Source organism: Paraburkholderia sp. GAS348 (assembly GCF_050434205.1).
Lineage (GTDB): Bacteria > Pseudomonadota > Gammaproteobacteria > Burkholderiales > Burkholderiaceae > Paraburkholderia.
In genome coordinates, this window is record NZ_JBNPVT010000004.1 from 173,015 (window position 1) to 400,617 (window position 227,603).

General features: G+C 62.9%; 211 protein-coding genes, 9 tRNA genes, 1 other RNA gene and 5 pseudogenes (2 of these 226 running past the window's edge). 105 read left to right on the forward strand and 121 right to left on the reverse strand.

All coding sequences use genetic code 11. The features are described 5' to 3' along the window. A protein-coding gene (locus P3T22_RS08750) for a copper chaperone PCu(A)C (RefSeq protein ID WP_429324769.1) crosses the window boundary here: on the forward strand, positions 1–220 show its end. Its footprint begins 242 nt before the window's first position; only the last 220 of its 462 coding nucleotides appear in the window; its start codon lies off the left edge, out of view; the stop codon is at positions 218–220. A gap of 9 nt (positions 221–229) precedes the next feature. Continuing rightward, positions 230–1,114 (forward strand): cytochrome c oxidase assembly protein, encoded by an 885-nt coding sequence (locus tag P3T22_RS08755; RefSeq protein ID WP_429324770.1) that lies wholly within the window; start codon positions 230–232, stop codon positions 1,112–1,114. A gap of 77 nt (positions 1,115–1,191) precedes the next feature. On the opposite strand, the gene P3T22_RS08760 is transcribed toward P3T22_RS08755, so the two are convergent. From P3T22_RS08760 to uvrC, 8 genes are all read right to left on the reverse strand, one after another. Then, complete coding sequence (locus P3T22_RS08760; RefSeq protein ID WP_063496829.1) at positions 1,192–1,698, reverse strand: GNAT family N-acetyltransferase; 507 nt, start codon at positions 1,696–1,698, stop codon at positions 1,192–1,194. A gap of 97 nt (positions 1,699–1,795) precedes the next feature. Further along, positions 1,796–2,554, reverse strand: coding sequence for a TraB/GumN family protein (locus P3T22_RS08765; RefSeq protein WP_063496830.1), 759 nt, complete (start codon positions 2,552–2,554; stop codon positions 1,796–1,798). Between the two features lie 31 nt (positions 2,555–2,585). Beyond that, positions 2,586–2,990 (reverse strand): hypothetical protein, encoded by a 405-nt coding sequence (locus P3T22_RS08770; protein ID WP_429324771.1) that lies wholly within the window; start codon positions 2,988–2,990, stop codon positions 2,586–2,588. 132 nt (positions 2,991–3,122) lie between these two features. After that, positions 3,123–3,196, reverse strand: a tRNA-Cys gene (locus P3T22_RS08775). A 104-nt stretch (positions 3,197–3,300) separates the two neighbouring features. Further along, positions 3,301–3,376, reverse strand: a tRNA-Gly gene (locus tag P3T22_RS08780). Between the two features lie 62 nt (positions 3,377–3,438). Beyond that, a tRNA-Gly gene (locus tag P3T22_RS08785) sits at positions 3,439–3,514 on the reverse strand. Between the two features lie 238 nt (positions 3,515–3,752). Beyond that, positions 3,753–4,346 (reverse strand): CDP-diacylglycerol--glycerol-3-phosphate 3-phosphatidyltransferase, encoded by a 594-nt coding sequence (gene pgsA / locus P3T22_RS08790; RefSeq protein WP_063496832.1) that lies wholly within the window; start codon positions 4,344–4,346, stop codon positions 3,753–3,755. A gap of 198 nt (positions 4,347–4,544) precedes the next feature. Next, positions 4,545–6,809 carry an excinuclease ABC subunit UvrC gene (gene uvrC / locus P3T22_RS08795; RefSeq protein ID WP_429324772.1) on the reverse strand — a complete coding sequence of 755 codons (2,265 nt, stop codon included), beginning with the start codon at positions 6,807–6,809 and terminating at the stop codon, positions 4,545–4,547. A gap of 257 nt (positions 6,810–7,066) precedes the next feature. Between uvrC and earP the strand changes: the two genes are divergently transcribed. From earP to P3T22_RS08815, 4 genes are all read left to right on the forward strand, one after another. Continuing rightward, entirely contained in the window at positions 7,067–8,260 is a 1,194-nt protein-coding gene (gene earP / locus P3T22_RS08800; RefSeq protein WP_063496834.1) for an elongation factor P maturation arginine rhamnosyltransferase EarP, read from the forward strand. Positions 8,261–8,530: 270 nt separating this feature from the next. Continuing rightward, positions 8,531–9,088: an elongation factor P gene (gene efp / locus P3T22_RS08805; protein ID WP_054036233.1), complete on the forward strand. Its 558-nt coding sequence runs from the start codon at positions 8,531–8,533 to the stop codon at positions 9,086–9,088. Between the two features lie 285 nt (positions 9,089–9,373). Then, the gene (locus P3T22_RS08810; protein ID WP_063496835.1) at positions 9,374–9,580 is read left to right on the forward strand and encodes a CsbD family protein; all 207 of its coding nucleotides are present in this window, start codon (positions 9,374–9,376) and stop codon (positions 9,578–9,580) included. A gap of 307 nt (positions 9,581–9,887) precedes the next feature. Then, a complete protein-coding gene (locus P3T22_RS08815; RefSeq protein WP_429324773.1) occupies positions 9,888–11,270 on the forward strand; it encodes a sigma-54-dependent transcriptional regulator in 1,383 nt (460 codons plus the stop codon). Between the two features lie 3 nt (positions 11,271–11,273). On the opposite strand, the gene nagZ is transcribed toward P3T22_RS08815, so the two are convergent. The 22 genes from nagZ to P3T22_RS08925 all read right to left on the reverse strand — a co-directional run bounded on the left by nagZ (position 11,274) and on the right by P3T22_RS08925 (position 31,795). Next, complete coding sequence (gene nagZ / locus P3T22_RS08820; RefSeq protein WP_429324774.1) at positions 11,274–12,302, reverse strand: beta-N-acetylhexosaminidase; 1,029 nt, start codon at positions 12,300–12,302, stop codon at positions 11,274–11,276. A 70-nt stretch (positions 12,303–12,372) separates the two neighbouring features. Then, positions 12,373–12,816, reverse strand: a complete 444-nt coding sequence (gene acpS / locus P3T22_RS08825; RefSeq protein WP_063496838.1) for a holo-ACP synthase — start codon at positions 12,814–12,816, stop codon at positions 12,373–12,375. A 16-nt stretch (positions 12,817–12,832) separates the two neighbouring features. Further along, positions 12,833–13,597: a pyridoxine 5'-phosphate synthase gene (pdxJ, locus tag P3T22_RS08830; RefSeq protein WP_429324775.1), complete on the reverse strand. Its 765-nt coding sequence runs from the start codon at positions 13,595–13,597 to the stop codon at positions 12,833–12,835. Further along, complete coding sequence (gene recO, locus P3T22_RS08835; RefSeq protein ID WP_429324776.1) at positions 13,594–14,526, reverse strand: DNA repair protein RecO; 933 nt, start codon at positions 14,524–14,526, stop codon at positions 13,594–13,596. Before recO ends, pdxJ begins: the two co-directional genes overlap by 4 nt. Further along, positions 14,513–15,412, reverse strand: a complete 900-nt coding sequence (era, locus tag P3T22_RS08840) for a GTPase Era (protein ID WP_063496841.1) — start codon at positions 15,410–15,412, stop codon at positions 14,513–14,515. Before era ends, recO begins: the two co-directional genes overlap by 14 nt. A 55-nt stretch (positions 15,413–15,467) precedes the next feature. Then, a complete protein-coding gene (gene rnc / locus P3T22_RS08845) occupies positions 15,468–16,853 on the reverse strand; it encodes a ribonuclease III (RefSeq protein ID WP_063496842.1) in 1,386 nt (461 codons plus the stop codon). Between the two features lie 175 nt (positions 16,854–17,028). Next, entirely contained in the window at positions 17,029–17,922 is an 894-nt protein-coding gene (gene lepB, locus P3T22_RS08850) for a signal peptidase I (RefSeq protein ID WP_063496843.1), read from the reverse strand. 18 nt (positions 17,923–17,940) lie between these two features. Beyond that, positions 17,941–19,734, reverse strand: coding sequence for a translation elongation factor 4 (lepA, locus tag P3T22_RS08855; RefSeq protein ID WP_063496844.1), 1,794 nt, complete (start codon positions 19,732–19,734; stop codon positions 17,941–17,943). 248 nt (positions 19,735–19,982) lie between these two features. Then, the gene (locus tag P3T22_RS08860; protein ID WP_063496845.1) at positions 19,983–20,273 is read right to left on the reverse strand and encodes a glutaredoxin family protein; all 291 of its coding nucleotides are present in this window, start codon (positions 20,271–20,273) and stop codon (positions 19,983–19,985) included. After that, entirely contained in the window at positions 20,270–21,793 is a 1,524-nt protein-coding gene (locus P3T22_RS08865) for a DegQ family serine endoprotease (RefSeq protein ID WP_429324777.1), read from the reverse strand. The genes P3T22_RS08860 and P3T22_RS08865 overlap by 4 nt, the downstream gene beginning before the upstream one ends. A gap of 38 nt (positions 21,794–21,831) precedes the next feature. Continuing rightward, the gene (locus P3T22_RS08870) at positions 21,832–22,875 is read right to left on the reverse strand and encodes a MucB/RseB C-terminal domain-containing protein (protein WP_063498029.1); all 1,044 of its coding nucleotides are present in this window, start codon (positions 22,873–22,875) and stop codon (positions 21,832–21,834) included. Positions 22,876–22,879: 4 nt separating this feature from the next. Next, a complete protein-coding gene (locus tag P3T22_RS08875) occupies positions 22,880–23,506 on the reverse strand; it encodes a sigma-E factor negative regulatory protein (protein WP_063498030.1) in 627 nt (208 codons plus the stop codon). Positions 23,507–23,588: 82 nt separating this feature from the next. Then, positions 23,589–24,188: an RNA polymerase sigma factor RpoE gene (gene rpoE, locus P3T22_RS08880; RefSeq protein WP_063496847.1), complete on the reverse strand. Its 600-nt coding sequence runs from the start codon at positions 24,186–24,188 to the stop codon at positions 23,589–23,591. Positions 24,189–24,289: 101 nt separating this feature from the next. Next, the gene (locus tag P3T22_RS08885; RefSeq protein WP_429324778.1) at positions 24,290–24,655 is read right to left on the reverse strand and encodes a protein YgfX; all 366 of its coding nucleotides are present in this window, start codon (positions 24,653–24,655) and stop codon (positions 24,290–24,292) included. A 135-nt stretch (positions 24,656–24,790) separates the two neighbouring features. Beyond that, on the reverse strand, positions 24,791–26,029 hold the full coding sequence (gene fabF / locus P3T22_RS08890) for a beta-ketoacyl-ACP synthase II (protein ID WP_063496849.1): 1,239 nt from the start codon (positions 26,027–26,029) through the stop codon (positions 24,791–24,793). A 302-nt stretch (positions 26,030–26,331) separates the two neighbouring features. After that, entirely contained in the window at positions 26,332–26,571 is a 240-nt protein-coding gene (gene acpP / locus P3T22_RS08895) for an acyl carrier protein (protein ID WP_004197638.1), read from the reverse strand. Between the two features lie 151 nt (positions 26,572–26,722). Next, positions 26,723–27,472 (reverse strand): 3-oxoacyl-ACP reductase FabG, encoded by a 750-nt coding sequence (fabG, locus tag P3T22_RS08900; protein WP_063496850.1) that lies wholly within the window; start codon positions 27,470–27,472, stop codon positions 26,723–26,725. Between the two features lie 82 nt (positions 27,473–27,554). Beyond that, positions 27,555–28,490 carry an ACP S-malonyltransferase gene (gene fabD, locus P3T22_RS08905; protein WP_063496851.1) on the reverse strand — a complete coding sequence of 312 codons (936 nt, stop codon included), beginning with the start codon at positions 28,488–28,490 and terminating at the stop codon, positions 27,555–27,557. 111 nt (positions 28,491–28,601) lie between these two features. Next, entirely contained in the window at positions 28,602–29,591 is a 990-nt protein-coding gene (locus tag P3T22_RS08910; RefSeq protein ID WP_063496852.1) for a beta-ketoacyl-ACP synthase III, read from the reverse strand. After that, positions 29,591–30,697, reverse strand: a complete 1,107-nt coding sequence (gene plsX / locus P3T22_RS08915) for a phosphate acyltransferase PlsX (protein ID WP_063496853.1) — start codon at positions 30,695–30,697, stop codon at positions 29,591–29,593. The genes P3T22_RS08910 and plsX overlap by 1 nt, the downstream gene beginning before the upstream one ends. 172 nt (positions 30,698–30,869) lie before the next feature. Next, a complete protein-coding gene (rpmF, locus tag P3T22_RS08920; protein WP_006051932.1) occupies positions 30,870–31,049 on the reverse strand; it encodes a 50S ribosomal protein L32 in 180 nt (59 codons plus the stop codon). Positions 31,050–31,150: 101 nt separating this feature from the next. Next, entirely contained in the window at positions 31,151–31,795 is a 645-nt protein-coding gene (locus P3T22_RS08925) for a DUF177 domain-containing protein (RefSeq protein WP_429324779.1), read from the reverse strand. A gap of 245 nt (positions 31,796–32,040) precedes the next feature. On the opposite strand from P3T22_RS08925, the gene P3T22_RS08930 reads away from it, so the two are divergent. Together P3T22_RS08930 and P3T22_RS08935 are read left to right on the forward strand one after the other, a co-directional pair. Beyond that, a complete protein-coding gene (locus tag P3T22_RS08930) occupies positions 32,041–32,658 on the forward strand; it encodes a Maf-like protein (RefSeq protein ID WP_063496854.1) in 618 nt (205 codons plus the stop codon). Continuing rightward, entirely contained in the window at positions 32,655–33,374 is a 720-nt protein-coding gene (locus tag P3T22_RS08935; RefSeq protein WP_429324780.1) for an SAM-dependent methyltransferase, read from the forward strand. Before P3T22_RS08930 ends, P3T22_RS08935 begins: the two co-directional genes overlap by 4 nt. A gap of 114 nt (positions 33,375–33,488) precedes the next feature. Here the strand turns inward: P3T22_RS08935 and P3T22_RS08940 are convergent, their stop codons facing one another. Genes P3T22_RS08940 through P3T22_RS08955 form a run of 4 tightly spaced genes read right to left on the reverse strand, consistent with a single transcriptional unit; the run spans position 33,489 to position 36,605 of the window. Then, a complete protein-coding gene (locus P3T22_RS08940; RefSeq protein WP_063496856.1) occupies positions 33,489–34,493 on the reverse strand; it encodes a S49 family peptidase in 1,005 nt (334 codons plus the stop codon). 33 nt (positions 34,494–34,526) lie between these two features. Then, on the reverse strand, positions 34,527–34,931 hold the full coding sequence (locus P3T22_RS08945) for a Rieske (2Fe-2S) protein (protein WP_063496857.1): 405 nt from the start codon (positions 34,929–34,931) through the stop codon (positions 34,527–34,529). After that, positions 34,928–35,587, reverse strand: coding sequence for an HAD-IIIA family hydrolase (locus P3T22_RS08950; protein WP_063496858.1), 660 nt, complete (start codon positions 35,585–35,587; stop codon positions 34,928–34,930). The genes P3T22_RS08945 and P3T22_RS08950 overlap by 4 nt, the downstream gene beginning before the upstream one ends. Continuing rightward, on the reverse strand, positions 35,580–36,605 hold the full coding sequence (locus tag P3T22_RS08955) for an RluA family pseudouridine synthase (protein WP_169485700.1): 1,026 nt from the start codon (positions 36,603–36,605) through the stop codon (positions 35,580–35,582). Before P3T22_RS08955 ends, P3T22_RS08950 begins: the two co-directional genes overlap by 8 nt. A gap of 731 nt (positions 36,606–37,336) precedes the next feature. Between P3T22_RS08955 and P3T22_RS08960 the strand changes: the two genes are divergently transcribed. The 6 genes and pseudogenes from P3T22_RS08960 to P3T22_RS08985 form a co-directional block, all read left to right on the forward strand. Then, entirely contained in the window at positions 37,337–40,672 is a 3,336-nt protein-coding gene (locus P3T22_RS08960; protein WP_429324781.1) for an Rne/Rng family ribonuclease, read from the forward strand. A gap of 255 nt (positions 40,673–40,927) precedes the next feature. Further along, positions 40,928–42,037, forward strand: a complete 1,110-nt coding sequence (moaA, locus tag P3T22_RS08965; protein ID WP_063496861.1) for a GTP 3',8-cyclase MoaA — start codon at positions 40,928–40,930, stop codon at positions 42,035–42,037. A gap of 13 nt (positions 42,038–42,050) precedes the next feature. Beyond that, the gene (gene mobA, locus P3T22_RS08970; protein ID WP_429324782.1) at positions 42,051–42,665 is read left to right on the forward strand and encodes a molybdenum cofactor guanylyltransferase MobA; all 615 of its coding nucleotides are present in this window, start codon (positions 42,051–42,053) and stop codon (positions 42,663–42,665) included. A 76-nt stretch (positions 42,666–42,741) separates the two neighbouring features. After that, entirely contained in the window at positions 42,742–44,043 is a 1,302-nt protein-coding gene (moeA, locus tag P3T22_RS08975) for a molybdopterin molybdotransferase MoeA (protein ID WP_429324783.1), read from the forward strand. A 112-nt stretch (positions 44,044–44,155) separates the two neighbouring features. Continuing rightward, positions 44,156–44,431: a hypothetical protein gene (locus P3T22_RS08980; protein WP_028199219.1), complete on the forward strand. Its 276-nt coding sequence runs from the start codon at positions 44,156–44,158 to the stop codon at positions 44,429–44,431. Continuing rightward, a pseudogene (locus P3T22_RS08985) lies at positions 44,431–44,556 on the forward strand (GNAT family N-acetyltransferase); the annotation flags it as partial. The gene P3T22_RS08980 and the pseudogene P3T22_RS08985, both read left to right, overlap by 1 nt. A gap of 160 nt (positions 44,557–44,716) precedes the next feature. On the opposite strand, the gene P3T22_RS08990 reads toward P3T22_RS08985, so the two are convergent. From P3T22_RS08990 to pncB, 5 genes are all read right to left on the reverse strand, one after another. Further along, the gene (locus tag P3T22_RS08990; protein ID WP_429324784.1) at positions 44,717–46,162 is read right to left on the reverse strand and encodes a DNA recombination protein RmuC; all 1,446 of its coding nucleotides are present in this window, start codon (positions 46,160–46,162) and stop codon (positions 44,717–44,719) included. Beyond that, positions 46,159–47,148: a 2-hydroxyacid dehydrogenase gene (locus P3T22_RS08995; RefSeq protein ID WP_063496865.1), complete on the reverse strand. Its 990-nt coding sequence runs from the start codon at positions 47,146–47,148 to the stop codon at positions 46,159–46,161. Before P3T22_RS08995 ends, P3T22_RS08990 begins: the two co-directional genes overlap by 4 nt. A gap of 66 nt (positions 47,149–47,214) precedes the next feature. Next, positions 47,215–48,642 carry a sodium:proton antiporter gene (locus P3T22_RS09000; protein WP_063498032.1) on the reverse strand — a complete coding sequence of 476 codons (1,428 nt, stop codon included), beginning with the start codon at positions 48,640–48,642 and terminating at the stop codon, positions 47,215–47,217. 67 nt (positions 48,643–48,709) lie between these two features. Further along, positions 48,710–49,372, reverse strand: a complete 663-nt coding sequence (locus P3T22_RS09005) for a LutC/YkgG family protein (protein WP_429324785.1) — start codon at positions 49,370–49,372, stop codon at positions 48,710–48,712. Positions 49,373–49,553: 181 nt separating this feature from the next. Then, positions 49,554–50,750, reverse strand: coding sequence for a nicotinate phosphoribosyltransferase (gene pncB / locus P3T22_RS09010; RefSeq protein ID WP_063496867.1), 1,197 nt, complete (start codon positions 50,748–50,750; stop codon positions 49,554–49,556). A 280-nt stretch (positions 50,751–51,030) separates the two neighbouring features. Between pncB and fdxA the strand changes: the two genes are divergently transcribed. From fdxA to P3T22_RS09050, 8 genes and pseudogenes are all read left to right on the forward strand, one after another. Beyond that, a complete protein-coding gene (gene fdxA, locus P3T22_RS09015) occupies positions 51,031–51,354 on the forward strand; it encodes a ferredoxin FdxA (RefSeq protein ID WP_020069367.1) in 324 nt (107 codons plus the stop codon). 117 nt (positions 51,355–51,471) lie between these two features. Next, positions 51,472–51,547 (forward strand) — tRNA-Asn (locus P3T22_RS09020). A gap of 62 nt (positions 51,548–51,609) precedes the next feature. After that, positions 51,610–51,685 (forward strand) — tRNA-Asn (locus P3T22_RS09025). 258 nt (positions 51,686–51,943) lie between these two features. Then, the gene (locus tag P3T22_RS09030; protein WP_063498033.1) at positions 51,944–52,420 is read left to right on the forward strand and encodes a CreA family protein; all 477 of its coding nucleotides are present in this window, start codon (positions 51,944–51,946) and stop codon (positions 52,418–52,420) included. A 299-nt stretch (positions 52,421–52,719) separates the two neighbouring features. After that, entirely contained in the window at positions 52,720–53,547 is an 828-nt protein-coding gene (locus P3T22_RS09035; protein WP_063496868.1) for an AraC family transcriptional regulator, read from the forward strand. A 319-nt stretch (positions 53,548–53,866) separates the two neighbouring features. Continuing rightward, positions 53,867–54,622 (forward strand): annotated as a pseudogene (locus P3T22_RS09040) (AzlC family ABC transporter permease); the annotation flags it as partial. A 92-nt stretch (positions 54,623–54,714) separates the two neighbouring features. Next, the gene (locus tag P3T22_RS09045; RefSeq protein WP_429324786.1) at positions 54,715–55,038 is read left to right on the forward strand and encodes an AzlD domain-containing protein; all 324 of its coding nucleotides are present in this window, start codon (positions 54,715–54,717) and stop codon (positions 55,036–55,038) included. Between the two features lie 330 nt (positions 55,039–55,368). Continuing rightward, complete coding sequence (locus P3T22_RS09050) at positions 55,369–56,130, forward strand: DUF4088 family protein (RefSeq protein WP_063496870.1); 762 nt, start codon at positions 55,369–55,371, stop codon at positions 56,128–56,130. 205 nt (positions 56,131–56,335) lie between these two features. Here P3T22_RS09050 and P3T22_RS09055 read toward each other — a convergent pair whose 3' ends face one another. Beyond that, the gene (locus P3T22_RS09055; protein WP_429324787.1) at positions 56,336–56,791 is read right to left on the reverse strand and encodes a hypothetical protein; all 456 of its coding nucleotides are present in this window, start codon (positions 56,789–56,791) and stop codon (positions 56,336–56,338) included. Between the two features lie 291 nt (positions 56,792–57,082). On the opposite strand from P3T22_RS09055, the gene P3T22_RS09060 reads away from it, so the two are divergent. From P3T22_RS09060 to fumC, 4 genes are all read left to right on the forward strand, one after another. After that, complete coding sequence (locus P3T22_RS09060; protein WP_063498034.1) at positions 57,083–57,301, forward strand: RNA-binding S4 domain-containing protein; 219 nt, start codon at positions 57,083–57,085, stop codon at positions 57,299–57,301. Between the two features lie 348 nt (positions 57,302–57,649). Then, positions 57,650–59,059: an MATE family efflux transporter gene (locus P3T22_RS09065; RefSeq protein ID WP_063496872.1), complete on the forward strand. Its 1,410-nt coding sequence runs from the start codon at positions 57,650–57,652 to the stop codon at positions 59,057–59,059. Between the two features lie 163 nt (positions 59,060–59,222). Next, entirely contained in the window at positions 59,223–60,842 is a 1,620-nt protein-coding gene (locus P3T22_RS09070; RefSeq protein ID WP_063498035.1) for a phospholipase D family protein, read from the forward strand. A 16-nt stretch (positions 60,843–60,858) separates the two neighbouring features. Then, positions 60,859–62,259 (forward strand): class II fumarate hydratase, encoded by a 1,401-nt coding sequence (gene fumC / locus P3T22_RS09075; RefSeq protein ID WP_429324788.1) that lies wholly within the window; start codon positions 60,859–60,861, stop codon positions 62,257–62,259. A 104-nt stretch (positions 62,260–62,363) separates the two neighbouring features. On the opposite strand, the gene P3T22_RS09080 is transcribed toward fumC, so the two are convergent. The 4 genes from P3T22_RS09080 to P3T22_RS09095 all read right to left on the reverse strand — a co-directional run bounded on the left by P3T22_RS09080 (position 62,364) and on the right by P3T22_RS09095 (position 65,673). After that, positions 62,364–62,870 (reverse strand): acyl-CoA thioesterase, encoded by a 507-nt coding sequence (locus P3T22_RS09080; RefSeq protein WP_063496874.1) that lies wholly within the window; start codon positions 62,868–62,870, stop codon positions 62,364–62,366. A 158-nt stretch (positions 62,871–63,028) separates the two neighbouring features. Beyond that, the gene (locus P3T22_RS09085; RefSeq protein WP_429324789.1) at positions 63,029–64,090 is read right to left on the reverse strand and encodes a GlxA family transcriptional regulator; all 1,062 of its coding nucleotides are present in this window, start codon (positions 64,088–64,090) and stop codon (positions 63,029–63,031) included. Next, a complete protein-coding gene (locus tag P3T22_RS09090) occupies positions 64,090–65,394 on the reverse strand; it encodes an MFS transporter (RefSeq protein WP_429324790.1) in 1,305 nt (434 codons plus the stop codon). Before P3T22_RS09090 ends, P3T22_RS09085 begins: the two co-directional genes overlap by 1 nt. A 135-nt stretch (positions 65,395–65,529) precedes the next feature. Continuing rightward, positions 65,530–65,673 (reverse strand): hypothetical protein, encoded by a 144-nt coding sequence (locus P3T22_RS09095; RefSeq protein ID WP_429324791.1) that lies wholly within the window; start codon positions 65,671–65,673, stop codon positions 65,530–65,532. 276 nt (positions 65,674–65,949) lie between these two features. Here P3T22_RS09095 and P3T22_RS09100 point away from each other — a divergent pair, with 276 nt between their 5' ends. Both P3T22_RS09100 and P3T22_RS09105 read left to right on the forward strand, forming a co-directional pair. Further along, positions 65,950–66,663, forward strand: coding sequence for an ArsR/SmtB family transcription factor (locus tag P3T22_RS09100; RefSeq protein WP_063496877.1), 714 nt, complete (start codon positions 65,950–65,952; stop codon positions 66,661–66,663). 190 nt (positions 66,664–66,853) lie between these two features. Beyond that, a complete protein-coding gene (locus P3T22_RS09105) occupies positions 66,854–69,373 on the forward strand; it encodes a DUF6600 domain-containing protein (RefSeq protein WP_429324792.1) in 2,520 nt (839 codons plus the stop codon). A 206-nt stretch (positions 69,374–69,579) separates the two neighbouring features. On the opposite strand, the gene P3T22_RS09110 is transcribed toward P3T22_RS09105, so the two are convergent. Together P3T22_RS09110 and P3T22_RS09115 are read right to left on the reverse strand one after the other, a co-directional pair. Beyond that, complete coding sequence (locus P3T22_RS09110) at positions 69,580–70,551, reverse strand: thymidylate synthase (protein WP_063496879.1); 972 nt, start codon at positions 70,549–70,551, stop codon at positions 69,580–69,582. A gap of 142 nt (positions 70,552–70,693) precedes the next feature. Next, positions 70,694–72,088 carry a sigma 54-interacting transcriptional regulator gene (locus P3T22_RS09115; protein WP_429324793.1) on the reverse strand — a complete coding sequence of 465 codons (1,395 nt, stop codon included), beginning with the start codon at positions 72,086–72,088 and terminating at the stop codon, positions 70,694–70,696. A 535-nt stretch (positions 72,089–72,623) separates the two neighbouring features. On the opposite strand from P3T22_RS09115, the gene P3T22_RS09120 reads away from it, so the two are divergent. The 9 genes from P3T22_RS09120 (at position 72,624) to P3T22_RS09160 (ending at position 81,227) form a co-directional block, all read left to right on the forward strand. Further along, entirely contained in the window at positions 72,624–73,184 is a 561-nt protein-coding gene (locus P3T22_RS09120) for a hypothetical protein (protein ID WP_429324794.1), read from the forward strand. Between the two features lie 64 nt (positions 73,185–73,248). Beyond that, positions 73,249–73,740, forward strand: coding sequence for a hypothetical protein (locus tag P3T22_RS09125; RefSeq protein WP_429324795.1), 492 nt, complete (start codon positions 73,249–73,251; stop codon positions 73,738–73,740). Next, positions 73,737–74,384, forward strand: coding sequence for a hypothetical protein (locus P3T22_RS09130; protein ID WP_063496883.1), 648 nt, complete (start codon positions 73,737–73,739; stop codon positions 74,382–74,384). The genes P3T22_RS09125 and P3T22_RS09130 overlap by 4 nt, the downstream gene beginning before the upstream one ends. Before the next feature lie 29 nt (positions 74,385–74,413). Beyond that, entirely contained in the window at positions 74,414–75,823 is a 1,410-nt protein-coding gene (locus P3T22_RS09135; protein WP_429324796.1) for a hypothetical protein, read from the forward strand. A gap of 168 nt (positions 75,824–75,991) precedes the next feature. After that, on the forward strand, positions 75,992–76,606 hold the full coding sequence (locus P3T22_RS09140; RefSeq protein ID WP_236720847.1) for a C39 family peptidase: 615 nt from the start codon (positions 75,992–75,994) through the stop codon (positions 76,604–76,606). 6 nt (positions 76,607–76,612) lie between these two features. Then, a complete protein-coding gene (locus tag P3T22_RS09145; RefSeq protein ID WP_429324797.1) occupies positions 76,613–77,413 on the forward strand; it encodes a peptidase C39 in 801 nt (266 codons plus the stop codon). Between the two features lie 133 nt (positions 77,414–77,546). Next, complete coding sequence (locus P3T22_RS09150) at positions 77,547–78,953, forward strand: hypothetical protein (protein ID WP_148662243.1); 1,407 nt, start codon at positions 77,547–77,549, stop codon at positions 78,951–78,953. A 24-nt stretch (positions 78,954–78,977) separates the two neighbouring features. After that, the gene (locus P3T22_RS09155) at positions 78,978–80,579 is read left to right on the forward strand and encodes a sigma-54 dependent transcriptional regulator (RefSeq protein ID WP_063498036.1); all 1,602 of its coding nucleotides are present in this window, start codon (positions 78,978–78,980) and stop codon (positions 80,577–80,579) included. Positions 80,580–80,726: 147 nt separating this feature from the next. After that, positions 80,727–81,227 (forward strand): dihydrofolate reductase, encoded by a 501-nt coding sequence (locus P3T22_RS09160; protein WP_063496888.1) that lies wholly within the window; start codon positions 80,727–80,729, stop codon positions 81,225–81,227. A 201-nt stretch (positions 81,228–81,428) separates the two neighbouring features. Here P3T22_RS09160 and pmbA read toward each other — a convergent pair whose 3' ends face one another. Continuing rightward, a complete protein-coding gene (gene pmbA / locus P3T22_RS09165; protein ID WP_063498037.1) occupies positions 81,429–82,799 on the reverse strand; it encodes a metalloprotease PmbA in 1,371 nt (456 codons plus the stop codon). 440 nt (positions 82,800–83,239) lie between these two features. Here pmbA and yjgA point away from each other — a divergent pair, with 440 nt between their 5' ends. Together yjgA and mog are read left to right on the forward strand one after the other, a co-directional pair. Beyond that, positions 83,240–83,851: a ribosome biogenesis factor YjgA gene (yjgA, locus tag P3T22_RS09170; protein ID WP_063498038.1), complete on the forward strand. Its 612-nt coding sequence runs from the start codon at positions 83,240–83,242 to the stop codon at positions 83,849–83,851. Further along, positions 83,832–84,476, forward strand: a complete 645-nt coding sequence (gene mog, locus P3T22_RS09175) for a molybdopterin adenylyltransferase (protein ID WP_063496889.1) — start codon at positions 83,832–83,834, stop codon at positions 84,474–84,476. The genes yjgA and mog overlap by 20 nt, the downstream gene beginning before the upstream one ends. A 22-nt stretch (positions 84,477–84,498) precedes the next feature. Here the strand turns inward: mog and orn are convergent, their stop codons facing one another. After that, positions 84,499–85,116 (reverse strand): oligoribonuclease, encoded by a 618-nt coding sequence (orn, locus tag P3T22_RS09180; protein ID WP_063496890.1) that lies wholly within the window; start codon positions 85,114–85,116, stop codon positions 84,499–84,501. Between the two features lie 244 nt (positions 85,117–85,360). Here orn and P3T22_RS09185 point away from each other — a divergent pair, with 244 nt between their 5' ends. The 3 genes from P3T22_RS09185 to P3T22_RS09195 are packed head-to-tail and all read left to right on the forward strand — an operon-like array spanning position 85,361 to position 87,909. Beyond that, the gene (locus P3T22_RS09185; RefSeq protein WP_063496891.1) at positions 85,361–86,620 is read left to right on the forward strand and encodes a M48 family metallopeptidase; all 1,260 of its coding nucleotides are present in this window, start codon (positions 85,361–85,363) and stop codon (positions 86,618–86,620) included. Then, positions 86,617–87,558 (forward strand): ribosome small subunit-dependent GTPase A, encoded by a 942-nt coding sequence (gene rsgA / locus P3T22_RS09190; RefSeq protein WP_429324798.1) that lies wholly within the window; start codon positions 86,617–86,619, stop codon positions 87,556–87,558. The genes P3T22_RS09185 and rsgA overlap by 4 nt, the downstream gene beginning before the upstream one ends. Positions 87,559–87,588: 30 nt before the next feature. Beyond that, the gene (locus P3T22_RS09195) at positions 87,589–87,909 is read left to right on the forward strand and encodes a putative signal transducing protein (protein WP_063496893.1); all 321 of its coding nucleotides are present in this window, start codon (positions 87,589–87,591) and stop codon (positions 87,907–87,909) included. A gap of 204 nt (positions 87,910–88,113) precedes the next feature. Here P3T22_RS09195 and P3T22_RS09200 read toward each other — a convergent pair whose 3' ends face one another. The 6 genes from P3T22_RS09200 to rpsP all read right to left on the reverse strand — a co-directional run bounded on the left by P3T22_RS09200 (position 88,114) and on the right by rpsP (position 92,430). Further along, entirely contained in the window at positions 88,114–89,052 is a 939-nt protein-coding gene (locus tag P3T22_RS09200; RefSeq protein WP_063496894.1) for a CobD/CbiB family protein, read from the reverse strand. 115 nt (positions 89,053–89,167) lie between these two features. Further along, positions 89,168–89,881, reverse strand: a complete 714-nt coding sequence (locus tag P3T22_RS09205) for a CoA pyrophosphatase (RefSeq protein ID WP_063496895.1) — start codon at positions 89,879–89,881, stop codon at positions 89,168–89,170. Positions 89,882–89,974: 93 nt separating this feature from the next. Further along, positions 89,975–90,364: a 50S ribosomal protein L19 gene (rplS, locus tag P3T22_RS09210; RefSeq protein WP_007180916.1), complete on the reverse strand. Its 390-nt coding sequence runs from the start codon at positions 90,362–90,364 to the stop codon at positions 89,975–89,977. 155 nt (positions 90,365–90,519) lie between these two features. Continuing rightward, the gene (trmD, locus tag P3T22_RS09215; RefSeq protein WP_429324799.1) at positions 90,520–91,287 is read right to left on the reverse strand and encodes a tRNA (guanosine(37)-N1)-methyltransferase TrmD; all 768 of its coding nucleotides are present in this window, start codon (positions 91,285–91,287) and stop codon (positions 90,520–90,522) included. 24 nt (positions 91,288–91,311) lie between these two features. Further along, complete coding sequence (gene rimM / locus P3T22_RS09220; protein ID WP_429324800.1) at positions 91,312–92,046, reverse strand: ribosome maturation factor RimM; 735 nt, start codon at positions 92,044–92,046, stop codon at positions 91,312–91,314. A gap of 129 nt (positions 92,047–92,175) precedes the next feature. After that, positions 92,176–92,430, reverse strand: coding sequence for a 30S ribosomal protein S16 (gene rpsP, locus P3T22_RS09225; RefSeq protein WP_006050280.1), 255 nt, complete (start codon positions 92,428–92,430; stop codon positions 92,176–92,178). A gap of 172 nt (positions 92,431–92,602) precedes the next feature. On the opposite strand from rpsP, the gene P3T22_RS09230 reads away from it, so the two are divergent. Continuing rightward, complete coding sequence (locus P3T22_RS09230; protein ID WP_429324801.1) at positions 92,603–93,805, forward strand: PQQ-dependent sugar dehydrogenase; 1,203 nt, start codon at positions 92,603–92,605, stop codon at positions 93,803–93,805. A 202-nt stretch (positions 93,806–94,007) separates the two neighbouring features. Further along, positions 94,008–94,475 (forward strand): NINE protein, encoded by a 468-nt coding sequence (locus P3T22_RS09235; RefSeq protein WP_429324802.1) that lies wholly within the window; start codon positions 94,008–94,010, stop codon positions 94,473–94,475. Positions 94,476–94,491: 16 nt separating this feature from the next. Here the strand turns inward: P3T22_RS09235 and P3T22_RS09240 are convergent, their stop codons facing one another. Both P3T22_RS09240 and P3T22_RS09245 read right to left on the reverse strand, forming a co-directional pair. Beyond that, positions 94,492–95,637, reverse strand: coding sequence for a PA0069 family radical SAM protein (locus tag P3T22_RS09240; protein WP_429324803.1), 1,146 nt, complete (start codon positions 95,635–95,637; stop codon positions 94,492–94,494). A gap of 98 nt (positions 95,638–95,735) precedes the next feature. Then, positions 95,736–96,224: an Lrp/AsnC ligand binding domain-containing protein gene (locus P3T22_RS09245; RefSeq protein WP_007180908.1), complete on the reverse strand. Its 489-nt coding sequence runs from the start codon at positions 96,222–96,224 to the stop codon at positions 95,736–95,738. Positions 96,225–96,384: 160 nt separating this feature from the next. Here P3T22_RS09245 and P3T22_RS09250 point away from each other — a divergent pair, with 160 nt between their 5' ends. After that, on the forward strand, positions 96,385–97,671 hold the full coding sequence (locus tag P3T22_RS09250; RefSeq protein WP_429324804.1) for a D-amino acid dehydrogenase: 1,287 nt from the start codon (positions 96,385–96,387) through the stop codon (positions 97,669–97,671). Positions 97,672–97,825: 154 nt separating this feature from the next. On the opposite strand, the gene P3T22_RS09255 is transcribed toward P3T22_RS09250, so the two are convergent. The 6 genes from P3T22_RS09255 to P3T22_RS09280 all read right to left on the reverse strand — a co-directional run bounded on the left by P3T22_RS09255 (position 97,826) and on the right by P3T22_RS09280 (position 104,351). Then, positions 97,826–99,616: an acyl-CoA dehydrogenase gene (locus P3T22_RS09255; protein ID WP_429324805.1), complete on the reverse strand. Its 1,791-nt coding sequence runs from the start codon at positions 99,614–99,616 to the stop codon at positions 97,826–97,828. Positions 99,617–99,719: 103 nt separating this feature from the next. Continuing rightward, positions 99,720–100,655 carry an electron transfer flavoprotein subunit alpha/FixB family protein gene (locus tag P3T22_RS09260; protein ID WP_063496901.1) on the reverse strand — a complete coding sequence of 312 codons (936 nt, stop codon included), beginning with the start codon at positions 100,653–100,655 and terminating at the stop codon, positions 99,720–99,722. A gap of 13 nt (positions 100,656–100,668) precedes the next feature. Continuing rightward, positions 100,669–101,418 (reverse strand): electron transfer flavoprotein subunit beta/FixA family protein, encoded by a 750-nt coding sequence (locus P3T22_RS09265; RefSeq protein ID WP_429324806.1) that lies wholly within the window; start codon positions 101,416–101,418, stop codon positions 100,669–100,671. Between the two features lie 261 nt (positions 101,419–101,679). Then, on the reverse strand, positions 101,680–102,480 hold the full coding sequence (locus P3T22_RS09270) for a MetQ/NlpA family ABC transporter substrate-binding protein (RefSeq protein WP_429324807.1): 801 nt from the start codon (positions 102,478–102,480) through the stop codon (positions 101,680–101,682). 193 nt (positions 102,481–102,673) lie between these two features. Further along, positions 102,674–103,327 carry a methionine ABC transporter permease gene (locus P3T22_RS09275; RefSeq protein WP_063496904.1) on the reverse strand — a complete coding sequence of 218 codons (654 nt, stop codon included), beginning with the start codon at positions 103,325–103,327 and terminating at the stop codon, positions 102,674–102,676. After that, positions 103,317–104,351 (reverse strand): methionine ABC transporter ATP-binding protein, encoded by a 1,035-nt coding sequence (locus tag P3T22_RS09280; protein WP_063496905.1) that lies wholly within the window; start codon positions 104,349–104,351, stop codon positions 103,317–103,319. Before P3T22_RS09280 ends, P3T22_RS09275 begins: the two co-directional genes overlap by 11 nt. A 329-nt stretch (positions 104,352–104,680) precedes the next feature. Between P3T22_RS09280 and P3T22_RS09285 the strand changes: the two genes are divergently transcribed. Beyond that, positions 104,681–105,505, forward strand: a complete 825-nt coding sequence (locus P3T22_RS09285; protein WP_236720958.1) for an alpha/beta hydrolase — start codon at positions 104,681–104,683, stop codon at positions 105,503–105,505. A gap of 81 nt (positions 105,506–105,586) precedes the next feature. On the opposite strand, the gene P3T22_RS09290 is transcribed toward P3T22_RS09285, so the two are convergent. Together P3T22_RS09290 and P3T22_RS09295 are read right to left on the reverse strand one after the other, a co-directional pair. After that, positions 105,587–106,387 carry an enoyl-CoA hydratase gene (locus tag P3T22_RS09290; RefSeq protein WP_063496907.1) on the reverse strand — a complete coding sequence of 267 codons (801 nt, stop codon included), beginning with the start codon at positions 106,385–106,387 and terminating at the stop codon, positions 105,587–105,589. A gap of 63 nt (positions 106,388–106,450) precedes the next feature. Next, the gene (locus P3T22_RS09295) at positions 106,451–107,374 is read right to left on the reverse strand and encodes a histone deacetylase family protein (RefSeq protein WP_063496908.1); all 924 of its coding nucleotides are present in this window, start codon (positions 107,372–107,374) and stop codon (positions 106,451–106,453) included. A 243-nt stretch (positions 107,375–107,617) separates the two neighbouring features. On the opposite strand from P3T22_RS09295, the gene mltB reads away from it, so the two are divergent. Continuing rightward, a complete protein-coding gene (mltB, locus tag P3T22_RS09300; RefSeq protein ID WP_236720849.1) occupies positions 107,618–108,802 on the forward strand; it encodes a lytic murein transglycosylase B in 1,185 nt (394 codons plus the stop codon). Positions 108,803–108,948: 146 nt separating this feature from the next. Here mltB and cysM read toward each other — a convergent pair whose 3' ends face one another. The 15 genes from cysM to serC form a co-directional block, all read right to left on the reverse strand. Further along, the gene (gene cysM, locus P3T22_RS09305) at positions 108,949–109,851 is read right to left on the reverse strand and encodes a cysteine synthase CysM (protein ID WP_007180896.1); all 903 of its coding nucleotides are present in this window, start codon (positions 109,849–109,851) and stop codon (positions 108,949–108,951) included. 313 nt (positions 109,852–110,164) lie between these two features. Beyond that, positions 110,165–110,566: a ComEA family DNA-binding protein gene (locus P3T22_RS09310; protein WP_063496910.1), complete on the reverse strand. Its 402-nt coding sequence runs from the start codon at positions 110,564–110,566 to the stop codon at positions 110,165–110,167. A gap of 77 nt (positions 110,567–110,643) precedes the next feature. After that, positions 110,644–111,636 (reverse strand): ADP-glyceromanno-heptose 6-epimerase, encoded by a 993-nt coding sequence (rfaD, locus tag P3T22_RS09315; RefSeq protein ID WP_429324808.1) that lies wholly within the window; start codon positions 111,634–111,636, stop codon positions 110,644–110,646. 197 nt (positions 111,637–111,833) lie between these two features. Further along, positions 111,834–112,841 (reverse strand): D-glycero-beta-D-manno-heptose-7-phosphate kinase, encoded by a 1,008-nt coding sequence (rfaE1, locus tag P3T22_RS09320; protein ID WP_082855089.1) that lies wholly within the window; start codon positions 112,839–112,841, stop codon positions 111,834–111,836. Beyond that, positions 112,795–114,210, reverse strand: coding sequence for a UDP-glucose dehydrogenase family protein (locus P3T22_RS09325; protein ID WP_063496913.1), 1,416 nt, complete (start codon positions 114,208–114,210; stop codon positions 112,795–112,797). Before P3T22_RS09325 ends, rfaE1 begins: the two co-directional genes overlap by 47 nt. A gap of 126 nt (positions 114,211–114,336) precedes the next feature. Then, positions 114,337–115,512 carry a lipopolysaccharide assembly protein LapB gene (gene lapB / locus P3T22_RS09330; protein WP_063496914.1) on the reverse strand — a complete coding sequence of 392 codons (1,176 nt, stop codon included), beginning with the start codon at positions 115,510–115,512 and terminating at the stop codon, positions 114,337–114,339. Between the two features lie 69 nt (positions 115,513–115,581). Continuing rightward, positions 115,582–115,875: a LapA family protein gene (locus P3T22_RS09335; RefSeq protein WP_063496915.1), complete on the reverse strand. Its 294-nt coding sequence runs from the start codon at positions 115,873–115,875 to the stop codon at positions 115,582–115,584. A gap of 276 nt (positions 115,876–116,151) precedes the next feature. After that, on the reverse strand, positions 116,152–116,478 hold the full coding sequence (locus P3T22_RS09340) for an integration host factor subunit beta (protein ID WP_063496916.1): 327 nt from the start codon (positions 116,476–116,478) through the stop codon (positions 116,152–116,154). A gap of 32 nt (positions 116,479–116,510) precedes the next feature. After that, positions 116,511–118,244: a 30S ribosomal protein S1 gene (gene rpsA / locus P3T22_RS09345; protein ID WP_063496917.1), complete on the reverse strand. Its 1,734-nt coding sequence runs from the start codon at positions 118,242–118,244 to the stop codon at positions 116,511–116,513. Positions 118,245–118,393: 149 nt separating this feature from the next. Next, positions 118,394–119,080, reverse strand: coding sequence for a (d)CMP kinase (cmk, locus tag P3T22_RS09350; protein WP_063496918.1), 687 nt, complete (start codon positions 119,078–119,080; stop codon positions 118,394–118,396). Positions 119,081–119,115: 35 nt separating this feature from the next. Next, positions 119,116–120,420 (reverse strand): 3-phosphoshikimate 1-carboxyvinyltransferase, encoded by a 1,305-nt coding sequence (aroA, locus tag P3T22_RS09355; protein WP_429324809.1) that lies wholly within the window; start codon positions 120,418–120,420, stop codon positions 119,116–119,118. 18 nt (positions 120,421–120,438) lie between these two features. Then, positions 120,439–121,380 (reverse strand): prephenate dehydrogenase, encoded by a 942-nt coding sequence (locus P3T22_RS09360; RefSeq protein ID WP_063496920.1) that lies wholly within the window; start codon positions 121,378–121,380, stop codon positions 120,439–120,441. Between the two features lie 51 nt (positions 121,381–121,431). Further along, entirely contained in the window at positions 121,432–122,544 is a 1,113-nt protein-coding gene (gene hisC, locus P3T22_RS09365) for a histidinol-phosphate transaminase (RefSeq protein WP_063496921.1), read from the reverse strand. 81 nt (positions 122,545–122,625) lie between these two features. Next, positions 122,626–123,708, reverse strand: coding sequence for a prephenate dehydratase (gene pheA, locus P3T22_RS09370; protein WP_063496922.1), 1,083 nt, complete (start codon positions 123,706–123,708; stop codon positions 122,626–122,628). 78 nt (positions 123,709–123,786) lie between these two features. Then, positions 123,787–124,833 (reverse strand): 3-phosphoserine/phosphohydroxythreonine transaminase, encoded by a 1,047-nt coding sequence (gene serC, locus P3T22_RS09375; protein ID WP_236720959.1) that lies wholly within the window; start codon positions 124,831–124,833, stop codon positions 123,787–123,789. Here serC and P3T22_RS09380 point away from each other — a divergent pair. After that, complete coding sequence (locus tag P3T22_RS09380) at positions 124,723–125,061, forward strand: hypothetical protein (RefSeq protein ID WP_429324902.1); 339 nt, start codon at positions 124,723–124,725, stop codon at positions 125,059–125,061. The genes serC and P3T22_RS09380 overlap by 111 nt on opposite strands. Before the next feature lie 178 nt (positions 125,062–125,239). Here the strand turns inward: P3T22_RS09380 and P3T22_RS09385 are convergent, their stop codons facing one another. Beyond that, complete coding sequence (locus tag P3T22_RS09385; protein WP_063496923.1) at positions 125,240–125,842, reverse strand: DUF2059 domain-containing protein; 603 nt, start codon at positions 125,840–125,842, stop codon at positions 125,240–125,242. 123 nt (positions 125,843–125,965) lie between these two features. Continuing rightward, positions 125,966–128,614, reverse strand: coding sequence for a DNA gyrase subunit A (gene gyrA / locus P3T22_RS09390; protein WP_429324810.1), 2,649 nt, complete (start codon positions 128,612–128,614; stop codon positions 125,966–125,968). Between the two features lie 483 nt (positions 128,615–129,097). On the opposite strand from gyrA, the gene ompA reads away from it, so the two are divergent. The 7 genes and pseudogenes from ompA to P3T22_RS09425 all read left to right on the forward strand — a co-directional run bounded on the left by ompA (position 129,098) and on the right by P3T22_RS09425 (position 134,952). Further along, the gene (gene ompA / locus P3T22_RS09395) at positions 129,098–129,745 is read left to right on the forward strand and encodes an outer membrane protein OmpA (protein ID WP_063496925.1); all 648 of its coding nucleotides are present in this window, start codon (positions 129,098–129,100) and stop codon (positions 129,743–129,745) included. A gap of 219 nt (positions 129,746–129,964) precedes the next feature. After that, complete coding sequence (ubiG, locus tag P3T22_RS09400) at positions 129,965–130,663, forward strand: bifunctional 2-polyprenyl-6-hydroxyphenol methylase/3-demethylubiquinol 3-O-methyltransferase UbiG (RefSeq protein ID WP_429324811.1); 699 nt, start codon at positions 129,965–129,967, stop codon at positions 130,661–130,663. A gap of 32 nt (positions 130,664–130,695) precedes the next feature. Further along, positions 130,696–131,409, forward strand: coding sequence for a phosphoglycolate phosphatase (gene gph / locus P3T22_RS09405; protein ID WP_063496927.1), 714 nt, complete (start codon positions 130,696–130,698; stop codon positions 131,407–131,409). A gap of 223 nt (positions 131,410–131,632) precedes the next feature. Next, positions 131,633–132,002: a transfer-messenger RNA gene (gene ssrA / locus P3T22_RS09410) on the forward strand. 947 nt (positions 132,003–132,949) lie between these two features. After that, a pseudogene (locus P3T22_RS09415) lies at positions 132,950–133,183 on the forward strand (pyocin activator PrtN family protein); the annotation flags it as partial. Between the two features lie 532 nt (positions 133,184–133,715). Further along, positions 133,716–134,027 carry a hypothetical protein gene (locus P3T22_RS09420; RefSeq protein ID WP_429324812.1) on the forward strand — a complete coding sequence of 104 codons (312 nt, stop codon included), beginning with the start codon at positions 133,716–133,718 and terminating at the stop codon, positions 134,025–134,027. Between the two features lie 556 nt (positions 134,028–134,583). Further along, positions 134,584–134,952, forward strand: a complete 369-nt coding sequence (locus P3T22_RS09425) for a COG4315 family predicted lipoprotein (RefSeq protein WP_063496928.1) — start codon at positions 134,584–134,586, stop codon at positions 134,950–134,952. A 134-nt stretch (positions 134,953–135,086) separates the two neighbouring features. Here P3T22_RS09425 and P3T22_RS09430 read toward each other — a convergent pair whose 3' ends face one another. Then, positions 135,087–135,353: a hypothetical protein gene (locus tag P3T22_RS09430; RefSeq protein ID WP_429324813.1), complete on the reverse strand. Its 267-nt coding sequence runs from the start codon at positions 135,351–135,353 to the stop codon at positions 135,087–135,089. A gap of 109 nt (positions 135,354–135,462) precedes the next feature. After that, positions 135,463–136,542, reverse strand: coding sequence for a substrate-binding domain-containing protein (locus tag P3T22_RS09435; protein WP_429324814.1), 1,080 nt, complete (start codon positions 136,540–136,542; stop codon positions 135,463–135,465). Positions 136,543–136,676: 134 nt separating this feature from the next. On the opposite strand from P3T22_RS09435, the gene P3T22_RS09440 reads away from it, so the two are divergent. The 4 genes and pseudogenes from P3T22_RS09440 to P3T22_RS09455 all read left to right on the forward strand — a co-directional run. Beyond that, the gene (locus P3T22_RS09440; protein ID WP_429324815.1) at positions 136,677–137,162 is read left to right on the forward strand and encodes an NAD(P)H-dependent oxidoreductase subunit E; all 486 of its coding nucleotides are present in this window, start codon (positions 136,677–136,679) and stop codon (positions 137,160–137,162) included. After that, a complete protein-coding gene (locus P3T22_RS09445; RefSeq protein WP_429324816.1) occupies positions 137,159–138,730 on the forward strand; it encodes a formate dehydrogenase beta subunit in 1,572 nt (523 codons plus the stop codon). Before P3T22_RS09440 ends, P3T22_RS09445 begins: the two co-directional genes overlap by 4 nt. Before the next feature lie 14 nt (positions 138,731–138,744). Continuing rightward, positions 138,745–141,744, forward strand: a complete 3,000-nt coding sequence (gene fdhF / locus P3T22_RS09450) for a formate dehydrogenase subunit alpha (protein WP_429324817.1) — start codon at positions 138,745–138,747, stop codon at positions 141,742–141,744. Between the two features lie 8 nt (positions 141,745–141,752). Next, positions 141,753–141,992: pseudogene (locus P3T22_RS09455) on the forward strand (formate dehydrogenase subunit delta); the annotation flags it as partial. Here P3T22_RS09455 and P3T22_RS09460 read toward each other — a convergent pair. From P3T22_RS09460 to P3T22_RS09470, 3 genes are all read right to left on the reverse strand, one after another. Further along, a complete protein-coding gene (locus tag P3T22_RS09460) occupies positions 141,958–143,697 on the reverse strand; it encodes an FAD-dependent monooxygenase (RefSeq protein WP_429324818.1) in 1,740 nt (579 codons plus the stop codon). The pseudogene P3T22_RS09455 and the gene P3T22_RS09460 overlap by 35 nt on opposite strands. A gap of 68 nt (positions 143,698–143,765) precedes the next feature. Further along, positions 143,766–144,830 carry a cation diffusion facilitator family transporter gene (locus P3T22_RS09465; RefSeq protein WP_429324819.1) on the reverse strand — a complete coding sequence of 355 codons (1,065 nt, stop codon included), beginning with the start codon at positions 144,828–144,830 and terminating at the stop codon, positions 143,766–143,768. Then, on the reverse strand, positions 144,827–145,174 hold the full coding sequence (locus P3T22_RS09470; protein ID WP_148662173.1) for an ArsR/SmtB family transcription factor: 348 nt from the start codon (positions 145,172–145,174) through the stop codon (positions 144,827–144,829). Before P3T22_RS09470 ends, P3T22_RS09465 begins: the two co-directional genes overlap by 4 nt. Positions 145,175–145,312: 138 nt before the next feature. Here P3T22_RS09470 and P3T22_RS09475 point away from each other — a divergent pair, with 138 nt between their 5' ends. Next, complete coding sequence (locus tag P3T22_RS09475; RefSeq protein ID WP_429324820.1) at positions 145,313–147,160, forward strand: tetratricopeptide repeat protein; 1,848 nt, start codon at positions 145,313–145,315, stop codon at positions 147,158–147,160. 139 nt (positions 147,161–147,299) lie between these two features. On the opposite strand, the gene P3T22_RS09480 is transcribed toward P3T22_RS09475, so the two are convergent. Next, positions 147,300–148,601, reverse strand: coding sequence for an MFS transporter (locus tag P3T22_RS09480; protein ID WP_429324821.1), 1,302 nt, complete (start codon positions 148,599–148,601; stop codon positions 147,300–147,302). A gap of 306 nt (positions 148,602–148,907) precedes the next feature. Between P3T22_RS09480 and P3T22_RS09485 the strand changes: the two genes are divergently transcribed. Next, positions 148,908–149,432, forward strand: a complete 525-nt coding sequence (locus P3T22_RS09485; RefSeq protein WP_429324899.1) for an N-acetyltransferase family protein — start codon at positions 148,908–148,910, stop codon at positions 149,430–149,432. 281 nt (positions 149,433–149,713) lie between these two features. Next, entirely contained in the window at positions 149,714–150,961 is a 1,248-nt protein-coding gene (locus P3T22_RS09490) for a hypothetical protein (protein ID WP_429324822.1), read from the forward strand. Positions 150,962–151,089: 128 nt separating this feature from the next. Here the strand turns inward: P3T22_RS09490 and P3T22_RS09495 are convergent, their stop codons facing one another. Both P3T22_RS09495 and P3T22_RS09500 read right to left on the reverse strand, forming a co-directional pair. After that, positions 151,090–151,806, reverse strand: coding sequence for a DUF2968 domain-containing protein (locus P3T22_RS09495; protein WP_429324823.1), 717 nt, complete (start codon positions 151,804–151,806; stop codon positions 151,090–151,092). A 433-nt stretch (positions 151,807–152,239) separates the two neighbouring features. After that, entirely contained in the window at positions 152,240–153,511 is a 1,272-nt protein-coding gene (locus tag P3T22_RS09500; RefSeq protein WP_429324824.1) for a gamma-glutamyl-gamma-aminobutyrate hydrolase family protein, read from the reverse strand. 49 nt (positions 153,512–153,560) lie between these two features. On the opposite strand from P3T22_RS09500, the gene P3T22_RS09505 reads away from it, so the two are divergent. Beyond that, the gene (locus tag P3T22_RS09505; protein WP_429324825.1) at positions 153,561–153,851 is read left to right on the forward strand and encodes a hypothetical protein; all 291 of its coding nucleotides are present in this window, start codon (positions 153,561–153,563) and stop codon (positions 153,849–153,851) included. 70 nt (positions 153,852–153,921) lie between these two features. Here the strand turns inward: P3T22_RS09505 and P3T22_RS09510 are convergent, their stop codons facing one another. Then, entirely contained in the window at positions 153,922–155,679 is a 1,758-nt protein-coding gene (locus tag P3T22_RS09510; protein WP_429324826.1) for a cation:proton antiporter, read from the reverse strand. Between the two features lie 209 nt (positions 155,680–155,888). Between P3T22_RS09510 and P3T22_RS09515 the strand changes: the two genes are divergently transcribed. From P3T22_RS09515 to guaD, 11 genes are all read left to right on the forward strand, one after another. Then, positions 155,889–156,578, forward strand: coding sequence for a DUF2848 domain-containing protein (locus P3T22_RS09515; protein ID WP_063496942.1), 690 nt, complete (start codon positions 155,889–155,891; stop codon positions 156,576–156,578). 7 nt (positions 156,579–156,585) lie between these two features. After that, a complete protein-coding gene (locus P3T22_RS09520; RefSeq protein ID WP_063496943.1) occupies positions 156,586–157,938 on the forward strand; it encodes an MFS transporter in 1,353 nt (450 codons plus the stop codon). A 14-nt stretch (positions 157,939–157,952) separates the two neighbouring features. Beyond that, a complete protein-coding gene (locus P3T22_RS09525) occupies positions 157,953–158,123 on the forward strand; it encodes a hypothetical protein (RefSeq protein WP_429324827.1) in 171 nt (56 codons plus the stop codon). Between the two features lie 71 nt (positions 158,124–158,194). After that, positions 158,195–158,875, forward strand: coding sequence for a GntR family transcriptional regulator (locus P3T22_RS09530; protein ID WP_063496944.1), 681 nt, complete (start codon positions 158,195–158,197; stop codon positions 158,873–158,875). 96 nt (positions 158,876–158,971) lie between these two features. Further along, positions 158,972–160,351, forward strand: a complete 1,380-nt coding sequence (locus tag P3T22_RS09535) for an amidase (RefSeq protein WP_429324828.1) — start codon at positions 158,972–158,974, stop codon at positions 160,349–160,351. 132 nt (positions 160,352–160,483) lie between these two features. Further along, complete coding sequence (locus tag P3T22_RS09540) at positions 160,484–160,993, forward strand: disulfide bond formation protein B (RefSeq protein WP_429324829.1); 510 nt, start codon at positions 160,484–160,486, stop codon at positions 160,991–160,993. 399 nt (positions 160,994–161,392) lie between these two features. After that, on the forward strand, positions 161,393–162,940 hold the full coding sequence (xdhA, locus tag P3T22_RS09545; protein WP_082855177.1) for a xanthine dehydrogenase small subunit: 1,548 nt from the start codon (positions 161,393–161,395) through the stop codon (positions 162,938–162,940). After that, positions 162,940–165,387: a xanthine dehydrogenase molybdopterin binding subunit gene (xdhB, locus tag P3T22_RS09550; protein ID WP_063496948.1), complete on the forward strand. Its 2,448-nt coding sequence runs from the start codon at positions 162,940–162,942 to the stop codon at positions 165,385–165,387. The genes xdhA and xdhB overlap by 1 nt, the downstream gene beginning before the upstream one ends. Positions 165,388–165,514: 127 nt before the next feature. Continuing rightward, positions 165,515–166,528: a xanthine dehydrogenase accessory protein XdhC gene (gene xdhC / locus P3T22_RS09555; protein WP_063496949.1), complete on the forward strand. Its 1,014-nt coding sequence runs from the start codon at positions 165,515–165,517 to the stop codon at positions 166,526–166,528. A 96-nt stretch (positions 166,529–166,624) separates the two neighbouring features. Continuing rightward, complete coding sequence (locus P3T22_RS09560) at positions 166,625–167,677, forward strand: adenosine deaminase (protein ID WP_063496950.1); 1,053 nt, start codon at positions 166,625–166,627, stop codon at positions 167,675–167,677. Positions 167,678–167,782: 105 nt separating this feature from the next. Then, entirely contained in the window at positions 167,783–169,147 is a 1,365-nt protein-coding gene (guaD, locus tag P3T22_RS09565; RefSeq protein WP_429324830.1) for a guanine deaminase, read from the forward strand. Positions 169,148–169,250: 103 nt separating this feature from the next. Here guaD and P3T22_RS09570 read toward each other — a convergent pair whose 3' ends face one another. The 18 genes from P3T22_RS09570 to P3T22_RS09655 form a co-directional block, all read right to left on the reverse strand. Next, positions 169,251–170,498, reverse strand: coding sequence for an NAD(P)/FAD-dependent oxidoreductase (locus P3T22_RS09570; RefSeq protein WP_429324831.1), 1,248 nt, complete (start codon positions 170,496–170,498; stop codon positions 169,251–169,253). Between the two features lie 47 nt (positions 170,499–170,545). After that, a complete protein-coding gene (locus P3T22_RS09575; RefSeq protein WP_429324832.1) occupies positions 170,546–171,811 on the reverse strand; it encodes a beta-ketoacyl-[acyl-carrier-protein] synthase family protein in 1,266 nt (421 codons plus the stop codon). Continuing rightward, a complete protein-coding gene (locus tag P3T22_RS09580) occupies positions 171,808–173,034 on the reverse strand; it encodes a beta-ketoacyl-ACP synthase (RefSeq protein WP_429324833.1) in 1,227 nt (408 codons plus the stop codon). The genes P3T22_RS09575 and P3T22_RS09580 overlap by 4 nt, the downstream gene beginning before the upstream one ends. Continuing rightward, entirely contained in the window at positions 173,034–173,759 is a 726-nt protein-coding gene (locus tag P3T22_RS09585) for a 3-ketoacyl-ACP reductase FabG2 (protein ID WP_429324834.1), read from the reverse strand. The genes P3T22_RS09580 and P3T22_RS09585 overlap by 1 nt, the downstream gene beginning before the upstream one ends. Continuing rightward, entirely contained in the window at positions 173,756–174,241 is a 486-nt protein-coding gene (locus P3T22_RS09590; protein ID WP_429324835.1) for a hotdog family protein, read from the reverse strand. Before P3T22_RS09590 ends, P3T22_RS09585 begins: the two co-directional genes overlap by 4 nt. An 8-nt stretch (positions 174,242–174,249) precedes the next feature. Then, the gene (locus P3T22_RS09595; RefSeq protein WP_429324836.1) at positions 174,250–175,434 is read right to left on the reverse strand and encodes a beta-ketoacyl-[acyl-carrier-protein] synthase family protein; all 1,185 of its coding nucleotides are present in this window, start codon (positions 175,432–175,434) and stop codon (positions 174,250–174,252) included. Continuing rightward, a complete protein-coding gene (locus P3T22_RS09600; protein ID WP_429324837.1) occupies positions 175,431–178,067 on the reverse strand; it encodes an MMPL family transporter in 2,637 nt (878 codons plus the stop codon). Before P3T22_RS09600 ends, P3T22_RS09595 begins: the two co-directional genes overlap by 4 nt. Continuing rightward, complete coding sequence (locus P3T22_RS09605) at positions 178,067–178,750, reverse strand: LolA family protein (RefSeq protein WP_063496959.1); 684 nt, start codon at positions 178,748–178,750, stop codon at positions 178,067–178,069. Before P3T22_RS09605 ends, P3T22_RS09600 begins: the two co-directional genes overlap by 1 nt. Continuing rightward, positions 178,738–179,169 (reverse strand): acyl-CoA thioesterase, encoded by a 432-nt coding sequence (locus P3T22_RS09610; RefSeq protein ID WP_063496960.1) that lies wholly within the window; start codon positions 179,167–179,169, stop codon positions 178,738–178,740. Before P3T22_RS09610 ends, P3T22_RS09605 begins: the two co-directional genes overlap by 13 nt. After that, complete coding sequence (locus P3T22_RS09615) at positions 179,166–180,773, reverse strand: HAL/PAL/TAL family ammonia-lyase (RefSeq protein WP_063496961.1); 1,608 nt, start codon at positions 180,771–180,773, stop codon at positions 179,166–179,168. The genes P3T22_RS09610 and P3T22_RS09615 overlap by 4 nt, the downstream gene beginning before the upstream one ends. Beyond that, positions 180,760–182,556, reverse strand: coding sequence for a glycosyltransferase family 2 protein (locus P3T22_RS09620; protein WP_429324838.1), 1,797 nt, complete (start codon positions 182,554–182,556; stop codon positions 180,760–180,762). The genes P3T22_RS09615 and P3T22_RS09620 overlap by 14 nt, the downstream gene beginning before the upstream one ends. Further along, positions 182,553–184,262: an AMP-binding protein gene (locus P3T22_RS09625; RefSeq protein WP_429324839.1), complete on the reverse strand. Its 1,710-nt coding sequence runs from the start codon at positions 184,260–184,262 to the stop codon at positions 182,553–182,555. The genes P3T22_RS09620 and P3T22_RS09625 overlap by 4 nt, the downstream gene beginning before the upstream one ends. Then, on the reverse strand, positions 184,259–184,921 hold the full coding sequence (locus P3T22_RS09630; protein WP_063496964.1) for a hypothetical protein: 663 nt from the start codon (positions 184,919–184,921) through the stop codon (positions 184,259–184,261). The genes P3T22_RS09625 and P3T22_RS09630 overlap by 4 nt, the downstream gene beginning before the upstream one ends. Beyond that, a complete protein-coding gene (locus P3T22_RS09635) occupies positions 184,921–185,172 on the reverse strand; it encodes an acyl carrier protein (protein ID WP_063496965.1) in 252 nt (83 codons plus the stop codon). Before P3T22_RS09635 ends, P3T22_RS09630 begins: the two co-directional genes overlap by 1 nt. A gap of 2 nt (positions 185,173–185,174) precedes the next feature. Further along, positions 185,175–185,474, reverse strand: coding sequence for a phosphopantetheine-binding protein (locus P3T22_RS09640; protein ID WP_429324840.1), 300 nt, complete (start codon positions 185,472–185,474; stop codon positions 185,175–185,177). Next, positions 185,449–186,243 (reverse strand): lysophospholipid acyltransferase family protein, encoded by a 795-nt coding sequence (locus tag P3T22_RS09645; protein ID WP_063496967.1) that lies wholly within the window; start codon positions 186,241–186,243, stop codon positions 185,449–185,451. Before P3T22_RS09645 ends, P3T22_RS09640 begins: the two co-directional genes overlap by 26 nt. Continuing rightward, a complete protein-coding gene (locus P3T22_RS09650; RefSeq protein ID WP_063496968.1) occupies positions 186,227–187,006 on the reverse strand; it encodes a beta-ketoacyl synthase chain length factor in 780 nt (259 codons plus the stop codon). Before P3T22_RS09650 ends, P3T22_RS09645 begins: the two co-directional genes overlap by 17 nt. A gap of 570 nt (positions 187,007–187,576) precedes the next feature. Next, the gene (locus P3T22_RS09655; RefSeq protein ID WP_063496969.1) at positions 187,577–188,275 is read right to left on the reverse strand and encodes a DUF4136 domain-containing protein; all 699 of its coding nucleotides are present in this window, start codon (positions 188,273–188,275) and stop codon (positions 187,577–187,579) included. A 216-nt stretch (positions 188,276–188,491) separates the two neighbouring features. Here P3T22_RS09655 and pepN point away from each other — a divergent pair, with 216 nt between their 5' ends. The 5 genes from pepN (at position 188,492) to P3T22_RS09680 (ending at position 193,410) form a co-directional block, all read left to right on the forward strand. Continuing rightward, a complete protein-coding gene (gene pepN, locus P3T22_RS09660; protein WP_429324841.1) occupies positions 188,492–191,188 on the forward strand; it encodes an aminopeptidase N in 2,697 nt (898 codons plus the stop codon). 198 nt (positions 191,189–191,386) lie between these two features. Continuing rightward, positions 191,387–191,668 (forward strand): type II toxin-antitoxin system RelE/ParE family toxin, encoded by a 282-nt coding sequence (locus tag P3T22_RS09665; protein ID WP_120303252.1) that lies wholly within the window; start codon positions 191,387–191,389, stop codon positions 191,666–191,668. Between the two features lie 16 nt (positions 191,669–191,684). Then, positions 191,685–192,140, forward strand: coding sequence for a HigA family addiction module antitoxin (locus tag P3T22_RS09670; protein WP_063496972.1), 456 nt, complete (start codon positions 191,685–191,687; stop codon positions 192,138–192,140). Positions 192,141–192,262: 122 nt separating this feature from the next. Further along, on the forward strand, positions 192,263–193,279 hold the full coding sequence (locus P3T22_RS09675) for a class 1 fructose-bisphosphatase (protein ID WP_063496973.1): 1,017 nt from the start codon (positions 192,263–192,265) through the stop codon (positions 193,277–193,279). Between the two features lie 55 nt (positions 193,280–193,334). Continuing rightward, positions 193,335–193,410 (forward strand) — tRNA-Thr (locus tag P3T22_RS09680). 206 nt (positions 193,411–193,616) lie between these two features. Here the strand turns inward: P3T22_RS09680 and P3T22_RS09685 are convergent. Next, positions 193,617–193,817 (reverse strand): hypothetical protein, encoded by a 201-nt coding sequence (locus P3T22_RS09685; protein WP_063496974.1) that lies wholly within the window; start codon positions 193,815–193,817, stop codon positions 193,617–193,619. Between the two features lie 990 nt (positions 193,818–194,807). Between P3T22_RS09685 and P3T22_RS09690 the strand changes: the two genes are divergently transcribed. Together P3T22_RS09690 and P3T22_RS09695 are read left to right on the forward strand one after the other, a co-directional pair. Then, positions 194,808–194,957 (forward strand): hypothetical protein, encoded by a 150-nt coding sequence (locus P3T22_RS09690; RefSeq protein WP_028200145.1) that lies wholly within the window; start codon positions 194,808–194,810, stop codon positions 194,955–194,957. A gap of 290 nt (positions 194,958–195,247) precedes the next feature. Next, positions 195,248–195,844, forward strand: coding sequence for a chorismate mutase (locus P3T22_RS09695; RefSeq protein WP_063496975.1), 597 nt, complete (start codon positions 195,248–195,250; stop codon positions 195,842–195,844). Positions 195,845–195,957: 113 nt separating this feature from the next. Here P3T22_RS09695 and P3T22_RS09700 read toward each other — a convergent pair whose 3' ends face one another. Then, entirely contained in the window at positions 195,958–197,112 is a 1,155-nt protein-coding gene (locus P3T22_RS09700) for an exonuclease domain-containing protein (protein WP_063496976.1), read from the reverse strand. Between the two features lie 354 nt (positions 197,113–197,466). After that, positions 197,467–197,670 (reverse strand): cold-shock protein, encoded by a 204-nt coding sequence (locus P3T22_RS09705; RefSeq protein WP_063496977.1) that lies wholly within the window; start codon positions 197,668–197,670, stop codon positions 197,467–197,469. Between the two features lie 438 nt (positions 197,671–198,108). Here P3T22_RS09705 and P3T22_RS09710 point away from each other — a divergent pair, with 438 nt between their 5' ends. After that, positions 198,109–198,357, forward strand: coding sequence for a hypothetical protein (locus P3T22_RS09710; protein WP_429324842.1), 249 nt, complete (start codon positions 198,109–198,111; stop codon positions 198,355–198,357). A gap of 530 nt (positions 198,358–198,887) precedes the next feature. Then, positions 198,888–200,018: a porin gene (locus tag P3T22_RS09715; protein WP_063496979.1), complete on the forward strand. Its 1,131-nt coding sequence runs from the start codon at positions 198,888–198,890 to the stop codon at positions 200,016–200,018. A 288-nt stretch (positions 200,019–200,306) separates the two neighbouring features. Here P3T22_RS09715 and greB read toward each other — a convergent pair whose 3' ends face one another. Continuing rightward, positions 200,307–200,876, reverse strand: coding sequence for a transcription elongation factor GreB (gene greB / locus P3T22_RS09720; protein WP_063496980.1), 570 nt, complete (start codon positions 200,874–200,876; stop codon positions 200,307–200,309). A gap of 120 nt (positions 200,877–200,996) precedes the next feature. On the opposite strand from greB, the gene P3T22_RS09725 reads away from it, so the two are divergent. Together P3T22_RS09725 and P3T22_RS09730 are read left to right on the forward strand one after the other, a co-directional pair. Continuing rightward, positions 200,997–201,073, forward strand: a tRNA-Arg gene (locus P3T22_RS09725). A gap of 86 nt (positions 201,074–201,159) precedes the next feature. Further along, positions 201,160–201,236: transfer RNA gene (locus P3T22_RS09730), tRNA-Arg, on the forward strand. A gap of 111 nt (positions 201,237–201,347) precedes the next feature. Here P3T22_RS09730 and P3T22_RS09735 read toward each other — a convergent pair. The 5 genes from P3T22_RS09735 to P3T22_RS09755 all read right to left on the reverse strand — a co-directional run bounded on the left by P3T22_RS09735 (position 201,348) and on the right by P3T22_RS09755 (position 206,428). Then, positions 201,348–201,836 (reverse strand): phage protein NinX family protein, encoded by a 489-nt coding sequence (locus P3T22_RS09735; RefSeq protein ID WP_429324843.1) that lies wholly within the window; start codon positions 201,834–201,836, stop codon positions 201,348–201,350. A gap of 134 nt (positions 201,837–201,970) precedes the next feature. After that, entirely contained in the window at positions 201,971–204,328 is a 2,358-nt protein-coding gene (locus P3T22_RS09740; RefSeq protein WP_063496982.1) for a RelA/SpoT family protein, read from the reverse strand. A gap of 132 nt (positions 204,329–204,460) precedes the next feature. Next, positions 204,461–204,664, reverse strand: coding sequence for a DNA-directed RNA polymerase subunit omega (gene rpoZ, locus P3T22_RS09745; protein WP_006025620.1), 204 nt, complete (start codon positions 204,662–204,664; stop codon positions 204,461–204,463). A 141-nt stretch (positions 204,665–204,805) separates the two neighbouring features. After that, positions 204,806–205,486: a guanylate kinase gene (gene gmk / locus P3T22_RS09750; RefSeq protein ID WP_063496983.1), complete on the reverse strand. Its 681-nt coding sequence runs from the start codon at positions 205,484–205,486 to the stop codon at positions 204,806–204,808. Positions 205,487–205,504: 18 nt separating this feature from the next. Next, entirely contained in the window at positions 205,505–206,428 is a 924-nt protein-coding gene (locus P3T22_RS09755) for a YicC/YloC family endoribonuclease (protein ID WP_429324844.1), read from the reverse strand. A gap of 268 nt (positions 206,429–206,696) precedes the next feature. Between P3T22_RS09755 and rph the strand changes: the two genes are divergently transcribed. From rph to P3T22_RS09775, 4 genes are all read left to right on the forward strand, one after another. Beyond that, positions 206,697–207,437, forward strand: a complete 741-nt coding sequence (gene rph / locus P3T22_RS09760; protein WP_063496985.1) for a ribonuclease PH — start codon at positions 206,697–206,699, stop codon at positions 207,435–207,437. After that, complete coding sequence (rdgB, locus tag P3T22_RS09765; protein ID WP_063496986.1) at positions 207,430–208,077, forward strand: RdgB/HAM1 family non-canonical purine NTP pyrophosphatase; 648 nt, start codon at positions 207,430–207,432, stop codon at positions 208,075–208,077. The genes rph and rdgB overlap by 8 nt, the downstream gene beginning before the upstream one ends. Further along, a complete protein-coding gene (hemW, locus tag P3T22_RS09770) occupies positions 208,074–209,303 on the forward strand; it encodes a radical SAM family heme chaperone HemW (protein ID WP_429324845.1) in 1,230 nt (409 codons plus the stop codon). Before rdgB ends, hemW begins: the two co-directional genes overlap by 4 nt. A gap of 55 nt (positions 209,304–209,358) precedes the next feature. Next, a tRNA-Ser gene (locus tag P3T22_RS09775) sits at positions 209,359–209,448 on the forward strand. 94 nt (positions 209,449–209,542) lie between these two features. Here P3T22_RS09775 and P3T22_RS09780 read toward each other — a convergent pair. After that, positions 209,543–209,773 carry a hypothetical protein gene (locus P3T22_RS09780; RefSeq protein ID WP_063498054.1) on the reverse strand — a complete coding sequence of 77 codons (231 nt, stop codon included), beginning with the start codon at positions 209,771–209,773 and terminating at the stop codon, positions 209,543–209,545. 189 nt (positions 209,774–209,962) lie between these two features. Continuing rightward, a complete protein-coding gene (locus tag P3T22_RS09785; protein WP_429324846.1) occupies positions 209,963–211,183 on the reverse strand; it encodes a Bcr/CflA family multidrug efflux MFS transporter in 1,221 nt (406 codons plus the stop codon). A 271-nt stretch (positions 211,184–211,454) separates the two neighbouring features. Here P3T22_RS09785 and hemL point away from each other — a divergent pair, with 271 nt between their 5' ends. The 3 genes from hemL to P3T22_RS09800 all read left to right on the forward strand — a co-directional run bounded on the left by hemL (position 211,455) and on the right by P3T22_RS09800 (position 214,630). Further along, the gene (gene hemL, locus P3T22_RS09790; protein ID WP_063497050.1) at positions 211,455–212,738 is read left to right on the forward strand and encodes a glutamate-1-semialdehyde 2,1-aminomutase; all 1,284 of its coding nucleotides are present in this window, start codon (positions 211,455–211,457) and stop codon (positions 212,736–212,738) included. A 71-nt stretch (positions 212,739–212,809) separates the two neighbouring features. Next, positions 212,810–213,979: a bifunctional diaminohydroxyphosphoribosylaminopyrimidine deaminase/5-amino-6-(5-phosphoribosylamino)uracil reductase RibD gene (ribD, locus tag P3T22_RS09795; RefSeq protein WP_063497051.1), complete on the forward strand. Its 1,170-nt coding sequence runs from the start codon at positions 212,810–212,812 to the stop codon at positions 213,977–213,979. A 15-nt stretch (positions 213,980–213,994) separates the two neighbouring features. Next, positions 213,995–214,630, forward strand: coding sequence for a riboflavin synthase (locus P3T22_RS09800; RefSeq protein WP_063497052.1), 636 nt, complete (start codon positions 213,995–213,997; stop codon positions 214,628–214,630). Positions 214,631–214,749: 119 nt separating this feature from the next. Here P3T22_RS09800 and P3T22_RS09805 read toward each other — a convergent pair whose 3' ends face one another. Continuing rightward, complete coding sequence (locus P3T22_RS09805; protein ID WP_063497053.1) at positions 214,750–215,574, reverse strand: MetQ/NlpA family ABC transporter substrate-binding protein; 825 nt, start codon at positions 215,572–215,574, stop codon at positions 214,750–214,752. A gap of 336 nt (positions 215,575–215,910) precedes the next feature. Between P3T22_RS09805 and P3T22_RS09810 the strand changes: the two genes are divergently transcribed. The 3 genes from P3T22_RS09810 to P3T22_RS09820 are packed head-to-tail and all read left to right on the forward strand — an operon-like array spanning position 215,911 to position 219,800. Then, the gene (locus P3T22_RS09810) at positions 215,911–217,164 is read left to right on the forward strand and encodes an SfnB family sulfur acquisition oxidoreductase (RefSeq protein WP_063497054.1); all 1,254 of its coding nucleotides are present in this window, start codon (positions 215,911–215,913) and stop codon (positions 217,162–217,164) included. Between the two features lie 3 nt (positions 217,165–217,167). Next, on the forward strand, positions 217,168–218,430 hold the full coding sequence (locus P3T22_RS09815; RefSeq protein ID WP_063497055.1) for an SfnB family sulfur acquisition oxidoreductase: 1,263 nt from the start codon (positions 217,168–217,170) through the stop codon (positions 218,428–218,430). Beyond that, complete coding sequence (locus P3T22_RS09820; RefSeq protein ID WP_063497056.1) at positions 218,430–219,800, forward strand: LLM class flavin-dependent oxidoreductase; 1,371 nt, start codon at positions 218,430–218,432, stop codon at positions 219,798–219,800. Before P3T22_RS09815 ends, P3T22_RS09820 begins: the two co-directional genes overlap by 1 nt. A 287-nt stretch (positions 219,801–220,087) precedes the next feature. Here P3T22_RS09820 and P3T22_RS09825 read toward each other — a convergent pair whose 3' ends face one another. Then, positions 220,088–220,306: a hypothetical protein gene (locus P3T22_RS09825; protein WP_063497057.1), complete on the reverse strand. Its 219-nt coding sequence runs from the start codon at positions 220,304–220,306 to the stop codon at positions 220,088–220,090. A 210-nt stretch (positions 220,307–220,516) separates the two neighbouring features. Between P3T22_RS09825 and tauD the strand changes: the two genes are divergently transcribed. From tauD to P3T22_RS09875, 10 genes and pseudogenes are all read left to right on the forward strand, one after another. Next, positions 220,517–221,350, forward strand: coding sequence for a taurine dioxygenase (gene tauD, locus P3T22_RS09830; RefSeq protein WP_429324847.1), 834 nt, complete (start codon positions 220,517–220,519; stop codon positions 221,348–221,350). A gap of 16 nt (positions 221,351–221,366) precedes the next feature. Next, positions 221,367–221,549: pseudogene (locus tag P3T22_RS09835) on the forward strand (porin); the annotation flags it as partial. A 154-nt stretch (positions 221,550–221,703) separates the two neighbouring features. Continuing rightward, positions 221,704–222,711: a taurine ABC transporter substrate-binding protein gene (tauA, locus tag P3T22_RS09840; protein ID WP_063497059.1), complete on the forward strand. Its 1,008-nt coding sequence runs from the start codon at positions 221,704–221,706 to the stop codon at positions 222,709–222,711. Positions 222,712–222,738: 27 nt separating this feature from the next. Continuing rightward, a complete protein-coding gene (locus P3T22_RS09845) occupies positions 222,739–223,521 on the forward strand; it encodes a taurine ABC transporter ATP-binding protein (protein WP_063497060.1) in 783 nt (260 codons plus the stop codon). A gap of 1 nt (position 223,522) precedes the next feature. Next, a complete protein-coding gene (locus P3T22_RS09850) occupies positions 223,523–224,383 on the forward strand; it encodes an ABC transporter permease subunit (RefSeq protein ID WP_063497061.1) in 861 nt (286 codons plus the stop codon). A gap of 231 nt (positions 224,384–224,614) precedes the next feature. Continuing rightward, positions 224,615–224,821, forward strand: a complete 207-nt coding sequence (locus P3T22_RS09855) for a hypothetical protein (protein WP_429324848.1) — start codon at positions 224,615–224,617, stop codon at positions 224,819–224,821. Next, positions 224,818–225,954, forward strand: coding sequence for a bifunctional 3,4-dihydroxy-2-butanone-4-phosphate synthase/GTP cyclohydrolase II (gene ribBA / locus P3T22_RS09860; RefSeq protein ID WP_063497062.1), 1,137 nt, complete (start codon positions 224,818–224,820; stop codon positions 225,952–225,954). The genes P3T22_RS09855 and ribBA overlap by 4 nt, the downstream gene beginning before the upstream one ends. 50 nt (positions 225,955–226,004) lie before the next feature. Continuing rightward, positions 226,005–226,511, forward strand: a complete 507-nt coding sequence (ribH, locus tag P3T22_RS09865) for a 6,7-dimethyl-8-ribityllumazine synthase (protein ID WP_006050161.1) — start codon at positions 226,005–226,007, stop codon at positions 226,509–226,511. Next, entirely contained in the window at positions 226,508–226,942 is a 435-nt protein-coding gene (nusB, locus tag P3T22_RS09870; protein WP_054037337.1) for a transcription antitermination factor NusB, read from the forward strand. The genes ribH and nusB overlap by 4 nt, the downstream gene beginning before the upstream one ends. Before the next feature lie 263 nt (positions 226,943–227,205). Beyond that, positions 227,206–227,603, forward strand: the beginning of a protein-coding gene (locus tag P3T22_RS09875; protein ID WP_429324849.1) for a pyridoxal phosphate-dependent aminotransferase. It continues 799 nt past the right edge of the window; only the first 398 of its 1,197 coding nucleotides appear in the window; the start codon lies at positions 227,206–227,208; its stop codon lies beyond the right edge, outside the window.

Here is a 227,603-nt window from a genome sequence, read left to right on the forward strand (position 1 = left end):
CGTGTCGAACGGTTCGACGCAGAAGATGGTGATGGTCGACAAGCTGACCGTGCCCGCCCACGGCCAGGTAGCGATCGCGCCGGGCGGCTATCACGTGATGCTTGAAGACGCGAAGCACAAGGTCGCACCGGGCGACACCGTGCATCTGACGCTGAAGTTCTCCGACGGAGAAACACTCGATACGCCGTTCGCCGTCAAGTCCCCCGCCCAGACCAAGTAACGCCTTGCGATGAACCTGCTCTACTGGCTCGACCCTTGGGAGTTTTCGCCGACCGTCGTTATCGCCTTGCTGGTGCCGGCGATTCTGTTCGTGCGCGGTGCGCACAAGGCGAAGGTGTCGATTCTCCGGCGCATTTCTTTCTGGTTCGGGCTGGTCGCGTTGTATGTCGCACTGCACACGCGGCTCGACTATTTCTTCGAGCATGAGTTCTTCATGCATCGCGCACAGCATCTGGTGCTGCATCACCTCGGGCCGTTCTTTATTGCGTTCTCTTATCCGGGTGCCGCGTTGCGCGCGGGCATTCCATTCAGCTGGCGGCAGCACTTCGTGCGGCCCGCGCTGGAGACCCCGGTAGTCCGCAAGCTGCTCGACGTCGTGATGCATCCGGTGGTTGCGGTCACGTTGTTCGTCGGGCTGATCTACTTCTGGCTGATGTCGCCGATTCATTTCGTGGCGATGCTCGACTGGCGGCTCTATCGCGTCATGAACTGGAGCATGGTGATCGACGGCCTGTTGTTCTGGTGGCTCGTGCTCGATCCGCGGCCCGCGCCGCCGGCACGTTTGTCGCCCGGCAAGCGCGTACTGGTCGTGATCGCCGCGATTCCGCCGCAGATCATCCTCGGCGCGTTTATCTTCTTTACGCCGCACGAACTGTATCCGATCTACTCGATCTGCGGCCGCGCCTTCACGTGGCTGAGCCCCATGCGCGATCAGCAGATCGGCGGGCTGTTACTGTGGATTCCGGGCTCGATGATGAGCGTGATCGGCGCGCTGGTAGCGTTGCGTCACTGGATGCGCTTGTCGGCACGCGGACGTCTGCGCAGCGAGCGGCGTGCAAAGGCGAAACAAGGCTTGGCGCAGCCCACGTCAGCGCCTGCGAGCAGCCACCGCTGAAATTTCGAAACTATTGAAGTCGCGGCGATTGAAGCCGGCCGGCGCACGCGCGCCGAGTCCGGTTGCAACCTGGCTTATTAGGCCGAACGCATCCACACGTGCGGGATGCCATCCTCTACGTGAATCTCCGACACCGGCGTAAAGCCGAACGCGCCGTAGAAGCCTTGCAGATGCGCTTGCGCATGCAAACGGATCGGCGTGGCGGGCCACTGCGCACGGATATGCGTGAGCGAGCGCTCGAGCATCGCGTTGCCGAGGCCGATGCCGCGGAATTCCGCGGTTGTCAGGACGCGGCCGATGCGGATATCGGTGTCGTCGGCGTCCGGCAGCAGCACGCGCAGATAGCCCGCGAGCGGCGGACCTTTGATGTTGGACGCGTTGCCGGGACCAAACGCGAACAGATGCCAGGCATCTGCATCGAGCCCGTCGATATCGCCATACACGCAGTTCTGCTCGACCACGAACACCGCGCTGCGCGCGGCCAGCATCGCATAGACTTCGGCGGGGGTGAGGTCTTCGAACGCTTTCCAGCGCCATTCGAGTTGCGCCAGTCGCGTGGCGGCGGTTTGCTGCGGTTCAGTCATGGAAAGTCTTCAAAGGAAGCGCGCCTTAACGGGCGGAGGCAATGCGGAATTATGCCGCGCGTGGCGGCCTAGGCTAATCCGCCCGACCGCAAACCCGCTAGCTGCTAACAAAAACCGGCTCGACGGACTGCGCGAGACATTCGATCAGATTACCGGGCCCGCACAAATGCAGCGCGCCCACCACCACCAAGGTCCGCTCCGGCCGTCCGAGCAACGCTTTCACACGCGCCGCCCACGCGCGATTGCGCGTATCGAGAATGGCGTGGCGGATGCCGGGCAGGTTGAACATAGGCGATTCGACGGCAATCTGATGCACGGCCGGCAAATCGCCATGCAGCCAGGCAACGTGCATCCGTTCGAGCGTGCGCTGCGGTTCGTCGAGATCGGACATGAGCATGCCGAGCGCGGTGCCAACTGCTTCGAGCGGAATCGATTCGAGCGACGCCGCCACTTCCTCTGCGGTCTCGAGATACTGGTACGGTTTGGCTTGCGTCAGCGCCGAGCGCAGCATGCGCGGCTCGACGCCTTCGACGACCTGCTGGAACAGCGTTGGAGCGACGATCAGCGCGGCCCAAGGACGCAAATCGATGAGCGGCGCCAACGGACCTTCCGCGGGCCACACTGCGTGTAGCTGATTCCAGGCATCGGCGGACAGCAAGGGCTGCAGTTGATCGGCACCGCCCCGCGGGGGCGCCTTCAGAAACGGCAGGATCGTCGGTGGATCGGATTCGAAGACCAGCGATTCGGCCCAGTCATACGCTTCGGTGATCCATGGCGGCGTTCTGCGGCTCGTCGCCGGAAACAGATGCATCGAGCCGAGCAGACGGACGTTGGTGCCGGTGAGTTGTAGGTACATGCGGCCTCGTGAGGACAGGCAATCGGGCCATTCAATCGACGGCGCGCAGCGCGGCAGACCGTCTTGCGGTCCCTAGCCAGGCGGTCCGCACCGTGAACGCGACGAACAGCAGGAAGATGATCTGCGAAACGTACAGGTCCATGCGGATCGGATGGTGCAACGCGAACCATGAATTGTGCACCACGTCGGTCACGATGACGGTGACGCAGAGGATCAGCCCTGCGAGCGGACTCGACAGCAGCAGTAGAGCGGTTAGCGGATCGATGAAGAGCAATGACGTCCAGTAGATTCGCGTCAGCGGCGCCGCACCGCCGTAGTCCCACCAGAGTCCGTGGACCAGGGCCACTTGCAGATGTGTCCAGGTGGCGCCGCAGAGGCATAGCGCGTAGACCAGGCGCAGGTAGAAGGAGCGGCGTTCGCGGTCTGGGATACGCATGGCTGGCCTGTTTTGCAGCAAACGAGGATGAGAAAAAAAACCCTTGGACTTGCACCCACTGGAGTGCGCCCATGCTGGGCGCACAAAAAAGAAAAGCCCCGACGAGTCGGGGCTTTTCTTTACATCAACTACTGGAGGCGCGAGCCGGAGTCGAACCGGCCTAAACGGCTTTGCAGGCCGCTGCATAACCGCTTTGCTATCGCGCCGCAAGCGGACTGGAACCTAGCTGCAGATTCTCAGATTTGCCTGGTGGGTAACCGTAAGGACCGGCCCACCAAACAAAAAGGGAAGCGTTGCTTCCCCTTATGTATGGAGCGGGAGACGAGGCTCGAACTCGCGACCTCAACCTTGGCAAGGTTGCGCTCTACCAACTGAGCTACTCCCGCATTGCCCTACTTCACAACGCCTTGCATTTTCACTTCGCCAAACAACGCGCTGCTTCAAAAATTGGAGCGGGAGACGAGGCTCGAACTCGCGACCTCAACCTTGGCAAGGTTGCGCTCTACCAACTGAGCTACTCCCGCATTGTGCTGCTTTTGCACTGCTTTTATTACGCTAACTGCTGCCTTGTTACTGCAACTGCACTCTTACTGCCACCGACGTTTCGAACTGCGTGCATCGGAGAAACGAGATTATGGAGAAACGACTGAAACGTGTCAACCCCTTTTGCGAATGTCTTTAACTGAAAAGATTTCGCTCACGCTTGCGCGACGTTCGGACACCCTTCAGCCACCCCGGCGTTGCGCCTCGATCGTTCTGCAATCAGGCAACGCCACCCCGCTCGCGGATCTGCGGCCATGCGAGTTTCATGTAATAGAGCATCGACCAGATCGTCAGGAACGCGGCCAGATAGATCAGCCACAGGCCCCACACACGCGTATCGACAGAGACTCCGCTGCCAAACGGCAACGGCCCGTAGAACAGCAACATCGGAATCGCGACCATCTGGCAAACGGTCTTGAACTTGCCGAGAGAATTCACCGCAACGCTCTTCGATGCGCCGATCTGCGCCATCCACTCACGCAGCGCCGAGATCGCGATCTCGCGTCCGACGATCACCAGCGCTATCGCCGAATCGATCCGCGCGAGTTGCACGAGCACCAGCAACGCTGCCGTCACCATCAGCTTGTCAGCGACCGGGTCGAGAAACGCGCCGAACGCCGAGGTCTGATTCCATTTGCGGGCCAGAAAGCCGTCGAACCAGTCGGTGAGCGCCGCCAGAATGAAGATCGTCGCGGCCGCCAGATTGCGGTGTGCCGGGCTCATCATCATGTCGGGCAAATAAAACACGCCGACGACGAGCGGAATCAGGACGATCCGCAGCCAAGTCAGGAAAATCGGAAAATTAAACGGCATGGGCAGGCGCAGCGTCTGACAAGGGAGATGCAATTGTGCCGTGTCACAAGGCCTGCCACAAGCAAAGCGGCGCGCGGGGCCAGGCACGCACGCCGCCGGAGCACCGCTTATCAGCCGCTTGCCGACCGCTTCTGCGCCGCTTCAGCGTCGCTTAGCGACCGCTCGTTGCCGCGCCGTGGGCAGCGCGGCGTACCGTGATCAGTGCAACTGCCGGTAGATCTGCTCGGCAAGCGCCTGCGAAATCCCTTCGACGCTCGCCAGATCCTCGACGCTTGCCGCGACCACCCCACGCAGGCCGCCGAAGCGCGCCAGCAAACGCTGACGCCGCTTCGCGCCCACCCCTTCGAGCTCTTCGAGCCGCGAGGTCTGGCGTGTCTTGCCGCGCTTAGCGCGCATGCCGGTAATCGCAAAGCGGTGTGCCTCGTCACGAATCTGCGCGACCAGCATCAGCGCCGCGCTCTCCTTGCCGAGTTCGAGCGGCGCACGGCCGTCGGCGAAAATCAAGGTTTCGAGACCGACCTTGCGTCCTTCGCCCTTCGCGACACCGACGAGCATGCCGGTATCGAGACCCAGCTCGGTGAACACCTGGCGGGCGATTTCGACCTGCCCCTTGCCGCCGTCGATCAACACGATGGTCGGCAGGATGCCGCCAGCCGCCGCTGGCTCCGCGGCATCCGCTACGAGCAGCGGGTCCGCGGCCGCGTCTGTTTGCAATTCGGCGGCTTCGTCTGCGGCGTTCGCAGCCGCTTGCGCGACCATCTTCTCGTAGCGGCGCGTGAGCACCTGGCGCATCGCTGCGTAGTCGTCGCCCGGGGTGATGCCGGTGATGTTGTAGCGGCGGTATTCGGACGACTGCATCTTGTGATGGTGATACACCACGCAGGACGCCTGCGTCGCCTCGCCCATCGTGTGGCTGATGTCGAAGCACTCGATACGCAGATGCGCGAGGTCCTCGCATTCCATGCCGAGCGTGTCGGTGAGCGCGCGCGTGCGGGCCTGCTGCGAGCCTTGTTCCGAGAGCAGGCGCGCGAGCGCGAGCCGCGCGTTCTGCTCGGCCATTGCAAGCCATGCGCGCCGTTGACCTTGCGGCTGGCGCAACACCGTTACTTTGTGGCCGGCCTGTTCGATCAGCACATCGACCAGCTCGCGCGTGGCCGGCGCGTGGCTGACCACCAGCACCGGCGGGACGCGATTGCCGATGTAGTGCTGTGCGATGAACGCCTCCAGCACTTCTGATTCGATGCCGCCGACGGTTGCACGGCCTTTGCGTGGCGCCGAAGTCTCGACTTCGGGTTCGGACTCGGACTCGGACTCGGACTCGGACTCGGACTCGGACTCGGACTCGGACTCGGACTCGGCCGCATCATCCTCTTCATCTTCGGCCTCGACAGCAGCATCTGCGTCGTCATCATCCTCTTCGGACCGCATCTCCCCGGCGATTGCGAGGGCGTCAGCTGCATCGGACGATGCGTTCGCGCCGGTTGCGGCCTCGTCAGACACCAAGCCCGCGCCGGTCGCGACGTCGGCCAACGGCTCATCGTCGCCGCCCTCTTCAAGACCGCCCTCGCCGACCGTCAAGGCGCTTTCCACATGCGCCGGGAAATAGGCCTTGTCGCCCAGATGCCGCCCGCCGCGCACCATCGCGAGATTCACGCACACACGGCCGCCGAGCGCGACGACCGCAAGAATATCCACGTCGCTATCGCCGCCGACTTCGATCGCCTGCTGATGCAGCACTGTCGACAGCGAACTCATCTGATTGCGCACCGCCGCGGCCTGCTCGAACTTCAGCTCGCTCGCGAACGCGTGCATTTTCTGTTCGAGCTCCTTCATCACCTCGCCCTGCCGGCCGAGCAGAAAGCGCGACGCGTTGGCGACATCGCGGGCGTAATCTTCTTCGCTGATTGCCCCGACGCACGGCGCCGTGCAGCGGCCGATCTGATGCAGCAGACACGGTCGGGTGCGGTTGTTGAACACGGAATCTTCGCACGTGCGCAACTGGAAGACGCGCTGCAGGATCTGGATGCTCTCACGCACCGCCCACGCACTCGGGAACGGGCCGAAGTACTGATTCTTGCGATCCACCGAGCCGCGGTAATACGCCATGCGCGGAAACTTGTGGCCGGTCAGCTTGAGATAGGGATACGACTTGTCGTCGCGAAACAGAATGTTGTAACGCGGCGCCAGCGCCTTGATCAGATTGTTTTCGAGCAGCAGCGCTTCGGCCTCGGAACGCGTGACAGTCGTCTCGATGCGCGCAATGCGCGTCACCATCATCGCGATACGCGGCGACAGTTGCGTCTTCGTGAAGTAGCTCGAAACGCGCTTCTTGAGATCGCGCGCCTTGCCCACGTAAAGCACCGCGCCCTGCGTATCGTAATAGCGATAGACGCCGGGCAGATGCGGCAATTGGGCGAGCACTTTTTTCGGCTCGAAAACGTCGGTTGCTTCGGGTTCGGTCATGCAGAATCGGTTGGCTGGGGCAGTGTCGCGAAGCCTCTGACGGCGTGCTGCGCGCTGAGTAGTCACTTAGACGCGGAACCGCGGATGAGTGCTTTAGAATCGCCAGTTTAGAGCATTCCGCGTACGTTCGAACCCTGCTGTATCGAATGGCGCGATAGAGCGGCGCAAGCCAGCGGCTGAGCCTGATTGCGTCACCCGCCAGCAAGGCCCTGCAGAACCCAGGCACGCCCCCGTTCCACTCCGTGATCCACGCCACCATGTCCACCGCTACGCCGCCGTCCGAACAACCCGTCGCCGCGCCCACGGCAATCGCCTGCGATATCTTTTGCGCGGTGATCGACAATTTCGGCGACATCGGCGTGTGCTGGCGTCTCGCCCGCCAACTGGCGAGCGAGCACGGCTGGCAGATGCGCGTGTTCGTCGATGATCTGCACGCGTTCCAGAAGCTGTGCCCGTCGCTGGCACTGGATCGGGCGCGCCAGGCGATTGACGGCATCGTCGTCGAACACTGGCACGAGCCGGCCCACGCGGGCGATACGCTCGAAGTGGCTGACGTCGTGATCGAGGCATTTGCCTGCGAATTGCCGCCGATCTACGTCGCCGCGATGGCGCGGCGCGAGCGCGCGCCGGTCTGGTTCAACCTCGAATATCTGAGCGCCGAAGACTGGGTCGCGGATTTCCATCTGCGACCGTCGCCGCATCCGAGCTACCCGCTGATCAAGACCTTCTTTTTCCCCGGACTCGGCCCCGGCACCGGCGGCGTGCTGAAGGAAGGGTATCTCGACGCCGCGCGCACGGCGTTCGAAGCATCGCAACCGGCGCGCGAAGCGTGGTGGCTGAAAACCGCCGGCCGCGCGCCGCCGCCGTCCTCGGCCACGATCGTCTCGCTGTTCGCCTACGAAAACCCCGCCGTCGACAGCCTGCTCGAACAATGGCGCGACAGCGCAGAGCCGGTCGTTCTACTGGTACCGGAAGGCCGCATTTCGGGCGCGGTCGCGCGCTTTTTCGGGCTGAGCGCGTTCGCTGCCGGTTCGTATGCCGAGCGCGGCAGCCTCAGCGTTCACGCGCTCGCTTTCACCGGGCAACCGGGTTACGACACGCTACTGTGGGCCAGCGACGTCAATTTCGTGCGCGGTGAAGATTCGTTCGTGCGCGCCCAATGGGCCGCCAAACCCTTCGTCTGGCACATCTACCCGCAAGCCGACGACGCCCATCTGCCGAAGCTCGATGCCGCGCTCGCCCACTACGCCCGCACCCTGCCCGCCGACGCGCGGGACGCCCTCGCGCGCTTCTGGCACGCATGGAACGGCGCGGGCCGGCCGGACTGGGCGGAATTCCAGCGTCACCGCGCGGTGCTGAAGCAGCGCGCGGCCGAATGGGCCGGCGAGCTAGTCCAGGTGGGCGACCTCGCCGGAAATCTGGCCTTGTTCGCAAAAACTCAGTTAAAATAAGCGGTTATCCAACGGCCGACGACGCAAGCGCGGCCCGATCGTGGCGAGTGGTTTGGCATATTCGTTTGGCAAATTCATTTGGCAGACTCGTCTTGCAAATTCGTCTGGCAAATTCGCCCAGGATAACGGACCAGACTCACAGGGCCAGACTCACGGGGCCAGACCCACGGGGTCAGAGCGATTCGCAAGGCAAACCCAGCAGGCCAATCCGCTTGCGCCGTATGCCGTTGAGCAAAAGTTGAAGCTACTTATTTCGTACAGGACAGTTTTATGAAGACCGCACAGGAACTCCGCACCGGCAACGTCGTGATGATCGGCAGCGACGCGATGGTCGTGCAAAAGGCCGAATACAACAAGTCGGGCCGTAACTCCGCCGTCGTGAAGATGAAGTTCAAGAACCTGCTGACCGGCGCAGGCATGGAAAGCGTGTACAAGGCAGATGACAAGTTCGACGTCGTCGTGCTGGAGCGCAAGGAAGTCACGTACTCGTACTTCGCTGACCCGATGTACGTGTTCATGGACGCCGACTACAACCAGTTCGAAGTCGAAGGCGAAATGATGGGCGACGCCCTCCATTACCTCGAAGACGGCATGGCTTGCGAAGTCGTGTTCTACAACGAGAAAGCCATCTCGGTCGAACTGCCGACCACGCTGGTCCGTGAAATCATCTACACGGAGCCGGCAGTCAAGGGCGATACGTCGTCGGGCAAGGTGTTGAAGAACGCCAAGCTGACCACGGGTTTCGAACTGCAAGTGCCGCTCTTCTGCAACATCGGCGACAAGATCGAAATCGACACGCGTACGCACGAGTACCGCAGCCGCGCCTAAGCGCCTGCCGCCTGAATCCTGCGCTGGAGCCAAGTCCGGCGCGGCGAAAAAAATGGCAAAAAAAAAAGCGCCCACGTTGGGCGCTTTTTCTTTTTTGTGCCGCCGTGTATGGTTAAGGAAAACTTTACCGGCAGCCTTCTCAAAAATGCCTGTGCACTGCTTTTGTCTTCCTGTTTTGTATCAAACAAACCATTGATAAGCTTAAGTAATTGGCTTTGGCACAGTCCATGCTTTTCTCCGATACAGGCCAGTAAGGCTTTTTTTCCTCAACTCCGGAGAGGCGGCATGAATCACGACATCGCTGAAGGCAAGTGGAAGCAACTGGTCGGCGAGGCCAGGACAGCATGGGGTGAATTGACGGACGACGAACTGGCCAAGGCAGAAGGCCGCGCCGACAAACTGGCCGGGCTGATCCAGGAGCGTTACGGTAAGACCCGTAAGCAAGCCGAACTTGAAGTAAGGCGCTTCTTCGACAGCAACCGGGATTTCTGACCGGTCGAGTGAAGGAAATACAGATGCCCGCCCGTGCGTCACCTCGCGTCGGCGCGGATATCCACTGAAAGCAAAGGACCTGGAACTACATGAGTCGAACCACCCCAACTCCGCCTGCACGCCGTGTTCCGCGACTTGCGCCGCTGCCATGCCAATTGGCCCGCGGCAGTTCCGCCGCCTTGGCAGGCGCTGCCCGCGCGGTACGGCGTTCGACCGACAGTACCGGCCAGCCATCGCGCCCGTGCCACGCGCCAGAGTACCGGCGCGGCGTACCGGGTATTCCGTCCATCTAAAAAAAGCGCTCGCCATGCCACATGCTCTGATTGTTGAAGACGATCCCAATAGCCTGTCGGGTCTGTCCGCCATCCTCGCCGCCGACGGCTTCTCCGTCGACACCGCGACCACCATCGCCGAGGCCCGGGCGGCGCTGACCCGCTTCATTCCTGATGTCGTGCTGGTCGACCTGAATCTGCCGGATGGCAGCGGGCTCGATGTGTTGCAGCACCTCCCCGCGCACCCGCCCGGCGGCGCCTTGCCCGTGATCGTGATGACCGGCAATGCGACGGTCGAGAGCGCGATCGAAGGTCTGCGGCACGGCATCTGGGACTACCTGCTCAAACCGGTCAATATCCCGCGCCTGCGTAGTCTGCTCGCCCGGATTCCGCGTCCGTACGAGCTAACCGAGGAGGTCCAGACACTGCGCGCCTCGCTGCGTCAACTCGGTCGTTTCGGCTCGTTACTGGGCCGCAGCAGCGCGGTCCAGCATGTGTACGACGCGATCGAACATATCGCGCCTACCGAAGCCGCCGTGCTGATTTCCGGCGAAGCGGGCACGGGCAAGCGGATCGCCGCGCGCACGCTGCACGACATGAGCCGGCGCCGCAAAGGACCGTTTGTCACGTTCGACTGCCGGAGCGCGGGCAGCGTCGCGCCGCATCGCCCGCTCGACAGCCTGTTGTTCGGCCACGAGCGCGGCGCGTTCAGTGGTGCCGAGCAGCGCGAACCGGGCCTGTTCGAGCAGGCCAGCGGCGGCACGCTGTTCATCGACGAAATCGCCGAACTACCGCGCGCCCAGCAGGAAGCGCTGTTGCGCGCACTCGATTCGCAGACCTTCATGCGGGTCGGCGGCACGAATCAGGTCGGGACCGACTTCCGGCTGATCGCCTCGACGCGCAAAAACCCGCGCGCGGCGGTCGCCGACGGCAGCTTGCACGAAGATCTCGCGCTGCGTCTCGAAGCGGCCGCGATATCACTGCCGCCGTTGCGCGAGCGCGGCGACGATCCGGCGCTGATCGCGCAAGCCGTCGTCGACGAGTTGAATCACGAAGCGGCCGCGCGCGGTACGTCGGAAGTGGTCAAGCAGGTCGCGCCGAACTTCCTGCGCGAGTGTCTTTCGTATGAGTGGCCAGGCAATGTGCGCGAGTTACAGGATCGCGTGCGCCGGGCGTATCACGCGTCGGGCGACGTGGTTGAATCGCTGCGTGCCGACGAGGCGGGCTCGGTGAACGGGCGCGATCTGAACGGCAGCCGCGTGCAGGTCACCGTCGGCACGCCACTCGCGGACGTGGAGGAAATGCTGATCCGCGCAACGCTCGATGCAGTCGGCGGCACGCGCCATCGCGCGGCATCGCTGCTGGGGATCAGTCCGAAGACGCTGTACAACAAGCTGCAACGGATGCGGTTGAACTGACGCTCATGCAAACGCGCTGCGCAGCAAGGTCTGCGCTTGCAGATACTGCGGCTCGGCGACCAGCTTGCTCCACTTCAGCGCCTTGCCGCGTGGCCGCATGCGTTTGAGCCGCTGCTGCGATTCCTTCGACGGCGTGAAGCGCAGCGCGTCCAGCACCTTTTCCGCTTCGTCCGGCTGATTGCAGATCAGCACCATGTCGCAACCGGCTTCCAGCGCGGCGCTCGCGCCTTCGGTCAGCGTGCCGCCCTGGCGCGCGGCTTCCATCGAAAGATCGTCGCTGAAGACCGCCCCCTCGAAGCGCAATTTTTTGCGCAGGATGTCCTGCAGCCAGACACGCGAAAAGCCCGCCGGCTTCGAGTCGACCTGGGGATAAACCACATGGGCGGGCAGCACGGCGCCGAGCGACACGCCGAGCCAGTCGTACGGCGCCACGTCCTCGCGCAGGATTTCGTCGAGCGAACGGTCGTCGACCGGCATCGCAACGTGCGAGTCCGCGTGCGCAAAACCGTGCCCGGGAAAATGCTTGCCGCAATTGCTCATGCCGGCCAAGGCGAGGCCGTGATTGAGGCTCTTCGCCAGCAGGGCCACGACGCGCGGATCGCGATGGAACGAGCGGTCGCCGATCACCTGCGACTGGCCGTAATTCAGATCGAGCACCGGCGTAAAGCTCATATCGATGCCGCACGCGCGCAATTCGGCCGCGAGGATATAGCCGACCGCGGTCGTCACCTTGGTGGCGTGCAACACGTCGCTGTCCCACAGCGTGCCGAGCTTGCCCATCGCCGGCAGCACCGTGAAACCGTCGGTGCGAAAACGCTGCACGCGGCCGCCTTCGTGGTCGACGGCAATCAGCAGATCGTCCCGAATCGCGCGAATCGAATTGGTCAGCGCGATCAGTTGCGCGCGGCTCTCGTAATGGCGCGCGAACAGGATCACGCCGCCCGTCATCGGATGGGCAAGGCGGCGTTTATCGTCGTCGTTCAGCGTTGCGCCGACCACGTCGAGCATGACCGGTCCGGGAGTGAGTTTCATCGAATTCCGCTAGAAAAAAGCTTGGGGCAAAGAGAGACACGGCCGACGTGCGCCGCGTTCAAGATATTGTTTATTCGTCGCTGGCGGGCGCATGAGGGGCATCCGCCCCTCGCGCCACCTCCCCAGTTTCGGCAATCACGAACGACACGGCGTAGTCGTGTTCGTCGCTGATCGTCACGCGCGCCGTGATGCCGCGCGCACCGAGCCACTCGGCCAGCTCGCCCGATGCAACCACCATCGGCTCGCCGCTCGGCTTGTTGAGCGTTTGCAGCGCGCGCCAGGTCATCGGCCAGCGCATGCCAAGGCCGATCGCTTTCGAAAAGGCTTCTTTGGCCGAGAACCGCGTGGCGAGAAATGCGAGACCGCGGGCCGCCGAACGCGCGTGGCGCGCGTGATAAACGCGCAACTCGTCCGGGCCGAGCACCTTCTCAGCGAAGCGGCCGTTGGTGCGCGTCATCACCGCGGCCACGCGGCTGACCTGAACGATGTCCGTGCCAATGCCGTAGATCGTCATGTTCGCCGCCGCGGCGTTACGCGCTTGCGCCGAGACGGGCGGCGACCATGATCGCCTTCATCTCGCGCACGGCGTTGTCCCAGCCGGCGAAGATCGCATGCGCGACAATCGCGTGGCCAATATTCAACTCGACGATGCCTTCGATCGCGGCGATCTGCTGGACGTTGGTGTAGTGCAGGCCGTGGCCTGCATTGACCTTGATGCCAAGCGTTGCGCCGAACTCGACGGCACGCACCACGCGCTCATATTCGCGCTGCTGCTCGGCGGGATCGTGCGCTTCGGCATAGCGGCCTGTGTGCAGTTCGATCACCGGTGCGCCCGCTTCGTGCGCGGCGCGAATTTGCGTTTCGTCCGGATCGATGAAGAGCGACACGCGCGAGTTCGCTTCGGCGAGTTGCTTGCATGCGGCGCGCACGGCTTCGAACTGGCCGGCGACGTCGAGGCCGCCTTCAGTCGTCAATTCCTGGCGCTTTTCCGGCACGAGGCAAACGTCGTGCGGCTGCACTTCGCACGCAATGTCGAGCATCTCCTGCGTGACCGCGCATTCCAGATTCATGCGCGTTTTCAACAGCGGCCGCAGCTTGCGCACGTCGGCGTCGACAATATGGCGGCGGTCTTCACGCAGATGCAGCGTGATCACGTCCGCGCCGGCCTCTTCGGCCATCAACGCGGCGCGGATCGGATCGGGGTAAGCGGTGCCGCGCGCGTTGCGCAGCGTGGCGACGTGATCGATGTTCACGCCCAGGTCAATCACATTCGGCGACGTAAGAAAGAAGCTCATAAGTTCTGCAAGTCGATCAGTATCTGGCGCGTCGCGAGTGGCGTGCCGCCAAGGTAAGTGTTGAGCAGAAAGCGCATTAGCGTTTTGCTTTGTGCCACCGTCTGCGCTCGATGGTAATCGTCCTTTTCCATATCGAGCAAGGTCTGTCCGGCGATCACCGGCCATTGTGCGGGCAGATCGTCGGAGGCTTCGCGCACGCCGCGCTCCGGGTCGAACACGTAGCGGCCATCGGCCTGCACCGCTTTGCGTGCGACCGTGCGATCGAGCGCCATCGCATAACCGGTTTCCCGCAGCAGCACACGTTCGAACGAACGTAGCACCTGCACGGGTGGTTCGTCATGCGCGAGGCGCGTCATCGTGACGACGTAGTGATGGAACAGTTGCGGATGCGGGTCTTCGCGCGCGCAGAATTTGACCAGCAATTCGTTGACGTAGAAACCGCAGAGCAGCGCGTCGCCCGCTAGAGGCAACATGCCGCCGACCCATTCGGCACCGGTCAGCGTGCGCACCTCGGATTTGCCCGACCATGACAACGCGAGCGGCTGGAAGGTTTGCAGTACGCCGCGCAAGGCGGAGTGCGGACGTTTCGCTCCCTTCGCGACGAGCGCAAGCCGGCCGTGATCGCGCGACAGCACGTCGATGATCAGACTAGTCTCACGGTACGGATAGCTATGCAGGACGAAAGCGGGTTGCTCCGCGATCCGGTAATCGGACGCAGAGGTGCGCGGCGCGCGGCGTGTGGGTGCTTTGCGCGGCTCGCCGTCGGCGCTTTGCATACCGCTTTGAGCACCATCAGCGCTTCTGGCACTCGACGGAGATTTTTTGGTCGTGCGAGCGGGTTTGGACGGCTCGCGCGCCGGCGCTGCCGGTGCCGAATCGTCCGGGTCAGCGTCGGAATTCAGCGTCATCCACGCGTCATTCGTACCCATACGCACGGAGTCCGGCTTCGTTGTCAGCCCAGCCGCTCTTCACCTTGACGAAGGTTTCCAGATACACCGGGCCGTCGAACAACTTTTCCATGTCAAGGCGCGCTTCGGTGCTGATCTGCTTCAGCTTGGCGCCCTTCTGACCGATGACCATCGCTTTTTGCGTATCGCGCTCCACCAGGATGGTCGCGAAAATACGGCGCAGACGCCCTTCTGTCTCGAATTTGTCGATCAGTACGGTACTCGTGTACGGCAGTTCGTCGCCAGTCCAACGGAATACCTTTTCGCGCAGGATTTCAGCGGCGAGAAAACGCTCGCTGCGATCGGTCAGGTCGTCTTCGCCGTAGATCGGCGCGCCTTCCGGCAGGAACGGTTTGATGGTCTCCATCAACCGCTTGATGTCTTCCGGATTCTTCGCCGACAGCGGCACGATCTCGTTGAACTGGCGCAGCGCGCTCACCTGCAGCATGAACGGATACAGCGAGTCCTTATCCGACACGCGGTCGAGCTTGTTGGCGATCAGCAGTGTGGGCACCGACGGCGGGATCAGATCGAGCACCTTCTGGTCGTCCGGGCCGAAGCGGCCGGCTTCGATCACGAACAGGATCGCGTCAACCGAACTCAGCGTGGACGTGACCGCCCGGTTGAGCGAACGGTTCAGCGCGCCGCTGTGTTTGGTCTGAAAACCCGGCGTGTCGACGAAGATGTACTGCGCGTCTTCAAGCGTATGAATACCGGTGATGCGGTGGCGCGTAGTCTGCGCCTTGCGCGACGTGATACTGACTTTCTGGCCGACCAGAGCGTTCATCAGCGTGGACTTGCCGACGTTCGGGCGGCCGACGATCGCGACCATGCCGCAGCGAAAACCAGTGGGAGTGGGAGCGTTCATATTCGGGCTACGGCAAGTTCAGATCGACACGCGGGGAATGGCGCGCCGACGGCAATCAATGGCCCGCATCGGCGATGCGGGTTTGCACCGCATCGGCTACGCCGGGTTCGTGTTCGATCGGTGCCGGCACGCCAGGCGTGGGCACGGCTGCGCCAGGAGTGGTGTCCCGGCTGCGGTGTTTGTCGGCGATGCGGACGGCGGCGGCTTCCGGTTTGGCGTCGACGGGCTTTGTTTCTTCGGGCTTGGCGTCTGCGGGCTTGGCGTCCGTGGGCTTCACGTCTACGGGTTTGGCTTCTGCGGGCCTCGCTTCTAAGGGCTTTGCGTCCGTGGGCTTCACGTCGACGGGCTTTGGGTCCGAGGGCTTGGCGCCTTCGGATCTGACTTCAGTGGATTTGACGTCCAGCTTTTCGGCTGGCTTGTCCGCCGCTGCTTTGTCAGCAGACCTGTCGTTCGCGTGGGCGGCTGCCCTATCGGCTCGTTCCGCCCTATCCGCGCGCTCCGGCTTGTCCTGCCCGCTGTATTCCACGTGCGCGGCACGAATCACAGCCAGCGGCGCGGGCGCCGCAGTCAGAGTCGGGCGTTCGGCTGCGAACTCCGCCGTCGGCGCGGGGCGGGCCTCACCGCGCCCGGCACCGCGCTCGCTCTTGCGATCCGGGCTGCGCAAATCGAGCGCGGCCTGTACGCCGGTCACGCCGGGCACGATCTCCTGCTCGGTATTCTTCGCCGCACGGGCGCCTTTCGAACGCTTGGGCTTGGCGACCACGGCGGGCGCGGCGGCCATCACCTCATCAAGCGCCTTCTTGGCCGCAGCCTGCTCGGCCGCCCGACGGCTCGCGCCGGAACCGGACACTTTGACATCCAGCTTCGGCACCGTGCATTCGACTTCGAATTGTTGATTGTGCGCCGCACCATGAGTCGCGACGACCGTGTACGTAGGCAACGCGATCTTGTGACCCTGCAGATATTCCTGCAACAGCGTCTTGGCGTCTTTGCCGAGCGTGCGCGGGTCGATGTGATCGAGAATCGGCACGTAGAGGCGCTTGATGACCGTTTGGGCGGCATCGAACCCGCCGTCGAGGAACACCGCGCCCAGCACGGCTTCCAGCGTGTCAGCAAGGATCGACGGGCGGCGGAAGCCACCGCTGCGCAGTTCACCCTCACCGAGACGCAGGCCCTCGGAGATATTGAGGGCCTGAGCGATTTCGTAAAGCGACTGCTGTTTGACCAGATTGGCACGGACGCGCGACAGGTCGCCTTCGTCCAGTTTGCCGAAACGTTGGAACAAAAGCGCAGCCACCGCGCAATTTAGAACGGAGTCGCCGAGGAACTCGAGCCGTTCGTTGTGCGTGGAACTATGACTGCGGTGCGTTAAAGCCTGGCGCAACAATTCCGCATTGCGAAATTCGTAGCGCAGACGGCTTTCCAACGGAGATAGGGGCATGGGCAGAGTATAACGCGGGCGCTTGCCCCGGCGAAAACGCGGGACGGCCAGCGGAAAAAGCGTGGTGAAGCGACGTTACCGCGGATTCTTAAAGTAGCGTGAGAACACGCCGCGACTGAGGTGAGCTAAGTGTGAGCCACCGGCGCGGCGTGTCATGCGATCAAGGCATGCGTGCTCAATGGAATGAGCCGATGCGTTTCAGATCGCTGAAGTTCATCCAGATAAAAAACGCGCGGCCGACGATATTCTTATCCGGCGCAAAACCCCAGTAGCGGCTATCCGCGCTGTTATCGCGGTTGTCGCCCATCATGAAGTAATTACCCGGCGGCACTTTGCAGATCACGCCGCGCGCGTTGTACGTGCAGTTATCGCGATATGGATAATCTTCCGCGCCGACGATGAACGGCGGCACGGCCGGGTTGTTCAGAATCGCGTTCTTGCGGCCGCCGAGATCTTCTTCGAATTGCTTTGCGTAGCCGAGGCGCTCTTCGTCGAGATAGTCGGGCAACGACGTTTCCGGCACCGGCTTGCCGTTGATCGTCAGTTGCTTGTCCTGATAAGCAACGGTGTCGCCCGGCAGGCCGATCACGCGCTTGATGTAGTCGACGGATTCGTCTTTCGGGTAGCGGAACACCACGACGTCGCCACGCTCGAGCGGACGGCCTTCGGTGATCTTCGTGTTGGTGATCGGCAGACGGATGCCGTAGTCGAATTTATTGACGAGGATGAAGTCGCCCACCAGCAGCGTCGGCACCATCGAGCCCGAAGGAATCTTGAACGGCTCGACCACAAACGAGCGCACCACGAACACCACCAGAATCACCGGAAAAAAGCTCGCCGAATACTCGAGCCACCACGGCTGACGCAGCTTGTCATCACGCAGACGGGCACGTGTTTGCGCCGCATTTTCGTCGGCGAAACGCTCGCCGACACGTGCCTGCTGGCGGTCGAACTCAGCGACCACGGCTTCTGCCGCGCGCCGCCGTTGCGGCATGAAAACCAGTTTGTCTGCGACCCATGCGACGCCCGTCAAAATGACGAGCACAAAAAGAATCAGCGCAAAATTCATAGGGTTCCGTTGTTCGTCTTATTTGTCTTCGACACGCAGAATCGCGAGGAAAGCCTCTTGCGGAATCTCGACGGACCCGACCTGCTTCATTCGCTTCTTGCCTGCCTTTTGCTTTTCCAGCAGCTTCTTCTTACGGCTAATATCGCCGCCGTAGCATTTTGCCAGCACGTTCTTACGCAACGCTTTAATGTTCTCGCGCGCAATAATGTTCGAGCCGATGGTGGCCTGAATCGCGACGTCGTACATTTGACGCGGAATCAGCTCGCGCATTTTCGCCGCCACTTCACGGCCGCGATACTGGCTCTGCGAACGGTGCACGATCACGGACAAGGCATCCACCTTGTCGCCGTTGATCAGCATGTCGACCTTCACGACGTCCGCTGCGCGGTATTCCTTGAACTCGTAGTCCATCGACGCGTAGCCGCGCGAGATCGACTTCAGACGATCGAAGAAATCGAGCACGACTTCGCCCATCGGAATTTCGTAGGTCAACTGCACCTGACGGCCGTGATATTGCATGTTGATCTGCGTGCCGCGTTTTTGCGTGCACAGCGTGATCACCGAGCCGACGTAGTCTTGCGGCATGTACAGATTCACGGTGACGATCGGCTCGCGCACTTCTTCGATCTTCGAGGGCTCCGGCATCTTGGCCGGATTCTCGACCATGATGGTCGTGCCGTCGCGCTGCAGGACTTCGTACACCACAGTCGGCGCCGTGGTGATCAGGTCCATGTCGAACTCACGCTCGAGACGTTCCTGCACGATCTCCATATGCAGCAAACCGAGGAAGCCGCAACGGAAACCGAAGCCGAGCGCCTGCGACACTTCCGGCTCGTATTGCAGCGAGGCGTCGTTCAGCTTCAGCTTTTCAAGCGAGTCGCGCAGCGCGTCGTACTGGTTCGCTTCGACCGGATAGAGACCGGCGAACACTTGCGGCTTCACTTCCTTGAAGCCGGGCAGCGGCTCGGCTGCGGGACGGTTCACCAGCGTGACGGTGTCGCCCACCTTCGCGGCGGCCAATTCCTTGATGCCGGCGATGATGAAGCCCACCTGCCCAGCGGACAGCGATTCGAGGTTCTTCGACTTCGGCGTGAACACGCCGATATGCTCGACCGGATACTGCGCGCCCGTCGCCATCATGCGGATCTTGTCTTTCGGACGCAGCGTGCCGTTGACGATACGCACCAGCATCACGACGCCCACGTAGTTGTCGAACCACGAGTCGATGATCAGTGCCTGCAGCGGTGCTTCCGGATCGCCCTTGGGCGGCGGCACTTTAGCGACCAGCGCTTCGAGCACATCTTCCACGCCGAGGCCGGTCTTCGCGCTGCAACGTGTCGCGTCGGTCGCGTCGATACCGATCACGTCTTCGATTTCTTCGATTGCGTTCTCGGGGTTCGCGGCGGGCAAGTCGATCTTGTTGAGCACCGGAATCACGTCGACGCCCAGCTCGATCGCCGTGTAGCAGTTGGCCACGGTTTGCGCTTCCACGCCCTGGCTTGCGTCGACGACCAGCAACGCGCCTTCACACGCGGACAGCGAGCGGCTGACTTCGTACGAGAAGTCGACGTGGCCCGGCGTGTCGATCATGTTCAGGTTGTAGATCTGCCCGTCACGGGCCTTATACGTTAGTGCGGCGGTTTGTGCCTTGATGGTAATGCCGCGCTCGCGTTCGAGATCCATCGAGTCGAGCACTTGAGATTCCATCTCGCGGTCGGACAAGCCACCGCAAATCTGGATGATGCGATCGGCGAGCGTCGACTTGCCATGGTCGATGTGCGCAATGATCGAGAAGTTACGAATATGATCCATTCAGTACCGATCAAGCGAAAAAGGCGCGCTCGGACAATAGCGGAGCACGCCTTGTAAGTAGGTGAAAAACCTATCTATTTTAGCCGAAAAGGCTATCGCCCGGCGCATCTTGCGAGGCTCGGGCGGAAAAGACGGCTCAGCAACTATCGTGCATGGGATCAGAGTAAGCGCTGAAGCGCCAACTCTGATCGACAGGAGAAGCGTGAAACGGGGTGTGAGCGGCGCACGTTCGCGCCTGGGTTGGACCCTTATTCGGATCCCAAATGCGACGATCCCAAATGCGCCGCCACAAGGCGTGCGGCGAGTGCGGCACGAACCCGCACCACATCAAGGTGATAGTGACACAGTTCGACGCCGTCGCAGACCAGAACCGGCACCAGTTCGTTATAACGCGCTTCCAGCAAGGGATCGGTGTCGACGTCGATCACGACGACTTGCGCACCGAACTCAGCCAGCAAAGGCGCTAGCGCGGCGCGCATGTCGTCGCATAAGTGGCACCACGCGCGCCCGTAGAGCGTGAGCGGCGCCACCCTCTTCATTTCTGCGCGCTGCGCGGACGAATCGGCACAAACTGCGTGTTCTCGCCACGGCGGACCAGCAGCGCGACCATCTTCTGCGGGTCAAGATGTGCGGTCAGGTCGTCGAACTGCTTTGCGCTCGTGATGTCCGTATCGCCCACACGCAGGACAATGTCGCCCTTTTGCAGCCCGACGCGCACGGCCGGACCGTCTACCGCGTCGATCTGCACACCGTTGTGCAGCTTCAGCGCCTTCATCTGGTCAGCAGGGATATCGCTAACGGCAAGACCCAACACGTTCGTGGCGCGCTGCTTCGGCGCCGGCGGTTTTTTATCGTCCGCCTTGGCGGTCTTGTCCGGCTGCATCTCGGCAATCGTGACCGGCAGATCGCGCGTCTGACCCTTGCGCCAGATCGTGATGGTCGACTTGGTGCCCGGCTTCGTATCGCCGACCATGCGCGGCAAATCCGTTGCCGTGTCGACCGAATGGCCGTTGAACTTCAGGATGATGTCGCCAGGCTGCACGCCAGCCTTGTCCGCCGGACCGCCCGGTTCGACGCTGCTGACCAGCGCGCCCTGCGCCTTCGGCAGACCCAGCGAATCGGCCACGTCTTTCGTCACTTCACCGATTGCCACCGCGATCCGGCCGCGCACGACCTTACCCGAGGTCTTAAGCTGGTCGGCCACGCGCATAGCCTCGTCGATCGGAATCGCGAACGAGATGCCCATGAAGCCGCCAGTGCGGCTGTAAATCTGCGAATTGATGCCGATCACTTCGCCCTGCATATTGATCAGCGGACCGCCTGAATTCCCCGGATTGACGGCCACATCGGTCTGAATGAACGGCAGATAATCGCCCGTGTCGCGCCCCTTGGCGCTGACGATACCGGCCGTCACCGTGTTCTCGAGACCGAACGGCGAACCGATCGCGACCACCCACTCGCCCACCCGAACCTTGTTCGAGTCGCCAATCGTGATGGTCGGCAAATTGGCCGCGCTGATCTTCACGACGGCAACATCGGTCCGATCGTCCACGCCGATCAGCTTCGCTTTGAACTCGCGCTTGTCGGTGAGGGTGACGTAAATGGTGTCCGCGTCGTCTATGACGTGCGCGTTGGTCATCACGTAGCCGTCCGCCGACAGAATGAAGCCCGAGCCGACGCCGCTGTTCTGTTCGGAATCGCTGTTATCCGGCGAGTCCTGGCTACCGCCACTACCGCTCCCACCGTTATCGCCACCGCGCGGCGAACCAGGCGAACCAGGTGACTGCGGCGACTGCGGCAACGGAATGCCGAAGAAACGGCGGAAAAACTCCGACATGTCGCCGTCGTCCATGCCCGGCGGCAATCCGCCACGGGCACTGCTATTCGACACGCGTGTGGTCGTGCGAATGTTGACGACTGCTGGGCCAACCTTGTCGACGAGGTCAGTGAAGTCAGGCAGATTGGCTGCTGGAGCCGCCGACGCCGTGTGCGGCACGAGCGGCAAACACGCCACTACCACCGCGGCCGCGAGGAGTTTGCGCACCGAGAAAGTCGTCATATACGTAGCAAGCCGAGGGATTCGAGTGATTCGGAGGATTACTTCGGAGCTTTATATTCTATGGCAGACGCAAATTGCTGCAACGTGGTCTGGGGCACTTCACCAAGCAGAGTAATCCAGAAGTCGCCGCGCCGCTTGACCAACACGTGTGTGGCGCCGCTGCTGCCTGCCCCTTCCTTGCGGGTGTTGTTCTCGACCGGTTCGACAAACACCGAAATGGCCGCGAGGCCGTCGGAGAATACGGCCTGATCGACCGGAATGGTCGGCTGGCCCGCGTCACGCGCAGCCATTGGGCGACGCAGTTCGCGAATCTTGCGGAAGCCCGGCACCGTCGGCGTGATCTGCCAGCCTTGCGCAGCCATATCGACCGGCTCGACCGGCGGACGCACTACTGTCCAACCTGTCGTATTACGAATGCCGTTGACGATGGCGGTCTTGTCGACCGGCACACCGATACGAATCTGCGAAAACGACAACTGCTCGAGCACCTGTCCGTTCGGGTCAAGCGTCTGCGCACGCAGTAGCAGGCCAGTCTTCTTGTCGGCCCACAGCTTGTAAGCGAAGCGGTACGCGTCTTTCGGATCGAGCTCGATCACCTGGCTGTCGATACCCGCTACGCGGTCGTCGCCGAGCAGCTTCGGCTCATACACAGACAGCACCTGCTCGCCGCTTACAGCCAGCAGCGCAGGAAACGAATCTTTGTTCTGGCGCTTCTCGACCACGCACAGATGCCGCTCAGGCACGAACGTATAGAGATCTTCGTTGTGGCGAAGCATTTTGCGCGGCTTGCCGTCGAGGCTTTCGAGTTGCTCGAATTCGCCGTCCGTGCGGGTCGCGTAGTGCGTGATCCGCGACGTCTGAACGAAATTGCCGCGCTGGTAGACGAACGCGCCTTCGTAGTTCTGCTGCTGGGCGGCCAGATGGATTCGATCGAGCAGCTCTGCGGCCGTGCGACGGGCGACGAGCGGATCGTCGGTTTGTGCAAAGACCCGCGGTGTAGCGGACAACAATACGGCCGCGCAGAACAGAAATGCCGGCAGCCGCCCCCAGATAGTCGTTTTATTCAACCGCGGAGTCTGCATCAAACTATTGGCCTTGCGTAGAAACGGCGGCAGCGCGAATCAGCGGCATCGAGCCCGGCATGACCGGTTGTTGCGCGAATTGCTGGTGAGCTTCCAGATACTGATCGAGACTGGCGTCACGAATGATGTTGGCGTCTTGCGCAACCGGCTGGAGCGTAGCCGCCGGCACCGATGCCATGGCCACACGTTGCAGCGAGTCGCCATGCGATTGGATCGACGCGACTTGTGCCACGCCCGGGCCGCCCGGCACGCCTTGCAGTTGCGGCACGACGATCCAGGTCAGCGTGGCAGCGGCAGCGGCGACAGCAAAGGCTGGCACAACGCGGCGACGCAGCGCCAGCAAACGGCGTGCAACCGGCATTGCGGCAGGCGCGAGCACATGCGGCTCGTTGTCGAAACGTGCGGCAAAACCGCTCAGGAACGCGCTGCTCGCCGCCGGGCTGACCGCCAGATCGTCAGAACGCAGGGCGTCGCCGATCAGGTGATAGCACGACCAGGCGATACGATCTTCGCCGTCCAGTTCGGAAACAAACGTGTTCAGATGCTCTTCGCCGAACAACTCGCCGTCGACAAAAGCGGACAGACGCTCGCCGCGCGAACTGGCTTGCGATTGCATCGAGACCGACCCCATGATGCTCCCCATCTTACAAATACCCCGTAGTGACACCACTAATCCAGATATTGCACCCGCGCCCCGCCCGGCGGGCCGGTGTTTACCAGCGCTTGCCTTCGGGTGTGTCAAGCAACGGACGCAATTTTGCCGCAATGGCTTCGCGAGCGCGGAAAATTCGTGATCTGACTGTGCCAATTGGGCAACCCATCATCTCAGCGATTTCCTCGTAACTCAAACCTTCAATTTCACGAAGAGTAATGGCGGTGCGTAACTCTTCCGGTAAAGCCGCCATCGCAGCATTGACCGTCTCAGCGATCTGCTTGCTCATCAACATCGACTCAGGCGTGTTGATATCCCTTAGTTGGTCGGCGTCCGAGAAAGTTTCAGCTTCTTCAGCATCTGCTTCGGTCGAAGTCGGTGCCCGCCGCCCTTGGGTCGCAAGGTAGTTCTTGGCCGTATTGACCGCAATCCGGTACAACCACGTATAAAAGGCCGACTCCCCGCGAAACTGCGGCAACGCCCGGTACGCCTTGATGAAGGCGTCCTGGGCGACGTCCTCCACTTCGGCCGGGTCGCGCACGAGGCGGGAGATCAGCCGCAGAATCTTACGGTGGTATTTGGAGACCAGAAGCTCGAACGCGGCCTTGTCGCCCTTTTGGACGCGCTCGACCAGCACCTGATCAATTTCTTTTTCGCTCACCTGATAAATCCGTTAACTATTGGGCGCATGGCGGGGGACCATTGTAGCGTCCCCATCAGCGCGGCACGTTACGCCGGTAACAGCGGTTACAGTCGTTACAGTCACGCACCGGCGCCACGCCGGCCCAGCACGGCGAGCTCCCGGAAGACGGACGCTGGAAGCGCGTCAGCGGCAAGAAGTAGCGTGCGGGAACGTCCGTGGTCCGGCACCAGCGCCAGAACGAGCAAACGACCGCTCCATTGCGAACAGCCGGTAATGCGACCCTGCGTCAGCAAACCGCCCGCCCGGCTCCAGGCAGACAGTCCGTCCGGGCCGATTTTCAGCGCGACGGGCTGCGCATGCTCATGTTTTACCGCACAGAGCGTCAGCAGCGCCCACACGGCAAGCGTCAACGGAGCCGCCTGCCAGGCGCCCAGATGCGACGCGAAACAGGTATAGGCGGCCAGCGTCGCAATCAGGATGAACATCCCCAAAGCGGCGCGCATGGCAACAGAGCGTCGCAACGTAATTCGTTGCGACGCTCTGCCGGGCGTTGCCGATTCGAGGGAATCCGCCGGACAAGCCGGCGTTTTCGACGGGCGTATCACCAAACGATCAGGCGATCAGGCGCGCTTGAAGACCAGCGTGCCATTCGTGCCGCCGAACCCGAACGAGTTCTTCAGCGCGACGTCGATCTTCATTTCCCGCGCGGTGTTGGCGCAGTAATCGAGATCGCAGGCCGGATCCTGATTGAAGATGTTGATCGTCGGCGGCGACACCTGATGATGCACGGCGAGCACGGTGAACACGGATTCGAGACCGCCAGCGCCGCCCAACAGGTGACCTGTCATCGACTTGGTCGAATTCACGACCATGTCTTTGGCGTGGTCACCGAAAGCGCGCTTGATGCCGGTGGTTTCAGCCAGGTCGCCGAGCGGCGTGGACGTGCCGTGCGCGTTCAGGTAATTCACCTGATCGGCGTTGACGCCCGCGTTCTTCATCGCGGCCAGCATGCAGCGGCGTGCGCCGTCGCCGTCTTCCAGCGGTGCGGTCATGTGATAGGCGTCGCCGCTCATCCCATAGCCGCCGACTTCGGCGTAAATCTTCGCGCCGCGCGCCTTCGCGTGTTCGTACTCTTCGAGCACCATCACACCGGCGCCCTCGCCCAGCACGAAACCGTCGCGGTCTTTGTCCCACGGACGGCTCGCCGTTGCCGGATCGTCGTTGCGTTGCGATAGCGCGCGCGCCGCCGCAAAGCCGCCGACACCGAGCGGCGACACGGTGGATTCCGCGCCGCCGGCGATCATCACGTCGGCGTCGCCGTATTCGATCAGGCGCGAAGCCTCACCGATACAGTGCAGACCCGTGGTACATGCAGTCACGATCGCCAGATTCGGACCCTTGATGCCGAACTTGATCGACAGATGGCCCGAGATCATGTTGATGATCGACGCCGGCACGAAGAACGGCGAAATGCGGCGCGGGCCGCGGTTCAGCAGTTCGGTTTGCGTCACTTCGATCATCGGCAGGCCGCCGATGCCCGAACCGACCACCACGCCGATGCGCTCCGAATTCTCGTCGGTGACTTCGAGGCCGCTGTCCTGCATCGCCTGGATGCCGGCCGCGACGCCGTAATGGATGAACGTATCCATGTGGCGCGCTTCCTTACCGGGGATGTAGTCCTCGATATTGAAGCCCTTCACCTCGCCGGCGAAACGAGTCGAGAAGTTCGACGCATCGAACTTCGTGATATTGGCAATACCCGACTTGCCGGCGACCAGATTGGCCCAGCCGTCGGCAACATTATTGCCAACAGGCGAAATCAGCCCCAGGCCTGTAACAACAACACGACGGCGGCTCACGGTAACCCCTTTTTCATAGATGACAAAAGCACAAAAGCCACAGCGGCCACAGGAACGTGCCCTGTGTGCCCTGTGGCTGTTAGCCGCCCCCACCCCTGGCGCTTCGCGCCAGCCTCCCCCGAGGGGGGCAAGAAAACTTGGGGCGGCCCGGCGTTTTCTTGAAAGTCGGCAATCGCGCGGAAACTTGCGCTGTCAACATCGCTGGCTCCTGCACGGCAAAAAGCGCCAGCCCTGCTGGCGTCGGAAACCGACACGGCAGGGCGTCATACGCCACCAACGCAGAAACGCAGGCGCGAATGACTTTAGGCCTTGACGTTCGCGCGAGCGTAGTCGATCGCTTGCTGAACGGTAGTGATCTTCTCGGCTTCTTCATCCGGAATTTCCATGCCGAATTCGTCTTCGAGGGCCATCACGAGTTCAACGGTGTCGAGCGAGTCGGCGCCGAGGTCGTTCACGAACGAAGCTTCGTTCTTGATCTCAGCTTCTGCAACGCCCAGTTGTTCTGCGACGATCTTCTTGACGCGCTGTTCGATATTGTCCATTACCCCTCCAAGGGAAAAGAAGTTCAAAAATACAGGTGCGCGCATTTTATCAGGTTTGACCCGGCAAAAAAGCGGCACATCGGGTTCCTGTCAAGGCATGCGCCTTACGCTTTTGCAAACGCATCAAGGCGCGGATAGTAACCGAATTTGGTTACGACATGTACATTCCGCCGTTCACATGCAGTGTCGTGCCAGTGATATAACCCGCTTGCGGCGACGCGAGGAACGCCACGGCGTGCGCGATATCGTCCGGGCTGCCAAGGCGGCCGAGCGGAATCTGCGTCTTAAGTGCGGTTTGCTGCTCTTCCGGCAGGGTCTTGGTCATGTCGGTATCGATGAAGCCCGGTGCGACGCAATTGACGGTGATGCCGCGGCTGCCGATCTCGCGCGCCAGTGCGCGCGTCATGCCAGCAACGCCCGCTTTCGCGGCTGCGTAATTGACCTGCCCCGGGTTGCCGGCCGAGCCGACCACCGACGTGATGTTGATGATACGGCCGCCCTTCGCCTTCATCATCGGACGCAGCACCGCGCGCGACAGACGGAAGACCGACTTGAGGTTGGTGTCGATCACCGCGTCCCAGTCGTCGTCCTTCATGCGCATCGCAAGCTGGTCTTGCGTGATGCCGGCGTTGTTCACCAGCACGTGCAGCGCCCCGAACTCCTTCACGGTGCCGTCGATCAGCGCTTCGGCTGCGGCGGCGTCGTTGACGTTGAGCACGGCGCCGCGGCCGTTCACACCTGCCGCGCTAAAAGCTTCGCTGATCGCTGCCGCGCCGCTTTCGCTGGTTGCCGTGCCGATCACCGTCGCGCCCTGGCGCGCCAGTTCCATCGCGATTGCACGGCCGATGCCGCGCGACGCGCCCGTCACGATGGCGATTTGCTTGTCGAGAGTCTTTTCCATCTGTCAGTCCGGATGCCCTTTCGGAGGGCTGATTGATTCTTGATGCCGAGCTTGGCGCCCAGCGCGCCCTATGAAGCGGTGCTCAGCCCGCCGTCACCAGCTTGAGTGTTTCTTCGAGCGAAGCCGGGTCGAACACCGAGGTGCCGACGAGATTGCCGTCGATACGCTTCGTCAAGCCCGCGAGGACCTTGCCAGGACCGCATTCGATCACATGCGTAACGCCTTGCGCCGCCATTGCCTGCACGCTTTCGACCCAGCGCACCGGACCGGCTGCCTGACGCACCAGCGCGTCCTTGATCTTTGCCGGCTCGTTGACCACGGCGACGTCGACGTTGTTGATCACCGGAATCGACGGCACCTGCACGTCAACGCTGGCGAGATACTCGCGCAATTGATCCGACGCGGGCTTCAACAGCGACGAGTGGAACGGTGCCGATACCGGCAGCGGCAACGCACGCTTGGCGCCCTTCGCCTTCGCGACTTCGCAGGCCTTTTCGACCGCGGCCTTGTGACCGGCGATCACGACTTGCGCCGGCGCGTTGAAATTCACCGCTTCGACGACACCCGCGACCGACGCTTCGGCGCAAACCGCGCGCACCGTGTCGTCATCGAGGCCGAGAATTGCGGCCATGCCACCAACGCCGACCGGCACGGCCGTTTGCATGGCTTGCGCGCGAAAACGCACGAGCGGCACAGCATCGCGAAACGCGATCGCGCCCGCCGCGACCAGCGCGGTGTATTCGCCGAGGCTATGGCCGGCGACGATGGCCGGCTTCGGGCCGCCCGCCTGCTGCCACGCGCGATAAATCGCATACGCGGCGGTCAGCATGACCGGCTGGGTATTGGTGGTGAGGTTCAGGTCTTCGGCAGGGCCTTCGGCGATCAGCTTGCCGAGGTCCTGATTGAGCGCATCGGACGCTTCCTGAACCGTCTCACGCACGACCGCGTGATCGGCGAATGCGTTGAGCATGCCGACCGACTGCGAACCTTGCCCAGGAAAAACGAACGCAAATTTCATATCGTCCCCAAAATCGATGTTGTCAGATGTGGGTGGCGCGCCCGGTGGATGGCGAGCGCGCTCAAGCGTAGCCGAGCGCCGCGAAGAGCGCTCGCCATAACGTCGCCGCTATCAGTAGCGGATAACCGACGCGCCCCACGTGAAGCCGCCGCCGACGCCTTCGATCAGCACGTTCTGGCCGCGCTTGATGCGGCCGTCGCGCACCGCGGCGTCGAATGCGAGCGGAATGGACGCAGCCGACGTATTGCCATGCTCGCCCACCGTGACGACCATGCGTTCCTGCGGCAAGCCGAGCTTACGGCAGGTGCTTTGCATGATGCGGATATTGGCCTGATGCGGAATCAGCCAGTCGATCTGCTCGGCCGACAGATTCGCTTTTGCGAGTGCTTCGACCGCAACCTTTTCGAGCACATTGACGGCGAGCTTGAACACGGCCTGCCCGTCCATATGCAGGAACGCGCTGCCCTCGATCACACCGCCGTTCACATTGCCCGGCGTGCAGAGAATGTTCGAATGGCTGCCGTCGGCGTGCAAAGCGCTCGCCAGCACGCCCGGCTCTTCGGACGCCTGCAGGATCACCGCGCCCGCGCCGTCGCCGAATAGCACGCAGGTGGTGCGGTCCTTGAAATCAAGGATACGCGAGAAAGTTTCCGCGCCGATCACGAGCGCCGTACGATGCTGACCGCCGCGAATCAGGCTATCCGCCATCGCCACCGCGTAAGCAAAGCCCGAACAGACGGCCTGCACGTCGAACGCCGCGCCGTGGTTCTTGATGCCGAGCTTGTTCTGCAACAGGCACGCCGTACTCGGAAACACAAAGTCGGGTGTGGAGGTCGCAACGATGATCAGATCGATGGATTGCGGATCGATATCCGCCGCTTCGATCGCACGCTGCGAGGCGAAAAGCGCCAGATCGCTGGTAGTGACATCGGGTTCGGCGAAGTGGCGCGCATGGATGCCCGTGCGGGCAACGATCCATTCGTCGCTCGTCTCGACACCTTGCTTGGCGAGACGTTCGGCCAGATCCTGATTGGTGACGCGTCCGGGCGGCAGGTAGCTGCCGGTGCCCAGCACGCGGGAATAAATTGTCGATTGAGCCATTATGCCTTCGAGGATTGCGCAGCGTAGGGCTCGGCCGGCTGGCCTGCGATCGGGCTTGCGTGACCCGCACCGCTTGCGTCGCGCGCCGCCTGTTCGAGAGAACCTGCATTCTCTTCCATTGCTCGCGCAAGGCGCTCCAGCACGCCGTTTTTGACGGCATCATACCCGCGTTTGATAGCCCACTCAAACGCATAGGCATCCGCCGAGCCGTGGCTTTTGATCACCAGGCCGCGCAGGCCGAGCAGCGCAGCGCCGTTGTACTGCCGATGATCGACCCGTTTCTTGAAACGCATCAATACCGGCAATGCGAGCACCGCCATCACCTTGGTGAGCCACGAGCGGCCGAACTCTTCCTTGATGATGTTGGACAGCATCTGCGCGAGGCCTTCCGACGTTTTCAGCGCGACATTGCCGACAAAACCGTCGCAGACGATTACGTCGACCGTGCCCTTGAAGATGTCGTTGCCTTCAACGTTGCCGTGAAAGTTAAGTGTACTCGCGCGCAGCAGTTCGCCGGCGCGTTTGATGGTGTCGTTACCCTTGATGACTTCTTCGCCGATGTTGAGCAGGCCGATGGTGGGCCGCTCGCGACCCTCGAGCGCGGACACGAGCGCGTGCCCCATCTCCGCGAACTGCAGCAGATGCTGCGGCTCGCAATCGACGTTGGCGCCCAGGTCGAGCATCGTCGTGTAGCCAGTGGGATTGGGCATTGCGAACGCAATGGCCGGGCGTTCGATGCCCGACAGCGTTTTCAGCACATAGCGCGAGACCGCCATCAGCGCGCCGGTATTGCCGGCGGAAATGCAGGCTTGCGCCTCGCATTCCTTGACGCGATTCAGCGCCACGCGCATGGATGAGTCTTTTTTCTTGCGCAGCGCGACTTCGACCGGATCGTCCATGGCGACGATCTCGGAAGCAGGTACGACGGTCAGCGCCGGCAGGTCCTGAGCCTTCAACTTCTTCAGCTGCGCACGAATCGCACTTTCAATGCCGACGAGCAGCAACTCAGCATCAGGATGCGAACGAACGAAGTTGACGGCAGCGGGAACGGTCACGGACGGGCCGTGGTCGCCTCCCATGCAATCTATCGTGAGCTTTACTGTCATGGAGTGCGACGAGTTTCAGACGCCCCGCATGGGATCGCAGCAAGCGCTAAAGCGCCAACTGCGATCGACACAAAAAAGCGGCAGTTGAATGCCGCGTTTTTGCCGAGCCGGGAAAATGTCAAGCGAGCCGATCGCCACGCGAAACGCCAAGGGGCGCAACGCAGTGAAACGATTAGTCGTTCTTCGTCTTGACGACTTTCTTGCCGCGATAGTAGCCGTTCGGGCTAACGTGGTGACGCAGATGCACTTCACCCGTGCTCGGCTCCACGGCCAGCGGCGCTGCCGTCAGGAAATCGTGCGAACGGTGCATGCCGCGCTTCGACGGCGACTTCTTATTTTGCTGAACTGCCATGACTAACTCCTAAAAATTTTCCGAATTCTAACACAGCCCGAGCCGGTGTCCGCCATTGACCGAATGGCCAATGCGCCCGCTTCGCGCTCCCATGCAACTGTTCAGTGCTTCTTGTCGCCCGGCTCACCGCGCTTGAGACTTTCGAGCGCCGCAAACGGATTGGGCCGCTCGGGCTCACCGCCCTCACCTGCTTCATCCGGTGCGCCCTCGTCGCCCTCGCCTTCTGTACCGGCCACACCAGAGACGAGACTCTCGTGCACTTCGGGACACACCTCGTGCTTCGGCACGAGCGGCAAGGAAAGCAGCAACTCTTCTTCGATCAAGTCGATGAGATCGAACTGGCGCGAGCCCACGATCACTTCGACTTCATCCTCGTCGAGCGGAAACTCTTCGGCTTCCGCCTCAGTGTTGACGATCCGGTAAGTTGCATCGACATTGAACGCCTGCAGATACGGCGTCATGCACCGCTGACATTCGAGCCATGCAGCACCGTGAATCGCCAACCTCAAATAAGGCTGCGGACCCTCGGTGCCGTCGTCCTGCAATTCCGGCTGCGTCGCCCCTTCGGCTTGCCAGGTGAACGCGGTATCGCGGTCTGGCGCTTCTGCCGGCACTTCGTTTAACATGCGCGGCAGTTGCGAGACGCGCACGACACCCGCGGCCTGGCGCCCACTCCGCGCAAATTCGAACAGATCGATATCGTGCGGGTCGGACAGACCAGCAGGGTTGCCAGGATGTTGAGTCATGTGCGCTCCTGCATCGGCAAGGATTTCGCCGGGGATAAATCGGTTTGCAATGCAGCCCGCGGAACTCGCGCACTGCCCGGTGTTGCCCACACGGGCCTGCCACACGACACCGCCTGTGCAATAGCATACCGATGAAAAGCCCGAAATCATATCCGTTTTGTCTTTTCGAGTCAAACACTTAAGCCCGTACACGTGCGCCACCCGCGCAACCCCGTACGACCTGCCTCTCTAGCCGTCGGTAGCACATGCCAGATTCCCTCAATCGCCCGCCACGCCTGATTCTGGCGTCGAGTTCACCTTATCGTCGCGAGCTGCTCGAGCGCCTGCGCGTTCCGTTCGATGTCGTCGTGCCGGCGATCGACGAAACGCCGCTCGCCGGCGAAACGCCCGAAGTGACGGCCCTGCGCCTCGCTGAGGCAAAAGCCCGCGCGGCGGCAGCCAAGCTCGGCGCCGATGAAGCCGCGCTCGTGATCGGCTCGGATCAGGTTGCCACCTACGACGGCCTGCAGATCGGCAAGCCCGGCACGCATGACAAGGCATTTGCCCAACTGCGGGCAATGCGCGGTCGTGAAGTGCTATTTCATAGCGCACTCTGCCTGTTCGACAGCCGATCGGGGGCGGCGCAAGCCGTCGACGTCATCACCCGCGTGCAATTCCGCGACCTGCCGGACGCCGCGCTGGACGCTTATCTCCGCGCCGAAACGCCATACGACGTGGCGGGCAGCGCCAAATCCGAAGGCCTCGGCATCGCGTTGCTCGAAGCCATTCACTCGGACGACCCGACCGCGTTGGTCGGGCTGCCATTGATCGCACTGTCGCGCATGCTGCTCGCAGTGGGTTATCCACTTCTGGGGGCACCATGAGCGGCACCTTATATCTGATCCCGAACACCCTTGGCGAAGGCGATGCCGACGCCCTCGACGCCGTCCTGCCCGCACCGGTGCGCGCCCGTGCGGCCGCGCTGCAGTATTACATCGGCGAAAACGCGAAAACCACGCGCGCGTTCCTGAAGAAGGTCGGCACCGAGCGGCCTATCCAGGAAATTGAGATTCGCGAACTGAACGTGAACACGCCGGCCGGTGAGATCGACAAACTGCTGGCGCCTTTGCTGGCAGGCACGGATGCCGGCCTGGTTTCCGAAGCCGGCTGTCCGGCGGTCGCCGATCCGGGCGCCCTGCTGGTGCGCCGGGCGCATGAGCGCGGCGTGAAAGTCGTGCCGTTTGTCGGACCGAGTTCGATTCTGCTCGCGTTGATGGCGTCCGGCCTGAATGGCCAGAGTTTTGCGTTCCACGGCTATCTGCCGGTCGACGCCACTGAACGGGCCAAGCGCCTGCGCGACCTGGAGCAGCAGTCGCGCAAAGCCAAACAAACGCAGATTTTTATCGAAACGCCGTATCGGAATAAACCGCTGCTCGATACTTTGCTGGCAACGTGCGCGCCCTCCACCCTCGTTTGCGTTGCGGTCGACCTGACGCTGGAGACTGAGGCCATCGCGAGCCGCACTGTGGCCGACTGGAAAAAGAAACCGGCGATCGATCTGCACAAACGGCCGGCAATTTTCCTGATGCTGGCCGTCTGACCGCAGCCTCAGCGAGAGAGGAAACGAAAAAGCCTCGCGCGATCAACTGGTGATCGCGCGGGGCTTTTTTTGACAACCGACGGCTAACGCACGGCCATCAGTCAACATAATCGATCAACGCAGGCTCAACTTCCCGCCAAGCGCCATCGCATGCACCGCGCCGCTGCCGACCGCAGCACCGAACTTGCGCGCCACACGATCCGTAATGCTCTCCTTGACCGTGTAGTCGACGATATCCGGTGCCTTGAAGAGGTCGCGCGCGACGTAATCCGCGTCGCCGAAACCGTCGGCCAGCCCCAGCTCGACACTCTTCTGACCCGTCCAGAACAGGCCCGAGAACATATCCGGCGTTTCGTGCAGGCGCTTGCCGCGCCCCTCACGCACGGCGTCGATGAACTGCGCATGGATCTGATCGAGCATGTCCTGCGCATGTTCGTCCATCTTCGGCGTTTCCGGCGAGAACGGGTCGAAAAATCCCTTGTTCTCACCCGAAGTATGCAGCCGACGCTGAATCCCCAGCTTATCCATCAGCCCCGTGAAGCCGAAGCTGTCCATCAGCACACCAATCGAACCGACGATACTCGCCTTGTCCACATAGATCTTGTCCGCCGCCGCCGCCGCGTAATAGCCACCCGACGCGCACATATCGCCGACCACGACATACAACGGGATCGACGGATACTTGGCGCGCAGCCGGCGAATCTCGTTGTAGATAATGCCTGCCTGCACCGGGCTGCCGCCCGGGCTGTTACAGCGCAGGATCACGCCTGCCGTACCCGCATCGTCGAACGCACTTTCCAGTGCAGTGTTGACATCTTCCGCGTTTGCGTTCGTATCAGCAGAGATTTCGCCGTCAAGCGTCACCATTGCGGTATGCCGGCCAGTGGTCGCAACCTTGTCGCCGGAGAGATCTAACGCACCCCATACCGCCAGCAGCAAGACGATCAGGAATACAAACCGGAAGAAAATCTTCCAGCGGCGTGCCGCGCGCTGCTCGGTGATTGCCGCAAGCGCGATGCGCTCGAGCGCGGCACGCTCCCAGCCCGGCTCATCGGCAGGCGTGCGGGGGCGGCCTGTCAGGGACGGTTCCTTCGGTTCGGGAGTCAAATTGTCAGACATGCGATGCAGTGGAAAGGTCGAGGAGGAGAAAAATCAGGGCGTGGCCGGGCGAAGTTCGCCGTCCGGCAGCCAGAACACGGCGCGGCCTTCGGGTGTGTCCCGCTCGTCTACGTGGACAGGGCGCAACCGGCCGCCACGGCACGGGCCGCCGACGCATTTGCCTGTATCAGGCGCGTAAATCGCACCATGTGTAGCGCACATCAAGTATAAACCGGACGATTCAAAGAACTGCCCTTCAGCCCAGTCGAGCTCCATCGGCACGTGGGCGCAGCGGTTCAGATAGCCGTACGCATGGCCATCATAGCGAACAAAAAATACCACGACGTCGCCGCCGCCAAACCTCGCCGCGCGCCGCACGCCGGCGCCGCCGTCGACCAGTTCTTCGGACGCGCAAATGCGAACGGCCTGCGCCACCGCTTCCGTCGTGCCCGTATTCATGCGTTCTCTCGCAGCCAGCCGGACAGCGCGCTCACGCTGGAGGCGACGAATTTCGGCGACAAAGCCATCAGCGAACCGGCGGGATGCGCGCCGTATGTGACTGCAATGCCCGCAACGCCCGCATTGATCGCCATCTGCAGATCGTGCGTGGTGTCACCCACCATCACCGTGCGCACCGGATCCTGCCCCAGTTCACGCGTAAGCTCGTGCAGCATGGCCGGATGCGGTTTCGAGAAAGTTTCGTCCGCACAGCGGGTGCCGTCGAACAGGCTCGTCAGACGCGATTGGTCGAGCGCGCGGTTCAGCCCAACGCGGCTCTTGCCGGTCGCCACCGCGAGCAGATAACCCTGATCGCGCAATTCCTGCAGCATCTCGCGCACGCCGACGAACAGCTCGGTAGTCTGGTCCTTCACCAGATAGTGAAAGCGATAGCGCTCCGCCAGACGCGGGTAATCGGCCGGATCGAGCGTGGGCGCGGCGATTTGCAGCGCGTCGCGCAGGCCAAGGCCGATCACGTAGCTGGCGGCCTCATCGGCGGGAACAGGCAGGCCGAGATCGCGGCATGCTAACTGGATGCTGCGCGTGATGTGCGCGGTCGAATCCATCAGCGTCCCGTCCCAGTCAAAGACGATCAGATCAAATTGCTCTCTAGCCATGCGGTGTCGTCTCCGGGTTTGACCCATTTCGTAATTCATTGAGCTGCGCTACAAAACTGCGGCATTCGGCCGGCAGCGGCGCCTCGAACTGCACGGGCGCGCCGGTTGCCGGGTGCGTCAGCTTAAGACGGTACGCGTGCAGGAACATGCGCTTCAGGCCAGGCTTGGCGTTGGCGCGCGCCAGCGCTTTGTTCAGCGCGAAGTCGCCGTACTTGGCATCGCCGACGATCGGCAACTCCAGATGCTGCAAATGGACGCGAATCTGATGCGTGCGACCCGTCTTCAGTTCCGCCTCGAGCAGCGCGTACTCCGGCCAGCGGTCGATCAGATTGAAGACCGTGTGCGACGCGAGGCCGTCGGCCTGAACGCGCACGCGCCGTTCGCCGTCCGCGGTCAAATACTTATGCAGCGGCTCCTTGACCGCGCGGCGACGGCCCCAGTCGCTCGCCCATTCGCCGTGGACGCACGCATAGTAGCGCTTATCCATCTTGTTCTCGCGAATCTGCTCGTGCAGGTTGACCAGCGCGGAGCGTTTCTTGGCGAGCATCAGAATGCCGGACGTCTCGCGATCCAGCCGATGCACCAATTCGAGGAATTTCGCCTGCGGCCGCGCTTCGCGCATCTGTTCGATCACGCCGAACGCGACACCGCTGCCCCCGTGGACCGCCACGCCGGCCGGTTTGTCGATCACGAGCATGTGCTCGTCTTCAAAAATAATTTTGAAATCGGCGCTCGGCACCGGCGCCTGGGCGATGGCTTCGTTCGGTTGAGCGACGCGAATGGGCGGCACGCGCACCAGATCGCCCAGTTCGAGGCGGTACTGCGCGTCGATCCGGCCCTTATTCACCCGCACTTCCCCGCTACGCAGGATGCGGTAAATATGGCTTTTCGGCACGCCTTTACAGACGCGCAACAGGAAGTTGTCAATGCGCTGTCCGGCCGCACTGTCGTCGATCTCGATCATCGAGACCTGGTCGCTTGCGACCGATTTCTGGGATATTTTGCCTAACTCTTTCATTATGAATATAATTTGCCCAGCAGTCTGCGGCGGCCGGCGCAGTGTCCGGAAATCGGGCGGATTGCGCGGGCGCAAGCGATAAACCGTTATTTTACTTGCGCCGGGGCCTGGTTGCTCACCCTGAAAATGAGATGCAACATGTTGCACGCACGAGGTCAGTGCCCGGCAGGGACGGCGCCCACAGGCGCGTTCGGTCAAGGTCAGCTTCGACGGTAACGGAATTTTGGTAAAAAAGAATTTAACTTTCAGCTTCGGTATCGGGCGGTCTGACGCCCTGCTGTAAGGAGCTGCGAGTTGCGAAAATACGGCGTGCGCCCGAGGCGTCTTGTAGAAAGTACAAGACATGGCGACGTCAAAATGAGGCGAGACACCCCCAGCGAGAAAAGACGCGCCGACTGCGCGAACTTCCCGCTGCGGCATGACCGCAGCCTTCGACCCTCCGGTCACGCGCCCAGTTGGCGCACCGGCGCGAGTGGACGCAAGGCTTATGAAGGTCGGCTGGCAGAACCCGCGGCGTGTCGGGTCGTTATTTGAAGCCGTGTTCGCATGTGCCCTGCGGCACCGTGTCCATTTTTCAATGGGTCGGGCCCTCTCAGGCAATTCTCCCGCCATTTTTCCCGCTCCAGCGTGCTTGTGAAAACACAACAAGGCGCGGCATGCCGCTGCCCTCATGGCTCTCGCGACTGACAACCGCGCAGCCGAGGGCTAGCTAAGCCGCCTGGAGCCGTTCAATGAAACGAATGTTGTTCAACGCGACGCAGCAGGAAGAACTGCGCGTCGCCATCGTCGATGGGCAAAAACTCATCGATATCGACATCGAAACCGCCGGGCGCGAACAGCGCAAAGGCAACATTTACAAGGGCATCATTACCCGCATCGAGCCTTCGCTCGAAGCCTGCTTCGTCAACTACGGCGAAGACCGCCACGGCTTTTTGCCGTTCAAGGAAGTCGCTCGCCAGTATTTCCGTGACGGCGTCGACATGCGCGCCGCGCGCATCCAGGACGCCCTGAAAGAAGGTCAGGAACTGATCGTTCAGGTCGAAAAGGAAGAGCGCGGCAACAAGGGCGCAGCCCTCACCACCTTCATCTCGCTCGCCGGCCGGTATCTGGTATTGATGCCGAACAACCCGCGCGGCGGCGGTGTATCGCGCCGGATCGAAGGCGACGACCGTCAGGAATTGCGCGAAACCATGGCGCAGCTGCAATTGCCGGAAGGCATGAGCATCATCGCGCGCACGGCCGGCATTGGCCGCAGCGCCGAGGAGCTGCAGTGGGACCTGAACTACCTGATGCAACTGTGGCGCGCCATCGAGGCCGCATCGCAAAGCGGTTCGAGCGGCCAGCCGATGCTGATTTATCTCGAATCGAGCCTGGTGATCCGCGCGATTCGCGACTATTTCCAGCCGGATATCGGCGAAATCCTGATCGACACCACCGAAATCCATGACCAGGCCCGCGCCTTCATGGATATTGTGATGCCGGACAATGTCAGCAAGGTGAAGCGGTATCACGACGACGTGCCGCTGTTCTCGCGTTTCCAGATCGAACACCAGATCGAAACCGCGTACTCGCGCACGGTACCGCTGCCCTCCGGCGGCGCCATCGTGATCGACCACACGGAAGCACTGGTCGCGATCGACGTGAACTCGGCGCGCGCCACCAAGGGCGCGGACATCGAGGAAACGGCTGCACGCACCAACCTCGAAGCTGCCGACGAAGTGGCCCGCCAGTTGCGCCTGCGCGATCTGGGCGGCCTGATCGTGATCGACTTCATCGACATGGAATCGGCCAAGAGCCAGCGCGAAGTCGAGCAACGCCTGAAAGACGCGCTGAAACACGACCGTGCGCGCGTCCAGATGGGCAAGATCTCGCGCTTCGGGCTGATGGAACTGTCACGTCAACGCCTGCGCCCGGCTTTGTCGGAAGGCAGCCATGTGACGTGCCCGCGCTGTAACGGCACGGGCCACATCCGCGATACCGAATCGTCCGCGCTGCAAGTGCTGCGGATCATTCAGGAAGAAGCGATGAAGGAAAACACCGCGGCGATCCATTGCCAGGTGCCGGTCGAAGTGACCGCCTTCCTGTTGAACGAAAAGCGCGCGGAAATCAACAAGATCGAATCGCGCTTCAAGGTCAACGTCGTTCTGATCCCGAACAAGCACCTCGATACGCCGCATTACAAGCTCGAGCGCCTGCGTCACGACGATGCGCGCCTCGACGAGCCGCGCGCCTCGTGGAAGATGGCCGAAGAAGCAGCCCGCGAACTGGAATCGGAAACCGGTTACAGCAAGCGCGCCGAGGAAGTGAAGCCGAAGCAGGAAGCCGCGGTCAAGGGCATCACGCCTGAAAAGCCGGCACCGAGCGCGCCGGTCCGTCCGGCAACCCCGGCTCCGGTGGCCGTCACGCCGGCCAGCGGCGGCTTTATCGGCTGGCTGAAGAATCTGTTCGGCATGCAGCCGGCCGCGCCGGCGCCTGTCGCACCGGCTACGACCGAAAAACAGGCGCGTCCGCAACGCGGCGAACGCACGGAGCGCGGTGAGCGCACCGGCGAACGCGGCGGTGATCGCAGCCGCAATCGCCGTGGCGGCGCAGGCGGCCGCGATGCAGCGGGCCGTGGCGAAGGCACGACCGGCGGCCGCCAGGCTCAAGGTCAACAGCCGTCGGCGCGTCGCGAGGAACGCGAACCGCGTGAAGGACGTGAGGCACGCGAAGGTCGCGAACCGCGCGAAGCACGTGAATCGCGCGAGCCGCGTGGCAACCGTGAGCCGCGTGAGGCCCGTGAAGGCCGTGAACCCCGCGAGGCTCGTGAGCCGCGCGAAGGTCGCGAGGGCCGCGAGGGCCGCGAAAACCGTGACCGCGATAATCGCGGCAACGAGCGCGCGGAAACCGTCGACGGCGCACCGCGCGCCGAACGTGCCGAGCGCCAGGAACGCGGCGAACGCCGTGAGCGTGGCGAGCGCGTTGAACGCGGCGAACGCCGCAAGCAGCAGCCGGAAGCGGCAGATGCGCTGACGCAAAACGACGCGCAAGCGGCGGAAGATCTGGCGCAAAACCAGACCGCCTTGGGCGAAAATGGCGCGCCGGTCGATCAGGAAGCGGTGGCGCGTGAAGGTGAAGAGCGTCGTCGCCGTCGTCGCGGCCGTCGCGGTGGCCGTCGTGAGCGTGAAGAAGACGTGAACGGCAACCTGGCTGCGGACGTCGCGGAAGCTGAAGGCGACACCGCCAATGTGACCGACGAAGCACCGGTGCGCACCGCGCATCAACCGGTTGAGCACAAGGCTGAAGTGAACGAAGCGACTGCTGTTAAGCCGGTGGAAGTGGTTGTCGCGGCCGTCGCGACAGAAACCGCTGTCGTCAGCGAACTGCATGCAGCAACCGAAACGCCGGCTCCGGCCGTCGAACAGGCCGCGAAGACGGAAACGGCTGTACTGGTCGCAGAAGCGCCGGTGGCACCGGCTGCAGTGGAGCAAGCCGTGGCAGCGCCGGTGGCGCAAGCTCCTGCCGCGCCGGTCGAAGCTGCGCCGGCCGCCAGCGAGACGGTTTCGCTCGTCGAACCGGCCGCTCATGTTGAAGCTGCGGTTGAAGCCCCGGTTGAAGCTCGGGTTGAAGCCCCTGCCGAAGCGCGGATCGAAACGCCGGCAGTTGCTCCGGTCGTTGAAGCGCAAGCTGCACCGGCTCCGGTAGCGACCGCGGCCCCAGCGGCAGCGGTCGAAGCACCTGCCGCCCAGCCGGCGCCGCAAGCCGGGATCGTTGAAGCGCAACCGGTCGTTGCAGCGACTGCTCCGGCAGCGCAACCGGTCGTTGAACCGGCCGCGGCCGAGCCAGCGCCCGTCGCAGTTGCGCCGCAAGCACCGCGTAGCGCCACTGTGTCGGCGGAAGCGCTGAAGCCGGTGCTGGAACAAGCCGGTCTCGTCTGGGTGAACACCGACGCCGACAAGCTGCGAGCCGCGCAGGAAGCGGCTGCGCAAGCAGCCAAGCCGGCTCGTGTGGGTCGCGAGCGCAAGGCGTTGCCGCCGGTCGAAACCGCGCCGATGCAAATGGTGGAAACCGGTAAGCACCCGCAGTAAGCGAACCGCTCCCACGCAAAAAGCCCGCCCTCACCGGCGGGTTTTTTGTTTTATGGGCATCGCGCACCCGCCCGATCGCGCGCTGTACGCCACTCCCCGTATACCCGGACAGCGTCCGGGGGTCGGCGGCCGCCAGATGCATTTCCGCTAGAATGAAGATCTAGGCGGTTCCAATCGCAGCGCCAATCACGGCACCTAAGCACCCCCTAAGCAGCACCTAACCAGCCCAAAACGAAGCATCGAGCGAAGCAATTCATGTCCCAACGCATCATCCCTGTTGCCGATCTCAGCGCGGTGCCGGTCATTTCCGGCCCTGTGCAGGCGCCCAGCGGCACGCTGCACGACACGCTGGCGCGCCCGCTACGCGATCTGCGCATCTCGGTGACGGATCGCTGCAATTTCCGCTGCGTCTACTGCATGCCGCGCGCGGTGTTCGATAAGGATTACGCGTTCCTGCCGCATAGCGCTCTACTCAGCTTCGAAGAAATCGAACGGCTGGCGCAGCTCTTCGTCGCACACGGCGTCGAGAAAATCCGTCTTACGGGTGGCGAGCCGCTGCTGCGCAAAAATCTGGAATTCCTGATCGAACGGCTCGCGCAACTCACCACGCCGGAAGGCCGCCCGCTCGATCTGACGCTGACCACCAACGGCTCGCTGCTGGAGCGCAAGGCGCGCAGCCTGAAAGACGCCGGCCTATCCCGCGTGACCGTAAGTCTCGACGCGCTCGACGACACCCTGTTTCGCCGCATGAACGACGCCGACTTCGCGGTCGCCGACGTGCTGGACGGAATTGCCGCAGCCGAGGCGGCGGGGCTCGCGCCGGTGAAGGTCAACATGGTCGTCAAGCGTGGCACCAACGACAGCGAAATCGTGCCGATGGCGCGTCACTTCAAAGGCTCGGGCACGGTGTTGCGCTTTATCGAGTACATGGATGTGGGCACGTCGAACGGCTGGAACATGACCGAAGTGCTGCCTTCCGCTGATGTCGTGACACGCATCGCCGAGCATTTCCCGCTCGTGCCACTCGAAGCGCACAGCGCTGCCGAGACCGCCCAGCGCTGGGGTTACGTGGACGGCAGCGGCGAGATCGGCGTGATTTCGAGCGTGACACGCGCGTTTTGCGGCACATGTACGCGCGCGCGTCTGTCGACGGAAGGCAAGCTGTACCTGTGCCTGTTCGCGTCGTCCGGTCACGATCTGCGCGCGTTGCTGCGCAGCGGCGCGAGCGACGCCGATATCGCCACCGCTGTCGCCGAAATCTGGCAAGGCCGCAGCGACCGTTATTCGCAATTACGTGGCAGCAGCGCAGCCGTGCCGCGCGAGCAGGACGGCCGCCGCGTGGAAATGTCGTACATCGGCGGCTAGAACGGCCGAGTCCATGACCCCAACACGCGAACACATCACCGGTCTGGTCCTCGCGGGCGGACGCGGCATGCGTATGGGCGGCCTCGATAAGGGACTGCAAACGCTGCACGGCGAGCCGCTTGTCTCCCAGGTGCTGAAACGGCTCGCGCCGCAAACCGGCGCCCTGCTGATCAGCGCCAATCGTCACCCTGATGTCTACAGCGCACTCGGCGCACCGTTCGGCGCCAAGGTGCTAGCCGATATCGTGCCCGGCTTTCCCGGACCGCTGGCTGGCCTGCTCGCCGGGCTGCGCGCGGCCGGCACCGCGTACCTGCTGAGCGCGCCCTGCGACACGCCCGGACTGCCCGCCGAACTCGCCGAGCGCCTCACGCAGGCACTCGACTCGAATCAGGCCGATATCGCCACCGTCACGACCACCAACGCCGATGGCCACGTCTCGCTCCATCCCGTGTTCGCGTTGCTGCGCACGAGTCTCGCGGACGACCTGGCAGCCTTTCTGGAAGCCGGCGAGCGTAAGGTTCGCGCGTGGTACGCGCGCCACAAGACGGTCGAAGTCGCTTTTACCGACGAGCGCGCGTTTTACAATATCAATTCGTTACAAGAACTCGCCGACCTCGAGCGTTGCTGAGGCCCCGGTTGAAATCCTGCTCCGGCCGCACGGCAACAGCCGCGCCCGCCTCCGGTCGCGACGTCCAGCCCTCTTCATGACCACGCTTAACGAATTTTCCCGCTGCGTCGCGCAGTACGATCCTCACTCGCTCCCTGTTTCGGCCGCCCAGGCGATCGTCCGTCGATGGGCAACGCCCGTCACGGCCGTCGAACGCGTGGCCTTGCGCGATACACTCGGCCGCGTGCTGGCGGCCGACATCGTCTCGCCGATCGACGTCCCTGCGCACGACAACTCGGCGATGGACGGCTACGCGTTCAAGCGCGCGGCATTGGCAACCAATGAGGCTGCAGTCGATTTGACGATCGTCGGCAAAGCGCTGGCTGGCCATCCGTTCGCGGGCCACGTCGACGCGACGCAATGCGTGCGTGTCATGACGGGCGCCTGCATGCCAGCCGACTGCGACACGGTCGTGCCACAGGAGCTTGTCGAGCGCAGCGCCGATTCCACCTCGATCCGTTTTGCGGCCAACGCCGTGCGGGCCGGCGCCAACCGGCGCCTCGCCGGCGAAGACCTCGCCCGCGGCCATGCCGCGCTACGCGCCGGCCGCATCATGCGCGCGTCGGACCTCGGTTTGCTGGCTTCGCTCGGCATTGGCGAAGTCAACGTGCGGCGGCGCTTGCGCGTCGCATTTTTCTCCACCGGTGACGAATTGCGCTCGCTCGGCGAGCCGCTCGACCCGGGTTCGGTGTATGACAGCAATCGCTACACGCTGTTTGCGATGCTCCGGCGCCTGAACCTGGATACGCTCGATCTCGGCGTGGTGCGCGACGAACCCGCCGCGCTCGAAGCCGCATTGCGCAGCGCCGCAGCCAGTGCGGACGTAGTTTTGACCTCGGGCGGCGTCTCGGTCGGCGAGGCGGATTTCACCAAACAATTGCTGCAGGCGTTCGGCGACGTCGCGTTCTGGAGCCTCGCAATGCGTCCGGGCCGGCCGCTCGCTTTTGGCCGCGTCTGGTCCGGCGACCACCCTGGGCTCGGGCTGCCGGCGCTATTCTTCGGTTTGCCGGGCAATCCCGTGGCCGTCATGGTGACGTTCTACCAGATCGTGCGCGAAGCGCTGCTGCTGATGTCCGGCGCAACGCCGCAGGCACAGCCGCTGTTGCGCGCCGCCAGCCGCCAGATCATCCGCAAGCGCGCCGGGCGCACCGAGTACCAGCGCGGCGTCGCCGAGCAGGATGCGCACGGTCAATGGCATGTCATCCCAACCGGCTCGCAAAGCTCCGGCGTGCTGAGTTCGATGAGCGAAGCAAATTGTTTCATCGTTCTCGGGCACGATGAAGCCGATATTGCAGAGGGCGAGCACGTCGATATCATGCTGTTCGACGGGCTCATCTGACGCCTGAGGGAACCCTGCCGTTGCGGCTTTTTTACAGCCTTACCTGCAACCTCTTTCGCGGCCTCATTTGCAGCTTTACCCATTACCACTACGACACACGGGTTTGACTTACATGAAAAAACAGATCTCGTTCATTGCACCGGGACAGACAGCCAAAGCGCTTATCCTCGTGTACCTGACATTCTCGGTGCCGATCGTGCTGCTCGGCGTGCTGGTGGCATTCATCCGCTACGGCTCGGTCGAACTGAGCACGGTGTTCAGCGCGCTGCTGCTGAACGCGATTCTCGGCTTCGTTCTGCTGTGGATTGCCTGCCACGCGTACAACTGGGTGGCGTCGCGCTTTGGCGGCATCGAAATCCAGCTGACCGACGCGCCGGAAGAGGCGTAATGACCGCGACGATCCGCGCCGCGACGCCTCCGGATACTGGCGCCATCTTCGCGCTGACGTACGAGCTGGCCGAATTCGAAAGCCTCACGCACGTATTTGTCGCGACCGAAGACGGTTTGCGCAACGGCGATGCCGGATAGGCGTGTCGTGCGCCTGACGGGCGACGCGCTGGAACGACTGGCCGCAGGCACCGCTTCCCGAGTACTGCGTCCACCAAGCCGGGCGCCGCTGAAACCGATCAGCAGCGTCGCGAGAAATCAGTCCGGAGAACCTCGCCCGGCTCTACTACTCGTCGGAATCCACGCCCGATAGCGCATCTCCGAGCAACCCGCTCGCCGCTTCACCCGGCAACGCCTCGACGTCACGCAGCTTGCGATTCATGACGCGAGTGCGTGTCTCCGCGGCTTCGATCGAACGCGTCACGGTTTCAAGCTGCGCCTTGGTCTTTGCCAGCACGTCGCCGAATTTACCGAACTCCGTTTTCACCGCGCCGAGCACTTGCCACACCTCGCTCGACCGTTTCTCGATCGCCAGCGTGCGGAAACCCATCTGCAAACTATTGAGCAACGCGGTGAGCGTAGTCGGGCCGGCGATCGTCACGCGGTAGTCGCGTTGCAGCAGATCGGTCAGGCCGGGCCGACGCAGGACTTCCGCGTACAGGCCTTCGGTCGGCAGGAACAGCAGCGCGAAATCGGTGGTATGCGGCGGCGACACATACTTTTCCGCGATCGTGCGCGCCTCGGCGCGTATCCGCGCATCGAGCGCACGCGACGCCTCCTCCACCGCAACGGGATCGGCGCGTTCCTGCGCCTCGATCAGCCGCTCATAGTCTTCGCGCGGGAACTTGGCATCGATCGGCAGCCAGACCGGTGTGGCAGCCCCCCCCGTCTCCGCGCGGCCCGGCAGTTTGATCGCGAATTCCACGCGATCGGCGCTTTTCGGCACCGTCGCGACGTTCTTCGCGTATTGATCCGCCGTCAGCAGTTGTTCGAGCAATGCCTCGAGCTGCACTTCACCCCACGTGCCGCGCGTCTTGACGTTGGTGAGCACCTTCTTCAGGTCGCCGACGCCCGCAGCCAGCGTCTGCATTTCACCGAGACCGCGATGCACCTGCTCCAGCCGGTCCGACACCAGCTTGAACGATTCGCCCAAACGCTGTTCTAGCGTGGCGTGCAGTTTTTCGTCGACAGTGCGGCGCATCTCTTCGAGCTTGGTCGAGTTGTTCGCCTCGATGCCTTTCAGCCGCTGCTCGATGGTCGCGCGCACCTCGGCGAAGCGGCGATCGTTCGCCTCGGTAAGTTGGCCCAGCTGCAAGGTCAGCGTCTCGCCAAACTGCTTGAGTGTGCGCCCTTGCTCATCGCGTGCCTGCTGCGCCTGTTGCTGCAGGCTGTGGCGCACCGCATCGAGTTGCTGCGCGAAGCCGTCGATCTTGCCGCCCTGCACCGTCGTCATACTGCTGAATTGCGATGCCAGCGTTTGCTGAAAGTGCGCGAACCCACTGCTCTGCTCGGTACGCGAGACGCGCGCCGTTTCGGCGATGTCATTGCGCAGCTGCCGCTCGAGCCGCTCATAGGCATGCGCTTGCGCATCTGCCGCTGCGTCGATACGTTCGCTGAGAATCTCGAATTGCTCGCTCCCGTCGGCGCGACTATTGCCGCGCATCAACAATGCCAACGCGATGACCAATGCGACCGCCAGCCCTGCAACGGCCGCCACCAGAATCATTGTCATGAACGCGCCTTGCCGATGACCTCGGGGTTAATCGGATTCGGCGGCCGGCCGGCGCGCGGACCTTCACCCAGCGCCGCAATCAGATTGTCCGCCGCGAGACTCGCCATAGCGCGGCGCGTTGCTTCGGTCGCGCTGGCGATGTGCGGCGTCAGTACGACATTCGGCACGCTCAGCAGATCCGGATTCAGATTCGGCTCGCCTTCGTAAACATCCAGACCGGCTGCGGCAATCTGCTTCGCGCGCAGCGCTTCGACTAGCGCCGCATCGTCGACAATGCCCCCGCGTGCGATGTTGGTGAGCGTTGCGGTCGGCTTCATCTGCGCAAGCTCGGCCCTGCCGATCGTGTGATGGTTCTCCTTCGTGTACGGCAAGACGAGCACCACGTGATCGGCGCGCAGCAGCAGATCCTGCTTGGACGCGTATTCCGCGTTCAGCTCCGCCTCGATCTCCCGCGCGACGCGCGAACGGTTGTGATAGATCACGCGCATGTTAAAGCCCTTCGCGCGACGCGCCAGCGCCTGCCCGATCCGGCCCATGCCGATCACGCCGAGCGTCGAGCCGTACAGGTCGGTGCCGAGAAAGCCATCATAGGTCCACTTCTGCCATTTGCCCGCGCGCAACCAGTGCTCCGATTCGGCAATGCGGCGCGCCGCTGCCATCATCAGTGCCCAGCCGAAATCGGCGGTCGATTCGTTCAGCACGTCCGGCGTATTGGTACCGAGTACGTTCGCCGCGTTGAACGCGGCCATGTCGAAGTTGTTGTAGCCCACCGCCATGTTCGACACCACGCGCAGACGCGGCGCCGCGGCGAGCACGGCCGCGCCGACCGGATCGCCCGCGGTCAGCGCGCCATCTTTTTCCGCGAGACGGTGCGTCAGCTCCTCGGCGGACAACACGTCGCCCTGGTGCCAGTCGACGTCGAAATACTGTTTGAGCCGTTCGATCACATCGGGAAAGATCGGACGGGTGACGAGGATCTTCTGCATTGCAATTCTCCGAATAGCGCGTCGAGTTCAATTGCCTCGGCATCAGAATAAGGGTGAAACCAGCCGTCAGAAAAACAGCCAGCCTGTGACGAGAAACAGCGGCATCAGCACCGCAACCGACCAGCCGAGATACGCGAAAAAGCTCGGCATGCGAATGCCGCGCGCCTCCGCGATCGCTTTCACCATGAAGTTCGGCGCATTGCCGATATACGTGTTGGCACCCATGAACACCGCGCCGGCCGAGATCGCCGCGAGCGTGGTGGCGCCGGTGGTCATCAGCATCTGCGCGTCGCCGCCGGCCAGGTTGAAAAACACCAGGTAGGTCGGGGCATTGTCGAGAAACGACGATAGCAGGCCGGTCGCCCAGAAGTACATCAGGTCGTGCGGCTGGCCGGACGGATTGACCAGATGGACAATGCCGGCGAACGCACCCGCCTCGCCGGCACGCAGGATCGTGATCACCGGCGCGATCGTCACGAAGATGCCGGCAAACAGTTTGGCGACCTCTTCAATCGGCGCCCAGTTGAAGTCATTGCCCGCGCGTGCAGCGCGCGGCGTCAGCGCCAGCGAGAGCAAGGTGACACCGATCAGCGCGATATCGCGCACGGCATTTTGCAACGCGACGTGCGTCCCGAAGACGTCGAACGCGACGTCCGACTTCCAGAGTCCGCTCATCAAAACCAGCGCAATCACGGCAGCGAGCAGCACGAAGTTGATCATGCCCTCGACGCCTGGCGGCGGCGAATCCGGTGTGGGATCGAGAAAGCGCGAGCGCTCTTCTTCCCGCCGATGAAAATAGTACGAGTCCAATGCATAGAACGCGGCCAGCAGCACGACACAGACGAACAGCATCGGCAACGCCAGATGCGTGGTGGTCCAGAAAAAACCCACACCCTGCAGGAAGCCGAGAAAGAGCGGCGGGTCGCCGAGCGGCGACAACGAACCGCCCGCGTTTGCTACCAGAAAGATGAAGAACACCACGACATGAACGACGTGCTTGCGGTTGCCGTTGGCGCGCAGCAATGGGCGGATCAGCAGCATCGCCGCGCCGGTCGTACCCATGATGCTGGCCAACAAAGTGCCCAAAGCGAGAATTGCGGTATTCAGCCGCGGTGTGCCATGCAGATTGCCGCGCACGCAGATGCCGCCCGCGACCGTATAAAGCGCCGTCAGCAGCACGATGAACGGAATGTATTCTTCGAGCACCGCATGGACCAGCGTACCGAACGCAATGCCCATGCCGAAGGTAAGCGCAAACGGCACCAGGAACACTAGCGCCCACGCTGCCGCGATCTTGCCGAAATGGTGATGCCAGAATGCCGGCGCGATCAACGGAAACACCGCGATCGACAACAACACGCCCGCAAACGGCAAGCCCCATAGCGCCGACAAAGTCGCGCCGTCGAGCGTAGCCGCCGAGGCCAGCTGAGGCCACGCCGCCAGCGTCAGTGCAGCGGCGAGCACCATGCTCGACGCTACGGCATGTCGTTTCATATTCTTGAAGTCCTTGTTACTGCGGCCGCCCGTGCGCGCCGCGCGGAGACACCGACGCTCGTCGCGCTCAGGCGCCACGTACGACGATCACATGCACCCGATAAGGTCCATGTGCGCCAAGCACGATAGTCTGTTCGATATCGCCGGTGCGCGATGGCCCCGAGACGAAATTGACCGCGCGCGGAAGCTCGCCGCGTTCGCTGCGGATCAGCCCGAACGCCTCTTCATGTCCTGAGACGATGCGCGAAGCCGGCACGATTGCTATGTGCGTTTCCGGCAGCAGGCTTGCCGATGCATAGGTTTCCGGTCCGGACAACAGAACGACGGTGCCCGTCTCCGCAGTCGCACAGAAGCAGCCGGTGAGCCCGACCACGTCGCCATCTTCAGGCTTGCGGAATTCGACGTTGAGGCCGGCCTCGGCCCATTGCAGATCTTGCAGGGTTTGCCAGGCGATCGCCTGCAGCGGCAAGGCGTGTTCAGTAAGGTACCGATGCGCGGCGGAAGGCACCTCGCCCAGCGTTTCGACCGTATCGACCGTGGTCGCCATTTTCTGCGCTTCTTCAATGAAGCGCGTGGTCAGATCGGACGGCATCTCCGGACGCGGGCCTTGGGGATGGCGTGCCAGATAATCCGCAGCCGCCTCGCGCTCGGAAACAGACGGCTCAGGCTCGCGCCCCTGTGCTGCGCGGATGCGCGCCAGGATGTTGCGGCGGGCAATCGATGTGTCCATATGCGAAATCCTCGTGTCGACAGCCGTGCGATATGGCGAGGATTATACCGGCCACCCTGCGCGCAAACACCCTGGCCGAACGGCCTATGGCCGCATATCGACCCCGCATCGGCCACGCGGCGAGCGCGGCCTCCGCGACGTATCGGCACGCGAGCCGCACATGGGCCGCGCCGGCGCCGCATTACTTCACAACGTCTTCCTCGGGCTGCGCAATGCCGAACACCTGACGCAGATACGCGAGATAGGCCTTGTCTTCGCACATGTTCTTGCCCGGCGAATCCGACAGCTTCGCCACCGGCTGACCATTGCAACGAACCATTTTGATGACGATCTGCAACGGGTTGTAGCCCAGGTCGTTGGTCAGATTGGTGCCCACGCCGAATGCCAGCTTGCAGCGGCCGCGGAAACGCTCGTACAGTTGCAGCACCTTCGGAATGTCGAGTGCATCGGAGAACACGAGGATCTTGGTGCGCGGGTCGCAGCGGTTCGCCTCGTAGTGCTTGAGCAGGCGCTCGCCCCAGTCGAACGGATCGCCGGAATCGTGGCGCGCGCCGTCGAACAGCTTGCAGAAGTACATGTCGAAGTCGCGCAGAAAAGCCTGCATGCCGTACACGTCGGACAGCGCGATACCGAGGTCGCCGCGATACTCCTTTGCCCACATCTCGAACCCGAAGATCTGCGAATCGCGCAGCCGCGGACCCAGCGCCTGGCACGCCTGCAAGTATTCATGCGCCATCGTGCCGAGCGGCGTGAGGTTGTGCTTCATCGCGTAGAAGACGTTGCTGGTGCCGGCGAATTGCTCGCCGAGACCGTCTTTCAGCGTGAGCGTCACTTCTTCGTGCCATTGCTTCGAGAAGCGGCGGCGCGTGCCGTAGTCGGCGATCTTGCAGTCGGCGAATTCCGGGCGCGCGCCCAGCAGCTTGATCTTTTCGACGAGACGGCCGCGCCCTTCGCTGTAATCAGGCTTTTGCTGGGTGTTGCGGAAGTAGACCTCGTTGACGATCGCGAGCATCGGTATCTCGAACAGGATCGTGTGCAGCCACGGCCCCTTGATCTCGATGTCGATTTCGCCATTGCCCTTCGGCGACGGTTCGATCGAAATGTACTTCTCGTTCAGATGGAACAGCGCGAGAAACTCGATGAAGTCGCCCTTGATGAAGCGCATGCGCCGCAGGTAATCGAGCTCGTCGTCGGTAAAGCGCAGATCGCACAGCTTGCGCACTTCACCGCGAATCTCGTCGATATACGGCACGAGGTCGACATTCGGCGTGCGGCAGCGAAACCGGTACTCGACATTCGCCGCGGGAAAGTGATGCAAAACCACCTGCATCATCGTGAACTTGTACAGATCGGTGTCGAGCAGCGAAGTAATAATCATGATGGTGCGAACGGGACTGCTGGAAAAACGGAAGGCTTGACTCGACCAAAGGCGTCAACCCATGCGCGGGCGGCGCGCCCCTTGCGCGTCGGCTTGACGCATGTTACCCGAATGCGCCCGGATTGATCGCGCGGGCGGGCGGCTCTCGCCGGACGCCATAAACTAATCACGAAAACGTATAAAAGGCATTCCCCGATGCCGTATGCGGCTCTTGACGTTACGTTACAATAGCGCTTTTGGCGTTTCGCCTCCCCTGATTCCGCATGCAGGAGCTGCCTGAATGACTCACGTTGTGACCGAAAGCTGCATCAAGTGCCGCTATACCGACTGCGTCGATGTGTGCCCGGTGGACTGCTTTCGCGAAGGTCCCAACTTCCTCGCGATCGACCCCGATGAATGCATCGACTGCGCCGTGTGCGTCGCCGAATGCCCGGTAAACGCTATTTATGCCGAAGAAGACGTGCCGGGCGACCAGCAGAACTTCATCGAGCTGAATGCCGATCTGGCGAAGAACTGGCCGAGCATTACCAAAACCAAAGCGCCGTTGCCGGAAGCCGACGAATTCAAGGACGTGAAGGAAAAGCTGGCCCTGCTCGCACGTTGAGCGGCGCGGCCTGTCTGCCGCCCTGCCGAATCCGACCCAAATCGAGATGAACGCAAGGTATTGACAGGTGCTTAAGCTGCCCCTACAATTTCGCTTCTCTGCTGTTTGTTGTTCTGTTCCTCGATAGCTCAGTCGGTAGAGCGCCGGACTGTTAATCCGTAGGTCCCTGGTTCGAGCCCAGGTCGAGGAGCCAAGAATTGCAAAAGCCCGTTAACCAATACGGGCTTTTTTATGTAGATCAAGTGGTACTGCTGTTCCTCGATAGCTCAGTCGGTAGAGCGCCGGACTGTTAATCCGTAGGTCCCTGGTTCGAGCCCAGGTCGAGGAGCCAAAATTTGGAAGGCCCGCATTCGTGCGGGCCTTTTTATTTTGGCCCGGCGTTTTGGTCTGCCGTTTTGGTCCAGCCTGTTTCAATGCCAGATCAGGCGGCCCAGTCCGGGGAGGGCTGGTTTGTTCCGGCCGGAAGATAACGCATGGCCTGCTGCGGGCATTTGCACCGACCCTCTGACGGGCACACCGTTATACGATGGTGTTTTATCGGCGTAACACCTTCTCGCGCCCAACCCAAAAGCTCATTCCCGGCCATCTCATGAAACCGACCTTGTTGCGCATCGCGCTTGCAGTCACTGCCGCCCTGCTGCTTTCCCCGGCACACAGCGAAGAAGTCGGCAGCGTCAATACCAACTTCCACATCACAGGTTCGGACCGCGTGGTCGTCGAAGCCTATGACGATCCGCTGGTCCAGGGTGTGACCTGCTACGTTTCGCGGGCGCGCACTGGCGGCATCAAGGGCACGCTCGGCATCGCCGAAGATCCGACCGAAGCGTCAATCGCCTGCCGTCAGGTCGGCGCGATTCACTTCACGGGGCCAGTGAAACAGCAGGCAGACGTGTTCTCCGTAAGCATGTCGCTGATCTTCAAATCGCTGCATGTGGTGCGGGTGGTCGACGCGAAGCGCAACACGCTGGTGTACATGACCTACAGCGACCGCATCGTCAGCGGCAGCGCGAAAAACAGCGTAAGCGCCGTGCCGATGCCGGCTGGTACGACGATCCCAGTCAAGTAATCACCGTCCAACGGCAAAACTCACTACGCAAAGGCATGCACTCGTGAGTGACGGCACCGGTAGCGGCCACGGCGCGCTACACTGACTGGTCCAGGCGGGTTGCCGGACCGCCGGATTGCCGGATTGCCGGATTGCCGGGTTGCCGGGTTGCCGGGTTGCCGGGTTGCCGGGTTGCCGGGTTGCCGGGTTGCCGGGTTGCCGGGTTGCCGGGTTGCCGGGTTGCCGGATTGCCGGACCGCCGGACCGCCGGGTTGCCGGACCACCGGACCACCGGACCACCGGACCACCGGACTTTCATCATGACCGCCCATCGCTTTCAGGATTCCGCCCGCTACTGGCGCACGCCGCTTCTGCCCGGCGCGGATCTGCTCACGGCCGAATATCACAATCACGAGTTCACGCCGCATTGGCACGATGCGTACACGATTCCGGTGATCGTCGCGGGAGCCGAGGGGTATCGATATCGCGGCTCGGACTATGTCGCCGAAGCGGGCAGTGTGCCGATCATCAATCCTGGCGAATTGCACACGGGTTCCAAGGCTGTCGAGGCAGGCTGGCGATATCGCGTGATATATGCACCCGTGGATTTCATTCACGAGCTCGCCAACGAGGTCGCCGGCAAGCCAAAGGCGTTGCCGTGGTTCGCGCCGGGGGTGATCCGCGATCACGATCTGGCGCAGCGGCTGGCGCACGCGCATTGTCTGCTGGAGGCCGGCGACGATCCGCTTGCCGCCGAGGCCGCCATGCTCGACGCGCTGTCCACCTTGCTGGTCCGCTACTCGCAAACGCAGCCGGAACCGTCGCGCCTCGCCGCCGACGACGCCCGCGTCGCCACAATGCAGGAGCGCCTGACCGGCGACCTCGCCGAACCAGTCACGCTGGCGGAAGTGGCGCGGGCAGCGGGACTATCGCCGTTTCACGCCGCACGCCTGTTCAATCAGGCTACCGGCCTGCCACCGCACGCGTGGCGCAACCAGGTGCGCCTGCAACGCTCACTCGCACCGTTGCGCGCGGGTGTCTCAGTGACGGATGTCGCCGCAGCGAGTGGTTTCACGGACCAAAGTCATTTCACACGCCATTTCCGGCGCATGTTCGGGGTGCCCCCGGGACGCTGGCAAGGCGCCTGAGACAACACCGTCCAGCACGGCGAGGCACCGGGCACAGCGGGCTTGCGACTGATTCGACTCGCACGGACGGCTGCACGGCCGCCACCTATTCGCCGCGCGCCCTGGACCTGGCTAGCCATACGCCGCACGACTCAACCTGCGAGCGGGTCCTTCCAGCCACTCTATATAAGCATCCGTCCCCGCCTCTCGCAGAGCCGTCGTCCATACGCTCCAGCCGGCCGCCCCGCAACCTGACAAGACATCCTGGACTCGCCACCGCAAGAACGTACAAGCCCCGTCCACCGCCAATCGCTATGCTTCCCAAATCAAGGAGGCAAGATTGACCCATTCCAACCCCGGCCAGCCTTCAGGCTCTAGCCACTTAAAAGAATTCACCGCCGGCGCGCGCGACATCATCCCGATGATGGTCGGTGCGGCGCCCTTCGGCGTGATCTTCGGCACCCTGGTCGCATCCGGCCCGCTGCATCTATGGCACGGGCAGCTGATGTCGCTCGTCGTATTCGCCGGCTCCGCGCAATTCATCGCGCTGGGCCTGATCGCTGGTCACGCGAGTTTTGCGGTGATCTGGGCGACCACGCTCGTCGTCAACCTGCGTCACGTGCTGTACAGCGCAACGCTCGCGCCGCATGTCGCGCATCTGTCCGCGCGCTGGCGCTGGGCGCTCGGCGCACTGCTCACCGACGAAGTTTTCGCGGTCGCGTGGGAACATTACCGGCATCGGGAGCCCGGCACGATCGGCCCGCACTACTTCTTTGGCGCGGGGCTCGCCATGTACCTGAACTGGCAGCTCTGGACCGTTGCCGGCCTGCTGTTCGGTGCCGCCTTTCCGGGCCTGCAGTCGCTCGGGCTCGATTTCGCAATGGTTGCCACCTTCATCGCGATCGTCGTGCCGCAACTCGTCGCGCTGCGCTATATCGCGGCGGCCGTGACCGCCGGCACGCTGGCCTTCTTCTGGCAAGCATGGCCGTACAAGCTCGGCCTGCTCGGCGCGGTGTTCGCGGGCGTGGTAATCGGAGTCTTGCTGTCAGTGCCGTGGCTTGGGCGAGGCGCGCGGGAGAATCGCGAATCCTCGCGAGAAGCTTCGCGCGACACCTCGCAGGATGCCCTGCGGGAAGCCCCGCGGAAAACCTCGCGGGAAACTTCGCAGGAAACCATGGAGGCATCGCGATGAACTACGTCGTTCTGATCCTCGGCATGGCCGTCATTACGTGGGTGATCCGCGCCGCCGTCTTCGTGCTCGGCGACCGGCTGGTGTTCCCGCCGCTCGTGCGCACCGCGCTTGGTTTCGTACCCGTTACAGTGCTAACCGCGATCATCGTCCCGATGGCGGTCTCGCCGCACGGCACCGGTGCCGAATTGACCTGGCGCAATCCGCAACTGGTCGGGGCGCTGGCGGCCGTCGCGGTCAGCGCGCTGACGCGGCGGCCACTCCTGACCATTGCGGTCGGCCTGACGGTCTTTTTTGTCTGGCAAGGCCTCGTGCTCAAATAGGCGCTGTTCGAGGCCCACATCATGCCTCTCGCGCCCACGTTGTCATGGGCGCGAGGCACGGCTGTCCCCGCATGGTGCAGGCGCCCACCGCCCACGGCCCCTCACAGGCGACGCATCCCTCCAAGGCCGCCGCCAAAACCTCGCCCACCCTTAAGTTTCCCTTAATTCCGCCGATATGATGTCGAGGTCCGCTCATCGGGAACCATCCCGCTGGTTACGCGGCAACAGGCAGGAATCAACCGCGACGGCATTTGGCGTCGCGTCTCACAGGGCCCGGCTACGGTCGGGCGACTTGACGAGGCCGCGCGGCAGGACCAAACGGGATAACACATGGGTCAAATCACCCTCAAGCTCAAAGACGAGACCATTGCGACGCTGCGCAAGGACTTCGACGCTTTTTTGCGGGTTTCGCTGAAGCTCGATCCGCAGTTCGCGACGCCGTCGTTTGAGGACTTTTTGCGCGCCAAGCTGCTCGACAATATCGTGCCGCTGACAGAACATGCGGTTCAGCGAATGTTGCAAGGTGGTCAGTACGCGTGGGCGAAACGCACGCTAGACAAGGAATTCCCGGACGTCGTGGCGATTCTGATGCGGCAGGCGGAAGAATTCGGTTTCGGCTTTGCGGCCCGCTCGGAATGGACGCCGGAAGAGCTCGCCAAGCAGTGCCGCGACTGGGCGGCGGCCATCGTCAAGGAAGCGGAAGGCGACGCTGCGCTGATCGATCCGCTTGCGGCGCAGATCAAGGGCGCGGCGCAGGACATCCAGGCGCTCGAGGAAGTCATGCAGACGCCAGCCTGGCGTCTGGTGGAATCACTGCGTCAACGCGTCTACGAAGCCAAAGTGGCATGTGAAACCGGTGTGGGCAGCTCCGCGCGCGAAAAGCTCGGCGAACTGCGCGGCCTGTTGCGCCTGGGGATTTCGCACGGCTCGTTCCAGAAGCAGGAAGCGCAGCAGATCATGGAGTACCTGCGCTTGCTGAAGCCGGAGATTTTCGTCGAAGAACCGTATGACGTGTTCTCACGTCTCGCCGCATGGCTGCGCAATTTCTTCGTGCCGCCGCGTCCGGCTCCACAACAGCAGCAACGGCAGTAGCGGCAGTAGCGGCAGTAGCGGCAGTAGCGGCAGTAGCGGCAAAAGCAGGTTCAATCCCACATCGTCCTGAGCCTGGCCCCAATCTCGATCTTCGCCTGCGCGGCCGCGGCCAGCCCGGCCGCTATCGGCGCACCTGACGCTGGCGCCCGCGACTTGCGACGCGGCGGCCAGGATTGCCGCCACGCCATGTGCTTCAGACTCAGGCTTAGTGCTTCACGTCAGCGCCGTTATCCTGATCGGCAGCCCCGCCTTGCATGTTCATCTTCATTTCATTGTCGGCAGTCTGCTTGTCGGCCTTCTGATTGATCCTGGCATCACGCACCTGCTCCTTGTACTGCGACTTGGCAGCCTTTTGCTGTTGCTTCAACTCCGCCTTGGACGCCTTCTTCGACGCCTTGTAGTCGGCGTTCGCCTGTGCGTTGGCGTCGCGCTTCTGGACCAGCGGATCGGGCGAACCCGATGCCGTCAGACGCGTCGGCGCCGGCGCCGCCGGCTGCACACCCTGCGCGGCCGGCGCTGCGGGCGCGACATCGGCGCCTTGGGTCTGAATCTGTGCCTGGCCGTTGATACCGGCGGCCGGTCGCGCGGTCTGCGCGAGCGCGGCGGTAGCGGCAAAAGCAGTCAGGGCGGTACCGATCAGGAGCGTACGAATCTGGGTCATGGCTAAATCCTCTCTAAAGTTGTTGTGACGCGGGCGCCGTATCCGGCGCGGCACGCCCGGTCTAGTCATTGCTGGAAGAATGCAGCAGGCTTTGCTGCAAGGACGAACTTTACGAGTGAATTTCCAAACATACGACCCGTGTTACGGAACGTTTCACTTTCCGACAACTTCATAACATACGCATAACATCTGCTTTCAATTGCCGGAGTACGGTCCCGTCCCACGGGGACTGTCATTCAGGGCAAGCTTCTGGCTTATCATGCGAACCCTTTGCTTCAAGGTGCAAACGCCATGCCCAACCTCGATTTCACACTGACCGGCGACTACGTCGAACTGCACAATCTCCTGAAGATAACGGGGCTCGCGGACAGCGGCGGGTCGGCAAAAATGATGGTCGCGGACGGCGCGGTGACCGTCGACGGCCGGGTCGAGACGCGTAAGACCTGCAAAATTCGCGCGGGTCAGGTCGTGCTGTTCGGCGATACGCGAATCGCAGTGCACGAGGCTTGACGCGCTGCCTCGCCGGTCCCGGGGCACACCCGCAGCCAAAAACGCTGAACCGGCGACTGGCGGCCGCGAACTCGAAATCGAAGACTGGTGACCAACGGCCCGTCATCCGGGGCGTTGAGTCCGAAAACCCGGAAGGCCGCGCGCACCAAAATCGTGCTTCCTCCATCGACATCCCCGCGCCCAAGCAATAAGCTGTCGGTTTCGACAGACAAACAATCGGCTGACAGCCGCCCTACGCTTCGGGTGAACCTGCGCATGTCGCCGCCTCACCGGCCGCGCGCAAGCCCCGCGAGCCACCCGGCTTGCGCCCGCCGCCACGCTGTTGCCCCTTCTGCTTCCAAGCGCTCCATGACTCAATCCGGCTTCACCCGGGTGGCCGCCCGACCGCCGACCCTGTCCCGCCACGCGGCCGACACCGCTCGGCTCGCGGCCCCGCTCGCCATTGCGCAACTTTCGCAAATGGCGATGGGCGTCACCGACACGATCCTGCTCGGCTCGCTCGGCCCCGACGCGCTCGCCGCCGGCGGCCTCGGCGCCAACCTGTTCTTCGTCGTGGTCACGCTATTGCAGGGCGTGCTCACCTCCGTCAGCGTGAGCGTCTCGCATGCGCGCGGCGCGCAGGACGAGGGCCGTGTGCCGCATATCTATTGGACCGGCCTGGTGCTGTCGGTACTGCTGTCGGTGCCCGCGTTCTTCCTGCTGTCGTTCGCTACACCGATCCTGCTGGCGTTCGGCGAACCCACGCTGCTTGCGCACAATGTCGGCGAATACGCGGCGGTGCTGCGCTGGGGCTCGCTCGGCAGCCTGATCGGCGTCGGCCTGATGCGCTCGTTCCTGCCGGCCATCGGCGCCGCCAAGCGGCTCCTGTGGGTGTCGCTCGTCAGCGTGTTCGTCAACGGTTTTCTCAACTACGGGCTGATTCACGGCGTCTACGGACTGCCCCGCCTCGGCTTTCTCGGTTCGGCGGCGGCCACCTCGATCACTGTGTGGCTGAGCGCGCTCGTGCTGATGGCCTTGTTGCATCTGCGGCCACGCTATAAACACTTCGTTGTCGCGACACGGCCGAACGTGCCGTTGATGGGCGAGTTGTTCGGCATCGGCTGGCCGGTCGCGATCACCTACGGCGTCGAGTCGACCCTGTTCCTCGCCACCGGCCTGATGGTCGGCCTGCTCGGCGAATCGCAACTGGCCGCGCATCAGATCGCATTGAATGTCGCTTCGGTAGCCTTCATGGTGCCGCTCGCGATCGGCCAGGCGGCCAATGTGCGGGTCGGTTACTGGTCCGGCGCCGGCCAGCCGCTCGCCGCGCGCCACGCAGGTTTCGTCGCGCTCGCGCTCGGCATCGGCTTCATGACGCTGTCGGGCATTGTGCTGATCGCCGCGCCGCACTGGATCGTAGGCCTCTATCTGCACCTCGACGACCCCGCTAACGCAGCCACGGTCGCCCTGGCGAGCTCGCTGCTCGGCGTGGCCGCGATCTTCCAGATCGTCGACGGCATGCAGACGGTCGGCTCAGGCTGCCTGCGCGGGCTGAAGGACACGCGCGTGCCGATGATCGCCGCGACCTTCGGGTACTGGGTCATCGGCTTTCCGACCGGTTACGTGCTGGCATTCCACTTCGGGCTGGGCGCACGCGGTTTGTGGTGGGGACTCGCGGCCGGTCTCGCGAGCGTTGCGCTGCTGATGACGCTGCGCTTTCACAAACTGAGCTTGCGACGCGTGCCAGTCACACCCGGCGCGGCACCTGATTCCGCTTAGAATGGATTTCTCGGCGGCGTAAGCAAGCCACACCCGCTGCCGCCATGAGAGGCCTGCAAACGGGAGAAACAGCGTGTCGTGGCGTCAAAATCAAAATCAAAATCAGGCTGCACCGCATAGCAAGCACGCGTTCAGCACGCACCGGACGCAGTCCCTCGCCCCGATGGAAGTCCCCTTGCGGGACTGGGGGACGGCGAGACATTTCTTCCTGCTGTGCTGCGCAACGGCATTTTTAACCGCTTGCGCCACCAAACCTCCCGCCACCGCATTCGACCGTCCGGTCACCCACGCACTGCCCGTCACTGAAACAACGCCGCTTCACACGGCCCTCGCGCCGCTCGAAGCCGCGCATCCGGACGAGTCCGGTTTCCGGCTCCTATCGAGCGGCACCGACGCCTTGCAGATGCGCATCGCGCTCGCGCGCGCGGCAACAAAAACCCTCGACATGCAGTACTACATTGCCAATGAGGACACCACCGGCAAATTGCTGCTCGGCGCCGCGCTCTATGCGGCCGACCATGGTGTGAAAGTGCGCATGCTGGTCGACGATCTGAACTTCAAGGACATCGACCGTACGATGGCAGGTCTGAACTCGCACGACAATATCGATATCCGCGTCTTCAATCCGTTCGGCAGCGCGCAGGAAGGCATGTTCGAACGCACCACCAACGTGTTCACGCAGATCGGCCATTTCACCCGCCGCATGCACAACAAGTCGATGATCGCCGACAACCAGTTGGCCATCGTCGGCGGCCGCAACCTCGGCGACGAATATTTCAGCGCCAGCGAAACGCTGCAGTTCCGCGACCTTGACGTGCTAGCCGCCGGCCCAATTGCCGCCGACGTCTCCGCCAGTTTCGACGACTACTGGAACAGCAGCATCGCCTATCCGCTGCGGGTGCTGAACAAACAGAAATTCGATGCGAAGGAGCTCGACCAGACGCGCGACGATTTACGCCAGCACTGGCGCACCAACGCCGATCCGTACAACGCGAAGCCGCTGAACGCTACCCCGCTCGCCTCGCAGATTGCCCAGGATCAACTCGGCTTGACATGGGCGCCGGCCGAATTCAAGGCGGACCTGCCGGAGAAAATCGAACATCCGTCGCCGGACTACGTCAGCCCGCCGATGCAGCGACTCGCCGAACTGATGCGCGACGCGCAGAAAGATTTTCTGGTCATTTCGCCCTACTTCGTGCTGCACGAGGCCGGTGTCAAAGCGGCCGGCGAACTGACGCATCGTGGCGTACGGATCGCCGTGCTGACCAACTCGCTCGCGGCAACCGACGCGGTGGCCGTGCAAGCCGGCTATAGCCCCTTCCGCGTGCCGCTGTTACAGCAAGGCGTGGAGTTGTACGAATTCAAACCGCAGCAGAGCGTGCCGAGCACCGGTTTCGCCGGATCTGGCTCGCGAACCAGCCTGCACGCAAAAACCTATGTCATCGACCGCAAGATTCTGGTGATCGGCTCGATGAATCTCGATCCGCGCTCGGCCAATCTGAATACCGAGCAGACGCTGGTCATCCATAGCCCGGTGCTCGCCGAACAGGTCGCGCGGATCTTCGAACGCGCCATCGCGCCCGAAGCGAGCTACCACGTCACACTCGCGGATCCGGCGCAACTCGCCTATCTGCGCTCGATCGGCGCGCCCCTGTCGCCGCTCGTCTGGACCGACGTCGAGGACGGCGCGCGCCGCACCTATATCTTCGATCCCCAAGCGGGCTTTTACCGGAATGCGCTAACGGGTCTATTCTCCCTATTGCCCGTCAACGCAGAACTTTGAAAAGCGGAGTTGAACCATGACTGAAGACGTACGAATGGAGCGCGATACGTTCGGTGAAATCGCCGTGCCGAACACTCGTCTATGGGGCGCGCAAACCCAGCGCTCGCTGCAGAACTTCCGTATTTCGTCCGAGAAGCAATCGCCCGAGCTGATCACCGCGCTGGCCGTCATCAAGCGCGCCGCTGCCGAAGTCAACCTGGGTCTGGGCGTGCTCGACGAGAGCAAGGCGAAGGCGATCATGCAAGCGGCCGATGAGATCATCGACGGCAAGCACCCCGAGGAATTTCCGCTCGCTGTCTGGCAAACCGGCTCCGGCACGCAAACCAACATGAACCTCAACGAGGTGATCGCGAATCGCGCGAGCGAGCTGCTCGGCGGCGAGCGCGGCGAAGCGCGCAAGGTGCATCCGAACGATGACGTGAATCGCGGCCAGTCGTCGAACGACGTGTTTCCGACGGCAATGCACGTGGCCGCCGCCAATGCGGCCGTCAAGCATCTGCTGCCCGCGCTGAAGACGCTGCGCGATACGCTCGACGGCAAGGCGAAAGCCTTTGCCGACATCGTCAAGATCGGCCGCACGCACCTGCAGGACGCCACGCCGCTGACGCTCGGCCAGGAGTTCTCAGGCTACGTCGCGCAACTCGATCACGGCATTCGTCATGTGGAGTCGGCGCTGCCGCATCTGTACGAACTCGCGCAGGGCGGCACGGCGGTCGGCACGGGGTTGAACGCGCATCCGCAATTCGCGGACAAGGTGGCGGCCGCGATCGGCAAGCTGACCGGCTTGCCGTTCGTCTCCGCGCCGAACAAATTCGAAGTCATGGCCGGGGCCGATGCGCTGGTGTTCGCGCACGGCGCATTGAAGACAGTGGCGGCGAGCCTGAACAAGATCGCCAACGACATCCGCTGGCTCGCGAGCGGCCCGCGCTGCGGGCTCGGCGAACTGTCGATTCCGGAAAACGAACCGGGCAGCTCGATCATGCCGGGCAAGGTCAATCCGACCCAGTCCGAAGCCTTGACGATGCTGTGCGCGCAAGTGTTCGGCAACGACGTCGCGGTGAATATCGGCGGCGCGAGCGGCAACTTCGAGTTGAACGTGTTCCGGCCGATGATCGCGCACAACGTGCTGCAATCGGTCCGTTTGCTCGCCGACGGCGCACACAGTTTCAACGACAACTGTGCAGTGGGCATCGAGCCGAATCGCGAGCGCATCGATACGCTGCTCAACGAATCGCTGATGCTGGTGACGGCGCTCAATCCGCACATCGGCTACGACAAGGCCGCGCAGATTGCGAAGAAGGCGCACAAGGAAGGCACTACGCTGAAGGCGGCGGCGCTCGCGCTCGGCTATGTCACCGAGCAGCAGTTCGACGAATGGGTACGGCCGAAGGATATGGTCGGGCATTCGGCCGGGTGAGCCGCTACACGATCGGGCGGCACTTTTGCCCGGTTGGCCGATTTCCCGGCCCGCGTTGAACAGCAGGCCGCGAATGCAACGATCGCGCGGCCTGCGGGCTCGGCTTAAATCTTCCCCTGCGCGACCTCTTCCGGCTTCAATTCTACGATCGCGTCGAGCGCTTCTTTCACGTCCATCGCGTACTTGGCGAGGCGCTTCTGTTCATCCGTTTCCGGCACGAACGCCGGCACCGGCACCGGGTGGCCGTTCTCGTTGACGGCCACCATTACCACCAGGCAGTCCGTGGTTTGCAGCAGCTCGCCGCCCTTCGGATCGCCGGCCTGCACCGACACGTGGATGTGCATGCTGGTGCGGCCCGTCGCCACGACCCGCGCGCGCAGTTCGACCAGGTTGCCGACCAGGATCGGCCGGCGAAAGCGGATATTGCCGACGCTGACCGTCACGCAGTAGCGCCCCGACCACACCGCCGAGCACGCGTACGCGGTCTCGTCGATCCACTTCATCAACGCGCCGCCATGCACCTTGCCGCCGAAGTTGACCGAGCTGGGCTCGGCGAGAAAACGGAAGGTGGTTTCGGAACGGTCCAGCGGCGCTAAGGCAGGCGTGCTCATCTTGACTCCGGTCAATCGGATGCATTTAAAGGAGGCGATTATACGAGCCCGAAATTGACTTCGTCGCGGGCCGGATGGGGTTATCTTGCCGAATTTCGGCGTGGACGGCCATCATACTTTCGTCGAATTTGGGCCTGCCGCCCCTTCAGTTCGCCCCTTCAGTTCGCCTCGGCAGCCGCGGCGGCCGACTCGCGCCGCGGCGCGGCCGCGGACTCGAAACGCTCCCGATACTCGAGCGGCATTACGCCAAAGCGCCGCACAAACGCGCGCCGCAAGTTCTGCTCGCTGCCGAAGCCGCAATCGAGCGCAATCCGCTTGAGCGGCCGGCGCGACTCCGCCAGCACCCGCGCGGCCGCCTCCAGACGCAAGGCCGACACGGTTTTAGCCGGCGTGCGGCCGACCTCGTCCACGTAGCGCCGCGCGAAAGTCCGCGGACTCATCTGCGCGCGCTCGGCCAGCCGTTCGACCGACAGGTCGTCGCGCAAATGGGCCGCCATCCAGCTATGCAGCGCCTCGAACGGTCCGCCCGCCGACGCCTGTGCTGCCAGTGCCGCGCTGAATTGCGACTGGCCGCCGGGCCGCTTCATGAACACCACCAGCCGCCGCGCCGCCTGCATCGCGACCGCATGGCCGAGATCTTCTTCGATCAGCGCCAACGCCAGATCGATGCCCGCCGTCACCCCCGCCGATGTCCAGACGACGCCCGCGCCTTCCCCGTGGCCCACGTCGCGGATGAAGATCGGATCGGCGTCGACCTGCACGTTGGGAAAACGGCGCGCGAGATGCGGCGCGTCGCGCCAATGGGTAGTCGCGCGGCGGCCGTCGAGCAGGCCCGCCGCCGCCAGATAGAAGGCGCCCGTGCAGACCGAGCACACGCGCCGCGCCTGCGGCGCACGGCGCCTGATCCACGCGACGAGTTCCGGCTGCAACCTGCAGTGTGGGTCGATCGGGACGCCCGGGACGATCAGCGTGTCGATCGGCTGGTCGTCGAGCGAATCAAGCCGTTGCGTGACGACTGGCAGACCCGGGAAGGTTTGCAACACGCCGCCGTCGATCGACGCGACGGTCGTGCGATAGGCGACCGGCCCGGTTGGCTCGCTGTTTGAGCCAGCCCCAGCCGCCATCGTCAACTCAGCGCGCCAGAACGCTTCGAGCGGTCCGCACGCATCGAGCAACACGAGCTCCGGCGCCACCGCGAAAACGATATGACGCGTAGCCATCAGGACCCCCCCTTCGCGAGTTGCCGCTTACTCGACCATGCATACCCCAGCGTGGCCAACGCCGCCATCCCGAGCAGCGGAAAGATCGCGGCGTTGATCGTCGCCCAGCCGAAGCGCGCCAGCAATTGCCCGGCGAATAGCGAGCCCAGCGCGGAAAACGCAAACGTTGTGAATTCGCTGGTCGCCTGCGTCTTGGCCCGCTCGGACGGCCGATACGATTGTGCAAGCAGCGTCGAGCCGCCGACGAACATGAAATTCCACCCCACGCCGAGACATGCGAGCGCCGCGTAGAAGTGCGGCAGATCGGTCGAGCGCAACGCCAACACACCGCACAGCGCCGACAGCACGATCCCCGCACCGATCACCGGCAGCACGCCGAAGCGCCGGATCAGCCGTGCGGAAAACAGCGACGGCGCGAACATGCCGACCAGGTGCCATTGAATGATCGCCGCGCCGTCGCCGATCGTGTGGCCGCATGCGACCGCCGCAATCGGCGTCGCGGTCATCACGAACATCATCACGGCATAGCCGAGCGCATTGTTGGCGAGCGCCGCGGCAAAGATCGGCTGCCGGACGATTTCGCCGAGCGGCCGGGCCGGTTCGTGAGTCGCGGCCACGCTCGCGGGCGGTGCTGCGTCGCGATACAGGAACGCCAGCATGGCAATCGATACGAGCCCGAAGCCGGTGACAAGCGCGTAGGAGCCCGCGAACGCGACCGGCGCGAGCCACTCCTTGCTCCATGCGGCGAGAAGCGGCCCGCAGACGGCCGCCACCACGCCGCCGGTGAGCACCGTCGAAATCGCGCGGCTTTTGCCTTCGATTCCGACGGCGTCCGCGGCCGCCAGCCGGTAATACTGCGCGAACGCCTGAAACACACCGACCGTCGCCGTGCCGGCGCAGAACGCCCAGAAACTGTGATGAAAAATCGCCCAGACGGACACCACCCCGCCCAGCGCGCCGACACCCGCGCCGAGCACGAAGCCCGCGCGCCGGCCGATGCGCGCCATCAGGAACGACGCAAAGATCGTGGTCAGCGCGGCGGCGACGGTAATCAGCGAGAACGGCAGCGTCGCGAGCGCCTTGTCGTCGGCAAGCGTGTAGCCGACCAGACCGGTCAAGGTCAGATCGATCGAAACAGATGAGGTGTAGAGCGCCTGGCAGACCGCCAGCACGCGCGCGGCGCGCCGGCCGTCGGGATCGGAATGGCCGGCGCCGGTTTGACCGGCGGCCAGAGAAGAAACGGCGGCGGAGGCGGTGGGAGGAGCGATGGAAGAAGCGGTGGAAGAAGCAGCGGACGGCGGCATCGGTAGGCCTCGGGCGGCGAAAGTGGCGATACCCGGATCGTCACATGGCCGGAAGTGGCAGGAATGACAATGATGCATCAATTCCAGCCAGCCGCCCCCCACCCGCTTGAAAAAGCGGCCGTCGTCGCCTCGGGCTTACTTGCGGACCGTAACGCCCTCGTCGATCATGCCGTACATCGTGATGCTGCCCGTGCCCGCACCCGAGCTCGAACCGGAACCGCCCTGCGCGCATGCGCTGAACAGCAGAACCGCGACAGCGGCGGCAAGAAGACATTTCATGACTGCGTGTTCCTGCAAAGACAGGGTTCGATTCTAGCCTGGCGGCCCGGCACGGCTCCGAAGCATCTCCGAAGCATTTTCGAAGCGACATCGGAGCACCGAAACACCCAAACACCCAAACACCCAAACACCCAAACACGCCCTACCCTGCCCTAACCGCCGGATTTTCGTAACCGCTGTATTCGACAATTCACGCTAAGCTGAAACATCGAATACGACAGCCAGATACAGTGGACTGCATGGCGCCCTGCCCGCGCCACCAACCGGAGACGCACGATGCCCGCGAACCTCGCAGACGAGCACAACCACTTCCCAGGCTTGAGCCGTATCGGCGCGCTGCTCGCCGACCCCGGCCGCGCCGCGATGCTGTGGGCGCTGATGGACGGCAGCGCCCGCCCGGCCGGCGAACTGACGATGATCGCCGGACTCTCGCCGTCGGCGGCCAGCGCTCATCTGGCGCGTCTGACCGACGGCGGCTTGCTCGCGCTCGAAGTGCGCGGCCGGCACCGCTATTTCCGGATCGCCTCGCCGGACATCGCCGCGTCCATCGAAGCGCTCGCCAACGTCGCGCAGGTCAGCGCACCGCAACGGGCCGTGCCGCGTCCGGTGCGCACCGTGCCGCTCGACATGCGCTACGCCCGCACCTGCTACGACCACATGGCGGGCGAACTGTCGGTGCGGGTGTTCGAGCGGCTGGTCGAGCGCGGCCTGCTGACACTGCACGGCTCGTCGCTCGAAGCCACTGCCGAAGGCGCCGCCCGCTTCGCCGATTGGGGCATCGACCTGTCCGCCCAGAAGGCCCGCCGGCGCCGCTTTGCCTGCACCTGTCCCGACTGGAGCGAACGGCGTCCGCACCTGGGTGGAGCGCTCGGCGCCGCGCTGCTCGATTCATGGTCGGCTCATGGCTGGGTCGAGCGCACTGAGCGCCCGCGGATCTTGCGCATCACGCCGGCAGGCCATCGTCATTTCGACGCGTTCCTGGCCGCTTGAGTCATCCTTAACCGATTGATGCGATTACAGAATTTTCGCAATCAGCTTACGAATCACCTAATCGAGACCCTTATCGAGACCTTTTGTTACACGCTCGCGAGAGGGCCTTACAAAAGTGGCGGCCTTGAAACAAACCGTACGGGTAAAGTGGTTCCATGGATGCTGCAAAATGCCGCGTCGGAGATAAATCATGAGAACAATGGCCACACCCCAACACTCGAAACGCCGGATGACCGGCTACACGCTGATCGCCGCTGCGGCATTCCTGTTCGCGGCGCAAGCCACCTTTGCGCAGGAGGCCGCCCAGGCGCCGCCGGACGCTGCCTATCAAGCCTCTCAGAATACCGACCCGCCGGGGCGCGTTGCGCGTCTGAACTACACCGCCGGCGCCGTGACCACCGAGCCAGCCGGCGCAACCGACTGGTCGTACGCGCAGATCAATCGCCCGCTCACCACCGGCGATCAGTTGTGGAACGATCAGAATGCGCGCTCCGAACTGCATATCGGCTCGACCGAGGTGCGCCTCGACCAGGCCACCAGTCTCGACATCCTCAATCTCGACGACAACACCGCTCAGTTGAAGGTCGCGCAGGGTACGTTGTCGGCGCGAGTGCGCGAACTGGCACCGGGCTCCTCCTATGAAATCGACACGCCGAATCTGGCGCTCGGCCTGAACGGCCCCGGCGACTACCGCGTCGACGTCGCGCCGGACGGCAGCAGCACCACCGTCACCGTGCGCAGCGGCAGCGCGACCGTGTACGGCGACAGCGGCCAGGTGCCGGTCGCGGCCGGCCAGCAGATCCGCTTTACCGGCAGCAACTTGCAACAGGTCGCCGACAACGGCGCACCCGGCCTCGACGGCTTCGATCAATGGGCGACTAGCCGCGACGCTGCGGAAGACCGCTCGGTGTCGGCGCGCTACGTGTCGCGCGACATTCCCGGCTATCAGGATCTCGACGCCAACGGCACGTGGCGCAGCAGCCCGCAGTACGGTGAAGTGTGGGTGCCGCGTGAGACACCCGCCGGCTGGGCGCCTTATCACGACGGCCATTGGGTATGGCAAGCGCCTTGGGGCTGGACCTGGGTCGACGATGCGCCGTGGGGCTTCGCGCCCTACCACTATGGCCGCTGGGCCTACGTCGACGACTCGTGGGCATGGGTGCCGGGACCGGTCGTGGTCAGCGAACCGCCCGTCTACGCACCGGCGCTGGTCGCCTTCGTGGGCGGAGGTGGCGGCGGAGCCAACTGGGGGGTGAGCCTGGCGATTGGCGGCGCGGTCGCAGCCGGCGTCGCATGGTTCCCGCTAGGCCCAGGCGAACCGTGGCACCCGCGCTGGGGCGATCACGATCACTGGAGCCCGGGTTACTACAATCGCGTCAACAACACGACGGTCGTCAACAATTACAACCGCAACGTGACGAATGTGAATGTGACCAACATTCACAACACGTACATCAACTATCGCGCGCCCGGTGGAGTGACCGCGGTGCCGGCGACGGCCTTCGTGCATGGTCAATCGGTCGGCCGCTTCGCGCAGAAGGTCGATCCGCAACAGTGGCGCAACGCGCAGATCAATCCGGGCGGTCCGGGAATCGCGCCGGTGAAGGAAAGCTTCGGACCGGGCTTGCGTAACGCGAACTACCGTCCGCCGGCCGGCGTGATGGCGCGTCCGGTCGTCGCCACGCGCAGTCCGGCTGTGCCGGCCGCCTACCACGACACGCTCGCGCAAAACTTTGCGCACAGCGGCGGACGGGTACCGGGCGCGGGCGAGCCGATCGTGCGAACCTCGGTGCCGGCTCATATGGCGGGCGGACCGGGGGCCATGCCGGTGCAGAACGTGCGGGTCGTACAGTCGCATATGGCCGGGCGCACACCGGGCGCCGCGCCGGGTGCACCGGGTGCGCCTAACGGCATGCAGCAGGCCGGTCAGCGGCCGGGAGAAGCGCCGGGCAACGCTCAACCGCAGCGTGGCGGCGAACCGCAAGCCCGGCCGGGCATGCCACCGCAAATGGCCAATCTGCACCAGCAACCCGGTGAGGCAGGTCGTCCGTCCAATGGCGTGCCCCGTCCGCCGCAAGCGAATGGCGCCAACCCGAATGCTTACGCGCAGCAGCACGGCGCGCCGGTGCAAGCGGGGCCGCAACCGGGCGTGGAAGGACGGCACGAGCCTGCATGGACGCAGCCGCACACGCCGATGGCCCAACAGGCGCAGCAACATGGCGCCCCGCAGGAACAGGCACGCCAGCCGGAGGCCCGTCCTGAGCCGCAGCAGCAGGCTCAGCGTCAGCCGGAAGCGCAGCCGCAGCGCGCGCCTGAAGTACACGCCCAGCCGCAGGAGCCCCGGCCGCAACCGACGCAGCAAGCTCAGCAGCAACCGCGTGAAGAATATCGTCCGCAGCCGCAACAGGCACAGCAGCCGCGTCCTGAGCCGCTTCCGCAACAGGGGCAGCAGCCGCGTCCTGAGCCGATTCCGCAACAGGTGCAGCAGCCGCGTCCTGAGCCCCGTCCGCAGCAGGTGCAGCAGCCACGCCCCGAGCCCCGTCCGCAGCAGGTGCAGCAGCCACGCCCCGAGCCCCGTCCGCAGCAGGTGCAGCAGCCACGCCCCGAGCCGCGTCCGCAGCAGGCCCAGCAGCCGCGTCCCCAACCGCAACCGCAGCACGTCGAACAGCATTCGTCCGGCGGCAACCGTGACGAGCGCCACAAAGGCTAAGGATTAGGCGCGCAGCTTGGTGCGCTTGCTACTTGACGGCTGGAAGGCTGGAAGGCTGGAAGGCTGGAAGGCTGGAAGGCTGGAAGGCTGGAAGGCTGGAAGGCTGGAAGGCTGGAAGGCTGGAAGGCTGGAAGAATAAACCCCCGCGATTCGCATCGCGGGGGTTTATTCTTTGAGCAGGCTGCGAACGGACTCCCAGACCGTGCTCAGACCGCCATTGGCGCCGTGAGCGGCTCGTGATGCCGGTAGCCGACCAGCGAGAAGTCCGATGGCTCGATTTTCTCAAGCCATTCCGGCTCATACACGCCCGTTTTCGCGTAGTCCGGCACACGGTCCGAGATCGCGAAGGCGGGGCTTTCGTACGGCTCGCGCGTGAGTTGTTGCTGCAGCATGTCGAGCTGGTTCTCGTAGATGTGCGCGTCGCCGATAAAGTAGGTGAACCAGCGCGGCGTATAACCCGTCAGGCGGCCGACCAGATGCAGCAAAGCCGCGCCTTCGGTCAGATTGAACGGCGTGCCGAGGCCGACATCGTTGCTGCGAATGTACAGACACAGCGAAATTTCACGACGCGCGACATTCGGCAGGAACTGATAAAGCAGGTGGCAAGCCGGCAGCGCGATCTGGTCCAGCACGGCGGGATTCCAGGCATGAAACAGGATTCGCCGGTCGGCGGGGTTCTGCATGATCGTGTCGAGACACTGCCGCAGCTGATCGATCGCTTTGTACAGCAACACTTTGCGGTTGCCGTCTTCCTCGAATTCCGTCACCACCTGAAAGCCACGAAGCGTGGCGTCGGCCAATTGCGCGCTGGCGCCTGCGTCCAGCACTTTGTAGGCCGGCCACTGGCGCCATTGCACGCCGTAAACGTCGCCGAGGTCGTCCGGACCTTGACGATACGGATTGGCAAGCCATTGCGGATTCTGGTTGGCGTTCGCGTCCCACACCTTACAGCCCAGATCGCGAAAATCCGCGGCGCTGCGCGAGGCGCGCAGAAACCCGACCAGTTCGCCCACCGCCGACTTGAACGCCAGCTTTTTCGTGGTGACGGCGGGAAAGCCCTGCTGGAGGTCGAAGCGCAACATGGCGCCCGGCATGCTGATGGTGCGGATGCCGGTGCGGTTCTCCTGCCACGTGCCGGTGTCGAGGATCGTGCGGACGAGGTCAAGGTATTGTTTCATGCGGGTCCCTTCGACGAAGCGCGCCCTTGGGTCAGGATATGCGCCACGGAGATTGAGCGGAAGAAAACCCGATTTTAACAAGCGCAGCCGGACGGCGCCCGGTCGGGACGCGCGGCGGAGAAAATATCGGCGGGAAAGCCCGTCAGAGGTGCGGCACCGAGACCGGCAACTCGCCGTGCGGCGTGGCAAGCGGTTCGCCTTCCATATGGCGCATGCCATGCGAGCACAGCAGCCGGTACAGCGTCACGCGCGAAATGCCGAGTTCCTGCGCGGCGTCGCCGAGACGGCCGCGATGACGCAGAAGCGCGAGTTCGATTGCCTGACGTTCGGCCGCTTCGCGCGCCTGCGCGAGCGACACCGGCACGATCTCCACGTATTCGGCCAACTCGAGATCGCGCGCCGAGATCGCGCGCCCTTCCGACATCACGATGGCGCGCCGCACGCGATTGATCAACTCGCGCACGTTGCCTGGCCAGCCGTAGTTATGCAGCGCCGCGATGGCGTCGGGCGCGAAGCCGCGCAAACGGCGGCTAGCATCTTTCTTGAAACGTTCCAGCATGTGCCGCGCAAGCAGTTCGATATCCTTACCACGCGCACGCAACGGCGGTTCGTCGATTTGCAGCACGCACAGGCGGTGATACAGGTCGGAGCGGAACCGTCCTTCGATCATCGCGGCTGTCATATCCACGTGCGTCGCCGAGATGATGCGCACGTCGACGTCGATCGAACCGTGGCCGCCCAGCCGCTCCACTTTACGTTCCTGCAGGAAGCGCAAGAGGCTCGCCTGGCTTTCGAGCGGCAGATCGCCGATTTCGTCGAGAAACAGCGTGCCGCCGTTGGCCGCTTCCACGCGGCCGATCTTGCGTTGATTGGCGCCGGTGAACGCGCCGCGCTCATAGCCAAATAGTTCGGATTGCAATAGATGCGGCGGAATCGCGCCGCAGTTGATCGGCACAAAAGGCGCATTGCGGCGCGCCGAGCGTTCGTGGATCGCGACCGCGGTCAACTCCTTGCCGGTGCCCGATTCGCCCGAAATAAACACCGGCGCGTCGGTCATCGCCACTTTACGGATCGAACGGAACAGCGCAAGCATTGCGTCGCACGAACCGACCATTTCGCCTTCAGCACCTTGCGACCCATCGTTCGATGCCGGCTCGCCGAGCGAGATCATCCCGTATGCGTGACCGACCGAATCGACGATCCTGTCGCCCGAGTAAGGCACCGTTACGTAGTCGAAACAATAGTCCCGCACGAGCCGGCGCAAGGCCGCGTCCTGCAATTGTCCGTGCGTGGTGGCCGCAACCCAGCCGACGTTCGGGATGGTCAGACAGGACTCGAAGGCGGCGATTTCGTGTGGCTGAAATTCGCTAGACAGATCGAGCAAGCCGCCCGCCGCCATTCCGGCGCGAACAGCACGGCGCACGTCGCGCGCCGCCCCCACGACTTCGACATGCCAGCCGCGCTGATGAAAGCGTGTATTCAGTTCCGCGCTTGGATCGCGTGAAACGTAAATCAGTTGCCGCGTTGCGGGTTCCATTATTCAGATCCTCTCGTCAACGAACGTTAAGGATGACGCACGCACCTAAACCGAAGTTCAGACACGCTGACTCGTTCGGGATTCGCGAAATAGCAAAAACCGAACGGCCATTCCATTCCGTGCGGACAGCTGATCCCCAAGAAAGCGGCGTGTGTGTTTGAGACGGCCCGTTAGCGGGCTTTTTTAAATCTGAAGCTGTTTTCGAGAGCTTACTATACGCGCGCCACTTGGAAAACAATTATGCGAATTTAATCGAATGCTCCTTGCCCAGAAAGGCCAGGCGGGCGATCACTATTTATTCAGCTTACGAATAAAAGCATTGTGGAAGCGCTTTACTGGCGCTCACCGCAAGCTGGTTCATAACATCAGATTTAACGAATTACAGGTATTTTCTGCCTGCCGTTTCAGCGCTGAAACGTTTTTACCCGATTTTTCAGTGGTTACTCCGAGGTATGCAGGTCACATCCAGACGCATCACTGGATTGCGACTCATGGCACACGTTTCGCTAAAAGCCGTGCATCAAGGAGACACATCATGCGACTCGTTTTCCGCATCGACCTGAGCAGCATTGCACCTTGCGCCGCACTGTGCGCCGCCTCGGTGGCCTTGCTCGTGCTGCCGGTTGGCGCCAATGCGCAGGAATTCGCACTGCCTCAATCCGTCACGATGACCGAAACCGCCGATGCCGGTTCCGCCACCCTCTCGAACACGACGCTCGCAGCGGTGGCCTCGCCGAACACGCCGGCCATGCCGGCCACCGATACGACGAACGCCGCTGCGGTGAACAACCCATCGACCAGCACGGACACCAACGCCGCGTCCCGCAGCGAGCTGACCGACAACGCGCTGAGCATTCCCGCCGACCCCGCCTCCGTGAACGATTTCGTACTGGACGATCAGGCGTTGTCCCGCCAGCGCGGCGGCTTCAGCGGCATGTTGATGGTCGCTGCAACGCCGCAACTGATGCGCGGCTTTAACAACGGTGGCAACGGCGTGACGCTGTGGGACGAAATCGCCCCGCCGTCGCAATTGCCGGTTCCCGTCGACGTCGCCCGCTCCGCACAGGGCAACGTTACGAGCTACCAGAGAAATTAGCGGAAAGACGCCCGCTCGACGCCATAAGCCGCACCGGCCGATCGTCTGTCTGCAAGGAACCGACATGAACGCCTCAACCCAGATGCCGCATACCCGCAGCCCCCGCGCAGCCCTGCTGTCCGTGCTGTTCGGCGTGCTCGCTGCCGGCTCCGCGGCAAGTGCCGCCGCGCAGCAGTTGACCGTGCCGGGCAACCTCGTCATCGAGCGCGACATCACGCCGCGCGATGCGTTCGTCCCGGTGCCGCAGAGCCAGGACCCGATTGCCGTGCAGATCCAAACCTTCCCGAAGGCGACCTTCGATGGCGCGCTCGGCACGATGGCGAGCGATCTCGACCTGAACAGCACGCACGGCACCACCGGCATCGCCGGCAACGGCTTTATGCCGGCGCCGGGCGGCACAAACGGCATCCAGCACATGCTTGCGGGCAACGGCAATACCGTTCCGGTCGGCACCGGCGCCAGCTTCGGTGGCGCCGGCGGAATCGGCAGTTCGATCGCCCAGTCGGTCAATGGCGCCCTCGCCCCCTTGGGTGCCGCTCTAGGAGCCATGAAATGACTACCTCACGCGCACCGGCCGGGCGCCTTCCGTCACGCAAGCCATCGCGCTGGTCCCTGCTCGCCTGGGCATTGCTCGGCTGTGCAAGCCTTACGGCGCACGCTCAAACGCCACCCGCGCTGGTCGACGCGCTGTCGGTGATCGGCAACGGGGTAGCCGCCGGCGCGACGGGTGTCGTTGCCATCAACGAGGCAGCGGGTCTCGACAACGCGCAAGCGAACCAGGGCGTGATCACCAACGGACAAGTCCCTCTCAATCTGATCGGAAGCTCGCAGAGCGCGGACACGAACGCCAAGGCGATGGCCGCAAAAAGCACGATCAGCAGTGATGCATTTTCAAACACCTCTGGCCTTATCGAACTGAATCAGTCGGCGGGTGTAGGGAATCTTCAGCGGAACAGCGCCGTAATTGGTTCTGGACCGATTGGAGCGGAGCTCGTAGCGGATGGGGTGCTATCCGCTACGACCGCCAAAGGCGGGGGTCTGGGAAGGTCTGGCGACAACCACGACGTACGCGAGGTGTCCATCGGTGCGGACGCGCTCAAAAACGTCAGTGGGATCGTCCAGATCAACCAGGCAGCCGGCTCAGGTAACGTCAGTTCAAACAGTTTTGTGCTCCGTCCCCCGGCGGGCACCTTTTTCTAACGAGCCACACTCTTTATCGGAGCGTCATCATGAAGCGCACTCTCATTGCAGCGGCTGTCCTGTCGACGATGGCAGCAGGTTCGGCTTACGCCGGATGCACGGCCGGCTGCGGCCCGGCTGAGCTCTTTACGGCAACGAACATCTATACCGACATCGGCGAATTCGGCTTCATTACGCTGCGCGGCAAGGTGGACGTGTCGAGCAATTCCGGCGCCACGGTCAACAACACGCAAACCGTGAACATCAGCGGCGTCGACATGAAAACGCCGCCGCAGAGTTACACCAGCGGCAAGGTGACCACGACCACCGATGCGACCAAAGTCTGGTTCAACGGCAGCGGCAGCGGCTCGAACTACTCGGTTCACTCGTCGTACAGCGCGGGCTCGTTTGCCGAAGGCTCGCAAGAGCAGTCGGCCGCAGCTTATGCACAAGGCCAGAGCTTCGGCGAAAGCAGCGGCTTCAAGCAAGGCTTTGAAGGGTCGTATACCGGCGGCAACCACGTCAACACCCACAACAGCGCAAACGGCACGCTGGCAGCCGGCTTCATCGCCGGCATCGGCGGCGGTCGTGGCGTGATCGTCGGCGGGGTAGCGGCAGGCTTCGCCGCTGCGCTGAACACGCACTCCTCGAATAACTACGGCGGCTACTTCGCCGAACAGTCTTCGGGCCACCAGGCCGCATGGGGACAAGAACATTCGTCCGGCTACTTCGCACAAGCTGCGGAACAAAGCGCTTCCGGCCACTACACGAGTAGCCAGGTCTCCGCGAACGCCAACGCATGGGGCTGGAGCGCGCATGACAACATCAGCGCAGGCTCGGTGAATGTCTCCGGCACCATTACCCAGCACATCAACACCGAAAAACCGACGACGATGTCCGCCGGCATCGGCGACACAGCGCTGGATACCGCGAACGGCAACATTGGCGTCAACATCGCCAGCGGCGTAGACAACGCCCAGTCCAATGATGCCGCCCTGTCGAACATGGACGTCGGCCCCGTGTTCGGTAGCGCGCAGATCTTCTCGACTCAATCGTCGGGCGGCTCGGCGAAAGTGGGAGACTTCAACTTCGTTGCCTCCGTCGGCGCAGGCGCCCTGGCACATGCGACGGGCAATATCGGCGTGAACGTGGCCTCGGGTGTGGGCAACGTGCAAAACAACAGCCTGGCAGCATCGGCTACGACTGACAGCGCCAGTAGCAGCAGCGGTATGGGCTGGGAGCATGACAGGGGCAGCAGCACGCAAGGTGGCGAAGTCATTGCCAGCGACCAGAACGTCCAGACCGCAGACGCAGGCGTCAGTGGCCAGTTCACCGGCTCGTCCATGCTCGGCATGGGTGCGCTCGCCAATGCTAACGGCAACATCGGGGTGAATATCGCGTCGGGGGCAGGCAACCTGCAACACAACGGCCTTGCAGTCGCCAGCGTGTCGCATCAGTAACTAAAGCGGTATCGCAGGAAGACACCGGTCAGCCTTCGTGCTGACCGGCTGTCTGCCCGGGGGGGATAGACCATGTTCGGGGTGAGCAGGGGAACGCGTGGCTTTTTTCTGGCACTCTTTGCTGGACTCGTGCTATCGCAGACGGGTCACGCGCAGAGTGCCCTTTCGATGAACGCTGCAGCGGGCGTGCCGTTCGACGTGAACGTGCGTTCGATCCGCGAGCTACGCTACAACCACATCGTTTCGCAGCGTTACGACTATAGCTGCGGCTCGGCCGCTCTGGCCACGTTGCTGAAGTACGGCTACGGCATCGACATTCCCGAAACCGAAATGATCCAACGCATGATGGTGTTTTCGACACCAGAGGTGGTGGTGAAGAACGGCTTCTCGATGCTCGACATGAAGAAGTTCGTCGAAACGATCGGCCTGCGCGGCCGTGGTTTCCGCGTCACCTCCGAAGCGCTCTATCACCTGCAGATTCCTGTACTCGTGCTGATGAACAGCGACGGCTACGAGCACTTCGTGATCGTCAAGCACGCGGAAGACGGCCGCATCTTCATTGCCGACCCAGCGCTCGGCAACCGCATCGTCATGGAAGACGACTTCGTCAAGAAATGGAACGGCCTCGTATTCGCGGTCGTCGGCAAGCCATTTATGGAGGATTCTCCGCTGTTGCAAGGCAACGAGTCGCTCGCGCTAAAGCTGCGCGAACGTGCGCTGGAAAACGGTACGGCAGCGACTCCCTTTGTTGAATACGGTTTGATCAAGGCAGAGTTGTTCTGACTCATCATGGACCGAAACTTCCTCATTATTGGCTGTGCGTTGTGTTTCACAACGTGTGGCCTTGCTTCAGTCGCGCATGCTGCCGAGCAGACGCCGACTGTGTTTGAAGACGTCAGCGCCCTCAAGCTGCAACCCGTCGACGATGCCGTCCTCGCCAAACAGACCGGCAAAGGTATTGCCGGGGACATCATTTCGGGCGTCGTCGTCACCCTGCTGTCGCAATGGCAGTTGCCGAACGGCGCCACCGCTGTCGCCTCGGGCGCGCTCGCCATCGGTACAAACACGCCCAACCAGCCGAGCGTCCAATTCAATTCATCGGCCTCCGTGACCGGGCCAAACGGATCATGGGGCAGCGGCGCCAACCGCAACGCCAGCGCGAGCGGCGGGCAGAACGTCAACGTCAACGGCGTCTCGCAGATCGCCCAGCTGGCCGGCAACGGCAACCTCGGCACCAATCAGGCGCTGATCGATTTCGATGCCTCGCCAGGCAGCCTGACGGGAGGGTCCTATAACAACGCAACGGCGGCTGCCGCAAGCAATGCGAACGGCTCCGTGAAAGCCTCCGTCAGTCTCGCCCACGGCGGCATTGCAATCGCGTTGCAAACGCCGGCCGGTATCGCCACCCAAACCATCGCGCCGGCCAGTACGCAACAGGCCGGCGCGATTGCCCAACTCTTGCAGATTGCAGGCAATAACCAGCAAGTCGCCAATCAGTTGCAACTGCATTTGCAGATGCAGCCGATGTCGGCCTCGATGCTGCGCCAGATTGGCGTCCTACAAGCCCTGCAAAACAGCGTAAGGAGATAACACGGGCCGCCACCCGATCAGGAAGGAGACCAAGCACTAAAAGCGACCGCGCGCTGCCAGGGACACATGCGACGCGCAGTCAGAATACCGGCGGAACAAAATGATCAGATTCGCAAGGACCGGTGTGCCGCGCATGGCGCTCGCGGCCATTCCGGCCGCAGCCATGCTGTTTGCGCTATCGCAAGGGGCCAGCGCGCAGGCGCTCTCCGATCAATCGGTTGAAGAACGGCTGAACACGCTCATGCGCGTCGTCAGCGAGCAGCAAAAGCAGATCGTCTCGCTCGAGCGGCAGGTCACGAACCTCGAAATGTCGCAGCGCGGCCGTGGCGCACCGGGTTACGGCGAGCCGGCTGGCAGCGCCGCGATCGCCGAACAGCCCGGCGCCGACGGCCTGCCTGTGCCGCTGCCGCCGCTGGCCCAGGTGAATCCGGGCACACCCGCGCCGGGCAGCGGCACGGGCACAGCGACTGGGGTGCCGGTCAATCCGCCGGTACCTGAAAACAGCAGCGGGGGCGGCCTGCCGGCAGCAACCGACGGCAGCGGCGCGGTCGGCCAGACGCAGAAGGCCGCGCAACCGGTGCGCACGCAATCGGAAGATGCGGTGGTGCAGAACCAGCAGCACACGCCGCTGTTCGAGCACAAGCTGACCCTCGACTGGGGTATCAACGATACCTACTACGACCGTCGCCAGTTGCAACTGTCCGGCTTCCTCGCGCTCGATGCGATTTTCCTCGGCAACATCAACCTCGGCGAAACCAAGTCGCACCAGGTGATGGCCGACCTCGACACGCGTTACGGTCTGACCGACCGCATAAGCGTCGACGTCGACGTGCCCTATATCTACCGGCACAGCAACTTCATCGTCGGCGGGGCCGGCGGGGCCGCGAATACGGTCTCGGACGCCTCGGCAAATTCGAGCAACATTGGCGACGTCAACTTCGGGATCTACTACCAGTTCCTGAAGGAAACCAACAATCTGCCGGACATGGTCGGCAGTCTGCGCATCAAGGCGCCGACCGGTTCGTCGCCGTTCGGCATCAAGCTGCAGCAGGTCGACGCCGACAACACCAACCTCGTCGCCCCCTCCAAGCTGCCCACCGGCACCGGCTTCTGGAACATCACGGCGGGCCTGTCGGTGTTGAAGACCTACGATCCGGTCGTGCTGTTCGGCAGCGTCTCGTACACCTACAACATTGCCCGCTCGTTTTCGGACATCTCGTCGGTCGTCGGCCAGACCGAACCGGCGACGGTCAAGATCGGCGACGTCGTGCAGTTCGGCGGCGGCGCAGCACTGGCGTTCTCGGACAAGGACTCAGCCAGCATCTCGTACACGATGGCGCTGGAACCCGAGTCCGAGACCAAAGCGCCAGGCGGAAGCTATTCGAAGGTGCCGGGCAGCGAGACCACCGCTGCCGCCCTGACCTTCGGCTTGAATCACGTAGTGAACAAGCACTTGACGATCAACGGTTCGGTGTCTGTCGGCCTCACGCCCGACACGCCGAACTTCGTGATCGGCGTGCGCTTTCCCTACACTTTTTGACGTGTCAACGATACGAGGTTGATCGTGCGCGAATCGCCCCATCTGAGCAGCGTTACACCGCCGTCCGGCGCTCATCTGTCGATTGCCCGAACGCAGGACGTTCCTGTGACGCGAGCAACGGAAGGCCTCGCGGGGCGCCCGTCGGAAGTCTCGTTGGCGCATCCTCAGGAGGCCGCTGCAGAGCGCTTGCACGCGCCCTCCACCGCCGCGAAAGAGAGCGGCCTGCTGCACGAGCGGACCGAACGGGCACTGCTGTATGTCGCGCGCACGCCGGATGAGACGCTGAGCGCCCATCTGAAGAGCCGCGGCTGGCACGTGATGATCGCCCGCTCGGCGCATGAGCTCGCGCGCCTGCTCAAACCTGACGTGATATGCGCCGGCATCGTCGACCTGGCCAGCTTTGCGTTGCGCGACCTTGGCGGCCTCGAAGCGAGCCTGCGTCAACAGCAGATCGGCTGGATTGCACTCGCCACTTCGGACCGCCTCGCCGACCCCGGCGTGCGGCGCCTGATCCGCCACTACTGCTTCGACTACGTCAAGACGCCGGTAGCCAACGCCACGATCGACTACCTCGCCAATCATGCATTCGGCATGGTGACCCTGTGCGATGCCGATGAGAACCCGCCTGCCGCGCCCGCCACCGACGACGAAATGGTCGGTACCTGCGAAGCGATGCAGCAACTCTTCCGCACCATCCGCAAAGTCGCCAATACCGACGCCAGCGTGTTCATCTCGGGTGAATCCGGCACCGGCAAGGAACTCACCGCACTGGCGATCCACGAACGCTCGCCGCGCCGCAAGGCGCCGTTCGTCGCCATCAACTGCGGCGCCATTCCGCACCATCTATTGCAGTCCGAACTATTCGGTTACGAACGCGGCGCGTTTACCGGCGCGAACCAGCGCAAGATCGGCCGGGTCGAGGCCGCGGACGGGGGCACCTTGCTGCTCGACGAAATCGGCGACCTGCCGATGGAAAGCCAGGCAAGCCTGCTGCGCTTTTTGCAGGAAGGCAAGATCGAGCGGCTCGGCGGCCGCGAATCGATCCCGGTGGATGTGCGAATCATCTCGGCGACCCACGTGGATCTCGAGTTCGCGATGCGCGACGGACGGTTCCGCGCCGACCTGTTCCACCGGTTGTGCGTGCTGCGTGTCGACGAGCCGCCGCTGCGCGCCCGCGGCAAGGACATTGAGATTCTTGCGCATCACATCATGCACAAGTTCAAGACCGACAGTGCGCGCAAGATCCGCGGCTTTGCGCCGTCGGCGATCGAGGCGATGTACAACTACAACTGGCCCGGCAATGTGCGCGAGCTGATCAACCGGGTGCGCCGCGCGATCGTGATGGCGGAGAACAAGCTGATTTCCGCCGACGACCTCGACCTCGCGCAGTTCACCGAGCAACAGACCATGAGCCTCGCGCAAGCGCGCGAAGCCGCCGAGAAGCGCGCAATCGAAGCGGCGCTGCTGCGGCATCGCCACCGGCTGAACGAGGCGGCGACCGATCTGAATATTTCGCGCGTCACGCTATACCGGCTGATGGGTCAGCACGGGTTGCGGGATCTGAGCGCGGCCGACGAGAAAGCGTCGCTTGAAGCGTTCGCCGCCGGAGAGCCTTCGCACAAGTGACGGGGGCGCCTAGCCGGGGGCGCCTGGCCGGGGCGCTTAGCCACGGTTGCCTGCCCAGGGTTGCCTGGCGGGGAGCGTCGGCTGACATAGCGGCGCCTTCCTGCGCCTCAGGTAGAATCATCCTGGTTACGTTCCCCTTTCCATTCGATGACGACGCTCACCCTGATCGTCGCTCGCGCCAATAACGGCGTGATCGGCCGCGACAACCAGTTGCCCTGGCGACTTCCCGAAGACCTCGCGTTCTTCAAGCGCACCACGATGGGCGCGCCCATCATCATGGGCCGCAAGACGCATGAATCGATCGGCCGGCCGTTGCCGGGGCGCCGCAACATTGTCGTGACACGGGATGCCACGCGGCGCTTTCAGGGCTGCGACGCGGCCACCACCCTCGAGGACGCGCTGAAGCTCGCCGCCCAGGACCAGGCGCCGGAGGCGTTTCTGATCGGCGGCGCGCAGCTGTATGCGGAAGGTTTGCGTCAGGCGGACAAGCTGATCATCACCGAGATTTCCGCCGACTTCGAAGGCGACGCCACCTTCCCCGAACTTGATGAAAGCGAATGGGAAGAAGTCGCGCACGAAACGCATCGCGCGGACGCGCCGAATGACTTCGATTACGCGTTTGTGACTTATAAGCGTAAGGGTGCTTGAGGTTTTGCGCCGCGCCTGACGCTTCACACTTTACGGTTTGCGCCCGGGCTTCAGACGGCCAGCTTCGCGCCTCGAGCATTTGCCGCGCGCCGCAACGCGGGCATAAAAAAACGCCACGCAATCGCCTGCGTGGCGTTTTTTGTTTGCAGCCTTCCTGCACGGCCGGACTAAGGCAAGCCGCCGCCGGTTAAGCAGAACCGCTTATTGCCCGGCGATCGTCATCCGCTCGATCAGCACCGAGCCCGTTTCCTTGGTGCCGCGCGTGATCGTATCCGCGCCGATCGCGACGATATGGCGGAACATTTCCTGCAATGTGCTCGCCACCGTGATTTCCTCGACCGGGTACTGGATCTTGCCATTCTCGACCCAGAACCCCGACGCGCCGCGCGAATAGTCGCCCGTCACGTAGTTCACGCCCTGCCCCATCAGTTCCGTCAGCAACAGGCCTGTGCCGAGCTTCTTCAGCATTTCCTCGAAGTCGTCTTCCGGACGTGTCTTCGAGCTGCGCAGCGACAGATTGTGCGAGCCGCCGGCGTTGCCGGTGGTCTGCATGCCGAGCTTGCGCGCCGAGTAGGTGGACAGGAAGTAGCCTTCCACCACACCGTCCTTCACCACCGAACGCTGTTTGGTGCGCACGCCTTCTTCGTCGAACGGTGCGCTGCCCATCGCGCGCGCGACGTGCGGATCTTCGACCACCTGGATGTGCGGCGCGAACACCGGCTTGCCGAGGCTGTCGACCAGGAACGAGGTCTTGCGGTACAGCGCGCCGCCGCTCGTCGCCTGCACGAACGCGCCGAGAATGCCGGCGGCGAGCGGCGCTTCGAACAGCACCGGCACCTTGCGCGTGTCGAGCCCGCGCGCGCCGATGCGCGACAGCGCACGTTGCGCCGCGTAACGGCCCACCGCTTCCGGATCGGCGAGGTCTGCGGCGCTGCGGGTCGACGTGTACCAGTCGTCGCGCTGCATGTTGCGGCCGCTGCCGGCGATCGGCGCGCACGCGATGTAGTGGCGCGAGTACGGATAGCCGGCGAGGAAGCCGCGCGAGGTGGCCAGCACGAACTGCGAGTGCTGCGCCGAGACGCTCGCGCCTTCCGAGTTCTTGATCTGCGGATCGGTTGCGAAAGCGGCGTCTTCCGAGCGGCGGGCGATTTCCACCGCTTCGTCCGCGGAAAGATTCCACGGGTGATACAGATCGAGATCGCGCGGGGCGGTTTCGAGCAATTCTGCTTCGGCGAGACCCGCGCAGTCGTCTTCAGCCGTGAAGCGGGCGATGTTGTACGCGGCCGCCACCGTGTCTTTCAAAGCTTGCGACGAAAAGTCCGAGGTGCTTGCGTTGCCGCGCTTGTTGCCGATGAACACCGTCACGCCGACCATCTTGTCGCGGTTGTGTTCGATCGTCTCGACTTCGCCGCGCCGCACGGAGACGGACAGGCCGTCGCCTTCGGAGATCTCGGTCGCCGCGTCGGTACCGCCGAGCGACTTCGCGTGACGAAGGATGTCCGAGGCGATTTCCTTCAGTTCATCCTGGGTATGCGGAAAAAAGCGCTGCTTGACGTCCATGTCTGCTGCCATTGTCGTTGCCGTCCTGTTCGGGGCCGAGCGGCCCTGTGTGTTCGCCCATGCCACGCACTTGCGTACGCGCTTTACGCGCGCCATTTGCGTGCTCACTTGCATGCTCTTTTGCGTTGGCACGCATCCCGCGATCATAGCAAGGTACGCGAAGCTGTACCTGGCATTCGCTGAGCCTGACTTTGCCTCGGCGCTGTCCCGGCGCTGTCCCGGCGCTCTCCCGGTGTTGTCCCGGTGTTGTCCCGGTGTTGTCCCGGTGTTGTCCCGGTGTTGTCCCGGTGTTGTCCCGCTGCGGTCCCGCTGCGGTCGCGGTGCGGTCGTGCCGTTGTCCCGACTTTCTACCGGCCCGCCGCGTTTGCCGCGATCCTCAAAAACCCACTCGCGAAGCCTTGTGCGCTAGCAGCACGGCGGGTTCCGCGCGCGCGGCACGTTACAATATCGGTATGACACGCAAAACCCGCATTCAACCCATCGAATCCGCCGAGCCGGAAGTCGACGAGAACGGCTACGACCGTCCCAGCAAGTCCCAGCTCAAGCGCGAAATGCACGAGCTGCAGGAACTGGGCTCGGCGCTGATCGCCCTGCCGAAAGACGCGCTCAAGCGCATGCCGATGCCCGAAAAGCTCGACGACGCCGTGCGCGAAGCGCGCCGCATCACCGACCACGAAGGCAAGCGCCGTCAGGTGCAGTACGTCGGGCGCGTCATGCGCTCGCTGCTGGACGAGGAAACCGCCGCGCTGCGCACCGCGCTCGACACCTACAACGGCGTCAACAAAGCGGAAACTGCCAAGCTGCACTGGATCGAGCGCACCCGCGAGAAACTGCTCGCCGACGACGCCGCGCTGACCGAATTCATCCGCCAGCACCCGAACGCCGATCCGCAGCAGGGCCGCACGCTGATCCGCAACGCCCGTAAGGAAGCGCAGCAAAGCAAGCCGCCGCGCTACTTCCGCGAGCTGTTCCAGTGGATCAAGAACGCCGACGGCCCGTCGGCCGGCACCGATTCCGAAACGGAAGACGCCCTGGAAGACGACGATGACGACCGCGACGCGTAAGCCAACGCGCGGACATCCGGATGAAATCGTGATCGGCCTCGTGTCGGTCAGCGACCGCGCGTCCACCGGTGTCTACGAGGACAAGGGCATTCCGGCGCTGCAGGAATGGCTCGGCGCCGCCCTGACCTCGCCGTTTCAAGTGGTCACGCGCCTGATTCAGGATGACGCGCCCACGATCTCCGCCACGCTGATCGAACTGGTCGACGAAGTGGACTGCGATCTGGTGCTGACCACCGGCGGCACCGGCCCGTCGCGCCGCGACGTCACGCCAGAAGCGACCCTGGCGGTCGCGACGAAGGAAATGCCGGGTTTCGGCGAGCAGATGCGGCAGATCAGCCTGAATTTCGTGCCGACGGCGATTCTGTCGCGCCAGGTGGCGGTCATCCGCGAAACTGCAACACACGCAGCGCTGATCATCAATCTGCCCGGCCAGCCGAAGTCGATCAAGGAAACGCTGGAAGGCTTGCGTGACGCCGAAGCGGGCGGCGCGGTGAAGGTGCCGGGCATTTTCGCCGCGGTGCCCTATTGCATCGACCTGATCGGCGGCCCGTATGTGGAAACGAACGCCGACGTGGTGAAGGCGTTCCGGCCGAAGAACGCGCAGCGCGCGCCCCGGCAGGGTTGAAACTGAAACGGCCGCTTACTGGTTATTCCGCGGCGGGCGTTTCCGGGACCTGCGAGGCCGCCGGAATCAGGAAGTGTTCGCGGTAGTACTTCAGTTCGTCGATCGATTCGTGGATATCGGCCAGCGCCGTGTGCATCGCGCGTTTCTGGAAACCCTTGTAGATCGCCGGCTGCCAGCGGCGGCACAGTTCCTTCAGCGTGCTGACGTCGAGATTGCGGTAATGGAAGAAACGTTCCAGATCCGGCATCCAGCGCGCCATGAAGCGGCGGTCCTGGCAGATCGAATTGCCGCACATCGGCGATTTGCCCGGCGGCACGTATTGCGCGAGAAAGTCGCGAATCTGTTCTGTGGCGTCGGCTTCACTCACCGTCGACGCCTTCACGCGATCGATCAGGCCCGAGCGGCCATGCGTGTTCTGGTTCCACTGATCCATTTTGGCGAGCGTCTCGTCGCTCTGATGAATCGCCAGCACCGGGCCTTCGACCAACCGGTCGAGCGTCGAATTCGTCACCACCACCGCGATTTCGATGATGCGGTCAGTGTCCGGTTCGAGCCCGGTCATTTCCATGTCCAGCCAGACGAGATTCATGTCGCTGCGCACGAGCGACGGCGGTTCGGTGGATGCGAGGATGTCAGTCATGAAGGCAACCCTGATGGCCGGGTAAACGGCTTCGCTGGAAGCACGCTTGCCGCGGCGATTGTTCGTAATAGATTGGTTTGAGCCGGCTTGGACCTGCCTGGGCCTGCCTGGGCCGGGTTTAAGCCGGGTTTAAGCCGGGTTTAAGCCGGGTTTAAGCCGGGTTTAAGCCGGGTTTAAGCTTATCGCCCCGCCGCCAGGCGGGAAGAAACATATAATTCTCGCATAGATACCACGGAATCCCCGGATGCCTACCCTGTACTTCACCGTTCTGTTCGTCGTCGCCGTCGTGGCGATGGTCGGCACCAAACTGTGGCTCGCGTCGCGGCAGATCCGCTTCGTCGCCGGCCATCGCGAGCAGGTGCCGAGCCAGTTTGCCGGCACCATCGCGCTCACCGCGCACCAGCGCGCCGCCGACTACACCGTCGAACGCACGCGGCTGACGATGATCGAGATCGTCGTCGGCGCGGCTGTGCTGATCGGGCTGACGCTGCTGGGCGGCGTGCAGGCGCTCGACCTGGCGATCTCCGATTGGCTCGGCCGCGGCTACGCCGGCCAGATCGCACTGGTCGCGGCGGTGATCGCGATCACCAGCGCGATCGATCTGCCGTTCGAGTACTACCGGCAATTCGTGGTCGAGCAACGTTTCGGCTTCAACCGGATGAGCAAGGGTATTTTCTTCCTCGACCGTCTCAAGGGCGTTCTGCTCGGCGCCGCGTTCGGCCTGCCGCTGCTGTTCGTCGTGCTGTGGCTAATGAGCCAGGCCGGCACCCTGTGGTGGCTGTGGACGTGGATCGTCTGGGTCGCGTTCCAGATGCTTGTGCTGGTGCTGTATCCGTCGTTTATCGCACCGCTCTTCAACAAGTTCGAGCCGCTCAAGGACGAAGCACTGAAAAGCCGCATCGAAGCGCTGATGCAGCGCTGCGGTTTCGCCGCCAAGGGCCTGTTCGTGATGGACGGCAGCCGCCGTTCGGCACATGGCAACGCCTATTTCACCGGCTTTGGCGCGGCCAAGCGGATCGTGTTCTTCGACACGTTGCTCGCGCGCCTGTCGGGCAACGAGATCGAAGCGGTGCTCGCGCACGAACTCGGCCACTTCAAGCGCCGTCACGTGATCAAGCGGATGATCGTCACGTTCGCGATCAGCCTCGTGATGCTCGCGCTGCTCGGCTGGCTCACGCAATGCGTGTGGTTCTATGAAGGACTGGGCGTGCGGCCGTCGCTGATCGGCGGCAATAGCGGCCTCGCGCTGGTGCTGTTCTTCCTCGCGCTGCCGGTGTTCCTGTTCTTCGTCACGCCGCTCGGCAGCCTCAGCTCGCGCAAGCACGAGTTCGAAGCCGACGCGTTCGCCGCCACGCAAACCGATGCGCAAGACCTCGTCAACGCGCTCGTCAAGCTGTATGAGGACAACGCGTCGACCCTGACGCCAGATCCGCTCTACACCGCGTTCTATTACTCGCATCCGCCGGCGTCGCAGCGGATCGACCGCCTGTTGCGGCACGCATGAGCGCGCGCTCCCCGAAAGCGCCGCGCGCGCCGTCCAGCACGCGCGTGGGCGGGCTCGTCATTGCCGCTCATGGGCGCCACTACCTGGTTGCACCGGAAGACGGCAGCCCGATGCTCCAGTGCTTCCCGCGCGGCAAGCGCAGCGAAGTCGCGGTCGGCGATCGTGTGATTTACGAGCCGACCTCGGCGGATCAGGGCGTGATCGTCGAGATCGGCGAACGGCGCAATCTGCTGTATCGCTCGGATCAGTACAAGTCGAAGCTGTTTGCCGCGAATCTCGATCAGTTGCTGATCGTGCTCGCGACCGAGCCGCATTTCAGCGAGGATCTGCTCGGCCGCGCGCTAGTCGCCGCCGAGGCGAACGAGCTGAAGCCGTTGATCGTGCTGAACAAGATCGACGTGACCGGCGCGCTCGAAGGCGCGCGCAAGCGGCTCGAACCGTATCGCGCGCTCGGCTATACCGTGGTCGAAGTGTCGATCAAGACGCAGCCTGACGCCGCGCGACCCGCTTTGCTCGAACACCTGCAAGGTCACTCGACGCTGCTGCTCGGCCAGTCGGGCATGGGCAAATCAACGTTGGTGAATCTGCTGATTCCGGATGCCGAGGTAGCCACACGTGAGATCTCGACCGCGCTGAACAGCGGGCGGCATACCACGACCTTCACGCGGCTCTACCCTTTGCCGGGTGGCGACGGCGGTGCGTTGATCGATTCACCGGGGTTCCAGGAATTCGGTCTGCATCACCTGACCGAGGGCCGGCTCGAACGCGCGTTTCCCGAGTTCCGGTCAATGCTGCCGAACTGCCGCTTCTATAACTGCCATCACTTGCAGGAACCGGGCTGCGCGATTCTCGAAGCGGTCGCCGACGGCGGGATCCGGCGTGAACGGCATGCCCTGTATGCGCAACTGGTGCACGAAGCTAGCCAGATCGTGCGCTAACGCGCGTCGCTATCAACCCATGGACTCACGATGAAATTGATGCGCGCGCCTAATCTGATCATCGGACAGCATTGGGTCAACGTGCTGGAGACGGCGGGCATCGCTTGCGAGTTGCATAACCGTTATCTGAATGGCGCGCTCGGCGATATTCCGGCGGATCAGTGCGCGCCGGAGCTATGGCTCGTCGATGAACGCGACGAGGCGATGGCGCTGCGCCTGATCGATGCGGCTTCGCATGGGCCGGCGGCGGGCTCGCCTTCGTGGCAATGCCGTCAGTGCGGGGAGACGCTCGAGGCGCAGTTCACGGTGTGCTGGCAGTGTGGGACGGCGCGCGATCCGCTGGACGGTTGAAGCGGTTAGACGCGGCTCATGGAGGGTGAAGCGACCAGGCCTCCGGTACTAATCGGTCATGTAATCGTGGCGTGAGCAATGAAAAAGCCGGGTTCTATGAACTGACCCCGCAAAGTTGGACATCGATCCAACCTTTGGGGTGCAGTTCACTACCCGGCTTTTTTCTGCGGTGCGTGAGTCACGCGCTGACTCAAACGAGCGGCCTCAGGCCAGCCACACCGCGATCGTCAACATCAGCAGCAGAATCATCCACAGCACCACCGCGCGCCACACGAGACCCACCGCCGATTGCAGCGTACGCGGCGTGCAGTCGTCGCCGACCTGCATCGGGCCGCCGTCGCCGGTGGCCAACGCGTCGAGGCTCGACGGCTCGGCGAGCGGGCCGCTCAGACGCGCACCCAGCGCCCCACTGCCCGCGGCCAGCAACACGCCGTCATTCGCATCCGGCCACTGACGCGCGTGGTTGCGCCACGCATAAATCGCGTCTTCAAAATTACCGACGATCGCAAAGCCCAGCGACGTGAGCCGCGCCGGCACCCAGTCGATCACGAAAAAGGCGCGCTGCGCGAAACTCGAAAACGCCACCGTGCGATCGTCGACCGGCCGCGCCCATGCACGCGCCAGATACTCGGCAATCCGATACAGCACCGCGCCCGCCGGCCCAACCGGAATCAGAAACCAGAAGAACACGCCAAACACATGCCGATGCGATGCGACCACCGCGTGAATCAGCGTATGACGCACAATCTCGCTGACGGGCATGTCGACGGTGTCGAGCCCGGTCCATTCATTCAGGATTTCACGCGCACGCGGCACATCGTCGTTGTTCAACGCGAGGTGGATGTCGGTGAAGTAATGGCTGAACTGCCGGAAGCCGAGCGTGAAGTACAGCACCGCGACGTTCCACAGGAAGGCCAGCGCAAAGTGAATGTGATAAAGCACGTAGTAGACGAGCGCGACGGCCAGCGTCCAGGGCACCACCACCACCAGCCATGCGAGCAGGCCATGCTTGGGCTTGCCGGCATCGAATCCGTGCGCCGCCGACTCCGCATGGTATTGAAGCAACGCGGACACCGGATTGTTCGGCGACAGCGCGCGTACCTGTTCAATGATCAGAGCCAGCAATACGGAGAAAAAAGTCATGCGGTGCGCCGTGCTTTTCGAGTTTTTACGATTGTTTTATAACGATAGCACAGGGTCGGATGCGACTGAGCGCGGACGTTGACAAACACCCAACAACTGCACAGACCGACGCAGCTTATGCCGCTAGAAAGCGATAGAAGTTGCGCAGCATCGCCGCCGTTGCGCCCCAGATGAAATGATGGCCACCCACCTGATCCTCGCGATCTTCGGACGCCGACGCGGTTCGCGGATAGGGCATGGCGAAGAAGCGCCGCTCGCCGCCCTCGTAACGAAACACACGTTCTTCGTGATTCGCGGGATCCATCAGAAAAGCGAGCGGCACTTCGAAGACTTCGGCCACTTCGAGTGCATCCACTTTCAACGTGAAAGGCGGGTGCACAAGACCGATCACGGGCGACACGCGAAACCCGGTGCCCGTCAAATAGTCGGGCAACGCACCGAGAATTTCAACCCGCGACGGCTCGAGTCCGACTTCTTCCTGCGCCTCGCGCAATGCCGTGGCGGTCGAATCTGCGTCGAAGGGTTCATGACGGCCGCCGGGAAAGCTTACCTGGCCGGCGTGGTCGTTCAGATGGTCGGCACGTTGGGTCAGCAGCACGGTGAGACCGTTGTCGCGCACGACCAGTGGCACCAGCACGGCGGCAACGCGCGGATCGGCGCGCACGTCACGCCAGGGCACTTCGATAATGGGTTCAGGCGTCCAGCTAAGACGCTGCGCGAAACGCCCACGCAGACCGTCGGGCGTCAGGCGCCCGGCAACGACCGGTGGCAGATCGGCACCTGTCGCTTCGACAGGCAGAGTTTCAGGCTCAAAGGCGGGGCGGATCAACGGGTCTCTCGGAATGAGCGGATAGGGGACATGCCGCTATTTTGACCTGGCAAACAAAAAAGCACCCGCGAGGGGTGCTTTTTCTTACAGCTTTTACGCTTCCGGAGCAGCGCGGTCTTTCTTCGCGACCAGCTTTTCCTTGATCCGAGCCGACTTGCCCGAACGGTCGCGCAGGTAGTACAGCTTCGCACGACGCACATCGCCACGACGCTTCACGACGATGCTTGCCAGCAGCGGCGAGTACGTCTGGAACGTACGCTCGACGCCTTCGCCCGACGAAATCTTGCGGACGATGAACGACGAATTCAGACCACGGTTACGCTTGGCGATCACGACGCCTTCGTAAGCCTGAACACGCTTACGCGTACCTTCAACCACGTTCACGCTGACGATCACCGTGTCGCCGGGGGCGAATTCGGGGATGGTCTTCTCGCCGAGGGCGCGCGCGATTTCTTCCTGCTCGAGTTTTGCAATCAGATTCATCACTGACTCCTAAGTCCATCTTGTCGACGTTCGTACCTGCCTCGCGCTGGTTTTACCTGGTGCGTCTGGCTACGGCCCCGATAGAGGATGGGTTCACATCTGGCGCCGTACACGCATGTGCGGCGCCGCCTATGTCCGCTCGAAAGACCGAGGCTTTACGCCTTCGACGCTTCCTTCGCGAGACTCGTAAGCCATGCCTCGTCGGCACGGCTCAACATCTTGTACTTTCTGGCCTTCACGATCAGATCGGGCCGCTTGTTCAGCGTATTGCGCAAGGCCTCACGCCGACGCCATGCCTCGATTTCCGCATGATGGCCGCCGAGCAGCACATCGGGCACACGCACGCCGTTGTATTCCTCCGGACGCGTGTAATGCGGACAATCCAGCAGCACGTCGACGAAACTGTCCTGCACCGCCGATTGTGAATCGTTCAGCACGCCGGGCAACTGGCGCACCACGGCATCCATCAACGCCATGGCCGGCAATTCCCCGCCGGACAGCACGAAGTCGCCGAGACTGACTTCTTCGTCGACAACACGGTCGAGCAAACGCTGATCGATCGCTTCATAGCGCCCGCACAACATGATCAGACCGGGCTCGGCCGCGAACTGCATGACACGATCGTGATTCAGCGTGGCGCCTTGCGGCGACATCATCACGACGCGCGACGCGCCGATGCCCTGCTCCGCCTGCGCCGCTTTCGCCGCGCCGATCGCGTCTTCGAGGGGCTTGGCCAGCATGACCATGCCGGGGCCGCCGCCGTAAGGACGATCGTCGATTGTGCGGTAGTTGTCCGTGGTGAAATCACGTGGATTCCACGTACGCAACCCGTAGCGCTCCTGCTTCGCCGCACGGCTGGTGATACCCCAGTCGGTCAGCGCACGAAACATGTCAGGAAAGAGCGTCACGACATCGAACTGCATCGCTCTCTCCAGTCAGCGAGTTATTTAGTAATCGGCTTCCCAGTCGACGATGATCTGCTTCGCCGCCTGATCCACCGTTTTGACAAAGACGCCGACGAACGGGATCAAGCGCTCGCCGGTGACCGGCTTACCGCTTTTGTCGGTATCCGGGTATTCGATGCGCAACACCGAGTGCGCACCGTTGTCGATCATGTCTGCAACCTTGCCGAGGTTGACCCCGGCAACGTTCACCACATCCAGGCCGAGCAGGTCGACCCAGTAGAATTCATCGGCCCCGAGGGCCGGAAATTCGCTGCGGCTGATATAAACGCGCGTGCCGCGCAGTGCCAGTGCCACATCGCGGTCAGTTACGCCGCCCAGATGGGCAACGACACTGTCGCTATGCGTTTTTGCCTGTAACGACGGCGCCGATTTGCGCTCGTGGCCTTTCAGCAACCACCAGCGCTTCGCGCTTAGCAACGCGTCGCCGCCGTGTCCGGCATCCGCGTGCGCGGCTACCTTGACCCAGCCTTTGAGGCCGTAAGCGTCGACAATTGCACCGACCTCGACCGCATCGGCCGGCCAGCTCTCCGCCGTTTCCGCGCGCATGCCTGCTGCGTTGGAACCGGCGCTTGCAACTTCGGCTTTCGCCTTGCCTTCGGCCCGTTCGACCGGCTTGCGGACGAATGCTCCGAACGGCGCCTGATCAGACGTCTTCGCGCGCGGGGCTGCCACTTTTGCCTTCGCGCGGCCTGAACCGCCGGAATCACGCTCAGACATAAGGGAACCTCGAAGAGAACCTCGCTGCCAACTTCGACGTCTGCTTCAGCAAAACTCGCGCATCGGACTGCTCACGCAAGCTGCGCGAGCCGCCGGCCGAACCGACGACGATACGCATGCTAGCTGCCATTAAGCAGCCGGCTGCGCCTTTTGCGCTTCTTTCACGAGACGCTCGACGGTCGGCGACAGTTGTGCGCCAACGCCTTGCCAGTACGTCAGGCGGTCTTGAGCGATACGCAGCGACTCACCCTTCGTAGCGACCGGGTTGTAGAAGCCAACGCGCTCGATGAAGCGGCCGTCACGACGGTTACGCGAATCGGTTGCGACGATGTTGTAGAACGGGCGCTTCTTGGAGCCGCCACGAGCCAAGCGGATGATGACCATACTAGAATCCTTGAAAACCGGGGTTCGGAACGACTGAAACACGCGATTATAGCGGGAAACCGACGCCATAACAAACACTTACCGGGATAAACTGAGTGGCCGGGTTGCGCCGGCCATCCAGGCGAGGAGCCCGGACCACGCCCAAACGCCCGAATTGCCTGACGGAGCGCCCGTGAAACTCCTGCTGCCGCCTGCGTTTTTTTTCGCTTCATTCGCCGCCTTTCGGCGAATCGCCGGCTTTGCGCTGCTTGCCGGCTTTTCGAGCGCCGTCCGCGTTCAGGCCCTGCGAGCCGGCGTAATGTTGTTGCTCGCCGCCACTGCCCTGCCGGCGCTGGCCGCGCTGCCGGTCGAGCGCATCAAACTGCCACCGGGCTTCCATATCGAGGTCCTGTCGGACGCGGTACCCAGCGCGCGGGGCATGGCGCTCTCGCCGAAAGGCATTCTTTATATAGGCAGCCTTGACGGCCACGTCTACGCGCTCGAATTGCAGAATGGGCGCGTGACGGCTCGCCACGTGATTGGCTCCGGATTGGAAGCGCCGGCCGGTGTGGCGTGGCGGGATGGCGCGCTGTATGTGTCCGCAGTGTCGGAAATTCTACGCTTCGACGCGATCGACGCCCATCTGAATGACCCGCCCAAGCCAGCCGTCGTCACCGACACACTGCCGACAGAAACGCATCATGGCTGGAAATTCATTGCGTTCGGGCCGGATGGCAAGCTGTACGTGCCGCAAGGCGCGCCCTGCAACGTCTGCCTGAAAGACCGCGACCGCTTTGGGCTGATCGGCCGCATGGACCCGGACGGCAGCCATTATGAAGTCGTGGCGCGCGGCGTTCGCAATACGGTCGGCTTCGCGTGGCACCCGGTGACGCATGAGCTGTGGTTCACCGACAACGGCCGCGACATGATGGGCGACGACGTACCGGACGACAAACTCAACCGCGCACCGCGCGTCGGCATGGATTTCGGTTTTCCGTACTGCCATGGCGGCGACACGCCCGACCCCGAGTTCGGCAAAGACCACCCGTGCAGCGCCTTCACGCCGCCGGTTGTCAAACTCGGTGCACACGTCGCCTCGCTCGGCATGCGCTTTTACAGCGGCTCGATGTTTCCGGCCGCCTATCGAGACAATATTTTTATCGCCGAACACGGTTCGTGGAATCGCAGCAAGAAGGTTGGTTACCGCGTCGTACGGGTGATCACCAACCCTGACGGCAGCAACGCGCATCAGGAAGTCTTCGCCGTTGGCTGGCTCCAACCGGGCGAAGCGGTATGGGGCCGCCCAGCCGACGTGCAACCGATGCCCGACGGTTCGCTCCTGATCAGCGACGACTACGCCGGCGCGGTCTACCGCGTGACCTACTCCGCGCCTTAGCCTTAACCGCTGCGCAACTGCGCGCCGAGGCCGCCGACGCGGCCCGCACGCACCCAACCCACGACGGACACAAGCAGCCGCGGCGTCCATACGGTCGTACACCACGTGACCGCCACCACACAGCGTGGCGTAGAATGCGCGTCGGTCCGTGCCTACCGGCGCCCCGCTCCTTTCGACCGCCTGTCACTCTGCTCTCGCCCACATGTCCACGCTTGCTTCGACTTCCTCGCATTTCAGATCCAAGACGATTACCGCCGCGCTGGCATTCTTCTTCGGCAGTCTCGGCGCCCACCGCTTCTATCTGTATGGCATGCGCGACATTTACGGCTGGGCTCATCTGCTTGGCACGCTGATCGGGATTCCGGGCGCCATGCTGGTGGTGGCCAGCGAGCGGGCCTCGATGCCCGGTTGGGTGCTAGCGTTTTTCGGTGCCGTTTCCCTGCTCTCCGCGTTTCTGGCTGCGATCGTCTACGGCCTGCGTCCGGATGAAAAGTGGGATGCGCAGTTCAACGCGCAAACCCAGCGCAAAAGCCACTCTGGCTGGACCGTCATTTTCATCGTGATCTTTTCGCTGCTGATCGGCGCGTTCCTGCTGATGACGGGCCTTGCGATCTCGTTCCAGACTTACTTCGAAGGTCAGGTAGAGGCCGCCAAAGCGCTATCGCAATGACCTCCCGCGCGCCGCGCTAAAAGAGGTTCAACTGCGGATCGTGGCGTGGCGGCGGTTCAGCACGCACCGGTTCGACCCGGCGAAAGTGCGACATGTCCAGAATGCCGCGATCGCGCCGGTTTAACCCGAGCCGGCGCACGGCCTTGTAGAAGCGTTGCTTCAACAGGTCCGCCCACAACCCTTCCCCCTTCATTCGAGTGGAAAAGCTCGAGTCGTAGTCTTTCCCGCCCCGCATATCGCGCACGCGACTCATCACCCGGTCAGCACGATCGGGAAAATGCGCCGCGAGCCAATCCTTGAAAAGCGGCGCGACTTCCCACGGCAAGCGCAGCACGATGTAACTCGCATTGCATGCACCGGCTTGCGCACAAGCCTCCAGCACGCGCTCCATGTCCGGCTCGGTGACGAATGGAATCACCGGCGCGATGCTCACGCCAACGGGAATACCCGCTTCGCTCAACGTACGGATCGTGCGCAATCGACGCGACGGCGTGGCCGCACGCGGCTCCAGCGTGCGCGCGATATCCGCATCCAGCGTGGTGATCGTGATGGCCGCCATGAACTGCCCGCGCGCCGCCATAGGCGCGAGCAGATCGAGATCGCGCTCGATCAGCGACGATTTGGTGATCGCCGCGAAGGGATGGCTCCGCTCGCTGAGCACTTCTATCACCCGCCGAGTAAGCCGCAAATCGCGCTCGGCGGGTTGCCAGGCGTCCGTATTGACGCCCAGCGCGATCGGCTCGGGCACATAGGACTTCTTCGACAACTCGCGCTCGAGCAATTCCGGCGCATTGATCTTTGCATAGATGCGGCTTTCGAAGTCGAGCCCCGGCGACAACCCCAGATAACTATGGGTAGGCCGCGCAAAGCAGTAGATACAGCCATGCTCACAGCCCCGATACGGGTTCAGCGACACGCTGAACGGAATATCCGGCGATGCATTGCGCGTGAGAATGGTTTTGGCCCGCTCTTCGAAAACCTGCGTGCGTAAGACCTTGGGCTCGCCGCCTTCCTCCGGCGACGAAAGCCAGCCGTCGTCCACCACTTCGCGCTGGTCGACTTCATAACGGCCTTGCAGGTTCGTCACCGCGCCGCGCCCCTTGCGAGGCGCGGGCGGAGCGATCGGAAATTCGCTAGCGGAGTGGATGTCGGAATCGGTCACGGCTGGAGCACGCAAAAACAAAAACGGCGCAAAACACCTGTATAAATATACAGTGTTTACGCCGTTTGTCGAGCCCAGCCAGGCACCTTTCTCGCGAACTAATCACCAACTGCAATCGTCAGCGTTTCCTTGATTTCTTCCATCACCACGTAGCTCTTCGACTGCACCGCGCCGGGCAGTTGCAGCAGGATGTCACCCAGCAGTTTGCGGTAGTCGGCCATTTCACCGATGCGCGCCTTGATCAGGTAGTCGAAGTCGCCGGAGACGAGGTGGCACTCCAGCACCTCGGGGATCTTCTGCACCTCGCGGCGGAACTGGTCGAACATGTTGCCGCTTTTGTGATCGAGCGTGATCTCGACGAATACCAGCAGCGCCGCGCCCAGCTCAGCCGGGTTCACCCTTGCATGATAGCCGGTGATCACGCCGTCACGCTCCATCCGCTTGACCCGCTCGATGCAAGGCGTAACGGACAGCCCGACCTGTTCGGCAAGGTCTTTCATTGCCATCCGGCCGTCCTGTTGCAGGAGCCGCAGGATCTTGTGATCGAGTTTGTCGAGGGCCCGGACCGGTTGGCGTTGTGTACGCATAGTGTTTTTGCTGAAAATCTTGAAAATACGATAACAAAACCTACCTGACTGTTAATAGTATAGCGGTTAACACTGGGCGATCAGCGTTACACCTCGTTAATCGAATGAATTCCAACGAATCGACGAGCGCACCGCCCTCAGACCTTTCTCTGGAGCAGCTATGCGAGTCGTCGTTTTGGGCAGTGGCGTCGTCGGGGTGACGAGTGCTTATTATCTGGCGCGTGCCGGTCATGAAGTCACGGTGATCGATCGCGAGGCCGGCCCGGCGCTCGAAACCAGCTTTGCCAATGCCGGCCAGATTTCGCCGGGCTACGCGTCGCCGTGGGCGGCGCCGGGCGTGCCGCTGAAGGCCGTCAAATGGATGTTCCAGAAGCATGCGCCGCTGGCGATCCGCCTCGACGGCACGCAATTCCAGTTGCAATGGATGTGGCAGATGCTGCAAAACTGCACGTCGTCGCGTTATGCGGTGAACAAGGGCCGCATGGTCCGCCTCGCCGAATACAGCCGCGATTGTTTGCAAGCGCTGCGCGCCGAAACCAGCATCCAGTACGAAGGCCGCACCGGCGGCACGCTGCAGGTGTTCCGCACGCAACAGCAGTTCGACGGCGCCGCGAAAGACATCGCCGTGCTGCGGGATGCCAACGTGCCGTATGAACTGCTGTCGCCGGCCGAGCTCGCAAAAGCCGAACCGGCGCTCGCCGCGGTCTCGCACAAGCTGACGGGCGGCCTGCGCCTGCCGGGCGACGAAACCGGCGACTGCCAGATGTTCACCACGCGCCTCGCCGCGCTGGCCGAGCAACTGGGCGTCAAGTTCCGCTACAACACGCCGATCGACTCATTCGCCATGGCGGGCGAGCGCATCGCCGGCGTGCAATGCGGTAATGAACTGATACGCGCGGATTCGTTTGTCGTGGCGCTCGGTTCGTACTCAACGAAATTCCTGTCCGGCCTCGTGAAGATTCCGGTCTACCCGCTCAAGGGGTATTCGATCACCGCGCCGATCGTCAACGAAGCGTCCGCGCCGATTTCGACCGTACTCGACGAGACCTACAAGATCGCGATCACGCGCTTCGACGACCGGATTCGCGTCGGCGGCATGGCGGAGATCGTCGGCTTCGACAAATCGTTGCGCCAGGCGCGCCGCGAAACGCTGGAACTATGCGTGAACGATCTGTTCCCGGGCGGCGGCGATACGTCGAAGGCCACCTTCTGGACTGGCCTGCGTCCGATGACACCGGACGGCACGCCGATCGTCGGCCGCACGCCGGTGCCGAACCTGTTCCTGAATACGGGTCACGGCACGCTGGGCTGGACGATGTCGTGCGGCTCGGGGCAACTGCTGGCCGACGTGATGTCGGGCAAGCAACCCGCGATCAAGGCGGACGATCTGTCGGTGCATCGCTATCTCGGCGAGACCGGCGGTGCGCATCGCCCGGCTTATGCTTGAGGTTTAGGGATTAACGATTAACGCTTCGCGAGCGGTTGCGCCGGTTCGTCATCGCAGACAAACCGGCCTGACAAAGACAAACGGCGCCTCACAGGGCGCCGTTTGTCTTTTCGCACGAGCTTTCGCTACATAGCTCGAGAGAAGAAGTGCAGCATCAGAACTGATCTTCCGACAACGCCAGCACACTCTCCCCGCCCTTCGCGGTAACGATCGACGCTTCGAGCGCCGACGCCTGCGGCAGCACATGCTCGGCATAGAACTGCGCGGTCGCGATCTTCGCGCCGTAGAACGACGGATCTTCGGCGCGCTTTTCAGCCGCCACGAGCAGCGCACGCGCCATCTGCCAGCCGCCCAGCACGACGCCCGCGAGCTTCAGATACGGCACGCTGCCGGCGAACACCGCGTTCGGATCGTTCTTCGTGTTGGCAACAACGAAATCGACCGCCGCAGTGAGCGAGCGATGACCTTGCGCCAGATATTTCTTCATCGATTCGAACGCCGCACCCTGCTGCGTGCCGAGCGCCTCGATCGTTTCTGCTACGCCGGCCAGCAGCGATTTCGCCACCTTGCCGCCGTCGCGCACAGTCTTGCGGCCGATCAGGTCGTTGGCCTGGATCGCGGTCGTCCCTTCGTAGATCGGCAGAATGCGCGCGTCGCGGTAGTACTGCGCGGCGCCCGTTTCTTCGATGAAACCCATGCCGCCGTGCACCTGCACGCCGAGGCTCGTCACGTCGATCGACAGCTCCGTGCTCCAGCCCTTCACGATCGGCACGAGGTATTCGTAGATCGCCTGATGTCCGGCGCGTTTTGCTTCGTCAGGATGACGATGCGCGATATCGCAGTGAGCCGCGGCGACATACGCCAATGCGCGCGATGCTTCGGTGAGGCCACGCATCGTCGCGAGCATGCGGCGCACGTCCGGATGCTGGATGATTGCCACCGATTGCTTCGCCGAGCCGTCCACCGGGCGGCTTTGCACGCGATCCTTCGCGTACGCCACGGCCTTCTGATACGCCCGGTCCGAGACGCCCACGCCCTGCATGCCCACCGCGAAACGCGCCGCGTTCATCATGATGAACATGTACTCGAGGCCGCGATTTTCTTCGCCGATCAGATGACCGATCGCGCCGCCGTGGTCGCCGAACTGCAGCACCGCGGTGGGGCTCGCCTTGATGCCGAGCTTGTGCTCGATCGACACGCAATGCACATCGTTACGCTCGCCGAGCGAACCGTCTTCATTGACGAGAAACTTCGGCACGATGAAGAGCGAAATGCCCTTCACGCCTTCCGGTGCGTTCGGGATGCGCGCCAGCACGAGATGGGCGATGTTCTGCGCCATGTCATGCTCGCCCCATGTAATGAAGATCTTGGTGCCGAACAGCTTGAACGAACCATCGCCTTGCGGTTCGGCGCGCGTGCGCACCAGCGCGAGATCGGAACCGGCCTGCGGCTCGGTCAGGTTCATCGTGCCGGTCCACTCGCCGGAAATCAGCCTGGGCACGTAGGTCTGTTTTTGCGCTTCGGTGCCGGCGGTGAGCAGCGCTTCGATCGCGCCGTCGGTCAGCAGCGGACACAGCGCGAACGAGAGGTTCGACGCATTGAGCATTTCGATGCACGGCGTGGCGATCAGCTTCGGCAGGCCCTGGCCGTCGTAGTCGAGCGGATGCTGCACGCCTTGCCAGCCGCCTTCCACGAACTGGCGGAACGCCTCCTTGAAGCCGGGCGTCGCGGTAACCACGCCATCCTTCCAGCTGCTCGGATTGCGATCGCCTTCGACGTTCAGCGGCGCCAGCACTTCGCCGCACAGTTTCGCCGACTCTTCGAGCACGGCCTGAGCCGTATCGAGGTTTGCGTCTTCGAAGCCAGGCAAGGTCGCGATGTCTTCGAGCGCGGCCAATTCTTTCATCACGAACAGCATGTCCTTGATGGGTGCCGTATAGCTCATGCCAGTTCTCCTCCGGTCTTTCGATATAAAAAGGGCGCCGGACTTGTTAGGTCCCACGCCCTTTCGTGTGCTGCCAGACGCCTGTTAACCGGCGCTGCGGCGCTTAGCCGAGTTCGCTAACAAGTTCCGGCACGAGCGTGAACAGATCGCCCACCAAACCGTAATCGGCGACGCTGAAAATCGGCGCTTCCGGGTCCTTGTTGATCGCGACGATCACCTTCGAGTCTTTCATCCCGGCCAGATGCTGGATCGCACCCGAGATGCCGACGGCCACGTACAGTTGCGGCGCGACGATCTTGCCGGTCTGGCCGACCTGATAGTCGTTCGGCACGAAGCCCGCATCGACGGCTGCGCGTGATGCGCCCAGCGCTGCGTTCAGCTTGTCCGCCAGCGGTTCCAGAACCTTGGTGTAGTTCTCGCCGTTGCCCAGACCACGGCCGCCCGAGACGATGATCTTCGCCGAAGTCAGTTCCGGACGGTCCAGCTTCGTCACTTCACGGCTCACGAACTGCGACAGGCCGGTGTCGGCTGCGGCTTCGATCTTCTCGACCGCTGCGCTGCCGCCTTCGGCCGCCACGGCATCAAAACCGGTCGTGCGGACCGTGATGACCTTGATCGGGTCAGCCGATTGCACGGTGGCGATGGCGTTGCCGGCGTAGATCGGGCGCTCGAACGTGTCTGCGCTGTCCACTGCGGTGATGTCGCTGATCTGTGCGACATCCAGCTTCGCGGCAATACGCGGTGCGATGTTTTTACCGTAAGCAGTCGCCGGCGCGAGGATGTGCGTGTAGTCCTTCGCGATGTTCATCACCGTCGCTTCGACGTTTTCTGCCAGGCCCGCTGCCAGTTGCGGCGCGTCGGCCAGCAGCACCTTGCTCACGCCAGCGATCTTCGCTGCCGCATCCGCTGCGGCTTGTGCGTTGTGGCCTGCCACCAGCACGTGGATATCACCGCCAATCTTCTGCGCGGCTGCGATCGTGTTCAGCGTCGCGGCCTTGATCGATGCGTTATCGTGTTCTGCAATTACCAGATTCGTCATTTCGTCCGTCTCCTTACAGCACCTTGGCTTCGGTCTTCAGCTTCTCGACCAGCGTCTTCACATCCGGCACCATCACACCGGCAGAGCGCTTCGGCGGCTCGACGACCTTCAGCATCTTCAGGCGCGGCGTCACGTCAACGCCGAGATCTTCCGGCTTGATGACTTCCAGCGGCTTCTTCTTCGCCTTCATGATGTTCGGCAGCGTCACATAGCGCGGCTCGTTCAGGCGCAGGTCGGTCGTGACCACAGCGGGCAAGGTCAGCGACAGCGTTTCCGCGCCGCCGTCGACTTCGCGCGAAACCGTAGCTTTACCATCGGCAACGACAACCTTCGAGGCGAACGTCGCTTGCGGAAGATTCGCCAGCGCAGCGAGCATTTGGCCGGTCTGGTTCGAATCGTCGTCGATGGCCTGCTTGCCGAGAATCACCAGCCCAGGCTGTTCCTTGTCGACCAGCGCCTTGAGCAGCTTGGCGACGGCCAGCGGCTGCAGGTCTTCGTTCGACTCGATCAGGATCGCGCGGTCCGCGCCGATCGCCAGCGCCGTGCGCAGCGTTTCCTGCGCTTGCGTCACACCCGCCGACACGGCGATCACTTCGGTCGCCACGCCCGCTTCCCTCAGACGAACCGCTTCTTCAACCGCGATTTCGTCGAACGGATTCATCGACATCTTCACGTTCGCGATGTCGACGCCCGTGCCGTCCGATTTGACCCGGACTTTCACGTTGTAATCGACCACTCTCTTGACTGGCACCAGGATTTTCATGCACACGCTCCAAAGTTACGAATACGTCAGCCCAACGATCATTATAACGACTGCCCTTAGGGCAACCGCGTCGCGGGCGCTCTAGCAGAAGGATATCGCTCCTCAGCGGCGTGACGACAATATCGAACGATCGTTCTATTTTAATCTCGAAAAAACCCGGGCGACAACCCCGGGTTAAGACTTACGACTCTAATTTTACATTGCCGTCGTGTCTTGCTATGCCCACAGCCGGGGAAAACGGTCGAAAAGCCGGCCGTCACATCACCAGGCCGTGATCACCGCCCCGCCGAATTTGCTCTCGACGAACTGCTTCACTTCCGGCGAATGATACGCCGCGACCAGTTTCGCCACCCACGGCTTGTTTTTGTCAGCTTCGCGGATTGCGATGATATTCACGTACGGACCCTTCGGGTCTTCGATCGCGATGGCGTCCTGCCTGGGCTTCAGACCCGCTTCCATCGCAAAGTTCGTATTGATCGCGGCGGCGTCCACGTCGTTCAGCGAACGCGGAATTTGCGCGGCGTCGAGTTCGACTATCTTCAGCTTCTTCGGGTTGTCGACGATGTCGAGCGGCGTCGCCCTGAGACCTGCGTCCGCGCGCAGCTTCAGCAGACCCTGCTTTTGCAGCAACAGGAGTGCCCGGCCGCCATTGGTCGGATCGTTCGGCACCGCGATCTTCGCGCCCGGCTGCAATTCAGCCAGCGTCTTCACTTTCTTCGAGTAGAGGCCCATCGGGTACGTGACCGTATCGGCAACGCGGATCAGCTGGTAGCCGCGGTCCTTCACCTGGGCCTGCAAGTACGGGTCGTGCTGGTAGCTGTTCGCGTCCAGGTCGCCGCCGGCGAGCGCCGCGTTCGGCTGGACGTAGTCGGAAAACTCAACGATCTTGATGTTCAGGCCGTTCCTTGCCGCGACCGTCTTCACGACTTCCATGATCTGCGCGTGCGGGCCGCCGGTGACGCCGACCTTGATCGCGTCTTCGGCACGAGCCGCCGTGGCGGCAGCGAACAGCGACGCGGCGCCAAGCGTGGCGGCCAGCTTGAGAATGAAACGACGTTGCATGATGGACCTTTTCCGAATCTGGCAATTCTGTTGAGCGTGCCCCAAAACCTGTCGCTTCGCGGCCGCCTCCCCGAGGAGGCGATCCCCCAATCCCCCCAAGGGGCGGGGGACTTCCTTCGGAGCGGGGGCCTCCCTGCGGAGCGGAAAACTTGCGGCGCGCGGCGTTTTCTCGAAAGGCTCCGATAGCCTCTGTTTATTTATGGCTCAAACGACGCACGAGCCAATCCCCGAATGACTGCACCAGTTGCACGAAGACGATCAGGATCACCACGACCGTCACCATCACTTCCGGCAGGAAACGCTGATACCCGTAACGAATGCCCAGATCGCCGAGCCCGCCACCGCCGATCGCACCGGCCATCGCTGAATACCCGACCAGCGACACGAAGGTAATCGTCAACCCGGCGACCACGCCCGGCAGCGATTCCGGCAACAGCACCTTGAAGACGATCTGACTAGTGGTCGCGCCCATGGCCTGCGCCGCTTCGATCAGACCGCGATCGACTTCGCGCAAAGCTGTCTCAACCAGACGCGCGATAAACGGCGCTGCGGCGATCGTCAGCGGCACCACGGCCGCAGCCGTGCCGATCGACGAACCCACTACGAGGCGTGTGAACGGAATCACTGCGACCAGCAAAATGATGAACGGCGTCGAGCGCACCGCGTTGACGATTCCCCCTATCACGCGATTCACCGCGATATTCTGCAGCACGCCCTGACGGTCGGTCAGATACAGCAGCACGCCGAGCGGCAGGCCGACCGCTGCGCCGACCAGTCCGGAGATGCCCACCATCACGAGCGTTTCCCAGAACGACTGGACGAACATATCGAACATTTCACTCAACATACGACAGCTCCTCGACCACCACACCCTGTTCGCGCAGATACGTCAGCGCCTCTGCCACCTTTGCCGGTTCGCCGCCCGCCAACACCGCGAGCGAGCCGAACGCCTGCCCCTGGATCTCGTCGATCTGGCCGTGCAGGATGTTGAAGTCGAGTTCGTAGCGGCGAATCGTTTCCGACAGGATCGGCTGATCGACACCCGACCCGGTGAACGCGAGGCGCAGCAAATGTCCGCTGCCGGTCTTCAGGCGTTCGGCCACGCGCGCCTTCATCGCGGGCGGCAGCTCCTGCGCGATCACGTCGCCGATCAGCGCGCGCGTGACTTCGTGATGCGGTTGCAGGAACACGTCGATGACCTTGCCCTGTTCGACCACACGGCCCGCATCCAGCACCGCGACGCGGTCGCAGACCTGCTTGATCACGTCCATCTGGTGCGTAATCAGCACGATCGTCAGGTTAAGTTCGCGATTGATACGCTTGAGCAGTTCGAGGATCGCGCGCGTGGTTTCGGGATCGAGCGCCGAAGTCGCTTCGTCGGAGAGCAGCACCTTCGGCTTGCTCGCCAACGCACGCGCGATGCCGACGCGCTGCTTCTGCCCGCCGCTGATCTGCGCCGGATAACGATCCTTCTGCGCCGACAGGCCGACCAGTTCGAGTAGCGGCAGCACGTTCGCCTCGATCTCGTCGCGCTTCATGCCGGCGAGTTCTAGCGGCAAGGCCACGTTCTCGTACACCGTGCGCGACGACAGCAGGTTGAAGTGCTGGAAAATCATGCCGATCTCGCGACGCGCCTCGCGCAATTGCGCGGCGGGCAGCGTCGTCAGATCGCGGCCGTTGACGACGATGTTGCCTTCGCTCGGGCGCGTCAGCAGGTTGAGGGTGCGCACGAGCGTACTCTTGCCCGCGCCGCTGCGGCCAATGATGCCGAACACCTCACCCGCCGGAATCGACAGATTGACGTTGTGCAACGCCTCGACCCAGCCCCGGGGCCCGGCGAACCGCTGAGAAATATTGCGTATTTCGATCATGGAAAAACGAAACGGCGGAGTTCGCCAACGAGCGTTGTGCGCTCCTGACAAGCGGCCGCCGTTGCTTTTATTAGGATTTGAGCGCGCAATTCTACCGCAGCACCGTCATTCTCTTTAATAATCAATTACGATCTTTTCATAACCACAGGGCATTAGAGGCCGGCCCGGCGCGAGATGCTCGCGCGTGCGCACCCGCTGCGACTATGATCGGGCAAATCAGAATCGGGACCAGTTCAGGACAAACGGTGGCTAAGGAAACAACTCGACCAGGCAATGTGCGTCCCGCAGCAGCCGCCCGGAAAGGCGGCGCGGCGCGGCGCTCGACGGTCATGACGAGCGACGGCATCGACCTGCCGTTGTACCGCTGGCCCGCCACGACACCATTGCGCGGCACCGTCGCGCTGGTGCACGGGCTAGCGGAGCACGCGGGGCGTTACGCGGCGCTGGCGGATCGGCTGAATCCGGCCGGCATTGAACTCGTCGCCATCGACTTGCGCGGACATGGGCATGCGCCGGGCAAACGCGTGTGGGTGAAGCGCTTCGACGAGTATCTGCTCGATGCTCAGGCCTTGCTCGATGAAGCGGCGACCAGTTGCGCACCACTGTTCCTGATGGGCCATAGCATGGGCGGCGCGGTCGCGGCGCTGTACGCGATCGAACGGCTCGCGGCAAGCGAGCGCCGGCTCAGCGGCCTGATCCTGTCGAGCCCCGCGCTCGCGCCGGGCCGTGATGTGCCGCGCTGGATGCTAAAGGTGAGCCAGGTGATCAGCCGCTTCTGGCCGACCTTCCCGGCGATGAAAATCGACGCGGCTTTGCTGTCGCGGCTTCAGCCCGTGGTGAACGCCAATCGTAACGATCCGCTGGTTCATCACGGCGCGATTCCGGCGCGTACGGGCGCGGAGTTGTTGCTGGCGATGGCGCGCATCGAACGCGGCCGTGCGGAACTACGCGTGCCGCTGCTGGTGTATCACGGCACCGCCGACAAGCTGACCGAACCCGAAGGCAGCCGCGATTTCGGCGCGCACGCGGGCTCGCCGGACAAAACGCTCACGATGCACGAAGACAGCTATCACGAGACGATGAACGATCTCGACCGGGATCGGGTGATTGGCGCGCTGATCGACTGGATCGAGAAGCGGCTGCCCCAAGCGTGAGCACTTGACGGCATGGCGGAGCCTCGGACCTCCGCCGACCTGAGTGCCGGACCCGGCCCCGCCAGGAACGGCCCAACCCGGCTAGCGCTTCCAGTCGGGTGGTCGCTTGTCGATAAACGCCTGCACGCCTTCGAGCGCCGAGTCATCCATCATGTTGCAGGCCATGGCCTGGCCGGCTAGCTGATACGCCGCTTCGATGCCCATTTCGAGCTGGCGATAGAAAAGGCCTTTGCCGGCGCTCACCGCTTCGACGGGTTTCGCGCAGATGCTTTTCGCGAGCCGCGCGACCTCTGAATCGAGCGCATCTGCCGGAACCACACGATTCACGAGGCCTTGCTGCTTCGCCTGCGCGGCGTCGATGAAATCGCCGGTGAGCAGCATTTCAAGCGCCGCCTTACGCGACAGATTGCGCGACAGCGGCACCGAAGGTGTAGCGCAGAAAAGCCCCAGATTGACACCCGAGACGGCAAAGCGCGCAGTATCGGCAGCGACTGCCAGATCGCACATTGCGACCAACTGGCAGCCGGCTGCAGTGGCGATGCCATGCACGCGCGCAATCACCGGTTGCGGCAAGCGCTGGATCGTCAGCATCAGCTTCGTGCAGCGCGCGAACAAGGCCTGGTAATAAGCCAGCGACGGCGCCGCTCGCATTTCCTTCAGATCGTGCCCCGCGCAGAACGCGCGGCCGGCGCCGGCGATCACCACCACCCGCGCGTTGGACGCTGCCAGCGCCGTTAGCGTCGACTGCAACGCGTCGAGCAGGGCTTCGGAGAGCGCGTTAAAGGCGTCGGGCCGGTTCATCGTCAATCGGACGACGCCCGGCACGCCGTACGCGTCGTGTTCGATTTCGACCAGCGGAGCACTGCGCACCTCGGCATTCATAGCTCGCTCCTCGTTGAATTCATGCGGTTCGCGACGCTCGCGCAACGCCTGCGGCGTGGCCGCTTAGATCCCGGCCAGCGAGCGCACGTGCGCGACCACGCTGCGCCCGAGCGCCGACAGGTTGTACCCGCCTTCGAGACAGCTGACGATCCGCCCACGCGCATAGCGCTTCGCGATCTCGCGCATCTGGTCGGTGATCCAGGCGTAGTCGTCTTCGACGAGACCCATGTTGCCGAGATCGTCTTCGCGATGCGCATCGAAGCCGGCCGAGATGAAGATCATCTCCGGCTTGAAATCATGCAGGCGCGGCAGCCACATCATGTCGACCGCCTCGCGTACCGCGGTGCCTTTCGAGCGCGCCGGCATCGGCACGTTGCACATGTTGGGCGCCTGATTGTCGGCGCCGGTGAACGGATAGAACGGATGCTGGAAGATGCTGCACATCAGCACCCGCGAATCGCCCGAAAAGGCCGCTTCGGTGCCGTTGCCGTGATGAACGTCGAAATCGACGATCGCGACGCGCTGCATGCCGTGTACCTCGAGTGCATGACGCGCGGCGATCGCGACGTTGTTGAAGAAGCAGAAGCCCATCGCGCGCGCCGGCTCCGCATGGTGGCCAGGCGGGCGCACGCTGCAGAACGCGTTCTCATAGCGGCCTTCGATCACGGCGTCGGTCGCGGCCACCGCGGCGCCGGCTGCGCGCAACGCGGCCTGCAAAGTGTGCGGGTTCATCGACGTGTCGGGATCGATTTCGGCGAGCCCCTCCGTGGGTGACCGGCTGCGGATGTAATCGACGTGGGCTTGCGTATGCACGCGCAACAGCGCGGCTTCATCGGCGAGCGGCGGCGATTCGCGCTCGATCAGCGAGTCGATGCGGCTCGCGATCAATTGATCTTCGATTGCCTGCAGGCGCGCCGGGCATTCGGGATGCCATTGCCCCATATCGTGCAGCAAACAATCGGCGTGGGAATAAAAGCCAGTTGCCATGATTCTCGTCCGCGGCGCGGCGCTTTCAAAGCGCGCGCGGCGTGTCTCCGTCCAGGGGCGCGCACACTGGGCGCACCAACATTTGCCAAGTTACCACACCATGCGACTGCGACGCGCCGGGCACAGTTTTGCGGAAGGCGTCGGGTATACTGCCCCGATCCGTTTTCCCCTGTCTCTTTCGCACTGCGCCCCTAGCTCACTATGACCGTCAAGCTTGCTCTGTCTGCACGAAACCGGCTACGCATGAAGACCGTGGCCGCCGCACTGTCCGTCGCATCGTGCATGTTCATGGCAACCAGTCCGGCGATCGCGCAAAGCGCCGCGAAAAAACCGCTGCTGCTCGCGCAAAGCCAACCGCAACCGGCGGTGCCGCAAGGGCAAACCTTCGAAGAAGAGATCATTCCGCAGCGCTATGCGAACAATCCGAACGTGGACGCGTTCATCAGCGACATGTCGGCGCGCTATGACTTCGACGAAGCCGCATTGCATGCCCTCTTCGCGCGCGTGAGCTATTCGGCTACCGCAGTCAAGCTCGTCACGCCGTCACCTTCGCCGACGATCAAGAACTGGCGCGTGTATCAGTCGCGCTTTCTCGACCAGGTGCGCATCAACGCCGGCGTGAGTTTCTGGCGCGCCAACCAGGCCACGCTGCAACGCGCCTATGAAGAGTTCGGCGTGCCGCCGGAAGTGATCGTCGGCATCATTGGCGTGGAGACGATCTACGGACGCTTCATGGGCAACTTCCGTGTGCTCGACGCGCTGACCACGCTCAGCTTCGACTACCCGAATACCGCCAATCGCGCGGATCGCCAGGCGACCTTCCGCAAGAATCTTGAAGACTACCTGGTGTGGACACGCGATTCGCAAATCGACCCGACCACCGTGCTCGGCTCCTACACCGGCGCGATCGGGATTCCCCAGTTCCTGCCGAGCAGCATCGTGCAATACGCGGTGAGCTACGACGGTAACAAGCAGATCGATCTGCGCACGAGCGAGGCGGATGCGATCGGCAGCGTGGCGAATTATCTGCGCCAGAATGGCTGGGAAAACGGCCGGCCCGTGGTGTGGAAGATCGGCATGGACGCCGGCAGCCTGGGCGTGGCGCAAGCGGCCGCCGACGGTAAGCCGGAGCCGCATTGGCCGCTGGACCAATTGCTCCGGGCCGGGCTGCTGCTGGACGAGCCGGGCGTCGATATCGCGTCGGAGGCCGCCACGTCGGTGACGGTGGTGGATCTGCCGTCGCCGGGCCGTGGTACGGAGTACATGCTGGGCTTGAAGAACTTCTATGTGCTGACGCGCTATAACCGCAGTTTCTTCTACGCACTGGCGGTTTATCAATTGGGCCAGCGGGTCAAAGCGCAGATGGTGGCGAGCGACGCGGCGAACGCCAGCAGCAATGCGGCGGCGCCAGGCGCGGCTTCGCAATAAGCTGAGCGGCGGGCGTCAGACACTCCGTTGCCAGACACTCACCGCGTCACGAACGGGTAGCATGCGACACAAAAAAGCGCCGGGTCGACCGGCGCTTTTTTATTGGCCACCCAAGATTGAGGGCCGCTCAACTCGCCGAAGCGCAATCAAGCCGGGAATACACCCGTCGACAGATACCGGTCGCCCCGATCGCAGACGATAAATACGATCGTCGCGTTCTCGACCTGACGCGCGACGCGCAGCGCCACCTCACAGGCCCCGCCCGACGAGATGCCGGCGAAGATCCCTTCGACCGAGGCCATGCGCCGCGCCATTGCTTCGGCCGCGGCCTGGCTCACGTTCTCGACGCGGTCCACGCGGCTACGATCGAAAATCTTCGGCAAATAGGCTTCCGGCCATTTGCGGATGCCCGGAATGCGCGAACCCTCTTCCGGCTGCGCGCCGATGATCTCGATCGCCTGATTCTGTTCCTTCAGATAGGTGGACACGCCCATGATCGTGCCGGTTGTACCCATCGACGAGACGAAGTGCGTGATGCGCCCTTCGGTGTCGCGCCAGATTTCCGGACCGGTGCCTTCGACGTGGGCGGCCGGATTGTCCGGATTCGCGAACTGGTCGAGGATGATGCCCTTGCCTTCGCGCTGCATCTGTTCGGCCAGATCGCGCGCGTATTCCATGCCGCCCGTCACCGGCGTCAGCACGATCTGCGCGCCATAGGCGGCCATGCTCTGACGGCGCTCTACCGACAGGTCCTCTGGCATGATCAGCACCATCTTGTAGCCGCGGATCGCCGCCGCCATCGCCAACGCGATGCCTGTGTTGCCGCTGGTCGATTCGATCAGCGTGTCGCCCGGCTTGATACGCCCGCGCGCTTCCGCTTTCTTGATCATCGACAGCGCCGGGCGGTCCTTCACCGAACCCGCGGGATTGTTGCCCTCGAGCTTCGCAAGGATCACGTTATTGCGGCTGCGGATCTCGTCGTCAGGGAGCCGGACGAGTTGCACGAGCGGCGTATTGCCGATCGTGTCTTCAATCGTTTTGTAAGCCATGTCGGTTCTGGTGCTGTCGGTGCGCGGAGTCTTTAATCTATCGATTCTAAACCACCGTGCGCGCGGCTGCCGTGCGGCCCTTCTGTCCGCATGGATGCAGCGATGCCAGGTGGCTAAGTGCATAGCGCTCATCGGGCCCGCAGATACAGCGCAAATAACCACGCAAAAAGCCCGCGGCTGAGAACCGCGGGAGCCAGTCATCTGCATGACAGCTGAAGGAGTGTTCTTACCCACTCCGACCATGAAGGGGAACGACGGTAACGGACCAGGCGCGCGAGACGTGACCCGCCTCGCGCGCACGGCCCGCGTCAGGCTATTTCTTCACCGCCACAGTGGCGTTGCTCTTTGGGGTAGTGGCCGCGTTGCTCGAGTTGGCCGGATTGGCGCCATTGCCCGCAGCGGCCGCGCCTTTGGTCTGTGCAGACGCCGCAGCCTGCGGGTTAGCAGCCGCGCCAGCCGGACCGACAGCGAGACCCTCCGCCTGCAGGCGCTCGACGGTATGCCCGCCCATGCCTTTGACGCGCTTGCCGAGATCGGCCGGGTCCTTGAATGGACCATGCGCTGCACGCTCTTCGAGAATGGCTTTCGCTTTGGCAGGGCCGATGCCCTTGATGCCGCGCAGCGCGTCCTCATTAGCCGTGTTGACGTCGACCGCCGCATAGGCGTGGCCGAAAGCGGCCAGCATGGCCGCGGTAACCAGCATTTTTCGAAACATATGGAATCTCCCTCGTACAACCGGTTGGCGACCATCACCAACCGGGAGATTCCAGTTTAAAGAGGTATCCGAAAGATTTACACCTGGCCGAATAGCCAACGTACGTAGCGATCGACACCTTCCTGCACGCTCAGGAACGGCGCGTCGTAGCCGGCAGCACGTAGCTTCGTGAGGTCGGCTTGGGTGAAGCACTGGTACTTGCCGCGCAATGCATCGGGGAACGGAATGTATTCGATCAACCCGCGCTGCACCTGATCCGCGAGCGACAACGGCGGCTCGTTGTTCAACGCACGCAGCGTGTTGACCACCGTGCTCGCGATGTCGTTGAACGGCTGGGCGCGGCCACTGCCCAGGTTGAAGATGCCCGACTTGTCCGGATTGTCGAAGAAAAACAGGTTCACGTTGACCACGTCTTCGACGGAGACGAAGTCGCGCGTCTGCTCGCCGGCGGCATAGCCGTTGTATTCGCCGAACAGCTTGACCTTGCCTTCCGCGCGAAACTGGTTGAAGTTGTGAAACGCCACCGACGCCATGCGCGCCTTGTGCGTCTCGCGCGGCCCGTACACGTTGAAATAGCGGAAGCCGGCAATCTGGCTCTTCGCGGTGGGCAGGACACGGCGAATCACCTGGTCGAACAGGAATTTCGAATAGCCGTACACGTTCAGCGGCTGCTCGACTTCGCGCTCTTCAACAAAGCGGCTCGAACCGCCATACGTTGCCGCCGAGGACGCATACAGAAACTGGATGTTCTGCGCGAGACAGACGTCGAGCACTTCACGGCTATAGCGGAAGTTGTTGTCCATCATGTAGCGGCCATCGGTTTCCATCGTGTCCGAGCAGGCCCCTTCGTGGAAAATCGCCCGCACTTTGCCGAAGTCGCCCCGCTTGAAGCGTTCGACGAATTCGGTCTTGTCGAGATAATCGTGGATCTCGCAGTCGACGAGATTCTTGAACTTGTCCGCGCGCGTGAGGTTATCAACCGCGATGATGCGTTGTTCACCGCGCTCGTTGAGCGCCTTCACGAGATTGCTGCCGATAAAGCCGGCTGCGCCGGTGACGATGAGGGTCATGATGATCCTGCGGTAATGAGCTTTGCATGGGACCGGAGTAAGTGCTAAAGCGCTAACTCCAGTCGACAGCTTTGCATGGGACCGGAGTAAGCGCTAAAGCGCTAACTCCGGTCGACAAATTCAGGTGGCGCCTCGCGGGTTCCGGTTTTGCGCTGCTGAACCGGACGCGCGCAAAGCAGGGAACCCGGCGGGCTGCATCAATGAAAAAGTTCGTCGTAGTTGACGGTGGCAGTGCCGAGCTTGCCGACCACGATGCCGGCCGCGCGATTCGCGAGTCCTACCGCCTCGACCAGCGTCAGGCCCGCGCCGAGCATGGCGGCAAGCGTGGCGATCACAGTGTCGCCCGCGCCCGAGACATCATACACTTCACGTGCGACAGCCGACGCGTGCAGCAAGCCGTCGTCGGAGAAGAGCGTCATGCCCTCTTCCGAACGCGTCAGCAGCAACGCCTTGAACTCGAGATCGGCGCGCAGTTTGGTCACACGCGCGATCAGATCTTCTTCGGATTTCCACTGTCCGACCACCTCGCGCAACTCGGCGCGATTCGGCGTGATCAGCGTGGCGCCGCGATAGCGCTCCCAGTCGTCGCCCTTCGGATCGACCAGCACCGGCTTGCCCGCAGCACGCGCTTTCGCGATCATCTGCGTGACGTGCGTGAGACCGCCCTTCGCGTAATCGGACATCAGGATCACGTCGTGCGAGGACAGCAGGTCGTCGAAACGCGCGAGACCCGCGAGCAACACTTCGTGAGCCGGCGAGTTTTCGAAGTCGACGCGCAGCAACTGCTGCTGGCGCGACAGCACGCGCAGCTTGATTGTGGTGAGCAAATCCGGATCGCGCTCCAGATGCAGCGCCACCCCGCTTTCGCCGAGCAGTTGCACGATGCGCTCGCCGGGCTCGTCGTGGCCGACCACGCACAGCAAACCCGCCTGCGCGCCGAGTGCAACCGCATTGCGCGCCACGTTCGCCGCGCCGCCGAGACGGTCTTCCTGACGCTGCACATGCACGACCGGCACCGGCGCTTCCGGCGAAATACGGTTCACGTCGCCGAACCAGTAGCGATCGAGCATGACGTCGCCGACCACCAGCACGCGCGCCGCGCCGAGGCGTTCGCGCGGCACCACGGTAAGTGCCGCCGTGGGTACGGACTGAGCAGCCTCAGGCATTGCTGGAGACATCGGCCGGAAATTCAGAGGGTTGGGCATAAGGCCGTCCGATCGAGTGATAGTCGATGCCGAACTCGGTCATGGCGTCCGGCTCGTACAGATTGCGGCCGTCGAAAATCAGCGGTGACTTCAGCACCGATTTCAGATGCACGAAATCCGGGCTCTTGAATTCTTTCCATTCGGTGACGACCACCAGCGCGTCGGCGCCGGTGAGCGTTTCGTCCTGAGTGCTCGTGAACGTGAGCCGCGCTTGCTGTTCCGGCGCATCGTGCAGATCGATGGCGAACACGCGGCGCGCTTCGGCCACCGCGACCGGATCGTAGGCGCGCACGTGGGCGCCACGCGCCAGCAATTCGGCGATCACGCGACGGCTCGGCGCCTCGCGCATGTCGTCGGTATTCGGCTTGAACGCGAGGCCCCACACGGCGAACGTGCGGCCGCTCAGGTCTTCACCGAGCTTGCCCGTGATCTTCTGCACCAGCACGTCTTTCTGCTTGTAGTTCACTTCCTCGACCGCTTCGAGGATGCGCAGATTGTGGCCGCTTTCGCTAGCGGCGCGGATCAGCGCCTGCACGTCCTTCGGGAAGCACGAGCCGCCGTAACCGCAACCGGCATACAGGAAGTGATAACCGATACGTGGGTCCGAGCCGATGCCGCGACGCACCGCTTCGATATCCGCGCCGACCCGGTCCGCCAGATTCGACATCTCGTTCATGAACGAGATGCGCGTGGCAAGCATCGCATTGGCTGCGTATTTCGTGAATTCAGCCGAGCGCACATCCATGTACAGCGTGCGTTCGTGGTTGCGGTTGAACGGCGCGTACAGACGCTTCATCAGTTCGCGCGCGCGCATGCCGGCTTCGTCTTCGTCGCTGCCGAGCACGATGCGATCGGGGCGCATGAAGTCGTCGACGGCCGCGCCTTCCTTCAGAAACTCAGGGTTCGACACCACCGAGAAGCGGTGCTGCTCGCTATCGGCGAGCCCGCGTTTGGCCAGTTCCTCTTCGACCACCGCGCGCACGCGTTGGGCGGTGCCGACCGGCACCGTCGATTTGTCGACGATCACCTTGAAGCCGTTCATCGTGCGGCCGATGTTGCGCGCCGCTTCGAGCACATATTGCAGATCGGCCGAGCCGTCTTCGTCGGGCGGCGTGCCGACGGCGATGAACTGCACCTCGCCGTGCGCCACGCTGGCTTCGATATCCGTCGAAAACGTGATGCGGCGCGCCTTGCGCGTGCGGGCGATCATCTCGAGCAAACCCGGCTCGTGGATCGGCACGCCCCCGTTGTTGAGGATTTCGATCTTGCGCGGATCGACGTCGAGACAGAAGACGTCATGGCCGATTTCGGCGAGGCACGCGCCGGTGACGAGTCCAACATAGCCCGTGCCGATAATGGTGATTTTCATACGCTTTCCGGTAGAGGGTTCCGGTGAGGGTTTCTCGTAGTGAACAAGGCCGCCATGATCCCGCCCGGCCTAATCCGCCCGACGGGCCACCGTCGTTGCGGCGCAGCTATACGATTGCATTCGCGATCAATTCGACGCCGTGATCGGTTCGACGCGACGCGGCGCATAGGTTTCCCAACCGCTGCAACCCGGACACTGCCAGTAGAACAGCCGCGCCCTGAAACCACAATTCTGGCACGTATACCGTGGCAGATTTTTGGTGCGCTGACGGATTAGCGTACGCATCAGTTCAAGCTCGCTACGCCGCGGCTCTTCCGCGACAGCCTCCTGGGCTTCCAGAAGACGCGTCATGCCCGCCAGATTCGGCGACTTCTGCATCTGCGAGCGCGCCAGCGCATGCGCGGCGTCGGGCCCGCGTACCGCCGCAATGTGCTGATAGGTCACGTCGAGCAGATCGTTCGACGGATAGCGGTCTACCCACGTGATGAGCAGATCGGCGCCATCCTGCGGACGGCCGAGCGCCTCATAGGCCTTCATCAGCTTTTCCGCGACGAGCGGCAGATAGGCGGGATTCTGTTCCTCGACGCGCCGCCATTGGGCGATCGCTGCCTCTTGCGAACCGGCCGTCGCGTCGACGTCGCCGAACAGGATCGTGGCGCGGACATTGGTCGGGTTCGCCTTCAACGCAAAACCTAGCTGACGGCGCGCCTCATCTGCGTTTTTCTGCTGCAGCGCTTCCTGGGCTAGCTCGCAATAGAACTGCGCGATGTCCTTGTCGAGCGACTCGGCGCCCATTGTTTCCAGGTGGCGCGCGATGTCGATCGACTTAACCCAGTCTTTCTCGATCTGGTAGATGGTCAGCAGCGCCCGCTGCGCACCCAGCGCGTAATTGCCGGTTTCGAGCAAGCGGAAAGTCTCCTCCGCGCGATCGAGCAAACCGGCTTTCAGGAAGTCCTGGCCTAGTTCGTAGAGCGCGTGATCGCGCTCGGTAACGGGCAGATCGGTGCGGCTCAGCAGGTTCTGATGCACGCGGATCGCGCGGTCCGTCTCACCGCGGCGGCGGAACAGATTCCCCAGCGCAAAGTGCAGCTCGATCGTTTCCGGGTCCAGCTTGACGACTTCGATAAACGCGTCGATCGCCTGGTCAGGCTGCTCATTGAGCAGAAAATTCAGGCCGCGGAAGTACGACCGCGGCAGGTTGGCGCTTTCGGACAGCAGCGTCTTGAGGTCGTAGCGCGCGGCCATCCAGCCGAACGCAAAAGCGACGGGTATGACAAGCAGCCACCAGAAGTCTAGATCCATGCGATTAATGCAAATATGCGAGACGGCGGGAACGGAAAGCCGCGCTTCAGAAACACGGCAGAAGACAATTTAGATCAGCGGCGGCATGGGCGGTTGTTCAACCACTACCGGGGTTTCGCGCGCCACACGCAACTCGCGCTTGAGCCGGCCATTCTCCATGCGCAGCCGCACCATGGCTGGCATTGACGACACCAGCCCGGCTAGCAGCCCCACCACGAAGAACGCGAGGCCGATCAGGATCAAAGGCGCCGGCCACGCGTAGCCAGCGAGGAAATTCAGCGTAGCGGGTTGTGTATTGGAGAGCGCGAGCACCAGCAGGAGCACGAACACCAACACACGGATCAGCCAGACGATAAATTTCATGAATAGGTCTCTTGACGGCAGTTGCGGGGTGACGCCGGCCTGATGACGCGTCGCGCCACGGTGTTGCCCGCGCCGAAGTGACCCGTATTGTAATGGATGCCCTCGCGGCTGGGCAGGAACTGGCTGATAGCGGAACTTACAACGACAATGAACGAAAAGTACGGACGAAAAACCGACGAAAAAAAAGCGCCCGAAGGCGCTTTTTCTGGTCTTTTGCCGTCTGGCTTTGGCCGCTGACGCTAACCATGCCATGCTGCGAACCGCACAGCGAAGCATTTACAGGTCTTCGTCATCCGGCTCATCGGCCTTCAGCGGCTCGCCCGAACGTCGATCTACCCGCTCGCGCAATTCCTTGCCCGGCTTGAAATGCGGTACGTACTTCTCAGGTACCAGCACCTTCTCGCCCGACTTCGGATTACGCCCGACGCGGGAGGGACGACGATTAAGGCCGAAGCTGCCGAAGCCGCGAATTTCAATGCGATGACCATTGGCAAGCGCCTCGGACATCGCATCAAGCATCGTCTTCACCGCGAAATCCGCATCTTTAAGTACAAGCTGCGGAAATCGCGTAGCCAGCTGGGCGACCAATTCCGATTTGGTCATACTGCAGCAGACCTCTCAAGAAAACTCAAGGCTTACTGGTTCTGGCCGTCGAGCTTGGCCTTCAGCAGCGCACCGAGGTTCGTCGTGCCGGTAGCAGCCGAACTCGAATCCGACGAAGCCAGGCCGCGGATCGCTTCCTGTTGCTCAGCCGAATCCTTGGCCTTGACCGACAGGTTGATGCCACGCGACTTGCGATCGATGTTGATGATCATCGCGTTGACCTTGTCGCCTTCCTTCAGCACGTTGCGAGCATCTTCCACGCGGTCTTGTGCGATTTCCGAAGCACGCAGGTAGCCTTCGACTTCCGCCGACAGCGTAACCACAGCACCCTTCGCATCTACCGTCTTGACCACGCCGTCGACGATCGAACCCTTGTCGTTCATTGCAACGAAGTTGCTGAACGGGTCGCCTTCGAGCTGCTTGATGCCCAGCGAAATGCGTTCCTTCTCGACGTCGATGCCGAGAACGATCGCTTCCACTTCGTCGCCCTTCTTGTACTTGCGAACCGCTTCTTCGCCCGTTTCCGACCACGACAGGTCCGACAGGTGAACCAGACCGTCGATGCCGCCCGGCAGACCGATGAAGACGCCGAAGTCGGTGATCGACTTGATTGCGCCTTGCAGCTTGTCGCCCTTCTTGAAGTTGCGGCTGAAGTCGTCCCACGGGTTCGGCTTGCATTGCTTCATGCCGAGGCTGATACGGCGGCGGTCTTCGTCGATTTCGAGAACCATGACTTCGACTTCGTCGCCCAACTGAACAACCTTCGACGGTGCAACGTTCTTGTTCGTCCAGTCCATTTCCGACACGTGAACCAGGCCTTCGATGCCCGATTCCACTTCGACGAATGCGCCGTAGTCGGTGATGTTGGTGACCTTACCGAACAGGCGCGTGCCCGACGGGTAGCGGCGGGAAATGCCTTCCCACGGATCGTCGCCCAGTTGCTTGATGCCCAGCGAAACGCGGTTCTTCTCTTGATCGAACTTGAGGATCTTCGCGGTGACTTCCTGGCCAACCGACAGAACTTCGCTCGGGTGACGCACACGACGCCATGCGATGTCGGTGATGTGCAGCAGGCCGTCGATACCGCCGAGGTCCACGAACGCGCCGTAATCGGTGATGTTCTTCACCACGCCTTCCACGATCGCGCCTTCCTTCAGCGTTTCGAGCAGCTTTGCGCGCTCTTCGCCCTGGGTCGCTTCGATCACGGCACGGCGCGACAGCACGACGTTGTTACGCTTGCGGTCGAGCTTGATGACGCGGAATTCCAGCGTCTTGCCTTCGTACGGGGTCGTGTCCTTGACCGGACGCGTGTCAACCAGCGAACCCGGCAGGAACGCCCGGATGCCGTTGACCATGACGGTCATGCCGCCCTTGACCTTGCCCGTGATCGTGCCGGTCACGAGTTCGTTGTTGTCGAGAGCCTTTTCCAGCGACAGCCACGAAGCGAGGCGCTTCGCCTTGTCGCGCGACAGGATCGTGTCGCCATAGCCGTTTTCCAGCGCGTCGATCGCGACGGAAACGAAGTCGCCCGCCTGCACTTCTACCTCGCCCGCGTCGTTCAGGAACTCTTCGAGCGGGATGTAGGCTTCGGACTTGAGACCAGCGTTGACGACCACGAAGTTGTGGTCAACACGCACGACTTCGGCGGAGATCACCTCGCCAGCGCGCATGTCTTGCTTGGTCAGCGACTCTTCGAACAGAGCCGCAAAAGATTCGGTATTCGGGTTGGAAGTTTGCAGGTCGGACATAAAAATCAAAATTTGCATGGTTCTCGCGGTGCCCGGCTGGCCGGATGGTCAGCAACAACGGCCAAGAAAGCGAATGCCACGCGGGGTTAAGGGGTTAATACACGCTCCACGACACACGCGGAGCACCTACTGACAACACTACTTCTACTGCGCCCGCCACTTAAATTTCAAGCATGCGGAACCCATGCTTCATACCACTGCACCACCTGTTCGACCGCCTGGTCGATGGACAATGCGGAGGTATCAAGCAGCTTTGCATCCGCTGCGGGCTTGAGCGGCGCGGCCGCGCGCTGACTGTCACGCTCGTCGCGCTCACGCAAATCCCGGAGCAAGTCATCTATATTAGCAGAAAATCCTTTTTGGATCAATTGCTTATGCCGGCGCGCCGCACGAGCCTCGACGCTGGCGGTCATGAACACCTTCAACACGGCGTCCTGGAAGATCACCGTGCCCATATCGCGGCCGTCGGCAACCAGCCCCGGTTCCTTACGGAAAGCTCGCTGACGGGCCACCAGCGCGGTTCGCACGGGCGCGTGCACGGCAATCGCCGAGGCGCGGCTGCCGACCTCCTCGGCGCGAATGTCGGCGGATACGTCGGCGCCGTCCAACTGCGCCAGCCCCTCGCGAAAGGTGATGTGCAGATCGTCGATCAGTTTGACTAGCGCGTCGACGTCATCCGCCGCGATGCTGTAGCGCATGCTGGCGAGCGCAGCGAGCCGGTACAGCGCGCCGCTGTCCAGCAAATGGAAGCCGAGATTCGCGGCAACCAGCGCGGCCACGGTGCCTTTGCCCGAGGCGCTGGGGCCGTCGATCGCAATGACGGGCGTTTGGTGAAAGGGACGGATCGGTTTCATCGAAAAAGTCGCGCGTCAGTCGATTCAGAAGCGAATCAGGGTTGAGCGAGCGCGGTGAAGCGCTCGAAATAATCGGGGAACGTCTTGCCGACGCACTTCGGGTCGTTGATCCGGATCGGCACGCCGCCCAGGCTCACGAGCGAGAAGCACATCGCCATACGGTGATCGTCGTAGGTGTCGATCGAGGCGTTCGGAATCAGTTCTTCAGGCGGCGTGACGACGAGGAAATCCTCGCCTTCCTGCACCTTTGCGCCGACCTTGCGCAGTTCGGTGGCCATGGCGGCGATCCGGTCGGTTTCCTTCACACGCCAGCTCGCGATGTTGCGCAGTGTGGTCGTGCCGTCCGCGAACAGCGCGGCGACGGCAATCGTCATCGCAGCATCGGGAATCAGGTTGAAGTCCATGTCGATCGGATCGAGCTTGCCGCTGTCGTTGCCGACGCCGCGCACTTCGATCCAGTCGTCGCCCATCTGCAGGTTCGCGCCCATCTTGATGAGCGCATCGGCAAAGCCGACGTCGCCCTGAATGCTGGCGCGGCCCACGCCCTCCACCCGCAACGGGCCGCCGCCGAGTGCGCCCGCAGCGAGGAAATACGACGCCGACGACGCATCGCCCTCCACCATGATGGTGCCCGGCGATTGATAGCGCTGCCCCGCCGGCACGACGAACTGATGCCAGCCGTTGCGCTCGACCTTGATGCCGAAGCGCTCCATCAGCTTGATCGTGATCTCGATGTACGGCTTCGAGATCAGCTCGCCGTCCACCTGCACGGTGGTCACGCCGCTTTCCGTGCGCAACAGCGGCAACGTCATCAGCAGCGAAGTCAGGAATTGGCTCGACACGTCGCCACGCACGCGGATCGGTGCGTCGGCCGCGATTTGCGCCGGGCGAATCCGCAGCGGTGGATAGCCTTCATTCTCTTCGTAGTCGATCTTCGCGCCGATCTGCCGCAAGCCGTCGACCAGGTCCCCGATCGGCCGCTCGTGCATGCGCGGCACGCCGTGAATGCGATAGTCGCCGCCATTCACCGCGAGCGCCGCGGTTAGCGGGCGCACCGCCGTGCCGGCATTGCCGAGGAACAGATCGGCCGTGCGCGCCGTGAAGGCACCACGCGTGCCGGTCACGACACAGCTGTCGCCCTCGCGCGTCAAGCGCACACCAAGCTTTTCGAGCGCGTCGAGCATTACGCGGGTGTCGTCGGAGTCGAGCAGATTCGTGATCGTCGTTTCGCCTTCGGCTAGCGCCGCGAGCAGCAGTACGCGGTTCGAAATGCTTTTCGAACCGGGCAAACGAACCGTGCCGGACGCACGAGAAAATGGTCCGAGATCGAGGAATTCCATGATTGAGTCCAGTTCCGGTTATGTCGAGGCGTCGCCGAGTGCGGATCCGGCAGCGCGCTGTTCCTGCCATTCGCTGCGCGCGACGCGCGAGCGCGCGAACACGGCTTCGAGCGCGGCGCCGTCGCCAGTGTCGATCGCCGCTCGCAGGCGTGCGAGCACCGCCGTATACGCATCGAGTTCGTCGAGCAACGCGGCGCGATTCGCCACACACACGTCACGCCACATTTCCGGGCTCGACGCAGCGATGCGCGTGAAGTCGCGGAAGCCGCCGGCGGCGAATGAGAATTTCAGCGCAGCGTCGGGCGAGTTGAGAATCTGCTCGACCAGCGCGAACGACAAAACGTGCGGCAAATGGCTGACCGATGCGAGTACGCGGTCATGCTGCTCGGGCGTCATCTCCCGCACACAAGCGCCGGTAGCGCGCCACATCGCGGCAACACGCTCGACCGCTTCCGGCGCGTTCTCCGGCAGCGGGCACAACACGACGTTGCGATTCACGTACAGATCGGGCAAGGCCGCATCCGGGCCGCTCGCCTCACGGCCGGCAATCGGATGCCCCGGCACGAACTGGCCGATGCGCGCGCCGAGCGCCGCACGCGCGGATGCGACCACATCGGACTTGGTGCTGCCGGCATCGGTGACGATCGTGCCTGCGTCGAGAAACGGCGCAATGCGCTCCAGCAGCGGCTGTGTCTGCGCAACCGGCGCGGCAAGCACCACGATATCCGCGCCGGATAGCGCAGCACGCAGCGCGGCGGCGTCGTTCAGTGCCGCGGATCCGTCGATCACGCCCAATTCCAGCGCGCGCGCCGTCGACGCGAACGAACGCCCGACACCGATCACTGCGCGCGCGCCTGCCGCCTCACCTCGCTCGCGCAATGCACGCGCGAGCGATCCGCCGATCAGGCCGACACCGAAAATCACCAGCTTGTTAAAAGAGAACGCGGCCACGTCGGTCACAGAAAAAGCGCGCCTTCCGTAAAGTGAGGCGCGCGGGTCAAGGTCAATCGCTTATGCGGTAGCGAGCGTCTTTTCGAGCGCCACGAGGAACGCTTCGTTTTCTGCCGGCAGGCCGATCGTGATGCGCAGCCATTGCGGCAAACCGTAGTTGCCGACCGGGCGAACGATCACGCCCTGCTTCAGCAACTCCACATTGACGCGGTTGCCCGCTGCATCGTCGTTGCCGACACGCACCAGCACGAAGTTACCGTCCGACGGCACATATTCGAGGCCGAGTTTGTCGAACGCTTCGGTCAAAAGACGATAGCCTTGCGCATTCAGGGCCGCGCTCTTTTCCAGAAACGCCTTGTCGCTCAGCGCCGCGACCGCCGCAGCTTGCGCCAGCGTGTTCACGTTGAACGGCTGACGCAGACGGTTCAGCAGGTCGGTCAACCCGGGCTGCGCGATGGCGAAGCCGACACGCAAGCCCGCGAGGCCGAACGCCTTCGAGAACGTGCGCGACACCAGCAGATTCGGGTAACGGCGCACCCACGCGATCGAATCGTAGCGCTTTTCTTCCGGCAGATATTCCGTGTACGCCTCGTCGAGCACGACGACCACGTGAGGCGGCACCTTGTCGAGAAACGCTTCGAGCTTCGCGCCTTCGATGAACGTGCCGGTCGGGTTGTTCGGGTTTGCAACGAAGATCAGGCGGGTGTCGTCCGTGATCGCAGCGAGCATCGCGTCAAGATCGTGGCCGTACTTGACGGCCGGCACGACGATCGCCCGCGCACCCACACCTTGCGTGGCGAGCGCGTAGACCGCGAACGAGTATTGGGCGTAGACGATCGATTGGCCCTTCTCGACGAACGCATGCGCGGCGATTTCGAGAATGTCGTTGCTGCCGTTGCCGAGCGTGACCCAGTCGGCCAGCACGCCGTAGCGCTCGCTCAGCGCCGCCTTCAGCTCGAATGCATTCGCGTCCGGATAGCGGCCGAGTTCGCTGGCCGCTTGCGCCATGGCGCGTTGCGCCGATTCCGGCATGCCGAGCGGATTTTCGTTCGACGCGAGCTTCACGATGGTCGCTTCGTCGAGGCCAAACTCGCGGGCCACTTCCGAAATCGGCTTACCGGCGATGTAAGGCGCAATCGCGCGCACATAGGAAGGGCCGAAGGACGTTGTCATGAAAATCTCCGAACGACTAATTAGTAGTAGATGAATATGCGGCAGGCGCGCCAGAGCGGCGTGAGCGCGCCTCGACAGCCATTAGCGGGCGCGCGGATACGAGCCGAGTATCTTCAGGAACGCGGCCTTCTGGCCGAGTTCGGCTAACGCGGCAGCGACCGCCGGCTCGTCGCGATGGCCTTCGACGTCGATATAGAAGTAATACTCCCACGTGCCGACGCGCGCCGGACGCGACTCGAAACGGGTCATGGATACGCTATGACGCGCCAAAGGCTCCAGCAACTTGAACACCGCGCCCGGCTCGTTCGCGACCGAAACGATCAACGAGGTCTGGTCGTGTCCGCTGACGCCGGTGCGTTCCTTGCCGATCATCACGAAACGCGTGCGGTTGTGCGGATCGTCCTGGATCAGGGCGTAAGCGACCTGCAGACCGTAATGCGTCGCGGCGCGATCGCCGGCGATGGCGGCGACGGTCGGATCTTCCGCCGCCATGCGCGCGGCTTCGGCATTGCTCGACACCGCCTGGCGCTCGAGATGCGGCGCGTTGGTCGCGAGCCAGCGCTGGCACTGCGCGAGCGCCTGCGCGTGCGCACACACTCGCTTCACGCCGGCGAGGGCACCATTCAGCGTCAGGAGGTTGTGGTGAATCGGCAAGGCCAGTTCGCCGCCGATCGTGAGCTGGGTTTGCAGCAGCAGATCGAGCGTGCGCGACACCGCGCCTTCAGTCGAATTCTCGACCGGCACAACGCCGAATTCGGCGGCGCCGGCTTCGACCGAGCGAAATACTTCGTCGATCGAAGGGCACGGCAGACCCTCGATCGACTGACCGAAGTACTCGTGCATCGCCTGTTCGCTATACGTGCCGACCGGGCCGAGATACGCGGCCTTGATGGTCTTTTCGAGCGCGCGGCTCGCGGCCATGATCTCGCGCCAGATCGCGCTGATATGCTCGCTGGCCAGCGGGCCGTCGCTCATATCCTGCAAGCGCGCGATCACCTGCTGCTCGCGCTCGGGGCGGAACACCGGCGCATTGAAATGCTTCTTCACCTCGCCCACTTCGAGCGCCACTGCGGCGCGCTGATTGAGGAGCGCGATCAGCTGCGCGTCGAGCGCGTCGATGCGTTCGCGAAGGGGTTTGAGTCGGGTATTGAGTTCGTCGTCCATGCGTGAAAACGGCCCTGCCGGTAGCTGCTGCACAAATGCGTGCTGGAAAGGATGCGCGTGCCTGAATATCGAAGACGATCAGGCACTGCGCTGTTCGAATTCCTTCATGTATTCGACAAGCGCTTTGACGCCTTCGAGCGGGACGGCGTTATAAATCGACGCCCGCATGCCGCCGACGGACTTGTGGCCCTTTAGCTGCACCATTCCCCGCGCTTTCGCGCCGGCCAGGAAATCTTCGTTGCGCGACTCGTCGGCGAGGAAAAACGGTACGTTCATCCGCGAGCGCGAGCCACGCTCGACCTTGTTCAGATAGAAGCTGCTCGAATCGATCGCGTCGTACAACAGCTTCGCTTTTTCGAGATTACGCGCTTCCATCATGGCAAGGCCACCCTGCTTCTTCAACCACTTGAACACCAGCCCTGCGATGTAAATCGCGTACGTGGGCGGCGTGTTGTACATCGAATTGTTCTCGGCGACGGTTTTCCATTCGAACGCCGACGGGCAGATCGCTTGCGCGCGGCCCAGCATGTCTTCGCGCACGATCACGACCGTCACACCCGCCATGCCGATGTTCTTCTGCGCGCCACCGAACAGCACGCCGTATTTGGCGATGTCCATCGGACGCGACAGGATGTGCGACGAGGCGTCCGCCACCAGCGGAATATCGCCGAGGTCCGGAATCTCGAACGTCTCGACGCCGTGAATAGTCTCGTTCGTGCACAGATGCACGTACGCGGGATCGTCCGACAGTTGCCATTCCGAGCGTGCCGGCGCGCGCGTGAAGCCTTCGGCCGTCTGACCGCTCGCCGCAAGATGCACCGTGCCGTACTTTTGCGCCTCCTTGAACGACTTCTGCGACCACGAACCCGTCACGACGAAATCCGCACGCGCCTTGGCACCCATCAGATTCATCGGCACGATCGCGTTTTCGCCCAAGCCACCGCCCTGCAGAAACAGGATGCGATGGCTAGCGGGCACGTCGAGCAAGTCACGCAGATCGACGAGTGCTTTCTCATGGATCGACATGAATTCTTTGCCGCGATGGCTCATTTCCATCACGCTCATGCCACTGCCCTGCCAATTGAGCATCTCGTCGGCTGCCTGACGCAGCACTTCTTCGGGCATGGCAGCCGGGCCAGCAGAGAAATTAAAAACGCGCATCGTGAGATCCTGGAAGCTGGCGCGAAAAACGAACAGATCGCGCAAAAATCGGCGAAGTTGGCAGCCGTAAAGGCTGCCGCTGCAACGGCAGCCGCTGCAAAGGCAGCCGCTGCAAAGGCAGCCTCTGCAAAGTTAGCGCCGCGAACTCGGCAATGCGAGTTTGACGACGCGCGTTTGACAGCACGTATTTAGCAACACTTTCACGCCCAAAAAGAAAATGGCCGTCTGCGCGTGTGCGCAAACGGCCATTATCGCATTGTCACTGCCAACCCGCCAAACCCGGCCTGCCGCCCAGCACGCCGTATAGCTTGCCAAGCGGCGGCTAGCGCGATGTCAGCGCAGCCTTTTGACTTTTGGCTAACTAGCTGGCTTACTTAGCCGGCTTGACCGAAGCGACTTCCTTGTCAGCCTGGTCGCGCGTTGCCTTGATCGATTGCGGCATGTACTTTTGCATCAAGCCATTCACGACGTCGCGGCCAACCTGGTCTTGCACCTGGATGAACTTGCGGCCGGTCGGGCTCTTGTAGAACGCGGTCAGATCCTTAATTTCCGACGTGCTGTAGTACTTCGCGTAAGCGTCGTACTGAGCTTGCATTGCGTCTTGACGGAAGGAGTCAGTTGCGAACACCTGGCCTGCGCCATCAACCAGCTTCGGCACTGCATTCTTTTGCAGCGTCGGGACGGAAGCCTGCTTCTGCTTGTCCGTCATCGTCTTGTTTTCGCTCAGGGCGTCCGACAGGATAGCCGGAACCAGCTGCTTGGCTTGCATCTGGGCGCTGTTGCCGATTGCGCCGACGAGCTTTTGCGCGTCGATTGCGTCCAGCAGATCCTTGATTGCAGCCTGCTTGGCCGGATCAACCGGTGCCGCGGCAGCAGCCGGAGCCGCCGGTGCCGAGCTCTGCAGAGCTTGAGCCATAGCGAAGGTCGGCACGAGAGCAGCCAGCAACATCAGTTGTTTGAATCGTTTTTGCATCATTACTCCCTAAGAGAAATTAACTTGAACTGCAAGCTGCGCGGGACGCGTATCGGCCCGACACGCCATTGTTCCCTGCGCAGCTTTCAACCAATAGCTGGGACTGAAAGCCGCCGACGCGGATCAGGCCGCACCACCATCCTCACCGCCGTTGTCGCCTTCGGCAGGACCTTCGGTGTCGCCTTCCACATCCACATCCACATCCGCTTCCGCTTCCGGCTCAGCAACCTGTTGCAGACCTGAAAGCTTGGTCCCTTCGTCAAGGCTGATGAGTGTAACACCTTGGGTTGCGCGCCCCATTTCGCGGATTTCCGATACGCGTGTACGAATCAGCACGCCCGTATCCGTGATCAGCATGATCTGCGCTTCCTGATCCACCAGCGTGGCGGCGACGACCTTGCCGTTACGCTCCGACGTCTGGATCGCAATCATCCCCTTCGTACCGCGCCCGTGCCGCGTGTACTCGGTGATCGGCGTGCGTTTGCCATAGCCGTTTTCGGTTGCGGTGAGCACCGACTGTTGCTCGTCGCCGGCCACCAGCAACGCGATCACGCTTTGGCCGTCTTCGAGTTGCATGCCGCGCACACCACGTGCCTCACGGCCCATCGGACGAACGTCGTTCTCGTCGAAACGCACTGCCTTGCCGGAATCCGAGAACAGCATCACGTCATGCTGGCCGTCCGTAATGGCAGCGCCAATCAGGTAGTCCCCGTCATCCAGACCGACCGCAATAATACCCTTGCGCAACGGCCGGCTGAAGGCTTCCAGCGGCGTCTTCTTTACCGTTCCTAACGCGGTGGCCATGAACACGAATTTGTCTGCCGTGAATTCCTTGACCGGCAGCACGACCGTGATCTTTTCGCCGTCCTGCAACGGGAACATATTGACGATCGGACGGCCGCGCGAGTTCCGCGACCCCTGCGGCACTTCATAAACCTTGACCCAGTAGACGCGGCCGCGATTCGAGAAGCACAGGATGTGATCGTGCGTGTTGGCGATGAAGAGCGTGTCGATCCAGTCGTCTTCCTTCATGGAAGTCGCCTGTTTGCCGCGACCGCCGCGCTTCTGGGCGCGATATTCGGACAACGGCTGCGATTTCACATAACCGGCGTGCGACATGGTCACGACCATCTCTTGCGGCGTGATCAGGTCTTCGGTGTTCAGTTCGGTTGCGTTCAGCTCGATCTTCGAGCGGCGCGCGTCGCCGAATTCGGCTTTGATCGACGTGAGTTCGTCGACGATGATCGCCGTAATGCGTTCCGGGCGAGCCAGAATGTCCAGCAGGTCGGCGATTTGCGCCATCACTTCGCGGTACTCGCCGATGATCTTGTCCTGCTCCAGACCCGTCAGGCGTTGCAGACGCATCTGCAAGATTTCCTGAGCCTGGGTGTCGGACAAGCGGTAGAGGCCGTCGGACTGCATGCCGAAGGACGGGTTCAACCCCTCCGGACGATAGGCCTCACGGCCGCCAGCCGACGCGTTTTCCGTCTCGGCGCGCGCCAACATTTCGCGCACCAGCGACGAATCCCACGGACGCGCCATCAATTCCTGCTTGGCGATCGGCGGCGTAGGCGCGGCCTTGATGATCGCGATGAACTCGTCGATGTTCGCGAGGGCGACTGCCAGACCTTCGAGCACGTGACCGCGTTCGCGCGCCTTGCGCAGTTCGTATACAGTGCGCCGCGTCAGCACTTCCCGGCGATGCGACAGGAAGCACGACAGCATTTCCTTCAGGTTCAGCAGCTTCGGCTGGCCGTCGACCAGCGCGACCATGTTCATGCCGAAGGTGTCCTGAAGCTGGGTCGCCTTATATAGATTATTGAGAACGACTTCCGGCACTTCGCCGCGCTTCAGTTCGATCACGACGCGCATGCCGCTCTTGTCGGATTCGTCACGGATGTCCGAGATGCCTTCGAGCTTCTTCTCGTTGACCAGCTCGGCGATGCGCTCCAGAAGTGAGCGCTTGTTCACCTGGTACGGCAACTCGTCGACGATGATCGACATGCGCTGACCGCGGTCGATTTCTTCGAAGTGCGTTAGCGCGCGCATCACCACCCGGCCGCGGCCGGTGCGGTAACCATCGCGCACGCCAGCCACGCCGTAGATGATGCCGGCGGTCGGGAAGTCCGGCGCCGGAATGATCTCGATCAGTTCGTCGATCGTGGCTTCCGGATTTTTCAGCAGATGCTGACATGCATCAACAACCTCGTTGAGGTTGTGCGGCGGGATATTGGTCGCCATGCCGACCGCAATACCGGACGAGCCATTGATCAGCAGATTGGGAATACGCGCCGGCAAGATGGCCGGTTCGTTTTCGCTGCCGTCGTAGTTCGGCGTGAAGTCGACCGTTTCCTTGTCGATGTCGGCCAACAGTTCGTGGCCGATCTTTGCCATGCGGATTTCGGTGTACCGCATCGCCGCGGCGTTGTCGCCGTCGACCGAACCGAAGTTGCCCTGACCGTCCACCAGCATGTAGCGCAACGAGAAATCCTGCGCCATGCGGACAATCGTGTCGTAGACAGCCGTGTCGCCGTGGGGGTGATATTTACCGATGACGTCGCCGACAATACGCGCCGACTTCTTGTAAGCCCGGTTCCAGTCGTTGTTCAGTTCGTGCATCGCGTACAGCACACGCCGGTGCACCGGCTTCAGGCCATCGCGAACATCGGGAAGCGCACGCCCCACGATCACGCTCATCGCGTAATCGAGATACGAACGGCGCATTTCCTCCTCTAGGGAGATTGGCAGAGTCTCTTTGGCGAATTGATCCATTATCCGTATCTTTTACGTGCCAAGGCGACGGCGTTAATTTAACCGCGCCTTTGCGTAAGCATTGCAGGCGCAACGCATCACGCGATTCTAACATGTCGCGCATCCGCCCCCCGGCGGGGGTACGTATACCTATTAGCAGGCGAGCGGGAACGGCGCCCTGGACCCCCGCTATCGACCCAGGGCAGGCTCGATTCGTGCATGGGGCAATTCGCCGCTCAGCCATGACTGGCGGTGCCTGCAGCGGATTGCTTTTGTTGCGCATGCACCACATTTGGAGGGCGATTTGATCGGGGGCAGATTTTTTTATCGTTGGAAGGGAACGATATGGCAAAATGCCAACGCACAAAGAGTCAGACACTGCTCGAAGTCTACACAGCGCGTTTTTTGTTCTACACCGATGTTATACTTCGAGCAATGTATGACTTGTCTTCGTCAACAGGCTCGCAGTAAACCTGCGGTAATCTCAATTTCGAGAGGAGAAATATGAATAAACTTTCAAAGCTCGCGTTCATTGCAGCTACCGCAGTTATGGCTGCATCCGCCATGGCACAATCGGTGCCGGCGTCGCGACAAGCCACGAACGACAACTGGGTGAATGGTACCGGCGAATACGTGTGGATGAACGGCACGAACGAGCTTTGCTGGCGCGATGCATTCTGGACGCCGGCAACGGCCAACGCAAAGTGCGATGGCGCCCTGGTTGCCCAGGCTCCGACCCCGCCGGCTCCGGTCGCACCTGCACCGGCTATTACGAGCCAAAAGATTACGTATCAAGCTGACGCTCTGTTTGACTTCGACAAGGCTATCCTGAAGCCGGCTGGCAAGGAAAAGCTGGACGACCTGGCATCGAAGGTCGGCGCGCTGAACCTGGAAGTCATCGTCGCAACGGGTTACACGGACCGTATCGGTTCGGACAAGTACAACGACCGTCTGTCGCTGCGCCGCGCTCAAGCTGTGAAGTCGTACCTCGTCAGCAAGGGCATCGAATCCAACCGTATCTATACGGAAGGCAAGGGCAAGCGCAACCCGGTCACGACCGGCTGCAACCAGAAGAACCACAAGCAACTCGTCGCTTGCCTCGCACCGGATCGTCGCGTGGAAGTCGAAGTTGTCGGCACTTCGAAGCAGTAAGCTCCAAATTACCGCAGTATCAAAGCCCCGCTTCGGCGGGGCTTTTTTTATGCCACGGCTGCGGGCGCCACTCGCTTTCTCCTCCGAGTCCGCGCCCGAACTGCCGGAACAGGACGCGCCAGCCACCGCGCGGCATTTTGCCGCCCTGTCGCTCGGCCTATATACTCAGGGTTTATCCTCGAGCGCCCGCTCAACGCTCTCATCGAGGCAGCTTCCGCTATGACCAACGCCGATCCCCACGAACTGCAGAAATTTAGCGACCTCGCGCATCGTTGGTGGGACCCGAATGCCGAATTCAAACCGCTGCATGAACTCAATCCGATTCGCCTAAGCTGGATCGACGCGCACGCGCATCTCGCCGGTAAAACCGTGTTGGACATCGGTTGCGGCGGAGGCATTCTGTCGGAGTCGATGGCGGGATTGGGGGCACACGTGAAGGGAATCGACCTGTCGAGCCAGGCGCTCGGCGTGGCGGATCTTCACAGCCTTGAAAGCGGCGTAACCGTTAGTTACGAAGAAATCGCCGCTGAGGCACTGGCTGCCCGTGAACCGGGCACTTACGACGCCGTCACCTGCATGGAAATGCTTGAGCACGTGCCCGAACCAGCCGCCATTGTCGAGGCCTGCAAGACGCTGGTAAAACCGGGCGGCTGGGTGTTCTTCTCCACGCTGAACCGCAATGTGAAGTCGTATCTGTTCGCGGTGATCGGCGCCGAATATATCGCGCGGATGCTGCCCAAGGGCACGCACGACTATGCGCGCTTCATCCGTCCGTCGGAATTGGCGAGCTTTGTGCGCGCCGCCAGCCTGCGCACAGTCGATATCAAAGGCATCGTTTATAACCCGCTCAGCAAGCATTTCACGCTGTCCGCCGACTCGAGCGTGAACTACATGCTCGCCTGCCGCCGCGACGTCTGATCCGCCCCGACCTGCCGGACTCAATCTAATCAATGAGCGATCCCACGCCCCTGCCCCAACGCGAAGACAACGACGACGCGCTCGGTCTTTGCCATGCAGTCCTGTTCGACCTCGACGGCACGCTGGCCGACACCGCGCCCGATCTCGCGGCCGCCGTCAACAAAATGCGCCATGATCGCAGGCTCGAGATGGTGCCGCTCGAAGATCTGCGACCGCTCGCGTCGGCGGGCGCGCGCGGGCTGATTGGCGGGGCCTTCGGCATCGGCCCCGAGCATCGCGAGTTCACGTCGATGCGTGAGGAGTTTCTCGCCAACTACGAAGCAGACTTGTGCATCGAGACCACGCTGTTTCCCGGCATCCCCGAATTGCTCGACGATCTCGACGCACGGGGCGTGCGCTGGGGTATCGTGACGAACAAGGCGGCACGGCTCACCGAGCCGCTGATCGCGCTACTCGGCCTCGAAGAGCGCGCGGGCTGCGTGGTGAGCGGCGACACGACGCCGCATTCGAAGCCGCACCCCGCGCCCCTGTTGCACGCCGCGCGCGAACTGGATGTGGTGCCGGAGCACATCGTCTACGTCGGCGACGACCTGCGCGATGTGCAGGCGGGTTTCGCGGCCGGCATGAAAACCATCGCGGCCGCCTACGGCTACTGCGGCAACGACATTCCGCCGACGCAATGGCACGCGCAACATGTCGTGCAATCGCCTGCTGAATTGCAGAAGCTGCTTCGCGACATCGGCTAAGCGCATAAGCGAACACGGCAGACATGGCGCACGCAACACAATGCTGCACCACTGCATTGCCGCTTCGCCGCGACACTACGACACTACGACACTGCGGCAGTACGGCAGTACGGCAGTACGGCAGTGCGCTGCGCCGGTAAGACAACGAGGCAATCAGCCAGGACGTGGCCGTCAAACTATTGTAAAATCTACGCTGGCCCAGACGTTTGGGGCAACGAACCGCGGGGGCGACCTGGTTTCGACAGGGGTTGCGAAGCGGCTAGGGCATACCGAGGACCCGTCACCTCGTTAATCAATGGGAAAAACGTAACTGCAAACGACGAAACGTTCGCACTGGCAGCCTAAGGGCCGCCGTCCTCTGCCTAGTTCACTGACGGGCTAGAGTCGCAAGACCGGTAGCAATACCGACAGAGGTCATATACGTCAGTTAAGCCTTGGCGGCGTCACGACGCCCGGGTCGAAAATCTAGTGAATCGCCGTCACGCAGCGTGTTCGTCCGCGTCGTGGTGGTTAAATCAAATGACAGAACTAAGTATGTAGAACTAGTCGTAGAGTGCTTCTGGACGCGGGTTCGATTCCCGCCGCCTCCACCAATTACTGTCCAAACGTTCACAACGTTTCACAACAAAACCCCGCTCAGCGGGGTATTTTGTTGCAAACCACCGCAAACAACCCCTAGTGACAGCAACATGTCGTCGGGGGTTTTTCCGGGGGCTCTTTGCAAACCCCAAAACCAAGAACCCCCACGGCAGGAGCCCCAGCACGAGAGCGCACATGGCCCTGACCGATATTGTGCGATCCGCAACGCCAAGCCAGTTGAGAAGCAGCAGAAGCGATTCGATGGCGGCGGCCTGTTCGTACTCATCACGCCGGCCGGTGGCAAGCGCTGGGTGCTCACTCAAGTACCGATTCGAGAGCAAGGAAAAGAGTCTGGCGCTCGGCATCTATCCCGAGGTTTCACTTGTGTCGGGAGTCGCTATTCGTGCTGCCCGGAAACGATCCGGGGAAGAAGATAGGGTTGCCGGTTTCCTGCATCGAATCGGCGCTGCCCGCAGTGCTCCTATCCGACCGTCAGTTGCCCGGCAGGCCGGCGGCTTTGCTGCGCACCGGTGCCGTCGGGATTACCTCCAGCTTAAGCAACGATAGAACCGGCCTGAGATGCTAGTCGTTACGTCCACCGAAGGCGCACCCAAAAAAATAGCCTGCCAGCGGGTGTGCGGCAGGCTAAAACTCCGAGGGGTACAAGGACCGAATCGCCCCCCTAGAAGCCGATTCACCCCCCCTCGAAGGGCCAGCAAAAATAGTAGGCCTAAGGGAAGCATTGCTCGTGAATATGGCCGAACACGCCAACACTTTGACTAAACGGTAGGAGCGGCGATGTGCTGTTCGCCGCGCACAAGGGCCGTGTTGATCGCCCCTAAAGGTTGCGAATCAGATTCGCAGTCCAGTCTCCGATCTACTCCCGCCGCCCAACCCTAGCCGCGGTAAGAAGTGTGCAACTGATTAAAGTAACCACGGGCAGTTCGGGCGAGGCCGCGGTATGAACACCGCATTCATCCTGTTGGCCCAATACGGCGCCAAGGCGATCGTTCCCATCGACGTCGTGTGCCGGGACTATTTCGCACCACTCACGGTGCCGACGCTGGTTAGAAAGATATCCGCTGGTGAGATTGCGCTTCCGCTCGTTCGCATGGAGACGTCGCAGAAGGGCGCCAAGGGCGTGCACGTTGCCGATCTGGCTGCTTACATCGATGCTCGGCGAGCAACTGCAGTGGGGATTCTTGCAGCGACCAGACAGGCCTTCGTGAGAGATGCCGACCGATCGTCGGCGGGTCGTCGGCGGCCTTTTACGACTACGCGTGTGACACAGAGGTCTGCGAGCGCAGATCTCTAACCCTGAGGCGACGGGGAGGATCAAACGTTCGGAACGAAGGAAGTCCCGTCTGTAACGGGGAAGACGTCGAGCACTTGCGATTCAAGCGCCACGATGGGGATTCTCGATGCGACCCGATGACCCTTCATGATTGAGATTGCCCAATTGGGTGTCGCGCGTCACCACCTCGGCTCGACGGAATTCGTCAATGTTTTGGCGGGTTCAATCACGCCAGACGTGGAACCCTCTTATCCTGAGAGTTCACGCTCTTAAGTCAGGTGTTGGTGGTAATGCGTTACGTGCCGCCTTTGCGACCAGGGTGGCCGCCTTTCTCGACGTGCTATACCGGGCAACACAATGCCCTGTGCACACGACGATAGAACTCCGTCAGATGACTCAGCCAATTGACTTCAGCCTACTAGCACCGGCAGAGATGCTGACCTATCTCGTTGTGTCTCAATTGACCGCACGTCATGGGACTGGTGAATGGCTCAAGGTCGAGGATTTGGTCGAATGTGCACAGATCTGGCTGCGATTCAACGATGGCGAGGTCAATTCGCTAAAGCGCATGGCGCTGTGTCGCCGGGCGCAAGATCTGGCAACACATGCGGAACAGTTCTCGGAAACAACGTTTGACACGAAAGCCGTAGCAGGCATGTTCTTCGACGGCCTGCGCCTGGACTTCCGGTCTCCAGCGGTCGTCGAGATCTATATCATCTGCCTCGCCCATCTCCTCGCCGACTAGTACGTGTTGTCGGTCCGGTGGACCGCTCCCCCCACGGCTTCCAGCGCCGGACTGCCTCTGCCTGCTTTTGCCGTCGTTCCAAACTCCAACCGTTCGCGACATCGGTTTGTTTTACGAAGGCCACCTGGCGCGGGTTCTTCAATTCACCAATGGCGCGTATGGTCGAGACGCACTGACTTTGGGCCTTTAAGGCGTGCCGAAGGTAGAAGTCCATCTGTTCCTTGCCGGCGCATTTCGGTGTCTCATCCAGCCAGATCAATGTTGCGGGCGCCACTATCACCGCCGCCGACTCTTTCCGATCTATGATCGCCACCGATCACCTCGGAGGGTATCAACCTCAGGGTGATATCAGGGGCTTATGATTTAAGTGCCTCTAAATCCGATTTTAAAAAATATTTTGTTGTTATTGCACAACAGCCATGCGATTACCAGGCTCTGCGTCACGAAGCCGCGCAAAGCCAAGGGAATAAGCGAATCCGTTCAATCGTTTATTCGCCACGCGCGCCCGCACGCCGCGTTCCGCGCAAGACCAACATTAAAATCAGGAGCCGACACCATGCGCAAGACTCTCTTCTGCCTCTCCACGCTGACTCTCCTCGCACTGCAACAGACCGCGCTTGCCGAAGCCCCGAAGATCGTCGACGGCCGCTTCGTCACCGCGGACGGCATGACGCTCTATACCTTCGACAAAGACACCACACCCGGCGTGAGCGCCTGCACCGGCGGCTGCACGAGCAACTGGCCCGCGGCCATGGCGAGCCCGTCGGACAAGCCGTCAGGCGACTGGACGCTGATCCCTTCCGCGGACGGCAAGCAGCAATGGGCATACAAAGGCCATCCCCTGTACCGCTACGCGGCAGACAAGCAGGCGGGAGAAATGAAGGGGGACGGTTTTAAGGACATGTGGCACACAGCGAAGCCATAGCCGATAGCCGATAGTCGCTGAACGACGGACCAGAGCCGCGAGCCTTGATAAAACGCCTTAAACGACAACGCCGGCAGCATGCCGGCGTCTCGATGAAACACAAAAGCAGAACTCGAAAGCGCTGACTTGCTCGCTTATTCGTCTTTAGGACACTGCAAATTACACCCGTTCGGATCGCCGTTGTCGCCGCGTTTGCGCATGGCTGACTTTTTACCGGACTGGTATTTGTCCGAGGGCGCCGACGCCGCAAACGGCATCTGCGGATGTTCGGCAAGACGGAACTGATCTTGCAGGATACCGCCCGGCACACCCGGCGAATTCTGTGCGAAGGCAACCGAAACGGAGGCGAGGAGCACTCCGGCCGTCGCTGCTGCAGCACATGCGTGAAGAAGAGCTTTCATATCGATTCAGCGCGGCATAGCGCGCGGTTAAGGCGTAAGCGGAAGGTTAGAGATTATCCCAAACAAACGCCCCGCGCAGCGGCGCCAGCACCATTTTGTTTACAGTCGCTTACAGCACAGCTGGGCCAAGCCCAACATCGAGATCGAGCAGGTTGCCGCAGTCGTGCGGATCGTAACCTTCGAGCTGTTCGACGCTATGCCGAAACGCGGCGCCGCGCAGCAAGCCGATCACCGTTGCAAGCGGCGTGCGCTCCAGCCGGGCGCGATCGCAGGCGAAGTAATAGTCTTCGTCGACGATCGGAATGAAATCGAGCCCGAAGTGATGCGCCGCCGGCTCGACGCCAAAACCCACATCCGCCATGCCGCTTGCCACGAATGCCGCAATCGCCGAATGCGAGAGTTCTGCCGACGCGTAACCGTTGACCCGGTCCGGATCGACCCCGACTTTTCGTAGCGCGAGGTCGAGCAGCATGCGTGTGCCGGAACCGGGCTGACGATTGACGAAGCGAATGTCGTCGCGCGCGAGGTCGCTCAGGCCGCCGATTCCCTTTGGATTGCCCTTGCCGAGAAAGAGGCCCTGCTTGCGCCTGGTCAGATGCACGAGCACGTGACGCTGCGGATCGAGCCAGCGTCGATAGGTATCGGCACATGCCGCGCGAAATTCGCCTAGCGGCAAGTGAAACCCAGCCAGATCACATTCGCCACGGGCGAGCGCGCTAACCGAGTCCGCGCTGTCGCGGTATTTGATATCGACCGGCACATCATTCGCGACCAGCGCTGTCACCAGCGCCGCGACGGCATAACCGTGCGACGCGTAGATCCGCACATCGTCGGCGGCTGGCGCGAGCCAGCGGTTCAGATCGCTGGCGACTTCGCTCGCGAGTGCCTGCATGTTGCCATCGAGCCGCTCGCCGCATAGACGCTGCGCGCGCAACACGGCCTGCCCGAGCTCGGACAGCACTGATCCGCGCCCACGCTCCTTCGCGATCAGCGGACCACCCAAGCGCTCCTCAATGCTGCGCAACACCCCCCACGCGTGACGGTAGGACAAACCCTTAAGCGTCGCTGCCTGCGCGATGCTGCCGGATTCGTCCACCAGCGCGAGCAGCGGCACCACATCCGACAGGCTTGCCTCGCGTCCATCCGGGCCCTTCACAACCAGTTGCGCCTGGCACTCGATCCTGATCATATATGCTCGACTATTTCCTATTGCACGACGCGTATCAGCCGCCTATTGTTCCGCTATCCCATATCGAATATACGAAGCATAGGTGCACGCATTATGAATGACAAATGCATATATGACTTTGGAGGAGCCCCCACTTGGACGATTCCATCGCCATCGCGCCGGAGCATCTCGTGCAGCGTCACGCGCAGCCGGGCATGTCGCTGCTAGCGGTACTGCACGCGATTCAGGACGAACTCGGCTACGTGCCGCCCGACACGGTTGCGCCGCTCGCGCGCGCCATGAACCTGTCGCGTGCGGAAGTCCACGGTGTCATCACCTACTACCACCACTTCCGCACGCAGCCCGCGGCGCCCGTCACGGTGCAACTGTGCCGCGCCGAAGCGTGCCGCAGCATGGGCACCGAGGCGCTCGCGCAGCATATCGAGGCGCACACCGGCTGCCGTTTTGATGCGGAGCATCGGCATGGTGCGGCGGTCGAACTGGAATCGGTCTACTGCCTCGGCCAATGCGCGCTGTCACCGGCGCTAATGCTCAACGGCACGCTGCACGCGAAAGTCACGCCGCAAAAGTTCGATGCGCTCTTCGCCGCCGCCAACAAATGTGTGGGGGTAACGGCATGACGCGCATTTACGTTCCCTGCGATTCGTCGGCGCTCGCGCTCGGCGCCGATGCTCTCGCGCAAGCGATCGAATCCGAAGCCGCACGCCGCGGCGTTGAAATCGAACTGGTTCGCAACGGTTCGCGCGGTTTGCTGTGGCTCGAACCGCTCGTAGAAGTTGCGACCGCTGAAGGCCGCGTCGGCTATGCGAACGTCGAAGAGAGCGACGTTCCAGCGCTATTCGACGCCGGCTTTATCGAAGGCGGCGAGCACGCCCGCCGTGTCGGTGTGGTCGATGACATACCGTATCTGAAGAAGCAGCAGCGCCTGACCTTTGCACGGATCGGCCTTACCGATCCGCTTTCCGTCGACGATTACGTTGCCCACGGCGGCCTCGAGGGTCTCAAGCAAGCCCTGAAAACCGACGGCGACGCCGCCTGTGAAGCGCTGATCGAATCCGGCCTGCGCGGCCGCGGCGGCGCAGCCTTCCCCGCCGGCATCAAATGGCGCACGGTGCGCGGCGCCAAAGCGGCGCAGAAATACATCGTCTGCAATGCGGACGAAGGCGACTCCGGCACCTTCTCCGATCGCCTCGTGATGGAGAGCGACCCGTACATGCTGATCGAAGGGATGATCATCGCGGGCGTCGTGACGGGCGCGACGGTCGGCTATATCTACGTGCGCAGCGAATATCCGCACTCGATCGCGATGCTCGAAACCGCGCTCGCCAAAGCGCGCGCCGCCGGCTGGCTCGGCGACAGCGTGCTCGGCTCGGCGGCGCATCGCTTCGAACTTTTCGTGGCGAAAGGCGCGGGCGCTTATGTCTGCGGCGAGGAAACCGCGCTGCTCGAATCGCTCGAAGGCAAACGCGGCATCGTGCGCGCGAAGCCGCCCGTGCCGGCGCTCGTCGGCCTTTACGGCCAGCCGACCGTGATCAACAACGTCATCACGCTCGCGACGGTGCCGATCATCTTCGCGCGCGGTGCCGCGTTCTATAAAGACTTCGGCATGGGCCGCTCGCGCGGCACGCTGCCGTTCCAGCTTGCCGGCAATGTGAAGCAAGGCGGTTTGGTCGAGCTGGCGTTCGGCATCACGCTGCGTGAACTGCTGTACGACTACGGCGGCGGCACCGCAAGCGGGCGCCCGGCGCGCGCAGTGCAGGTCGGCGGCCCGCTCGGCACGTATCTGCCGGAAAGCCAGTGGGACTTCCCCATCGACTACGAAACGTACGCGGCAGTCGGCGCGGTCGTCGGCCACGGCGGCATCGTCGTACACGACGACACGTCGAATCTCGCCGAACTCGCGCAGTACGCGATGCACTTCTGCGCGCTCGAATCGTGCGGCAAATGCACGCCGTGCCGGATCGGCTCGACGCGCGGCGTCGAAGTGATCGGACGGATCCGCAACGGCGATACGTCCACGCGGCAAGTGCAGTTGTTGCGCGATCTGTGCGACACGATGGTGTCCGGTTCGCTCTGCGCGATGGGCGGCATGACACCGTTCCCGGTGTTGTCCGCGCTCGACCATTTCCCCGAAGACTTCGGTCTCGACAACGTGCACGACCACGCGCCCAAAGCGGCTGCGGCCTGATTCAGGAGCCTCACATGTCCGACGTGCTCAACTCCCCTGCCGGCGCCCCGCGGGAAGTCCCCCGCCCTGAAGGAAGTCCCCTTGGGGGATTGGGGGGCGGCTGCGGCTCCGGTAGCTGCGCGTGCAAATCGCAAGCGCAACAACGCGCCACGCGCTCACCCTTTGACGACACCGACTACGGCACGCCGCTACGCCATGCCGACGTCGACGTCACGCTGGAAATCGACGGCCAGGCGGTGACGGTTCCGGCCGGCACGTCAGTGATGCGCGCCGCCGTCGAAGCCGGCGTCAATGTGCCGAAGCTCTGCGCGACCGATTCGCTCGAACCGTTCGGCTCATGCCGTTTGTGTCTGGTCGAGATCGAAGGCAAGCGCGGCTATCCCGCTTCCTGCACGACGCCCGTCGAAGCCGGCATGAAGGTCCGCACGCAAACCGATCGTCTGCAGTCGCTGCGCCGTAACGTGATGGAGCTGTACATTTCCGATCACCCGCTCGACTGCCTGACCTGCCCCGCCAACGGCGACTGCGAATTGCAGGACATGGCAGGCGTCACCGGCTTGCGCGAAGTGCGCTACGGATTCGACGGTGCAAACCACCTGAAGGATAAGAAAGACGAATCGAATCCGTACTTCACGTATGACCCGTCGAAGTGCATCGTCTGCAATCGCTGCGTGCGCGCGTGCGAAGAAACGCAAGGCACGTTTGCGCTGACCATCGCCGGACGCGGTTTCGAATCGCGCGTGGCGGCGAGTGAAGACCAGCCGTTCATGGAATCGGAATGCGTGTCGTGCGGCGCGTGCGTCGCCGCGTGCCCGACCGCGACCTTGCAGGAAAAGACCGTCATCATGCTCGGCCAGGCCGGGCATTCGGTCGTCACCACATGCGCGTACTGCGGCGTGGGCTGCTCGTTCAAGGCCGAGATGAAGGGCAACGAGGTCGTGCGGATGGTGCCGCACAAGAACGGCCACGCCAACGAAGGCCACGCGTGCGTAAAGGGCCGCTTCGCATGGGGCTATGCGACGCACAAGGACCGCATCACCAAGCCGATGATCCGCGCGAAGATCACCGATCCGTGGCGCGAAGTCAGCTGGGAAGAAGCGCTCGGTTACGCGGCGTCGGAATTCCGCCGTATTCAGGAGAAGCACGGCCGCGATTCGATCGGCGGCATTACGTCGTCGCGTTGCACGAACGAAGAAACGTATCTGGTGCAGAAGCTCGTACGCGCCGCGTTCGGCAACAATAACGTCGACACCTGCGCGCGCGTGTGCCACTCGCCGACCGGCTACGGCCTGAAGGCCACGCTCGGCGAATCCGCCGGCACGCAGACGTTCGCCTCGGTCGACAAGGCCGACGTCATCATGGTGATCGGCGCGAATCCGACCGACGGCCACCCGGTGTTCGGCTCGCGGATGAAGCGCCGCATCCGCGAGGGCGCGAAGCTGATCGTCGTCGATCCGCGCCGCATCGATATCGTCGATACGCCGCACGTGAAGGCGTTGCATCATTTGCAATTGCGTCCGGGCACCAACGTCGCGGTGGTCAATGCCCTCGCGCATGTGATCGTGACCGAAGGGCTGCTGAACGAAGCGTTCATCGCCGAGCGCTGCGAAACGCGCGCGTTCGAGCAATGGCGTGCGTTCGTCGCCCTGCCCGAGAACGCGCCCGAAGCGACCGAGGAACTCACCGGCGTGCCCGCCGCATCCATCCGCGAAGCCGCCCGTATTTATGCCACCGGCGGCAACGCCGCGATCTATTACGGCCTCGGCGTCACCGAACACGCGCAAGGCTCGACAATGGTGATGGGCATCGCGAATCTGGCGATGGCGACCGGCAACATCGGCCGCGAAGGGGTCGGCGTGAACCCGTTGCGCGGTCAGAACAACGTGCAGGGTTCGTGCGACATGGGTTCGTTCCCGCACGAGCTGCCGGGCTATCGTCATATCGGCGATTCGATCACGCGCGCGCTGTTCGAAGAAGCATGGAACGTCACGCTGCAGCCGGAACCGGGCCTGCGCATTCCGAACATGTTCGACGCCGCCGTGCATGGCACCTTCAAGGGGCTGTATTGCCAGGGCGAAGATATCGTGCAGTCCGATCCGAACACGCATCACGTGTCGGCGGCACTGTCGTCGATGGAATGCATCGTCGTGCAGGACATTTTTCTCAATGAGACCGCGAAGTACGCACACGTGCTGCTGCCCGGTTCGTCGTTCCTCGAAAAGGACGGCACCTTCACCAACGCGGAGCGCCGCATCTCGCGCGTACGCAAGGTGATGCCGCCAGTGCCGGGTTACGCCGACTGGGAAGTCACGGTGATGCTCTCTCGCGCGCTCGGATATGAAATGGACTACTTGCACCCGTCTCAGATCATGGACGAGATCGCGCGTCTCACGCCGACTTTCCACGGCGTGTCGTACAGGAAACTCGACGAGCTCGGCAGTATCCAGTGGCCATGCAACGAGAACGCGCCCGACGGTACGCCGACCATGCACATCGACACCTTCGTGCGCGGCAAAGGCAAGTTCGTGATTACGAAGTTCATCGCAACGCCGGAAAAGGTCACGCGCAAGTTCCCGCTGCTGCTCACTACCGGCCGCATCCTGTCGCAGTACAACGTCGGCGCGCAAACGCGCCGCACAGAGAATTCGCGCTGGCATGATGAAGACCGGCTGGAGTTGCATCCGCACGATGCGGAAGAACGCGGCATCAAGACCGACGATTGGGTTGGTATCGAATCGCGCGCGGGTCAAACCGTGTTGCGCGCGAAAGTGACCGAGCGGATGCAGCCGGGCGTCGTCTACACGACGTTCCATTTCCCCGAATCGGGCGCGAACGTGATCACCACCGATAGCTCGGACTGGGCCACCAACTGTCCCGAGTACAAGGTGACCGCGGTGCAGGTAATGCCGGTCGAACAGCCGTCGCAATGGCAGCAGGACTATTCGCGCTTCAACACAGAGCAGCTCGATCTGCTGAAGCAGCGCGAGCTGGCCAACGCAACGTCGGGTAAGTGAGGCAAGCCATGGACAATCATAATCTGACCGACATGGCGAACCGGATCGGCGATTTTTTCGATTCGATGCCGGATCGCGAAGAAGCGCTCGCCGGCATCGCCGATCACATCCGCCGCTTCTGGGAGCCGCGCATGCGGCGCGCTTTGCTGGCGGCGCTCGATGAGCCGGATCCGAGCGGCATCGAGATGTCGGGCATCGTCAGGGAAGCGCTCGTCAAGCATCGCGACGGGCTGACGCCGCCTGCTCCGGTATCACCCCACCCACTGCGAACCACGCTTCACAGTGCCGCAGCAAGCCGTGCAGATCGGAGCCCGTGCGCCCGCGCGCGCTGATGTAGCCGTCCGGCCGCACCAGATAGAACGACGGCCGCGTGCGTCCATACGATTCGGAGAGCGCCGGGGCGCCCTCGCCGCTCGTATCGGTCACGCGCCAGATGCGTACTGCGCCCGGCAATAATTTTTCGATTTCGGCAGCCAGCCGTTCGAGTTCCGCATCCGGCGTTGGCGCGTGCTTCGCCGCGGGATCGAGCGGCGTGCCGTCGACGGGCAACGGCGGGACCAGCAGGAACAACGAGAAGAACGCCGGATCGTGCAGATCGAAAATGCAACCGACACCCGGCGCGCGGCCAAGCGGCCCATCCACCACATGCACCAGCGCATCCGGCGCACGCTCGCCGGCACGCGGACCGCCGTCGAGCACGCGCTCGAGCGTCAGCGGACTGCGCCGATACTGGATCGACAACTCGCTGATGGTCATCCGCGCCGCATCGCGCAGCGGACCGAGCGCGGCCAGCACCGGCATCACGCGTTCGCGCAGCAGTTTGAGCGGTCCGTGATCGGCCTCGGCCATATGCGTGATGAAACCGGTTTGCCGCAGCACGTCGCGCTCGATCGGATGCCGTTCGCGGTGGTACGTATCGAGCAGGCGGTCGGACGCCGCGCCTTTCAAAACGCGCGCGAGCTTCCAGCCGAGATTGAACGCTTCCTGAATACCCGTGTTCATCCCTTGCGCGCCGGCCGGGCTGTGTACGTGAGCCGCATCCCCCGCGAGGAAAATGCGCCCGACGCGCAGCCTCTCCACCATCCTGCTGTTCAGATGAAAATGCGACGACCATGCCAGCTCCGACACGTCGACGCGTTCCCGCACGCGCCGGGCAATCAGCGCCTTGCATTCGGCCAGCGACGGCGGCAAAACCTGGTTGAGCGGCGGCTCGCCGAGCACAGCGGGCGTCGCCGACGCCGGGACCGTGGCCGGTGCGACCGGATGATCCGCAATCAGACGATGGCGGCCATGGCCCATCGGAAACAGCGCGACGAGACCCTCGCCTGAAGCAAAGATATGGAATTCGTCCTCGGGCCAATCGGTTTCGGCATGCACATCGGCAAGCAGGAACGTCTGCTCGAAGGTATTACCCTCGAAGCTCAACCCGAGCCGGTGACGGATCATGCTGTGCGCACCGTCAGCGGCGATGATGTACGACGGGTGCATCGTCTCCGTATGACCGTCCGCGCGACGCAGCGTCGCCTGAATGCTGGCGGAACCCTGCGAGAACATCGTCAGCTCGACGCCGCGCTCGACCGTCACGCCGAGCGTCGCAAGATGCTCTGTCAGCAAACGTTCGGTCACGGATTGGCCGAGAAACAGCAGATACGGATAGCGGGTGTGCAGCGGATCGAAATCGAGGCGCGCGAGACGCATGCCATTGGAAAAAAGATTGGCGATCCGCGCACGGTGGCCGAGTTCGAGAAACGGCTCGATCAGCCGGTGCTGTTCAAACAGTTCGAGTGTGCGCGCCTGAATGCCGATGGCCCGCGAGTACGGGTTCGGTTGCAGCGCCTTGTCGACCAGACGCACGGGGATGTGGGCACGCGCCAGACTCATCGCCGCGGCGAGCCCGGTCGGACCCGCCCCGACGATCAACACCGGCGACGCATCGTGTGCGGCAGCGTCCATGCGGAACTCCGGAGACAACAGGACGTTCTAGTGTACGCCGCCGATAATCCGCTCAACGGTGCGCTGCATCAATCGCGGGGATGATCCATCGCGCATTGATGTTCGGTGGTGCCGAGGTCGACTTGCAGCGTGGCGTGCTGCATCGAAAAACGTTCGCGCAGTGTGATGACGATGCCGTCGAGCGACTCGTCGCCGGGATGGCCTGCCGGCATCACCAGATGTGCGCTGAGCGCATTGCCGGTGGTCGACAACGCCCATACGTGCAGGTCGTGCACGTCGGTGACACCAGGCTGCTCGGCGAGATAGTCGCGGATCGGCTGCAGGTCGACGCCAGGGGGCACGGCGTCGAGCGCCATGCGCACCGAATCGCGCAGCAGACCCCACGTGCCAACCACCACCACCGCGACCACGAGCAGGCTCATCACCGGGTCGAGCCACGTCCAGCGGGTATAGAGAATCACAAGGCCGCTGATCGCGACCGCGGCGGAGATGCCGGCATCCGCGGCCATATGCAGGAAAGCGCCGCGAATGTTCAGGTCTTTTTTCTGGCCGCGCATGAAGAGCCACGCCGAGAAGCCGTTCACGATCACGCCGACCGTCGCGACGACGAAGACCACCCGCCCTGCGACCGGGGCGGGGTTCATCAGGCGCCCGATCGCCTCGGCGACGATCACGCCGCACGCGAACAGCAAGAGTCCCGCGTTGGCAAGCGACGCCAGGATCGACGAACTGCCGTAGCCGAATGTATAGCGTGCCGACGGACGGCGCGTGGCGAGCCAGGCTGCGCCCCAGGCGAGCAACAGGCCGAGCACGTCGGAGAGATTGTGGCCGGCATCGGCGAGCAGCGCGGTGGAATGCGCGATCACGCCGTAGACGGCTTGAATCACCACGATCGCTACGTTCAGTGCGACGGCCAGTGCGAAGGCGCGGCCGTGGCCGGCGACAGGTGCGTGGACGTGGTGATGGCCGGCGTGGCTGTGGGCGTGGCCGGCGTGATCGTAAGCACCGTGCTCTTTTCCCTCGGCCTGCGCATCGTCGCCGTCGACCCCGTCGAATTCTCCATCGAACCACACCGGCGCGTGGTCGTCCTCGCGTTCTTCGGCGGCCCGCTTCGGGGTGGTGGTTTTCTTCATGACGGGTCCAGAGGAAATTCGCCGGCCGGCTCGGCCACATGCTCGAGCATGCCGGCCAGCATCGTGCTGATATGACGGTCGGCGGCAAGATAGAACACCTGCTTGCCCTGCCGTTCAGCGCGTACGATCCGCGCCGCGCGCAACAGCCGCAGATGGTGGCTCACCAGCGACGGCGACAAGCCCAACCCCTCTGCAATCGCGCCGACCGCGCGCCGCTCGTCGACGCACGCGAGCACGATGCGCAAGCGCGTCGGGTCGCCGAGCAGGCGAAACAGGTCGGCCAGCGGCACGATCGTCTCCACCGGGCGGTCTTCAACACTGACAGGCGATATAGCGGAAGCCATGGCAAGCGTCATCATCGACACACATATGAACATGTATTCATATGTTATAGATATCAAGACAACAGGTCAAATTGGAGGGCGGTCCGGCGAGTGTGGGAAAATGCGGCCTCTGCCTCACCCGAGTGTCATCCCTCCGTCATGCAACAAGTATTTGACCGCGCTTTCGCGGCGCATCGTGACGGCCGTCTCGACGACGCCGAACGCGGCTACCGCGCGACGCTCGACAGCAACCCGGTGCACGTCGATGCGTTGCACCTGCTGGGCGTCCTGCGCCATCAGCAGGGCCAGCACGCCGAAGCCGCCGAGCTCGTGCGGCGCGCGGTGAACCTGCGTCCGGAAGACGCCGCGCTGCAACTAAATCTCGGCAACGCGCTGAAGGCACTGGGCCAGATCGAGGACGCCATCGAACAGTTCCGCAATGCGCTCACGCTGGCGCCGTCTTTCCCGATGGCGCACTACAACCTGGGCAATGCGTACGCGTCGGTGGGCCGCCACGAAGACGCCGCCGACGCCTTCGAGAAGTCGCTGCGCCTGCAACCGAACGACGCCTCGTCGCATAACAATCTCGGCAACGCATTGCATGCGCTCGGCCGGCATACGGAAGCAATCGCATCGTTCCAGCGCGCGCTCGAACTGCGCCCGGGGCATGCCGGCGCGCTCAACAATAAGGGCATGTCGCTGAACGCGCTCGACCGCGCTGACGAAGCGATCCCGTGCTTTCAGGCGGCGCTGGCAGCCGAACCGCGTTTCGTCGCGGCGCACTTCAATCTCGCCAATACGCTCGACGCCACCGGCCGCCACGAAGAAGCGGTCGCCTCTTTCCAGGCGGCGCTCGCCTTGCAGCCGAACCTGCCGCCCACCATCTTCGGGCTCGGCAACGCGCTCGCGGCGCTGGGACGCCCTGCGCAGGCGCTGCCGTATCTCGAGCGCGCAGTCGGTCTCGATCCGCAATTCGCGCTCGCATGGCTGAGTCTTGGCACCGCGCATCAAGCGCTCGGCGCGCACGCCGCAGCAGTGCGCGCCTTCGATCAGACGCTGCGCTTGCGCCCCGATCTCGCGTCCGCGCATATGAACCGCGCGCTTGCCTGGCTCGCGTTGCGCGACTTCGCGCGCGGGCTGCCGGAATACGAATGGCGGCTGCAAACCACCGCGCAGCCGGTCATCCAGACCTTGCCGCGCTGGCACGGCGAGCCGATCGAACAACGCACGCTCCTCGTCCATGCCGAGCAGGGTTTCGGCGATACGTTGCAATTCGTCCGCTTCGTGCCGCTGGCCGCGCAGCGTGCTGCGCGCGTTGTACTCGAAGTACAGCCCCAGCTGCTGTCGCTGCTTGCACCGGCCGCGCAAGCCTGGCGCGTCACGCTGATCGCCCAGGGCACACCGCGTCCCGCGGCGGATCTGCACTGTCCCCTGCTGAGCCTGCCGCTCGCGCTCGGCACAACCTGCGACACGATTCCCGCCCGCACGCCCTATCTCAGCGCACCGCCGGCTTATGCCCGCAAATGGCGCGGTTCGCTCGGTGGTCACGCGAAGCGCAAGATCGGCATTGCGTGGTCAGGACGCATCCAGCAGAACGAAACCCGTTCGATGCCGCTCGCCGCGCTCGCGCCGCTGTTCGCGCTCGAAGGGATCGACTGGATCGTGCTGCAACCTGGCCTGAGCGCCGAAGAACGCGCGGCGCTCGACACGCATCCGCGCGCGGCGTCGATTCATCGCCTGGACAAACGGATCGGCGATTTTGCGGATACGGCGGCGATCATCGAACGGCTCGACGCGGTCGTGTCGATCGATACGTCGATTGCTCACCTCGCCGGCGCGCTGAAAAAACCGCTGTGGCTGATGCTGCCGTTTGCCGCGGATTGGCGCTGGTTCGTCGGCGAGACGCGCAGTCCGTGGTATCCGGGTGCAACGCTGCTGCGCCAACCGCAACCCGGCGCGTGGGGCGAGGTGGTCAAGGCGGTGGCAGAAGAATTGCGCCGCGGTTAGCGACACCCGGGCTCATCGCAACCCGTTGCGGATGCGACGCTCAAGAAAAAACCCCGCGCTCATGCTCGTGAGAACGCGGGGTTTTTGTTTGTCCGGATGAACGATAAACGGTGAACGGAGGTGAGCCTTGAGCTTACCGTTAAGCCGTCCGATACTGATCGCGCGACTCCGGCGTGCGATACAGCGCCAGCGTCGCGATCAGTCCGCAGATCGCCGCCACGCCCAGGAACAGGCCCGGCGCTGCCTTGTTGCCCGTGGTGTGAATCAGCAAAGTGGAGATGGCCGGGGTAAAGCCGCCGATCGTCGTAGCAAGGCTGTAGGCCAGCGAAAAACCGGCGGTCCGCACTTCGACCGGCATCACTTCGGTCAGCGCCACCACCATTGCTCCGTTGTAGCTGCCGTACAGGAACGACAACCACAGCTCGACCGCCAGAAGGCGAGCGAACGACGGCTCGGCAACCAGCCATTGCAGCGCCGGGTACGCGGTGACGATCGTCAGGATCGTGAAGGCCAGCAGCACCGGCCGGCGGCCGATACGGTCCGACAACGCGCCCGCGAGCGGCAGCCAGACCAGGTTCGACAAACCGATACAGACGGTAACGACGAGCGTATCGATCGACGACAGCTTCAGCACTTCTTTACCGAAAGTCGGCGTGTAGGCCGTGATCATGTAGAACGACACGGTGGTCATGATGACCATGCCCATACCGCCCAGCACGATGCCCCAGTTCGCGGCCATCGTCTTCATGATCTCGCCCATGCTCGGATGATGTTTGCGCGCCTTGAATTCCTCGGTTTCCTGCAACGAACGGCGGATCAGGAACAGGAACGGCACGATCAGGCAGCCGATCAGGAACGGCACGCGCCAGCCCCAGGCCGTCATCTGGTCAGCCGGCAACCACTTGTTCAGGAACACGCCAATCAGCGCGGCGAACACCACGGCGACCTGCTGGCTGCCCGACTGCCATGCGCAATAGAAGCCCTTGTTGCCCTTGGTGGCGATCTCGGACAGATAGACCGACACACCACCCAGTTCGACCCCGGCGGAGAACCCCTGCAGCAACCGGCCGAGCAGCACGAGCACCGGGGCAAGCACGCCGATGGTCGCATAACCTGGAATCGCGGCGACCGTCAGGGTGCCGAGCGCCATCAGGCCGAGGGTGAGGATCAGGCCTTTGCGACGGCCGTGATGGTCGATGTAGGCGCCCAGCACGATTGCGCCAAGCGGGCGCATCAGGAAGCCCGCGCCGAACACCGACAGCGACAGCATCAGCGAGGCGAATTCGTTGCCGCTGGGGAAATAGGTCTTGGCAATCGCGGAAGCGTAGTAGCCGTAGACCATAAAGTCGTACATCTCAAGAAAGTTGCCGCTGACCACGCGGAAAACTGTCTTGACCTTGGATTCTTTGGATGAGGAAGCGGCGTGTGACGCAGTAGACATGACATTCTCTGATTAGCCCGTCGCCACACAGACTGGCGGCGCTCGGGCAGTTGAAACGATCCACTGCGTTTGGCAAGCGGATGCCACGGGCAACTTATTAGAACGCGCCGGGGGCGCTGCATTCTCATGCCGAATACTTTCGCGCGGTATCAGGGTAAACGTTGTGAAATACCCGGAGCCCGCAACACGTAATGTTACCGTTCATGGCAATGTCGTGCATTTCATACGGTTTCATTACGGACAACGCCGGCTCGCCCTTGCGCTAAACTTTTTGCAGACAGGCCATTCCCGTTGACCACCATCCCGATGCAAACCTCCAGCGTACTTTCGCTGCGCCCTGCGACTCTCGCGGATGCAGCGCTGATCGCCTCGATTCATAGCGCCAGCTGGCAGGCTACCTATCGCGGCCTCCTGCCGGACGCATTCCTCGACGGCGAAGTGACGCCGGAACGCGCCGCCTATTGGGAAGCGCGCCTGCGCGCACCGGGCGGCGAGCGCCGTATCGTCCTGATCGCCGAACTCGCGGGCGAGCCGATCGGTTTCGTCTGCGTCGAACGGCAACCGGAGTCCGCGTGGGGTGTCCTGCTCGACAACCTGCATGCGCTGCCAGGGCACCAGGGCATCGGCGCAGGCAAGCTGTTGATGCGTGCAGCCGAAGACTGGGCTCGCGCGCAAGGCGAGACGCAGCTGTACCTGTACGTGCTCGAAGGCAACACAGCGGCGATCGGCTTTTATGAGCGACAAGGCTGGCAGTTCGCCGGCGCCGAACCGGATCATATGGGCGGCGTGGATATTACTGCATTGCGCTATGTGTACTGGCTCGATCGATGAAACAGGCGCGCCTCGCTTGATCGTCTCCCAAAACCGGTCCGACTCGGGACGAACCGGCGCATTTTTTTCGGAACAATCCGATCGTTAGTTCAGCCACTTCCAGGCATCATCTTCCACACCCCGATGGCTTCACTGTGACCGCTCGTGCGGCGGCGTACTCGACCTGAGTACGGCGTTTCCATATGGCGTTGTGTACAGCGTTTTCATACGCATCGCTCCGAAGCCAAAGCCCCCTGAGCCGCCTGCCCGCGGACCTTTTACGAGGCGCTGCGAAGAAACCGATGTCGACCACAATCCCCCTCACCCTGATCGAAGGCTCCATGGCGCTGCCGAGCCTGTCTCCGCTGTGCCGCGTGCTGCCCCCGCCATTCGGCCGCGATTGGGCGCTGCTGCCGCCAGCGCACAGTTTGCGCGCGGAACTCAAGGCGCTCTATGCGGCCGTGTTACGTACCTTTTGTCTGAATGCGGAAGCCATCCGCGCGCTCTGCCAGTGGGAATCGCGGCGCTTGCCGCCAGTTGCATCCTCGAGTTTGACCTCGCCTGCTGCCTCGACAACCGTGTTCGATGCACCGGTCGCCGAATCATTGCTAACGTCCGCCGAAGCCACACCTGTCTCGCCGGTTAGCGCTCCGGCGGTTCCGGTCTCGCCGCGCGGCGGGTCGATGCATTGGGGTGCGCTGGCGGGCGGCGCCTGTGCACTCGGCGGCGCCGCGATGCTTGCCTGGATTGCGTTCGGTCATCTGGCGCAGCGTCACACGATTGGCGACGTCAAACCAGCGGTAAAGGTCCCAGTCCGCGAGGAAGCCCAGTCGGCGAATCGTCGCCCCGCGAATCGTCGCCCGGCGAATCGTCACTCGCCTGATGCCGCCGTCACGCCCTACTCAGCGGCTAATAGTCGTCCAGCGGCACATGCGCCGAGCACCGCGTCGTCGCCGCTGCACGTGCCGGACGCATCGGGATCTGTACCCGCATCGCCTGAAAACTTGCAGACCGCATTTACCGCGGCTCCGTTACGCGATTTCACCGCAAGCGCCACAACGGAAATCACCGCGCCAGTCACGGCGACGGCGGCGCGCGCGATAGCCGGCAAAAACGTATCGCGCCGCCAGGAGAAGCAACGCAAAGGCGCCGCGAACCAGCACGAAAGAAGCGGCCGCGGTTCGCAGGCCACCATCGCGACACAGTTGTCATCGCGTTTGTCATCGCGGTTACCACCGCAGTTGCCACCGCAGTTGCCACTCATCTCGCCGATGGACTCCGAAGTGCCACAGATTGCGGTGTCGGCAAATGCACAACGAACGTCACCGAAACCCTCGTCGGCGGGTCCTTACTCGCCACTCGCGCCATCGCAACTCGGCACCGACGAATACGCGTCGACGACCCTGTCAGCCGGCACACACCTGCGCAGTATCGCGCCGGCATCGCGCCCCGCTTCGTCGATCAATCCGTCTGAAACCGGTGGGACGGAATGGATCAATCATATGTCGCAACGTCGCGTGACCGAGGTTCCCGATCAGTTCGCAAAGTAAGCGTGCCGTTATTGCAAAATCGCGGCACAAAAAAAGCCCGGCTTTTTGAACTGACCCCGCAAAGTTGGACACCGATCCAACCTTTGGGGTGCAGTTCATTTTGCCGGGCCTTTTTTGCGCTCACGCGCTTACTTCTGTGTTGGCAATCCGAACTCAGCCTGCCGCTGCAACTGCATCACTTCGCCCTGCACCTGACGCAACTGCGCCTGCGCCTTTTCCTTTGCCGCGCGCAGCGCAGCCGCCTCGCCTTGCGTTTGCCGTTGATAGTCGTTGACCTTGGCCTGCTGCGTGCGCGCGACGTCAAGATCGGCCTGCAACCGCTTGGCGCGATCTTCCGACAACGCGATGATGTCTTCGATATACGCCTTCTGCGCCTGCAACTGCGTGCGGCGAATCTCGACGTCAGCGAGTTGCACCGTCTGCTGGACGAAACCGGCGTAGACCGCTTCAGCACGGCCTACGTCTTCCGACTTGATCACGCGCCAGAAATGCTTGTCCTGAAAGAGCGCGACGTAATACGTCATTTCCTGCGGATAGAAAAACAGACTCGCGCCGTAACTGCCGTTATACGTGGTGCGCAATTCGCTCAGCTTCGCGTCGTGAATCATCTGCATCAGTTCGGCAACATTGCCTTGCGCATCGCTGGCGGTAGCCGGCGCGCTTGATGCCGCGCTGCGCAGCGCAGCGGCGACCGGTTGCGGCGTTAGCGTGTTCATGGCCGGCCGTGTGCCGACCAGAGGCGCGGCCTCGTCGGTTTGCGCGGCCAGCACGAAACCACCCTGCTGCAACAGCGCACACGAGGTCGCGAGCAGCATGGCGCGCCGTACAATTAAGGGGTACTTCATACGTGCATGCTCCATGCAAATCCAAAACAGCCTTGGATTATCGCGCGGATTAGCCGTTAAGCGAAGCATTCAGGTGTCGCACTGACCGACTTTAAATCGAGATAAATCGGTAACGAATGATTCGGCCGGATGGACACACCAGTCGCGAAATAAAAGATTTCAGATAAGACAAAAACGCAACAATCTGACTCATGCGGACATTTCCCAATCTGCATGACGTTCGCGCGAATCCAACATCAAGCAGAGCGACAATATGGAGATAAGCAGCTAGATAGCTAGATAGCTAGATAGCTAGATAGCTAGATCGCTTGCCGCCCAAGCACGGCGGCTGCGTCCCGCAAGAATCGGTCTTGACAGACCGGACTTGAAGTTGCGGCTCAAAGACGTGGCCTCAAGACCACGTCTCCGATACCACGTTTCTAGACACGCGTCCTTAAAACCGCGTTTCGCGCGCCACCCGCAGGAAGGTATCGAGCAACGGCGTGCAATCGAGCAGCTCCGGGCCGCCCGCGCGATGAAACTCCGGATGCCACTGCACGCCCATCACGAACGGCGCACGCCGATAGCGCACCGCCTCGATGATGCCGTCCGACGCCGACACCGCCTCGATATTCAGATCGCGGCCGAGCGTCTTGACCGCCTGATGGTGAATCGAGTTGACGATCGCATCACGCCGGCCCGGAAACATATTGGCCAGCGTCGAGCCGTCCGGAAAATGAATGCCGTGCCGATGCTGATCGTAGTTCTCGTTGACGTGCGCGCCGGCGGTCGGCACGTCGGTGGCGATGTCCTGGTACAGGGTGCCGCCGAACGCCACGTTGATCAGTTGGCAACCGCGGCAGACGCCGAGCACCGGCTTGCCCGACTCGACGAACTCATGCAGCAGTTCAAGCTCGTACATGTCGCGTACGCGGTCACCCGGCCACTCGTGGCTGGTCGCCTGTTCCGCGTATGACTGCGGCGAGACGTCCGCGCCGCCTTGCAGCAGCAGACCGTCGAGATGCTTCGCGTAGTCGCGCAAACGGATATTGCTCGGGTGCAGCATGCCCTGATGACCGACTGTCGGAATCATGAACACCAGCACGTCGCGCGACATCACCCAGTGCGCAATCGATTCCTCGAGGTATTGCAGCGTCTTGCCCCGCAGCCCCTTCGCGCCCGGCTCCGGGTGGAAGATGCGTGCCGACACGCCGATGCGCAGCGTGCGCTGCGTGATCCGTTGGCCGGCGCGATCGAACAGCTGACGCGCGCGCGCGGCGATGATGCGGCCGAACACGGTCCACGCCGAATCGCTTTGCTTCAGATAGCGCGGCGGCGACGGCGGCAACGCGTTCGGCGGTGGTGGGTTTGTCGCAGTGAAGTCTGGCGCGGCGCCGAAACCTGGCGGCGGCGAGCCGGGGGGGCGAGCCGCAGCGGCTGCTTGATCCGCTTTTTCCGCCTTTTCGGTGAGCGCAGCCTCGTCAGCCGGCACGCTCAATCCGCCGGCGAGCGGCTCGCGGCCTTCAGGCGTAGTCGGACGCGAGGCTTGAACTTTGGCGGCATATCCGGCCCTGGCTGCCTCGCGCTCATGAACCGCGGCTTCCTGCCGTGCGGTCGACGCAGCCGCCGAACTGCGCGCTTCGGCCGCGTCGCGTTGCTGCGCCGTTTGCGGAACGGCGGGGGTGACAGTGGAGGCGCTGTCGGGGTCGTCGGTCGACGACCTCACCGCGGCCTCCTCGGCGGCCGGCGTCACCACGTCCTTGATCGGAGACTGGATGGAATCTTCATGGGAGAGCGGCAGCGAGGCCGCCGGCTCAGGCGGCAAGATAGCCGGTTTCGACACGCCAGACGTTGCGCCAGACGTTGCGCCGGACGGCGTTGGCGGCGTTGGCGGCGTTGGCGGCGTTGGCGGCGTTGGCGGCGTTGGCGGCGTTGAGTGCGATGGCGTGCCCGAAGGCGACGATTGGCTGCCGGGCTCGCCGGCGTTTTCAGGTTTGTTTTCGCTCATGACAGTCAGACAGGCGCCTTCCACGCGAACGAATGAATATGCCCTGATTATCCGCTAGCGCGGCAAGCCCGGCAAACGCGCACACAATTACTCACATTGTTGCGGATCAAGCCGCAGGGATGCCTAACTTAGGGATCCGGCTGTTCTTCGAACGTTTCGCGCAGGGCGATCTGCATCGCCGCGTGGATTTTCACACACCAGCGCCAGACCAGCCCCAGCAACAGCGCGGCGCAAACCAGTACCGCGATCAGGAGGCCCGTCGGCGGCAAAATGCTGCTGGAGAGCGCCGCAACCAGCAAAAACACGCCGACCATCGAGACCACCGGCACCAGGTCGGAGATCGCGTAACGAATCGCACTGGTGAAGCGCCCCGCTGTCGCTGGCTGCACGCTCACCTCGGCGAGCAACAGCGCGAGCGACTTGGTCTTGCGATAGACCGCCACGAGGAACGGCATCGACAGCACCAGCGCGATGCTCCACAGCACCACACGCTGCATCGGCTCCGAAGCCAGCCAGTGCGCGAGCAAGGTACTGGTGTAAGGCGCGCTATACGACACGACCAGGAAGATCGCCGCGACCAGCGCGAGATTGACGGCAACCTGCAAAATGATCCGCCGCGTCATGCCGAACAGCGTCGGCTCGCCGGTTCCGGTGCTCAAACTGCGCAGCCACTGACCGTACATGCCGAACACGTTGGCGAACGTGCGCGGCATCGCCTGCCCGAGGCGTTGCGTCAATGGATCGGCGGCGCGAATCAGGTACGGCGTGAAAAGCGTGGTCAGGGCGGAGACAGCCACCGCGATCGGATACAGAAACGCACTCGTCACCTTCAAGGTCAAGCCGAGCGACGCGATGATGAATGAAAACTCGCCGATCTGGGAGACGGTCATACCGACCCGCATCGCCGTGCGCCCGTCCTTGCCGGCGAGAAAAGTGCCGAGTCCGCACGAAACGATCTTGCCGACGATCACCGCCACCGTAATCACCGCAATCGGCCATGCGTAGTCGACCAGCACGGCCGGGTTCAGCATCAAGCCGATCGTCACGAAGAAGATCGCGGAGAAGGCGTCGCGCAGCGGCGCGATCAGATGCTCGATCCGATGCAGATGGCGCGACTCGGCCATGATCGCGCCGATCAGGAACGCGCCAAGCGCAATGCTGTAATTGAGCTTCACCACCAGCAGACAGAAGCCGAAACAAAACCCGAGCACTGACACCAGCAGCATTTCGTCGCTTTTGGCGCGTGCGACGTAGTTCAACGCGCGCGGCACGACCAGAATGCCCACCACTAACGATACCGTCATGAAGAGCAGCAGCTTGCCAAGCGTCACCACGGCGACACCCGCGCTCAACTGCCCTGTCTGCGCAATGCCGGAGAGCAGCACCAGCATCGCGATGGCGAGAATGTCCTCGACGATCAGAATCCCGAACACCAGTTGCGCAAAGCTCTCGCGCTTGAGACCCAACTCGGAGAGCGCCTTGACGATGATGGTCGTCGACGAGATCGCCAGAATCGCGCCGAGAAACAGCGAGTCCATCGAACTCCAGCCAAACGCGCTGCCGATCTCGTAGCCGATCCACAGCATCAGCACGATTTCTGAAAGCGCCGCGACGATCGCCGTCGCGCCGACCTTGAACAGCTTGCGCAGGCTGAATTCGAGCCCGAGCGAAAACATCAGGAACACCACGCCGAGTTCGCCGAGCGTCTGGATGGTCTGCTCGTCGTGTATCAGCTGGAACGGCGGCGTGTACGGCCCGATGATCACGCCCGCGGCGATATAGCCCAGCACCACCGGCTGTTTCAGGCGATGGAACAGCACGGTGACGACGCCGGCGAGCGCCATCACGACCGCCAGATCCTGAATAAAGCCGATGCCATGATGCATGAATGCATTCCTTACAAAAAGTAATGTCTCAAAAACGCAGTGTAACGCACCCATGCGGCGCGCCGAATCGTGCAAACGCCGAAAGGACATGGGATTGGCTGGAGCACGAAGCGCTCGACGGGACCGCCGGCCCGAAACTTTTTTGACACGGTGGACATCTGTGAAATATCACAATAATATTTGCCGCATATCTTCTTGGGAGTCGAGTGATGCAGCAGGTGTCCTTCAACGTCGTAGATCGTTCAGGCGGCAGTCGCGCCGATATCGTCGAAGTGAATCGTCTGACGATCGCCGGCTGGGCCGGGCGCGATCAGGCGGCGATCGAGCATCACATCGCCGAACTGGCCGAGCTCGGCGTGAAGCGGCCGTCAACCACGCCCTGCTTCTACCGCCTCGGCGCAGAGTTGCTGACGCAGGCCGGGCAGATCGACGTGGTCGGCGTGAAGTCCAGCGGCGAAGCGGAGTGCGTGCTGGTCCGCTCGAAGACAGGACTGCTCGTCACCGTCGGCTCCGACCATACCGACCGCGAAGTCGAGGCCTACGGCGTCACCGTCTCCAAACAGGTCTGCCCGAAACCGGTCGCACGCGACGCCTGGCGTTTCGACGATGTGGCCGGCCACTGGGACCAGCTTGAACTGCGCGCTTTCGCTGTGACAAACGCTGGCGAGCGGCGCGTCTATCAGCAAGGCAGCGTCGCGTCGCTGCTGCCGGCCGCCGATCTGCTGGAACGCGCGCCCGTCGCAGAGGGTGCCGCAATGTTCTGCGGCACGCTGGCCGTACAAGGCGGCATCGTCGGCATGGCCGACGGCGAGGCACTCGAACTCGAACTGCACGACCCCATCCTGAACCGCACGCTGCGCCACGCCTACCGCGTGCACGCGCTACCTATCGTTGAATGAGGCATTCATGAGTTCCCCTTCGCTATCCGCCAGCACCGACGCGTCTTCCGACGCGTGGCTCGAGGCCGCCGCCCTGCGCAAGATCACCTGGCGCATCATGCCGTTCCTGTTTCTCGTCTACGTGTTGTCGTATCTGGACCGCGTCAACATCGGTTACGCGAAGCTGCAGTTCACCGGCGACCTCGGCCTTTCGAACGCGGCGTACGGACTCGGCGCGGGGATCTTTTTCTTCGGCTATTTTGTGTTCGAAGTGCCGAGCAATCTGCTGCTGAAGAAGTTCGGCGCCCGCGCGACCATCGCCCGCATCACAATGCTGTGGGGCCTGCTGTCGTGTCTGATGATGTTCGTGCGCTCGGAAACGATGTTCTACGTGCTGCGCTTTTTCCTCGGCGTCGCCGAGGCCGGTCTGGTGCCGGGCGTGGTGCTGTATCTGACTTTCTGGTTTCCGTCCGACCGGCGCGCGCGGATGGTCGCCGTGTTCATGGCGGCGATTCCGGTCGCGGGCATTATCGGCGCGCCCTTGTCGGGCTTTCTGATGTCGGCGCTGCATGAAGCGCACGGCTTGCGCGGCTGGCAATGGATGTTCCTGATCGAAGGCATTCCGTCGATCCTCGCCGGCTTCTGGGCGCTCGCCGTATTGCGCAACACGCCCGCCGAAGCCGCGTGGCTCACCGACGACGAAAAGCGCGTGATTCTCAGCCGCCTCTCGCGCGAAAACACGGCGGCTGCCGCGGCCGGCGCGGAGCAGAGTTTGGCGGTTGCATTGCGCTCGGGCCGCTTCTGGCTGCTGACGCTGATCTACTTTTGCCTCGTCACCGGCAATGCGGGCTTTTCGTTCTGGCTGCCGCAGATCGTCAAGGATCTCGGCGTCACCAACCTCGTCACGAACGGCTTCGTCACCGCGATTCCCTACCTTGCGGCGGGCATCGGCATGATTCTGATCGGCCGCTCGTCGGATATCACGGGCGAGAGGCGCTGGCACTACGCCGTGTGCTGCTTCATCGGCGCGGCGGGGCTGCTCGGCAGCGCCTCGGTGACCAATTCGATTCCCCTCGCCGTCACCGGTTTGTCGATCGCGTATATCGGCATTCTGGCGGGCTTCGGCATTTTCTGGTCGATGTCCACCACGTTCCTGCAAGGCACCGCGGCCGTTGCAGGCATCGCCGTGATCAACTCGATTGCGAATCTGGCCGGCTACGTAAGCCCCTATGTGCTCGGCATCGTCAAGGACGCGACGCATAGCGTGACCTTCGGGCTGGTGCTGATCGCGGGGGCGCTGATCGTCGGCGGGTTGGTCACGTTGATGATGCCGCGCGTCAAGGTCCAGCACGCCGCGGCGGTCACGCCGAGGAGCGCCTGACGCACGGTATTGCTGTGATTGCTGTGATTGCTGTGATTGCTGTGATTGCTGTGATTGCTGTGATTGCTGTGATTGCTGTGATTGCTGTGATTGCTGTGATTGCCGTGATTGCCGTGATTGCCGTGATTGCCGTGATTTTTGACGTGAGGACCGCGACGACACGCTCTGACAGCACCGGCGAGTAAGCTCCCGCCTGGCGCCGTCCGCGCAAAACCTTGCTCTACAATGCGGGCGACACCGCCCGCTCCCTCTTTACATGACGCTTTTGCAGACTGCCCGCCGTTCCAGTGCCCCCCGCGAGACCGCCACGGCGAGTCTCGCCGAACAGGCCTATGCCTTCGTCAAGCGCGAAATCATCACGATGCGCCTGCGGCCAAGCGAGGTGCTCAACGAAGCGGAATTGATGGCGCTGACCGGCATCGGCCGAACGCCGGTTCATCAGGCGCTACACCGGCTGGTGCATGAAGGCATGCTCACCATCATGCCGAGAAAGGGCATCATGGTCCGCCCGGTTTCGCTCGACGACGTGCTAGCGATCATCGACGTGCGGCTCGTCAACGAAAGCTATTGCGTCGAACTGGCCGCGCGCCACGCGCAGCAACACGATTTCGATGCAATGCAGGCCTTGCTCGACCGCTCGAAGATTTGCGTCGCCGCGCACGATATTGAAGGCATGATGGATATCGACCGCGAGTTCCATCTGGCGATCTCTGCGGCGTCGCGCAACCCTGTGTTGGCCGACATCCTGCGTGGGCTGCATGAACGCTCGCTGCGTTTCTGGTTCATTTCGCTGTCCGAGCCGCATCATCTCGAAGACGTCCACGAAGAACATCTGGAACTGTTTCGCCTGCTGCGCGAACGCGATGCCGAAGGCGCCCGGCAATCGGTGCAAAAGCATATCGAAGCGTTCCGCGCGACCTTATTCAACCGGATTTGACTGACCCCGATCGCGGACCCGACTGCGAAGTCAGTGGGGACCCGCCACAAAGCGATCTCAAGCTAACCGCGCATCTAACCGGATTCTCCCGACACCATGGCCACTGAATTCACGCCCTTCCCGCCGCTAGCCCAGCTTGCCGCCGACCTCGCCGCCGGCCGCACCACCAGCCGCGCGCTCGTTGAAACCGCTCTCGAACGGATCGCCGATCCGGCCGGCCAGGGCGCGGTCGCCTTCATGCACGTCGACGCCGACAACGCTCGCGCCGCCGCCGATGCGCACGACCGCCTGCGCGCCGCCGGCACCGTCCTCTCGCCGCTCGCCGGAATTCCGGTGTCGGTCAAAGACCTGTTCGATATCGAAGGCCAGCCGACTCGCGCCGGTTCCGTGGCGCTGGCCGACGCGCCGGCCGCCAAGGCAGACGCAGTCGCCGTCGCGCGCCTGAAGCGAGCGGGCGCGGTGATCGTCGGGCGCACCAATATGAGCGAGTTTGCGTTTTCCGGACTCGGTTTGAACCCGCACTACGGACATCCGCTGTCGCCGTATCAGCGCGGCGTGAAGGGCGACGAGCGGATTTCGGGCGGTTCGTCGTCGGGTGCGGCGGCGTCGGTCGCGGACGGCATGGCGGCCATCGCGCTCGGCACCGACACCGGTGGCTCGATCCGCATCCCGGCGGCGCTGTGCGGCCTGACGGGCTTCAAGCCAACCGCCGACCGCATCCCGAAACAAGGGGGCGTGCCGCTCTCTCCAACGCTCGACTCGTTCGGGCCGATCGGCGTCTCGGTCGCGTGCTGCGCGCTGGTGGACCGGATGCTGGCCGGGCTCGAGCCGCGCATCCCGGCGGCCCGGCCGCTAGAAGGGGTGCGTCTTGGCGTATTGACCAATTTCGTGACCGACGGCGTCGAACCGGCGGTCGCCGCCGCGATCGACACGGCGCTCAAGCATCTGGAAGCGGCCGGCGCGATCGTCACGGAAGTGCGTTTCGCGCCGCTCGACCGGCTGCCCGAGATCAACCGCTTCGGTTTTTCGCCGATCGAAGCGTATGCATGGCACCGTCCGCTGCTGGAGAAGCACCGCGAGCAGTACGATCCGCGCGTGCTCGTGCGCATCCTGAAGGGCCAGCCGGCCAGCGCCGTCGACTATCTGGACCTGCTCGCCGAACGCCAGGCCATGCTCGACGAAGCCGCGCGCACGCTGTGGCAGCGTTTCGACGCGGTCGTCGCGCCCACCGTGCCGGTGGTGCCGCCGCGCGTGGCCGATCTGATCCACGACGACGACGCCTTTGGCCGCACCAACGCGCTGATCCTGCGCAATCCGAGCGCGTTCAACTTCCTCGACGCCTGCGCGCTGTCACTCCCATGCCATCTGCGTGGCGACGCGCCAGTCGGCCTGATGCTGGCAGGCGCGCCGCACGCCGACGACGCCTTGCTGGCCATCGGCCGCGGCGCCGAACGGGTGCTCGACCCAATTCGCTGATCGGAACCCGAGCGGACACTGCGCGGACACCGAGCAGGATTGCGACTTGAAAGCGCGATAAGCGCCAGGGCGGGGGTTCGCGCTAGAATCGCGGGCACCCGCCCTTTCCGTTTCCAGACAGCCACACGATCCATGAATAACGACAATGCAATGCTGCGCCGCGAGCGCTCCCTGCTGGTTCTGCTTGGCCTGATCTGCGTCGGCCTCGTCGCCGGCGCGCTGTATCTGCAATACGGGTTGCATGAAGACCCCTGCCCGCTGTGCATCATCCAGCGCTATTTCTTCCTGCTGATCGCGATTTTTGCGTTCCTCGGCGCGCGCTTCAACAGTTGGCGCGGCGTGCGGCTGCTGGAAGTGCTGGCGGCCCTGTCGGCCCTCGGCGGCATCGCGACCGCCGCGCGGCACGTGTATGTTCAGGCGAATCCGGGCTTCAGCTGCGGTTTCGACGCGCTGCAGCCGGTAGTCGACAGCTTGCCACCCGCGCACTGGCTGCCGGGCGTCTTCAAGGTCGCCGGGCTCTGCGAAACGCCCTATCCGCCGATTCTGGGCCTGTCACTGCCCACCTGGTCGCTGGTTGCTTTCGTCGTGGCCTTCGTGCCGCTGGCGCTGAGCCTGATTAAGAATCGCCGCCGGATCGCCTGAGCCGGCTGTTCCGATTGAAGTAACTGGCTTCGCGCCGGCCTTTGCATCGCCTGTTGAGAGGCGGCTCGAAGGCCGGCGTTTTCACATAGGCTCGCGCCCATAAATTCGGCCATGCCAAAGCCGGAGATGGCCCGCCAGCAAGCGCTGCGCACTCCCCCGCACTCCCCCGCCCCGCTTGGTTTTCCCCAATCCGCCCCTGGCCACGCAACTTCCCGCCTCAGCGCGAATCGTACTTATCACATGACCGCTTCCGAATAAGCTTCATGCGAGTTGGGAAATATTTTCGGGACGGGGTAGTGCTATCTTCGAACCTGGATGGCGATCTACGTGCGCGAGGCCGGCTTTGGCGCGACCCCACGCGTAACGCGCGCCCGGTCCGCACTGTCTTTCGGATTCGCCATGACAACGCAAACCATCCGCTTTTATCACCAAGGGTCCGTCCGTGAGGTCGCGGGCGTCCCGGCGTCGCGCACCGTGCTTCAGCATCTGCGCGAGGATTTGCATTGCACGGGCACCAAGGAAGGCTGCGCGGAAGGCGACTGCGGCGCCTGCACCGTTGTGATCGGCGAACTGGATGCGCGCGGCGGGCTCGCGCTGAAAGCGGTCAATGCCTGTATTCAGTTCCTGCCGACGCTGGACGGCAAAGCCCTCTTCACCGTCGAAGACCTGCGCGCCGCCGACGGCGCCCTGCATCCCGTGCAACAGGCCATGGTCGATTGCCACGGCTCGCAATGCGGCTTTTGCACCCCCGGCTTTGTGATGTCGATGTGGGCGCTGTACGAAAACCAGCCGGCCACCGCCGGCCTGCCCACTCGCGATGAGATCAACGCTGCGCTGTCCGGCAATCTGTGCCGCTGCACCGGCTACCGGCCGATTGTCGACGCATCGCAGAAGATGTTCGATTACCCGCAATACCCGCGCGTGACGCTGGACCGCAAGGCGATCGCGGACCAGCTGCGCGAGATCCAACGCCGTGACACGTTCGAGTACAGCGCGCCCGACACGCGCGGCGCCGCGTTCGGCTCGCCCACCTTCTACGCACCGGTCAAGCTCGACGCGTTCGCCAAACTACGCGCGGAGCATTCCCATGCGCGCCTCCTCGCCGGCAGCACCGACGTCGGCCTGTGGGTCACCAAGCAGTTCCGCGATCTCGGCGACATTCTGTATATCGGCAACGTCGCCGAATTGAAGACGATCGAACACGACGCGCAAACGCTGACAATCGGCGCCGCCGTCACACTCGAAGACGCCTACGCCGCGCTCGCTGTCGATTACCCCGAGCTGGCCGAGATGTGGACGCGCTTCGCGTCGCTGCCGATCCGCAATGCCGGCACGCTCGGCGGCAATGTCGCGAATGGCTCGCCAATCGGCGATTCGATGCCCGCGCTGCTCGCGCTCGGCGCCGAAGTCGTGCTGCGTCACGGCGCCAAAACCCGCACGCTGACGCTCGACGCGTTCTACCTCGGCTATCAGAAAACCGCGCTCGCGGCCGGCGAATTCGTCGCGGCGCTGCGTGTGCCGCGTCCGGCGCGCGACCTGCGCTTCCGCACCTACAAGGTATCGAAGCGCTACGATCAGGACATCTCCGCGGTATGCGCCGCGTTCGCGCTGCACATCGGCGAAAGCGGCGTGATCACGGAGGCACGTATTGCATTCGGCGGCATGGCTGCGACGCCTAAACGCGCCGCGCAAACCGAAGCCGCGCTGAACGGCGCAACATGGAACGAAAGCACTGCGCGGCAAGCGATGAACGCACTCGTCGCCGATTACCAGCCACTCACCGACATGCGCGCCTCGAGCGCCTATCGACTGAAGGTGGCGCGCAACCTGTTGTGGCGCTTCCACCTCGAAACGCGCGATGACGCGCCACTCGCCCTCTTCGACGTGAATGCGTTCGCGTACGAAGCCGGCGTGCCGGACGCGGTTGTTGCGAAGGAGTCGTCGTGATGAACCGGACCGATGCTTTCGTCGAACACGCTGCGAGGCACGCCATCGCTCAGGAAAGCGAGACGGCGATCGGCGTGTCGCTGCCGCACGAATCCGCCACGCTGCATGTGAGCGGTGAAGCCACCTACACCGACGACGTCCCCGAATTGCAAGGCACGCTGCACGCAGCGCTTGGACTCTCGCGGCACGCGCACGCGCGGATCGTGTCGCTCGATCTGGATCCCGTCAGAAAAGCGCCTGGCGTGATCGCGGTGCTGACCGCCGAAGACATCCCCGGCGAGAACAATTGCGGCCCGGTACTGCACGACGATCCGATTCTCGCCGTCGACGAAGTGCTGTATCTCGGCCAACCGGTGTTCGCGGTGATCGCCGAGACTCATGAGCTCGCGCGGCGCGCCGCAGCGCTGGCCAAAAGCGATGACGTCGTGCGATATGAACCGCTCGAAGTCGTCCTCACGCCCGCCGAGGCGAAAGCCAAAAAGCAGTTCGTCCTGCCGCCGATGCATCTGAAGCGCGGCGAACCCGAGGCGAAAATCGCCGCCGCGCCGCATAAGATCCGCGGCACGTTCGAAGTCGGCGGCCAGGAACAGTTTTATCTCGAAGGCCAGATCGCCTACGCCGTGCCGAAGGAAATGGACGGCATGCTCGTCTACAGTTCGACGCAGCATCCGAGCGAAATGCAGCAGGTCGTCGCGCATATGCTCGGCTGGCCGGCACATAACGTCGTGTGCGAATGCCGGCGGATGGGTGGCGGCTTCGGCGGCAAGGAATCGCAATCGGCGCTGTTCGCGTGCGTGGCATCGCTGGCGGCGAAACTGCTGCGCCGCCCGGTCAAACTGCGCGCCGATCGTGACGACGATTTCATGATCACCGGCAAGCGCCACGACGCGGTCTACGAGTACGAAGCGGGCTTCGACGATAGCGGCCGCATACTCGGCGCGCGCGTGGAAATAGCCTTGAGAGCCGGCTATTCCGCCGACCTGTCGGGTGCGGTCGCAACCCGTGCCGTCTGCCACGTCGACAACGCGTACTACCTGTCCGACGTCGACATCGTCGCGCTGTGCTGCAAGACGAATACGCAATCGAACACCGCGTTCCGCGGCTTCGGCGGCCCGCAAGGGGCACTGGTGATGGAAGTGATGCTCGACAGCATCGCGCGTCAATTGCACTGCGACCCGCTCGACGTGCGGCTCGCCAACTACTACGGCATCGGCGAACGCGACACGACGCCATACGGGCAACGCGTCGAAGACAACATCATCGCGCCGCTGACCGATAAGTTGCTGGAGACCAGCGACTACCTCGCGCGCCGCGAAGCGATCGCCGCGTTCAATGCAAAAAGTCCGGTGCTCAAACGCGGCCTCGCGTTCTCGCCGGTGAAGTTCGGCATCTCGTTCAATGTGCCGTTTCTGAATCAGGCCGGCGCACTGGTCCACGTGTACAAAGACGGTTCGGTGCTCGTCAATCACGGCGGTACCGAAATGGGCCAGGGGCTCAACACGAAGGTCGCGCAGGTCGTCGCGAATCAACTCGGTTTGCCGCTTTCGCGCGTGCGCGTGACGGCAACCGATACGTCGAAGATCGCCAATACCTCGGCGACCGCCGCCTCCACCGGCAGCGACCTGAACGGCAAAGCCGCCGAAGCCGCGGCGCGCACCATTCGCGACCGGCTCGCCAAACTCGCGGCGAAGCAACTCGGCGGCGCCGCCGAAACGGTGGAATTCGCCAACGGTGAAGTGTCGGTGAACGGCGGCGCGATGCCGTTCGAGCAACTGGTCGGCGCAGCGTATCTGGCGCGCGTGCAGTTGTGGTCGGACGGTTTCTATACGACGCCGAAAGTGCATTGGGACGCCCAAACGCTGACCGGTCACCCGTTTTATTACTTTGCGTACGGCGCGGCGGTGTCGGAAGTGGTGATCGACACGCTAACCGGCGAATGGAAACTGGTGCGTGCGGACGTGTTGCACGACGCCGGACAATCGATCAATCCGGCAATCGATATCGGCCAGGTGGAAGGCGGCTTCATTCAAGGCATGGGCTGGCTCACTACGGAAGAATTGTGGTGGAACCGGGATGGCCGCCTGATGACGCACGCGCCGTCGACGTACAAGATTCCTGCCGTCAGCGATACGCCCACGGCGTTCAATGTGCGGCTTTATCAGAATCAGAACGTCGAGCCGACCGTGTTCCATTCGAAGGCAGTCGGCGAGCCGCCGCTGCTGTTGCCGTTCTCGGTATTCCTCGCGATTCGTGACGCGGTTGCGGCCGCGGTGCCGGGTGCGGAAAACGCGCCGCAGCTTCGCGCGCCGGCGACACCCGAAGCGATTCTCGATGCGCTGGACGCGTTGCAATCGCCCGTGACGACGACGGAACCCGCGACAGGACAACCGGCGGAACAAGCAACGGAAGCGGCAGCCACGGCTACGATCGTAATCACGCCGGATTAGCAACTTGACGAAACGTTGAACGACGTTAAGCAACTCAAAGCCAAGGCCCGACGCGACACGAACGCGTCCCGCCACGCTCAACCGGCCGCACGGACACCCCACGCGGCCACGTATGGAGAACCGCCGGATGCAAGCCTGGCTACCTGACCTGCAACACCTGCTCGCGCACGGCGACGCCGCCGTGCTGGTGACGGTCGCACGCGTCGAAGGTTCGGCGCCCCGCGAAGCCGGCACCAAGATGATCGTCACGCGCGAATCGGCGAAGCACACGATCGGCGGCGGACACCTCGAATGGAAGGCCATCGAGACCGCGCGCCAGGTGCTGCGCGACGGCATGCGCTCGCCGCACATGCGCCGCCTCGAACGCTTCGCGCTCGGACCCAGTCTCGGCCAATGCTGCGGCGGCGCGGTGATTCTCGCCTTTGAGCGCCTCGACATCGGCGACCTCGGCTGGATCACGTCGCTCGCGAAACGCGTGGCCGCGGGCCAATCGACGGTGCGTAGCGTATCATTCGGCCCCGCACCGGATGCGGTGATGCTGTCCGACCCCGAGCCGGGTGTCGATGCCGCCGACTGTCTGCTGTGGGACGGCGCCGGTTTCGACGACAGCGGCGCGCTGCTCACCGAAACCATCGCGCCAGGCGACTTCCAGGTCGTGCTGTTCGGCGCCGGTCACGTGGGCGCGGCGCTGGTTCGCGTGCTGGCCACGCTGCCTTGCACCGTGCGCTGGGTCGACGAGCGCGACGCGCAGTTTCCGCCCGTGGAAACGCTGCATGCGCCGAACGTGAAGATCGATCCGAACGACGCGCCCGACGAAGCCATCGACCAGGCCGCGCCGCACACGTACTTCATCGTGATGACGCACAACCATGCGCGCGATCTCGAGTTGGCCGAGCGCATTCTGCGGCGCGGCGATTTCGCGTTCTTCGGCATGATCGGCTCGCACACCAAGCGCAAGCAGTTCGAACATCGGCTGGCCGCGCGCGGCATCGATCCGTCGCGGATTGCGCGGATGAAGTGCCCGCTCGGCGTCGACGGCATCGTCGACAAGTCGCCGGAGATCATCGCGATCTCGGCGGCCGCACAGGTGTTGCAGGCCGTAGAGGCGAATGCGGGCGCGCATGCGGCGCAGACGGTCTGATTTGCCGCACAATCGACCCGCCGCCCCAACGCGATTGCATCCAGCCCTGCATCCCGCATCCGGCGTGAACCGACTCCAACGAACTCCTGACCGACCATGAATACAACAACCGCTGCCCCTACGCCACTCATCGAGAAAACCGCTCGCGCACCGAAGGCCGAGCTGCACATCCATATCGAAGGCTCGCTCGAACCCGAGCTGATCTTCGCGCTTGCCGAACGCAACGGCGTGAAGCTTGCGTACGACTCGATCGAAGCCTTGCGCGCCGCGTACGCGTTCACCGATCTGCAATCGTTCCTCGACATCTATTACGCCGGCGCGAGCGTGCTGCTGCACGAGCAGGACTTCTACGACATGACGACGGCGTATGTCGAACGCTGTCTCGCCGACAACGTGATTCATAGCGAAATCTTCTTCGATCCGCAGACGCATACGGAGCGTGGCGTGCCGATCGCCACTGTCGTGGCCGGCATTGAACGCGCGCTCGCCGATGCGGAAAAGCGCGGCATGTCGAGCAAGTTGATTCTGTGTTTCCTGCGCCATCTATCCGAAGAAGACGCGCTCGCCACCTTTGAAGAAGCACTACCGTTGTTCGAGCAATACAAGCATCGCCTGATCGGCGTGGGTCTCGATTCGTCCGAACGTGGTCATCCGCCGTCGAAGTTCGAACGCGTATTCGCCAAGGCACGCGCGCTCGGTCTGAAGCTGGTCGCGCATGCGGGCGAAGAAGGCCCGCCGTCGTACATCTACGAAGCGCTCGATCTGCTGAAAGTGGATCGCGTCGACCACGGCGTGCGCAGCATCGAAGATCCGGCACTCGTCACGCGCCTCGCCGATACGCGCGTCGCGCTGACCGTGTGTCCGCTGTCGAACCTCAAGCTCTGCGTGTTCGACGACATGACCAGGCACACGCTGAAGGACCTGCTCGATCGCGGCGTCGCCGTCACGGTGAATTCCGACGATCCGGCTTATTTCGGCGGCTACGTGAACGCCAACTATTTCGCCACCATCGACGCGTTGAAGCTCAACGATGCCGAGGTCTACACGATCATCCGCAACAGCTTCGAAGCGTCGTTCGTCACGCCCGAGCAACGCGGCGAACTGATCGCGAAGCTCGACGCGCACTGGCACCCAGGCGGCCCGCACTGACGGGCCAATGAATAGCAGCCGGCGGCGGCACGGGTTCGTTTCAGCGCCCGAATCAAACCGTCGTCCGCGCGGCTTAGCTCCTCACAAATACGGAGACGGTTTTTCATGACTCAATCGGCACAATCAGCCAAACCCACCCAATCAGCATTCCGCGCGCAACTGTTGACCTTCAACGGCGATCCTGCGCAATCGCCCAGCGCGGCGGTCTTCAACGAGGACGGCTTGCTGATTGTCGAAAACGGCCATGTCGTCGCCGCAGGCGCGTATGCAGCGCTCGCGCCGCAACTCGCGCCGGGCACCGTGGTGCAGGAGATGCGCGACAAGCTGATCGTGCCGGGTTTCATCGATACGCACATCCACTATCCGCAGACCGACATGATCGCGTCGCCGGCGCCGGGGCTCCTGCCCTGGCTCGACACGTACACGTTCCCGACCGAGCGCCGCTTCACCGACCCGGCCTATGCACGCGATACGGCGAGTTTCTTCGTCGAAGAACTGCTGGCTTGCGGCACGACCACCGCGCTCGTGTATTGCACGGTCCACAAGGAATCGGCCGACGCCCTCTTCACCGAAAGCGAAGCGCGCAATCTGCGCATGGTGGCCGGCAAGGTGCTGATGGACCGCAACTGCCCCGAGTTCCTGCGCGACACCGCGCAATCGGGCTATGACGACAGCGCCGAATTGATCGGCCGCTGGCACAACCGTGGCCGCCAGATGTACGCGCTCACGCCGCGTTTCGCGCCGACCTCGACCGAAGCGCAACTCGAAGCCTGCGGCGTGCTGGCGGGCAAGCATCCGGACATCTTCATCCAGAGCCACGTCGCCGAGAATACCGACGAGGTGAAGTGGGTCGCCGATCTGTTCCCGGGCCACCGCAGCTACCTGGACATCTACGATCACTACGGCCTGCTGCGCCGCCGCGCCGTGTACGGCCATTGCATCTACCTCGATGAGGAAGACCGCAAGCGCATGGCGCAAACCGGCACGGTCGCCTCGCATTGTCCGACCTCGAATCTGTTCCTCGGCAGCGGCCTGTTCGACTTCGACAAGGCCGACGCAGCCGGCATGCCGATCGCACTGGCGACGGACGTCGGCGGCGGCACCTCCTTCTCGATGCTGCAAACCATGAACGAAGCGCACAAGGTCGCGCGACTGAGCGGGCATCATCTGACGGCCACGCGGATGTTCTATCTGGCCACTGCGGGTGCGGCGGAAGCACTCGATCTGGCCGACAAGGTCGGCACGTTGAAGCCGAAGTCGGAAGCCGACTTCGTCGTGCTCGATCCGCAAGCCACACCGCTGCTCGCACGCCGTACCGCACGCACCGAATCGCTCGAAGAACTGCTGTTCGCGTTCGCGCTGCTCGGCGACGACCGCGCGATCTACGAAACGTATGCCGCGGGCAAACGCGTGCATCGTCGCGACGACGTGCGTCAGCATGCACCGCGCGTGGCAAAGATCGCGGCTTGATTGGATTTGCGGGCTGACGCCTGAACCGATTCGGGCGGTTGTATAAAAAACGGCGCTTCTTGAGGGAAGCGCCGTTTTTGTTTGTTCGTGCCGTGTAGCCCAATCACTGGGGCGTGCACACATCGTGCAACGCATTCAGCCGGCGCACCGGATCGGCGACATACGGATTCGATTCATCCCACGCGTAACCGGCCAGCACTGCGCTGATCATGCGACGGATCGAGGGCGTCTGCTTCGGATAGAAAATGATGTCCTGCAATTCGCCCGTATACCAGCGCTCGACGAAGGCGCGGAACGTGTCGATCCCCTTGCGCAGCGGCACGTCGTAAGCGGCCGACCAATCGACCTGCTCGCCATCCAGTTGCCGGTTCAACGTCTGCACCGCGAGATGCGCGGACCGCAGTGCGATCGTCACGCCGGACGAGAACACCGGATCGAGAAATTCGCCCGCGTTGCCGAGCAATGCATAACCCGGCCCATGCAAGCGCTCGACGTTCGCCGCGTAACCGCCGATGTGACGCACTGGCATCAGGAACGGCGCGTTGCCGATCAACGGCCCGAGTGTCGGCTCCTGCTGGATCAGTGCGCGTAGCTTCGCGTCACGGTCGGCTTCCGGCACATCGAGGAAACTGGCCTCGGCCACGCAACCCACCGACGAGCGGCCGCCTGCAAGCGGAATCATCCAGAACCACACGTCGCGGCGCTCCGGGTGCGTCGCCACGTAGATCTTGTTGCGGTCGGTCGCGCCAGCCGGAATGCCGTCCCGCACGTGCGTGAAGATCGCGGCGCGCGTCGGCATGCGCGTGGGCGCTTCGAGATTCAGCAAGCGCGGCAGCACGCGGCCGAAGCCGCTCGCGTCGAACACGAAATGCGCTTCGACTTCATACGCGTTGTCCGCTTCGTCGATCACGTCGAGCACCGGCTTGCTGCCCCTCTCGCCCGGCGGCATCGCGCGAACCGTATGGCCGAAGCGCACGTCGGCCCCCTGCTCCGCCGCGCAGCGAATCAGAATATCGTCGAACACCGCGCGCTCGACCTGGTACGTGGTGCCCCACCCCGGCGAATGCTTGTCGCGAAAGTCGAACGCCGAAGACTGGCCGCGATAAATGAAATGCGCGCCGTTCTTGTACTGGAAACCGGCTTCGACGACCGCCTGCAGCATGCCCGCCTCTTCGAGGTAGGCCATGCTTTGCGGCAGCAGACTTTCGCCGATCGAGAAGCGCGGGAAATGCTGGCGCTCCAGCACCAGCACCGAGCGGCCCGCCCGGCGCAATAGCGCCGCCGCGACGGCGCCTGCCGGACCTGCGCCGATGACCGCTACGTCGACAGTCATGCGCTTTGACGAATTCATAGTTGCCTCAATCGTTTGCTTGCTCGGAACTGCATTACGCTGCACCCTTACTTTTCACGAACCGTCGCTGACGCTTGCCGCCCATGCAGCCCACGCCACAGGTCAAACATCAGGCTTGCGCAACTGCCGCCGAACCCGAATGAAATCGACATTGCCGTGCCAATGCGCGCGTCACGCGTCGTGCGCACGAGCGGCATGCCGTCGACGCCCGGCGCCGGCGTCCCGATGGCCGCCGTCCCCGCGATGAAACCGTCGCGCATCATCAGCAACGTGTAGATCGCTTCGTGCGCGCCGCATGCGCCGAGCGGATGCCCGGTCATCCCCTTGGTCGACGAGAACGCGGGGACTTCGCCGCCGAATACGTCGCTCAATGCACGCAACTCCTCGACATCGCCAAGCGGCGTCGAAGGTGCATGCGTGTTGATGTAATCCGGACGCTTGCCCGCTTCGCCCAGCGCGCCGCGCATCGCTCGCGCAATGCCGGCCGCATGCGGCGTGACCATGCCGGCGGCGTCCGTGCAATCGCCGAAGCCAGTCAACTCGGCGTAAATACGGGCGCCGCGCGCCAACGCGTGATCGAGCGATTCGAGCACCAGCACGCCGCCGCCCGAAGCGATCACGAAGCCGTCGCGCGCCGTATCGTAGGGACGTGAGGCGTGCTCGGGCGCATCGTTAAAGCCGCGCGACAACGCCCCCATCGAGTCGAACAACAGCGTCGTGTTGTCGTGCAGCGCTTCGCTGCCGCCGGCCAGCACAATCTCCTGGCGGCCAGTCTGGATCAGCTGCATCGCCTGGCCGATCGCGAGCGCCGACGTCGTGCACGCCGACGACGGCGAATAGCTCACGCCCTCGAGTCCGAACACCTGCGCCACATTGGCCGACGCGGTGCTGCTCATCGCCTGCGGAACCGTGTACGGCGGCACTTTGTCGACGCCGCGGGCATTCGCAATCGACACCGCCGCGTCGTAACTCGACAGCGTGCCGACGCCCGAGCCGATCACTACACCGGCGCGCGGCGAACGCAGCACGGCGGGGTCGAGCCCGGCATCGTCGATCGCTTTCTTCGCGGCGTGACACGCAAAGCGCGCGGTGTCGCCCATGAAGCGCTCGAGCTTGCGCCCGAACGGCGGTTCCTGCGCGACCGATGCAACGCCCGCCACCTGCGATCCGAAACCGCGCTCACGCCAGGCGTCGAGCCGCTCGATGCGCGAGCGGCCCGCGCGCAACGCGGCGGACACTTCGTCGAGCGTATTGCCGAGGCACGACACGATCCCCATGCCGGTGACGACCACGCGTTGCAGCGCCGCGCTCATCGAACGCGCCTGAAAATCAGCGACGTGTTGATGCCGCCGAATGCAAAGTTGTTGCTCATCACATGTTCAGCGTCGATCTCACGGCCCGTACCGACGATGTAATCGAGCGTCGCGCAGGCCGGATCGACGTTCTCCAGATTCAAGGTGGGCGCATACCAGTTGCGCTTCATCATCTCGATGCTCCACCACGCTTCCAGCGCGCCGCACGCGCCGAGCGTATGGCCGACGTAGCTCTTGAGCGAACTGATCGGCATGCGTGCGCCGAAGGTCTGCGCGGTCGCATGGCTTTCGGCGATGTCGCCACGGTCCGTCGACGTGCCGTGCGCGTTCACATAGGCGATCGCTTCGGGCGGCAGTTGAGCATCTTTCAACGCGAGCTGCATGGCGAGCGCCATGGTTTCGGCGGTCGGCTGCGTCATGTGCGCGCCATCCGAATTGCAGCCGAAGCCGACGATCTCCGCGTGAATCCGCGCGCCGCGCGCCACCGCGTGTTCGTATTCTTCGAGCACCAGCGTCGCCGCGCCTTCGCCGACCACGAGGCCGTCGCGCGCGGCATCGAATGGACGCGGCGTGAGATGCGGCTCGTCGTTGCGCGTGCTGGTCGCGTACAGCGTATCGAACACGGCGACCGCCGGGCCCGACAGCTCTTCCGCACCGCCCGCCAGCATCAGCGTCTGCTTGCCGGTCTGGATGGCTTCATACGCGTAGCCGATCGCCTGACTGCCCGACGCGCACGCGCACGAAGTCGGAATGATCCGCCCTTTCAGATCCCAGAACAGGCTGACGTTGACCGCCGTGGTGTGCGGCATCATCTGCACGTAGCTGTTCGACGTGACGTCGCTCATCGAACCGGTTTCGAGCATCGTGCCGAACGCGCGAATCGGCTGCACCGAACCCGACGACGAACCGTAGGCGACGCCCATGCGGCCGTCCTTGATGTTGACGTCTTCGGACAGGCCCGCGTCGGCGAGCGCCAGTTCGCTCGCGCGCACCGAATACATCGACACCGGCCCCATCGAGCGGATTTTCTTGCGCGGATAATGCGCCGGCGCCGTGAAGCCTGGCAACGGACACGCGAGCCGCGTATGCAGCGACTCGAAGTAATCCCACTCGGGCATGCGGCGCACCGCGTTCACGCCGCTCTTCAGGCGGGCTTCGATGACGTCCCAGCTATCGCCGAACGCCGTGACGCCCCCCATGCCGGTAATGACGACGCGCTTCATCACACCATCCCGCCATTGACGCCGATCACCTGACGCGTGACGTACGAGGCCGCATCCGACATCAGGAAGCCGACCACGGACGCCACTTCGGCAGGCCGGCCGACGCGGTTCATCGGTACCGTCTTCAACGCGTGCTCGAGCGGCATCTGGTCGAGCATGCCGGTTTCGATCAAACCCGGCGCCACGCAATTGACTGTGATGTTGCGCGTCGCCAGTTCGACGGCGAGCGCCTTGGTCGCGCCGATCAGACCGGCCTTCGCCGCGCTGTAGTTCACCTGGCCGCGATTGCCCATCACGCCGGAGACCGACGCGATCGTGACAATGCGCCCGCCCTTCTTCGCCCGCACCATCGGCATGGTCAACGGGTGGACAACGTTGTAGAACGAGTCGAGACCGGTTTCGATCACGATGTCCCAGTCTTCCTCGGTGAGCGCGGGGAACGCGGCGTCGCGGGTCACGGCCGCGCTGCACACGATGCCGTAGTACGGGCCATGCGCCGCGACATCCGCTTCGAGCACTTCGCGGCACACGGCGCGCGCGCGCACGTCGAATTGCAGCACGCGCGCCGTGCCGCCTTGCGCGGCGATGCCCGTTGCGACTGCTTCGGCTTCGGTGCGGCCCGTGCGGCAATTCACGGACACCGCGAAGCCGTCGGCGGCCAACTGATACGCAATCGCACGGCCGATGCCGCGGCTTGCGCCGGTAACGAGAACACGCCGGCTCATGAACTGAAACTCCCTTCGATGAATGACTGAAAATCGGGCGGCTGAAAGACCTTGATGACCGCCGTGGCGCAACACACGTCGCCATGGTGGATCGTGCATTCGTAGGCGGCGTGGCCTTCTTCGCTACGCAGCAATGCGGTTGCATGGATCAGCAACCTGGCGCCGCCAGCGAACGACGGTTGCAAAGCTTTATAGCTGCGCGAGCCAAGCAGCACACCGGGACGCGCTCTGCCGCCACCGCGCATGGCGAGCAACGCGATGTGCGCCGCGATGGTCTGCGCCATCAACTCGACGCCGACCCAGGCAGGCATCGCGCCGTCGGCGTCGGCATACCACGCGTCGGCGTGTACGGTTGCGCGCGCGCTGAGTGCGTCTTCGCTGAAGGTGTTCACGGCATCGATCAGCAGCATCGTGCCGCGATGCGGGATGATCGCTTCGATAGGTTGCAGGACGAGATCCTGAATGGAGGGCGTCTGGGTCATCGCGCGTGTCACCGTCCAAGGATCAGGCTGACATTGCTGCCGCCGAACGCAAACGAATTGCTCATCACATAGTGCGGCCCAGCGCCGCGCGGCAGAAAGCGTTCGGTTTCGACCAGATCCAGCGCCGGCAAAGCGGGATCGGCAGCGCCGTCCCACAGATGACGCGGCAGCGGCACGTTGTCGCGGGCCAGCGTCAGCCACGCGAAGGCGAGTTCGGTTGCGCCCGCTGCGCCGAGCTGGTGACCCGTTAGCGGTTTGGTGCCGCTCGTCGCCACACCGTCGGGAAAGACACGCGCCATCAGCTTCGCTTCCATCTCGTCGTTCTTGCGCGTGGCGGTGGCATGCAGATTCACATAGCCGATCGCCGACGAGGCAACGCCCGCATCGGCCAGCGCTGCGTGCAATGCGAGTTCACCGCCCACGCCTAGCGGGTCGGGCGAGGAAATGTGATGCGCGTCGCTCGATTCGCCGACGCCCGCGAGCCGCACTTCCGCTTCGTCGCGGCTCATCAGGAACACGGCGGCGCCTTCGCCGACGTTGATCCCGCAACGATTGCGGCTCATCGGATTGGCGCGTACGCCGCTGGTCGATTCGAGCGAGGCGAAACCCTGCACCGTCAGCTCGCATAGCGAATCGACGCCCCCCACCACGACCGCATCGCAAAGCCGTAATTGCAGCAGCCGGCGCGCCGACGCAAAAGCCTTCGCGCTCGAGGTGCAAGCGGTCGAGATCGTAAACGCCGGGCCCTGCACGCCGAGCGCGGCAGCGGCAAACGGCGCGGCGGTGCCAATCTCCATCTGCCGGTAATTAAAGTTGATTGGCAGGTTGCCCGCTTGCGCCTGATAGACGAATGCGGCTTCGGCCGCTTCGACACCCGACGTGCTGGTGCCAAGCACCACGCCAAGCCGATGCGCGCCGTAACGCTCGCGTGCCGCCTCGATCGCGGGTGCGATTTGCGCCAGCGCGGCCAGCAACAAGCGGTTATTACGGCAGTCGTAACGCGTGAGTGCGGCCGGCGGCGCCAGATCGAGAGGCGCGAGCACGCTGCCGACAAACGCTTCGCCAATGCCTGTATGGGCATTCGCCATACCGGGTGCGCGCGCGGCGGCAAGCGCCGGGACGATTGCATCGAGGTCGCCGCCGAGCGCATTGATCATGCCGAGCGCATGCAAATAAACTGATGGCGCCTTCATGCGGCCCTCCTTGATTCCGATGGCATGCCGATCGGCGCGAGCAGCACCGATACCGCAATGCCGAGCGCGAGCGTGGCGCCGAAGCTCTTCAGCGCGGGCATCGCACTCATGCCGAGCATGCCGAACGACAGCAGCGTGGTGGCCGCGGAGAGCAGCACGCCGGTCCACACCGCGCCTAGATCAGCGTCTGCGCGCAAGCAGCCTTCGCGCAGAAACACCGCATAGTTTGCGCCAACGCCAAGCACGAGCATCAGCGCAAGCCAGTTGAAAAGATTGAGTGGCACGTGGGCGTAGCCGAACACCGCGAGCGTGACGCCGACCGCGAGCAACACTGGCAGCGTGACGGCGATGCCGCCGTGCACGTGGTCCGCCAAGGAATCTTTCTGCCGGGCGTCTCCCGATCCCCCAATCCCCCGCGGGGACTTCCTTCGGGGCAGGGGACTTCCTTCGGGGCCGGAGACTTTCTGCGAGGCATCCCCCAATTCCCCAAGGGGACTTCCTTCGAGGCGCAGGACTTCCTTCGGGGCGTAGCGCAGCATCAGCAGGACGAGCACGAGTGCAAGCGCACCGCCGAGCCACCAGCCGCTATCCACGCGGTACGCACCGAATAACTTCGATACGCTCGCCGCTTTATCGACGAAGACGACGCCCGGCAGCGCTTGCGCAGTAGCGATCAGCGCGGGTTCGTTCTGCGGCGTCACGCCTTGTGGAATCACGACCGCTGCGTACGCTTTGGCGGTCGAATCGACAGCACCCAGCCACAGATGTTTGTAGGGCTGCGACCACGGCGTGGCGAGCCACGTGTCGACCGTGAGCGGCGGCTGCGGTTTCGCATACGCGGCGAGCCACGCATCGGCAACTTCGTCTTTAAAACCTGCTTGCAGCAGCGTGGCGCGCAATGCTGCGGGGTCGTTGAAAACATGCTGCGCGAGCAATGCGCGGTCTTCGTCTTGCTGTTTCGCGGACGGCACGAACTGCGCCACTGACTGATAGTCGCCGACCTTGTTCGCCGTGCCGTTCAAGCCGTTCAAGCCGTCGAGCTTCGCGCCCAGCGCTTCGGCGCGTTCCAGCACGATCTCCGGCGTCTCCCCGCGCACCACAAAAAACTGCGCACTGTTATCGACGCCGACCGCCGCGCGCACCTTGTCTTCCTGTGCGACCAGCGAAGGATCACGCTGGATCAGCAGATGGATATCGTCGTCGCTGGTCAGACGCAGCCAGCCGGGAATCGCCACGATCAGCAACAGCGCCGCGACGAACCACGCGCGCTTGCCGCCAATCGTGCGATGCCAGACCGTCAGGACACGCGCCGCCCCGGCGAACACCCGCTGCGGACTGCGCCTCGGCGGGCGCGTGAGCAGCGCGGGCAACAACCACAGTACGGACGCAAACGCCGTGACGATGCCCGCCATCGCAAAGCATGCGATCTGTTTGAGCGCGGGAAACGGCACCCACGTGAGGATCGCGTAGCCGAGCAGGCTGGTGGCAAGCGCAACCGTCAAGGCCGGACGTACCGCATGCGCACCGCGGCGCGAATCCCAATCGCGCCCCGCGCCAAGATAGACCACAAAATACTGGATCGAATAATCGACCGCTTCGCCGATCAGGCTCGCGCCGAACACCAGCGTCAACAGATGCAATTGGCCGAACATCAGCATCGTCACCGCGAGCGCGCAAACGATGCCGAGCGCCGTCGAAACGAAGCCGAGTAGCAACAACCTCGGCGAGCGGAACACCCACATCATCAACAGCGCAATCCCGCACAGGGACGCAACGCCGATCAGGTGCACTTCGTGTTCCGAGGCGCTGCGTGCCGATTCCGCGTAAAACACCGCGCCGGTTCTCGCCACCGACACGTCGGGAAACGCCTGCTTCAAGGCGCTTTCGCCTTGTGCGAGCGCGGCGAGCACGGTGTGCTGCGTCTTCGATTCGTAGGCCGAGCCCGGCAGCGTGGCGACGATCAGTACGCTGGTTGTGGCGCCGCGATGCGACACCAGCATGTTGTCTTCGAGTTCGAGATTCGACGTGGCGAGCGGCAAACCGCCGAGCCAGTGTTCGAGCCAGCCGAACGGATCGTCGGCGAGCGGCGTGGTCAAACCGCCGCGTAATGGGCTGTAGATGCGCTGCGCGAGCGCGTCCCCCAGTCCCCCAAGGGGACTTCCTTCGGGGCGGGGGACTTCCTGCGGGGTGTCGTGCAATGTCGCGCTTGAAGCGCTGTTCTGCGCGAGAGCCATGCGGTCAGCAGGCGCCAGCAAACCGAAGCGATAGGGCATGTACAACGCTGCGATCTGCGACAGATCGAACGGCGGCAATTCCGCCGTCACCGAGCCAAACGCCCCGCTCTTCTGCAATGCCGCGCCGAGCTGTTTCGCGGCCGCTTTCGCGTGCGCGTCATCGTTGCTGGTGACCAGAAAAACGGTGCGGTCGCCCAGCGCGCCCGCCAGCGTATCGACCGCCTTTTCAGCAACCGGATCCGCTTCGGTGGCAGGCAGCAACGCCAGCAGATTGGTCTGCAACGGCGAAGGTCCCGCGAAACGCCAGCCGCAATACAGCGCCGCGGCGAGCGCGAGCAGCAGCCACGCGGCGCGCATGCCCCATGGCTGTTTCGCGGACGGCTGTTGCAGCACCCGCATCACGGCGCTCCGAGCAAGCTGCGCTCAGCGGGCGTCGGTTCGGTCACCGCCACGCTTTTTGCAAAGTCGAGCGTCGTGACGTCGCCGTTCGCGAGCGTGATGCGCAGGCTTCGCAGATAGTCGCCGCCATTCATCTGCAAGCCTTTGATCGACTGCGCGATCTGCGGCTGGTTCGGCGTAAGTTGCATGCGCCACTGCGCGGCGCTGCCTTCGGCCTGCACGTCGAATTGCGAATACAGCGCCGACAGATCGCCGCCGAGCATCGCACGCATCATCTTCGAGACCTGTGCGACGCCGCGCGTACCTTGGGCACTGTGCGCCGCGATGCGCTGGCCGTTGGCGTCGACTTCGGCGACGCCCGCGTCGGTGATCACGTAGGTGGCTTTGTACGGCGTGTCGATCTGCCAGATCACGCCACGATCGCGGAAGAACAGCAGCGAACCGGTGCTGACGAGCGGCTGCTTCATCGCGGCGAGCGTCTGCGTCTGCGTGAATTGCGCGCGCACTCCCTTGGCTTGTGCGAGATGGGAGGCGATTTGCGAGACCAGGGCCGGGTTGCCCGCGGCCTGCGCTTCTTCTGCCGCGGACGCCAGCGTCGGCCATGCTGCCAAGCCCAATGCGCTCAGGGTGCCTAGCGCGAGCCACGCGCCCGCGGCCACAGCGCGCAGGCTCATCGTCCCCATACGCGCTCCAGCTTTTCGAATACGACCGGCGGCGACACGAACTGCAATTCCTGCGTCGCGGCATCCACCGCGACCTGGATCGTGTAGCCCTTCGTCAGCCGCGTACCGGACGCGCAATCGACAATTTCATAGCCTATTTTCAGGCGGTTCTCGTGTTCGAGCAGTTGCGTGCGCACTTCGATCGCCTGGCCATAGGTGGCCGGGCGCACATACTTCAGATGCGCCTCGACGATCGGCCACAGGTAGCCCGAGGCCTGCATCTCGCGGTAGTCGTAGTCGAAGGTGCGTAAGAGCGCCGCGCGGCCGATCTCGAAGTACTTCAGATAGTGGCCGTGCCAACACACGTTCATCGCGTCGACGTCGTGAAACGGCACTTCGACCATCGCGCTGGCTGTCAGCACTTTAGGGGAGGCGGTCATGCGTGCGAGCCTCCGCGATAGTCCTTCAGCAAATCGCACGCGGCGATGCGCGCGGTCAGTGCGCGCAGGTCGCTTTCCAGCGCGCGGTCTTCGTCGACGAAGGGCGACTGCGCCGTCACGCTGTCGATGAAGGCTTGCAGCGGCGCGGGAACCGGCGTGGCGCTGTCGATCTTCAAACGCAACCGGGCGGCTTGCACCGTCGCGAGCGTATGCGCGGCGGCGACCTGCTCCGTCAATTCCAGCACACGCAAACAGTCGCGCGCGGCGATCGTGCCCATGCTGACCTTGTCCTGATTGTGCGCCTCGGTCGAACGTGAGAAGACGCTTGCGGGCATCGTGTTTTTCAACGCTTCGGCCGTCCATGCGGACGACGAAATCTGCACCGCCTTGAACCCATGATTGATCGCGGCACGCGCGGGGGCCGCACCGGACAGATTGCGCGGCAAGCCGTTGTTGAAATTCACGTCGACCAGGAGTGCAAGCTGCCGGTCCATCAGATCGGCGAGATTGGCGACCGCGACCTTCAGCGAGTCCATCGCGAACGCGATATGGCCGCCGTAGAAGTTGCCGCCGTGCAGTACGCGCTCGTTGTCGGGATCGATCAACGGGTTGTCGTTCGCGCTGTTCAGTTCGTTCTCGACATCGCGGCGCACCCACGACAAGGCATCGCGCGCGACGCCGATCACATGTGGCGCACAGCGAATCGAATAGCGGTCTTGCAGACGATGCCCCGGCGTATCGTCGCGCCCGGTCAGATCGTCGCGAATCCATGCCGCGGCTTCGGCCTGCCCTGCGTGCGGCTTCACTTCGAACAGGGTTGCGTCAAAATGCGCGGCGCGGCCGTCGAGTGCGATGGTGGAGAGCGCCGTGAGACGTGCGGTGAGGCGCGTCAGATGATCGGCACGCGCAAACGCGAGACAGGCGAGGCCCGTCATCACCGCGGTGCCGTTCATCAACGCGAGGCCTTCTTTCGGCGCGAGCGTCAATGGCGTGTGACCGAGTTCGGTCCATACCTCGCGCACATTGCGCAGGGTGCCTTCGAACATCACATCGCGTTCGCCGGCAAGCGCGGCGGCCACATACGAAAGCGGCGTCAGATCGCCGCTTGCACCGACCGAACCTTCCGACGGAATGCGCGGCAACACGCGATGATTGATCAGATCGGCGAGACGCTCGAGCAACACGGGGCGCACGCCGGAAAAACCGTAGGCCAGCGAGTTCAGCCGCGCGGCGATCACCGCGAGCGTTTGCGCGTCGTCGAGATACTGGCCCATCCCGCAGCCGTGGTAGCGCGTCAGTTGCAACGGCAAGGCTTCGACGAGCTCCATCGGCACGTCGACCACGCACGCATCGCCATAACCGGTGTTGACGCCGTACACGGTCGCGCCCGCCGCCAGATGCCGGCGCAGAAAATCCGCGCCGCGCTGGATGCGCGCGCGCCACGCCGGATCGGCGCTCAACGCAACCGGCGCGCGATGGTGGGCGATCCCAACGACCTCTTCGATCGTCAGCTTGCGCCCGCCGATCGTCACCGCCGCGGCGTTCGCGCGGGTGTTCTCACTTGCGCTGACGTTCAGCGTCTCGATCAGATCATGTTCGGCCATGTGTGCCTCGCTTGGGGCTGGCCCAGAAATCGAAGAAATTGAACCATTGATAAGGTGCCTTGCGGCAATAGTGTTCGAGGCGCGCCGCGTAACGCTGCGCCCACGCGGCAAGATGCTGCGCGCGTTCGCGGCGCGGCAACTCGATGCGTTCGGCGAACGGTTCGAAATACAGACGGTAGCCGTCGTGCTCTTTCAGGCAGAAGAACAGATAGACGGGGCAGCCCAACGCATGCGCGAGCACGTAGGGGCCTTGCGCAAACGGGGCGGCCGAGCCGAGAAATTGCGCTTCGGTCGTGCGGCCCGCTTCGCGCGCCGGCACGCGGTCGCCGACGATCACCAGCAGTTCGCCCGCGTCGACGCGCTCCTGCATCAACATGGCGGTCTCGGGACCGAAGTCGCTGACTTCGAGCAGATGCCGCGCGAACTGGCTATTCGCCGACGCCAGCACGCTATTGAAGCGCCGCGCGTGTTCGGTGTAGACCACGGCGGTGACTTTCGCGTAGGCGCCTTGCGTGGCGAGCGCACGGGTCATTTCCAGATTGCCCAGATGCGCGCCGATCACGAGCGCACCCTTGCCGCTCGCCACCAAGGCTTCGAATGCGGCTGGATCTTCGAATTTGACCTCAGTGTTGTTGACCCGGCCGGACCATGCCGCGAGCTTGTCGAAGCCCGATTGCGCAAACGCCAGCATGTGTCGATACGCGGACAGCCAACCCGGACGCGGCGTATCGCCATGCGGCGCGGCTTGCCCGAGACGCGTGAAGTAGTTGCTCGACGCCTCGCGGGCGGCGCGGCCCGTCAGCAGAAAATACGCGACGATCGGATGCAGCCAGAGCGCGGTAAACCGCCGGCCGAACAGCTTGCAACTGAGCGCGAGCAACGACATGCCCAAATGGCTGCCGCGTTCGGCGATCCGCCACCAGTCCTGCGGGCTCTGTTCGCGCGGTTCGGCTTGCTTGCCGGGTTCGGCTTGTTCGCCCTGTTCGGCTTGCTTGCCCGGTTCGTCCTGCTTGCCCGGTTCGTTTGCAATGGCCGGGCGGCGTGGCATCACTTTGTGCGCGAGCAGCATCGGCAGACGCCACAACATGCCGAACACGAGCCGCGTGTGGCTGCGGCTGATGCGCACGTTGTCCCACAGCACGTCGAAATGCGAGACGCCATCGGTTGCGTACGTGACGCGCGTCGGAATCGAGTGGAACGCCGCGCGCCGCCAGTAGAGGCGCACCAGAATTTCAATGTCGAAGTCCATGCGCGTCGGCAGTTGCACGCTGTCGATCAGCTCGCAGGCCAGCGCTAGCGGATAGAGGCGAAAGCCGCACATCGAATCGCGAATCGTCAGCGAGAGCGTTTCGATCCACACCCATACGTGCGTCAGATAACGGCCGTACAGGCGCGATTTCGGCACGCTCTCGTCGTAGACCGGGCGGCCCAGGATCACCGCGCCCGGTTCGGCTCGCGCCGCTTCGATGAAACGCGGCACATCGGCCGCGTCGTGCTGGCCGTCGGCGTCGATCTGCAAAGCGTGCGTGTAACCCGCAGCGCGCGCGGCGCGCAGCCCCGTCATCACGGCTGCGCCCTTGCCGCCATTGACCGGCAAGCGTAGCAGCGTGAGCTGCCCCGCATACTGTTGCGCGAGCGCGGTGAGGACCTGCTGGGTGGCCTCATCGCTGCCGTCGTCGACAACACAGATCGGCAAGCCGTGCACCGCGAGGCGGGCAACGGTCGCGCCGATCGCGTCCTTGTGGTTGTAAATCGGAATCACAATGCACGGAGCGAATTTCATAAGGCAGGCTCCCGATACACGATCACGCCGGATGCGCATTCGCGCCCGCTCAGCCGGTACGTGAACCGCACGCGTCCACGCGCTGCGTCGTGTGCGAGCGTAAGATTCAGCACCGCGCCCGGTGACACCGGCGCCATGAACTTGAGCCGGTCGATCGATGCCAGCGTGCGCACAGCGGGCACGTGCTCGGCGGCCAGATGCATGGCCCAATGCACCTGGACGACGCCCGGCAGAATCGGCAGACCGGGGAAGTGGCCGGCGAAATGCACGAGCGTCGGCGGCACGCGCAGTTCGTAGTGCAAGGTGTCGGCACTGCGGGCTTCGGCAAGCACTTCCACACCGTCCGCGCGCGGCTCGAAAGCCGCCGCGACCGCGGCCACCGGCAGTTTGCCGCGCGCGTCGAACGGCAACGTGAGGCGAAAACGCCAATGACGCGGCAGCACCACCACATCGAAATAGGCAGCGAGATGCCGGCGCAGGGTTTGCGCAAGCAGCACGCGGCCTTCGGCGCGCAATGCCTCGCTGCCGGCCTCGGTCAGCGCCACCACGGCGCCGACACGCTCGCGCGAGGCGCCTTCCAGCGGCACGATCGCCGCTTGCGCAACATACGGATGCAGCGCGAGACGCGCTTCGAGTTCCGGCAGCGACACGCGCTTGCCGTCCAGCTTGAGCACGCGATCGAGCCGGCCTTGCAGACGGAAGCGGCCATCGGCGTCGAACGCGATTTTGTCGTCCGTGCGATGCCAGCCGGCGTGATCGAGATGCGACGAGCGAACGTTTAGCGCACCGTCTTCGTCGCGGCGCACTTCGACGCCGGTCATCGGTTGCCAAGCATCGGTCTGGTCCTGACGACGCCAGGCGATGCCGCCAGTTTCCGTGCTGCCGTAAACTTCGAACGGCGCCGCGCCGTGGGCCGCCGCGTATTCCTGCGCGGCTTCCAGGGCGAGCGGGCCGCCTGAAGAAAAGAATGCACGCGGCGCCGGCGTCAACGCGGCGAAGCCAGGCAAGGCGGGCCAACGCGACAATTGCGCGGGCGTCGAGACGACCACCGTCGCGCCGCATTGCTCGATCTGCGTTTGCAAATGCACAGGCTCGATACTGATCGCGCGGTTGAACGCGCGGCCCGCGGCAAGCGGCCACAACACGCGAAACAGCAAACCGTAGATGTGATGATGCGGCACGCTCGCGAGCATCGTCGCATCGCCGACCAGAGCGCCCCACTGCTGTTCGAGCGTGTGCACTTCGGCATTGAATTGCGCGAGCGTCTTGCGGATCGGCTTGGGGGTGCCGCTGCTGCCGGAGGTGTAGAGCGTCAACCGGGCTTGCGGATCGATCGTATGCGCGGCGCCTGGCGCGTGTGTGGCGGCGGCATCGGCGTTTCGCGCACCCTGCGTCAGGTCGGCGTCGGTCAGCACGGCGTCGTACGCGTCTGCGAGATCGGCGAGATAGCCCGGCGTCGCGTTGGCCGGAATCACCGGCTCCTTGCCGCACGCGAACAACGCAAACAATGCGCAGGCGAAATCGAACGGATCGTCGATGCACAACGCGAAACGTTGCGCGTCTTGCGTTTGCATCAGTGCGACCAGCGCCGAGACGCGCGCGCGAAACGCAGCGCGGTCGAGCACCGTCGCGCCGTCGCGGCATACCGGTGCATTCGCGACCGCGGCCCCATGGCCTGCCGACAACAGATCATGCAACGCAATCATGCGGCCTCCGAACGCGCGGCTCGCGGCAGCACTACCAGATAACGCCAGATGACCTCGGCCACCAGCAGCACGCCGATCAGCCCATAAGCGATCGCGCCGTTATAGAGCGACCAGCTTGCGCGGCTCCAGTACAGCGCCGTATAAGCGGAGAACGCGCCGTTCAGCGCGAAGAAACCGCACCACACCTGGGTCACGCGCCGCGTATGGCGCACCGCGCCCGGCGGCAGATTCGGATTGCCCAGCCGCGCGAATTTTTCGATCATCGACGGCCCGCGCACGAGCGTCGCGCCGAACGCAATCAACAGCCCCAGATTCACGAGCGACGGATAGAGGCGCAACAGCAGTTCGCTGTTGGTGAACACGATCGCCGCCGAGGCGCAGCTCAGCAAGCCGACCACGGTCCGGTCGATCGCGGAGAGCCGGCGCAGCGAGGTCGCGACCGGACCGCTACCGGCCCAGCGTTGCAGCCACAAAATCGCAAACAGCATGCAGCCGACATAGCGCGGCGTGTCCCAACGCCAGGCACACAGAATCAACGCGGGATACGCGAGTTTCAGCAGGACCTGCACCACCGTTTTGCCCCAGTGGCGCTGAGTGCCGAGCGATGCCTCAGCGGGCTGGCTCGCCACCGCTTGCATTCGCGAGCGCACAGCTGGCATCAGCCTTGTGCCGCCAGCAGGGATTCGACCGCACCGATCACATCGCCGACCGTGCGCACCGACTTGAATTCGGCCGGCTTGATGCGGCTGCCGGTCATTTCCTGCAGTTTGATCGCAAGGTCGACGGCGTCGATGCTGTCGAGATCGAGGTCTTCGAAGAGGTGCGCGCCGGGTGTCACGCGCTCCGGCTCGATCGCGAAGTTCTCTTTGAAGATGGCGCGGATGCGTTCAAGAATCTCTGCCTCGGACACGATTAGTCCCCTTTTTCTGTGGTTTCGGTCGCAGCACGCGCCGTTTCACGTTGACTCGCGACCAGCGCGGCCAACGTGCTGATCGAGCGGAAGTGTTCGCGGGTGCGTTCGTCGTTCGCTGCGATGGTCAGTTGGTATTGTTTGCGCAGCACGATGCCGATCTCGAGCGCGTCGATCGAGTCGAGACCGATGCCGTCGGTATCGAACAACGGTGCGTCGTTGTCGATATCGGCCGGGCTCAGGTCTTCCAGGTCGAGGGCCTCGATCAGAAGCTGTTTAATTTCCAGTTTTAAAGAATCCATAATCGAACAGGTGCCGAGTAATGTGTGCTTCGACGGCGCTGGTCACGCTGCGCGCCGCGAGGGACGGTGAAGTGTCGTGGTCCGCGAGTTGCTCGACGCCAAGCGGCTCGAGCACGTTCACGCGCATCCGGAAAGCGCGCGCCGGCACGTCGTACCAGCGCATCTGCCTGGTGAAAGCCGGCGGGTCGCAATCCATCAGCACCGGCACGATCGGCGCACCGGCCTTCAATGCCATGTGCGCGAAACCGCGTGAAAACGCGTGCAGGCGGTTCGGGGCGGGGCTGCGCGTGCCTTCGGGAAAAATAATCATCGTGTAGCCCGCCGCGAGCCGCCGCGCACCGGCTTCGACGAGTTCGGCGGGATCGGCATTGCTCACATATTCCGCCGAGCGCACGATTCCCCAGAAACAAGGATTGCCCCAGTGCGCGTTCTTCACCACGCAACAGGCACGCGGCGTGAGCGACAACAGTACCATCACGTCCAGGTACGTGGGGTGATTGGCGACCACGATCGCCGGGCCGCCGGTGCGCAATGCCTGTGCGCCCGACACCTCGAGCTCCATCACGCCGATGCGCCGCAATATCGCGACCAGCACCCGGAAGAACCAGTGGATCACGGTCGTCACCACGCGCTGGCGCGACGCCCGATGCGGCCATAGCCACGCGAGTGGGAACACCAGTACCGAAAACAGCACACCGCAGATGCCGAACACCACGAAGGCCATGCCCGTCGCGCAGAACCGCCAAAGGTAATCAAGCCGCGCGCTCATGCCACCTCCAATGCCAGGCGGCGCCGGCGCCTTGCCAGACAGCAGGCCTGCCCGTTTCCAGACAGTGCAGCAGCGCCTGGCTCTGGGTCGCGAAAGGTTCGTCCGCGCTTGACTCGCTGGCCGCGTTTGCCACGTTTGCCGCGTTTGCCTCACTTGCTTCACCTGCGTGGCTTGCCTGTTGCGCGGCCTCCGCTGCCTCCCGCTCACCCGCGCCGAACAAGGTGCAGACCAACTGCCCCGCTGCCGCTTCGCCGTTCAGCAGGATCGCGATCGCGCCGCCCTGCACTTCGTCTTCAATCGTGCCGTACGCCGGATCGGCCGGCTCGTCTGCATACACCAGCAGCACTGGCGAACCCGGCTCAGTTGCGTATTGCGCGTACGCTTCCAGCAGCGCGTAACCAAGCGTCTCAGCGCCGGCCGAGATCGCGCTGGCAGCAGAACGATCGCCGCGCGCGATGCCGAACACGCCAGTCATTGCGTTCAACACCGACAGGCTGAAGGCGGTCGGCGAGACCGGTTCGCCCGTGCTGATGGTGCGCAGGATGTCCGTAGTGCGCCGCAACTCACCGTGGCGTGAAGCGAACACGACTCGAACCTCGTCTTGCGCCACGCAATCGTGCGCGACCTTCAGGGCGACTTTGGACAGCGTGCTCAGGCGACGCCGCACGATCGGCTCGATAAAGCCAATATCGGGTGCGGCAGATGCGGCAGCAGGCCAGCTAGACCAGCGAGCGACCGGAATGGTCCAGTGCAGATCGGGCATATCGGTGTTCGCGCGTAGAAGCGAGGAGAGGCTGAGGGCGCCTGACGGAATACGCAGCCGTCACAGCGTATGCTCGCCGCGCGGAACGACAATCTCCAGCCGGGGTCAATCCAATGTTCTTATTAGGGTTCAGCGATTTACAGGCACTGGCCCCGTTTATTCGGGCGCCCTTGCCAATTAGTCTGATGGATTGACCCAGACTCCCTGTGGCCGCCGGAATAATACTGAATATTCTGGATTAAATCAGCCACAAAAGACGTATCTATCTGTATCCGTATCGCTGGTGCGGCGGCTGACTGGAAAGCGTCAAAATGCAGACCTGGCGGCCCTTGCACAGCCTGTGACCGGCCCGCAAAGCCACTGCCAGCGAGCTTCGCGGGCCGGCTGGACGCTAACGGCATCCACCAACACACACAAATACTTTCAATTAACTTCCCAGACGAGTGTTTCGTTTCGGAACACTTTACTGCTTCTGACCCTATCAGCCGATCATGCGCCACGCCTGAATCTCACGCGCGACTTACACCACCGGCTTCCGACCCAAACCGGGCACGCCGTCGCCCGTGCCGCTTACTGCACGACCTTCGCGCCCGATGCTGTGGCCGGCGCAGCCGAAGGCGCGGCACCCGTCGTAGCGACTTCGTTCGAGATCCCGCCGTTCTTGTCGAGCGGAATCTTCACGGTATGGACCACGCCGTTGCCGAGCGGGAAGTCAGCCAGCGCGCTGCGCGCCAGATAAGGCATGGCCCTCACCAGCGACGATTCTTCGTCCGAGTTGCGCGCCGTCACGTTATAGACCTCTTTGCCACTGGCGCGCTCGGTGATCCGCACGCCGAGCAGGTGCGTGAAGATCGGGTAGCTCTGGTTCACATACGCTGTCGGATATGGACCCCACGGGCCCCACGGATCGAACGGCCGGCCCCAGTACGGCGACGGCCAGGGGTTGTAATACACCGGCTGCGCGACCGTCACCATATCCGAGCGCACGCCGTACGACAGCCCGACCAGATAGCGCGCCGCTGAAGCGTCGACCTGACGGAATGCGTGCGTGGCAAGTTCGTTGGCGACGACACGCTCGTAGGTGCTGAGTTCGAGATTGTTTTGCTGATCCGCCGCCCGCGTAAAGGCATACGTACGGGTGGCATCATTGCCGCTCCAGTCGGAGAACGCCGTGACCTGAGTGGTCACGTAGCTCGTGCAACCGGACAGCAGCACCGTCAGCGCGCCCAACAGGAGCGCGGCACGGCGTACCCAACGATCGAATTTCATGGTCTACCTCGTGATGCCTGTTGTCGCCATTCTTGAGCGGGTTGGTTCGTGCGCACGCTTCGCCGCGCAAAGCGGCCCCGATAATACGCTGACCAGGCGATTCGGTAAAAAGTTCGGCCCGCACGAACCGCCGAGCCTTTGTACAATGGCTCGACAAGCCCGGCTCGCGCGCCATAAGCACGCGTGACGGCTCGAGTCCCATCACCACAGAACGCCATGGCCGATACCGCAACGCCCAATGTGATCCGCCGCGCCGACTACGCGCAGCCCGCCTTCCTGATCGACACCGTCGCTCTGGAGTTCGATCTGGTCCCCGATCGCACCGTCGTCAGGAACACGATGCGCGTGCGCCGCAACCCGGACGCGTCCCACGCCGCAAATCTTGAGCTGATGGGCGAACAACTCGAGTTCGTCGGCGCCACAGTCGACGGCGCCCCGTTCGCCAACGCGCATGCGCACGAACACGGCCTCACGCTCGACAACGTGCCGGATAACTTCGAACTCACGCTCACCAGCAACTGCAATCCAGCGGAGAACACCACGCTGTCCGGCCTGTATGTGTCGGGCGGCAACTTCTTCACGCAGTGCGAGGCCGAGGGCTTTCGCCGCATCACTTATTTCCTCGACCGCCCCGACGTGATGGCGACCTACACGGTCACACTGCGCGCCAGCAAGACCGACTATCCGGTGCTGCTGTCGAACGGCAATCTGCTCGAAGAAGGCGATCTGCCGGACGGCCGCCATTTCGCCCGCTGGGAAGATCCGTTCAGGAAGCCGAGCTATCTGTTCGCTCTGGTCGCGGGCAAGCTGGTCGCGCTCGAAGAGCGCGTGAAGAGCGGCTCGGGCAAGGAAAAGCTGCTGCAGGTATGGGTCGAACCGCACGATCTGGACAAGACCCGTCACGCAATGGATTCGCTGATCAATTCGATCCGCTGGGACGAGGGGCGTTTCGGGCTGGAACTCGATCTGGACCGCTTCATGATCGTCGCGGTGAGCGACTTCAACATGGGCGCGATGGAGAACAAGGGGCTCAACATCTTCAACACGAAGTACGTGCTGGCGAACCCCGAAACGGCAACGGACACCGACTTCGCGAACATCGAGGCGGTGGTCGGCCATGAGTACTTCCACAACTGGACCGGCAACCGCGTGACCTGCCGCGACTGGTTCCAGCTAAGCCTGAAAGAAGGCCTGACGGTGTTCCGCGATCAGGAATTCTCCGCCGACATGGCGGGGGGCGCGACAGACGAAGCCGCGCGCGCCACCAAACGCATTGAAGACGTGCGCGTGCTGCGCCAGATGCAGTTCGCCGAAGACGCCGGCCCGATGGCGCACCCGGTGCGCCCGGAAAGCTACGTGGAGATCAACAACTTTTACACGATGACGGTCTACGAAAAGGGCTCCGAAGTCGTGCGGATGTATCAGACGCTGTTCGGCCGCGACGGCTTCCGCAAGGGCATGGACCTGTACTTCAAGCGTCATGACGGCCAGGCGGTGACTTGCGACGATTTCCGTCACGCGCTCGCCGATGCGAACGGCCGCGATCTCGCGCAATTCGAGCGGTGGTATAGCCAGGCCGGCACGCCGCGCGTCTCGGTACGCACGAAGTACGACGCAGCGCAACAGCGCTACAGCGTGACGCTCACGCAAGGCTACGGCGAGGCCGCACCGGCCGCGCGCGAAACGCAAAAGGGCCCGTTGCTGATTCCGTTCGCAATCGGTTTGATCGGCAACGACGGCCGCGACCTGCCGTTGCAACTGGAGGGTAAAACCAGGGCTTCGGACTCCACCACGCGCGTGCTGGAATTCGCGCAGACCGAACAGACCTTCACGTTCGTCAACGTCGCGCAGGAACCGCTGCCCTCGTTGCTGCGCAATTTCTCGGCGCCGGTGATCGTCGAATACGACTATTCAGCCGACCAGCTCGCGTTCCTTCTCGCGCATGACAGCGATCCGTTCAACCGCTGGGAAGCCGGCCAACGGCTCGCCACACGCGAGTTGCTAACGCTCGCCGGGCGCGCCGCCACCGGCGTGCCGCTGCAGCTCGACGACTCGGTCGTCGCCGCGTTCGCCCGCGTGCTGACCGACGAAACGCTCTCGCCCTCTTTCCGCGAACTGGCGTTGATGCTGCCGTCGGAAGCGTATCTGGCTGAACAGATGGCCGAATCGAATCCGGCTGCCGTGCACGCTGCGCGGCAATTCGTACGCAAGCGCCTCGCGAATGCGCTCGGGAAGGACTGGCTCGCCGTGTACGACAAGCACCGTACACCGGGCGCCTATGAAGCCACACCGGAGGCATCCGGTCATCGTGCGTTGAAGAATCTTGCCTTGTCGTATCTCGCGGAACTGGACGATCCGGCTGAAGCCGTGCGTCTCGCCTCCGCGCAATACGACACCGCCAACAACATGACCGACCGCGCGGCGGCGCTCTCGGCATTGCTCAATGCAGCAGCGGCGAATGGCGGCAGCGTTGAGGCGCAGCAGGCACTGGACGACTTCTACCGGCGCTTCGAAAAGGAACCGCTCGTGATCGACAAGTGGTTCGCCTTGCAGGCCACGCAACGCGGCAACGCGCAGCGTCCGGTGATCGAGACCGTGCGCAAGCTGATGGCTCACCCGGCGTTCAACCTGAAGAACCCGAACCGCGCACGCTCGCTGATTTTCAGCTTCTGTGCGGCGAACCCCGCCCAGTTCCACGCCGAAGATGGCTCGGGCTATGCGTACTGGGCCGACCAGGTGATCGCGCTCGACGCCATCAATCCGCAAGTGGCCGCGCGCCTCGCCCGCTCGCTGGAGCTGTGGCGCCGCTTTACGCCAGCGCTGCGTGAGGGCATGCGCACGGCACTGGAGAAAGTGGCATCGCAGGTGAAATCGCGCGACGTGCGCGAGATCGTCGAGAAAGCGTTGGCGTGACGGTCGTCTGAAAGCGCTTTTCGCACCTAAAACCGGCACGTGGTGCCGGTTTTTTTTCGTCCTGAATTTGGTGATGAAGCGGCGGCGTGCGGACCTCGACGTTAGCCGTCTGGACGACTGTTCGTATCGGCTCGACAGGGTGAAAGTAAACGCATCCATTTAACGGTTTACGTTTAACGTGATGCGTTATATCATCCCATGATCACGACATTCGGCGACAAAGCTACGGCGGCAATCTTTCAGGGCAAGTTCGTGCATTCATTGCCGCTCTACATGCAGGCGCTCGCACGCCGCAAGCTGTTGATGATCGATGCCGCTGAATCCATCCGTAACCTGCATGCGCCGCCGGGCAACCGGCTCGAAGCCTTGCAAGGTCAGCGTAGCGGACAGTGGAGTATTCGAATCAACGCGCAGTGGCGCATCTGTTTTCATTTTGTCGACGGGGAGGCGCTGAATGTCGAAATTGTCGATTATCACTGATTATTGGGAGACCGCCATGGTCATCAAACGCTCCGATCTGGGCAGCATCGATTTCGCCGGCATCGACACCGGCGAAAGCATCCCGGAAATCCACCCCGGCGAGATTCTGCGCAGCGAGTTCCTCGAACCGCTTGGCATGTCCGTCAATGCGCTCGCACTTGCGCTGCGCGTACCGGCGCCGCGCATCAACGACATCGTGCGTGGCAAGCGCGCCATCTCGGCTGACACCGCGTTGCGGCTCGAGCGCTACTTCGGTGCGAGCGCGCAGTTCTGGCTGAATCTGCAGATCGCCTACGACCTGCGCGTCGCCACCGCGGCAGCCGGCGAGCAGATCGAACGCGAGATCGAGCCGATGCCCAAGGCGAACCGGCCGAAAATGCCGAAAGTCTCAGCCGAACACGCCCGTGCCACAGCGCTTGCCGCCCGCCTCACCGGCCATGTCACGGCCATCAAAGCTCGCCGCAAAGCCTGAATTTCACGTGCCTTTACAGCGCTCAGTGGCACAGACACACGTCCTTGCATCTCAAAAGCACGGAACCGACACAGCGAGCGGTTAAAATCGAGACATTCCCCAAGCCTTCCCGGAGTACAGCAATGGCTTTGCAACGTCGTACCACTCTCACGAAGTACCTGATCGAGCAGCAGCGCGAGACCAACAACCTCCCGGCCGACCTGCGCCTTTTGATCGAAGTCGTCGCGCGTGCATGCAAGGCGATCAGCTACCACGTCAGCAAGGGCGCGCTGGGCGATGCGCTCGGCACGGCGGGCAGCGAGAATGTTCAGGGCGAAGTGCAGAAAAAGCTCGATATTCTGTCGAACGAAATCCTGCTCGAAGCGAATGAATGGGGCGGCAACCTGGCGGGCATGGCGTCCGAGGAAATGGAGCAGTTCTTCCCGATCCCGGCCAACTACCCGAAGGGCGAATACCTGCTGGTGTTCGATCCGCTCGACGGCTCGTCGAACATCGACGTCAACGTGTCGATCGGCACGATCTTCTCGGTGCTACGCTGCCCGGACGGCCAGCAGCCCACCGAACAGTCGTTCCTGCAACCCGGCACGCAGCAGGTCGCGGCCGGCTATGCGGTGTACGGCCCGCAAACCGTGCTGGTGCTGACCACCGGCAACGGCGTGAACTGCTTCACGCTCGACCGCGAGCTGGGTTCGTGGGTGCTCACGCAAAGCGACATGCGCGTTCCGGTTGAAACGCGCGAATACGCGATCAACGCTTCGAACGAGCGCCACTGGTATGAGCCCGTCGAGAAATACATCGGCGAGTTGAAGGCAGGCAAGGAGGGGCCGCGCCAGAGCGACTTCAACATGCGCTGGATCGCGTCGATGGTGGCCGATGTACATCGTATCCTCAACCGCGGCGGCGTCTTCATGTATCCGGCCGACAAGCGCACGCCGGACAAGCCGGGCAAGCTGCGCCTGATGTACGAAGCGAACCCGATGGCGTTCATCGTCGAGCAGGCTGGCGGCGCCGCGACCAACGGCGAGAAGCGTATCCTGGACATCCAGCCGAAAAGCCTGCACGAGCGTGTGGCGGTGTTCCTCGGCTCGAAGAATGAAGTCGACCGCGTCACCCGCTACCATCTCGAAACAAAAAAGTGACCGCAGGGGCTTGCCAAGCTCCAGAAGAAGTCCCTATAATCTCGTTTCTCCTGATGCCGGAATAGCTCAGACGGTAGAGCAGCGCATTCGTAATGCGAAGGTCGGGGGTTCGATTCCTCTTTCCGGCACCACAAGATTCAAGCACTTAGCCCAGTCATTGCGACTGGGCTTTTTGCTTTCTATTGCCTGTTTTCCACTGCCTGCTTTCTTCTCCAGCTTCCGCCCCCCCCCTGCGCCTGCTTTCCGAAATCCTTGGCGGTTCTGGTTAGCCTTCACCTCGGCCAACGCAACGGTCGCTTCAACATTGACCGCCCGCATTGACCACGGTGGCTCCAGTTCACCCGCCAAAATCCAATCGATCGCATCGCGCGGTCAAACCGAGATTGCGAGCGACCACCGCATCTTCAACGATCACGTTCTCAGCCGGCTTCGTGCCATACGCCAACACCGCTTCCTGCGGCGCTGACGGAAACCACAAGATCCGGCCGGCACACTCGATTCCGACCTGGCGTCCTTTCCAGTAAACAGCGTTTTCCATGGTGAACTCTCCGAAGGGCGAAGACAGCCATCTTCCGCGCCGGACCTGGTGCGTCCGTTAGCCACCGCACTCTGCGCCGCGGATAGTTGCTTCAATGATAGGCGACGGCACTATCGTGGCGAGTGGTACGCCGGCTGAAATTGCGCGCACGAGCCAGAACCGCACGGCAACCGATCTGAAGCAACGGCCCCCGGCCTCGCGCTATAGCCGAAGCAAAAACAGCGCGCGAGTTCTACCGCAGCCCGCGCTTCTCCCTCCGGAAATCGATCAGCTCGTGCAACTTGAACGGCATCTGCGCGCGGCTCGCCGTGCACAGATAAAAGCCCGGAAAAGTCGGACACCACGCGTCCAGCACGCGCGCCAACCGGCCGTCGGAACTGGAGGCCGTTGCGAATCTGGCGGGGATTCACGGACAGGTCAAAGTCGCCGAAAAATCCGCGGCCTAATCCGCACCCGGGAAAATTCCGGCGCGGAACGCCTAAAAAACATCCGCCGCACGCGCCGCGCTTCGCCCAGAACGCGGCGCCTTTTTATTTGCGAAAAATAACCTGAAAAGTATTCCCGCTCGTCAACGAAGTCGCGCAATCGTTCGTTTACAAGCGAATGGGGGGCTGAATGAACGCACTGAACCAATTGTTAATTAACGAACGTTCGGCTTAACGCAGAGAAACTCCTTCCAATGCGGCAGTGCACAAAAATCGCGGTGATTTGTTCATATCAACACATTTGAACAGGCAGTGCTGTGACGCAGCAGAGATAATGCGCGGCAGGCGTGCGGGGCAAGGCGGGAAGGGAACGACGGAGATATCGGACTGTTTTGATTGGCAATGGCAAATTCAGCTATGCGCACTGAACCGATAAATTCTATTCAAACATTCCGCTTCCATGTTGACCTGTACCGTTAAAGCAACACACAACATGTGATCCGCATCAGACACTGGTGCAAAATGGGGACCGAGGCAGATAATCGGTTTGTAAAGGAGAAAGATCATGGATGCCAAACCACCGAAGATTCCGACCCCGGATAAAGTTTTTAGCCCGGATCCGGAACCCGCTGGCGTCGAGTTTCTGGGTGCCGAACTGCCTGAGCACGTTCGCGCATTTTTCGACGAACAACGCAAGTCGTGCGACTCGAAGTAATTGGGCAGTGGTGCGATGCAGCATTAGCGTCCGCGCGGCCGGCGCGCGGCGAAGATTTGCACGCGCCCCTACGATTGTCTTTTGCCGCTCTCGCGGCGCGGGTTACGCCTGCCTGATTGCGGCGCCTGGCTCTTGCGGCCCGGCGCACAGATAGCTAGCGCACGCCCCTGATGGGCGTCTTTAAATGCCCCGGTCGTTTGTTTTTAGATCGATCGGCGTGTCCGCTTGATCCGCGCATCGTCTATTCTTCTGGTTTTTCTTCTGCGGCCGATCGGCCACCCCCGCCCTCCATGAATCGCTCGTATCGCTTTGGAGCGTCATGCGCGCTCGCGTTGCTCACCGCGCTTGCGCTCGCACCCGCTCCCGCCCTTGCGGACGGGGACGACACCGCGCTGACCAATCTGATCGCGCTGGTTTCGCAGCGCCTTGCGCTCGCGGAACCCGTTGCGCGCTGGAAGTGGGCGAACCACCAGGCAATTACGGATACACCTCGCGAGAACGCGTTGCTCGCCGATGTCGAAAAGCGCGCCGTCGCCGCGAACGTCGATCCGGCGTTTGCGCGCACCTTCTTCCGGGATCAGATAGACGCCAGCAAGGACGTGCAAAACGCGCTGTTTGCCAACTGGCGCAGCACGCGCCCGCCTGAAGGTCCCGCGCCCGACCTGGCCACCAGCACGAGGCCGCAGTTGGACCGGCTGACGCAGTCACTCGTGGCCGGGCTCGCGCGCGTGCAACCGCTACGCGCGGCGCAGGACTGTCCGTCGCGCGTGGCGCAATCGCTTGCTAACTGGAAATCGCTAACGCGCTACGACTCGACGCGCTCAAGCGCGTTGACACGCGCTCTCGGCCACGTGTGCGAAGCGGGTGGAGTCGGTGCGACGGGCTAATCGGTCCGTGCGGTCTACGCGGTCGAGCCGGGGCTTGGAATCGCCATTGGCCCGGCGCTGTCAGGCGTGGATTAAACCCGCCCTGAGCAACGAGGTGCTGCGCGAAACCCGGGTTAAGCCAGACTCGGGACCGCCGTGCCGCTCGAGATGCTCAACGGCATCACACGCAGGCCGCGCGAAAGATGGCTCTGCAGAAGACGATAGGTCGACAGCTCGAACGGGCCGGCTGCGCTCGACGCATGCAGCGCCGCCGCCTGCGCGAGCGAGGGCGCATGTCCGAGGTAACGCCACCGGTCGACAACATGAAATGCGCGGGCGTGCGACGTTTCTTCCCGCTCCTCGAATACGACCGGACCTTCGAACGGCCAGGGCGCATCCACCGGATCGCTCTTCGTGACACGCGGCACCCGGTTATGGCCAGGGCGCAGCGTCGCGATCAACTGCGCCTCCGCGAGCATGGCACCCAGCTCGCCGCCAGTCGCGCGCCACTCGACACGCCGTACTTGCTGCGCGAGCCGCATATCCTTCGACGAACGCCGCTCACCGGTCAAATGCGAACGCAGCCGCTGACGTACACGTACGCTTCGCCCGACATACAGCGGCAGATCGCCTTCTCCATAGAACGCATACACACCGCATCCGGCCGGCGCAGTATCGAGCAGGTCTTCAGTGATGTCGCCGGCAAGCCGGTAGCGTCGGGTGGTGCGTTCGATCTGCGCCTGCAAAACGTCCAGCGGCACAAGACCGCTATGCAGGCGCTGCCAGAACTGCCAGATCAGATCGGCATCGGCTAGCGCGCGGTGACGATCGGACGGGACGAGACCATGACGCTCCACCAACGCGTCGAGTCCATGGCGCTTTTCCGCCGGAAACAAGGCGCGTGAGAGGCGCACGGTGCACAGCACATCCGGATCGAACGCAAGCCCGGCCCGGCGAAACTCCCCGCGCAGAAAGCCGCGATCGAAACTGGCGTTGTGCGCCACGAACAGTTTGCCGTTCAGGCGCTCGAACAATTCTGGCGCGATAGCATCGAACGTCGGCGCGCCCCGCACCATCGCGTTTGTAATGCCGGTGAGCTGTTGAATGAATGAAGGAATCGGTTGCTGAGGGTCGACCAGGCTGCTCCAACGCGACACGCCGGCCGGTCCTATTTCAACCACCCCGACTTCGGTGATGCGATGCTCGCTAGTCGAGCCACCGGTGGTTTCAAGGTCGACGAAGACAATCGGCACATCCAGGGCCGGCTCTGGTAGAAACTGTTCAGACATGGAAGGGGATACTTTGGACGCGTGGCTTTGCGGCAAGTATGCACTAGTTAGCCGCCTCGCACCCAGCCGGCATTGCTTTGCCGTTGGCGCCGTGCGGTGCAAACACTGCATTTCTGCACGATCTGCTTGCCGCCCATAAAGCTGGGAATCAGTATATTCTCATGACGCCGGCTTGAAATTTAAGAAGCGCCATTCTAATTTACACGTCCCTCCCATATTTAACCAAAACCAGATAATCAATAATTTCCGTCACACCGGGAATAATGAGCGAGCATAAAAAAGCCTTTTTCATCTAGCGAAGGCTTTTGGCCAATCAGGTCGCCCGGCTGCACATGCGGGGCAGCGCAGTGCGACTTACAGCGGCTGGATGTTCGCCGCTTGCTTGCCCTTCGGGCCAGTCTTGATCTCGAAGGAAACACGCTGGTTTTCCTTCAGCGACTTGAAACCCTCGGAGCGGATCTCCGAAAAGTACGCGAACAGGTCTTCTCCACCCGAATCCGATGTAATGAAGCCAAAGCCCTTGGCATCGTCGAACCATCTGACGATACCCATTTCCATATTCCCGTTTTCTTGATGATTTATAAAAACCGGGGTATTACCCTCAAGCTGCACTTCATGGCCAATTCATCTGCAATCGGGCTTTGCCAAAGTCCCAGCACTATCAAGTTGGTGATTGAAAATCAGTTTTGCCGTATACGGGGAACGAATAATCAACGTCGAGCGAATATTTCATATGCGTTTAGCACACAGCACGACAACTCAATGCCTGACGAATCGGAAATCACAACATCATATTCAGCGAAACCGGGCAATCCTTCACGTCAACATTACTCGCTCAATGCCACATACATCCGATATCGAGAAGAACTTCAGCACGTGGGCGAGAATATGTAACAAGACATGTTTTTGGTAAGTGTTTGTCCGAGTTGTTGCGCCGCACTCATGGCAGCATGATGGAAATCAGTAGCGAGAAGTAATGCGCGTCAGGAGATCGCCATGCTGTTCAATGAATTCCGCCGCCTCGTCAACTGGCTTAGCCAATCGCATACAAAGACGGTTCCCGCTCGATCCGGTCCGACCGCCGCGGCACCTGCGGCCTTCGAATTTGATCCTGTGTGGCATGGGGACCACTGGCAAAACCTGCTGTCGTCCCCGATGGACGCGCGCCGCTATGTCATGGAAGACTGGAGCATCCCGGCGCCAAACGACTGGAGCGAAGTTGACAACGCTGCGCCAGCGCACTGACTGACGGCCGCGAATCCGCAACCGGAAGGCAAAAAAAAGCGCGACTGGGAAGTCGCGCCGACAAAGGTTTGGAGATCTTTTTCGTCAACGAAAAAGTCTGCTTCGGAAAGCAGAGATTTCAGTATAGCGGCTTAGACGATATCGATTGTGCACATAATCGACAACCATCCGTTGCTGATGTGACAACAATCTTTTTATACGATTTATCGCGTTGTTTTTTTGCATCGGTTACTGTAGCAAATGAGCAACGTGATTCGATTGACTCGCGTACCACTCGCCCTCAATAACCCTGTGAGCCTTTATCAGCAAGGCTTAAGCGGCATTTCCCCATCGTTTCTAATTCAGTAATACTTTATTGCGAAAATCGGAACGTCTGCCTGGCGCAGCGTCTATCTACACTCTGCCTAACCGGAAACCGGCGCGCTTGGCGTACAGCGCGCTTCTCACGCGGATTTCGCCTCTCGCAGCGCCCGCGTGAAGGTCTCCTTAAGCCTGGGTTGAAAACCCACTCTCGCTCTCGGAGTTACAAAATGAAAAAAACTCTCATGGTCGCGGCCCTCACGGGCGTTTTTGCAACGGCAGCACATGCCCAGAGCAGCGTCACGCTGTATGGCTTGATCGACGCCGGCATCACCTATACCAATAACCAGCACGGCCACAGCAACTGGCAAGAAACGAGCGGCTCGGTGAACGGCAGCCGTTGGGGCCTGCGCGGCGCTGAAGATCTGGGCGGCGGTCTCAAGGCCATCTTCACGTTGGAAAATGGCTTCAGCATCGCCAACGGCACGCTGGGCCAAAAGGGCCGTGAGTTCGGCCGTCAGGCATTCGTGGGTCTGGCAAGCGACCAGTTCGGCGCTGTGACCCTCGGCCGTCAATATGACAGCATGGTGGACTTCGTTGGCCCGTTGTCCCTGACGGGCACGCAATATGGCGGCACGCAGTTCGCCCACCCGTTCGATAACGACAACCTGAACAACTCGTTCCGCGTCAACAACTCGATCAAGTACACCAGCGCGAACTACGGCGGCTTCAAGGGCGGCGCGATGTACGGTTTCTCGAACGACGCTGGCAGCTTTGCGAACAACCGCGCATACAGCGTTGGTGGATCGTATAACTGGGGCGGCCTGAACGTCGGAGCAGCGTTTATGCAGCTGAACGGCAGCGGCACGGCGAACATCAACGGCGCAGTGTCGGACGACTTCACGTTCGGAGCAAAGCGTCAGCAAACCTGGGGGGTGGGCGCAAACTACTCGTTCGGCCCGGCAACGGCTGGCCTCCTGTACACGCAAACCAACCTGACCGGCCTGACCAGCATCAGCACAGCTGCGGCGGGTACTCCGGCTGCCGTCTCCCTGCCGAGCAACAGCGCTCACTTCCAGAACTTCGAAGTGAACGGCCGCTATGCCTTCACGCCGGCACTGAGCCTGGCGGGTTCGTACACCTACACGCGCGCAAGCCTCGATGGCGTGCGTCCGAACTACAACCAGTTCAACCTGCAAACGGACTACTCGCTGTCGAAGCGCACGGACGTGTACCTGCAGGGTGTGTATCAACGCGTAAACGAAGGTTCGGGCCTGGTTGCGAACATCAATGGCCTGGGCGCGGCGTCGTCGACGAACAGCCAGGTCGCTGTGACCGCAGGTCTGCGTCACCGCTTCTAAAGCAGCAGCTCGCAACATCCGCAGCATCCAAGGCGCCGTTCGCGGCGCCTTTTTTATTCCGCTCAGTAAATACACCTTGCAGAGGGGAACGAGACGGACCGACTGTCAGACGCCGAATGGGAGCGAATCGAACACCTATTTCCGAACACAAGCGCCAAAAAGATCACCGGCCGACCGGTCAACTTCGTCCGTCCGTCCGTCCGTCCGTCTCGTCCGTCTCGTCCGTCTCGTCCGTCTCGTCCGTCTCGTCCGTCTCGTCCGTCTCGTCCGTCTCGCTGGCGCATTGGCCTAGCCGTCGGTATCGGGCGGCGGATACTTGACGTCCAGTATGTCGATCGGCTGCGGGCCAGCCGGCGTGTACAAAGTCACCGTATCGCCGATTTTCGCCTTGAGCAGCGCCCGCGCGATCGGCGAAATCCAGCTCACGTGGCCGACATCCAGATCGACCTCATCGACGCCGACAATCGTCAGGGTATGCGCCTCGCCGTCTTCCGTTGCATATTCGACGGTCGCGCCGAAGAAAACCTGATCGACGTTTTCCTGTTTGCTGCTGTCGACCACTTCGGCGATGTCGAGGCGCTTGGTCAGAAAGCGGATCCGCCGGTCGATTTCTCGCAGACGGCGTTTGCCATAGATGTAATCGCCGTTTTCCGAGCGATCGCCGTTCGAGGCCGCCCACGACACCAGCCTGACCACCTCCGGCCGCTCGATATCGATCAGATGCAGCAGTTCATCGCGCATTCGCCGGTAACCGGCGGGCGTAATGTAGTTTTTCGTACCCGGCGGGATTTCGGGCTGGGCGACGTCGAGGTCGTCGTCATTCTCTTCACTCGACTCTTTGACAAAGGCCTTGTTCATGATGGTCCGTTAACTGCAGCAAGCGACTTCCTATCAAGGGTACACGATCAGGGCAATGAGACAAATCGCAGTTACACGCTTCCTTTTTTCAAAACCTTTGCTATAATCTCGTTTCTGCGTGCGGCTGTAGCTCAGTTGGATAGAGTACTTGGCTACGAACCAAGGGGTCGTGGGTTCGAATCCTGCCAGCCGCACCACTTATTCGAGGGCCTCCCTCCGGGGAGGCCCTATGTTTTACCTCGGTTTCATCGCAGTATCACTGCAAGCGTCACCTGTTTAGCGTGCGGCTGTAGCTCAGTTGGATAGAGTACTTGGCTACGAACCAAGGGGTCGTGGGTTCGAATCCTGCCAGCCGCACCACCTATGAAGGGCCTTCCGATCGGAAGGCCCTTTGTTTTTGCGCAGCCGTTTTGCTGTGCTTCAGCGTGTCCGCCCCCGCCAGGCTCGAATGCCGTGGCAGCGCCATCACACCTATCGCGGCTCCGACTGAATATCACCGATCTCCCCGTCTGGACTCGGCATACCCTCGAACGGAACGTCCGCCGATTCCTCGCCGATCGGCTCCGCAAGCTCGCCAGTGACAGCCTGCGGCTCGCGCAACACATCGCCCACGCTATCGCCGAAGCGACTTTCGACGAACGCCCGCAACAGTGCGACCCGCAACGAGTCCCCCCGCCCTTCCACGGTTCGATGACCGCCTTCAAATTCCGCGATGCAATGTGCCGCGCCATGATTGGCCCGCTCACGCACCTCCAGCCGCTGCGCGCGCTCCAGCACCGCGACTGCCGCTTCCCATGACGTGGAAGGCGTGAAACGCCCATCCCATGGACGGCCACGATCAATGCCGCGGATCGAGACGGTTTCACCGCCATCGGTAAAGTGGATTTCGCGCACGAAGTCGTGCAGGCTGCGGGCGACCCAATAGTCGAGCGCCATGCCGGTGAGGTCAGTGACGTTCATAAGCGCTCTCCCTGAAGTTCCGGTGAGACTCGCAGGCGGCGGGCGCGCTCAGTTTCGAACGAGGGCTGCCTGCCGCTCGAGGCGCGCCGACGTCGCCACACGCTTACGTCGAGCAGACTCAGCCAGACATCCGATCAGTAATCCGCCCGCTCGCGGTCGATCCGCATCCCGCCGTCGTGCCGGTGATGCCCTTCTTCGCTCGGCCGCTCGCGCGCAATGCGCATCACGTCCGGATTCGTACGCACGCGGCGCATGACGTTGGCGAGATGGACGCGATCGCTCACCTGGATCACGAAGCGCAGTACCGTGGATTCCTGCGACAGGTCTTCGTCCATCGCGATGTGGACGATGTTCGCATCCGCCGACGTGATGTCGGCAGCCACGCGGGCGAATACGCCCTTGGTGTTCTTGACCAACACCTTCACCGCGACGTCGAACAGACGCCCCGGCTGCGGCGCCCACGCAACATCGATCCAGCGGCCCGGATCGCGCCGGTGGATACGCTGTGCGACGCGGCAGTCCGTAGTGTGGATGGCCATGCCGAGGCCAATGCCGATGTAGCCCATGATGTCGTCGCCCGGGATCGGACGGCAGCAGGCGGACAACTGCACCGACATACCCTCGGTGCCGGTAATGACGACTGGCGGCGCGTGTGGCGCCGTGCCGTCGGAACGCGAGCCATCGTCGTCGGCGTCGCGGCCGCTCATCAACACTTCGATACGCTTGGCCATGACCGCGGCGACACGCCGGCCAAGACCGATATCCGCGAAGATCTCCTGACGGTTCTTGTTGCCCGTCCACTGCACGAGCTTTTCCCACGCTTCCGGCGTCACGTCCGAGAGTGCCAGCCCGTAGCCCTTCAGCGCCTGGTCGACGAGACGCTCGCCGAGCTGGACAGACTCGTTCAAACGCATCGTCTTCAAATAATGGCGGATCGCCGAACGCGCCTTGCCGGTGCGCACGAAACCGAGCCAGGCCGGATTCGGCTTCGAATACGGCGCCGTGATCACTTCGACAATGTCGCCGCTCTTCAGCTCGGTGCGCAACGGCAGCAGTTCGTTATTGATCTTGACTGCGACGCACTGGTTGCCCAGGTCGCTGTGGATCGAATACGCGAAGTCGAGCGCGGTGGCGCCGCGCGGCAGCGCCATGATCTTCGACTTCGGCGTGAACACGTAGACCGCATCCGGGAACAGATCGATCTTGACGTGCTCCAGGAATTCGCTCGAATCGCCCGCTTCGCTCTGAATGTCGAGCAGCGACTTGAGCCACTGGTGCGCGCGCTTCTGCACGTCGTTCAGATCCGCGCCGCCGTTCTTGTACAGCCAGTGCGCAGCAACGCCCGCTTCGGCGATCTCGTGCATCTTGCGCGTGCGCACCTGAAACTCGATCGGCGCGCCGAACGGGCCAACCAGCGTGGTGTGCAGCGACTGATAGCCGTTCACCTTCGGGATCGCGATGTAATCCTTGAACTTGCCCGGCACCGGCTTGTAGAGCGCATGCAGCGCGCCGATGCAGGTGTAGCACTCAAGCGCACTTTCGACCACCACACGGAAGCCATACACGTCGAGCACCTGCGAGAACGACAACTGCTTGTCGCGCATCTTCTTATAGATGCTGAAGATGGTTTTCTCGCGGCCAGTAACTTCGGCGTCGAGCTTCGCGTCGGCAATCGCGCGCTGCACCGACTCCAGAATCTTGCCGACCACTTCGCGCCGGTTGCCGCGCGCGGCCTTGACGGCTTTTTCGAGCGTGGCGTAACGATGCGGGTTGAAGTTCGCGAAGCTCAGGTCCTGCAGCTCGCGATAGGTATTGTTCAGGCCAAGCCGGTGCGCGATCGGCGCGTAGATATCCAGCGTCTCGCGCGCCACGCGGCGGCGCTTTTCATGCGGCACCGCACCCAGTGTGCGCATGTTGTGCAGCCGGTCGGCGAGCTTCACCAGAATCACGCGGACGTCGCGCGCCATCGCGAGCAGCATCTTGCGGAAGTTTTCCGCCTGCGCCTCTTCGCGATTGCGAAACTCCATCTTGTCCAGTTTCGACAACCCATCGACCAGTTCCGCGACCTTTGCGCCGAATCGCTCGGCGAGTTCGGCCTTGGTCACGCCCTGGTCTTCCATCACGTCATGCAGCAGCGCCGCCATGATCGACTGGGCGTCGAGATTCCAGCCGGCGCAGATTTCCGCGACGGCGACAGGATGGGTGATGTAGGGCTCGCCGCTCTGGCGATACTGGCCGAGATGGGCTTCGTCGCTGAAGTGGAATGCCGCCTTGACGTCCTTGATCTCTTCCGGCTGCAAATAGCCGGACAGAACGGCTGTCAGCTTGGCGATCGAAACGACGTCATGCCGGCGCGGTTGCTCCGGCGTGGCGGTCGGCCCGAACAGATGGCGAAACGACTGTTCGAGGACCGCGTCGATGTACTTCCGTGCAGACGAGGGCGAGTCGGCGTCGTGTTCCACTTCCGTAGCGGTGGGCGGGGTAGCACTCATTTTCGCCTCCGCAGCGGTTAGGGTTGGACGCCGGCCTGTACGTTGATGCAATTACGTGTGGCAACCAGGTGTGGCAAACGCGTGTGGCAAACAGGTTTGGCAAACGCGCAATCGAAAACGGAACAGTGCGCCTTAAACCGGCACCTTCTTCAGCATTTCGACGCCAACCTGGCCAGCTGCGATTTCGCGCAGTGCGACGACGGTGGGCTTGTCGCGGCTTTCGATCTTCGGCGTGTGGCCTTGAGCGAGCTGACGCGCACGATAGGTTGCGGCAAGCGCGAGTTCGAAACGGTTCGGGATCTGTTTAAGGCAGTCTTCGACGGTAATGCGGGCCATGTTGGGTTCCTTCTTGCAAGAAAACGCTGGGCCGCCCCAAGTTTTCTTGTCCCCCTCGGGGGGCCTGGCGCGAAGCGACAGGTCTGGGGGCGTTAATTGATGTTGCTTATTCTACCTTATGTGCTCGACACACCGCCGCGCTCACGCGTGTGGCAGGTGGATACCGAGCTGCACGAAAAGCTGCGTGTGGCGCGCGTATTGCGAGGCAAAGCGCGAACGCGTCGCGGCCACGAGGCACCGCAGTTCGCCAAGCGCGCGATCGAAGCTGTCGTTGATCACGACATACTCTGCTTCGGCCGCGTGCGCCATCTCGCTGCCGGCTGCGAGCAGACGGCGCGTAATCACGTTCGGTTCGTCCTGGCCGCGCTTTTTCAAACGCTCTTCGAGCGCATCCAGGGACGGCGGCAAGATGAAGATTTCGACGGCGTTGTGAAACTGTTTCTTCACCTGTTGCGCGCCTTGCCAGTCGATTTCGAGCAGCACGTCGTGCCCGCTTTTCATCTGCTCTTCGATCCACACGCGCGAGGTTGCGTAGTAGTTGCCGTGCACTTCCGCGCTTTCCAGAAACTCGCCAGTCGCGTGACGCGCCAGGAAGTCGTCGACCGTCGTGAAGTGATAGTGCTCGCCGTCCTGCTCTTTCGGACGCGGAGGGCGCGTCGTGTATGAAATCGATAGACGAATCGCGTCGTCGCCGGCGAGCAGCGCGTTCACGAGCGTCGACTTGCCCGCGCCCGAAGGCGCGACCACCATGAACAGGTTGCCGGGATAAGCACCGGCGTAAGGGTTGCGCGGTGCGCTGGTTTCGCGTGTGTGGTCGGTCATGTTCTCGGGGCTCCTGCCTTACTCCAGATTCTGTACTTGCTCGCGCATCTGTTCGATGAGCAGCTTCAGGGTCATCGACGAATCCGCCAGTTCCTTCGCGGCCGCCTTCGAGCCGAGCGTGTTCGCTTCGCGATTCAGCTCCTGCATCATGAAGTCGAGGCGCTTGCCGACCTTGCCGCCCTTCTCGATCACATGACGCGTTTCGTTCAGGTGAGCCGTGAGGCGCGACAGTTCCTCGGCGATGTCGATGCGGATGCCGTACATCGTCACTTCCTGGCGAATCCGTTCGTTGATTTCTTCACGCGAGACCGTCGTCGTCGCCGTATCGGGCGCGGCAACGCCGAGCGCTTCCTGCAGACGCTCGACGATCTTCTGCTGATGTTTGGCGATCAGTTCCGGCACGAGCGGCGTGATCTTCGTGACGATCGCTTCCATCTCTGTAACGTTGGCGAGCAGCATCGTCGCCAGTTGCGCGCCTTCGCGGGCACGCACGTCGATCAGATCGATAATTGCCTGCTTGCCGCATGCGAGCACCGCATCGCGCAACACTTCCGGCGCCACGCCGGTTTCGGCCAGCACGCCCGGCCAGCGCAGGATTTCTCCGGTGCGCAGGCGCCCTGCTTCCGGGAACGTCGACAGCACGGTGCGCTCGAGCAGCGCCAGTTGCGTCAGCGCATCGCGATTGACCGAACCTGCATTGGCCGACTGTTCGCTGCGTTGCAGGTTGATACGAATATCGACCTTGCCGCGCGAGAGCTTGTTCATCAGCATTTCGCGCAGCGTCGGTTCGCAGGCGCGCACGTCTTCCGGCATGCGAAAGTTCAGATCGAGAAAGCGCGAGTTCACCGTGCGCAGTTCGACCGATACGCTCACGCCGCCTGTGCCCGAGGCCGGGACGAGTTCGCGCGTGGCGCTCGCATAGCCAGTCATGCTGTAGATCATCGTATTTCTCGCGATTGTGGCCATGTGTTTGACGATGGCCGGAGAGTCGAATCGCCCGGCGTGTACGAGACGCAGGGCGGAGAATCCGCATTATCCCATTTTTACCGGCGAGGCCCTTCACACGAGGGCCGCCGCGCACGCGGCGCTACCTCGCGCAGAGCCCCGGCACATGCGGGTAGCCGTCCGACGGACAGGCCGCCCCGCGCCCAACGCGATCGGCGGTAAAATTGCGCTTTCCCTCCTGCTTTTCTTCCAGACCGAAACCAACATGACCAACAACACCCAACGCCCCAGCGGCCGCCAGGCCAATCAGCTGCGCGACGTGCGCATCACGCGCCACTACACGAAGCATGCGGAGGGCTCAGTGCTGGTCGAATTCGGCGACACCAAGGTGATCTGCACGGCGAGCATCGCCGAAAGCGTGCCGTCGTTCCTGCGCGACCGTGGCCAGGGTTGGCTGACCGCCGAATACGGCATGCTGCCGCGCGCCACGCATACCCGCAGCGACCGTGAAGCCGCGCGCGGCAAGCAAACCGGCCGCACGCAGGAAATCCAGCGGCTGATCGGCCGCGCACTGCGCTCGGTATTCGATCTCGAGAAGCTCGGCGCGCGCACGCTGCATATCGATTGCGACGTGATCCAGGCCGACGGCGGCACGCGCACGGCCAGCATCACCGGCGCGTTCGTGGCGGCGCATGATGCCGTGGCGAAGCTGCTGGCTACGGGCCGCATCGAAAGCTCGCCGATCACCAATTACGTCGCGGCGATTTCGGTCGGCGTGTACGACGGTTTGCCGGTACTGGATCTCGACTACGACGAAGATTCGCAATGCGACACCGACATGAACGTGGTGATGACGGGCGCGGGCGGCTTCGTCGAAATTCAGGGCACGGCCGAAGGCGTGCCTTTCTCGCGCGACGAAATGAATTCGCTGCTCGATCTGGCGAGCGACGGCATCAACACGCTGATCGCGAAGCAGAAAGCAGCGTTGGAGCAAAAGAGTGAGTGAGGTTCATCAAGACAACGGCGCTGTTGCGTCTGACTCGCCGTTAAAGAAAGTCGTGCTGGCGTCGAACAACGCGGGCAAGCTGCGCGAGTTCGCGGCGCTGCTCGGCGCGGCCGGCATCGACCTGATTCCACAAGGCGCGCTGAACGTGCCGGAAGCGGAAGAACCGCATCCGACTTTCGTCGAAAACGCGCTGACCAAGGCACGTCACGCGGCAAAGCTCACCGGCCTGCCCGCGCTCGCCGACGATTCCGGCTTGTGCGTGCGTGCACTGCGCGGTGCGCCCGGTGTTTATTCGGCCCGCTACGCGCAGCTCGCCGGCGGCGAAAAGAGCGACGCGGCGAACAATGCGCAGCTCGTTTCAGCCTTGCAAGGTGAGACTGATCGTCGCGCGTATTACTACTGCGTGCTGGCGCTCGTGCGTCATGCGGACGATCCCGAACCGCTGATCGCCGAAGGCCGCTGGCATGGCGAAATGCTGGATGCGCCGCGCGGCAGGCATGGGTTCGGCTACGACCCGTACTTCTTCCTGCCGTCGCTGAATGCGAGCGCTGCGGAACTCGAGCCGGCGGTGAAGAACGCCAGCAGCCATCGCGCGATGGCATTGCGCCAACTGCTCGCACGTTTGACGGAGGAAGCGTGATTCCGATCAAACCGGCGCCTGCCGATATCGGCAACGGCGTCATCAAGGCATTCACGTCGCCGGGCAGCATTCGGCTGACCTCGCTGCCGCCATTGGCGCTGTATGTGCACTTTCCGTGGTGCGTGCGCAAGTGCCCGTACTGCGATTTCAACTCGCATGAGTGGAAAGGCGACACGTTCCCTGAGACCGAGTATCTCGATGCGCTGCGCGCCGATCTCGAGATGGCGCTGCCGCTCGTGTGGGGGCGCCAGGTGCATACGGTGTTCATCGGCGGCGGCACACCCAGCTTGCTGTCGGCGGCCGGGCTCGACCGCATGCTGTCCGACGTGCGCGCGCTGCTGCCGCTCGACGCCGATGCGGAAATCACGCTCGAAGCCAACCCCGGTACGTTCGAAGCCGCCAAGTTCGCGCAGTTTCGCGCGAGCGGCGTGAATCGTCTGTCGGTGGGCATCCAGAGTTTCAATGAAGCGCATCTGAAGGCGCTCGGCCGGATTCACGACTCGGCGCAAGCACGCCATGCGGTCGAAGTGGCCGCGAATACCTTCGACAACTTCAACCTCGATCTGATGTTCGCGCTGCCGCAGCAGACGCTCGCGGAATGTCAGGCTGACGTGGAGACGGCGTTGTCGTTCGCGCCGCCGCATTTGTCCCTGTATCACCTCACGCTCGAACCGAACACGCTGTTTGCGAAATTCCCGCCAGCCCTGCCCGACGACGATGCATCCGCCGACATGCAGGACTGGATTCACGAGCGCACGACGGCCGCCGGTTATGAACGCTACGAGGTGTCCGCGTATGCGCAGCCGCATCGGCAGAGCAAGCACAATCTGAACTACTGGCGCTTCGGCGACTATCTCGGCATCGGCGCGGGCGCGCATACCAAGCTGTCATTTCCGAATCGCGTCCTGCGTCAGGCGCGCTATAAGCACCCGGCTACCTTCATCGAGCAGGCAAAGGCCGGCACGGCCGTGCAGGAAGAGCATGAGGTCGGGCCACGCGATCTGCCATTCGAATTCATGCTGAACGCGCTGCGGCTGGTGGAAGGGTTTCCAGTGCATCGTTTCATCGAGCGCACGGGGATGTCGATGACCTCGATCGAACCCGCTTTGCAGGAGGCAGAACGGCGCAAGCTGATTACACGCGACCACGAAAAGATCGCGCCGACACCGCTTGGCCAGGCCTTCCTGAACGATCTGCAGGGGCTGTTTCTGAAAGATCCGCAGTAATTGCCGATCCGCCGAGCGCCGCAACGAGGATTTTTCAGGTTACAATTTAGGGCTTGGAGGTGTGGCCGAGCGGTTTAAGGCACCGGTCTTGAAAACCGGCGAAGGAGTGATCCTTCCGTGAGTTCGAATCTCACCGCCTCCGCCACAAGATCAATGAAAAACGGGCCTCTCGGCCCGTTTTTCATTTCCGCCTTCGGTTGTTGCGAGTGCTCCTGCCTGCGTGCCACTGACCGCGTGCGTCACACGCTAAGCGCATCCAGCTTCTCACGCGCATCGGCGCAACGCCGATTCAGATCGCGATGCATCAACTGACTGTCGAGCAGCGCCGATACATCAGACAAACCGTAATCAAAACGCAAGACATATTCGATGTCTGTGTAATCGTGATAGGCGCCGCTGTCTGCCAGCTTCTGCGCTTCGGCAAAGGCAGCCTGTTGCCGCTCGCCATTCATCAAATCTCTGATCGCCATGATTGCCGCTCCGAGGAACAGTGACGCCATCATAGCAATGCAAATTGAACCGCACGGTCGCGCGCGCGCAACACCTGGTGTTTTCCGTAGACGCGTTGCTTAGCGCAGGATGGAGAAGCAGGCTTGCCGCGTGTTTCGGCTAAGGAACCATGATCCGCGTTCAGCGAAGCCTCCCAGCCCGTGATGCCATCAAACGGCAGCGACCGGCGCCTTCATGCCGTGCCATTTGACGACCAGAATCCGGCCGACGTAACACAGCACGCCCGCAACGCCCACGACGATGCCCATGCCCTTGGGGGAGCCATCCGGCCAGAGTCCGACAGCAAGGCTCGCCAACGCGCCAAGCGCCAACTGCACGGCGCCGAACACGGCGGCCGCGGCGCCGGCATTCACCGGATACCGATGCATCAGATCGGTCGTGCAGTTAGCGGACAACAGCCCGACGACGCCGACCACGAAGAACAACCCGAAGACGATCGACCATAGTCCGCCCCACCCCGTCAGCGAGACGAGACAGACGAACAGGGACGCGATGCAACTCACGGTCGCGGCGAAAGAGATGATCGGCAGCGAACCGAGTTGGCCGACGAGCCGCGTATTCATAAAGTTGCCGAACATGATGCCGACGATATTCAGCGCGAACAGAAATCCGTAATGCTGCGCCGACACATGGAAATATTCGATATACACGAACGGCGTCGCGGTGATATACGCGAACATCGACGCGAACGCCATGCCGCCACACAGCATGTGCCCCCACGCGACCGGATCGCGCAGTAACTTGCCATAGGCGCCGAACGATTTCAGCAGCGCCGAATGCGCCCGCTTTTCGGGCGGCCACGTTTCCGGCACCTTGAGGAACGCGGTCACCGCACACACCGTACCGAATAGCGTCAGCACGATAAAAACGACACGCCAGCCGCCGAGCAACAGCAACTGCCCGCCGATCAGCGGCGCGAGCAGCGGGCCGATCGACGTGACGATGGCGAGCATCGACAGCACGCGCGCGGCATCGGTCGGCCCGTGCGCGTCGCGGGCGATCGCGCGCGCCAGCACCGAGGCCGCACCCGCGCCGAGCGCCTGCACGAAGCGGAATGTCACCAGCGACCCGATCGAAAACGACAACGCGCAGGCCACGCTTGCCAGCGCATACATGATGATGCCGCCGAGCAACACAGGCCGGCGGCCATAGGTGTCCGACAGCGGACCATAGAGCAGCATGCCGATCGAAAAACCGAACATGAAGCTGGTCAGCGTGGTTTGCGCGGCGCCGGTGCTGATGGCGAATGCCTGCGCGATGGTCGGCAGGCTCGGCAGATACATGTCGATGGAAATCGGCCCGCATGCGGCAAGCGCACCGAGCAACAGAATCAGCCGGCCATCGGGCCGGCTTCTGGTGACGTGGGACATGGGAATCCAGATGAAGCGCCGCGCCGTCATCGGCAGCGAAACGCGGTGAAACGGGGGAAACCGCAACTTGACGACCCCAATTGTACGCGACGGCTAGACCATCCACCCCGCCCGGTCCTGGCTGGGCGGGTCGACCACGCGCCGCGGCATGGGCAAACCCAAAACCTCTTCACGCTGACTCCGGTACAATTTCCCCACCAACCCCCAGCGCCGCGCGGAGCGCAGAAAGCAGCACCCGCGCCGCTGCGCAACCCAAATTCCAGCCATCACCATGTCCAGAAACCAGACCCTCTTCGACCGTGCGCAGCGCACCATCCCCGGCGGCGTGAACTCGCCGGTCCGCGCGTTCCGCTCAGTAGGCGGCACGCCGCGCTTCATCGAGCGCGCGCAAGGCCCCTACTTCTGGGACGCGGACGGACAACGCTATACAGACTACATCGGCTCATGGGGCCCGATGATCCTCGGCCACATCCACCCGGAAGTACTGGAAGCGGTCCAGCGCGTGCTGACCAACGGTTTCTCCTTCGGCGCGCCGACGGAATCCGAAATCGAAATTGCCGAAGAAATCTGCAAGCTGGTGCCGTCGATCGAACAGGTCCGCATGGTCTCGAGCGGCACCGAAGCGACCATGAGCGCACTTCGCCTCGCGCGCGGCTTCACGAACCGCAGCCGCATCGTCAAGTTCGAAGGCTGCTATCACGGCCACGCGGACAGCCTGCTGGTCAAAGCCGGCTCGGGCCTGCTCACGTTCGGCAATCCGACTTCGGCGGGCGTGCCGGTCGATATCGCCAAGCACACCACGGTGCTCGAGTACAACAACGTCGCGGAACTCGAAGAAGCGTTCAAGGCGTTCGGCAACGAGATCGCCTCGGTGATCGTCGAGCCGGTGGCAGGCAACATGAACCTCGTGCGCGCCACGCCTGAATTCCTGCAAGCCTTGCGGCGCCTGTGCACCGAGTACGGCTCAGTACTGATTTTCGACGAAGTGATGTGCGGCTTCCGCGTCGCCCTGGGTGGTGCGCAAGAGGTCTACGGCATCACGCCGGATCTGACGTGTCTCGGCAAGGTGATCGGTGGCGGCATGCCGGCGGCAGCCTTCGGCGGCCGGCGCGACATCATGGCTCACCTCGCGCCGCTCGGCGGCGTCTATCAGGCGGGCACGTTGTCGGGCAATCCGATTGCGGTGGCCGCCGGCCTGAAGACGCTGCAGCTGATCCAGGCGCCCGGCTTCTACGACACGCTCGCCGCCCGCACCACGCGTCTTGCGCAAGGTCTCGCGAATGTCGCGCGCGAAGCGAAGGTGCCTTTTGCGGCCGATTCGCTCGGCGGCATGTTCGGCCTCTACTTCACTGAGTCGGTCCCGACCAGCTTCGCCGAAGTCACGAAGAGCGACGTGCCGCGCTTCAACGCGTTCTTCCACAAGATGCTCGACGCGGGCGTGTACTTCGCGCCCTCGGCGTATGAAGCGGGCTTCGTTTCGATCGTTCACGACGACGCAATCATCGACGCCACGATCGACGCAGCGCGCGACGCGTTCGCCTCGCTCGCGGCCTGAGGCGCGCGAGACACGAACCCGCCGGAACCCAAACTCAATATTGCCTAGCCACCGTACCCGACCGGACACCGATGTTTTCGCAAACCGACTTCGTCCATATGGAACGCGCGCTCACGCTGGCCAAGCGTGGCATGTATACGACCGACCCGAATCCGCGCGTCGGTTGCGTACTCGTCAAGAACGGCGAGGTGATCGGCGAAGGCTTCACGCAGCCGGCCGGCCAGGATCATGCCGAAGTTCGCGCGTTGAAGGACGCGCGTTCGCGCGGCCATGATCTGCGCGGCGCCACGGCCTACGTGACGCTCGAGCCGTGCAGCCATTTCGGCCGCACGCCGCCGTGCGCGAATGCGCTGATCGAAGCGCAGGTCGAGCGCGTGGTCGCGGCGATGGAAGACCCCAATCCGCAAGTCTCCGGGCGTGGTCTCGCGATGCTGCGCGATGCCGGCATTGAAGTGCGTTGCGGGCTGCTCGCCAACGAAGCGCATGAACTGAACATCGGCTTCGTGTCGCGCATGACGCGCGGCCGCCCGTGGGTCCGCATGAAAGTGGCCGCCTCGCTGGATGGCCGCACGGGCTTGCCGTCGGGCGTCAGTCAATGGATTACCGGCGAAGCGGCACGCGCCGATGGTCACGCATGGCGCGCCCGCGCGTCGGCAATCCTGACGGGCATCGGCACCGTCAGGGAAGACGATCCGCGCATGACCGTACGCGCTGTCGACACGCCGCGCCAGCCGCAACGCGTGTTGATCGACAGCCAGCTCGACGTGCCGCCCGAAGCCCAGATTCTGGCCGGCGCACCCACGCTGATTTTCTGCGGCAATCTCGATGAGCGTCATGCCGAGCGCGCCAGCACGCTGCGCGATCGCGGCGCGGAGATCGTGCAACTGGCGAACGCGGCGGGCAAGGTCGACCTGCCCGCCATGCTGAAAGTGCTTGGCGAGCGTAATGTGAACGAACTGCACGTCGAGGCGGGCTACAAGCTGAACGGCTCGCTGTTGCGCGAAGGCTGCGTCGACGAACTGCTGGTCTATCTCGCGCCCAGCCTGCTCGGCATGGACTCGATGAGCATGTTCAATCTGAACGCACCGGAAACGCTCGAAGGCCGCCTGCAGCTGAATTTCCATGCGGTCGACCGGATCGGCGACGATCTGCGGATTCTCGCGCGTTTTGTGCCGCGTTCCGCGCCGCATCCGGAACCCGAAGCCGGGACCGAGCCCGCACCACAACCAACTTCGAATTAATCAGGGATTAACACGATGTTTACAGGAATCGTCGCGGCAGTGGGCCGCATAGAATCAGTCAACCCGCTCGGCACGGATGGTGACGCAGGCGTACGCCTGAACGTCGAAGCCGGCGGCCTCGATCTCGAAGACGTCCAGCTCGGCGACAGCATCACGATCCAGGGCGCCTGCATGACGGTCGTGGCAAAAACTGCGCATTCGTTCGAAGTCGACGTGTCGCGCGAAAGCCTGAACTGCACCGCGGGCCTTGGCGAGACCGGCGAGGTCAATCTCGAGAAGGCGCTGCGCGCGCATGACCGGCTCGGCGGGCATATCGTCTCCGGCCACGTGGACGGCCTCGGCACGGTCACCTATTTTGCGCCGGTCGGCGAATCGCACGAACTGCGCGTGCTGGCGCCGCGCGAGATCGGCCGCTATCTCGCCTACAAAGGTTCTATCACTGTCAACGGCGTGAGCCTGACCGTCAACTCGGTTAAAGATCTCGACGATGGCTGTGAGTTTTCGATCAACCTGATTCCGCACACGGTCGAAGTGACCGCGCTCAAGCGCCTGCGCGAAGGCACGCAAGTGAATCTGGAAATCGATCTGATTGCGCGGTATGTGGAGCGGATGCTCAGCGCGCCTCAGGACGGCCATAACCCGTTGAAATAATTCGATTTTTAAAAAATCAGCGTCTACGGTCGTCTTGCTGAAACCAGCTAAATCTACGGCTTGGTGACGGTATACCGTCGTTTTCCGCACCAGGTATACCGTCACGCCGCCAGAGAGAGTCAGTGACTCGACTCATTCCACGCCGGCAGCGTCGCCCCGTGGTAGACGCTGAGAATTTCAGCGGCCACGTTCGGTTGCTGATAACTCTCGACAAGCGCGTGGACCCAAGGCGCGTTCGCGTCCTTCGCATTGACGGCGAGGAAGTTACGGTACGGATTGCCGCTCACCTGCTCCTGCGCGATCCGCTCCTGCGGGATCTTGATGCCTGCCTTGATCGCCCAGTCCGTATTGATCACGGCTGCATCCAGATCGCCGATCGCACGGCCGACAATACCCGCATCGAGTTCCTTGATATGGATGTGCTTCGGGTTGTTGGCAATATCACGCGCGGTCGGCAGCAAGCCGACATCCGCGCGCAACGTGATCAGATGCTGCGCCTGAAGCAGCAACAACGAGCGCCCTTCGTTGCTCGGGTCGTTCGGCACGCCGATGGTGGCGCCATCAGGAAGATCCGACACCGACTTGAACTTGCGCGAATACAAACCGATAGGCTGCACGTAGGTGTATCCGACCGGTACGATGGTGTAACCGCGCGCCTTGGCCTGCGCGTCGAGATACGGCTTGTGCTGGAACGAGTTGGCGTCGAGGTCGTGCTCCGAGAGCGCCTCGTTGGGTTGCGTGTAGTCGGAGAAGGTGGTGACCTTGATCGTGAGTCCCTGCTTGGCAGCGTTCGCGGCGACCACGCGCCAGACGTCCTCATCTTCGCCGGACATGATGCCGACGCGCAAAGTTTGCGGCGCGGCCAGCGCGAGCTGCGTGGTGGCGAGGCCCAAACCGAACAAGACGGTCGCCAGCGCAGTTTTAAGCATGTTTCGTTTATTCATGAGACGTAGTAGTCGTGTGGTTGATGATGGGGCGAATGCTAAGTAACGTGGAAGGTCGCTGACAAATATTTTTCCGTGCGTTGCTAAATCCCCTGAGGCATATATGAAAAGCTTCAGGCGCCACGCAGGCGACGTTCACAGATGCCACAGGGCATCGAAATTGAAAATCCTCATAAGCAAGTTCCAATTCGATAGTAGGCACGCCTTACCCCGGCTGGTCCAATAGACGATCCAACCTGTTCGCCACAAGCGTTACGCAGGCGATGCGCTTCGCCGCATGAAGGGGCCGAAGCACCGTAGCGCGGACGGGTGACAACCCTATCTGTACGAGCCGTCATGCCCACTCCCGAATCCTCCTCTCCCGTGTCGCGTTTGCCGCGGCCTCCCGATCCGGCCCGCGTGCGGCGTATTGCCGACGATGCAGAAGCGCTGGCAGCCGCATACACTTTGGCGGCAGCGTTCGCCGCGGGCGCCGCCGAGCGCGACCGCCAACGGCGGCTGCCGTGGGCCGAACTGGACCTGTGGTCGGAAAGCGGCCTTGGTGGCATCACCGTGCCGCGCGAATACGGTGGCGCCGACGTCTCGTTCGCGACGCTGGCGGAAGTCTTTGTGATCCTGTGTGAGGCCGATCCAGCGCTCGGCCAGATTCCGCAGAACCATTTCGGCGTGCTCGGCTTGTTGCGGGAAGTCGGCATGCCAGCGCAGAAAGCGCGCCTGTACGGCGAGGTGTTGGCGGGCAAGCGGCTCGGCAATGCGGGTCCCGAACGCCGCTCGGCTAACGCCAAAACCATCCTGCAGGGCACGACGCGACTGAGCGCCACAAGCGACGGCTTGCGCCTCGACGGTCGGCGCTTCTATTCGACCGGAGCGCTATTTGCACACCGCGTCCCGGCACGTGCCACCGACGACGAAGGCCGCGCCGTGCAGGTCTGGGTCCCGCGCGATGCGCCGGGCTTGAGCGTGATCGACGACTGGAGTTCGTTCGGCCAACGCACCACGGCGAGCGGCACGGTGACCTTCGACCAAGTGCCAGTCGATCCGCAGGACGTGCTGCCGATCTGGCAGCTCGCCGACCGTCCGGGGCTGTTCGGCCCCGCCTCGCAATTGATTCAGGCCGCGATCGACCAGGGTATCGCGCAGGCCGCAGTCGCCGACACGCTTCGCTTCGTACGCGAACGCGCCCGGCCGTGGGTCGACTCGGGCCTCGAACACGCAACCGATGACCCGTACATCATCGCGGATGTCGGCCGTCTACAAATCGATCTGCACGCGGCTCACGAGGTGCTCCAGGAGGCCGGCCACACGCTGGATGCCATTGCCGCGCAACCGATTGTCGATACCGAGGCCAGTGCACGCGCCTCGGTCGCGGTGGCCGAAGCCAAGGTGCTCACCACCCGCATTGCGTTGGAGGCAAGCGAAAAGCTGTTCGAACTAGCCGGTTCCGCCTCCACTCGCGCCGCGCACAATCTCGATCGCCATTGGCGCAACGCCCGCACGCATACGCTGCACGACCCGGTGCGCTGGAAGTTGCATCTGCTGGGCAACTATCACCTGAATCACGTGCTGCCGGCGCGCCACTCGTGGAACTGAGACATGACCTTTGATCTTTCTGTAGAAACGCTCGACCACGCGCCAACGCAGGCGCTGCCTCGCGAATTGCGTACGCCGCTGACCCTGGATCTGATCACGAACGATGCCGAGGCGCTCGCAACGGCGCGGCGTCTTGCCACGACGTTTGCGCCCGAAGCGGCGCTGCGCGATCGCGAACGACGACTCCCCTGGGCCGAGCTCGACGCATTCGTCGCGAGCGGCCTGTGGGGCATCACCGTGCCGCGCGAATTCGGCGGGGCCGGTGTGCGCAACGGCACGCTCGCCGAAGTCACCGCGATCATCGCCGCGGCCGACGGCTCGCTTGGGCAGATTCCGCAAAACCACTTCTACGCACTGGAAGTACTGCGCGTGGGCGGCAGCCTTGAGCAGCAGCGCTTTTTCTATCAACGCGTGCTGGCCGGGGAGCGGTTCGGCAACGCGCTTGCCGAAATCAGCCATAAGGACTTCAAACGACGCACGCGGCTCACGCGGGGCGCTGACGGCTGGCATATCGACGGCCGCAAGTTCTATTGCACCGGTGCGCTGTACGCCCACTGGATTCCCACCCTGGTGGTGGCCGAGGAGCAGGGCCGCGACGTCACGTATCTGGCCTTCGTGCCACGCGATACGCCGGGTGTCACCGTGACCGACGACTGGGACGGGTTCGGGCAGCGCGTCACCGGCAGCGGTTCGGTGCAGTTCGAGCAGGTGCGTGTCGAGCCGGAATGGGTCGTGCCGTTTCAGGTCTCGTTTGAGCATGCGACGACGATCGGACCGCTCGCGCAGATCATTCACGCCGCGATCGATCTGGGCCAGGCGCGCGGTGCCTTCGAGGCCGCCTTGCAGTTCGTCCGCGAGCGTTCACGGCCGTGGATCGATGCGAAGGTCGAGCTTGCTGCCGACGATCCGCTGACCATTGCGCAGTTCGGCGACCTCGCCGCGCGTCTGCGTGCAGCGGAAGCGCTGCTACGCCGAGCCGGCCGTTTCGTCGACGCCGCCCAGGCAGCCCCGACCGACCGCTCGGTGGCGGAGGCGTCGGTCGCCGTCGCGGAGGCGAGGACGCTGACCACGACCGTATCGCTGGATGCGGGTTCACGGCTGTTTGAACTCGCCGGCGCCGCCGCGACGCTCGACGGTCTCGGCCTCGACCGTTTCTGGCGCAATGCGCGCACCCATACGCTGCATGACCCGGTGCGCTGGAAGTATCATGCCGTGGGCAACTTCTACCTCAACGACAAGCTGCCGCCCAGGCACGGAGCGTTGTAATGGCGAAGAAAGAGATTCTGCTCAACGCGTTCAACATGAACTGCGTCGGCCATATCAACCACGGTCTATGGGCCCATCCGCGCGACCGCTCCACCGACTATCGCCTGCTGCCTTACTGGACCAACCTGGCGCGCACGCTCGAGCGCGGCCTGTTCGACGGGCTGTTTCTGGCTGACATCGTGGGCGTCTACGACGTCTACCAGCGCAATGTGGACGTGACGCTGCGCGAGTCGATCCAGTTACCGGTTAACGATCCCACGCTGCTGGTGTCGGCCATGGCGGCGGCGACTGAGCATCTTGGCTTCGGTGTCACGGTAAATCTCACCTACGAGCAGCCTTATCTGCTCGCGCGGCGCTTCTCGACGCTCGACCATCTGACGCAGGGCCGCATTGGCTGGAACATCGTGACCGGCTATCTCGACAGCGCCGCCCGCGCGATGGGCCTCAACGAGCAACTGCCGCACGACGAGCGTTATGAGCGTGCGGACGAGTACCTCGAGATTCTCTACAAGCTGTGGGAAGGCAGTTGGGAGCAGGAGGCGGTGCTGCGCGATAAAGCGGGCCGCGTGTACGCCGATCCGGCCAAGGTGCACGAGGTGAGGCACGCGGGCCGCTACTACAACGTCGAGGGCTACCACCTGGCCGAGCCGTCGCCGCAACGCACACCGGTCTTGTTCCAGGCCGGCAGCTCTGGGCGCGGCCAGCGCTTTGCGGCGCGTCACGCCGAATGCGTGTTCATTTCGCCGCCGAACCGCGCGGTCGGACGCGAGACGGTGAGAACGTTGCGCGAGCAGCTGGTGCAGGCCGGGCGGCGGCCGGACGACGTCAAGGTGTTCGTGGGCGCGGCGGTCGTGACCGGCGCCACCGAAGCCGAGGCGCGCGAGAAATATGCAGACTATCTGCAGTATGCGAGCCGCGAATCCGGGCTCGCGCATTTCGCGGCCAGCACGGGAATCGACTACGCGCAATACGATCTCGATGCGCCCGTCGACTACGCTCCCGGCAATGCCATCGAATCGGCGACGCGCACGGCCAAACAGCACGGCTGGACACGCCGCAAGCTGCTCGAAATGTTCGAGTTGGGCGGGCGTTATCCGGCGCTTGTCGGCAGCGCCTCCCAGGTTGCGGATGAACTGCAGGCGTGGGTCGAGGAGACCGGCGTCGACGGTTTCAATCTCAGTCGAACCGTTGCGCCGGAGAGTTACGAGGACTTCATCGATCTGGTCGTGCCGGAACTGCAAAACCGCGGGCTCTACAAGACCGCGTATGGCGAGGGCACGTTGCGACACAAATTGTTCGGTGAGAGCGATCAGTTGCCAGGGCGGCATGCTGCGGCGGGTTTTCGGCGGCAGACGGCGGAGGCTGTGTAAGCAGAAAGGCGGATGCTCCCATTAGCTTATATAAATTCGTCGTTTTGCCGATGCGGCTCGCATGGCTACCATGCAACGCTTGAGTCACTCGTGCGAAATTCCACCTCATGTCTACCGTTGCCGTTCCGCCGCCGCTCGTCGACACGCAAGTGCAGGCGGGAAGCGTTTCCCGTCCCGCCATTATCCGGTCCGCTCAGGACGTCGCGCGGTATGTGGAGCGGATGCTATCGGCGCCTGAGGGCGTCCATAAACCGTCGAAATGACTGGGCATTTACTAGACGCACGGTCTACTGGCGTCTAGTAAAGTCCGCCTGAATCCGCGAATCGGGAAAATCAGACACCTGCGAGTTCTCCAGGCGACCCTGCCGATATCTATCAGGAAGCGTCGCTGCATTCTCCACCTCCTCGCGAAGAACATCTCCCCTGCCCAGAGCCGCATCGACCGCGCGCATCAATGCATCTTCATCGAGCGGCTTGGTGAGGAAGTCGACAGCACCGCCCTTCATGGCCAGGACCGCGCGGCCGGTGCCGACATAAAAAATATAGTCATCGGGATCGCCGTCCGGTAACGCGGGTAGCCGTGTTGCGCATTACATCTTTCGAACCAGTTCAATGTCGACATTCGCACCACCTTCATAAGTAAATGAGTTCTAGTTGGTTGGGTCTCCATGAATTGCTGGGGAAAATCTCACGCGTGGTTTAGCTAGCCAAGGAGAGTGAGTTTGAATTTCAGCCGTCTTACGCCGGCGCTGGGTGCGTTGGTGGAAGGTATCGATCTCGCGCGGCCAATGAGTCAGGACGTGCAAGAGGAAATCCGCCAGGCCTTGATACGCCATCAGGTTCTGTTCTTCCGCCATCAGCACATCAGCCCGATACAGCAGTGTGATTTCGCTGCGCTTTTCGGCGATCTGCACACGCATCCCATCTATCCGCAGCATCCGGATGCGAGCCAGATAATGGTGCTGGATACCGAAGCTTTCGACCTCAAAGACAATGCCATCTGGCACACCGACGTCACCTTCACGGAGACCCCTCCACTAGGCGCTGTCCTGGTGGCGCGACAGTTGCCCGAAAACGGCGGCGACACGCTGTGGGCCAGTAGCTTTGCTGCCTACGATGCGCTATCGGACAGGCTGAAGACCCTGCTGGAAGGACTGAGCGCAACGCACGATTTTGCCAAGACCTTTCCGCTCAAGCGTTTCGGCCTGACTGCTGCGGACCAGCAGCGCTGGAATGAGACGCGACTCAAGAACCCGCCGCTGAGCCATCCGGTGGTCCGCACTCATCCTGAAAGTGGTCGCAAAGGTCTGTTTGTCAACGAAGGATTTACCACCGAGATCGACAAGCTGCCGGAAGAAGAGAGCAAGGCATTGCTCAACTTCCTGTTTGCGCATCAGTCCCGCCCGGAATTCAGCGTGCGTTGGCCGTGGGCGTCTGGCGACGTTGTCTTCTGGGACAATCGCTCGACCAGCCACTACGCCGTGGACGACTATCGCCCCGCGCGGCGCGTCATGCATCGCGCCACCATTCTCGGCGACAAGCCGTATTGAGCCGCGTAGCCCGATAATCCACAACATCTCGGCGTGGGGCAGTGGCTATGTGACCCACCAAGGCGATTTCGATCGCTTCAATGGCGACCGGTTACCCAATTCGGTGAAGTTCCTGTCGAATGTGTTCGCCGGTTTCAAGTTCGGCGGCTTGTATTCGTTCGGCGGCGTGGCGAGCCACTTTCATCAGAACAGCGCCTATAGAAATGACGGTGCATGCGCTTTACTTCCCAGACGTCTGCTATCGCAGATCTTTGTATATCCAACTCTGATTTGCTTGGTTAGTGGCGCAAGCCGGATCCGCTAATCTTGACGACACTTCTCTCAACTGTTTTCTACCTCAGGTCATGGCGTTTATGAAATTCACACGTCGCTTCTCAAGTTTCAGCGCTCTTGCCACGTTGGCGTTAGCGCTTGTACATGGCACGGCTGCGCATGCGGAAACGGTCAACATTGCTTACCAATATGGTGCTGATCCGGCCAAACTCGCACAAGCAAGCGCTGCTTACGAAAAGGCCACAGGCTGGACCATTAACTGGCGGCGCTTCGATACCGGTGCAGATGTCGTTGCGGCGCTGGCCTCAGGCGATATCCAGATCGGTGATGTTGGCTCGAGTCCGTTTGCCGCGGCCCTCAGCCGAGGTGTGCCGATTCAGGCAGTTGTCCTCAACGCGCTGACCGGCAACTCCGAAGCCCTCGTCGTTCGCAACGGCGCTCACATCAACCAGCCGCGGGACCTGATCGGCAAAACCATCGCGACGCCCTTCGTATCGACCAGCCACTACAGCCTGCTGGCTGCCCTGAAACACTGGGGAATCGATCCCAGGCAGGTGAAGATCGTCAACCTTGGCCCTACGGAAACGGTCGCAGCATGGGAGCGTGGTGACATCGACGCCGCCTACACGTGGGATCCAGCCTTGGGTAAGGCAAAGCAGACCGGCAAGGTCCTGGTCGATTCAACGCAGGTCGGCAAATGGGGTTCGCCGACATTTGACCTGTGGGCAGTGCGTAAGGACTTCGCGCAATCACATCCCGATTTCGTCCAGAAGTTTGTCGGGGTCACGCTGCAGGCGATTTCGGACTATCGAGCCAACGGAAAGTCATGGACTGAAGGCTCGCCGCAAGTGGCAGCGATCGCGAAGTTGAGCGGCGCAAGCCCGGCTGATGTGCCGCAACTGCTTTCCGGAAACGTCTATCCCGTTGCGGCCGAGCAAACCTCGTCCGCGCTGCTCGGCGGGGGCACCGCCAAGGCAGTTGCGGCGACGGCCCGTTTTCTGAGTGAGCAAAAGAAGATCGATCAGGTTCTGCCGGACTACAGCGATTCGATCACGAGTCGTTTCATCCAGGCGTCCGCGTCTAAATGACGCCGGGAAGCGGTAAAGGAGCATGAAATGGCCGAACTGAGCGCGCTGCGCGCCAGCGTGATCTACGACACACCGCGTGGTCAACTCACCGCACTTCAGGATGTGTCAGTGTCGGTGCACAGCGGCGAGATCGTCGTCGCGCTCGGCGCGTCCGGATGCGGCAAGAGTACGCTGCTCTCATTGCTCGCCGGCTTTCAGGTGCCCACCTCGGGCCGGGTGACGATCGACGGGGCGCTGGTCACAGGCCCAGACGCAAACCGGGGTGTCGTGTTCCAGGACGATGCGCTGATGCCATGGTTGAACGTGATAGACAACGTGAGCTTTGGTTTGCGCATGCAAGGCGTAGACCGTGCCGCGCGCAACGCGCGCGCGGCGGAGGTTCTTCAGTTGGTCAAACTGCAGGGCTTCGAGCATCACCGTATCGACGAGATTTCCGGGGGTATGCGCCAGCGCGTCGGATTGGCCCGCGCACTCGCCGCGGATCCGTCGTTCCTGCTGATGGACGAGCCACTGGGTGCGCTCGATGCACTGACCCGGGAGCATATGCAGACCCTGCTGCTCGACGTCTGGCACGCGACCGAGAAGGGCGTTTTTCTCATTACGCACAGCATCGAGGAGGCCATCATGCTCGCCACCGAATTGCTGATCCTGTCTCCGCGGCCGGGCCGCGTGGTGGCGAGGCACCGGCTCGACTTTGCGCGCCGCTATGCCGCAGGCGAACCAACACGCTCGATCAAGACCGATCCCGCCTTCACCGAGATCCGCATTTCGTTGCTTGACCAGCTTATCCGCGAGACCGAGGAGGCCTGACGTGTCGTCCCCCGAACAGAATCTGAGCGGCCCGCTCGCACTCGATCCGGCTGAGCGCGAGACGCTGGCCGCGAAGTCCCGGCGCCGCAGGCGTCACATCGACGCGGGCCACGTGGCCACGTTGACCACGGTGTTTGTGCTGCTTCTGGGATGGTGGATCGCCAGCCATCGGCGCTGGTTGCCCACCGTGCTGCTACCGACGCCGGAAGAGGTGCTGCACAAGCTGATTGTGCTGAACACGGATGGCTTCGACGACGCGACGCTCGGCCAACATCTGTTGGCCAGTCTCTCGCGCATCTCGATCGCATTTCTGCTGGCCGTTTCGACGGCGATCCCTGCAGGCCTGCTCATCGCGACAAATCGGATTGTGCGAGGCGCACTGGATCCGCTGATCGAGTTTTATCGCCCCATTCCACCACTTGCCTATTTGCCGCTCATGGTGATCTGGTTCGGCATTGGCGAGCTATCGAAGATTCTGCTGATCTATCTCACGATCTTTGCGCCGCTTGCCATCGCAACGGCGTCGGGTGCGAGCCGGGTGGCGAAAAGCCGGCTGCAGGCGGCGGCCTCTTTAGGCGCAACGCCCTTCAAGCTGCTTCGCTATGTCGTGCTGCCAAGCGCGCTCCCCGAGATACTCACCGGTGTGCGGATTGCGCTTGGCGCAGGATGGTCGACCCTCGTGGCCGCCGAATTGATAGCCGCCACCCGGGGCCTGGGTTTTATGGTTTATTCGGCATCGCGTTTCCTCGTTACCGATGTGGTTCTTGCGGGCATTCTTGTCATTGGATCGATTGCACTCCTGCTCGAGATCGGCTTGCGGCGGTTGCAGAAGCGATTGACTCCCTGGCAGATCAGTCACTGAGGAGAGAGGCGACGATAACCGCTCTCTGGCTCCTCCTACCCCTACTACCAGGTACGCCAATAGGTACGCCAATCCGTCGCGGTCAATCAACGTCTCGCCACAGAGACTGCCGCGTCCCGGTATTTTTGACGGTATGCCAGCCTCTCTTTGGCACCACCATGCCGAACAAGGCTGTTCCGGCCGATTCAACGTCATTGCGCGCTACGTCGAGCGCATTCTGAACGCGCCGAAATGGCCCACTACAAAGCCCGCTGCGCCAAGGCTGGCGGCGCCCTGGCGCTTTCAACCGATTCGTTTGTCCATCGTTTCATCGAGCATACCGGCGCCGGGCGGCGCAACACCAGTCAGCCAAACGGCCTATACCATCCGGCCCTGGCGACGTGGGCGCGCGCGTGGCGTAAAATACGCGCTTTCCCCGAAAAACTCCGCCCAACATGACGCTCGCCTCCACTCAAGAGATCATTGCCGAACTGAAAGCAGGCCGGATGGTGATCCTCGTCGACGAAGAAGACCGCGAAAACGAGGGCGACCTCGTGATCGCCGCCGAATTCGTCACACCGGAAGCGATCAACTTCATGGCCCGCTACGGCCGCGGCCTGATCTGCCTGACGCTCACGCAGGAACGCTGCAAGCTGCTGAACCTGCCGCTCATGACCTATCGCAACGGCACGCAGTACGGCACGGCCTTCACTGTCAGCATCGAAGCGGCCGAAGGCGTGACCACGGGCATCTCGGCAGCCGACCGCGCCCGCACGATCGCCACTGCGGTCGCGCCGGACGCCAAGGCCGACCACATCGTGCAGCCGGGACACGTGTTCCCGATCATGGCGCAGCCGGGCGGTGTGCTGGTGCGCGCCGGCCATACCGAGGCCGGCTGCGACTTCACCGCGCTGGCAGGCCTCACGCCGGCCGCGGTGATCTGCGAAGTCATCAAGGACGACGGCACGATGGCGCGCCTGCCTGACCTGATGGAATTCGCCAAAGAGCACGATCTGAAGATCGGCACGATCGCGGATCTGATTCACTACCGCAGCCGCACCGAATCGATTGTCGAGCGCATTTGCGAGCGCACCATGCAAACCGCGTATGGCGCGTTTCGCGCGGTGATGTATCTCGACCAGCCTAGCAGCCAGCCGCATATCGCGTTGGTCCGTGGCACGCCGAATCCGGAGCACGACACCCCGGTGCGCGTGCACGAGCCGCTGTCCATGCTGGATCTGCTCGAAGTCGGCAAATCGACTCACTCATGGACGCTGGACGCGGCGATGAAAGAGATCGCCCAGCGCGACCTCGGCGTGATCGTGCTCCTGAACTGCGGCGATTCGAAGGAACATCTGGTCGACGTTTTCAAGGCGTTCGACTCGAAAGAAAAAGCCGAGGCGCTCAAACGCCGGCCAGTCGACTTCAAGACATACGGCATCGGCGCGCAGATCCTGCGCGAGCTTGGGGTCGGCAAGATGCAGGTACTGTCGAACCCCCGCAAGCTGGGCAGTATGTCGGGCTACGGCCTCGAAGTGACCGGCTTCGTACCGATGCCAGGCAGCACCGCACAGGCTCCGCAACAAGGCTGATCCGACCATTCACGCGCTTAAGCGCCAACTCAAAACACTACGGAATTAACATGGAAATCGGACAATACCAACCGAATCTCGACGGCGACGGACTGCGTATCGGCATCGTTCAGGCGCGTTTTAACGAACCCGTCTGTAACGGTCTCGCGGATTCGTGCATCGAAGAACTCGAACGCCTCGGCGTGACCGGCGAAGACGTGCTGCTGGTCACCGTGCCGGGTGCGCTGGAAATCCCGCTGGCGTTGCAAAAGCTCGCCGAAAGCGCGCAATTCGACGCACTGATCGCGCTGGGCGCGGTGATTCGCGGCGAGACGTACCACTTCGAACTGGTGTCGAACGAAAGCGGCGCGGGCATCACGCGTATCGGCCTCGACTTCGGCATTCCGGTCGCGAACGCCGTGCTGACCACGGAAAACGACGAGCAAGCCGTCGCGCGCATGACCGAGAAGGGTCGTGACGCTGCGCGCGTGGCCGTCGAAATGGCCAATCTCGCCGTCGCGCTCGAACAACTCGGCGGTGACGACGAAGAAGAAGACGAAGAAGAGGAAGAGGCATGAAGAGCGCACGCCGACGCTCCCGCGAACTAGCCACGCAGGGGCTTTATCAGTGGCTTCTGTCGGGCTCGCCCGGCGGTGAAATCGACGCGCAACTGCGCGGCGCGCAAGGCTTCGACAAGGCCGACCACGAACATCTGGACGCCATCCTGCACGGCGTGATCCGCGATTCGGAAGCACTCTCCGCGGACATCGCACCGTGCCTCGACCGCCCGATCGACCAGCTTTCCCCGGTCGAACGCGCCGTGCTGCTAGTCGCCGCGTTCGAGTTGAAGAATCACGTCGACATTCCCTATCGAGTGGTCATCAACGAAGCGGTCGAACTCGCCAAGACGTTTGGCGGCGCAGATGGCTACAAGTACGTGAACGGTGTGCTGGACAAGCTGTCGGCACAACTGCGCGCTGCTGAAACGCAGGCGGCTCGCAAGCATTGAGCATGAGGCGCGTGACCTGATCATGCGCCTCACGCTAAACCTTGCCCCGCCAGAGACCGGCCTACGAAGGGCGGTGCCGCTGGACCGCCAGCCGCTGGAACGCCAGCCGCTGGGTTCGGTGGCCGCCGGATCGTCGGCCGATTGAATGCCTGGCTACATACCGCAGCCCCATATATTACTGGGCGCTTGCAAGGACGCCGCTGCGCGCATGAACCCATACGCCAGGCGCCGTCCCGCTTTTGCTTCTGAACTGGATTGATCGTATGAACTCCCTGACCGAACCCTGGGTGCGGCTTGCAGCCCGCGTCGACGCCATCCAGCCTTTCTACGTGATGGAACTGGCCAAGGAGGCCGCGCTGCTCGAGCGCGATGGGCGCGACATCATCCACATGGGAATCGGCGAACCCGATTTCACCGCGCCCGAGCCGGTCATCGAAGCGGCCGCGAGCGCCCTGCGCCGCGGCGTCACGCAATACACCAATGCGCTCGGCCTGCACGCGCTGCGCGAGGCGATCTCGGCGCATTACGCCGAGTTCTACGGCGTCAGCGTCGATCCGGCGCGGATCGTTGTCACCGCCGGTGCGTCTGCCGCGCTGCTACTGGCTTGCGCGGCGCTGGTCGATCGCGACGATGAAGTGCTGATGCCCGACCCGTGCTACCC

Excerpts from the sequence above, each read along its gene's own strand:
- P3T22_RS08755 (WP_429324770.1), top strand. The coding sequence starts at position 230 with ATGAACCTGCTCTACTGGCTCGACCCTTGGGAGTTTTCGCCGACCGTC.
- P3T22_RS08760 (WP_063496829.1), bottom strand. The coding sequence starts at position 1,698 with ATGACTGAACCGCAGCAAACCGCCGCCACGCGACTGGCGCAACTCGAA.
- P3T22_RS08765 (WP_063496830.1), bottom strand. The coding sequence starts at position 2,554 with ATGTACCTACAACTCACCGGCACCAACGTCCGTCTGCTCGGCTCGATG.
- P3T22_RS08770 (WP_429324771.1), bottom strand. The coding sequence starts at position 2,990 with ATGCGTATCCCAGACCGCGAACGCCGCTCCTTCTACCTGCGCCTGGTC.
- pgsA (WP_063496832.1), bottom strand. The coding sequence starts at position 4,346 with ATGCCGTTTAATTTTCCGATTTTCCTGACTTGGCTGCGGATCGTCCTG.
- uvrC (WP_429324772.1), bottom strand. The coding sequence starts at position 6,809 with ATGACCGAACCCGAAGCAACCGACGTTTTCGAGCCGAAAAAAGTGCTC.
- earP (WP_063496834.1), top strand. The coding sequence starts at position 7,067 with ATGTCCACCGCTACGCCGCCGTCCGAACAACCCGTCGCCGCGCCCACG.
- efp (WP_054036233.1), top strand. The coding sequence starts at position 8,531 with ATGAAGACCGCACAGGAACTCCGCACCGGCAACGTCGTGATGATCGGC.
- P3T22_RS08810 (WP_063496835.1), top strand. The coding sequence starts at position 9,374 with ATGAATCACGACATCGCTGAAGGCAAGTGGAAGCAACTGGTCGGCGAG.
- P3T22_RS08815 (WP_429324773.1), top strand. The coding sequence starts at position 9,888 with ATGCCACATGCTCTGATTGTTGAAGACGATCCCAATAGCCTGTCGGGT.
- nagZ (WP_429324774.1), bottom strand. The coding sequence starts at position 12,302 with ATGAAACTCACTCCCGGACCGGTCATGCTCGACGTGGTCGGCGCAACG.
- acpS (WP_063496838.1), bottom strand. The coding sequence starts at position 12,816 with ATGACGATCTACGGCATTGGCACGGACATCGTTCAGGTCAGCCGCGTG.
- pdxJ (WP_429324775.1), bottom strand. The coding sequence starts at position 13,597 with ATGAGCTTCTTTCTTACGTCGCCGAATGTGATTGACCTGGGCGTGAAC.
- recO (WP_429324776.1), bottom strand. The coding sequence starts at position 14,526 with ATGGGTACGAATGACGCGTGGATGACGCTGAATTCCGACGCTGACCCG.
- era (WP_063496841.1), bottom strand. The coding sequence starts at position 15,412 with ATGAACGCTCCCACTCCCACTGGTTTTCGCTGCGGCATGGTCGCGATC.
- rnc (WP_063496842.1), bottom strand. The coding sequence starts at position 16,853 with ATGCCCCTATCTCCGTTGGAAAGCCGTCTGCGCTACGAATTTCGCAAT.
- lepB (WP_063496843.1), bottom strand. The coding sequence starts at position 17,922 with ATGAATTTTGCGCTGATTCTTTTTGTGCTCGTCATTTTGACGGGCGTC.
- lepA (WP_063496844.1), bottom strand. The coding sequence starts at position 19,734 with ATGGATCATATTCGTAACTTCTCGATCATTGCGCACATCGACCATGGC.
- P3T22_RS08860 (WP_063496845.1), bottom strand. The coding sequence starts at position 20,273 with ATGAAGAGGGTGGCGCCGCTCACGCTCTACGGGCGCGCGTGGTGCCAC.
- P3T22_RS08865 (WP_429324777.1), bottom strand. The coding sequence starts at position 21,793 with ATGACGACTTTCTCGGTGCGCAAACTCCTCGCGGCCGCGGTGGTAGTG.
- P3T22_RS08870 (WP_063498029.1), bottom strand. The coding sequence starts at position 22,875 with ATGCAGACTCCGCGGTTGAATAAAACGACTATCTGGGGGCGGCTGCCG.
- P3T22_RS08875 (WP_063498030.1), bottom strand. The coding sequence starts at position 23,506 with ATGGGGTCGGTCTCGATGCAATCGCAAGCCAGTTCGCGCGGCGAGCGT.
- P3T22_RS08885 (WP_429324778.1), bottom strand. The coding sequence starts at position 24,655 with ATGTTCATCCTGATTGCGACGCTGGCCGCCTATACCTGTTTCGCGTCG.
- acpP (WP_004197638.1), bottom strand. The coding sequence starts at position 26,571 with ATGGACAATATCGAACAGCGCGTCAAGAAGATCGTCGCAGAACAACTG.
- fabG (WP_063496850.1), bottom strand. The coding sequence starts at position 27,472 with ATGGAAAAGACTCTCGACAAGCAAATCGCCATCGTGACGGGCGCGTCG.
- fabD (WP_063496851.1), bottom strand. The coding sequence starts at position 28,490 with ATGAAATTTGCGTTCGTTTTTCCTGGGCAAGGTTCGCAGTCGGTCGGC.
- P3T22_RS08910 (WP_063496852.1), bottom strand. The coding sequence starts at position 29,591 with ATGGCTCAATCGACAATTTATTCCCGCGTGCTGGGCACCGGCAGCTAC.
- plsX (WP_063496853.1), bottom strand. The coding sequence starts at position 30,697 with ATGACAGTAAAGCTCACGATAGATTGCATGGGAGGCGACCACGGCCCG.
- rpmF (WP_006051932.1), bottom strand. The coding sequence starts at position 31,049 with ATGGCAGTTCAGCAAAATAAGAAGTCGCCGTCGAAGCGCGGCATGCAC.
- P3T22_RS08925 (WP_429324779.1), bottom strand. The coding sequence starts at position 31,795 with ATGACTCAACATCCTGGCAACCCTGCTGGTCTGTCCGACCCGCACGAT.
- P3T22_RS08930 (WP_063496854.1), top strand. The coding sequence starts at position 32,041 with ATGCCAGATTCCCTCAATCGCCCGCCACGCCTGATTCTGGCGTCGAGT.
- P3T22_RS08935 (WP_429324780.1), top strand. The coding sequence starts at position 32,655 with ATGAGCGGCACCTTATATCTGATCCCGAACACCCTTGGCGAAGGCGAT.
- P3T22_RS08940 (WP_063496856.1), bottom strand. The coding sequence starts at position 34,493 with ATGTCTGACAATTTGACTCCCGAACCGAAGGAACCGTCCCTGACAGGC.
- P3T22_RS08945 (WP_063496857.1), bottom strand. The coding sequence starts at position 34,931 with ATGAATACGGGCACGACGGAAGCGGTGGCGCAGGCCGTTCGCATTTGC.
- P3T22_RS08950 (WP_063496858.1), bottom strand. The coding sequence starts at position 35,587 with ATGGCTAGAGAGCAATTTGATCTGATCGTCTTTGACTGGGACGGGACG.
- P3T22_RS08955 (WP_169485700.1), bottom strand. The coding sequence starts at position 36,605 with ATGAAAGAGTTAGGCAAAATATCCCAGAAATCGGTCGCAAGCGACCAG.
- P3T22_RS08960 (WP_429324781.1), top strand. The coding sequence starts at position 37,337 with ATGAAACGAATGTTGTTCAACGCGACGCAGCAGGAAGAACTGCGCGTC.
- moaA (WP_063496861.1), top strand. The coding sequence starts at position 40,928 with ATGTCCCAACGCATCATCCCTGTTGCCGATCTCAGCGCGGTGCCGGTC.
- mobA (WP_429324782.1), top strand. The coding sequence starts at position 42,051 with ATGACCCCAACACGCGAACACATCACCGGTCTGGTCCTCGCGGGCGGA.
- moeA (WP_429324783.1), top strand. The coding sequence starts at position 42,742 with ATGACCACGCTTAACGAATTTTCCCGCTGCGTCGCGCAGTACGATCCT.
- P3T22_RS08980 (WP_028199219.1), top strand. The coding sequence starts at position 44,156 with ATGAAAAAACAGATCTCGTTCATTGCACCGGGACAGACAGCCAAAGCG.
- P3T22_RS08990 (WP_429324784.1), bottom strand. The coding sequence starts at position 46,162 with ATGACAATGATTCTGGTGGCGGCCGTTGCAGGGCTGGCGGTCGCATTG.
- P3T22_RS08995 (WP_063496865.1), bottom strand. The coding sequence starts at position 47,148 with ATGCAGAAGATCCTCGTCACCCGTCCGATCTTTCCCGATGTGATCGAA.
- P3T22_RS09000 (WP_063498032.1), bottom strand. The coding sequence starts at position 48,642 with ATGAAACGACATGCCGTAGCGTCGAGCATGGTGCTCGCCGCTGCACTG.
- P3T22_RS09005 (WP_429324785.1), bottom strand. The coding sequence starts at position 49,372 with ATGGACACATCGATTGCCCGCCGCAACATCCTGGCGCGCATCCGCGCA.
- pncB (WP_063496867.1), bottom strand. The coding sequence starts at position 50,750 with ATGATTATTACTTCGCTGCTCGACACCGATCTGTACAAGTTCACGATG.
- fdxA (WP_020069367.1), top strand. The coding sequence starts at position 51,031 with ATGACTCACGTTGTGACCGAAAGCTGCATCAAGTGCCGCTATACCGAC.
- P3T22_RS09030 (WP_063498033.1), top strand. The coding sequence starts at position 51,944 with ATGAAACCGACCTTGTTGCGCATCGCGCTTGCAGTCACTGCCGCCCTG.
- P3T22_RS09035 (WP_063496868.1), top strand. The coding sequence starts at position 52,720 with ATGACCGCCCATCGCTTTCAGGATTCCGCCCGCTACTGGCGCACGCCG.
- P3T22_RS09045 (WP_429324786.1), top strand. The coding sequence starts at position 54,715 with ATGAACTACGTCGTTCTGATCCTCGGCATGGCCGTCATTACGTGGGTG.
- P3T22_RS09050 (WP_063496870.1), top strand. The coding sequence starts at position 55,369 with ATGGGTCAAATCACCCTCAAGCTCAAAGACGAGACCATTGCGACGCTG.
- P3T22_RS09055 (WP_429324787.1), bottom strand. The coding sequence starts at position 56,791 with ATGACCCAGATTCGTACGCTCCTGATCGGTACCGCCCTGACTGCTTTT.
- P3T22_RS09060 (WP_063498034.1), top strand. The coding sequence starts at position 57,083 with ATGCCCAACCTCGATTTCACACTGACCGGCGACTACGTCGAACTGCAC.
- P3T22_RS09065 (WP_063496872.1), top strand. The coding sequence starts at position 57,650 with ATGACTCAATCCGGCTTCACCCGGGTGGCCGCCCGACCGCCGACCCTG.
- P3T22_RS09070 (WP_063498035.1), top strand. The coding sequence starts at position 59,223 with ATGGAAGTCCCCTTGCGGGACTGGGGGACGGCGAGACATTTCTTCCTG.
- fumC (WP_429324788.1), top strand. The coding sequence starts at position 60,859 with ATGACTGAAGACGTACGAATGGAGCGCGATACGTTCGGTGAAATCGCC.
- P3T22_RS09080 (WP_063496874.1), bottom strand. The coding sequence starts at position 62,870 with ATGAGCACGCCTGCCTTAGCGCCGCTGGACCGTTCCGAAACCACCTTC.
- P3T22_RS09085 (WP_429324789.1), bottom strand. The coding sequence starts at position 64,090 with ATGGCTACGCGTCATATCGTTTTCGCGGTGGCGCCGGAGCTCGTGTTG.
- P3T22_RS09090 (WP_429324790.1), bottom strand. The coding sequence starts at position 65,394 with ATGCCGCCGTCCGCTGCTTCTTCCACCGCTTCTTCCATCGCTCCTCCC.
- P3T22_RS09095 (WP_429324791.1), bottom strand. The coding sequence starts at position 65,673 with ATGAAATGTCTTCTTGCCGCCGCTGTCGCGGTTCTGCTGTTCAGCGCA.
- P3T22_RS09100 (WP_063496877.1), top strand. The coding sequence starts at position 65,950 with ATGCCCGCGAACCTCGCAGACGAGCACAACCACTTCCCAGGCTTGAGC.
- P3T22_RS09105 (WP_429324792.1), top strand. The coding sequence starts at position 66,854 with ATGAGAACAATGGCCACACCCCAACACTCGAAACGCCGGATGACCGGC.
- P3T22_RS09110 (WP_063496879.1), bottom strand. The coding sequence starts at position 70,551 with ATGAAACAATACCTTGACCTCGTCCGCACGATCCTCGACACCGGCACG.
- P3T22_RS09115 (WP_429324793.1), bottom strand. The coding sequence starts at position 72,088 with ATGGAACCCGCAACGCGGCAACTGATTTACGTTTCACGCGATCCAAGC.
- P3T22_RS09120 (WP_429324794.1), top strand. The coding sequence starts at position 72,624 with ATGCGACTCGTTTTCCGCATCGACCTGAGCAGCATTGCACCTTGCGCC.
- P3T22_RS09125 (WP_429324795.1), top strand. The coding sequence starts at position 73,249 with ATGAACGCCTCAACCCAGATGCCGCATACCCGCAGCCCCCGCGCAGCC.
- P3T22_RS09130 (WP_063496883.1), top strand. The coding sequence starts at position 73,737 with ATGACTACCTCACGCGCACCGGCCGGGCGCCTTCCGTCACGCAAGCCA.
- P3T22_RS09135 (WP_429324796.1), top strand. The coding sequence starts at position 74,414 with ATGAAGCGCACTCTCATTGCAGCGGCTGTCCTGTCGACGATGGCAGCA.
- P3T22_RS09140 (WP_236720847.1), top strand. The coding sequence starts at position 75,992 with ATGAACGCTGCAGCGGGCGTGCCGTTCGACGTGAACGTGCGTTCGATC.
- P3T22_RS09145 (WP_429324797.1), top strand. The coding sequence starts at position 76,613 with ATGGACCGAAACTTCCTCATTATTGGCTGTGCGTTGTGTTTCACAACG.
- P3T22_RS09150 (WP_148662243.1), top strand. The coding sequence starts at position 77,547 with ATGGCGCTCGCGGCCATTCCGGCCGCAGCCATGCTGTTTGCGCTATCG.
- P3T22_RS09160 (WP_063496888.1), top strand. The coding sequence starts at position 80,727 with ATGACGACGCTCACCCTGATCGTCGCTCGCGCCAATAACGGCGTGATC.
- pmbA (WP_063498037.1), bottom strand. The coding sequence starts at position 82,799 with ATGGCAGCAGACATGGACGTCAAGCAGCGCTTTTTTCCGCATACCCAG.
- yjgA (WP_063498038.1), top strand. The coding sequence starts at position 83,240 with ATGACACGCAAAACCCGCATTCAACCCATCGAATCCGCCGAGCCGGAA.
- mog (WP_063496889.1), top strand. The coding sequence starts at position 83,832 with ATGACGACCGCGACGCGTAAGCCAACGCGCGGACATCCGGATGAAATC.
- orn (WP_063496890.1), bottom strand. The coding sequence starts at position 85,116 with ATGACTGACATCCTCGCATCCACCGAACCGCCGTCGCTCGTGCGCAGC.
- P3T22_RS09185 (WP_063496891.1), top strand. The coding sequence starts at position 85,361 with ATGCCTACCCTGTACTTCACCGTTCTGTTCGTCGTCGCCGTCGTGGCG.
- rsgA (WP_429324798.1), top strand. The coding sequence starts at position 86,617 with ATGAGCGCGCGCTCCCCGAAAGCGCCGCGCGCGCCGTCCAGCACGCGC.
- P3T22_RS09195 (WP_063496893.1), top strand. The coding sequence starts at position 87,589 with ATGAAATTGATGCGCGCGCCTAATCTGATCATCGGACAGCATTGGGTC.
- P3T22_RS09200 (WP_063496894.1), bottom strand. The coding sequence starts at position 89,052 with ATGACTTTTTTCTCCGTATTGCTGGCTCTGATCATTGAACAGGTACGC.
- rplS (WP_007180916.1), bottom strand. The coding sequence starts at position 90,364 with ATGAATCTGATTGCAAAACTCGAGCAGGAAGAAATCGCGCGCGCCCTC.
- trmD (WP_429324799.1), bottom strand. The coding sequence starts at position 91,287 with ATGCAGTTCGATGTCGTGACGCTCTTTCCTGACATGTTTCGTGCGCTG.
- rimM (WP_429324800.1), bottom strand. The coding sequence starts at position 92,046 with ATGTCTGAGCGTGATTCCGGCGGTTCAGGCCGCGCGAAGGCAAAAGTG.
- rpsP (WP_006050280.1), bottom strand. The coding sequence starts at position 92,430 with ATGGTCATCATCCGCTTGGCTCGTGGCGGCTCCAAGAAGCGCCCGTTC.
- P3T22_RS09235 (WP_429324802.1), top strand. The coding sequence starts at position 94,008 with ATGTCCACGCTTGCTTCGACTTCCTCGCATTTCAGATCCAAGACGATT.
- P3T22_RS09245 (WP_007180908.1), bottom strand. The coding sequence starts at position 96,224 with ATGCGTACACAACGCCAACCGGTCCGGGCCCTCGACAAACTCGATCAC.
- P3T22_RS09250 (WP_429324804.1), top strand. The coding sequence starts at position 96,385 with ATGCGAGTCGTCGTTTTGGGCAGTGGCGTCGTCGGGGTGACGAGTGCT.
- P3T22_RS09255 (WP_429324805.1), bottom strand. The coding sequence starts at position 99,616 with ATGAGCTATACGGCACCCATCAAGGACATGCTGTTCGTGATGAAAGAA.
- P3T22_RS09260 (WP_063496901.1), bottom strand. The coding sequence starts at position 100,655 with ATGACGAATCTGGTAATTGCAGAACACGATAACGCATCGATCAAGGCC.
- P3T22_RS09265 (WP_429324806.1), bottom strand. The coding sequence starts at position 101,418 with ATGAAAATCCTGGTGCCAGTCAAGAGAGTGGTCGATTACAACGTGAAA.
- P3T22_RS09270 (WP_429324807.1), bottom strand. The coding sequence starts at position 102,480 with ATGCAACGTCGTTTCATTCTCAAGCTGGCCGCCACGCTTGGCGCCGCG.
- P3T22_RS09275 (WP_063496904.1), bottom strand. The coding sequence starts at position 103,327 with ATGTTGAGTGAAATGTTCGATATGTTCGTCCAGTCGTTCTGGGAAACG.
- P3T22_RS09280 (WP_063496905.1), bottom strand. The coding sequence starts at position 104,351 with ATGATCGAAATACGCAATATTTCTCAGCGGTTCGCCGGGCCCCGGGGC.
- P3T22_RS09285 (WP_236720958.1), top strand. The coding sequence starts at position 104,681 with ATGACGAGCGACGGCATCGACCTGCCGTTGTACCGCTGGCCCGCCACG.
- P3T22_RS09290 (WP_063496907.1), bottom strand. The coding sequence starts at position 106,387 with ATGAATGCCGAGGTGCGCAGTGCTCCGCTGGTCGAAATCGAACACGAC.
- P3T22_RS09295 (WP_063496908.1), bottom strand. The coding sequence starts at position 107,374 with ATGGCAACTGGCTTTTATTCCCACGCCGATTGTTTGCTGCACGATATG.
- mltB (WP_236720849.1), top strand. The coding sequence starts at position 107,618 with ATGAAGACCGTGGCCGCCGCACTGTCCGTCGCATCGTGCATGTTCATG.
- cysM (WP_007180896.1), bottom strand. The coding sequence starts at position 109,851 with ATGGCTTACAAAACGATTGAAGACACGATCGGCAATACGCCGCTCGTG.
- P3T22_RS09310 (WP_063496910.1), bottom strand. The coding sequence starts at position 110,566 with ATGTTTCGAAAAATGCTGGTTACCGCGGCCATGCTGGCCGCTTTCGGC.
- rfaD (WP_429324808.1), bottom strand. The coding sequence starts at position 111,636 with ATGACCCTCATCGTCACCGGCGCAGCCGGCTTTATCGGCAGCAATCTC.
- rfaE1 (WP_082855089.1), bottom strand. The coding sequence starts at position 112,841 with ATGCCCAACCCTCTGAATTTCCGGCCGATGTCTCCAGCAATGCCTGAG.
- P3T22_RS09325 (WP_063496913.1), bottom strand. The coding sequence starts at position 114,210 with ATGAAAATCACCATTATCGGCACGGGCTATGTTGGACTCGTCACCGGC.
- lapB (WP_063496914.1), bottom strand. The coding sequence starts at position 115,512 with ATGGATCTAGACTTCTGGTGGCTGCTTGTCATACCCGTCGCTTTTGCG.
- P3T22_RS09335 (WP_063496915.1), bottom strand. The coding sequence starts at position 115,875 with ATGAAATTTATCGTCTGGCTGATCCGTGTGTTGGTGTTCGTGCTCCTG.
- P3T22_RS09340 (WP_063496916.1), bottom strand. The coding sequence starts at position 116,478 with ATGACCAAATCGGAATTGGTCGCCCAGCTGGCTACGCGATTTCCGCAG.
- rpsA (WP_063496917.1), bottom strand. The coding sequence starts at position 118,244 with ATGCAAATTTTGATTTTTATGTCCGACCTGCAAACTTCCAACCCGAAT.
- cmk (WP_063496918.1), bottom strand. The coding sequence starts at position 119,080 with ATGAAACCGATCCGTCCCTTTCACCAAACGCCCGTCATTGCGATCGAC.
- aroA (WP_429324809.1), bottom strand. The coding sequence starts at position 120,420 with ATGGAATTCCTCGATCTCGGACCATTTTCTCGTGCGTCCGGCACGGTT.
- hisC (WP_063496921.1), bottom strand. The coding sequence starts at position 122,544 with ATGACAACGTCCTTCGGCCCTTCCTATGTGCGCGCGATTGCGCCTTAC.
- pheA (WP_063496922.1), bottom strand. The coding sequence starts at position 123,708 with ATGGACGACGAACTCAATACCCGACTCAAACCCCTTCGCGAACGCATC.
- P3T22_RS09380 (WP_429324902.1), top strand. The coding sequence starts at position 124,723 with ATGGATCGACATGAATTCTTTGCCGCGATGGCTCATTTCCATCACGCT.
- serC (WP_236720959.1), bottom strand. The coding sequence starts at position 124,833 with ATGCCCGAAGAAGTGCTGCGTCAGGCAGCCGACGAGATGCTCAATTGG.
- P3T22_RS09385 (WP_063496923.1), bottom strand. The coding sequence starts at position 125,842 with ATGCAAAAACGATTCAAACAACTGATGTTGCTGGCTGCTCTCGTGCCG.
- gyrA (WP_429324810.1), bottom strand. The coding sequence starts at position 128,614 with ATGGATCAATTCGCCAAAGAGACTCTGCCAATCTCCCTAGAGGAGGAA.
- ompA (WP_063496925.1), top strand. The coding sequence starts at position 129,098 with ATGAATAAACTTTCAAAGCTCGCGTTCATTGCAGCTACCGCAGTTATG.
- ubiG (WP_429324811.1), top strand. The coding sequence starts at position 129,965 with ATGACCAACGCCGATCCCCACGAACTGCAGAAATTTAGCGACCTCGCG.
- gph (WP_063496927.1), top strand. The coding sequence starts at position 130,696 with ATGAGCGATCCCACGCCCCTGCCCCAACGCGAAGACAACGACGACGCG.
- P3T22_RS09420 (WP_429324812.1), top strand. The coding sequence starts at position 133,716 with ATGCTGACCTATCTCGTTGTGTCTCAATTGACCGCACGTCATGGGACT.
- P3T22_RS09425 (WP_063496928.1), top strand. The coding sequence starts at position 134,584 with ATGCGCAAGACTCTCTTCTGCCTCTCCACGCTGACTCTCCTCGCACTG.
- P3T22_RS09430 (WP_429324813.1), bottom strand. The coding sequence starts at position 135,353 with ATGAAAGCTCTTCTTCACGCATGTGCTGCAGCAGCGACGGCCGGAGTG.
- P3T22_RS09435 (WP_429324814.1), bottom strand. The coding sequence starts at position 136,542 with ATGATCAGGATCGAGTGCCAGGCGCAACTGGTTGTGAAGGGCCCGGAT.
- P3T22_RS09445 (WP_429324816.1), top strand. The coding sequence starts at position 137,159 with ATGACGCGCATTTACGTTCCCTGCGATTCGTCGGCGCTCGCGCTCGGC.
- fdhF (WP_429324817.1), top strand. The coding sequence starts at position 138,745 with ATGTCCGACGTGCTCAACTCCCCTGCCGGCGCCCCGCGGGAAGTCCCC.
- P3T22_RS09460 (WP_429324818.1), bottom strand. The coding sequence starts at position 143,697 with ATGGACGCTGCCGCACACGATGCGTCGCCGGTGTTGATCGTCGGGGCG.
- P3T22_RS09465 (WP_429324819.1), bottom strand. The coding sequence starts at position 144,830 with ATGAAGAAAACCACCACCCCGAAGCGGGCCGCCGAAGAACGCGAGGAC.
- P3T22_RS09470 (WP_148662173.1), bottom strand. The coding sequence starts at position 145,174 with ATGGCTTCCGCTATATCGCCTGTCAGTGTTGAAGACCGCCCGGTGGAG.
- P3T22_RS09475 (WP_429324820.1), top strand. The coding sequence starts at position 145,313 with ATGCAACAAGTATTTGACCGCGCTTTCGCGGCGCATCGTGACGGCCGT.
- P3T22_RS09480 (WP_429324821.1), bottom strand. The coding sequence starts at position 148,601 with ATGTCTACTGCGTCACACGCCGCTTCCTCATCCAAAGAATCCAAGGTC.
- P3T22_RS09485 (WP_429324899.1), top strand. The coding sequence starts at position 148,908 with ATGCAAACCTCCAGCGTACTTTCGCTGCGCCCTGCGACTCTCGCGGAT.
- P3T22_RS09490 (WP_429324822.1), top strand. The coding sequence starts at position 149,714 with ATGTCGACCACAATCCCCCTCACCCTGATCGAAGGCTCCATGGCGCTG.
- P3T22_RS09495 (WP_429324823.1), bottom strand. The coding sequence starts at position 151,806 with ATGAAGTACCCCTTAATTGTACGGCGCGCCATGCTGCTCGCGACCTCG.
- P3T22_RS09505 (WP_429324825.1), top strand. The coding sequence starts at position 153,561 with ATGGAATCTTCATGGGAGAGCGGCAGCGAGGCCGCCGGCTCAGGCGGC.
- P3T22_RS09510 (WP_429324826.1), bottom strand. The coding sequence starts at position 155,679 with ATGCATCATGGCATCGGCTTTATTCAGGATCTGGCGGTCGTGATGGCG.
- P3T22_RS09515 (WP_063496942.1), top strand. The coding sequence starts at position 155,889 with ATGCAGCAGGTGTCCTTCAACGTCGTAGATCGTTCAGGCGGCAGTCGC.
- P3T22_RS09520 (WP_063496943.1), top strand. The coding sequence starts at position 156,586 with ATGAGTTCCCCTTCGCTATCCGCCAGCACCGACGCGTCTTCCGACGCG.
- P3T22_RS09530 (WP_063496944.1), top strand. The coding sequence starts at position 158,195 with ATGACGCTTTTGCAGACTGCCCGCCGTTCCAGTGCCCCCCGCGAGACC.
- P3T22_RS09535 (WP_429324828.1), top strand. The coding sequence starts at position 158,972 with ATGGCCACTGAATTCACGCCCTTCCCGCCGCTAGCCCAGCTTGCCGCC.
- P3T22_RS09540 (WP_429324829.1), top strand. The coding sequence starts at position 160,484 with ATGAATAACGACAATGCAATGCTGCGCCGCGAGCGCTCCCTGCTGGTT.
- xdhA (WP_082855177.1), top strand. The coding sequence starts at position 161,393 with ATGACAACGCAAACCATCCGCTTTTATCACCAAGGGTCCGTCCGTGAG.
- xdhB (WP_063496948.1), top strand. The coding sequence starts at position 162,940 with ATGAACCGGACCGATGCTTTCGTCGAACACGCTGCGAGGCACGCCATC.
- xdhC (WP_063496949.1), top strand. The coding sequence starts at position 165,515 with ATGCAAGCCTGGCTACCTGACCTGCAACACCTGCTCGCGCACGGCGAC.
- P3T22_RS09560 (WP_063496950.1), top strand. The coding sequence starts at position 166,625 with ATGAATACAACAACCGCTGCCCCTACGCCACTCATCGAGAAAACCGCT.
- guaD (WP_429324830.1), top strand. The coding sequence starts at position 167,783 with ATGACTCAATCGGCACAATCAGCCAAACCCACCCAATCAGCATTCCGC.
- P3T22_RS09570 (WP_429324831.1), bottom strand. The coding sequence starts at position 170,498 with ATGAATTCGTCAAAGCGCATGACTGTCGACGTAGCGGTCATCGGCGCA.
- P3T22_RS09575 (WP_429324832.1), bottom strand. The coding sequence starts at position 171,811 with ATGAGCGCGGCGCTGCAACGCGTGGTCGTCACCGGCATGGGGATCGTG.
- P3T22_RS09580 (WP_429324833.1), bottom strand. The coding sequence starts at position 173,034 with ATGAAGCGCGTCGTCATTACCGGCATGGGGGGCGTCACGGCGTTCGGC.
- P3T22_RS09585 (WP_429324834.1), bottom strand. The coding sequence starts at position 173,759 with ATGAGCCGGCGTGTTCTCGTTACCGGCGCAAGCCGCGGCATCGGCCGT.
- P3T22_RS09590 (WP_429324835.1), bottom strand. The coding sequence starts at position 174,241 with ATGACCCAGACGCCCTCCATTCAGGATCTCGTCCTGCAACCTATCGAA.
- P3T22_RS09595 (WP_429324836.1), bottom strand. The coding sequence starts at position 175,434 with ATGAAGGCGCCATCAGTTTATTTGCATGCGCTCGGCATGATCAATGCG.
- P3T22_RS09600 (WP_429324837.1), bottom strand. The coding sequence starts at position 178,067 with ATGCGGGTGCTGCAACAGCCGTCCGCGAAACAGCCATGGGGCATGCGC.
- P3T22_RS09605 (WP_063496959.1), bottom strand. The coding sequence starts at position 178,750 with ATGGGGACGATGAGCCTGCGCGCTGTGGCCGCGGGCGCGTGGCTCGCG.
- P3T22_RS09610 (WP_063496960.1), bottom strand. The coding sequence starts at position 179,169 with ATGACCGCCTCCCCTAAAGTGCTGACAGCCAGCGCGATGGTCGAAGTG.
- P3T22_RS09615 (WP_063496961.1), bottom strand. The coding sequence starts at position 180,773 with ATGGCCGAACATGATCTGATCGAGACGCTGAACGTCAGCGCAAGTGAG.
- P3T22_RS09620 (WP_429324838.1), bottom strand. The coding sequence starts at position 182,556 with ATGAAATTCGCTCCGTGCATTGTGATTCCGATTTACAACCACAAGGAC.
- P3T22_RS09625 (WP_429324839.1), bottom strand. The coding sequence starts at position 184,262 with ATGATTGCGTTGCATGATCTGTTGTCGGCAGGCCATGGGGCCGCGGTC.
- P3T22_RS09630 (WP_063496964.1), bottom strand. The coding sequence starts at position 184,921 with ATGCCAGCTGTGCGCTCGCGAATGCAAGCGGTGGCGAGCCAGCCCGCT.
- P3T22_RS09640 (WP_429324840.1), bottom strand. The coding sequence starts at position 185,474 with ATGGATTCTTTAAAACTGGAAATTAAACAGCTTCTGATCGAGGCCCTC.
- P3T22_RS09645 (WP_063496967.1), bottom strand. The coding sequence starts at position 186,243 with ATGAGCGCGCGGCTTGATTACCTTTGGCGGTTCTGCGCGACGGGCATG.
- P3T22_RS09650 (WP_063496968.1), bottom strand. The coding sequence starts at position 187,006 with ATGCCCGATCTGCACTGGACCATTCCGGTCGCTCGCTGGTCTAGCTGG.
- P3T22_RS09655 (WP_063496969.1), bottom strand. The coding sequence starts at position 188,275 with ATGAAATTCGATCGTTGGGTACGCCGTGCCGCGCTCCTGTTGGGCGCG.
- pepN (WP_429324841.1), top strand. The coding sequence starts at position 188,492 with ATGGCCGATACCGCAACGCCCAATGTGATCCGCCGCGCCGACTACGCG.
- P3T22_RS09665 (WP_120303252.1), top strand. The coding sequence starts at position 191,387 with ATGATCACGACATTCGGCGACAAAGCTACGGCGGCAATCTTTCAGGGC.
- P3T22_RS09670 (WP_063496972.1), top strand. The coding sequence starts at position 191,685 with ATGGTCATCAAACGCTCCGATCTGGGCAGCATCGATTTCGCCGGCATC.
- P3T22_RS09675 (WP_063496973.1), top strand. The coding sequence starts at position 192,263 with ATGGCTTTGCAACGTCGTACCACTCTCACGAAGTACCTGATCGAGCAG.
- P3T22_RS09685 (WP_063496974.1), bottom strand. The coding sequence starts at position 193,817 with ATGGAAAACGCTGTTTACTGGAAAGGACGCCAGGTCGGAATCGAGTGT.
- P3T22_RS09690 (WP_028200145.1), top strand. The coding sequence starts at position 194,808 with ATGGATGCCAAACCACCGAAGATTCCGACCCCGGATAAAGTTTTTAGC.
- P3T22_RS09695 (WP_063496975.1), top strand. The coding sequence starts at position 195,248 with ATGAATCGCTCGTATCGCTTTGGAGCGTCATGCGCGCTCGCGTTGCTC.
- P3T22_RS09700 (WP_063496976.1), bottom strand. The coding sequence starts at position 197,112 with ATGTCTGAACAGTTTCTACCAGAGCCGGCCCTGGATGTGCCGATTGTC.
- P3T22_RS09705 (WP_063496977.1), bottom strand. The coding sequence starts at position 197,670 with ATGGAAATGGGTATCGTCAGATGGTTCGACGATGCCAAGGGCTTTGGC.
- P3T22_RS09710 (WP_429324842.1), top strand. The coding sequence starts at position 198,109 with ATGCTGTTCAATGAATTCCGCCGCCTCGTCAACTGGCTTAGCCAATCG.
- P3T22_RS09715 (WP_063496979.1), top strand. The coding sequence starts at position 198,888 with ATGAAAAAAACTCTCATGGTCGCGGCCCTCACGGGCGTTTTTGCAACG.
- greB (WP_063496980.1), bottom strand. The coding sequence starts at position 200,876 with ATGAACAAGGCCTTTGTCAAAGAGTCGAGTGAAGAGAATGACGACGAC.
- P3T22_RS09735 (WP_429324843.1), bottom strand. The coding sequence starts at position 201,836 with ATGAACGTCACTGACCTCACCGGCATGGCGCTCGACTATTGGGTCGCC.
- P3T22_RS09740 (WP_063496982.1), bottom strand. The coding sequence starts at position 204,328 with ATGAGTGCTACCCCGCCCACCGCTACGGAAGTGGAACACGACGCCGAC.
- rpoZ (WP_006025620.1), bottom strand. The coding sequence starts at position 204,664 with ATGGCCCGCATTACCGTCGAAGACTGCCTTAAACAGATCCCGAACCGT.
- gmk (WP_063496983.1), bottom strand. The coding sequence starts at position 205,486 with ATGACCGACCACACACGCGAAACCAGCGCACCGCGCAACCCTTACGCC.
- P3T22_RS09755 (WP_429324844.1), bottom strand. The coding sequence starts at position 206,428 with ATGATCTACAGCATGACTGGCTATGCGAGCGCCACGCGCGAACTCGTC.
- rph (WP_063496985.1), top strand. The coding sequence starts at position 206,697 with ATGACCAACAACACCCAACGCCCCAGCGGCCGCCAGGCCAATCAGCTG.
- P3T22_RS09780 (WP_063498054.1), bottom strand. The coding sequence starts at position 209,773 with ATGGCGATCAGAGATTTGATGAATGGCGAGCGGCAACAGGCTGCCTTT.
- P3T22_RS09785 (WP_429324846.1), bottom strand. The coding sequence starts at position 211,183 with ATGTCCCACGTCACCAGAAGCCGGCCCGATGGCCGGCTGATTCTGTTG.
- hemL (WP_063497050.1), top strand. The coding sequence starts at position 211,455 with ATGTCCAGAAACCAGACCCTCTTCGACCGTGCGCAGCGCACCATCCCC.
- ribD (WP_063497051.1), top strand. The coding sequence starts at position 212,810 with ATGTTTTCGCAAACCGACTTCGTCCATATGGAACGCGCGCTCACGCTG.
- P3T22_RS09800 (WP_063497052.1), top strand. The coding sequence starts at position 213,995 with ATGTTTACAGGAATCGTCGCGGCAGTGGGCCGCATAGAATCAGTCAAC.
- P3T22_RS09805 (WP_063497053.1), bottom strand. The coding sequence starts at position 215,574 with ATGAATAAACGAAACATGCTTAAAACTGCGCTGGCGACCGTCTTGTTC.
- P3T22_RS09810 (WP_063497054.1), top strand. The coding sequence starts at position 215,911 with ATGCCCACTCCCGAATCCTCCTCTCCCGTGTCGCGTTTGCCGCGGCCT.
- P3T22_RS09815 (WP_063497055.1), top strand. The coding sequence starts at position 217,168 with ATGACCTTTGATCTTTCTGTAGAAACGCTCGACCACGCGCCAACGCAG.
- P3T22_RS09820 (WP_063497056.1), top strand. The coding sequence starts at position 218,430 with ATGGCGAAGAAAGAGATTCTGCTCAACGCGTTCAACATGAACTGCGTC.
- P3T22_RS09825 (WP_063497057.1), bottom strand. The coding sequence starts at position 220,306 with ATGAAGGGCGGTGCTGTCGACTTCCTCACCAAGCCGCTCGATGAAGAT.
- tauA (WP_063497059.1), top strand. The coding sequence starts at position 221,704 with ATGAAATTCACACGTCGCTTCTCAAGTTTCAGCGCTCTTGCCACGTTG.
- P3T22_RS09845 (WP_063497060.1), top strand. The coding sequence starts at position 222,739 with ATGGCCGAACTGAGCGCGCTGCGCGCCAGCGTGATCTACGACACACCG.
- P3T22_RS09855 (WP_429324848.1), top strand. The coding sequence starts at position 224,615 with ATGGCCCACTACAAAGCCCGCTGCGCCAAGGCTGGCGGCGCCCTGGCG.
- ribBA (WP_063497062.1), top strand. The coding sequence starts at position 224,818 with ATGACGCTCGCCTCCACTCAAGAGATCATTGCCGAACTGAAAGCAGGC.
- ribH (WP_006050161.1), top strand. The coding sequence starts at position 226,005 with ATGGAAATCGGACAATACCAACCGAATCTCGACGGCGACGGACTGCGT.
- nusB (WP_054037337.1), top strand. The coding sequence starts at position 226,508 with ATGAAGAGCGCACGCCGACGCTCCCGCGAACTAGCCACGCAGGGGCTT.